Consider the following 181961-nt stretch of genomic DNA (forward strand, 5'->3'; position numbering starts at 1 on the left):
CCAGAAAACCAACGAAAATTAAAACCCACAAAGTTTCAGACTCTGATTCTCTGATGCCGAATCAGCCTTCACTCTCATCCCTTAGGCTGACCAGAAAGGACCGGGCCCGAGACACACGGGACTTTATCGTCCCCGCGGACACCCCACAGATGACAGCCGCCTCCTCATAGGAGAGTTCCTGAGCCCCCACGAGCATCAGGGCCTCCCGTTGATCGTCCGGAAGCTCCCACAACAGTTTGTTGAGGTCGTTCACGTCATCCTGCTTCCCTCCCGATGCGACAGAAGGGAAAGGCTGCTCTTTATATTCGCTGAGAATTTCTTGCTCGCGCTTGCAACGGCGCGCCTGCTCATAGAAAAGATTCCGCAGGATGGTGAACGACCACGCTTTCAGATTTGTTTCGGCCGAAAACTGGTCACGCGACGCGAATGCGCGGACGACGGCCTCCTGCACCAGATCATCAGCGCGTGTACGGTCTTTGGTCAGAAAGCGGGCAAATGCACGCAATTCTGGCAAAAGAGCGACAACCCCACGTCTAAATGCAGGTTGCCCCCCCTTATCTGTCACAGAGGCTCTTTTCTGATCGTGGTTTGCCATGCCAACCTAACCCCGCCTGTCACTTCGGTTCACGCGAAGGAATGTTCACGATGCCCGATTCGCAACGAAGCGAACTGATCCGCGCGCTTCCGTATGCACGCCGTTATGCGCGCGCGCTTACAGGAAGTCAGTCCCGCGGTGATCTGCTCGTCGCGGAAAGCCTGCGCGACCTGGTAACCCAGCCAGCGGGAAAGCTCTCAGCACGCCTTGAACTCTACCGGGTTATTTCCCGCAAGGCCGCCAATCTTGAGGAAGAATACAAACAACCTCACACGCTGTCGTTTCCGCAACGACTGCTCCTGCTGCTAACTGCTCTGGAAGGCCTGTCATCCTCTCAGGCGGCGAATGTCCTCGCACTTGATGAAGGCGTGGCCGCACAGCAAATAGCTGAAGCCCACAAAATCATCCGCTCGGTATCCCAGACGTCGATTCTCATTATTGAAGATGAGCCCATCATCGCCATGGATATCGAGGACCTGATCATCCATTGTGGCCATACGGTCGCAGGCATTGCCCACACCCAGAGCGACGCCATTGCGCTGGCCAAGGAAACCAAGCCCGGCCTGATTCTGGCGGACATCAATCTTGGTGAAGGCGGCAATGGCATGGAAGCCGTGGCTGAAATCATGAAGAGCATGACGGTGCCGGTCATCTTCGTGACCGCCTATCCGGAATGCCTGCTGACCGGAAATACGGTCGAGCCAGCTTTTGTCATTACAAAACCATTCGAACCACTGACACTGGCTATTGCCACCTATCAGGCCATTACGGGCGGCGTGCCGGTTCCCTGAGCCGCAATTAACGCCTATTTCGGAAAAACTGCCTCTTCAAGCATCTTGCATGACGGGGCAGTTCCCCGCACTTTCCGCACATGGCACCTCCTCCTCTTCTTCTCCTGCAGGACATCACTCTGACGCTTGGCGGGAAACCGCTTCTCGATGGCGTAGGATTCTCTGTCTCTCCCGGCGAGCGGGTCTGTCTTGTCGGTCGTAACGGCTGCGGCAAATCCACCCTTCTCCGCATAGCGGCAGGCGAAATCCTCCCCGATTCCGGAACACGGTTCCTCCAGCCCGGATGCACCCTGCGCTATCTGCCGCAGGAACCCGATCTCTCCGGCTATGAAACAGCACTCGATTACGTCATCGGTGGACTGACCGATCCGTCACAAGAGTGGCGAGCCAGCGTCATGCTGGATGCGCTCGGCATGAGTCCGACCGACAACCCCGCGACACTGTCCGGCGGAGAAGCCCGACGCTGCGCGCTTGCCCGCGTGCTGGCCGCCGAACCGGACGTGCTTCTGCTGGATGAGCCGACCAACCATCTCGACATGCCGACCATCGAATGGCTGGAAAAGGAACTGCTCTCCCTTCGCACCGCCATGGTCATCATCAGCCATGACAGACGCCTGCTGGAGACTCTGTCTCGCAGTGTGGTCTGGCTCGATCGAGGCACGACCCGTCGTCTCGATCAGGGATTCGAACGATTCGAGACCTGGCGGGAAGAGGTTCTGGAGCAGGAAGAACGGGACGCCCACAAGCTGGACCGTCAGATTGCGCGCGAAGAAGACTGGATGCGTTACGGCGTCACCGCCCGTCGCAAGCGCAATGTGCGGCGTGTGGCGGAACTTGCCGCCCTGCGCACCGCCCGAAAGGACGCCGTCCGTCCACAGGGCACGGTGAACCTTACCGCGCAGACTGCCTCGAACTCCGGAAAACTTGTCACGGTCGCCGAGCAGGCCTGCAAAAGCTGGGGCGACCGCCCCATCGTGCGCAACCTCGACCTGCGCCTTTTGCGCGGTGACCGGATGGGCGTGGTCGGTGCCAATGGAGCGGGCAAGACAACCCTGTTGCGTCTGCTAACCGGGGTCGATCAGCCAGATAGCGGCACTGTGACGCTTGGTCCCTCCGTCGCAATGGTCACGCTCGACCAGCAACGCAAGGCACTGAACCCACAGCAGACTCTGGCCGACACACTGACTGGCGGTGGCGGAGAGATGGTGCAGGTCGGTGACGAAAAGCGTCACGTCATCGGCTATATGAAGGACTTCCTGTTTCGCCCCGAACAGGCCCGCACCCCAGTCGGGCAGCTTTCCGGCGGAGAGCGTGGCCGGCTGATGCTGGCCTGTGCCCTTGCACGCCCTTCAAATCTGCTCGTGCTCGATGAGCCCACCAACGATCTCGATCTGGAAACGCTCGATCTTTTGCAGGAAATGCTGGCGTCCTACGACGGCACCGTTCTTCTCGTCAGCCATGACCGTGATTTTCTTGATCGCGTGGCGACATCGACCCTCGCTGCGACAGGTGGTGGCGACTGGACCGAATATGCGGGTGGCTACAGCGACATGCTGGCGCAGCGTCACGGCCTGGCGCTGGATCAGCGTGAAGTAGCAGCGGGATCGCCGGAACCGGCTGTTTCATCCCCTGCCCCCGCCGCCAGCACAACCAAATCCGGCAGTCGTAAACTGACCTACAAGGATCAGCTTGCACTGGACAAACTGCCGGGACGGATTGCTGAAATCGAGGCCAAGATCGTCAAGCTTCGGACGGCTCTGGAAGATCCTGATCTTTACAGCAAAGACCCTAAAGGTTTTGCCCGACAGAGCGAGGCGCTGGATTCCGCTGAACGGGATCTGACGACAGCGGAAGAACTGTGGCTGGAGCTGGAAACAAGACGCGAAGCTTTGCAGAGCGACTGACAGCAGCAAAAAACTGGGCTGCTCCGCCTGACTGTGACGCAGTCAGGCGGCCCATGTCCCCACGCAGGACTCGACATCCAGCGCGATTCCACCCTTGGCGACAATCTGGCCGCAGGCATAAGGGCCAAGCGCTCCAGCAGCGACCAGAAAGACGGCACCCGGATACGGCACCCAGACCTCATCAACCTGGGTCAACATCTCATCCAGACCATTCCGCTGCAGAAACACCTCATTCGCCGTTCCAAGACGGCAGGTTTCCGCAACCCGCGAAGCAAGCCCTTCATACGTGGTAACGATTCCTGCGAATGGCAGATCACCCAGCAAGGAACACAGGCCCGGATCAGCAGCAGCGAGAGCAGGCATCACATCGAGTCCAGCGCAGGCCTTGTAACGACCGACACGGACCTCCCTGTCCTGCTCAGCAAAGAAACCAAAATGCTCTCTATCGTTCTGCAGGATGTCGGACGACGGCAGACACAGAATCGCAGCTTCTCGTGCCCCCTGCCGGTATCCCCGGCCCAGTCTTGCCTGCGTGCTGGACGCACAATCGGAAAAAGCCGTATCGGACACCCTCTGCCACACAGCTTCCGCCATCTCGGTCATTTCAACCGGACGCAACAAGAGTGAAGCGTGAAGGCTGGTCGCACAGACGATTTTCGCCTCGTCATACCCCATGCTGACCAGTGAGAAAGGCTCACCAGCCTGCACGGCGTCCCGAATCATTGTCCCAACCCGATCAGCCGACAGCCAGAACTCTGATTTTCCGGCGTTCTCCAGATCCTGCAAAAGAATTTTACGCTGAAAGGTTTTTGCCAGCCGGGCATTGGCCAACTGGCTGTAAAGCGAGATACGCCCACCCTGAGCTGCCGCCAGCTCATCCAGAAAATCTGCGCTGTCGATCAGCTCGTCATACCGACCTGTCGCTTCGAGACTGCGGATGTAGTTCCAGGCAGAAAAACGCTCGCCCTTCAGGCCATGCACCACATCGCGAAGCAGAGGAAGCGCCTCTTCAAACCGGCCTTCATTGAACAGGGCTGCCGCGATGTCCGCATCCTGTGCCGCATCACGCATTTCAGTCCGCAGAAGCAGATCGCAGATCGTTTTCCGTTCCTGCGCGTTGGCCGCCTCACACGCTTTCAGCAGGGTCTGACGCAGAAAACGAATGTCCGGCCACTTATCGAACGCGCGCGCGCACTCAGCAATGACCGCTCCAATATCACCTTTATCCAGATCATCCTCCGCCTGCGTCAGCGCAGAAACAAAGCCCCTTTCGGAAGCTGCGGTCAGCTGTTCTGTTCCGTCACCACTCAAGCCTAGGTTCCTCACTGATTGGTATCGTCAGACAGAACGCACCACACTCCCACACGTTTCTGACGGAACATGTGCAGACATTACACAATCGGCAATCAGGCTTAATTTAGGATGACGAGACAGATCCCCAACAAAAAAGGCGGATGGAACATGATCCCATCCGCCATTTCATAGCCCGATAAAGGGCGTTCGCCTTATTCGCCCTTCGCTGCGACGGTCAGAAGACCGGTCAGACGCTGTGCGAAAGTCGTCGGGTCCTTCGGATTCTCGCCGTCCTGAATACGGGCGACATCCAGAAGCACGCGGGCCAGATCACCCAGAGCCGGGCTTTTCTCAGCCGCCTTACGCGCCAGTTCGAGCACCAGCGGGTTGCGCGGATTGAGCTCCAGAACCGGAGCCGATTCCGGAAGCTTCTGACCGCTACGACGCATCAGCTTCTGCAACTGAAGGTCCGGTCCGTTCTCGGACGCCGCCAGCACGACGGCGCTGGACACCAGACGATCCGTGCCACGTACGTCGGACACTTCGCCGCCCAACGCCTCTTTCAGAGCCGGAAGCAGAATGTCCATGTCAGCGGCTTCACCCGTTGCGGCTTCACCTTCGACAGCGAACTTCTCCAGATCGGCCGCACCCTGCGTCACGCTCTTGAGCGTCTTGCCCTCGAAGCTGGTCAGACGATCCGGCCAGAAGGAATCGACCGGCTCGGACAGCAGCAGCACTTCCAGACCACGCGCCCGGAAGCCTTCAAGCTGCGGCGAGTTGGCGACCGCATCCTCATTGTCGCCCGTCAGGTAATAGATCGCATCCTGCTCAGGCTTCATACGGCTGATATAATCGGCCAGCGTCGTCCAACCGGACTCCGGCTTGTCCTCTTCCGCTTTCACGGCGCTGGAACGGAAACGCGCCAGACCAGCCAGCTCCGTGCGGTGCTCGGCGTCTTCCCAGATGCCTTCCTTCACGACGGAACCGAAGTTTTCCCAGAATTTCAGGAACTCGGCATTGTCGGCAGAACGCTTCTTGATCTCGTTCAGCACACGACCGGTCACGGCCTTGCGGATACGGGCCAGAACCGGCGTCGCCTGCAACATCTCACGCGAGACGTTCAGCGGCAGGTCTTCCGTATCCACCACGCCGACGACAAAGCGCATCCATGCCGGAACCAACGCCGCATCGTCCGTGATGAACATCCGCTTCACATGCAGGCGAATCTTGCTCTCGCGGGCCGGATCGCCAAACTCGAACGGACGTGAACCGGGAATGAACAGCAATGCGCTGAACTCGATGGTGCCTTCCGCACGCCAGTGCAGCGTGTCCCACGGCGTGTCGAAGTTATGGGAAACGTGACGGTAGAACTCGTTATACTGTTCTTCCGTTACTTCGCTCTTCGGCTTGCGCCACAGAGCCGTGCCTTCGTTGGCAGGGCTTTCCTCGCCGTCCTTCACGATGGTCACAGGCCACGCGATATGGTCGGCCCACTTGCGGATGATTTCCTGCAAACGCCACGAATCAAGGAATTCGTCAGCATCTTCCTTAATGTGCAGGGTGATGTCCGTGCCCGGCTTATCGCGGGTCGCAGGGGCAAGCTCGTAGGAGCCCTTCCCGTCCGAGGTCCATTTCCACGCCTCGTCTGATCCAGCACGACGGGAAACGACTTCCACGCGATCCGCCACCATGAAAGCGGCATAGAAACCAACGCCGAACTGACCAATCAGGTTCGGCTTATCCTCAGGCTTTGCGCTCTCAAGCTCCTTGCCGAAGGCGCGGGTGCCGGAACGGGCAATAGTGCCGAGATTGTTGACCAGTTCTTCCTTGGTCATGCCGGTGCCATCGTCGGTGATGGTCAGCAGGCGGGCGTCCTTGTCCGGATTGATGCGGATCTTTGCGTCTTCTGGGAGCGCGCGGGCACCGTCGGTCAGCGCCTCGAAACGGCGACGGTCGGTCGCGTCGGCGGCATTGGCCACCAGTTCGCGAAGAAAAATCTCACGTTCGGAATAAAGGGAGTGAACGACAAGGTCGAGAAGACGCCCGACTTCGGCGCTGAATTCATGCTTTTCAGCCGAGGAAGACGGAGTTTTGGTCTCCTGTTCGGTCATATAATAAATATCCTTCTGTTTTCAGTTCATTCAAATGCAGTCGTCGAGCGACTGTAACCTTCCGTAATGTGTGGTGGTCACAGCCGTTTTTCAAGCGGGCACAGACCCGTAAACCCGCAAGGAGTCAGGGCCTGTCTGATCGTATTCGGTTAAAATGAAGTGCAGAAAAAAGGGAAGCAGAGACTGGCCCTGCTCCCCTTCATAGCGCGATCAGGCCGCGCCTTTTTCCTTCAGTGCCGCCAGAACGTCCTCCGGACGAACCGGCATGTGACGCAGGCGGATGCCTACCGCGTTGAAGATGGCATTACCGATGGCAGCACCAATGGTGGTCACGCCCGGCTCGCCGAGACCCATCGGCTTTTCGGTGCTTTCGACAAACTCGATGTCCATCTCCGGCACGTCCGGCATGCGCAGCGGCGTGTAGGTGTCGAGATTGCGGTCACGGCAGACGCCGTCAACGATCTCGCTGCCTTCACACAGCGCCATGCTGAGACCCCAGAGCGCCCCGCCTTCCGTCTGCGCCAGCGCGCCGTCCGGATCGACGATGGTTCCGGCATCCAGCACCAGCCAGATCTTCTGACAGGTGACGACACCGGTTGTCCGATCCACATGCACCTTCACCGCACCAGCGGTCCAGGTCGGCATGCCACGTTCCTGACCGAAGGTCGTCGCCATGCCAAGGGCCGTGTCTTTCGGGAGCGGTTTGCCCCAGCCGGCTTTTTCGGCCAGCCGTTTCACAACAGCCGCCTGACGCAGCGCGCCACCGTTGGAATCCGGAGCCTTGCCCTTGTTGCGTCCTTCCGGACCGTTGCCGTTCAGCAGTTCCAGACGGAAGGCAACCGGGTCCTTGCCAAGTTCATGCGCCAGTTCATCAAGGAAACATTCCTGCGCCCAAGGGGTCCAGCCTGCACTCACCGAACGCAGCCAGCCCGGTCGGAACGTCTCCTTGGCAAGATCGTTGCTGATCGCCCGGACACGGAACGTGCCGAAATCGTACCAGCTATCCGCACCCGCAATGGCGAACTGATCGTATGGCTTGCCGTCCACACCCTTTTCCATGAAGGGACCGGCCATCACTTCCGTCGGCCAGCCAGCCGTGGCGTGATGCTCGAACCCGACGATGGTGTTCTTCTCATCCAGCGCAACACGCACCTTCTGCACGGATGGCGAACGGATGGAGTCGAACTGCATGTCGTCGGAACGGGTCAGGATCAGCTTGACCGGCTTGCCGCCGATGGCCTTGGAAGCCAGCGCCGCCGGAATCGCATAGTCACCGTTCAGACGACGACCGAAACCGCCTCCGAGCAGGTAGCTGACCATCTTCACCTTGGATTCTGGCACGCCAAGCGCCTTGGCGATCACCGGCAGGAACAGGGTCTGCCACTGGTTACCGCAGTGAACTTCCCATGTGCCGTCCTTCAGCTGAGCAATCGCGTTCATCGGCTCAAGCTGGTAGTGCATCACCGAAGCGCAGGTGTATTCCTGCTCCAGCACGCGCTTCGCACCCTTGAACGCTTCATCGACACCCTTGTCGTTGAAGATCATAGTGCCGACATCGGACTTCGCAATCAGTTCGCGTCCACGATCCTGAATCTGCTTTTCCGTGACATTGGCAGTCTTGCCCGGCGTCCACTCGACTTTCAGCAGATCTGTCGCACGGATGGCGGCCGGATAGCTTTTGGCCAGCACGACAACCCAGCCCGGCACCGTATCGCTGGGATCTTCCAGCGTGATGTAACGGATATAGCCCGGAACCTTCTTCGCCTCACTGTCATCGACAGAGACGACCTTGGAGCCGTAGCGGGTCGGCGGCATCTTCGGACGGCCATAGACCATACCGTCGATTTTTGCATCGATGCCGTAGATCGCCGTGCCGTTGGTCTTGGACGGAATATCCAGAGACTTCACCGGCTTGCCGATCAGACGACGCTCCGAAGCCGGCTTGAGCGGCAGGGACTTCATCTGGTCAGGCGTAAAGCTGCGTGTCGGCTTTGCCTTGGCGACGATGTCACCGAAGCTGATGGAGTAGGAGCCACCGATCACACGGCCATTGCGAGCATGGCAGGAAGAAGCCGGAATACCCAGCAGCTTCGCGCCTTCCTCGACCAGAATGGTCCGGGCGGCCGCACCAGCCTGACGGAACACATCCCACGTCATCCAGACGGACCATGAGCCACCTGTGACCATCAGACCCCATTTCGGATCCGTGTCCACATAGGTGATCTTCACCTTGTCCCAGTCGGCTTCCATTTCGTCAGCGATGATCCGGGCGAGAGCTGTGCCGATATGCTGGCCCATCTCCGCACGGATGATGTTGACGTTGATCGTGCCGTCCGGCGCAACCGAGCACCAGATATTGGGCTCGAACTCCGGCGGCGGTAGAGGCGCGCCGAGCGGATAGGTCTGCGCGGCCTTCGACTCACGGGCGAAACCGAACAGGAAGGAACTGCCGACGGCAGCCGAGAGGAAGCCACGCCGGGACAGGCCGCGCCCTGCGGCCCGGTCCTGCTGGGCGGCAATGCGTTCGAGCTTACCCATTGGAGTGATCTCCCTCCGTCTTGGCCGACTTCATGGCGGCAGCAGCTTCCTTGATGGCCTTGCGGATGCGGATATAGGTCATGCAGCGGCAGAGACTGCCACCCATGACACCGTCGATATCCTCGTCGGTCGGATCGGGGTAATCGCGCAGCAGACTGGCTGCCTGCATGATCTGTCCCGACTGGCAGTAACCGCACTGCGGCACCTGAATTTCCTGCCACGCTTCCTGAAGCGGATGGCGACCTTCCGGGTCCAGCCCTTCGATCGTGGTGACATCCGCGCCTTCGATGGCGGAAATTGGCGTCACGCAGGAACGGGTCGCGCGTCCGCCGACATGCACGGTGCAGGCACCACACTGGCCGACGCCGCAGCCGAACTTCGTGCCTGTCAGCCCGAGATCGTCCCGCAGAGCCCACAGCAGAGGGGTGTCTTCCGGCACGTCGAGCGAGACGTCACGGCCATTGAGTTTGAATTTGATCATGATACGGCTCCGTGATCCCAGCTCATCCGAGGCTCAGTGCGAGGAATTGACTGGTGGTTCCACCAGCTTGCGGGCGTCAGCAGCTTTCTTCTCCAGATCCGTCCATGGTGGCAGGGTTGTGCGTGTGCGGCGCAGATAGGCAGCGATACGCGCCATATCCTTGTCGTTGAGCGCATTATAGAAACTCGGCATTGCGACGCCGCTCTGACCTTCTTTGGCGGTCAAGCCACGCAGCATGACGAGGTAAAGGTTGGTCGGCTCTTTCAGCCACAGCGCATTGTTGAGCGCGAGTTCAGGCCGCCCAAGAACCGGTGCAGGTGCCGCGTTGTAATGGCAGGCACCACAAGCGCCCTGATAGAGACGCGCATCCGGGTCCGTGCTAAACCCGACAAGGTCTTTCTTGGAGTCCGCCATGGCGTGCTCAAGAGCGGCCTTGTCACCGGACACACGCTCGGCTGCGTGGGCCTTGTCGGCAAAGTAATAGGCGATTGCGTGAACGTCTGATTCCGGCACGGTCGCAAGGAAGTCATGCGCGACAGGCGACATCGGGCCACCAGCCGGTCCGTGCAGCGGAGCGACGCCGTTGCGCAGATACTGATACAGTTCGTCCTCAGTCCAGACGACCGGTGTCGGGTTGTTCTGGTTCAGAGGCGGAGCGATCCAGCCGTCAACCACGCCACCGTCATATTCCTGACCGGGCAGCTTTTCCGCACCAGCAAGGTTACGGGGGGTATGACACGCGCCACAGTGGGCTGCGCCTTCGGCGAGATACGCGCCGCGATTCCATTCCGCATTGTGGTTCGGATCAGGCTTGTAGCGACCCGGCGTGAAGAACATCAGCTTCCAGCTGGCGAGCGTGATGCGCGGGGAGATGCTGAGCGGGAAACCATTCGGACGACGCGTCATGTGAACCGCCGGACGGGTCATGATCCACGCATAAAGGTCCGAGATGTCCTCGTCGCTCATCTTGGTGAAATGGTCATAGACGAACGCAGGCAGCAGGTGGGAACCGTCACGGGACACACCATACTGGAGCGCACGGCGCAGGGCTGCTTCCGACCAGTTGCCGATGCCCGTCTCAGGGTCTGGCGTGATGTTGGAAGAGAAGATGTCGCCGAATGGCGTCTCCATCTTGTAATCGCCGGCAAGCATCGGCCCACCGCCATTATCCTGACGGGTATGGCATTCAACGCAGTAGCTTTCAGCCGCAACGATACGGCCGCGCTCAATCTTTTCCGCTGAAAACTGTCCCGGCTGCACAGGGGCGATCTTGGGAATGGCTGGCCACCAAGCGTACCAAAGAAATCCCATTCCGGCGACAATGCCGACGCCTGCAACGCCTGTAAGTATGCGTTTGATCACTCTCAACCCTCACTGCCGGGAAACCGACGGTCCTTCACAACATGGAAAGCGACACGCGCCCGTCCCGAGGCTCTGTCAGGACATTTGTGTCACTCTGCGCCACTTTTCAATAGATGCATAAATCGGAACGTGGAACCTCAAAAGAGGAATATGATCTATGTCATGGCGTAATTTTTACTGTCACTATGGCACAATGACCACATAAAACCGCAGGATAGTGAATAAAGTGTCTATATTCATAGGAATATAGACACTTTATTTCTGCATGTTTTCACAATGAATATTGCAATCAGGCTCCTGGGGATGTTCAGGAACTGTGACCGCACTCGCAAAGGCCGCAGCAGAACAGGCATCCCGGAGCGTACACAAAACGTCCTGCGATAGTGGATGCTAAAAAAAGCTGCGTTCTTTCCAGCCGCGCGGAACAGGAAGCAATCCTTACCCGCCGCGAATAGACGCGGACTGATCGGACACCGGTCAGATGGTCAACTGTCCCAGCCTGAAAGCAGGCGGCATTGCCCATCATCCGTCATATGGAGTGAGAAAAACCTGTACCGCTGATCACAGACGACACAATCAATATAACGGAACGCGCCAGAACCGTTCTTCAAAAAGGGGAAGCATCAGCTTCCCCCAGTAAAATCGTCCGAACCTCAGAACGGAATTTCGTCGTCCAGATCGCTGCCACCCGGAGCATCCCAGCCGCCGGGGGAAGCCGGAGCACTGCCACGCGGAGCTGCACCGCCGCCGCTCGCAATCCGACGGGAACCACCGCCTGAGCCGCCGCCATAACCGCCACCACCGAAGCCGCCAGCCTCGGAGCCGCCGCCGTAGCCACCGCCCTCTTCGCCTTCACCGGAACCACGACCATCCAGAAGCACCAGTTCACCACGGAACCGGTCGAGCACGACTTCGGTCGTATATTTTTCCTGTCCGGACTGGTCGGTCCATTTACGGGTCTGCAGAACGCCTTCGAGATAGACCTTCCGTCCCTTTCTCAGAAACCGCTCCGCAACGTCCGCCAGTCGGTCATTGAACACGACCACACGATGCCATTCCGTACGCTCACGACGCTCGCCGGAGGCACGATCGTTCCATGTGTCGCTCGTGGCCACCGAAAGCGACGCGATCTTCTGCCCGCTCTGGCTGGTACGGATTTCGGGGTCACGCCCGAGATTTCCAACCAGAATGACCTTGTTCACGCTGCCTGCCATTGTGGCTCCTCATTTATTCTATAGTGCAGAGTCCCTGTGCGCCGCCGGGTAGGGACAGGAAACTTCGCTATGGATGTCTGGTAAACCCCAGCCGGTCTTCCTGCAACGCGATTAATCTGCGATCGGACACATCGGCTCTTGAACTAACATGCCATCTCCGCCCTTATTGTTCCATCATTCTCAGACATGGTCAGCACTTGAACCGTTCACCCCCGCCAAATGTTCCGGCAAAAAGGCCCGCACCTTCCGGAACATCCGCTCCCCGCCCCAAGGCGACCCGCATGATTGATCGGGAGCAGCTCGAGGCTGCATCTGAAGCCTATTACGCCTATTGCGGAGCAGACTGGAACGATCTCGATCCCAAGGCCCAGACGCATTACCGCACACGGATGCAACTGGGACTCGACGCGTTTGTCGCAAGCATCTGGCGTCCCATCAGTTCGGTGCCGCGTGATGGAAGCGCCGTTCTGCTGTTTCTGTATATGGAAGGACGGGGTGATTATGTCTGGCTGGACCGCTGGGACGCGCAGGACCGGGGCTGGCGTCTGGCCCCTCATGCCCGTCCGACGCACTGGGCTCCCCTGCCCCCACCGCCCCCGCATCCATAAGCGGGAAAGCCGAAAGGATTTTTGTGGACGTGATACGCTTAATGCGCTGTTCAGTCAGCCGGAGCCATTGAGCGGATCAGGTCCAGCACACGCTTTCTCACTCCCGCATCGGGAATACGATAGTAAGCACGGACAAGTTCAAGTGTTTCCCGGCGGGATAGCACAGCTGCATCGACGGTCGCCGGTGAAGACGCTCCCGGCATGGGCGGACCACCGAACCCCTGCTGCGCCTCCGCAAAACCCATCACGGGTGCTGACTGCGTAGCCTCCGGCGGAGGAGCCGTCGGCGCCAGAGGCATGTCGTCGTAAAAGAATCCGATGGGCACATCGAGCACCTTGGCGATCTCGAACAGACGCGAAGCGCTGACCCGATTGGTGCCACGTTCATATTTCTGAATCTGCTGGAACGTCAGACTGATCGCCTCACCCAGCTTTTCCTGAGACATCCCCAGCATGGTGCGACGCAGACGGATGCGGGCTCCCACGTGGGCATCAAGGTCACTGACCCGTGTCCCGCCATCTTCTGCTGCCGCCATAACTTCGTCCCCCGGAACACCCCCACCTGAGGGTTAGAAGAAGATAAACATACAACCAGAGGATGAATTTGTTAACCTAGATTAACGGTCAGACCGCCACCGCACCCGCGAACGTGACGGAAACAGCGCAACAAGAGCAGCCATCAGACACAGGGCGACAGGAATTTTCTGCCCAAACTGCGCGAACAGGGTGGGAGACAAGGCAGGCGGCATGGCCCGAACCAGCACGCCTTCGATCCCCCACTCCAGCCTGCCAAGATCATGCCCACGTGCGTCATAGACGATCGACACACCGGTATTGGCGGCGCGGGCCACGGGTAGCCCTTCCTCGACGGCACGCAGTCTGACGGCCGCCAGATGCTGACGGGGACCGGCACTGTTGCCGTACCAGGCGTCGTTGGTGACATTGACCAGCCAGCCGGGTCGATCATGATGATCCACCACATGACCGGAGAAAATCACCTCGTAACAGACCAGTGGGCCTGCGGCCTCAAGGCCGGGCAGATGCCAGCTTCGTGGACCGGGACCGGGCGTCATGCCGCCGCCGGGCACTACCTGCAACGGCAGAAAACGGGGCTGATATTCGCCGAACGGTACAAGGGTCGCCTTGTCATAGACCGCCGCGACTCCTCCCGTTTCATCAAGCGCTACAACGGAATTGCGCCAGTGCTGATCCGGTCCCATCCGCAATGTGCCGACGATTCCCGCGCTGGCCCCTTCCGCCGCCCGAACGATCATCGACCGGGCTTCTGGGTCTTCCTCCAGCACGCCGGGAAAGGCCGTTTCCGGCCAGACATAGACAACAGGATGCGCAGCCCCCTGTGTTCGGCCACTTTCTTCCAGAGCCTGAGCGACGCCTCGCTGAGTGAGTGTCAGGTAACGCTCAAAGACTCGCTGCATGTCAGAGCGACTGATCTTTTCCTGTTCCGGCACATTGCCCTGCACCAGCGCCACAACGGGAGCAGTTGGGCCAGCGGCGGCGACATCTGCCTGATGCGCCAGACCATAGAAACGCAGTGCGCCGCTTCCCGCCCACAGCATGATGGTGAGAGCACCAACCGCAGCCCACCGGCGTCCCAATGGCATGGTCAGCGCGAGAATCACGGTCAGAAGCGTCATCCCGTCCACGCCGATCCATGCGGCGGGCTGGATCAGGATGTCACCTGCAAGCCCATGAATGGCCCAGTCACTGCCGAGCGGATTCCATGTAAAGCCGCTGAACAGGAACTGACGTCCCATGTCGCAAAGCGTCCAGATCGCCGCGAAGAGCACGCATCGCCGCCACCCTGCCGGAACGCAGCGACAAACCGCCGCCGGAACCGCTGCGAAAGGCGCGAGAATGAGCGCGCAGCCCAGAGAAGGGAACGGGACAAACCACCAGAACTCGCTGGCGCGAATCAGAATGGCGTTGATGAGCCAGTAAAGACCGACCGCATGCAGACCGAAGCCAAAGGCGAAACCGGCCAGCGCCGCCTGCCTTGTGGTCGGGGCGCGATCAATCGCGCGCATGAGCACCAGAAACGCGAACGGCAGAAGGGGAAGAAGATGCAGCGGAGGGAAGGTGAAAGCAGCGACACCGCCTGCGAGAAGCGGCATCCCCATCCCGCGCAGTGCAACACCGGTCCGTCTGAGCAGTCCGACTTTCTGCGGCTCAGGCGAACTCATCGGACCAAAGACCGGACTGCGTAGCCCTCAGTCGAGAGCGTCACGCAGCCTGCGCTCATAGTGACGATAGTATTTGTCGGTCATCAGCTCGCTTTTCACGAGAACCGCCACATCGGTCGTCTTGAACTGTGGGTCCACCACCGCACCGTCACCGACATATCCGCCAAGCCGTAGATAGCCCTTGATCAACGGCGGCAGGCGGGTGAGCGCCCGCCGACGGTCGAGGGTCAGAGGATCCTGCCGCAGCATTTCCACACGACGATCCGGCAGAGCCTTCACCCGCAACGCCGGAGGCGCGAGGTGATTGTGATAAAGGTAGGTCAGTTCCTCGCTCAATTCTTCGGGGTTTGTCCCCGGCAGACTGGCGCAACCGAACAGAACGTCGATCTTGTGCAGGAAGATGTAGGACGCAATACCGCGCCATAGAAGCTGCATCGCGGCGCGTCCGCGATAGCGGACATCGATGCAGGAGCGACCGACTTCCAGCAGACGGCCGGGAAACTTCTTCAGCGGCCCAATATCGAATTCGCTTTCGCTGTAGAAGCGTCCAAGCTTTGCCGCCCGATCGCCCTGCATGAGACGATAGGTTCCAACCACGCCCGCGGCTCCGGAAGAGACGGCGTGATCGATCACCAGCAGATGGTCGGCATACTCATCGAATTCATCCATGTCGCGCTTGAGGCGGAAGGTGCGCTCATCAGGCTGCGCTCCCATTTCCTCGAAAAACACGCGATAGCGGAGTTCTTGTGCGGCCTCGATCTCTTCCGGTGTGGAGGCGATCCGCACACCAAGGTTGCCGCCGCGAAGTTCGTGAAAACCGTCGCGCTCGAGATCAAGAGCGGAGAGACCACCGCCTTGCGGAGTTTCAGCACTCATTTGCCGGTCCCCCGCGTTTTTTTCGTGGCTTTCGGACGCTCGGTCTTCGCGGTCTCCGGGGTCGGCAGACGCCGTCCGAACAGTTCGAGGCGCATGGAAATCAGTTCGAATCCAAGACGATTGGCAATCTGACGCATCAGCGCTTCATGCTCTTCATCCTCGAACTCAAGAACCTTGCCGGTTTCCACGTCGATAAGATGATAGTGACGGCCATGCTCCGTCGCCTCGTAGCGGGCACGTCCACCACCGAAATCACGGCGTTCGAGGATACCTTTTTCCTCAAGCAGGCGCACGGTCCGATAAACCGTGGCGACCGAAATCTTGGGGTCCAGCTCTGACGCCCGACGATACAGCTCTTCCACGTCCGGATGATCTTCCGCATCCGAAAGGACACGGGCGATCACACGGCGCTGGCCGGTCATCTTGAGGCCACGTTCCACGCACAGACGCGCAATGCGGGAATCGGACAGATCTTCTGCCTTGGCCTTGGAGCCCTGACGGAACGGAGATGGGGTAGAAGCCGGACTCACGGCATACGTCCTGCTGCCTGTGTATGCGCAACCATATGCTTCGCCTAGCTGATTTCCACGCGGTTTGTCCACTCACGGCCCGCGCTTTGTTTCGTATTTACCACATAATTCCGTAGAACTTGAAGCCACCCGTTCCGACGGCCACATAGGACATCATGAACGAGTCAGATGCACCTCCCCTTCTTCTGGATATCACCAGCGAGACCTGCCCCATGACATTCGTGCGGACCCGGCTTGCTCTGGACGGACTGCCGGCCGGCGGACTTCTGCGTGTCACGCTTTGTGGCGAAGAGCCGCTGAAGAACGTTACACGCTCAGCCCAATCACTTGGGCATACCGTCCTCGCCACAGAAGAAAAGACAGGAAACGGACGTTACATCCTGACGATTCGCAAGAAGGGAGAGGACTGATTGCGTCAGGCCTTTCCGCAGACATCCCGGGACAATTCAACATAGCGTTGCGCATAGGCGACTGAACTCAGCTCTGTCTTCATGCGCTCCTGCGCCTTCTCGACCCGCTGTTTCGCCGCCTTCGGGTTCTGTCTTACTGACCGAATCGCATTGGCAAGCGCCGCAGGGTCGCCCGGCGGCACATACAGCACTGCATCGTGGTCGAGATAATCGGTCAGACCACCGCAATCGGTGGCGATAAGCGGCACACCGAAATAGATCGCTTCCAGAATCACTGTAATGCCCGAAGCGTGACGGTTCTCGCTCAGCGGCACCACCACGACATCCGCCTGCTCATAGGCCGCGAACAGCGTCGCGTTGTCGCGGATCTTCATGACCTCAACATTGCGATGCCCCTTCGCCGCCCGGGCCGCAGCCTTGCTGCTGCTGGCGATCCGCAGTGTCGCATCCGGTAACGAGGACATGGCGGTGCAGAGCGTCGGCCAGTCGCGATGTTCGTCATTGCCCAGCGAAAGAACTTTCATCGGGCCATTGTCATGGGGGCCGCGGGCCGGACGCATGCCCTCCGCCTTGATCCCGAAAAGAACGCTCTCCACGCGCACCCAAGGGAACAGGCCGCGTGCATCCTGACAGTTCAACGACGACAATGTGGTGAGCACATCCAGCCGATGCAGCAGAAAGCGGTAGAGCAGACGACGCGGCCACGGCTGTTTCGCCCACCGGTCCACCAGCCAGACTGTCTGACCGAGCAGTTTGGGAACACGTCCCCGCATCAGGCGGAAGAGCAGCAGCACACCCAGCGTCTGGGACTCCGTGTGGGTCCACACGACATCCGCTTCCAGCATTTTCTCCCGATTCCGCCAGGCATGGACGACATCAAACCCTAGGATGGCGCGACCGGCGTAGCGAATCAGTTTCTGAAGGCGTGTCTCGGGACCATCAGACGCATAAACGACCTGCACGTCAGGCGACGCCGCATGATTATACCCGTAAGCATGCTCCTCATTCAGGCCAAGCAGCTTGCCCGACCGCCAGAGCTTCCCCCACGTTTCATCACCAAAACCCCGGGCCAGATGCACGAAAACCTTCATTCGGCCACTCCTCAGCTTGCGATCATGCAGTCAGCCACCGCACGTCCGCCTTATTTCTTCGACGGTGACAATCAAGCCGAGAATAATGGTTTATTAAGGGTTTTCCATCAGGATCCGGGCTTTTGTTGTATTTTATTTACCTCAAAAGCAGTCGTCAGACAGGCAGGGCAAAGGCAACCGCTGTTCAGGTTTTCAGGAACCGGCAACTCCGGCGGCAGCTTCATGCACCAGCATTCCGCAGACGCCAGACATTCCAGCGGTGCGTCACAGCGGGCGCAGCGGATTTCCATCAGGCGTCACCACGAAAGTCCGACCAGGGCCGCACATCTTCCGCCGCCATCCCGGCTGCGTGAGCCGCTTCCAGTCCTTCAGCACTGTCTTCAAACACCAGACAGCCCGATGGCTTCACACCCAGCTTCTTCGCTGCCAGCAGATAGATATCGGGAGCGGGTTTCGGACGCTCCACATCCTCGATCGTCACGATCGCATCAAAGACTTCAAGCAGCCCGATGGCGGCGAGAGACGCCTCCACCACTTCCCGCGAACCGCTGGACGCCACGGCGAGCGGCAATCGTCCTGCCCATTCCCGCACCAGCGCCACGACCGGCATGTTCTGCTTCACGCCGGGAAGACGGTTTCGCACGCCTTCCCGTGTAGCAGCCATGATCGCCGCCCGGTTGAGCGTGACGCCGTACGTTTTTTCCAGTTCCGACAGGACCATCCCTTCGGAATAGCCCCGACGACTGAAGAACCAGTCCGGCGACACATCGAGACCGCCCTTGCTCTTCAGCGCCTCCAGCCACGACGCCAGATAGAGCGGCAGACTGTCGACCAGCGTGCCGTCGCAATCAAAGATCAGCGCTTCCGTTCCAGCGACGATCTGCATCAGGGAAAGGCCGACCGGGGGAAGACCTGTCCGTCGGCAAGTTTACGCAGCGGCGCGAAGTCCGCATCCGAGAAACTTTCCGTCCGCACTTTCGAGCCATCAGGCGATTCCAGAAAGACGGTGTTGTTCCAGTCCGCCGCGCTGATTCCCGTCCAGAGCGTCAGCACGATCGGGTCGGCATGGCCGTCGGTGGTGCCTTCAAGCTCCACGCGCGCGTCGCCACTGGAAGGAGGCGTCTGGCTCAGCGGACCCCAGCCACCCGGATGATGCTTGAACCAGTCGTTCAGCATGGCGACTTCATCCTGCGTGAGCGGACGGGATTGCCGCATCGGTCCGGCCACGAGCTTGCCAGCTGTCACTTCCGGGAATTTGACGGCCACGAAATTGGGCAGCGCCGCCATCCAGATCACCAACGCCGTTCCGATCGTAAACACCAGAAAGGTGATGATGAACGCGGTTTCCTTCCTCATAGTCCTGTCAGTCCTTTAGCCACGCACGGCGGCGATCACGCGGGCGACCTCCGCATCTGTCAGTTCGGGGTGGATCGGCAGCGCCAGAATCCTCTGCGCAAGGGATTCGGACACCGGCAGCGCAACGCCGTCATGATGATCCCGATAGGCAGGCTGATGATGTAGCGGCAGCGGATAATAGATCGCCGAGGGCACACCTGCCGCTTTCAGTCGCTCCTGTGTCGCGCTCCGCTCGCCGGAATCCGTCAGCAGCACGGAATAGATCGCCCACGCGCTGGCGCTGTCAGGCACACGGGCGGGAACGGTCACCACATCCTTCAGTCCGGCGTCATAGGCGTTCGCAATCGCATCGCGCCGGGCCAGTTCTTCCTTGAACACGTCCAGCTTGGCCAGCAGAACCGCCGCCTGCAACGTGTCGAGACGACCGTTCATGCCGGTGCGCAGCACTTCGTAGCGGGTCTTACCTTCGCCATGCGTGCGCAGCGAACGATAAAGATCCGCCCGTTCCGCATCATCGGTCAGGATCGCGCCGCCATCGCCGTAACCGCCGAGCGGCTTGGACGGGAAAAAGGACAACGTCGTCGCAACGGCTTCCGCGCCAAGATTGCGGCCATGATACGCGCCGCCAAAGGACTGGGCGCAGTCATCCATCAGGAACAGGCCGTAGTCCGAAGCAATCTCGCGCAAAGCCTCCCACGGCGCGGGCTGGCCGAACAGGTCTACACCGACAATCGCACGCGGCTTGAGCTTGCCGTCCTTGCGGACCTTTTCGATCCGCTGACGCAGATTGTCCGGGTCGATCTGGAAGGTGGCAGGATCGACATCCACGAAAACCGGCGTCGCCCCCAGAACCAGAGGCACTTCCGCCGTCGCCGTGTAGGTGAAGGCCGGCAGGAACACGGCGTCGCCGGGCCCGACATTCTCCGCCATCATAACGATCTGGAGCGCATCCGTACCGGACGAGACACCGACGCAATGGCCGACTCCCGACCATGCGGCGAGCCGTTCTTCCAGTTCCGTCACCTCTGGACCCAGCACAAAGCGGCAATGTTCCAGAACCGCATCGATCCGCTGCTTCAGCGGTGCGCCGAGGCGACGCTGCTGGGCTGGAAGATCAAGGAAAGCAATCGGCTTCTGCCCGTCCGGCGTGGTCATGAGGTCAAGCTCTCCCTGTCCTGATCGGTGTCCGGCGCGGCGTCATTCGCCTCGCCGGTCGCGTTGTGATCGAATTCCGGCACAAGATAGCGCAACACGGCCATCGCCGCCTCCGTATCTCCTGCATGCGCCAGAACAGCAATCCGGTCTACCGCGTGCGCCACATCCTGATAGTCCACAACACGCGGGGCTGCCATCAGCAAACCCGGCGCATCCGTGGGAACCGGGGCCTCCCGGCCATGAAACAGCTCCTCGAACAGTTTTTCACCGGGACGCAGGCCCGTAAAGGTGATCTTCACGTCTTCATCGGGTCTCAGGCCCGCAAGCCGGATCATCTGGCGCGCCAGATCGACGATCCTTACCGGCTGCCCCATGTCGAGCACAAAGATACCGCCTTCCCGCAATAGGGCGTCGGTTCCGGCCACGCGCTCCGTCTGCGACGGCTTCTCGGCCATGTCCTGCTCAAAGCGAAGACCGTCAGTTCCCCGCACGCTGGCTTGCAGGACAAGACCGACCGCCTCCGGCACAGTCATGAAATAACGCCGCATGTCAGGATGCGTGACGGTCAGCGGACCACCGCGCTCAAGCTGTCTGCGGAACAGCGGCACGACCGAACCGGTTGAGCCCAGAACATTGCCAAACCGGACGGTTACGCAACGCAACGGTTCGCCAGCATGACGCGTGGTGATGTCGAGCGCCTGACAGTACATCTCGGCCGCCCGCTTGCTCGCGCCCATCAGGCTGGAGGGATTCACCGCCTTGTCGGTCGAGATCATCACCAGCGCCCGCACACCATGACGCCGGGCCGCATCCGCCACGATCCGGGTGCCGACCACGTTGGTCAGCAAGCCTTCGCAGGCATTCGCCTCGACAATCGGCACATGCTTGAGCGCGGCTGCGTGAAAGACCAGCGCCGGACCGAACTGCGCGAACACCTCGTCGATGCGGTCGCTGTCGCGCACATCGGCCACAATCACGCTGCGCGAAACATGCGGAGCCAGCTCACCCAGTTCCACGTCGATCTGCCACAGAGCAAACTCGCCATGATCCAGAAGCACCAGATGTTTCGGGCCAAATCCCGCGATCTGCCGTGCAAGCTCGGAGCCGATGGTACCACCTGCACCTGTGACCACCACGACTTCACCGCGGATCATGCGCTCCATGCCTGCCTTGTCGAGCGGCACCTGTGGTCGATTCAGAAGATCCTCGAGGGCGACAGGACGCAGTGCGATCCGGTCCGCCGGCGTCAGATCCGTCAGAACGGGAGCCCGCATGACGGCGATTGCGTGCGTCTCGGCAGCTTCCAGAACACGCGCAAGCCCGCTGCCCCGAAAATTCGGATCGGTCACCACCAGCGTATCCGGCAGCGTGCCCTGCGCATCCATCGCGTTCAGCAGCGCCGCGACATCGGTGACATGGCCAAGGATGGGCACATTATGGATGCGACGACCGGCCTGATGCGTCCCCTGCCCGATCAGACCCGTCACACGGACACCTGCCTCCGGATTACGATCGAGCGCCCGGAGATACAGGTCAGCGACCTGATCCGCGCCGATCAGCACCACCCGGCGTTGCGCGATGCTGCGACGCGTGATCCCGTTGCACAGGCGATAGGCCATGCGCAGGCCGCCCAGCATGGCCGTTAGGGTCAGCGCGTAGATGAGCGGAAAGGTCGGGCTCGGCAGCGGAAAGCCCGTGGCATAGAGCCCCAGTGTGAACAGCGCCGAACTGGCGATGGACGCGCCCGCAATACCGAGAAGATCGGACAGGCCGGAAAAGCGCCAGTATTGCTGCGGCATCCTGAACGGCAGGCCACTGACCACCAGCGTGATCGCGCCACCCGCCAGAAACCATAGCGGATGCAGCAGCCCGTCACGCGGCGCGGCCAGCCATCGGGCGAACGGCGCGGCAACAGCGGCCACACTGCCGTCAAGCAGAACGTTGACCAGAATCCGATTGAGTGGTCGCAGCCGGGTATTTCGCGGCGCGACATCCGGGCGTTGCGGGACCATCACGCTCGCCGTATAGCCCAGCTATGCGTCGGCTAGAAGCAACGAAGCCGAGGTTTTTCATATCAGCTCGTGGCTTTCGATGTTTCACATGTATCCGGCTCTCGGCCTTCTGCTCCTTGCCTACGTCATTTCGGCGCTTCTCTGCCGCCGGATGATCGCGGTCGCCGTGCTCGACACGCCGGGACATCGCAGCGCGCACACGGCTCCAACGCCAAAGGGCGGAGGCGTCGGTGTGATCGGGGCGTTTCTGCTCCTGTTTTTCCCGATGCGTTATCTCTGTGGCGTGCCCGCTCTCACGCCTGACAGCGTGACATTCTGGTGTGCGATCGCCTTTCTGGCCATCATTTCATGGCTCGACGACGTGTATCAGTGGTCGCCCCTGATCAAACTTGCCGCCCAGATCCTGTCCGCCATCATGGTCACCGCCGCCATCCTGCCCATGGGTGGATTTGCAAGTCCCGCATGGTTTCTCGTGGCCGCCATGGGCGCGACCCTGTGGACAGTGTTCGTGACGAATGCAGTCAACTTCATGGACGGCCTCAACGGGCTAGTTTCCGGAACGCTCTGTCTGGCGTTCCTCTGTCTTGCCCTGCCCTTCTGGCCTTCGGATACGCCGGAACTGCGTCTTATCGCGGCTCTGCTGACTTTCGGGCTGCTGGCGTTCCTGCCACTAAACTTTCCTCATGCCCGCATCTTTCTCGGCGATGTAGGCAGTCAGGCCTGCGGGCTGCTCATCGCCGCTGCGATGCTGGTTCTGGCGACACCTTCCATCGCTCCCGCGATTCCTGATCTTCACGCAGCCCTTCTCGTTCCCTGCCTGATTGCAGGATTGCTCTATGATGTGGCCTTCACCCTTGTCCGCCGCGCTTTCGCTGGAGAAAAGCTGTTACAGGCGCATCGGGGGCATCTTTACCAAATAGCCTTCCGCTCTGGTGTGCCGATGCCGGTTGTGACCCTGCTGCACTGGGGTTTTGTGCTGTGGGGCGCGGGGATGTATGCGCTGCTTTCCCTGCCGCCTGTCGAATCAGTCTGGCTGACCATTGCATCTGTTGTTCTGCCGCAGCTTGTCTGGACGGCGTTTGTGGTGCTGCGAGTGAAAAAACACCCCGTGGGGCGGTGGTAGAACGGAAGCATCCGCCCTGTAAGGCTGGTCCCAGACAGGCGAAATTTCTGTGCATCAAACTCATCAACACCAGCCCCGAACGTCACCGGAAGGATTGACACAACCGGGACATTACAGTTCTGGTGCGGCCTGCATGGTTCTTCGTTCTGTTTCGGCAGAATGAAGCTAAGAGGGAAGTCCGGTGCAAGACCGACGCTGCCCCCGCAACTGTAAGTGGCGAGTTGCCAATCGCCCGTATGTCACTGGAGACAGTTCGTTTCCGGGAAGACTGATTGGCCACGATGACCCATGAGCCAGGAGACCTGCCGTGCATGTTTTCAACCACCGGCGGGGTGCCCGGGGCGGCTGTGCTTCGCGTCACGGTTTTCTCACTGTAAACCTGATGCGCATATGTCTGCCCTGTTCCTGTCATACTGAACGGGGTTCAGATGACTTTACGTTTTCCGGACAGGCAGACCGAACGCTGCGGTACTGTTCGTTATTCGCGATTGACTCTGCACCAGTGCTATCCGGTTTTTCCTCTCTGTTTTTCGTTTCTGTTCAGCGGTCTGCTTTTCTTGTCAGATGACGCCATCGCTGCGTCGGAGAGTCCCCCTCCGCCGAGAAGCGGCCAGAAAACAACCACAACGAAAAACGTGCGTACCAAAACTCTCAAGCCCGCAGTCGAACAGATCAATGTCACGGCTTCCCGCCGTAACCTTCTGGGACGGGCTGCAACAGCAAGCGAAGGCTCCATTACGGCCCGGGAAATCCAGCTCCGTCCGGCTTATCGTGTCGGTCAGATTCTGGAGGCCGTCCCTGGTCTGGTCGTCACGTCTCACTCAGGCGAGGGAAAAGCCAACCAGTTCCTTCTGCGTGGCTTCAATCTGGATCACGGCACCGACCTCGCCACTTTCGTGGATGACATGCCCATAAACGGCGTCAGCAACGCGCATGGTCAGGGCTATACGGACCTCAACTTTCTCATTCCCGAGTTGCTGTCAGGCGTGGACTACACCAAAGGCCCGTTTCACGCCGATATCGGGGATTTCGGCGTTGCGGGTTCGGATCACATGAAACTCGCGGATGATGTGCCTCGACAGATCTCCCTGAGCGCCGGGACGCTGGGAGATTATCACGCCTATCTGGGTGGGACAGCGCATCTCGGGAATGGCGATCGCTGGGTCAACGCTTTCAGTCTTTCCCATACGGATGGTCCGTGGAAATATCCTGACAATGCCAGAAGTATCAAGGCGATTACCCGTTATACGCATGGTGATGTAACGAACGGCTTTGATCTCACCGGGATGTTCTATCGCGGGCAGTGGCGCGCCACGAACGATCAGCCTCTGGCCGCCTATAGCGAAGGACTGATCGGTCGATACGGTTCGCTCGACCCGACGGATGGAGGATTTTCAGAGAGGTACAGCCTGTCTGGACACTATCATCTTGCCGACGACAACTGGAAATGGGTGACGAGCGCTTTTGCCTCGCATGACCGGCTGACACTGTGGAATAATTTCACACATTATCTGGACGATCCGATCAATGGCGATCAGCAGCAGCAGGACGAAACCCGCACGACTGTTGGGGGCAGCAGCACTTATTCACGGCAGGATCATGTCGGACGGGTGGAGACAGACACGCAGGTTGGTGTGCAGGGACGGTATGATTTCCTGTATGTCGATCGGCGACACACACGGCAACGCGTGACACTGGCAGCCTGCCCGTCCAGTCTGGAAGCAACGGTTCCCTATCTCTGCAATGCGGACAACATCAATCTTGGCTCCGCCGGAATGTTCGTTCAGAACACAACGCACTGGCTACCGTGGTTTCGAATGATTGTTGGTCTGCGCGAGGACTATCAGGGGGGCACGGACAGCAATCTGGTAGATGACAGTCTGACGCGCAAACATCAGTGGCTCTTTCAACCCAAGGGAAGTCTGGTCTTTGGTCCCTGGAAGAAAACCGAATTTTACCTGAGTGGCGGACGAGGTTTCCATTCCAATGACTTCCGGTCAGTATCCGGTTCTTATGCTTCGGATGAATTTGCCAAGGGATCGGTCAAAGTGCCTCTCATGACATCCGCTGTCAGCGGAGAAGCCGGAGTAAGAGCTACTCCACTTCGACATCTGAATGTGCAGGCGGCCGCCTTCATCATCGATTTTGATTCCGAACTCAGTTACGACGGAGACGCCGGCGTCACGTCGCCCGGTCCAGCCAGCCGCAGACAGGGCGTTGAACTCTCCGCGCAGTACAATCCTTTTACCTGGCTTGAATTCAATACCGACCTGTCTTTTGCGAAGGCGCGCTATCAGGCGAAAAACCTGGCCAGCTACGGTATTGATGGACACTATGTGACAAACGCGCCCAGCTTTGTCTGGTCTTTCGGTATCATTGCTGATCGTGGGCCATGGTATGGCGGCCTGCAGGTCCGCTGGCTTGGCGGCTATCCGCTGGTTGAAGACAACAGTTTACGATCAAAGGGCTATCAGGAGGTCAATCTGAACATCGGTTACCGCTTCACGAAGACTCTCAAACTGGAAGCCAGCGTCTTCAATGCCTTCAATGCCCATGCCTACGCCGCGCAATACGCCTATGATTATCGCCTGACACCGACCTCGGCAGTGCAGTCCGGAGCGACCGGCCATCCCATTGAGCCGATCTCGGCGCGATTTGCGGTGCAGTATGGCTTCTGATCTCGCTCAAGCGCCTCAACCTGCTCTACGCCTGCGTATTATCGTGCTGGGAAGCTGTCTGGTTCTTGCCAATCTGGGAATCTGGATGTGGGCACTCGTGCTTTTCAGGCACTCCCCTGTTTTGCTGGGTAATGCCTTAATTGCTTACGGGTTTGGCCTCCGGCATGCCGTGGACGCGGACCATATCGCCGCCATTGATAACGTGACCCGTCAACTCATCCAGATGGGCAAACGCCCGCTGACGCTGGGCCTGTGGTTTGCGATCGGACATTCAACGCTAGTCGTGATCGCCACATTCGGCACGATCGTGCTTTCCCACACTTTGCAGGATCATCTGGAAATATGGCGCAATATTGGAGGCGTGATCAGCACAGTCATCTCGGCAGGATTTCTGTTCATTCTCGCCCTGATCAATCTTCTGGTTCTGCATTCGACCTGGCAGACCTACCGAAATGTCAAAAAGCATGGGGAAGAAAAGCCTGAAACAATCGAGAAGATTCTGGCTCAGAAAGGCGTGCTCGCCCGCTTTCTCAGACCGTTATTCCAGCTGGTTTCCAAAAGCTGGCACATGTTTTTTCTCGGCTTTCTGTTCGGGCTGGGGTTCGATACGGCAACGGAAGTCTCCCTGCTCGGTCTGTCGGCATCCGAGGCCAGCCGTGGCATCGCCATTGCATCCATCATGATTTTTCCAGCACTTTTTGCCGCAGGCATGTCCCTCATTGATACGGCGGATGGTGTGCTGATGACAGGTGCCTACCAATGGGCCTTTGTCGATCCTCTTCGTAAACTCCGTTATAATATCGCCATCACTCTGGTTTCCGTGCTTGTCGCACTCGTCATAGGCAGCATCGAAGCGCTCAACCTTGTTGCCGATCAGTTCAATGCACAGGGAAAACTCTGGAATCTTGTTGCGTCATTGGGAGACAACTTCAACACGCTTGGTTTTATTGTAATCGGACTGTTTGCTTTGGCGTGGGCCGGTTCAGCCGTCATCTATCGGTATGGCAAGGATAAGCCGTCGATCTGATAAACAGAGCCGCATTGAATCTGGCTTTGAAAAGACTTGAACAGCAGGTTCCACGAAATGCTTCGGCTTTTCATCGCCTCAGACACTAAAAAGCCGGAGACCTTTCGATCTCCGGCTCGCGTTCCCATCACAGGTGACAGCGTTTATTTCAGAGGCTCGAACGTCAGGCCGCCAGCACCAGCGGAAAGACGCGCACCCTTGGCGTCGCTCTCAAGCTTGAGGCGAACGCCGTGCTTGTTCTCAAGAACAGCCCCACCCAGTCCGCTGCCCAATGTGGCTTCGCCGCTTGTGGCTGCAAAAGTGCCTTCCATATCGGCAGCATTGTGCAGGTTATAGACAGTGCCCTTGCTGACCACCTCAGAGAAACCAACGGCCGCGATCTGACCGCCTGTGACCTTGTAGCGATACGTCTTTTTGTTGAACGTCAGACGGGCGTCGCCCCACGTGTAACCGACACCAAGATCAGCCGATTTGGTCTTGATGGTCAGGCTGCCTGAGGGCGTGCCAAGCGTATCAGCCGCCATGGCCGGGGCTGCGAAATACGTTGCGGCAGACAGGGCGGCAGCAACGGCAAAAGGTGTGAAACGCATTGTGGGCTCCTTAAGTTTTCCCAACAGAACCTGAGGGGTATCGGCGTCTATTGTGCAGCGATAACGCCTGAACCCGTCATCCGGTTCACCGAGCCATTCAGCCACAGTCCCGGCCACTCGGCAAATCAGATCACCTCCTTGAAAAAGGCATTTTATATTTTATCAGCAGGTGACCTCTGAGCGGATCGCTGCTCTCTCATCCCCTTGTCGAGAGCAAAGAGCAAAACCCTAAAAACATGCGTGCCGCATACACAGGCCATAAAAAAAGGCCACTCCAAGGAGCGGCCTTTTTGGATAGTCTCGACAGGCGCGTCTGTTACGCCGCGCGACGTCCGGCGCGCGGAGCACGCTCTTCAGACGCTTCCTTGCGAGCGGCAGGAGCTGCTTCACCCATGATGGAGCGGATCTCACGAAGATAGGCAGCGCCTTTCAACGTGCGCTGAACCAGCACCGAACGACGATCGAGCGGATCAACCTTGCGACGGGCCAGATCCAGTTCGCCGAGACGGTCCAGAGCGCGGGTGATGGCAGGCTTGGACACATTCAGCTCGGAAGCGAGACCGCGAACGGTGTGACCTTCTTCCTGAAGATAGCAGGTCAGGAAAACGGCCAGCTGGCGAGCGGAAAGATCCGGACCATCACGACGGACGAGCGAAACCATCGTGTCACGCAGCGTGTTGACCAGTTGGTCAGCTGTCGCATTCGTCTGGGTCTTCGCCGCGGCCTTCGCTGCGGATGCGGTCCGGAGTGTCGTTGTCCTGGCCTGTGCCATCATATTATTCCCTGTTTCCAGACAGGTAAGGTTAGCGCCCTGTCCCCGACACGCGGTCGGCTTCATTATCTTGTTGCAAGCACATATAGATTGTTCTGAGACGATTTAAAGCCGTAACAAATGAATAGTTTTTTAGGGTAATCGTTATTTTCACGAATTTAATAAATCCGTCATCCCCAGCACATGCGGAAGAGCCGCATAAATCGCCCGCAACCCAAGGATTTCGCCACCTTCCGGCTTTCCGGGGCGTGTTGAATCATTCCATGCATAGCTGTCGATATGCGTCCAATGCACATCAGATTCAATAAAACGCTCAAGAAACAAAGCCGCCGTAATGGCCCCGGCAAACGGTTTAGACGAAATGTTATTGAGGTCTGCTACAGAACTTTTCAGCCAGTGCCGGTATCCATCCCACAGAGGCAGTCGCCAGAAAGGATCGGAGACAGTTTTTCCTGCTTCAAGCAGTCCTTCGACCATCGCATCATTATTACCGAGCACAACGGGCAGGTCCGGCCCAAGCGCCACACGGGCCGCGCCAGTGAGCGTCGCCACATCAATCAGCGCTGTCGGATGAGTCTCACTGGCTTCGGTCAGCAGATCGGCCAGCACCAGCCGTCCTTCCGCGTCGGTATTGCCGATTTCAACCGTCAGGCCGTTTCTGGCCGTCACCACGTCCAGTGGCCGCATCGCCGTGCCGGAAACCGAATTCTCCACGCAACCAAGACGCATTTCCAGTCGTAGCGGCAGATCCTGCGCCATGATGAGACGCGCCAACGCCAGAACGGTCGCAGCACCTCCCATATCCTTCTTCATCCGCAACATGCCGGACGCGGGCTTGATGTCGTAGCCACCGCTGTCAAAACATACACCCTTGCCGACCAGCGACAGGAGCGGCGCGTCTTTCTTCGCTTTCGATCCAGCCCAGTGCGCCACCACCACACGCGGACGTCGCTCGGAACCATTCCCGACATGCGCGACCAGCGGGTAGGCCACCTCAAGCGCTTTTCCCTTGATGATCTTCACTTTGGCGTCAAAGGGCTCCAGCGCCGCCTGAGCTGCCTTGGCCAGATCCTCCGGTCCCAGCAGATTGGCGGGCGCATTGATCAGATCACGTCCCAGCCAGATCGACTCCGCCATCTCCAGAGCCAGCGAATCCGGCTTCTTTTCATAGAGATGCACCTGCAACGGTTTCGTTTCACCCAGCACATAACGATACGCGCCCAGAGCAAAACCAAGCACGGCGACACTGCGATCCACATCATCCGGCAGCGAGAGTGTCCAGTTGCCTTTTGGCAGATCTCTGGCCAGCCCACCGAACACGAAAGGATCAATCCTGTCGGGAGCAGGCAGGCCAAGTAGCGCCGTCACCTCGCCCGAAGCGTCCGGCACCAGCACCAACTGTCCCGAGGCAGCCGTAAAACCGGTGTCCACCGCAAAACGCGCGCCAGTCGCCCCTACAATCGCTGTCAGTTCCTTGGCGCTGGCCGTCCGGACGCCGTGCACCACGCCGACTGATCCCTTTACGCGTCCCGTAACAATGCATTCCAGCCCGTTTGCACGCATCGCGTCTCTCCATACTTGATGAACAGTCAATGGACGCAGGCTGCTCCCGAACATCCCCGGACGCAACATTGCCCGCGATCACAACCGGCCCTTGCATTTCCCGTCGAGCCATCGGACCATGCCTGCATGACAGGGTTCTCCACCCACCCGTTTCCGCTTTGCCCCCTCCCCGCCTGTGCTCCGGCGGGCGCCGACGGTTCTTTCGCCAGATCGTCTGGCCATAGTTTTCATGGCGCAGCGGGTCGCGAGACAGATCATCATCTTCACGCCATCCTTGGACCGACCAACACCGGCAAGACGCATTTCGCCATCGAGCGGATGCTGGCGCATCCCTCTGGCATCATCGGTTTTCCGCTCAGGCTTCTGGCGCGTGAGAATTACGAGCGGCTGGTCGCCCGAAAGGGAGCCTCCCGCGTCGCGTTGATCACCGGCGAGGAGAAGATCATTCCACCCGATGCGCGGTGGTTTTCCTGCACTGTTGAAGCCATGCCTGTCGACAGACAAGTGTCCTTTCTTGCCATCGACGAAATCCAGCTCTGCGCTGATCCGGAACGAGGTCATATCTTCACGTCCCGCCTGCTTCATGCACGCGGAACCGGAGAGACACTTTTCCTCGGGGCAGAAACCATCGCGCCCCTGATGCGTCGGCTGGTGCCCGAGATCACCATCGACACCCGCCCGCGCCTATCGGCGCTGACCTTCACAGGTCCGACTCGGCTGGAAAAACTGCCTGCCCGATCGGCCATTGTAGCGTTCTCCGCCGCCGAACTGTACGCCATTGCGGAGCTGATCCGGAGCCGTCGGGGTGGATGTGCCGTGGTCATGGGGCAGATGTCGCCCCGCACACGCAATGCACAGGTGGAGCTCTACCAGAATCGGGAAGTCGATTATCTCGTCGCCACAGACGCCATCGGCATGGGTCTCAACATGGACATTGCCCATGTCGCCTTTGCCGGTCTTGCAAAGTTCGATGGTTCGCGGCGGCGACCTCTCACCGCATCAGAAATTGCACAGATCGCCGGACGGGCCGGGCGCGGTGCAAAAGACGGCACGTTCGGCACGACGGGACGGTGCCCCCTGATGCCTGATCCGATCATCGAGGCTGTCGAAAACCATCAGTTCGATCCACTCGAACGGCTGATCTGGCGGAATGACAAGCTGGATTTTTCCAGTCCACGCGCTCTGATGGCCAGCCTGTCAGTGCCGCCACCGATGCGCGGCCTACAAGCCAGTGAGCCAACCAGTGACGCGCTGATCCTCGCTACGCTCGCGCACGAACCCCAGATCATGGCCACTGCCACGGGGCGAGCCCACACAAAAATGCTGTGGGACGTGTGTCAGATTCCGGATTTTCGCAAGATTGGCGAGCGGAGCCATGCGCAACTCTGTAGCCGTGTATTCAGCCTGCTGGTCGAGCAGCGTCGTCTGCCCGCCGCGTGGATGGAAGAGCAGCTTGGACGCCTCGATCGTGTAGACGGCGACGTCGATACGCTCATGCAGCGCCTCGCCGGCATCCGCATCTGGTCCTACATCGCCAACCGGGAGCACTGGGTCAGGAATGCCCCGGTCTGGCAGGAACGCACACGGGTCGTGGAAGACAAGGTTTCGGACGCCCTGCATGAGCGTCTGACCGCCCGTTTCGTTGACAGACGCTCAGCGCATCTGATCCGGCTGCTCGAAAATGAAAATAATGCGCCGCTTCTTTCCGCGGTCAAAAGCGATGGCGAAGTCGTTGTCGAAGGTCATCCGGTCGGCAGAATGCAGGGCTTCCAGCTTCATCTTGATTCGGATCTGCCGCAATCGGATCGCGCCACCCTCGCCCGCGCCGCCCGCCGTGCTCTAAGAACCGAGATTCCCCTACGTGTGCAAGCCTGTCAGCACGCCGACGACACCGCTTTCATGCTTGATCACCGGACTGGTGACATCACTTGGGAAGGCGTCGAAATTGCCCGTTTGCGCGCCGGACGCGATGTGCTGCATCCGACAATCATGTTGCGCGGTGACGATCTTCTGGACACGCGCCAGCGAGAGAGTGTCCGGACGCGCCTTTCAGAATTTGTCTCGCGGCACATTGAACAGGAGTTGGCTCCTCTCTTCAGAACCCATGCCCGTGCTGCTGCCAGCGCCGAGACACGCGGTGCGCTTCACGAAATGATGGAAGGTGCCGGACAGGCTCGCGCCCGTTTTCCGCTGACAAAGCATCATCCTCTCCACCGTCTGGGCGTGCATTGCGCCTTGGGCTGGCTTTATCTGCCGAGCCTGCTCAAGCCACGCCCCATGCGTTTCCGTGCTCTTCTGATGGCCGTGCATTCTGGTGCTGGCGCGTTGGAAATGCCGCCTCCTTCTGCCGTATCGGTTCCGGTGACGGCATTTCCCTCCGCGCATTTTGATGAGCTTGGATGGCCCGCCTGCGGTCCTGTGCGACTCCGTCTCGATATGGCGGAAAAGCTGGTGCGAACATTATCTTTCCGGACGCGACAGAACAGTGTAGCGTTGCCTGAGCATTTCGCTCCCTGGCTGGGCACGAAGGCAGCGGATGTGCCTGCCATACTGCGTGCGCTCGGTCTGCGACTGGAAGCCCCCCGCCCACTCCCGTCCAACATGGCGGGTCCAAACCCGTTCTGGGTGGTTTCCAGACCCCAGAACGGCCCGAAAAAGCATCACTTACGGTCAGTAAAATCACGACGTCCCGCAAAGGAAACGCCCTTTGCCGTCCTCTCATCCCTGCTGATTCGCACACCCGCCTGAATATCTTTCATGCAACAGTGCATATGGGCCATTCGGCAACACCGGTGCGTTTTCCGCACCAATGGCTTGCTTCTGTAGGAAATCCGCCGCATAGGTGCGCCTCGATATGCGGGCTGAGTTCCGACCGTCCGTTCACACCCGGCTTTGACGCCAGTGTCAGGCCCCTGATAATCGGAGATGACGATGACCTACGTGGTCACTGAAAACTGCATTCGGTGCAAGTTCATGGATTGCGTGGAAGTCTGCCCGGTAGACTGCTTCTACGCTGGCGAGAATTTTCTCGTCATTAATCCTGATGAATGCATCGATTGTGGTGTTTGCGAACCGGAATGCCCGGCCGAAGCCATTTTCCCTGACAGCGATGATCGCGCCACGCCGTGGGCCGAAATCAACACGAAATATGCTGCGGTGTGGCCGAACATTACTCGCAAAGGCACAGCTCCTGCCGATGCGGAAGAGTGGAAAGACAAGCCTAACAAAAAAGAGCTTCTTTCTCCGGAGCCTCAGAAAGACTGATCGGACGCTGTCTGTGTCTGGACAAAGCCTGCCCCTCAAAAGGGGCAGGCTTTTTTTATGGATTGTATGGAACCGCGTCTCTCACTTTCTGGATAGAAGCGTGGTGTGCACAGTTGAATGCAAGGCGCTGGCTTTTCAGGGCTTTGCCACGCTCCACACAAAGAAACGCGGTCCCTTTAATTCCGGTTTACTGGCGAAAACTGTATGAGTGGCAGAGAAATGCCTGTTTACTGTTGGCATACAGGAACAGTTCAATAAATATTTGATTGCGACGTATTTGCAGACCAGAAGGCCACTGTTTTGATGCGTCCTTCAAATAGTGAAGTCTGAAATGGGCGTCTTTCCTCATTCTGGAGATCGTTGGTCATCAGTCTGATGGTCCCCAATGCCATCGCCAGTCTCCGGCCGTCTTGGCTTGGCAGGTCAGCAAAAACGAAACGATTGCTATCCCATCGACAAGCATTACCAGACCTTCGGCCAGCAATGGCCGCGTCAGATCCAGCCAAGGAAAACGACCAGAGTCGGAATCAGCGTTACTCCTAAAAAGAGTATCCACAGACTCCATCCCTGCCAGGTGATCGGCGTCCGGCACCATACCCATAACGTCTGACAGCAAACCACGCCTGAGAAGAGCGTCTGTCCATCGGCACATTTCCACTTATGTCGATCAGCCATCGCGATAAGTCTGGTTTAGCATGTCATAAAAAAAGCCCCACCCGAATTAACGGGTGGGGCTTTTCCAGACCACTCATCCAGTCGCCGAAGTGACCGGACAGATAATCTTTTAGCGCGACATCATGTGTGCGGCTGTGTTGTCCATGATGAACATCGTGCCGACAAAGAAGATCGCAACAAAGCCAAGGGTGAACAGGAAGACTTTGTTATTCCAGGCCTGCTCAGCTGTTGTGCTCATGTGCAGGAAGAAAATCAGGTGAACGACCACCTGAATCGCCGCAAGCACAGTGATGGCCATCAGCGTTGCTGAAGGTGAGAGGCTATGCCCCATCACCACCATAAACGCTGCGGCAGTCAGGATAACGGCAAGAACAAACCCGATGATATACGAGGTTGCGTTACCGTGGCTCGAGCCCCCATGGGCTGCTGAATGGTCGTTACTCATCAGATCATGCTCGCCAGATAGACATAGGTGAACACGCAGATCCACACGATGTCGAGGAAGTGCCAGAACAGGCTCAGCATGGTGAGCTTGTTCATCATACGCTCATTGATCGCGCTCACGCCGGACAGCTGGACGATCATGACGACCAGCCAGACCAGACCACAGCTCACGTGAAGACCGTGAGTTGAAACCAGGGTGAAGAACGCGGACAGGAACGCACTGCGATCCGGACCAGCGCCGTCTGCGATCATGTGAGCGAATTCCCTGAGCTCAAGGAACACAAACCCAAGACCAAGGAGGAAGGTAACGGCCAGCCACATCTGGACTGATTTGATCTGACCCTTGTGGGCCGCGATCATGCCGAAACCATAGGTGATGCTCGAGATCAGGAGGAGCGCTGTTTCCAGCGCAAGCCCCGAAATTTCGAACAACTCCTTACCTGTCGGTCCACCGGCAAACTGGTTCCGGAGGACCGCAAAGACGGCGAACAGCGATCCGAAGATGATGCAGTCCGTCATCAGATACACCCAGAACCCGAACACCGTCGGAAGTTCGTGGTGTTCGTGCTCTGCGTGCGCGTCAGAGAGAGTTGTATCGTGCGCCATTACTCAGCCGCCTGTGCCATAAGTTTGCGGGAGTGCTCGTTCTCGATCCGGGCAACTTCCTCGGCGGGGATGTAGTAATCAACATCCTGGTTCGCACTGCGTGCGATAACCGTCGCGAAAACACCCACAAGAGCGATCGCTGCCAGCCACCAGATGTACCAGATCGCAGCGAAGCCAAGCACGAAGCTGAACGCACCGACCAGGAAACCGGCCGCCGTGTTCTTCGGCATGTGAATCGGCTGGTAAGGTCCACCTGCCTGACGCGTGTCGATACCGTTTTCCTTGTCGTGCATGAATGCATCGAATTCATGAACGTGCGGAACGATAGCGAAGTTGTAAGGCGGCGGCGGTGAAGACGTTGACCACTCGAGCGAACGGCCATTCCACGGATCACCGGTCACGTCACGGTTCTCAGCAAGGTTCATGTCACGGATGGAGACATAAAGCTGGGTAACCTGACAGACGATACCGAACAGGATCATCACGGCGCCGATTTCAGCAATCAGAAGCCAAGGATGCCATGCCGGGTTGCTGTAGTGGTTCAGACGACGCGTCATGCCTTCGAAGCCGAGGACATAAAGCGGAACGAACGCAAAGTAGAAGCCGACAAACCAGCACCAGAACGCCCGCTTGCCCCAGGTTTCGTTCAGCTTGAAGCCGAAGACCTTCGGGAACCAGAAGTTCATGCCACAGATGTAGCCGAAATACACACCGCCGATGATGACGTTATGGAAGTGGGCGATGAGGAAGAGACTGTTATGAAGAACAAAGTCAGCAGCCGGGATCGCCATCATCACGCCGGTCATGCCGCCGATGGTGAAGGTGACCATGAAGCCGACAGCCCAGTACATCGTGGCGTGAAATTCAACGCGCCCCTTGTACATCGTGAACAGCCAGTTGAAGAGCTTAACGCCCGTCGGGATGGAGATGATCATCGTCGCGATACCGAAGAACGCGTTGACGTCAGCACCTGCACCCATGGTGAAGAAGTGATGAACCCAGACGACGAACGACAGCACCATGATGGCGCAGGTCGCATAGACCATCGTCGCATAACCGAAGATCGGCTTCTGTGAGAACGCCGGAACGACTTCCGAGAACACACCAAACGCCGGGATAACGAGAATGTAAACTTCCGGATGACCCCAGGTCCAGATCAGGCTCAGATAGAGCATCTGGTTGCCGCCGCCGTCATTCGTGAAGAAGTGCATCCCGAAATAACGATCAAGGCCAAGAAGAGCGATAGCCACGGTCAGAACCGGGAAGGCGATCATGATCAGCACGGAAGCGCAGAAAGCGGTCCATGTGAACACGGGGATCTTCATCCAGGTCATGCCAGGAGCACGCATCTTGACGATGGTGACGAAGAAGTTGACGCCTGTCAGCAGCGTGCCGACACCCGAAATCTGAACTGCCCAGATATAGTAGTCGACACCGACACCGGGGCTGAACTGGTTTTCGGACAGCGGCGGATATGCCAGCCAGCCGCACTGAGAGAACTCACCGATGAACAGTGAGACGTTGATCAGCGCGAAGGCGACTGCCGTCATCCAGAAGCTCAGGTTGTTCAGGAACGGGAAAGCAACGTCGCGTGCACCGATCTGAAGCGGCACCACGAAGTTGAACAGAGCCGTCATGAACGCCATCGCCATGAAGAAGATCATGATCGTGCCGTGGGCCGAAAAGATCTGGTCATAGTGATGAGGCGGCAGATAGCCGGGGTTACCCGCGTAAGCCAGCGCAAGCTGGGTACGCATCATGATGGCATCGGCAAAGCCACGCACAAGGGCAAGCAGAGCGACGACGACATACATCACCGCCAGACGCTTATGGTCAACGGAAGTCAGCCACTCTTTCCAGAGATAGCCCCACTTTCCGAAATACGTAATCAGGCCGAGAACGGCGATACCAGCTATCGCGACGCCGATGAACGTACCGACAAGGATCGGCACATCCAACGGGATATCCGCGAACGATAATCTCCCTAGCATTTTGATCCTACTCCTTCATGTTCATGTCGGACATCGCGGACTGAACGTGGATCATTTTGCCCGTGCTCTTGTCCATGACCATGCCGTTATTGTACTTCGCCACGATCTGGTCGAAGAGGTTCGGCTCGACATGAGAATAGTATTTGACCGGCTCGGCCTCGCTTGGAGCAGCAAGACGCGGGTAGGTCTGGTCATCCAGCTGATCGGATGAAGAACGCACCTTCTCGACCCATGCTGCATACTGATCCTGCGGCATTGCGAGTGTACGGAACTCCATGTCGGAGAAGCCGCGACCACTGTAGTTGGCTGACTCACCAAGGTAGTCGCCAGCTTCCGTCGCCATCAGGTGAAGCTGCGTCTGCATGCCCGCCATGGCGTAGATCATGGAGCCAAGACGCGGAATGAAGAACGAGTTCATCACGGCATCGGACGTGATGACGAAGTGAACCGGCTTGTTCACCGGGATCGCCAGCTGGTTGACTGTGGCAATACCCTCATCCGGGTAGATGAAGAGCCATTTCCAGTCCAGAGCCACAACTTCAACCTCGAGAGGCTTCGTCGTCGCTTCTGCGTCCAGCGGACGATAGGGATCGAGTGAGTGGCAGGTCTGATAGGTGATGACCGCCAGATAGATGATGATCAGGGTTGGGATACCCCAGATCGCCGCCTCGATCTTATTCGAGTGGCACCACTTGGGAAGATATTCGGCTTCCGTGTTCGTCTGCCGATATTTCCACGCAAAATAGCATGCCATGATGATTGTCGGGACAACCACAATGAGCATTGCGACCGTCGACTCAACGATCAAGGTTTTCAATTGGTCTCCCACTGGCCCCTTGGGGTCCAGGATGTCCCATTCACATCCCGCCAGTGGAAGCACCGAAGCGAGACCAGCCAGTCGGGCTGCTCCCTTCAGGTACTTGTTTTTCATCGTACGTCCCTCGATTCTGACATACTTGTAGGTCTCTCTCCAACAAGGTCGTTCCGGATCACACCTGCCCACAGGCACAGATCACTTCCGTCCACGTTGCATTACAACGATTCAATAATCCCACAATTTAGTTATCACAATGCATCATACGCCTTTCCGTTCCGCTGTTTCCTGCCAAAAGCAGCCCTGATCACCCCAAAGATATCATCACGTAATATTTCAATATATTTCGACACTACGGTGTCAGATCAATTTATCGCAACAAACCCGACCTTTCTCACTTTTCCCCTGCTTCACAGAATTGCCATTCTTCTCAAAATTTTTCGCATAAGTGTTATTTTTTTAGATATGCCATGCGTCACACGGGAAGGACACGCTCACTGAACGCGGACATTCCACGAGTCAAAAAAAAGCCCCGACCTCAGGAAGGCCGGGGCAGAGTCGCATCACTCAAAATGAAACTCGACGAGCCTCACTCACTGTTGCTGTTACGGGTTCCCATGAACTGCAGCATGAACTGGAAGAGGTTGATGAAGTTCAGATAGAGGTTCAGCGCATCGTAAACCGAACGCTTTGCCGCTCCCTCAGGACCTTCATAGTAAGCGAACTGCGGATAGGTGACCTTGATCCGCTGCGTATCGAATGCAGTCAATCCAATGAAGAGGAAAACGCCCACCACGCTGTAGATGAAGTAGATCGCCGGGCTACCGAGGAACATGTTCACCAGTCCTGCGATCAGAAGTCCGATCAGACCCATCATGAGGAAAGACTGGAAGCGGATCAGATTGGCTCCGGTGGTGTAGGCCCACAGAGATGTGGCTCCGAAGGTCGCTGCCGTCACCAGGAAGACACGCGCCACCGATACACCGGTATACATCAGAAGGATGCTGGAAAGGCTGGCGCCCATTACCGCACAGAACAGCCAGAACAGTCCCTGCACCGCGGAGCGGGAAAGCCGGTTGACGCCAAACGACATCACCATAACGAAGCCAAGCGGCGCAATCATCGCGAGCCAGCCAAGTCCCGTTGGAGCAACCTGATAGCCCTGCACATGGAAGAACAGGGAACGCACGGAGGGGATTTCCGCGATCAGGTAGGCAACAAGCGCAGTAAGCAACAAGCCTGAGGCCATCCAGTTATAAACACGGAGCATATAAGCCCGCAGCCCTGCGTCCACAGTCGCGGACTGAGCTCCGGTGGCAAAAGGCGACGAACGAAAGTCGCGACTGAAGGACATAACCACTCCTTAAACTGTCAGATGACCTGACGGTGTACCTTATAATTGTGTACATCTATATATGTCTGCCAGAACGCTCTTCAAGCACCCCGTCAAACTGCTTTCTTGCCTCATTATAGAGCATCGCCGGGGCAAAAGGCGACTCTTACAATCACGACGACTGACGATGTACCTTCGAGAAACATTACAGCGTCACCATCGAAACGATTCTGCCGCATCCTGCCTTATGACCATCACCTTTCCGTGAGGCTGGATCAGACTTCTTTCCCTTCAGAATGGCCCAGATTTTCCTGATTGCAGGCTTTTCCAACATAAACAAAAAACAGGGTTCCTTCCGACATAGACCCGTCACAGCACAGGAAAGCGCAATTTTCTGTCCATTTTTTCATGTTATCAAATCGTATCTTCCGTTGAAGCCGTGAGGTTCCCCTTCATTTCACGCATAGGCCGTAATCAGATGACACGATTGACATCATTGGTTCATGTCGGCTGACTACGACACAACGGTAATTCCGCATTGATTTGCCGACTGAATCTGCAATCAGTGAGCATGAGGACTATAACTATGAGCCGTCCCTCAGCCGCCAGGAAGACTTCCTTTCTTGGCCTTCTCGCGGCAGGAACCATCCTGGCCGCGGCCCTGGGTCAGCCTACAGGCGCTGCACGCGCTGCTGACGATCAGGGAGCCACCGGAGAAGCGATCATCCACGCTGATGATCATCCGGAAAACTGGCTCTCCTACGGGCGAACCTACTCAGAGCAGCGCTACAGCCCGCTCGACCAGATCAATCGCCAGAATGTCGGCGATCTGAAGCTGGCCTGGTTCTACGAATTTGACTCCAATCGTGGTCAGGAGGGCACGCCCCTGATCATTGATGGTGTTATGTACGCCTCCACCAACTGGTCCAAGGTCAAGGCCCTGAAGGCTGACACCGGTGAACTGCTATGGGCCTTCGACCCTAAAGTTCCGGGCAATGTCGCCGTCCGCGGCTGCTGTGACACCGTCAACCGCGGTATCGCCTACTGGAACGGCAAGATCTATGTCGGCACCTTCGATGGTCGTTTGATCGCGCTTGACGCGAAGAGCGGCAAGGTCGTCTGGAGCGTCAACACCATTCCCAAAGACGCAGCACTCGGTAAGCAGCGCTCCTATACGGTCGATGGCGCTCCGCGTATCGCCAAGGGCCGCGTGATCATCGGTAACGGTGGTTCCGAATTCGGCGCCCGTGGTTTTGTCTCCGCATTCGACGCCGAGACCGGCAAGCTCGACTGGCGCTTCTTCACCGTTCCGAACGCGAAGAACGAGCCAGATCATGCTGCATCCGACAGCGTGCTGATGAGCAAGGCCTACAAGACCTGGAGCCCGACCGGCGCATGGACACGTCAGGGCGGCGGCGGCACCGTCTGGGATTCCATCGTCTATGATCCCGTCACCGACCTTGTCTATCTCGGCGTCGGCAATGGTTCTCCCTGGAACTACAAGTACCGTTCCAATGGTATCGGCGACAACCTGTTCCTCGGCAGCATCGTGGCGATCAAGCCTGAGACCGGTGAGTATGTCTGGCACTTCCAGGCAACACCGATGGATGAGTGGGATTACACCTCCGTCCAGCAGATCATGACGCTTGATCTGCCGATCAACGGTGAGACCCGCCATGTGGTCGTTCACGCTCCGAAGAACGGCTTCTTCTATGTCCTCGACGCGAAGACCGGCCAGTTCATTCAGGGCAAGAACTACGTCTACGAGAACTGGGCCTATGGCCTCGACCCGAAGACCGGTCGTCCGATCTTCAATCCTGAAGGTCTGTACACGCTGACCGGCAAGGACTGGTATGGCATTCCGGGTCCTCTGGGTGCGCATAACTTCATGCAGATGGCGTACAGCCCGCGCACACATCTGATCTATCTCCCGGCTCACCAGATTCCGTTCGGATATAAAAACCAGGCTGGCGGCTTCAAGCCTCACCCTGATTCCTGGAACGTCGGTCTCGACATGACCAAGACCGGTCTGCCTGACACTCCGGAAGCTCGTGCTGCTTACATGCAGGATCTGAAGGGCTGGCTGATGGCCTGGGATCCGGTCAAGCTGCAGGCTCAGTGGTCGATTGAGCGTCCGGGCGGCTGGGATGGCGGCGTGCTGGCAACTGGCGGCGATCTGGTCTTCCAGGGTCTCGCAACCGGTGAGTTCCATGCCTATGACGCCATAGACGGCAAGGATCTGTTCAAATACGATCTGCAGAGCGGCATCATTGCAAATCCGGTGACCTACAGCGTCAACGGCAAGCAGTATGTTGCGATCGAAGTGGGCTGGGGCGGTATCTATCCGATCTCCATGGGCGGCATGAGCCGTACTGCTGGCTGGACGGTCAATCACTCCTACCTCGCGGTGTTCTCACTCGACGGCAAGGCCAAGCTGCCGACATGGAACAGCATCGGCTTCCTGCCGGTGAAACCACCCGCGCAGTTTGACGAGAAGCTGGTCGACAAGGGCTACTTCCAGTATCAGACCTACTGCCAGACCTGCCATGGCGATAACGCCGAAGCTGGCGGCATGCTTCCGGATCTGCGCTGGTCCGGCGCCATCCGTCACAAGGACGCTTTCTACAACGTTGTGGGACGTGGTGCTCTGACGGCTTACGGCATGGATCGTTTCGATACGTCCATGACGCCTGACGAAATCGAAAGCATCCGGAACTACCTGATCAAACGTGCGACCGACACGTATGAGCGCGAGGTTGAGGCTCGGAAGAATCCGAACCAGATCCCGTCTGCTCCTGCGCTCGGTATCACCCCGTGAAATGGGAGACCGTGAAAAATGGCATCCTTCCAACACAAGCACCGCGGTGGTGAAACAATGATCAAAGGACTCAAAGCTGCGCTTGGCGCAGCCGTGGTCGGGCTTCTTGCAGGGACGGCGCTCAGCGCCTCCCCTGCTCTGGCGCAGAGCGCTGACAGCGATCTGGTCGCCAAGGGCGCTTATGTAGCGCGCCTTGGTGACTGCGTAGCCTGTCATACAGCCCTGCACGGCACGGCTTTTGCCGGCGGCCTCCAGATCAAGACCCCGATCGGTTCGATTTATTCGACCAACATCACGCCTGATCCCAAGACCGGTATCGGCAACTACACGCTGGAAGACTTCGACAAGGCCGTCCGCCACGGTATCCGCAAGGATGGCGCGGCCCTGTATCCGGCAATGCCTTATCCGTCCTTCGCCCGTATGTCGGAAGACGATATCAAGGCACTGTACGCCTACTTCATGCATGGCGTAGCTCCAGTGGATCAGCCCGACAAACCGGCTGACATCTCATGGCCGCTGTCCATGCGCTGGCCTCTCGCCTTCTGGGGCAAGATGTTCGCTCCGGCTCCAAAAGGTTTCACACCGGCTCCCGGTACGGATCCTGTGGTCGCCCGCGGTGAATATCTCGTCACGGGTCCGGGACATTGCGGCGCATGCCATACGCCTCGTGGTTTCTCCATGCAGGAAAAGGCTTACGATGCAGCCGGTGGTGCAGACTTCCTTGGCGGTGGCGCACCGATCGACAACTGGATTGCCCCCAGCCTGCGTAGCGATCCTGTTCTGGGTCTAGGCCGCTGGTCGGAAGATGATCTGGTTCAGTTCCTGCGTTCGGGTCGTATCGATCACTCCGCAGCATTCGGCGGAATGGCCGATGTGGTGGCATGGAGCACCCAGTACTGGTCCGAGGACGATCTTCGCGCCACGGCAAAGTATCTGAAGAGCCTGCCGGAAGTGCCGAAAGCCAAGGGCGATTATACTTACGATCCGTCCACGGCTCAGGCGCTTGATGCTGGCAAGACAGCAGGCATGACCGGTGCCGATGTCTATGTGCAGCAGTGTGCCATTTGCCATCGTAACGACGGTGCAGCTGTAGACCGCATGTTCCCGCCGCTGGCTGGAAACCCTGTTGTCGTCTCCGAAAACCCGACCTCTGTCGCTCACATCGTGGCAGCCGGTGGTGTTCTCCCGCCGACCAACTGGGCTCCTTCAGCCGTCGCCATGCCGGGTTACCAGAAGATTCTGAACGATCAGCAGGTTGCTGACGTCGTGAACTTCATCCGGACCTCATGGGGCAACAAGGCTCCTGCCAACGTAACGGCATCTGATGTCTCCAAGCTGCGTCAGGCCAGCCAGTCTGTTCTGGATCGTCGTTCCTGGACGGATGAGCCAACCAGCACCTCCAGCTGGGGCCTCTTTGGTCCGCAGCCTTATGGTGAGGGATGGACATTCTCTCCGGATACGCATGCTGGTGTAGATAACCCGCAGTAAATCTGGACAAAGTCCTCGACTTGTTCGGGAAGCCACGGAGAGAAATCTCCGTGGCTTTTTTAATTTCATTTTCTGATCGATCGTTTGCAATCAAGGTCAGTCAGCAAGCCATGCAATCTTGCCAGCGTTCAATAACGTTCAATTTTAAAATCTGACTGATAGTTCTGAAGTGAGTATTTGATTGGAAGAGGTGTCGTTCTACTCAGTTAAGACCAGAAGCGGCGCTTGGATCCTGTTCAACAACTTTAATGTTTCTCTTCGAAAACAAGGCTATTCACAAACTACCAACAAAAAAAGGGCGTCCAAAAGACGCCCCTTCTCATTTCAGCCCATTAAAAGTGAGAAAGATCAGTCAGCCCGGATCAATGTTCCTGAGCCAGCACGAGTAAACAGTTCCAGCAAACAGGCATGCGGCACACGGCCGTTCACGATGACCGCCGCTTTTGCCCCAGCCTGCACGGCTTTCAAGCAGGTTTCCACCTTCGGGATCATGCCACCCGAGATCATGCCGGACGCAATGCCCTTGCGCGCTTCTTCCGCTGTGAGTTCAGAAATCAGCTTTCCATTCTCGTCCAGCACACCCGGCACATCCGTCAGCATCAGCAGACGCGAGGCATGAATGGCGCCCGCAATCGCACCCGCCACGGAATCCGCATTGACGTTGAAGGTCTCACCATTATGGCCGCCTGCGACCGGCGCAATCACCGGAATGAGTCCTGAACCCGAAAGAGCATAGAGCACCTGCGGGTTGATCTCGTCCGGGTCGCCGACAAAACCAAGATCCAATGTCTGCTCAATGCCTGTGACAGGATCTTTGACCTTGCGCAGCAGCTTGCTGGCTTTCACCAGACCGCCATCCTTGCCTGAGACACCTACCGCCAGCGCCCCTGCTTCATTGATGAGCGTTGCGACCCGTTTGTTGACGGAGCCGCACAGCACCATCTCAACGACATCAATCGCGGCCGCATCCGTGACACGGAACCCATCAACGAAAGAGGACTTTACCTGAAGGCGTTCAAGCATCTGGTTGATCTGCGGGCCGCCACCGTGAACAACCACCGGGTTGATGCCGACCAACTTCAGCAGGGCAATATCCTTGCCGAATGTCTGGGCCAGTTCCGGATCACCCATGGCATGACCACCATACTTCACGACGATGGTGTCACCAGCATAACGGCGCAGGAAAGGCAGCGCTCCGGCAAGTGTTGCCGCCTGCTGCAAGGCGTCCGCCGTAGGAAGTCCCTGATCCGTCATTTCAACTCCACATGTCCTGAAAACATGGCCCAGTCCAGCGGGGCCGGAGAAGTCGGGATTGCGGAATCCCGACACTCATTCAGTTCTGCACCGGTTCCGCAAAGGCCGCAATTTCTGCCCGCAGTTCCGGGATACCGAGCCCCGTCTGGCTACTTGTCCGCAAAACCAGTGGATGAGCGGCAGGATGACGGCTCACCTCTTCCACCACTTCCCTGTAGCGGGCTTCCTCGGCTTTTGGCTTCACATCATCGCACTTCGTCAGCACGACTTGGAAATTGATGGCCGCCTTGTCGAACATGTCCATCACGTCACGATCGGACGCTTTTGTCTCGATCCGGGCATCCAGCAACAGGATCACACGCCGCAGATTGGGACGACCACGGAGATAATCAAACATCATCCCCTGCCAGTCTTCCTTCACAGCCTTGGCCGCTTTGGCGAAGCCATAGCCCGGCATGTCCACCAGAACGAGCTGACCATCGAGATCGAAGAAGTTGAGCTGCTTTGTCCGGCCTGGCTCGGAGGAAGCTCGCGCCAGACTTTTACGACCCGTCAGCGCATTGATCAGACTCGATTTTCCAACATTGGAGCGTCCGGCAAACGCCACTTCCGGCGCAGCCGGGTCCGGTAACTGACCGATCTGCTGCGCACCGTAAAAGAACTCGCAAGGTCCGGCGAACAGAAGCCGTCCGGCCTCAAGCTGCTCGGGTGACAGCTTGAGAGAGGCAGAGAAATCCTGTTCACCGCTCATTGCTTCAGCCTTTCTTTCCGCGTGGCTTGGCAGGCGGAATGATCTCCGGCTCGTTCTTCTTCCGGGCGTGCAGCTTCATGATCGTGTACTGCTGCGCCATCGTCAGCAGGTTGTTCCAGCAATAGTAGATCACTAGACCGACCGGCTGTCGCGCCATGAAGAAGGTGAAGATGAACGGCATCATGATGAAGACGGGCTTCTGAGCCGGATCAACGGTCGCAGGATTGATCCGCTGCATCAGCCAGATGGTGATGCCATACAGGATCGGCCACGCGCCAAGAAGCAGCCACGATGAAACAAGCGTCGGATCGAAAGGCAGCAGACCAAACAGGTTGAAGATATTGGTTGGGTCCGGTGCCGAAAGGTCATGGATCCAGCCGACGAACGGTGCGTGCCGCATCTCGATCGTGACGTAGAGCACCTTATACAGACACCAGAAGACCGGAGCCTGAATCAGGAGAGGCAGACAGCCGCTGGCCGGATTCACGCCTTCCTTCTTGTAGAGCTGCATGACCTGCTGGTTCATCTGAACCGGATCATCCTTGTAACGCTCCCGCAGTTCCTTCATGCGCGGCGCAATATCGCGCATCGCTGCTGCCGAGCGGAAACCCTTGGACGCCAGCGGGAAGAACACTGCCTTGACGATCAGCGTGAAGGTCAGGAGCGCAAGACCGAAGTTACCGAAGAACTGATAGAGCCAGTCAAGAACGAAGAACACCGGACGTGTCAAAAAGGCGAACCAGCCGAAATCGACAGCTTTCCAGAAGTCCGGAATGTTCATCTCATGCTGGTAACGCTCCAGAAGACGAACTTCCTTTGCGCCGGCAAACACATGCGAGGTCGTCTGGATTTCTGCATTAGGTGCGGCGACCAGCGGCTTCTGCCCAGTGAACCCGACCTGATACGCGCCAGCGGGCGTATCGAAGCCATAGGTGCCACCGACCTCTTCCTTCTGGTCCGGAACCACGGCTGCCAGCCAGTATTTATCGGTGATACCGGCCCAGCCACCTGTGCCAGCCTTCGACCATGACACGAAATTTGGTGCCGTGGAGCCATCACGAAGCGACTTGTAGGACTCTTCACCCAGCTTTCCGTCGATCACGGAAATCGGGCCTTCATGCACCAGCATACCGCCTGTCTCGACCGGCGTGTATCCCCGAACCACACGGGAGAACGGCACCAGTGATACCGCCGCACCAGTCGTATTGCGGACCTTCTGCGTGACCGTGAACATGTAGTCACGGTCCACGGCAAGGTCGATTTCAAACGTCAGGCCACCACCGTTATCCCATGTCAGGACAACTGGCGCATCGGAGCCAAGCTTGGGAGCCGAGGTCGTCCACAGCGTATGGGAATCAGGAAGCTTGATGGTCTGGCCGGGAGAGCCATACCAGCCAAACTCGACGTAGGTCGGCTCTTTCTCGTTACGCGCTTCCAGCACGCGAACAAGCGGGCTGTCAGGTTTGACAGTCTCGTGGTAGCCGCGAAGAACCAGATCATCGAGGCGTGCACCCCGAAGATTGACGGAACCCACCACATCCACGGCATCAATCGGCAGACGGGACGGCGTTTCCTCGCGATCCGTCACTTTCGGCTGATCGTTCTCTGTGGGGGGTGCCGTTATGGCTGTGGTTTTGCCCTGTATCGCCGATGAGGTTTTGTGTTCCTCCGGCATGAAATAGTCAAAACCGATCAGTACCAGCGCCGACAGAACGGTCGCCAATATTACACGTCTGATATCCATACCGACCGGCTGGCCTCTCTCACTTCGTGAAAACATCTCCGGGCAACCAGCATGGCTCCCGGCACAATTAGCGGTATCTCATAGCGGAATTGCGCTCGATTGCCAGATGCTCAGGCAAACTATGTTCGGATTTTGACAGAATTCCGGGCCTGCGCAGGGGGAGGAACCGGGTCATATCCACCCGCCGTCCAGGGGTTGCAGCGCATAATCCGCCTGAAAGTAAGCCATACCCCCCAGAAGGGACCATGAGTCTGCACGGCTTCGACACCATAACAGCTACAGGAAGGATGAAACCGGCAGTTCGGTCCCATCACCGGACGCATGGCGATCTGCCAGAAACGCATGCAGGCGACAATCATGCCTGAAAGCAGTCTGGTGCTGCCCTGCTTCATCCCAGAACGTCTGTTTTACGGAGAGCTTTGCGGAGATCTTCGACAAGATCAGAAAAGGCGCGACGCCCGGTTCCATCACGACCGATCAGGACGAGATCAACACCGACAAGGGGGGTTTCCCGTTCCACGACGAGAAGCGCTTCCTTCAGGCGTCTGCGGGTACGATTCCGGACGACTGAATTACCGACTTTTTTGGTGACGGTGAAACCGACACGGGCAACATCATCGTCCTCACGACGAAGTGCCTGAAGAACCAGCCCCGGCATCGGCGCTTTGCGGGCTTTTGCCGCAACAGCCAAAAACTGGGGCCGTTTTTTCAGACGAATCGAGCGCTGGTGCATGAGCATGTCCTCCGCGCTGATCCGTCACATAACCTGAGGCAGAGGCCTCAGGCTGACAGGCGCTTGCGGCCCTTGGAACGACGGTTCGCAAGAATACGACGGCCACCGACCGTTTCGGTGCGTGCACGGAAACCGTGGCGGCGCTTACGGACCAGCTTGGAAGGTTGATACGTGCGCTTCACGGCTGCACTCCCTTAAAATTCTCAGACTCGATTTCGCAAAAGACAAAACCGGAGTCATTCCGTGTCTTGTCTGGATCGCGGGCTTATAGTCATGTGAGGCTGTAACGTCAACATTATACAGCGGGTGCTTGCGGTCCGACTCTGACCGTTTTCCCGCCAGGAGACAGAATTGTCCCGCTCCCTCCCCGCTCTTTCCGTTTTTCTTCTTGTGCTCGCCTGCGGCCTGATTTCCCTGTTTGTGCCTTTACCGCTGGCCGCACGGATTCTTCTGTGCCTCGCGGGGGCGCTCATCGCAACGGGCGCTTTCCTCTGCCTGCCCTCATCGCCTGTTGCCAGCGTGTCAGTCAGTGAAAAAGCCACAGAATCAGCACCGGAAATTTCTCACCAGTTACGTCATGATCTTCGCGGAATGATTTCTCCCGCCATGCTGGCGGCTGACCAGCTTTCTCTCAGTTCGGATGAAGCCACCCGAACCAGAGCCGAACAGATTCTCTCGGCTCTTGATCGTATGGCGGAACGCCTGAAAACAACGAAAACCTGACTATCAGGCCAACTCAGGCTTCTGGATAAGTTCAATCTTGTAACCGTCAGGGTCTTCAACAAACGCAATGACTGATGTGCCGAATTTCACCGGTCCTGCTTCACGTGTAACTTTGCCTCCTCCGGCTCTCACCGTTTCAACCGCGGCAGCCACGTCGGGAACACCGATGGCGAGGTGACCGAAGCCGGTGCCGACATCGTATCCCGCGTCTTCGCCCCAGTTATAGGTCAGTTCAATTTCGGCCTGACCCTCCGCATTGCTCGCGAAACCTATGAAGGCCAGAGTGTATTTTCCTTCAGGCACATCCCGCCTGCGAAGTTCATGCATCCCTAGCAACTTGTAGAATGCCAGACTTGCTTCAAGATTTTTTGTGCGGATCATGGTGTGCAGATACGTGCCCATGGTCGGTTCTCCTGCTTGATTTGGAAGCTTTGTTGCCAAGTCATTCCATCATGGGGGACCACTTCATCGCAGGGCAAAGAAGCGGGCAATCCGGATTTTTCCAGTCCAAGATATAAGACATAAGAGCCTGCCACACCGACCAACGTGCCGCAAATCAATGCAGGGACAGCCGTGTACACATGCATCTGGTGCAGTATCCGGGGCACTAAAGCCAGCACGAGAATATGCAGCAGATAGATGGCGAGCGAGGCCTGCCCCAGCCGCGCCAGTCCTGACGCAATAAAGGACAATGAGGATATCTGCAGAAGCGCGCGGCTGAGAAACGCCAACCCTAGAAGACCAAGAAAAGCGACCGGCAACATAATGAACTGGACGGGCCGTCCCACATGCGCCTCAAACATTGCGTAGGCGAGCCCCCCGTAGATCACCAGAATGCCTGCGCTCCACAAGCCTGCCCGCCTGACATTCGGCAGCGCAGGCAAACCTCTCTCAGCCAGCAGAAGACCAACATAGAAAAATGGTGCCTGAACAATAATATCAACGACAATTTTGGGCAGCATGGCTGAAGGCACAAAGGCCACAGCAAGGTCCACAACGAGACTGATCGCCAGAATGGCGACAGGATGACGCCACAGCAGAACAGCACCGATCTGCATGAAAAACAGAGCGTAAAGAAACCACAGAACACTGATGGGCTGCCAACCAATCAACAGAATCTGATGCCAGGCCACCATATGATGCACGTGTGTCAGAGAGGACATCACATGCCCCACAAAACAATAAATAATCGACCATAAGCAGTAAGGCCAGACTATATTTGAAATTCTACTTCTAAGGAATATTGATTTATTTCTTTTTCTCAAGGAAACAAAAGTAAAATATCCTGAAACAAGGAAAAATACAGGCATATGCACTGCATAAACAATAAAATCGAGGAACTGCAAACTCGCCGGAGCAATGGCCATCGTTTCCATCTGGCCTCTGTTCGAATGACCAAGAACAACCAGAATGATGGCTATTCCTCGAATGATATCGACCGATATATCGCGACCAGCATGAACCGAAGTCATTTTGACTGAATCCTGGGGCAAGGCCGTATAATCCTTAATAAAAATTAAATTATATATTACATAATGTATCGTGTTTCCATGCAAAAATCACTCAACAAAATACGGTAAACTCTTGTGAAAACGATAATTCATAATCAAAATTGTCAGTATACTTAATTGGTGCGAGGTAAATCCCTCAAACACCAAACAAAAACAATCCTGCCTTGTCCGCCGCCACAATACAGGCCTTCGGATCGGTCAATAGAGTAGCACCAGCCTCGAACGCTATCCCGACAAGACCTGCCTGAGCCGCTTCCTCAATTGTTCTGGGACCAATCGTCGGCATATCGGCACGGCGTTCCTGGCCAGGCTTACACAGCTTTATCAGCACCCCACCCTCACCGGGCTGGCGACACTGACCAGCCCGCTTCAGCATGGCGTCAGTCCCTTCCATGGCTTCAACAGCCAGCACAACACCGTTCTGAACGACGCATCCCTGCCCGATATCCAGCTTCCCCAGTTCCCGAACCACTTCAACACCGCGTTCGATATCAGAGCGAGCCATAGCATCAGGCTGATGACGACCAAGAGAGCCCTTATGCCCCAAGGACTGGGACAGGAATTCATGGGCTCCCCGGACGGTGAACCCTTCCTCTCCAAGAATTCTGACAAGCGCACCCAGAAGTCCGTCATCACCAGCGAAAAGCGCTCGACCAAGACGCGCAAGGATACGGGCGCCTTCAGCGTCCGGACGAAGATCACGAAAGGAAGGCCGGCGGACTGGGCCAATCAGAACAATGTCGCCACAATCATGCTTGCGCAACTCGGAAAGGATAGTGCCCGCAGCCGCAAGACGCACATAGGCGTGCGGCCAAGGATCGACGACAGCGGGCTCAGCAAAATCCTGAAAGGCAACGATGAAAACATCCCGCCCCTGTGCGGCAGCAGCGGCGGCCACCTGTCCGGGTAATGGACCGCCACCCGCGAGAATACCAACGCAACGTCGTGATGCGTCAGAAACACTCACCGCCTGTTGCCTTAACCGGCTTCAGTTTCACTTGTGGAAAAATCGCTCGTTGCGATACGCACGAGTCCTCGACGCGACGGAGCGTCTATAAAGGCAAGGATTTCAGCAATCCGCGGATCATCCGAGAACTGTGCTTTTACCTGCTCAAGACGGGCGGCAAAGACATCACCCTGCCCATCCCGCGGATACAGCAGCCGGAAGGCCTGCCGCATGCGATGGCGCTCTTCCAGCTTCACCCCATGACGACGCAACCAGATCCAGTGCAGCCCGACCAGACGTGCCCGGTTTCCCAGCACACTGCCGTAAGGAATGACATCCGCCTCAACACCAGCAACACCGCCAACCAGCGCCGCGCGACCAATCCGGACAAACTGGTGGATCGCAGCAGAGCCCATCACGCGGGCATCATCCGCAATGGAAACGTGACCACCCATCACCACATTGTTGACGATGATCACACGGTCACCCAGCGTGCAGTCATGGGCGACATGAGCGTTGGCCATGATCAGGCAGTCGGACCCAACACGGGTCAAACCACTTCCAGTCGCCGTGCCCCGATGGATCGTGACATGCTCGCGCACAACCGTACGGGCACCGATCTCGCAGCGCGTCGGCTCCCCGTTATATTTGAGATCCTGAGGCGCAAGCCCCACGGTCGTGAACGGATAATAACGTGAGTTTTCACCAAGACGCGTGTGGCCATCCACGATGACATTCGCCACCATTTCCACGCCATCTCCGACCTCAACATCGGGGCCGATCGAACACCACGGACCGATCCGCACGCCTTTACCCAGCTTTGCTTCCGGAGCAATGATCGCCGTGGGATGGATGCCTTCGGGAAACGACTCAAGACCCCGGGAGAGGCCTGCTTCCTTAATTTTCATCGCTTCAGCCAGAGCTGCCTCCATTGCCGCCATTTCCCGTATCCACGTCAATTACGGCAATTCGTGGACCGGCTAGAATCACTATCAGGAATGTCTGCCTCCAGATGGACATCAAACACCCTGTGCCAGACCGCTCCTATTCCATGATCATGGCGCTGAATATGGCTTCTGCTACTGAAACGCCTTCCACACGCGCCACGCCCTTGAATTTCCAGACGTTCGCCCGCTGGCGTTCTTTTTCGACATGAATACGCAACTGGTCGCCCGGACCAACCGGCCGACGGAATTTTGCATTCTCGATGGTCATGAAATAAACCAACTTACCTTCGAAAGCCTTACCAAGCGTCAGCACCACAAGAGTTGCTGCCGTCTGCGCCATGGCTTCGACGATCAGCACACCCGGCATGACCGGACGAGCTGGGAAATGCCCCTGGAAAAAAGGCTCGTTGACGGAAACATTCTTTACACCGACGGCCGATGCACCCAGTTCGACATCAACCATGCGGTCAATCAGCAGGAATGGATAGCGATGAGGTATCGCTTCCATGATCCGCATGACATCCACGGCTTCAATATGGGTCGGCCCCTGTTCGGGAGCCTGCTGCGTTTCAGGTTTCTGATCCACGTCTCTCAAACCATTCCCAATGCGCTGTCTGCGCCAGTTCCTGTCACTCTTCCCCGCTACCGGGTTTCTTTGACAGCTTTCTCAGTGTCGCCACGTTCCGGAAAAACTCCCGGAAGGGCATCGCCGGACTGCCAATAACGTCGGCACCGGCCTCAACATCCGACATGACACCGCACTGCGCGCCAATCCGGGCTTTCGCTCCGATCCTGATATGACCGATCAGACCGGCCTGGGCCGCGACTGTCACGAAATCACCCAGTTCGGTCGAACCGGAAATACCTGCCTGCGACACCACGATGCAGCATTTGCCTAGGCGGGTGTTGTGACCAATCTGGACCAGATTGTCGAGGCGCGAACCGGCACCAATCACCGTGTCCTGCACCGAACCACGGTCAATTGTCGAATTCGCCCCAATCTCCACGTCATGCTCAAGCACGACGCGTCCAAGCTGTGGCACACTTTCAAAGCCTGCGGGACCGACGGCAAAACCAAATCCGTCCTGCCCGATCCGCGCACCGGGAAACAGGACCACCCTGTCACCAAGTGTCGCATGTGACACGACAACCTGTGGACCAATCCGACAGTCCCGGCCGATGGTCACCCCATCCCCGATAACAGCATGGGAACCGATGATGGTTCCCTCACCGATTTCGACACCGTCTCCAATCACCACGAAAGGGCCGATTTCACAGGAGGACGGCACAACAGCGCCTTCTCCGATGACGGCACTTGCATGGCGGCCCGGTTTTGCGGGAGGAACCGGATGGAACATCCGCGCCACGCGCGACCACGCGAGGTAGGGAGTGGAAGAAACAATCGCCGCACTGGTTGCAGGCACCCGCTTCGCAAAAGCAGGCCCCACGATAATCAGGCCAGCAGCTGTAGCATCAAGCAGCGGCGCATAACGTCGGTTATCAAGAAAACTGACCTCGGTCGCTCCTGCTGACTGAAGAGGACCGATTCCAACATAACGGCGTCCTATTTCTGCGCCTTCACGGGGAGGGATGAATTCCCCTCCCGCCGCTTCAGCCAGTTCTTCGCCGGAAAACGGACCGCTGCGGGTAAAAAAGCGGGCATTGGCCACACCCGCTCCCTTTTGATCCCCCAACGCAGTTTCAGGATTACGCACCATTATGTCAGATCACCTTCTGTCCGGTCACTTCTGTGCCGGAGCAGCAGATGGCGCAGGCGTAGCTGCCTGACTGGTCGTCGGGGCCGGACCCGGCGGCGGAGAGGCTGTTGTCGGCATCTTGCCGGACTTGGCCAGCACTTCCGGATCCTCGTTTGCTGCCGGGATGTAGACTTTCGGCAGAACCACGTTCAGCTGCTTGGCGACCTCGTTGGTGACGTCCTGACCATCCACATGCAGAGCCACCTGCTCGCTATGCAGCACCAGATTCATACCGTGGCTCCCTGCGACCTGCTGGATCACCTGCACAAGCTCACGCTCGATCTGTCCCAGAGCCACCTGAGCGGCTTCCTGAATGACCCGGTTACGGTCACGGAACTGACGCTGCGCCCGCATGACTTTCGACTGGAGAGCACGCTCCTGCGACTGGATCTGGTCAGCCGTCATGCTCTTGGCGTTGCTCTGCAGCTTCTGCTGCTCCTCACGCCAGCCAGCCTGCGCATGCTGTGCGTCACGCGCCAACTCGTCACGGCGACCACCGAGTTCACGCTCGACCTGCTGTCCGGCCAGAGACTGACGCATGACGTCCGCAACGCTAATCATGCCGATAACGGCGGCTGGCGGCGGAGCAGCCTTCGGCAGTGCAGGCGCAGGAGGAATGGCTGGTTGCGGCAGAACCGGAGGCGGACGGGATGAGTTGTCACCGTCATCACCACCACCGCTGCCGTCATCATCCGCTGGCTGCGGCATCGGGCGGCTGGCATGCGAAGGCGCATGAGCCGGAGGAGGTGGAACCGGATGCGCCGCCTTCGGCACGAACCAGCCGCCACCGCCAGCCGACTGGGCGAACGCATCGCCGGAAATCATTCCACCGGCGGCAAGCAACATCGAAGAGGCCAGAACAGCGGCCCGTGAGAAACGAATCATCATCACCTCAGAATTGCTGGCCGAAGCCAAAGCGCAGAAGCTGCGTGCGGTCATTGTAACTGCGACGGATCGGCACGCCGCAATCGATGTTCAGCAGACCGAAAGGACTTTTCCAAGAGATACCGGCACCGGCGCTGACACGTGGCGTCAGGGTGTCACCACTCACGCCCTGATACAGGCCATACTGACCATCTTTTACCGGGTTGGTCAGACGACGACGAACGCGCAGACCCGCCAGACTACCGGTATCAACAAAGGCGCGGCCACGAAGTCCCATGGACGACGCATAGGGGATCGGGAAGTGAACCGTAATCGATCCCGTGTAGATAAAGCGGCCACCCAGCATATCTTCACCGGCACGGTTATGACCAACCGGCGTGTCCTGACCAATGGCGCGAGGCCCGACACCACCATCCCAGAAGCCACGCAGATTGTTACCACCGAGATAGAAGTTATCGATGATCCAGTCCTTGCTATGACCCCAGTCGGTCATGAAGCCGGTGCCCGCCTTGAATTCGACGGTCCAGTCATGATTGTTCATGAGATCGTCAAGCGGCAGATAGTACGCAGCGTCAAACTTTCCACGCAGATAGCGGGCATCACCACCCAGACCGGCGATATCGCCACCCAAACGCAGGATGAAGCCTTTATGCGGCAGCAGACGGCGGTCACGCGTATCATACTGCAGCACAGTTCCAAGCTGCGAGAGCAGGGAGTGGCCCTGGTTATCCAGAATATACTGGGAAGAATGATCCCAGACACCGGAAACGCCACGTTCCATCAACGAGTAGTTGAAGGACTGCGACAGATGGTTGGTATAGGCGTAACCCATACGCAGGGTGATACCGTAACGGCTTTCAGAGTAGTTCTGATACGTCTGGTAGTGGTTGTTGATGTAGAACAGATCCGCACCTACCACGAGGTTACGGTTCATGAAGTACGGATCGGTAATCGAGGCATCAACCTGACGCTCGTAATAGGCCATGGTGCCTGAAATACCGGCGTCAATGCCGGTGCCGAGCAGGTTATGCTGCTTCAGGCCGATATTACCGATCACGCCAACGTCGGTGGAGTAACCGCCACCGAGGGAGAATTCACCCGTCGGCTTTTCCACGACACCGGTGGAAACATTGACCTTGTCCGGCGCAGATCCCTGTCCCTGATTGATCGTAACCGTCTTGAAGTAGCCCAGATCCTCAAGGGACTGCTTGGCGTATTTCTTGAGAACCGGCGTGTACGGGTCGCCCTCGGACATCGGCATCTGACGACGGATAACATTGTCACGCGTGACAGTGTTCCCGTTGATGTCGAGCCGCTCGACATACATCCGCGGGCCTTCGCTCACATCAAACAGCAGATTGACGATCTGCTTTTCAGGGTTACGGGCAATCTCGGGACGAACCATCGCGAAGGGATTTCCTTCACTCTGAAGCGTCTCTTCCATGTTGGTCACGTTCTGCTGGACCGCGTTTCCGTCGTACCACTGGTTCGGGTAGACCTCGACATACTTACGCAGCTTCACAGCCGGCATATGTCTCAGGCTGGAACGGATATCGATCTTGCCCAGACGGTAGCGTGGCCCTTCCTTGATCGTGAACGTCACAAAGAAGGACTTGCGATCAGGTGACATTTCACCGGTCGCATTGACCATCTGGAAATCAACAAAGCCATTGGCGAGGTAATAACGACGCAGCAGCTCTGCATCGTACCGCAGCCGCTCCGGGTTATACTGGTCAGCCGAAGAGAAGAAACGATACCAGGCCGTCTCCTTGGAAGAGACCACGCTGGCAAGCTGCGCTTCGCTGAAATGTCTGTTTCCGACAAACGTAATGCGCTTGATGAGGGTCTGCGGCCCCTCGTTGACCTGAAACACCACATCGACACGATTATGCGCCAGCTTGATCAACTGGGGCGTTACTTCGGCGCCGTAACGGGCCTTCTGGGCATAAACCTCAAGGATCTTCTGTCGATCGGATGTTGCCGACTCAGCTGTGAACACCGCGCGCGGACGCAAGCCAATCACCTTGCGAAGGTCTTCATCCTTCGCCGCATGATTACCCTCAAAGACGATTCTGTTGACGATGGGGTTTTCGACGACCTGCACCTGCAGCATGTTGCCTGACCGGTGCAGCGTCACATCCTTGAAAAGACCCGTTGCGTAGAGCGTTTTCAACGAGCGATCGAGATCATCCTGATTGAAGGTGTCGCCCGGACGCGCCACCATATAGGACAGAACCGTGCTGGTCTCGATACGGTCATTGCCGCGGACCTCGATTTCCTCGATACGCTGATTGCGGGAGATCACATCATCGCCGACCGTCTGCCGTGACGCTGCCGGGTGCTGATGCACCGGCATGAACTGAGCAGAGGCCTTCTGGGAAAACAGGGCGGGCAGCAGGCACACCGATGCAAGCAGAGCCGAACGTTTACTCTTCAACACCAGCACCCTTTCCGTCCTGAATTGTCACCATCAAGGCAGCCTTTCCGAACCGTCACTTTCAGGGAAACAGGCACCGGCACCATATGCACGGTTTCCTCCCCTGGGACACAGCTTTGCGTCCATCATGGGACTATCCGAACTTCCGGTCATCCTGCAAGCCAGTGATGCCGGTTTTCCGCATTATGCAAAAGGTTTTTTTAATAAACCCTGCCAGCAGGACACAGGGAGCGCCTCCCTGGACGCTCCCAAGGTGCTGCCTCATCCCGCCAGCGAGGACAGCCACTTGAAAAGACCGAAGCTGGAAAGATCATTGAAAGTGGAAAACAGGAACAGTCCGGCCAGCAGGGCAAATCCTGCCTGAAAACCCACTTCCTGTATCTTTTTCGGCACAGGACGGCCTCGAATCGCTTCCACCAGATAGAACACCAGCCGGCCACCATCCAGAATCGGCACCGGGAACAGATTGATCAGCCCCAGATTGACCGAAAGCAGCGCCATGAAGGACAGCAGGCTGGCAAAGCCATACTGCGCGACCTGACCGGACATCTGCGCAATACGGAGCGGCCCACCAAGATCACGCGCCGTGTGCTGGCCGGTGATGATCTGAATCAGCCCATCCAGCGTCTGCACGGTCGTCATCCAGGTCGCCTTCGCTCCGCTAACAACAGCCTTCGGAAAGGACTGCGGCGCTCCCGGTGTCGAGGCGAACTCGATGCCGAGCTGGCCGATCGGCTTGGCCTGCGCTGAAGATGGCTTCACCGTGCCCAGTGTCACCGGCAGGGAGAGATCTTCCGCACCACGCTTGATGTGAATCGTTGTCTGCTGCCCCGGTTCGGAAGCAACCTGCTTCTGGATCGCGGCAACATCGGAACTGCTCAGATCACCCAGACCGAGGATGGTGTCCCCGGTTTTCAGCCCGGCGGTCGCAGCGGCGCTCCCCGCCTTTACACCAGCAACTTCATTGCGAGGGATGGGCTGACCGCAAGTTGCGAACAGCAGCACGAACAGCACGAACGCCAGCACGAAATTGAAAACCGGCCCGGCGAGGATAATGATCGCCCGCGACAGAACGGGCTTGTCATGGAACGTCCGTCCCGGCTCCCAAGCCGCCTTCTGCTCGTCGGTCGCCTCATCGGGGCCTTCGAACCCATGCGGCTTGACGAAACCACCCAGCGGAATCGGCCCTACACGCCACTCGGTCCCGGCCTTGTCCGTCCAGCGGACCAGCGGTGGACCGAAGCCTATGGAGAAGGTCTCGACCTTCACCCCGCGCCAGCGTGCGGCGAGGTAATGACCAAGTTCATGGATGAAGACCAGAACGCCGAGAACGACGCAGAACGCAAGAATCGTCCGGATCAGGTCATGCATGGGTCATACTCCTTTGCACACGCATCGCGGCGTGAGTTTCACGGCGGCTCAGGCAGCCCGCTTCAGGACACGCTCTTCCGCCGCACGGCGCGCTTCCGAGTCCCAGTGCAGGACCGCGTCCAGATCATTGATGGCCGGAGCCCCGAGAGCCGTCATGACTGCCTCGACAATACGGGGAATATCGAGAAAGCCGATACGGTTGTTCAGGAAGGCCTCGACCGCAACCTCATTCGCGGCGGAAAGGATGGTGGACGCCGCTCCTCCGTCACGCAACGCCTGTCGCGCAAGCCGCAGCGCCGGAAAGCGCACTGGGTCCGGAGCTTCGAACACCAGCGTCCCGAAAGTCGCCAGATCCAGACGGGGAGAGGTCGTCGCCATACGTTTCGGCCAGGCAAGGCAGTGCGCGATGGGAATACGCATATCGGCGGAGCCCATCTGGGCGATCAGGCTACCGTCTGTGTACTGCACCATACCGTGCACAACCGACTGAGGATGCACCAGCACGTCAATCCGGTCTTCGGTCAGCCCGAAAATCCGTGCCGCTTCGATGACTTCCAGCCCCTTGTTGAACATGGAGGCGGAATCGATGCTGATTTTCGCACCCATACTCCATGTCGGATGCTTCAGGGCCTGCGCGGGTGAGGCTGCTTCCATCTGTTCCAGCGTGGAAGTGCGGAACGGGCCACCGGACGCGGTCAGGATGATCTTTTCGACCTGATCTTCCTGACGGTCCGCCATGGCCTGAAACACAGCGTTATGTTCGGAATCGACGGGAAGCAACGTCGCATTGGCGTCCTTGACGGCGCGCAGCATGACATCACCAGCGCAGACCAGCGCTTCCTTGTTGGCCAGCGCCACTGTGCGACCATTCTTCACGGCGGCAAGGGTCGGCTCCAGACCGGCGGCACCTGTAATCGCCGCCATGGTCCAGTCAGCGGGAACACCCGCCGCTTCGATAACGGCGGCACGACCACCACTGGCCTTTACATCGGTTCCGGCAAGCAGGGATTTCAGTTCCGGCAGCAGAGCCTCGTCCGCAATCACGGCCTGTTCCGCACGCAGCGCCTTCGCCTGCTCGGCCAGCAGCGCAACATTCCGGCCACCGACCAGAACCCGCACCGCCACATCGTCGCCCGACTGATGCAGGAGATCGACCGTCGAGCAGCCGATGCTTCCCGTGCATCCCAGAACCGTTACTGTCTTCATCACCGCCTCATCTTACCCGCTTTATCCAGAAAAAACGACAGGGCTCCATGAAGAAGCCCTGTCATACTTCCGTCAGCGTCCCATCATCCGCATCAGAGCAGCGAGAATGTCGCCCACTCCAACAGTCCAGAAACCTGCTCCCTGCTGTGCTGCGAGAGACAGCAGGGCTGCCAGTGGAGCCACCGCCAGCAACGCATCAAAACGATCGAGCAGTCCGCCATGCCCAGGCAGCAGCGTGCCAGAGTCTTTTACGCCACGCCTGCGTTTCACAGCACTTTCGATCAGGTCACCTGTCTGGGCCACTATTCCCAAAAGCACAGCCCATCCCGCGCTCCTGAGCAGCACGGAAGACAGTGGCAAATTCCCATTTTTGTTGGACATCCACGCCAGCACCATACCCGCCAGCATAGCGCCTGCCAGACCGCCCACAGCACCAGAGCGTGTTTTTCCCGGAGAAATGGAAGGAGCCAGCTTGGGGCCACCAACAAGACGTCCCACCAGATAGGCCGTGGAATCGCTGGCCACGACCAAAGCAATGACGAACACAACCGACCATATACCGGTATCGACACCAAGACGCAGCCACAGCAGTGAAGCGCCAGCCGCGACAATGATCGCGTTACCGCACCACAGGGCCGGCCCGAATATGAAAGCACTCATGGGAAAGGCGACAAGCTGCGTCCAGCGGCCTGTATAGGCCACGATACCGGCGCACAGGGCCCATGCCAGATACAGCACGCCACGCCATGACCGCGTTGATAGGCCAAACAGTCCGGCCAGTTCAGAGGCCAGCCCGCACATGGTCAGAATGATGAGGCCGCCATAGATCACGCCGCCCGCGCCGATTGCTGTGGCGGCCACGATGATGAGCACTAATGCGGAAATGAGGCGTGGTCTGAGATCCTGCCAGTTCGAACCTTTAGCCGATCCGCTCGACGGAGAAACAGGACTGCTCACGCCGGACGCGCACCAAAGCGACGTTCCCGGCGGGCATAAATCTCCAGCACCTGCATGAAGCTGGCTTCATTGAAGTCAGGCCAGAGCTGCTCAAGGAAAACCAGTTCGGCGTAAGCGCTCTGCCAGAGCAGGAAATTGGAAAGCCGATGCTCTCCGCTCGTACGGACAATGACATCCGGATCGGGGATACCCGCTGTAAGCAGATGGCGTGACACGACGTCTTCATCAATCGAATCGGGATCGATTTCGCCGCGCTGCGCTGCTCTCGCCAGTGCCTTGGCGGCCTGCACGATTTCGCTGCGTCCACCGTAGGACAGGGCGAGCAGCAGGGTCAGACCCGTATTGTGCGCTGTCAGTCGCTCGGCGCGCTCAAGCTCATCACAGAGATCGGGTCCGAAACGGTGCACTTCACCGACAAACAGGATGCGCACCTGCTGGCTGTGCAGTTCCGCCACCTTGTGACGGAGATAGAAACGGAGCAGCCCCTTCAGATCCGAGACCTCATCTGGGCCACGCCGCCAGTTTTCCGACGAAAACGCATAAAGGGTCAGATATTCAAGCCCCTGCTTCCGTGCAGCCTTCAGGCAACGGGTGACTGCCTCGGCTCCGGCGCGATGACCGGCGATACGCGGCAGCCCACGAGAGGCGGCCCATCGTCCGTTACCATCCATGATGATCGCAACATGCCGGGGGATCGCACCGTCCGAAGACGCTCCGATCGTCGCCGGGCCTGTTGTCGCCGTTGCCAGAGGAAGAGGCATCCCTGAGATCAGACCTGCTTGATCTCGCGCTCTTTTTCAGAAAGCGCCTCGTCGATTTTCTTCACATACTGGTCGGTGAGCTTCTGGATCGCATCCGACCAGGTCTTCACGTCGTCCTCGCTGATCTCGCCTTTCTTCTCGAAGCCCTTGGTCTTGTCCATGCCGTCACGACGGACACCGCGCACGGCAATCTTGGCGCCTTCGGAATACCGACCAGCGGCTTTGGCCAGCTCGTTACGGCGTTCTTCAGTCAACTGGGGGATCGGCACGCGTATGGTCTGGCCTTCGCCTGCCGGGTTGAGACCGAGACCGGAATCGCGGATGGCTTTTTCAACCAGACCCGCCAGCGAACGGTCCCAGACCTGAACCGTCAGCATCCGCGCTTCCGGAGCCGCGATCGTCGCCACCTGCGTCAGCGGCACTTCACCACCATAAGCCTCGACACGCACCGGCTCCAGCAGGGCCGCATTGGCGCGTCCTGAACGCAGACCGGCGAAATCACGACGCAGGCTGTCGAGCGCACCCTCCATACGGCGTGTCAGATCTTCAGTAAGCGTGTCCAGTTCAGCCACGGCGGCTCTCCCCTCAACAGACCGGCGGCAATGATCCGCACGCCGGTTCAAACATGAATGATTGATGAACGTCTTTGCGCTGTATCAACCGGCTTCTTCAATCCGTGTAAATGGCCCCTCACCCCTCAGCACACGCTGGAACGCACCCGCTTCGTGAATATTGAAGACGATGATCGGCAGTCTGTTCTCACGGGCGAGGCTGATGGCCGCGGCATCCATGACATTGAGATCGCGTGACAGAACTTCAAGATAGGTCAGGCTCTCATAGCGCTTGGCATCCGGATTCTTGCGGGGATCGGAGTCATAGACGCCGTCCACCTGCGTCCCCTTCAGCAGAATGTCGCAGTCCATCTCGGCGGCGCGCAGGGCAGCGGCCGTATCCGTTGTGAAGAACGGGTTACCCGTGCCGGCGGCGAAGATCACCACACGACCTTTTTCCATGTGGCGGACAGCGCGGCGGCGGATATAGGGCTCGGCGATCGAAGACATGTGAATGGCGGACATGACCCGGGTCGGGATGCCTTCCCGCTCCAGAGCGTTCTGCACCATCAGTGCGTTGATGACGGTGGCCAGCATCCCGGCGTAATCACCCTGGGCGCGATCCATGCCGCGTGCTGCGGCTGTCAGTCCACGGAAGATATTGCCACCTCCGACGACGAGGCAGACCTGAATGCCACTCTGTGCGACAGCAGCGACATCAGCGGCGATCCGGTCGACCGTCTGGGCGTCAACGCCATACTGGCCGGTGCCCATCAACGCCTCACCGGAGATTTTCAGGAGCGCACGACGCGGCGTGGCGGGGCCTTCAGCGGTGATGTTCATGGTACCTCAATGCGCGGATAATTCGGATGGTCTCTCCACGTCCCTCAACATCCTGCCGGACGAGCTGACATGGAACCCGAGGCCACGTCATATCGTCCGATGGCGTGTATCACAAGAACAGACGTAAATATCCCTATAAAATTCAGGTTTAAACACCAGTGGCAGTTCTGGAAGAAAGCCTGCCTCTGCCTTCTTGCAATCCGGATTTATATCTTTTCAGAGCTTTGTCCCGAACCTCACCAAGGAACGCCATCCCCTTGATCCCGACGTATCCAGTCAAGGGTTCGGGACCTTTTCGGAACGAAAACCCTGCAACACTCTGAGCAAGACTCAGGCGTTATCGTCCAGCCCGATGGCCCGCAGACGCGCCCGCTCCTCATCCCAGCCAGCACGCTCCTTCACATTGAGGAACAGATGACAGGGCCGATCCAGCAGGTCAGCCAGCTGAAGCCGCGCCTTGAGGCCGATTTCACGAATACGACGGCCACGCTCGCCGATCAGGATCGCCTTGTGGCTCGCCCTCCCAACATAGACGGTGACATCGATCCGCACGGATCCATCCGGACGCTCGACGAAACTCTCCGTCTCGACCGTTGCGCCATACGGTACTTCCTCATGCGTCTGCAGAAAGATCTGCTCACGCACCAGTTCCGCCGCCAGCAACCGATCTGGCAGATCGGTCATGTCGTCTTCCGGATAAAGGAACGGGCCGAGCGGCAGGGACTCCGCCAGACGATCGAGCAGATCATCCACACCATTGCCTGTGCGGGCGCTGATCATGAAGACGTGCTCGACCGGAATCATCTCGGCAACCGCCGCCGTCAGAGGCAGCAGGGATTGCGGCGTCACCAGATCGGTCTTGTTCAGCACCAGCCAGACACGTCGTCCGGCCTTGGCCAACTGTTCGATCACAGCCGTCGTCGCGTCATCCAGTCCAGATTTCGCATCGATCAGCAGCAGCGTGACGTCGGCATCCTCGGAACCTGACCATGCTGCCGCCACCATGGCGCGGTCGAGTTTACGTTTCGGACGGAAGATACCCGGCGTGTCAACGATCAGGATCTGGGTGGCATGCCGGATCAGGATGCCCAGCACCCGGAAGCGCGTTGTCTGCGCCTTGGGGCTGACGATCGACAGCTTCGCGCCCGCCATACGGTTAAGCAGGGTCGACTTCCCTGCATTCGGCGCCCCGACCAGCGCGGCGAACCCGCACCGTGTCTCTTCTGTCATTTCCGTCCTGCTCCCGGTGCAGTGTTAAATCTTTCCAGCAGATTGGCTGCGGCGGCGCTTTCGGCCGCCCGCTTGCTACCTGCCTCTCCTTCGCCGATCATACCGGCGGCGTGAACTTCCACGACAAAGCAGGGGGCATGTGACGGCCCGTCTGCGCTGACCACCTCATAGGCGGGCAGAGCCAGCCCACGTGCCAGCACCCATTCCTGCAAGGCCGTCTTGGGGTCTTTCGGCGGTCTGGCCTGCGCAATGATAGCCTTGTCCCACCACTGCCGAACCAGCTTGCGCGGCGGCTCCAGTCCGCCGTCCAGATACAACGCCCCCAGAATGGCTTCCAGCGCATCAGCCAGCACGTTCGCCGTGCCGCGAATCCCGGCCTTGTCCTCGTGCTCGGCGACATCCAGCGCTTCGGGCAAGCCCAGTTCCTGCGCGACCTGCGCCAGCGCGGTGCGCGACACCAGATGGGCGTGACGCGAACCCAGCGCGCCTTCCTGCTCGTCCGGATAGCGCTCCAGCAACCACTCCGCCATCAGCAGTCCGAGCACCCGGTCGCCGATAAACTCAAGCCGTTCGTTCGAGCCCGCGCCTTTGGTCTGGCTTTTACCACCGCTTTTGCCTGGGCGCTTCCCGGTACGCCGCTGATGCGCGGCGGAACGATGGGTGAGCGCCTCGCCCAGCAGTTTCGCACTGGTGAAACGATAACCAATCCGCTGCTGCAGGCTGTTGAGTACGGTCTGTTCCACAAGATCCCCGTTCGTCACTGTCGATCAGTGCACGACATGGAAAAGCCGGGCCCACCGGATTTCCGTCGGCCATGCCCAGAATTGCCAGATCGGGTGCGTCATATCCACCGAGAAGAAGATCATACCTGCCCGGCCAACAAGGTTCTCCATGGGCACAAACCCGAGATCCTGATCGGCATCGCCCATGAAGCGACTGTCCGCGCTGTGATCACGGTTGTCGCCCATGGCAAAGAAATAGCCGGGAGGAACAATGTAGTCAGGGGTATCGTTGCGCTGTCCATCTTCTGGAAAAAGCAGAACTCCATGCACGATTGGCGACCGTCCGGCACTCCCCGGCAGGGTCTCCCGACACAGATGACCTGATCGGCCCATGTGATACTCGTCCTGCTCGACATACTCGCCTTCAGGCGCACAGGGTACAGCCGTGCCATTCAGATACAGCTGTCCTGCCCGCATCTGGATGTGATCACCGGGCAGACCCACGATCCGCTTCACGTAATCAATGGAAGGGTTCTTGGTGAAGCGGAACACCGCCACATCGCCACGATGCGGCTCGGTACCCCAGACGCGTCCCTGAAACAGGTTGGGCGACAGCGGAAAAGAGTATTTCGAATAGCCGTAGCTATATTTGGAAACCCACAGATAATCGCCAACCTGAAGCGTAGGGATCATTGAGCCTGAGGGAATGTTGAACGGCTCGTAGAGGAATGTGCGCACCACCAGAACCAGCAGAATGACGCTTGCAAGCCAGCGCACGAAGTCAAACAGGCTCTCCCCTTTGCGGGCAGTTCCGTGTCCCTGCGTCGTGACGCTCTCGTCCTTAGGCTTCATTCCGTCCCCTGTTTCCGCCTGATCCCCACCACACGGCAAGGCTATCGCACCCTGACCGGGCGAACGGCGGATGAAGCCGAGGCGACCCACCCCTGTCAAGCAAAAGCGCTCAGAGGCGCGGAAAGGCTTCGATCATGACCTGCGCCAGTGCGTAAGGCGTATCATCCGTCATCGACAGGTGAAGACGCCCCTCCATGTCCGCCGGAACCATGCTGGCCAGCCTGACGGCGGCCCCTCCGGTCAGCGTCAGCACCGGCTGTCCGGACGGCAGATTGCCCACGCCGATACAGCTATGAAACACGCCTTCAGCAAACCCTGTTCCGAGGGCCTTGGCGCAGGCTTCCTTCGCGGCCCAGCGTTTGGCGTAGGCACCAATCCGCGCCTGTCCGCTGCGACGTTCAGCCCGCGCCCGCTCGGTTTCCGTAAAGACACGATCCAGAAAACGTGCGCCGAAGCGCTCGATGGCCTTCTCGATCCTGCGCATGTCACACAGATCCATGCCGGTGCCGATGATCATGCTTCAAAGCCCCTCATGACCGCGCCCGCTCGACCTGAGAGATCCCTTCCACGGAACGGAGCCCCCCGATCACGCTCGACAGATGCCGCAGATCCCGGACTTCCACATCCACCAGCACTTCCATGAAATCGAGCTGGCGATGCACGATCTTGAGGTTCACGATCGAACCATCCTGTCGAGATACACCGTTGGTGATCGTTGCCAGCGTGGTCGGCTCATTAGCCGCAATCACCGTGACACGACCGACAAACGGCTCGCTACCCGCTTTCCCGACACGACCCAGCGCTTCGTAATCCCAGTCCACATCCAGAAAACGCTCCGGGGTGGCGGCAAAGGATTCCAGTGTCTGACAGGTCGCTGTGTGGATGGTCACACCCTTGCCGCTGGCGACCACACCCACGATCCGGTCTCCCGGCAGCGGATGGCAGCAACCTGCGAAATGAACAGCGATCCCGGCTCCAAGACCGACCAGCGGCGCCATTCCGGCACCGCCCGTTTTCGGTTTGGGCATCGGCGCACGCGCCACGAGACCCGGCACCATACGAGGACCGCGCGTAGTACGGCGGAGTTCCGGATACGCAGCATGGACAACGTCACGTGGACCAATGTTGCCGGTTCCGACCGCGACATACAGGTCTTCAACGGACGCCTGCTTCAGTTCCTTGAGCAGCGTCTCCAGCACCTTTTCGGAACCATCCACACCTTCCTGACGGAACGCCTTGGCAAGCGTCGCCTTACCTGAGTCCAGCGAGACCTGACGCTGCTGCTGCGCGACATAGCGGCGGATACGCGCACGCGCCTTGCCGGTGACAACAAACCGCTCCCACGACGGCGACGGTGCGCCGCCGCGAGCGGTCATGATCTCGACCTGATCGCCGTTCTGAAGCTCGTAGCGAAGCGGCACCAGCCGCCCGTTTACCTTCGCGCCGACGCACGAATCGCCGACCTGACTATGCACGGCATAGGCGAAATCCACCGGCGTCGCGCCAGCGGGGAGCGGGATCAGCTGACCCTTCGGCGTGAAGCAGAAGACCTGATCCTGATAAAGCTCCAGCTTGGTGTTTTCGAGAAACTCGTCGGGAGCCGAGGAATCTTCCAGAATTTCGAGCAGATCCTGCACCCAGCGCGGGCGCTTCATCTTGCCGACAACCTCATCCGGCGCGGCACCAGTGGGAAGCTGTTTGTAGGCCCAGTGCGCTGCCACACCGTTCTCGGCGATGTCGTTCATCTCCTCAGTGCGGATCTGAACTTCAATTTTCTGGTTACGCGGATGACGCAGCGTCACACCCGTATGAAGACTCTGGTAACCGTTGGCCTTCGGGGTGGAGATGTAATCCTTGAACCGCCCGGCGATCATCGGGAAAGCGCCATGAATGGCACCGAGCGCGGCATAACAGTCTTCCCGCGACTCCACGATGAGACGGAACGCCATGATGTCGGAGAGCTGCTCGAACGCCACGTTACGGCGCTGCATCTTCTCCCAGATGGAATAAGGCGATTTTTCACGCCCCTTCACATCAACATTCTCGATTCCGGATTCGCGGCACAGACGCGCCAGCTCGCGCTTGACGTCCTCAATGATGTCAGCGCCCTGCCCGCGCAGATAATTCAGGCGGGCGCGAATGGTGGCGTCGGCTTCCGGCTCCAGCTGCGCAAAGGCAAGGTTCTGCAACTCCGTCTTGACGCGATCCATACCGATGCGCCCGGCGAGCGGCGCATAGATATCCATCGTCTCACGGGCGATGCGGCGTCTGCGGTCCTCACGCTGCACGAAATGCAGGGTGCGCATATTGTGCAGACGATCGGCCAACTTGACGATGAGGACGCGAATGTCCTTCGACATCGCCAGTACGAGCTTGCGGAAATTCTCGGCCTGCTTGGTGCGGTCAGACTGGAGTTCGAGACGGGTCAGCTTGGTGACGCCATCGACAAGTTCGGCGATCGTGGGGCCAAACTGCTCGCGGAGCGTCTCGATGCTGACGCCGGTATCCTCGATTGTATCGTGCAGAAGAGCCGTGACGATGGACGGCACATCCATCCGAAACCGGGCAAGGATCATCGCGACGGAGAGTGGATGGGTGATGTAGGGATCACCCGCGTCGCGCAACTGGCCTTCGTGCGCGTCACGCGCAACCTCGAACGCCTTCTGAACGAGAGCGATATCCGCGTCAGGATTGTATCGAAGAATACGCTGGATCAGGCGATCCGCTGAGACCTCGGCAATTTCGTCATTCTCTGCGAGAGACACGCCCCTGCCTCGGGGCAGCATGAGATGCGGTTCCTGTTCCACGCCTCACCCCTTTCCAGCAGAGAGATCGGAGCCGAAGAGCGGGGAGACAGGAGCAGACGCGGGGATGACGAAAATCTCCATAATTGAGCGGAGGAGGTTCAGTCCCCGTCAGACGCCCCGTACGGAGCGTCCGGCGGTATAGTATGCCAGAACGGGATCAGCGCTTGCCGCGGCCTGACATTTCGGCCTCGAAAGCAGCCTTCATTTCTTCCGGAGAGAGATCGGTCACCTCTTCCTCAGCCGAGCTTTCCTGCAGACCGAAGATGTTCTGCTCGGTCGGGATAAGGTCCATGACCTCTTCATCGGCCGGCTCAGGCTCGGGAGCACGCGCCAGCGAACGCACAAGGTCGTTGCGCAGCGGCTCAAGCTGAACGGTCTCCTCGGCGATCTCACGGAGCGCGACAACAGGGTTCTTGTCGTTATCGCGATCGACTGTCAGTTCCTCACCGCGGGACAGGTTGCGTGCACGCTGAGCAGCAAGCAGAACCAGTTCAAAGCGGTTCGGCACCTTCTCGACGCAATCCTCGACTGTGACGCGCGCCATGGGGCGGACCTCCGGAAAATTTTGTTAAAGACGTTTTCTACCACCATCCCCGCAACAAGGGAAGCCTTGGTCAGTGCGCTTGCGGCTCCAGCCGTCGGATCGCCTGAGGAGGCAACGCATCCAGAAGCGCCTGCACCGTCTTTCCCGAGCCCGGCTCCCGCCAGTCAGGCAGGACGTCTCTCAACGGCAGAAGCACAAAAGCTCTTTCATGCGCCCGTGGATGCGGCAGCAGTGGAGCGCTGTTCGTTCTGACGATCCCACCCATGTCGATCAGATCCAGATCCAGGGGACGGGCAGCGTTCACCACGCTCCGCACACGCCCGAATGCGGCCTCAATCTCGTGCAATGCGTCAAGCAGCGCTTCCGGCGCAAGAGAAGACTTGCCCACTATGACGCCATTTATGTAGGGAGGCTGACCAGAGGGCGGAACGGGCTCGCTCTCATACCATGAGGACACAGCATCCACACGCAGCCCGTCAAGCTCTCGCAGAGCCTCTACAGCTGCCTCGCAGGTTGCGGCGGGGGCTAACAGTTTTCCATCAATGGGAGCATAACTGGCAAGGTTCGCGCCAATGGCTATCACAACCCGCACCACTTTAACCCTCCAGCCTTTAAAACACGTGTTCCGGTCGTCCGATGAAAAGATCGACAGAACTCCGGCGACACATAACCAAGTCTTAACCAGTTCGCTATACAGTCAGCGGTATTAAAGGAACACAAACTTAATGATCATTCATAACACTGAACGAACCAGCCTCTTCATTGATGGATCAAGCCTTTACTCAGCCTCTCGCGGTCTTGGTTTCGATGTCGATTACCGTAAAATGCTCGATTTCTTCGCACGGAGATGTCACCTCCTGAGAGCGCATTATTATGCGGCAATTCTTGATACTGAAGAATATTCCCCCATCAAGCCGCTGACCGACTGGCTGTCCTACAACGGCTATTTTCTGGTGACCAAAACAGCGCGCGAATATACCGACCAGAGCGGTCGCCGCCGTATCAAGGGCAACATGGACATCGAAATCGCCGTGGACATGATGGAGGCGGCTCCCCGCATTGATCACGCCATTCTGTTTACCGGCGATTCGGATTTCCGCCGCGTGGTTGAAGCCGTGCAGCGACAGGGCGTCCGGGTCACCGTCGTTTCCTCCATGCGTTCTTCACCGCCTCTCATTGGTGACGATCTGCGCAGACAGGCAGACCAGTTTGTCGATCTCGCTGACATCGCTGAAGAGATCACCCGCCGGCCAGCCGAACCCCGGCCGCGCCAGACCCCGATTCGTCACCCGGCGGATCAATTGAGCGAGCCTGAATAAGGCCGCACACCACATCCCCGACACCCCACCCCTTACTCCCCGGTGGGGTGCGGTTGTGTCCAGGAGCATGTTACCGCATGGGAGTCGTTACCTCATCTGTCGTCGATCTTTCAGACACGACGGATTCTATCGACAACAGTGCGGTCTGTCCGCGTTTTGCCGTATCCGGCTCTGGCATTGGATTGTCCGCAGAACGTCTTCCGTTCGGTCCTGCTGACGCCAGCCTGTTGATCGTAGCGCCTGCTTTTATCCATCCGCAGGAAGGTAACGACACGTCCCTCTTCGATATAGAAACCGAAACCGTCTTCTATGAGGCGCTGATCGAATCCGGCTTCCTTTCGCGCGGTGTGGATAAGGATGGCGACATCATGCTGTCCCCTGTGGGAACCCGGTTTGTCAGCGTTATCCAGTCTCCACCGCTTTCCGATTTGCCGCTGCCGTTGGATGTCGTTGACTGCAATCATTTTCTGCGCACCGAATTGCAGACGCTTCCCAATCTTCGTGTTGTTCTGACTCTGGGTGTGCTTGCGCATAACGCCACACTGGCCGCCTGCGGTGTGCCGTTTTCCCGAGTCAGTTTCCAAAATGGCCAGATTTCCAGCATGCCGGATGGCCTCATGATCGCGAACAGCCTTCTACTTTCGCGGCATAATCTGCAAACAGGCCACGTCTGCCAGCATTCTTTCAGAAAACTGCTTCAGCAGATCCGGCAGGAAATCGACTCACTAGAATAGAAATCGATACGGGTAACTACCAGAGAACGATCTTAAAGATCACTCGACGCACACCACTTCTGTCATGCGGCTGGACACATTCATCAAGAATAGTGATTGGTCCGCCGATAGTGATTTCAAAAAAACTGTCTTATCGTTCAGGCATTGTATCAGAAGATATTGCAGCCCGGATCAGGACAGGACTTAGCAACATGCAGATTCTCTCACCAGAAAACGCACCCCGCATCGGCTTTATCGGTTTTGGCGCCATGGCCAGCCGGATGGGCGACCATCTCAAGACGGCTGGTTATACAATCAGCGCCTATACTCCCTCCGGTCGTTCCCCCTCCCCTTCCGTTCCCATGCTTCCGACACCGCAGGCCCTTGCCAAACAGGCGGACACGGTTGTGGTGTGTGTGCCAGACGATGAAGCTCTCGCCGCGTCGATGTACGGTGAAAATGGCGCACTGGCCGGGATGACCAAAGGCTCTCTTCTGATCAACACCTCTTCGGTGTCACCGGAAGCAACAGCCACGCTGTATGAAGCCGGTCAGAAACATGGCGTGGTTGTGCTGGACGCCCCCGTCTCCGGCAGCACGCCAGAAGCAGATTCCGCCAGCCTCGTCATTCTCGTCGGCGGAGACAAGGAAGACGTCGCGAGAGCCGCGCCGATTTTTGATGCAATCGGCAAGCTCACCATCCATGCGGGTCCAACCGGCAGCGGCGCACGCCTGAAACTCGTGATCAATGGAATCATGGGGGCAGGACTGACGACACTCGCCGAATCGGTCGCTTATGGCCTGTCAGCAGGACTGGATCGTTCCATGCTGTTCGATGCGCTCGATCAGGTGGCAGTGATCTCCCCGCATCACAAACGCAAGCTGAAAGCGGCGAAGGACGGCAATTTTGCCCCGCAGTTCCCGGCCCGTCTCATGCAGAAGGATATGCGCCTGCTGCTCGATGCCGCGGCGCGTGAGGCTGTGCCCGTCCCGACTCTGGCGGCAGCCACGCAACAGCTTTCCCTCACCCGTCGCCTGTCACCAAACGAGGATTATTCCTCGCTTATCCGGGTCATGGAAAAAATCGTCGCCAACGATCGCTAAAGGCGTAGCAGGAGGGCTCACCGCCCTCTAACACCCACCGTCATCACGGCAAGCCGGTCACCAATACCTCTGACCGCTCCAGCAGTGACCGGCGGACGACCGAGATCCCTGCGAGCCAGAATCGCAGGGAGCATGGCCAGCCTTGCTCGACGGATATCCTGACGGTCCGGCAGAAATGCCAGTCCTTCCCGCTTCAGAATCCCCAAGATCGTCGTCAGACGCACGCTTTCCAGAAGTTCTTCACTGTCAGCATGAACGGACAATCCGACGTCCGTAAACGCCTCTTCCGGTAGCGGCATACGACCACTGAGCAGAACCTGCGGCAGATACCGCACCAACAACCCCGTTCCGAACGCTGCACCAGCGCGGGTCACTGCGGCCAGAATCGCCTCATCCTCGATTCCCAGCAGTTCGCCTACCACCCTCTGCATTATGCCCGCGCCATCCAGCATGGCCGAACGCCACGCCGTCCAGTCCGGAAAACGGCACAACTCCGCCTCCCGGGCGTCAATCAGTGTCAGCAGCGGGGCTTTACGGACAACGCCGCGTTCCAGCAATTCAGCCAGCGGCACGGCGATTTCATGACGGGACTGACGACCCTGCTCAGGGTCCTCGATCACATCTCGCCACCACTGAAGCCGAATCAGCCCCGCCATCGGGCCTGTCACCGTGCCTGACACGGGCAGAATCAGCGCCTTCGAAAGTTCGCAGTTCAGCGCGATGAGCGTAAAAGCCGCCGCCCGGATGGTCTGCGGCAGGAACATCGCGCAGAAAAACCGATCCGGATCACATAAACGTGCGGTCGTTTCACAGTCAGGCTTTTCCATTTTTAATGGATCCGTTTCTGCCATAACTGCGTTGACCCTTTCAGGAAGCTGTCAGTCCACTATCACGCAAGCGTCCCTTGACGCTTTTCCGGGTGGACCATAGCTGTTGAGGGCGGCGTTGTTTCGCCCTGTATTCGTGATTGCAATCCAAGGAGACCATCATCATGGCATTTGAACTGCCTGCCCTCCCTTACTCCTATAACGCCCTTGCCGCCAAAGGCATGTGCCAGGAGACACTGGAACTTCATCACGACAAGCATCATCAGGCCTATGTGACGGCTCTGAACAATTTCGTCGAAGCCAAGCCGGAACTTCAGGGCAAGTCCCTCGACGAGATCATTCTCTCCGTCAAAGGTGACCCGGCTCAGGCTCCCGTTTTCAACAATGCGGGTCAGCACTGGAACCACATTCTTTTCTGGCAGAACCTGTCCTCCAACGGTGGCGCAATCCCGCCGGCTCTCGAAGCCAAGATCAAGGAAGATCTGGGCAGCGTCGAAGCCTTCAAGGAAGAGTTCAAGAAAGCCGCCACCACGCAGTTCGGCTCCGGCTGGGCATGGCTGGTCCTGAATCCGAACGGCAAGCTGGCTGTCACCAAGACCGCCAACGGCAGCAACCCGCTCGCCGAAGGTCAGGGCACGGCGCTTCTCGGCCTCGACGTCTGGGAGCACGCCTACTACCTCGACTTCCGTAACCGTCGTCCTGACTACATCACCAACTATCTCGACAAGCTCGCCAACTACGAGTTCGCCGAAGCTCAGCTGAAATCTGCCTGAGTCACAAAAAAAACAGGCCGGAGGGTAATTCCTCCGGCCTATTTCTTTTCAGAATCATGCTTTTTGTAAACCGGACAGAAAGCTCACTCGCCCTCGTCCGATGTTTGTTTCAATTCCCCACAGATCCCGAAATGAACCCCGCAGGTTTTCACCCGGGATGGGCGATCTGATTGAAATTTGTCCGAAATCATCGGACCGAAATGACCGTATCCGTCACGCTTATAAATAATTCCGCGCCTATATTCTGACGGACACACGGACACTGCGGCTTAAAAACAGATAAAATGATCTTTGTAGAAACTATTTGCTGAAATGAATCAGTTCAGCTTGCCCCACACTGCCAGCTGATCGACAACTGCCTGTGGCGTCATCTTGCTTGCATTGGACAAGGCCGCAATTGTGCCCGCGTTGAGAAGTTTCCCGGCTGGAGACACGACCAGGACGGAGGGTACATCTGTAATCGTCACACCGTAATTTTCACCGATGCCCATATTCGTGTTGCGGCGTGAAATATTGATCACGACCACCTCAAAATTCTGGGCAATCCATGCCGATACCGCCGGGATCGCCAGAACACCCGAAAGAGCCCAGCAATCAGGCGACCAGTTTCCGCCAAAATCCAGCAGAAGCGGTTTGCCACTCACCTTGGAACGAGCAATCGCCGCCTGCAGCTGCGTCTGCGCCATTTCTGGCACCGGATATGGCACCACAACCGGCTGAACCGGATTATCACCCACCACTGGAGCTGTCGTCATTGTCCGGGCCATGGCAGCCTCAGACATCATACCGGCCAACGCGACACAGCACGTCAGATACAACCCTAATTTTCGAAAACGCATCACATCTCCTTCCCCTCAAGTGGATCCGTGATGTCGTCTTTTCCCTGTCACAAAAGACATTCGCAACAAGAGAATGCAGATTTCAGAAGATTCCGTTTTCGGACCAGAAAAATGTTACCTCGTGCTTGTTGTGAAACAGATGCGCGAGACGGGCACCGGGGATGGCCGCAAACTGATCCAGAATGGCGAAATCAGTTTCCCCCTGAAACTTCACGCTCATGACAATCCGGGCGGTCCGTCCGGCTTCAATCCATCGTTTTGCGAGCGTCAGGAGACGTTCCGGATAAGCAATTACATCCGAAAACAGCCAGTCCACACGTGCTTCATTGCGCGGTTCCAGACCGAAAGCGCTCTCCTGTCGGAAACTCACACCCGGCATCGCTGCGACGGATGGTGAGAGCGGCGCACGGTCAACTGCCGTGACACTCGCACCAAGTTTCGCGATGGCCCACGTCCATCCTCCCGGCGTCGCGCCCAGATCCAGACAGGTTTCTCCCGGCACGGGCCAACAGCCCAGTCGGGTGCAGGCTTCCCACAATTTCAGATAGGCACGGGAAGGCGGTCCTTCGCGATCCTCGACGAACTTCACCTCACCCATCGGAAAAGGGCTTGTCTTGGCTTGCGAAAACAGAATCCGGTCGGGAGCAAGAAGCGTCCAGCCACCCAGCGGACTGGTCGGTGGCAGTTGCGGGAACACCAGTGGCGCCGCTTTGACGGGAGGTAGTTTGTCGACAATCAGTGCGGCACGACGGAAGAATTCAACCGGCACCAGCGACCAGTTTCGCTGTCGGCTTTTCAGAAGGCGCGCGGCCTCACCAATTGAAACGATCGTGTGAATTTCAGGCGATGTCCAGATATCGAGCGCCCAGACACTGGCCACGGGAGGCGCTTCACAGACCGCCAGACGGCCATGCCAGAAGGCTGGTGTCACTCCAAGCCGTTCCAACTCCTTTTGCAGGACGCTTTCAAACCCGGGAGCGGCGACATACACACTGCCAACAGAAATATTCTCAGTCATGACGAGCAAGAAACCCCACACCAAGCACAATCCATGACAGGATCAGGAGAGAACCACCCGTCGGTGCAACACTTCCCAGATGATGACCGGAAAAGGCCGTTACATAGAGTGCGCCGCAGAAGAGCATGATACCGGGTAGCATCATGCAGCCAGCCAGCGCCTGCAAACGCGAAGGCGTCCGCAGCCCCAGACCCAGAGCCAGCAGGGCCAGCGCGTGCCACATCTGCATCTGCACCGCCTCCCGAACGATGTCCCGCCCCTCCGGCAATCCAAACCGTTCGATCGGAAGGTGGGCGGCCACAGCTCCCATGGCGACGGCAATCGCGGCCAGAAAGGCGGCGGCCGTGCGCCATATACGCGGCAAACTCATGTCATTCCCTCTCCGGTTACGCTGACGAACCGAATGGAACGCCGCGCGTTTGTCTTACGCCCTGTTACACTTTCCGTGATTATCCAGATCATCAGCGCCGTGGTAACCGCGAGAAGAAAAACCGGCAAGAAACAAACCTCCGAAGACCCTGCCGCCATCGGGGAAACCCGCAACAAAAAGAGTAGAATCATGAATGTCATCAAAAAGATAACTGCTGTCGCAGTCCTTGGCGGTCTGACCGCGTGTGCGATGTCCCCTCCGCCGGCTCCTCCCACACCTTCCGCGCCCCCTTCTCTCTCGGCGGCTGACACGACTTTTATTCAGACGGTAGCGGAAGCCAACCTGACTGAAGTGGCGCTAGGCAAGATCGCGCTGACCAACGCACGCACCTCCGGTGTGAAGAGCTTCGCACAGCATGCGATTTCCGAGCATACGAGTGCTGAAGATCGTCTGACGACCATCGCGTCAGCGCACGGCATTACCTTGCCCACAGCACCCAATGAAGATGACCAGAAAACCATTACAACCCTTGGCGGCATCAAAGGTGCAAAATTCGACAAAGGCTATATCGCCAACGCCATCGAGTCCCATACGAACGCTGTGAAGCTTGCAGGCGACGAAGCAGACACCACGTCTGACGCCGATCTGAAAAGCTTTGCTACTGACTTCCAGAAAACGGCTCAGGCGCATCTGGAAGTTGCCGAAGCTCTGAAAGGCCATAAGGGCCACCCGGGCGTCTATCGTGGCAAGCGCCATGCTCATACGCACTGACATCTGACATTTACGATCTCTTCCCGAAAACATCGTGTTACCGGGAAGAGTTTTTCATAGATAAGTTTCCGCTACATATTCGTTCATTCACACAGCTTCTTTCACAAAAGTTGTGTGAGTGACGATTACTTTCTGATGCATCCGATGCCGCGATGACAGTATCCTGTCATTACATCAATTTTTACGAAAGACTTTCTGGAAACGTCACCTTTTTGAAAAAGGCAACGCCCTAAAACTTTATCTCACGGCACATCCGTTATTAAAAAATCGCTTCAGAAAAAGAATATTTTCAAAAAGTATTACCTTTATTTCTCAACGTTTGATTTCTCTGAACGCGACAATCTCTGCAATCAGCGCGGGAAATAGAAGCACAGCCTCAGGCAACCCGACCATAAAAGCCGCGAGGGCATGCATCAGAAAACACAGCCAGAGAAACGATATATCCCGACGCCCAACAGCCAGAACAAACAGCAGCAAGCCCGCGATCACCAGAACCGCCGGCCCATAACTATGATAAAGAACTTCGGAAAAACCACGTGGTGGGATCGCATGTCCCACACTGGTCACTGCATCACTGATCTGTTGTCCCGTTGTCAGCCACACAGCGAGATTGAAAAGCAGACGGAAAGGCAGAAACAGCGCTTCCATGATGCTCTCAAGAAGGATCAGGAAACCTGAAATCAGGTTCGGCACCAGCAAGGCTGCAAGCTGGCAGGCAGAAGAGAGCACTACGATTGCACGCAGCACTCCCAATCGCTCTTTTCTGTGAGCAGAAGAATTGACCGGAGGAGTGGCGGTCAGTCTTTCCACCATTTCACAGGCTTCTGACCTTCTTCATCAGCTTCAACTTCACGCTGGACAGAAGCAGTTTTCGAAGGAGCAGACTTCGCCTGCTGACGAAGCGCCTTGATTTCGGCGTGAGCCTGCTGGAGGGCGAGCTGCTCCCCGGCCAGTTCCATTTTCACCGCAGCCAGTTCTGCGTCACGCGTCGCCAGACTTTCCTTGAGCTCGGCAACCAGAACCTGTGCGTGACCAAGACGGGTCTCAAGCGAACGCTGATGCGTTTCAAGTTCCTGCACCTGACGCTCGGCATCGTTGCGCGCACGCCTTTCGGCTTCAAGAGCACGATTGTTGAGCTTCGTCTCGCTGTCCCCGGAATGGGCCGGCGCAGTGCGGGCGGAAGGCCGTGAAAACGGATTGTGCTCGACCTGCACATCGCCATCACGCACAAAGCGCCGTTTGCGAAACTGTCCTGCCGCATCCTGACCGGAACGCGGCGTCAGACGAAGCTGCTGATCATTCTGACGCGGCGCACTGTTACCTGATGCGGGGGCATTCGCCTTATGTGACCCCATGCGGTTCAGGGCACGCAGGGCAGCTTCTTCAGCATCATGATCCGTAAGATTATCCTCCAGGAGATCGGCCTGAGAGGATCTTTTCAATAATCCACTATCCACTACTATACTTTCAAATTTAAGTCAGTCCGGCCGTCAGCAAAACCAGTCCCGCAAAGCAGAAACCGCTGACGTGACGGAGCACCAGATGTAACTCTGATTGTTGCCATGATCTGTGGGATTTCGCCGGACAGAACCGAGCCGACAATCATCTTTTACGAGATTGCCGTGACTGGTAGCACGAAGCTTCCACTACTACAAGAAACCCATAGATATTCTTTTTGTCATGAAAGCTTTCATGGTCATTCAGTCAGAATTTCAGTGATGACCAGACACAAACTGTCCACAAACCTGAAATCAGGGTGCCTCTGCAAACAAAGCGGCACCGGGCTGCCAGAGCACATCCTGCCTGCCATCATCATTAAGATGACGACCGAGCACAAAAAAGTAATCTGAAAGCCTGTTCAATAACGGCACAAGAACAGGATTGATCGTTGCTTGTTCAGATAGCGCGACAACTGCACGCTCTGCTTTCCTGACTGCCGTACGGGCAACATGAGCCCAGGCAGCAGGCACCGATCCACCCGGCAGGATGAAACTGGTCAGAGGCACCTGAAGCGCCCGCATTCTTTCGATCTCGGCTTCAAGCGGCACGATGACGCTGTCAGTCAGACGCTTCGCGTGCTTGCTGCCCTCCGGCATACAGAGATCGCCACCCATATCGAACAGCAGGTTCTGAACGGCCATCAGCTTTCTGGACAGAACTTCGTCCGCAACGTGACTTCGCAGTACGCCCACGGCGGCATTGGCTTCATCCAGCACCCCGATCGCCTCGACATGCAGATCAGCCTTGCTCAGCCGTGTCCCGTCGCCAAGGGAGGTCTGCCCCTTGTCGCCGCCCCGTGTAACGACCCGGTCTATTCTGACTGACATGCGCTCTTCACTTTCCCTGCTGGAATTTCTTCTGAAACGGACAGCCTATTTGTTTTTCTTCGCTTCCTGAGGTTTCGGTATCGGCTTGGCGTCACGGCTCGAATAGCGCGTGATCATTTCTTCAACGGCCCCTGCCGCTTCTTCCGCCGCCGCCATGGCGATATCGCCCCACATGCCGTCCATCGAATGCGCCGGAATATCGTGAAGCTGGGTCGCAATCCCCACTTCCTTGTCATCCTTGTCCGTCACGCGCCAGTCGATGCGGATATTCTGCTGCGGATGACCTCGCGTTCCCTCAGGACCATCCGTCAATTTGACCGTCGTCGCCACGGTAAAGTCCGCATCAGTCCGGGACGTCTGGATCGTATCCTTCATTTCCTTGAACGACACGACAAAAGCACGCGCCAGCGAAATATTGCCGTCGCCCGGCGCACCCGTCACACCCTGAAAGAAAATCCGCGCACCGCGGTGCTTCAGGCTCTTTGGATCTTCCTCCATGCTTTCAGCCATGACACCAGTCAGAATACTGACAATCTGACCCGCACCCTGCTGGGCCGCCTCGTGCAACACTTCCGGACCACCCGCTGACCAGGCAATCGCCGGAACACCCGGTCCTTCCTGCGTCGCACGGACAGTGCCCTGTGGCGTCATCAGGGAATATAGCGGGACAATCACGTCACCCCGCTGCTCGGTATGCAGCTTCACCCACCAGTCGCCGGGCCGGACAGGCTGCGCCATCGCCGGGATCGACTGATCGAGCAGCGCCTGCGTCACCTGCGCCGCCCAGAGTTTCTCACCGTCCGGACTCAGGCTTTTATCTTTGGGAAGCGGAATATCGAGACGGGAGGTCGGAGCGGTCGCCATGCCGCCCTTCTGACCTTTATTGTCATGTTCGAAAGGATGCGGCACCGAGAGACAGCCGGTCAGCAGGCAGGTCGCCGAAAGCGGAAGAAGCTTTGAAAAAATCCGTTTCATCAACCCTGTTCCGCTCCACTTCCTGCTGCAATCACCGAAATCTGGTGCCCGATCGGGCCGCCACCCGCCAGAGTGCGCCGTCGATGACTGAAAAAACGCCGCTCGTCCGGGAGCGTGTCCAGTCCCACTGACGCCACGGCTGTCACTCCGGCACGCCGCAGGCGATCCATGCAGTATCCGGCCAGATCAAACTGGAAATGGCCTTCTCGCTGCCCCGTCACAAAGAATGACGCAGCCTGCGCATCGGTCGCCAGTGCAGCGTCACGCATGTCGGACCCGACTTCATAACTCGCCTGAGCAATGCAAGGACCGACAACAGCCACCATTTCCGAAGCCGACGCGCCGAGCGCTTCCATCGCACGGACCGTCGCCTCCAGCACGCCGCCGACCGCACCGCGCCACCCGGCATGGGCCGCGCCGACAATTTTTCCATCTTTCGAAGCGAACAGAACTGGTCCGCAATCCGCCGTGATGACCCCAAGCGCCACGTCGGGACGCGCTGTCACCATCGCATCCGCCTTGCCGCCTTCGCCGGGTTTCCACGGCTCGGTGACGGTGATCACCCCATCACCATGCACCTGCGTCACACCAAGTAGCGATTCATTCGGAAGACCGAAAAAACCGGCGACACGACTACGGTTTTCCGTCACGGCGGCGGGGTCATCTTCCGACCGGGTCGAACAGTTCAGGCTGGCGTAAGGCCCTTCCGAAACGCCCCCGATGCGTGTGAAAAATCCATGACGCACAAAGGACAGATAAGGACTCTGCACAACCGAGTCTGGTACAAGCCCAGCGCTCATTGCTGTTCTCCCGCTGTTTTTTCTGAAAATCCCGGCACAATCGTTACATCTGGCGACGCTATAGCCAAGGCCTTGAACAAACGTCCCATCCGATCCGGCCCAATCAGCCTGTCCAGTCCGGAGCGGATCGCCCCCGCCTGTTCCGGCGCACTCCGACACAAGGCCTCCGCCCGCTGGACAGCACCAAGAGCCCGCAGCAGATCGCCCTGCCCGACCGGTCCATAACAGACCGCGCCCGCCGCCTGTGCAGCCCGCGCCATGGATGCAAAGTCAACATGCGCCGTCACATCCGCAGTGCCCGGCTCAACCAGCGCCGACACTGGTCGTCCCTGACGCAGAGCCTGTAGGGACTCACCCACACAGGACGTGGCCGTGCCGTAATCAATGAACAACGCCACACCCGCATCCTTGCTCAGTCTCTCCGCCACATCGCGCACAAAACCAGCCGAAGCGGGCGAAATTTCGACAACGTCCCCAACAGTCGCACCGCGTTCCGTGACTTCCGGCGGCACGTCGAAGCAATCCTGCAAACTCCATTGACCGTTCAGGACGAAACGCTCCTGCCAGCCTGTTTCCGTGCGGACGAACTGACGGATAGGCAAAGCGTCGAGGAATTCATTGGCCACCAGAACCATCGGGCCGGTCGGCACATCGGAGAAGGTATCGTGCCAGCAGACGGACACGCCCGACTGAGACAATGCCTCCTCCTGCGCCTTGCGCAGACGGGGCGAAGTCTCGATCAGATGCACCGACAGGCCAGACAAACAATCCGGTGCGAGACGGACAAGCACCCGCAGCATGTCCGCCATCAGGGTGCCACGTCCCGGCCCCGCCTCCACCAGATGCAAGGGAGCACCGGATGATACAGGCAGACCACGCATGACGACGGCGCACCACGCGCCCAGCACCTCGCCAAAAATCTGGGAAATTTCTGGTGCTGTCACGAAGTCCGCGAAAGGGTCACGCTGGGCGTAGTAGGCCGCATTGGCGCGCCCCATGAACGCGTCCAGCCGCTCCCCGCCTTGTGGACCCGAGACGCTCACGCGCTTTTCTGTTCCTCAGGCGGCAGCCCCGCATAAACCGGCGCACGAAAGGCATAAATCATGAGCAGCGCCCCGGCCAAAATCATCGGGATACTCAGGATCTGCCCCATGGTGACACCAAACGGGAAATAACCGAGGAACGCGTCAGGCTCACGGAAGCACTCACAGAAAATACGGGCGCACCCATACCCGACGAGAAATAGACCGGCCAGAAAACCGGGACGCTCGCGTAACTTCTGCTGACGCGCCGCAAACAGCAGGATCAGAAAGAGAAGCAGCCCTTCGGTCAGCGCCTCATAGAGCTGTGACGGATGACGCGGATGACCATCCGTATCGGGAAAGATCATCGCCCAAGGCAGGCTCGGATCAGCATAACGCCCCCAAAGCTCGCCATTAATGAAGTTTGCTATTCTTCCGAAACCAAGTCCGATCGGCACGATGGTCGTCACACGGTCCGCGAAGGCCAGAAACTTCAACCCATAGCGACGGCAGAACAGCAGCATAGCCAGAATAACGCCGATGGTTCCGCCGTGGAAGGACATGCCGCCCTGCCAGACGGCGAAGATCTGGGCCGGATGCGCCATAAAGGCCATCGGCTGATAAAACAGCACATAACCAAGACGACCACCGAGCACGATGCCAAGCGTGACCCAGACGAGAAAGTCATCGGCCAGCTCCGGGGTCGCTGCCCGGGGTGTCCATGTCACCAGTCTTTTCAGAAGCTGGATACCGATAACGATGCCCGCGATATAGGCCAGCGCATACCAGCGGACCGCAAGCGGGCCGAGATGCACGAGCACCGGGTCGAACTGCGGGAACATGAGCACGGGCAGCATGCGGGAACTTTCCTGAAATACAGCCCTGCACGGGCCCTCAACGTGACGGAGAAAAAGTCAGAGGTAGGGATCGACCTTCGAGAGGTAATCCCGGACATATTGATGGATGCCGTCCTCAAGACTGGTGAAGGACGCCGTATAACCAGCGGCGCGCAATCGGGACATATCCGCCTGCGTAAACGACTGATATTGCCCGCGCAGGCTGTCCGGCATGTCGATATACTCGATGGCCCGCTTCACGCCTGCAGCGTCACAGACAGCATTGGCCAGATCAAGGTAGGTGCGGGCCTCGCCCGTCCCGCAATTGAAGAGGCCATTGACGGTCGGATTGTCATACAGCCAGAGCATGACCTTCACGACGTCACCGACCCAGATGAAATCGCGCTTCTGCTGTCCATCGGCAATGTCGGCACGATCCGAACGGAACAGCCGGGCCGGACGCCCCTGCCGCACCTCGTCGTACTTCACCTTCACAACCGAGATCATATTGCCCTTGTGATACTCGTTCGGGCCGTAGACGTTGAAGAATTTCAGACCGGCCCATTGTGGCGGGTGGGCGATGCCCTGATCCAGAGACCGCATCACATTCAGATCGAACGCCTGCTTCGACCAGCCATACAGATTGAGTGGTGCGAGCGTGGAGAGCAGAGCCGGATCATCTGAGAACAGCGAGAGTTGATCGGCCGCGCCATAGGTCGCTGCGGATGATGCGTAGAAGAACCGCACACCCTGCAAAGCGCACCATGCCCAGAGCCGCTGGGAGAGGGAGACGTTGGTGCGCCAGACGAGGTCCCCGTCGCGCGCTGTTGTCGTGCTGATCGCTCCCATATGAAAGACGGCTTCGACCTTGACGGTATCGTCATTCAGGAGCGTCTCAATATCTTCAGGTGCGACGATGCGGACAGGAATATGGCTGCGCAGGTTGCGCCACTTCTCTCCATCCCGGAGACGATCGACAACCACGACATCCAGCCCGCGTGCGCAGAGCGCCGCGACCAGACACGATCCGATGAATCCGGCACCGCCGGTGACGATAATCATGAATTCAGCCTTATAACGATGAGCGCGCACAGAGGACAGAGGGCGTGGGTTGGATTAATCGTCTTTCAACGCTTATAAGTAAAACTTCACAACAGGGCTGGCTCGAACAGCCCTGCCACACCGAGGAGCACCGGAATGGCTGACAGACCGCGTATTTTTGATGACCTTGCTGGCGTTGCCGGCGGCGCGATCTCTGCCTTTGCCGGCGTGAAGGAAGAGATCAACGCGCTGGTCCGTTCGCGCGTTGATGAAGTCCTCGGCCAGTTACAGGTCGTACGCCGCGAGGAATTTGAAGTCGTCAAGGAACTCGCCGCCAACGCCCGTATGGCCGGAGAAGAGGCCGAACAGCGCATTGCCGCCCTGGAAAAACGTGTCGCTGATCTTGAGGAAGCCCGCACAGCCCCATCCGGCACCGGTTATGATGACCAGAGTTCCGGCTGGAGCGGAGACAGCGCTGCTTTTCCGAACTGAAAATAACAGGTCGGAGTGTCACAAAAACAGTCACGGCTCATCTTGCCGGAAACGGCACGGGTCCATAGGCTGAACAGTGTGGCGAGTCGGGTGACCGCTCGCCATTGATTCGCAGACGAAACCACCCCGTAACGGGGAAGCGTTTCTTGGCTTGGGAGGCCAGCATGCCCGCTCTGACGATGACCACCTCCACTCCCAACTCCAACCCGATCGATCTGATGGAACAGATCGTCTGTGGGTACGAATGGGCGTTCGACCGGCGCAATTCATCCGAGATGGCGGCCGAAGCACCCGGCAAATGGTGCGATTACGGCCTGTATTTTTCATGGTCGGCCGAACTCAGCGCCATGCATTTCACCTGCACCTTCGATCTGAAAGTGCCAGAGCCGCAGCGCAAGGCTCTCTTCGAACTGATCGCCTTGGCCAATGAGCGGCTCTGGATCGGTCACTTCGCGCTGGATGTCGAAAGTGGAACGCCCATGTTCCGCCACGCCGTTCTGCTGCGTGGCGCTCCGGGCGCGTCCATGGAGAGTCTGGAAGACATGGTGGATATCGCCATCACCGAATGTGAGCGTTTCTATCCAGCCTTCCAGTTCGTGCTCTGGGGTGGCAAGGCTCCAGCCGAAGCGCTGGAAGCCGCCATGCTCGACTGTATGGGCGAAGCCTGATGACAGAGCCTCTCCCACCCCTCCTTCTAGTCGGATGCGGCCAGATGGGAGGGGCTCTTCTCGAAGCCTGGATCGGCAAGGGACTCGCCCCTTCCGTCATCATGGACCGGCACCGTGATGCTGTGACCGGACCGCACACCGTGGTACGGGAACTGTCGAAAATCCCTGAAAATTTCATGCCCGAGGCAGTCATTCTCGCGGTCAAGCCGCAGAAAGCCGTCCCGGTCATGGAAGAACTCGCAACACTACGCCCCGACATCGCGGCGCGAGCTGTCTTTGTGTCCGTGATGGCCGGTCTGACCGCGGGATCAATCGCGGAATGCCTTCGCAGCAAGGCGCCGGAAGCAACTCCTGCCATTGTGCGGGCCATGCCCAACACGCCCTGCTCCATCGGACACGGCATGACCGGGCTTTACAGGGCTCCGGGCGTTACGGACCGTCAGGAAAAACTCTGTGACCGACTGCTTTCAGCTGTCGGCGCAACGGTCTGGGTTTCCGAAGAAGACCAGATCAACGCGGTCACAGCCATTTCCGGTAGTGGGCCCGCCTATGTCTTCCTGCTGGCCGAATTGCTGGAGGAAGCCGCTGTCGAACTGGGCCTGCCAGCAGATGTCGCTCGCATACTGGCTCGCAAGACTGTCTCCGGCGCTGGTGCCCTGCTCGATCACAGCCCGGAAGCCGCCGCCGAACTCCGCCGTCGCGTGACCAGCCCCGGCGGCACCACTGCTGCGGCGCTCGCCGTGCTCAACGCGCCAGCAAACTGGCCATCCGCCATCCCTGAAGCCGTCGCAGCCGCCGCCCGGCGTGCGCGCGAGCTCGCTTCCTGAACCTCTCCGAAATCAAGAGCCTTTCCCATGCCTATGGAAGAAGAAGACGACCAGTTCGACTCCACCCTGCTTGAAGCGGCGATGTCTCTCGCCGCGAGCAAGGGTTGGAGCAACATATCAATGCCCGAGATCGCCCGGCATGCAGGTCTGGATGTGGGCGAGGTCCGTTGCCGTTATCCGTTCAAGACGTCTGTGCTACTGCTGCTGGGCAAGCTGGCGGATCGTTCTGCCCTGATCGACGATGGTTCGCTCGGAACCTCGCGGGAAACGCTCTTCGACCTGATGATGCGGCGTTTCGATGTTTTCCAGCAATATCGTGCTGGCGTGCTCTCTGTCCTTAAGACCCTGCCCTTCGATCCTCTGGTCACGGTCATTCTGGGTGGGGCCACGGTGGACAGCATGCGCTGGATTGCTGGCGCAGCAGGCATACAGACCAGCGGCATTGAAGGCGCTCTGCGGGTTCAGGGCGTTGTTGCCTTGTGGACCTATGCGCTTCGCTCATGGGAAAAAGATGAAAGCGAAGATCTCGGCCTGACGATGATCGCGCTTGAGTCGGGTCTTGATCGTGCCGAGAGGATGGGGCTTTTCCGCAATGCAGTCAGCCTGAAGTCCGAGACTGAAGGTGACGAAACGTCAAACCTCCTGACGTCTGAAGCCAGCGATGCCAGTTTCAATGATTTTCAGGACGGGAAATAAGACAAAATCACTCTTTACGCAGGCGTGGAGCCAGATTAGAACATCTCCACGAACTGCTTCTGGGGTGTAGCCAAGCGGTAAGGCAGCGGATTTTGATTCCGCCATGCGGAGGTTCGATCCCTCCCACCCCAGCCAGAAAGCGGTATGACGGCTCTATAAGTCCGCCATACCAACCCTTCTTCAGACAGCTTTCTTCAGGTTCGGACTTGCCTTGAACCGCACTGTCTTTCCGGCCTTCACCTTGACCGGCTCACCGGTGCGGGGGTTCAGGGCCTTGCGGGCCTTGGTCTTCTTGACCGTAAAAGTACCGAAGGACGGAAGTGTGAAACCACCGTCCCGCTTCAGTTCCTTCACAATTGCATCCATAAGATCAGCCGCAGCCTTATTTGCGGCCACCCCTGTGCAATTGATCGAATCCTGGATGACCGCAGCAATAAAAGCTTTACTCATGGACCACTCACGCTCCTAGGATGCTTACCAAGACCAGCGGCATGGATCACTGCTGTCCATAAAGCACCACTGGCCAATAACGCGGTTATTAGCGTGGACATTTTAAAGAAACCAGAAAAAAATACCGAAAAACGCCAACTCACCATAAAAAATCGAAAGAAAAGCTCATCGCGTAGCTTGAACGTCACGATTTACAACGGATATCAGACACACCGGACGGCCATTTTCGTATGAGGATCAAATTCGTGCCTGACGCCATCTGCCTCTTTGCCGCCCACGCGCCGACAGGGCATATCCCCCCTCATACCGCTTATTACTTATCCGAATTGACCCGTTGTGGACTCACGGTTCACCTCGCTCTATCCGGCTGCGAGGAGATTCCGGCTGATACATTGGATTTCTGCGAGAACACCACAATAACACCTTGGACGCGACCAAACCTGGGTCATGATTTCGGTGCATGGAAAGACCTGATTCTGTGGGGGTGTGCAGAACAGGCCTCCCGGATTCTACTGGCGAACGACAGTGTCTTTGGCCCATTTTCATCACTATCAAAGCTTTTTGCCCGCATGGAACAAAAAGAGGCCGAAGTCTGGGGCATTGTGGAATCCCTTGATGTTCTGCCTCATCTTCAGTCCTGGTTTATATGTTTTGAGCATCACAGCTTTCACGCACCAGCCATACAGCGTGTCTTTCTTCAGGATTTCACGCCGATGACACGCGAAGAACTGATCTGGCACGGTGAACTGGGGCTGGCCGTCGCCTGTCAGACAGAGAACCTGCAGACAAAAGCTGTCTGGAGCGATAGACAAAGCATCCTGTCCAGATCAATAAAAAAGACCAATGCGATGCATTTGCGCTGGCGTCAGCTCTTACGGACAGAAGCGGTTCCGTTCATAAAAACCGAATTACTGCGGGATAATATCTCTCGACTTGCCTCAGTCAGGCACTGGAAAGACGCCTTGCCAGAACAAAGCACTTTTCAGACATGCTGGATCGAGGATTACCTGAAACAGAATCCGCCTCGACCTAATCGACCACACATCAATCTAAAAGGTCGCCTATTCTATAACCTTGTCGAACAGATGACAGGAAGAACCACTTAACCGGTCAGGAAACGCTGCACACAGGATCTTTTTGCAGAGATTTTCTCGCAGACGCATGCCTGTCGATCATGCGCTCAAAAGCCTGTCTGATCCGCGCAATACATGCGCTTTTATATGGAAAGACATCGTCTGGATCGCGATCATGCACAATCATGGCGGTCTCTACTTCAAACACAACCAGCGTTTCATCTTGTAAAATACCAAAATCCAGACCGAAGTAATCCAGCCCTATACGCGGGGGAATCCTATAAAGCGCCTCCATAACCCGAGATGGAAAAACTGCCGCCATATCCTGCATGAACCGCGCTTCTTCCGCCCTCCTCTCGGGAAAGTTCTCCATCTTCGCATTATAATACCAGATGGCCCAGTCATCGTGGATAGCCAGATGAACGGGATATGGCACACCATCTACAAAAACGACTCTGTATTTTCTGTAGAGTCCATCTTTGCTTACATAATCATAGAACTGTGTCGCGTAATAATAGCCAGACGCACCTGTTTCATGGACATAGCGATCAAACGCAGCACGATTATCAATACGCGCGAGACTATTTCCTGCATGGGAAGAAACCGGCCTTACCAGCAGGGGGAAATCCGGAAGATTGTTAAAGGGAGCACACACCACGGTACAAGATGGCACTAGGAGTCCGGGGATATCAGCCAGAATATCCGGAACCGTTGAGCGCGCCATATCCATGATGCGCCCTCCTCCATTCAGAACAGGAACGCCTGAAGCCTTACCAATCGCTTCCGCTTCAAGAATTGCTGTCGTCCGACGGGCGTCCTCCCCCATCGCAAGAACAACCACATCTGGCTGAAGATTTCTTATTCTTTCGGCAAGCTCTTCCCTTCTGTCCGGCTCGCCTGAAACCCACATCGTGTAGAGAGCAGTGCTGTCATCGAGCAGCATGGCGAGCGGCGCGTTGGCCTGAAATGTCCCCGGCACATTCATGACAATAATCCGTCGCTCAGTGCCTACATCAGGTCTGTCCGGCTGTTGGATCGGGTCGAGATGCATTGCAGTATTGAGGTGATCCAGGGCGGCAGCCTCATCACCACAAACCAGGCACATTTCCCATAAACGATAGTGGAGTTGCGCCCGCTCCCCTGCCGTTCCCACAACTTTCAGTCGGGCAAGCAGGGTTTCGCGGGCAAGCAAGGGATCATTGGAGAATTCTGCGAGATCAAGCATGACCCGAGAGTAATGGGGCACCCCTCAACGGAGAGTAAATCCACCTCTCATCATCGATGGTTTCAGGGCAGACTAAATCAGAAGACCCGCTCCTATTGGACTACAGACTGAAGATATTGCTTCAGCTCTTCTGCCTGCCCCCTAAAATTCGGAAGAGAGTCTTTCATGGGATTCACATAGGAGTCCAACATTTCGGGCCGCGCCAGAATTCCCTCTACCGCTGTTTTCAAGGGCTCCGGTCGGCCATCCAGAGGAATGAGGTTGCCATTGACCCCATCAACAATATCCTCCGCCTGACCTCCGGGGGCAGTGGAAATGACCCAGACGTCACGCGCAAGGGCTTCACGCACAGTCAGGCCATAACTTTCCATCCACTGTGAGGGGAACAGCAGCACATCAATGGAATTAAAGAAGGCGTCACGTGTTGCATCGCCGTAGGCTGGCTGAATGGTGATCTTGCCTTTCACCTTCCAGCCAGAAACATCCATCGACGCAAAACCGAGATTAAGCGTGTTGTCGATCAGAACCAGTTCCCAGTCGGCGCTCTCCAGTTCTTCGAACACCTCTCGAACCAATGGAAAACCTTTCACCGCTTCCTGCCCACCCACAAAACCGAACCTGATCGGCGTTTTGGATTGATGAGGCTTATGCGGCACCTTTGGCCAACTGAAACCGTTTCTATTCACCTTCACCTGTTCGGGATCAAAACCGTTGGCCAGGTAAAGGGCGCGATGGGACTCGCTCGGCGCCAGAAGCAGTGAGGCTTCCTTCAGTATCGAGAGCATCATGTCCTGACGCACCTTGAGATGCATGGCACCCGGCAGACAGGATCGACACACATTGAGGTCGATGTGACGCTGGAAACAATAACGTCCATTCGGCTTGACCATGAACTGTCGTTCACACAACCACCAAGCGTCATGAAGCGTCACCACAAACGGCACGCCTTCTTCCAGACAGGCCTGCAACATCCCCAGTCCCAGCCCCTGTATCGAATGAAAATGCACGACATCAGGCCGGAATGCTTTTACCCATGAAATAAACTGGGCAGTACAGCGAGGATTATCGAGCCCAGAAATCGGGTCGATATGCGTAGAAAGCGGGGATCCGACGACAGGCACTCCTTCTATTTCATAGCGAAGAGAAGAAGAAAACAGCGCGGGAATCGGTTCGTAGGAGGTAAATATGGCAACATCAGTTTCAAGTGCTGACAAATGTGTCGCCATTTCCTCAGCAACAAGAGTAGCGCCACCAAAAGATCGTGGTGTAAAGAATATATTGACTGCCATGACACGCAGTCGATCCGTTTTATCCCGCTCAGGTGCCGGAAACTGCGTGGCAACCTGCTTCCGCGCTATGGCTTCAGGCCGGTAATGCTCCAGCACATCCAATCGCGCCTGCTGCCCGATACGTTCGCGGAGAGCTTCATCGTGCGCCAGCGCTAGAAGCGTGTCGTGCCAGCCCGTTTTATCCTTTGCAAGAAAACCGTTCTGATTGTCCTCGACCACACCAAGGAAAGTGTCGCAGGGCGAACAGACCGCCGGGACTTGCAAAATAGCCGCTTCCAAAAATTTTATATTGCTTTTGGCATCGTTGAAAATTGACGGCTCGAGAGGTGCAATGGCTATATCTGCTCCAGCAAGAACAGCCATATATCCCGCATAATCACGCCCTTCCAGATATTCCATGCGGGCACCAAATCTCTGAAAATCATCCGGCAAGGTGAGTTCACCAATAATCCGCAGAACCAACCGAGGCTCTGCATCCATGGCGGCAGCCAACCCTTCTGCACATTCGAGAAAATCCTGATCGTGCGTACGCGTTCCCGATCCGTAAACAATGACGATATCATCGTTTTTCCGTGGAGCTTTCTCATTGCTCAAAAGCTGGTCCGCAATTCGCAGGGTTTCACCATCCAGCGCATTCTCAATGACACAGACATCCTTGACGCCAGCGCGCAGCATGATTTCGCCAAGAACACGAGTGGAAGCAATGCCTCGCCCACAAAGTTGCAGGCACTCGCGATACAGTTGCGCCCCTTCAAGCAGACCTTCCTGTTCTGCTTTACTGAGAGAGAGCAGATTACTGTTCTGACCATAAAGCTCGAGATCAAAGATCAGATCATCGACTTCCCACCAGGGCTCAATACCAAAGCGTTTTGCTTCCTCAATCAGTGTTTTAATAACAGAAACAGCTGGAGTGCGATAAAAAATGACTTCCCAGCTTGTCTGCATGGCGGATAAGGCGCTTTGCGGATCATGCCAGTTTACGACCTCGACTTCCCACCCAAGTAATTCCAGCTCTTCTTTTCTTTGCCACACTCGATACTTTGCGCACTGTGGGATGCTGAGCTCAGCCACGATAAGTATTTTAGGGGTAAGCCCAAGAGCACGCGCGGAAGGCACTGCCTGTCTATAAGGATTCGATACCTTTTCCACTTTTTCTGGTGACGTCTTCCTGTTTTTACCAGGCTTTTTCTTCACCACTAAACGCTGCCGCAATCGCGAATCCAGACGTTTTCCTACACGCAGGCAAAGACTCTTTACGCCATCCTTTTCCACAATTTCTTGCGCTCTTTGTACTGTCCCTTTCAGGGAACGCCCGTTAACGGTCTGTCCGTGCACAAGCAACCATCCGCCACGAAGAGCGCGTCCAACACGGGAAATAGGGCTTTTATTCCACGAAAAGAGAAGATGACGCACACGTGCGGCATCCTCTGCACTTACATCAGCTCTTACACTATGGAGAAAAGCTGCCCCTTTATAGCATTCAAGCAACGCCTCGACATGGCGAAGACGTTTTTCGAGAATTTCCTGAGGCTGCTTTTCAGTCACGATAATTCGGTCGCTTTCTCGTAAGAAGATCAAACAATCACTGGTAACTTTAACACTTTATACCGCTTCTCATATGCGGTGCATTATGTCTGTTCTCACACATCATACCGTTTCAGGAGAAGCAAATTCTCTCATCAGAAACACCCAATGCATTGAACAAAAAAAAAAACCGGACCCTTTCGGGCCCGGCTTCACTTCCAAAAATCCGGAAATTACCAGATCTGGAAATCGCCCGAATTCAGGCTGGTAACATTCTGGAACAGGATGGTGGTGCCATCGTCCAGCTTAAGGGTCGTAGAACCATTCTGATTTGTCTGGTCTGCCAGAGCATTCTGCAACTCAGAATTAGAGTACTGATACAGAGCAACGGTATTACCGACAGCAGAGTTGAAGTCAGTGATAACGTAATTACCGCCAGCGATACCATCGCGGAAAGCAAAGATGTTCGCTGCGCCGGAACCACCGGTCATGGTCGCATCGCCAACACCAGCAACAAGGGTATCGGCGCCTGTGCCACCGATAAACACCTGCGTGCCCGTTGTGTCTACATTATTACCAAAGGCATGAACGCCATTGGTCGAACCAGCAGCATTTAGGGTTTCGTTACCCGTACCACCCGAGAAGAGTGTTTCGCCCGAACCCGTACCATTCACGATGACATTCATCGAGTCGGCACCAAAGATCGTGCTCTGCCCTGCTGTAATCGTGCTCGTGCCATAACCGCCGACAAAAGTCAGGGAACCGGCAACACTGACATTCGCGTCAACGGCATACTGAACCCACGCGTCACCACTAGCGGAGATCGTATCACCCACACCCGTCATGACAGTGGAAACACCACCATTCAGCGAGATCGTGTCATCGGTGCCGCCGACCACGGTGGAACCGCCGCCAACCGTGATAGCGTTGTTGCTGCCTGCACCGGCGACATTCTCGACGTAGGAGTCCTTGCCAACCGTCACGAAGGAGCTGCCGCCGTAAAGCGAGACAGTCTGGTTGCTGGCGCAATTGCCACCAAAAATGGTGTCGTGACCATAGGAATAGACGGTGTTGGTGCCGTTGCTGACGTTGACGAAGTTGTCACCAGCTCCAGCATTGATCGTGTTCTGGCCTGCACCGGCGATGACGGTGTCGTTACCGGAACCTGCAAACACCATCCAGTTACCAGCGTTGGCGAGCTGGTCACCTGTGAAGGCATTGTTACCCGTGCCAGCCACGAAAAGACCTGCCGAGCTGCCAGCCTGAAACTGAACGCCACCAGTCGTGCCGCCTTCGACACTGACAAAGCTGGATGTCACACCAGACGCATCAATCTGCGTATGAATGCTGGGAACACCCGATCCGACAGCGCCACCGAAGACGATTGCGCCGACGCCACCGGTCACGGAGTAGGAACCCGCTACCGTAGCGACGCCGTAGCCCACGCCATTTCCGTTAAAAGCCGTTGAACCCGGAACAAGATTGATACCATCAACCCCGCCGATTTCTCCGGTAAGTGTGTTGCTGAAATCTGTGACTAAGCTAGCAAGCTGCTCGGTGAGAGCCCCATCAACAGTGACGACTACATGCGCCCCAGCTGATGCACCCTGAACGGTCATCAATGGCATACGTCAGTTCCTTTGTTGCACCCACATGACCCGTCGCAGCAACTCACGTAGGCAATATTCTGTCTGTGTCCCTTGTATTAAAAGAAAGACAGGCAGGCAACAAAAAAGAAGCGGGGTCAATCAAAAAAAAAGCGTGACAAACAAGACCTACCAACCATTCACCAAATTCAGAAAGGTATATTTTTGAATATAAATAAATATATATACAGTAAATAAAAATAAATAACAAAACAAAAAGAATAAAAATAGTTAAGATCGACTGTATTATTCATTTACAGGGAAAAACATATATACCAAAATACGATTAAAATTCACCTTAAATACAATCAATACATATCAAAAAATCTCCGAGCTATATCCCTTTTCCAAACACTGCTTTTTACGACCAAAAGCCCCGGCACTTCGTTTGCCGGATAAGGCTGCTTTCCCCTCTCCGTCATTCCTCCTCTCTCCACACCAAATGACGTCAGATGTTTTTTTGCTTTGAGAATATTTCAGAAGCGCCTACCCGCCTCGAACCACCGATCGCCTCATGTTTTAGAAGGAACAGCGCTCACAGGCCGCGGTAGACTGCCGTTTTCATCTCCGCAGCGAGTCGCCTGCAACCTCCGCCTAACAGCCGTTACGATTCGTAACGCGTCTGCACGCAGGAGCGGCATGCCCCGAAATTTTATTGTAAAAACAAAGAAAGCAGGTCACCCCTGAATACGGAATGACCTGCCTGTAACAATCGACGCAAGCATCAGTTCCCGGAGGGAAGATGCTTTGCAATATAAGGTGGCAGATTGAAGGAACCCACGTGAATTTCAGGGGTCCAATACTGTGTATTGCCCAGAACGCCAGACTGCTCGGCTCGCGCCTTTACTGCTGTCACATCCTGCTGCGTCGGATCCGAGCCCTTTGAGGCGATCCCCAGCGTCATGAACCCACCGACATAGGTCGGCACAGCCGCAACGTAAGCAGACACCTGCGGGAAGAATTTCGCCCGACGAAGACTCGTCTCATGCAGTTCATCCGCCTGCATGAACGGCACACCACACTGATTCACAATCAGACCGTCCGGTCCAAGAATACGGGCGCAGTGTTCGTAGAAGGAATCCGTGAAGAGGACTTCGCCCACCCCAATCGGGTCTGTGCTGTCGACGATGATGACATCAAACGAAGCATCCGGCGCCTCGGCCACATAGGCGATGCCGTCACCGACAATCACGTCCGCACGGGCGTCATTCCATGCGTCACCAGCGATCTTCGGCAGATGCTGCTTGGACAGCTCGATAACCGCGCCGTCAATTTCCACCATGACGGCCTTTTCCACAGCCTTGTGCTCCAGCACACGCCGCAGAACACCGCCATCGCCCGCACCGATGATCAGCACCCGACGCGGATCGGGATGCGTGAACAAGGGAACATGCGTCAGCATTTCCTGATAGACGAACTCATCCGCTTCCGTGATCTGCACCACGCCGTCGAGCATGAGCACGCGACCATGGGAATCGCTCTCGAACACGACAATGTCCTGAAAAGGACTTTTGACACGAGCGAGTTCCTTGCGAACCCGGAATCTCTGTCCCCAGCTGTCGTACAGCCCTTCGTTCAGCCACTGCTCAGACATGCAGCCTCCATAGAGTCATGATAGCCACAGCCATAACCGCTCAGGACCAACGCCCTGAGCGGAGCATCATAAAAGCTGGGACTATGATTTATTACGGGAAAGCGATCAGACCGAGACGCGACCGCGACGCTGCTCGTCAACCAGCACGCGTCCAGCCTGAAACAGCCGCTGCATCACGGGAATGGACAGATGCGGATCGCAATCGCCACACATAAAGATGTCCACAGCCGCAAAATTGCGTTCCGGCCATGTGTGGATGGAGATATGGCTTTCTGCCAGTACCACCACACCCGATACACCACCATTCGGAGAAAAATGGTGGAAATGACTGTGCAGGATTGTCGCCCCGGCTGCCACAGCAGCTTCACACAGCGTAGCATCGATCTTTGCCGGATCGTCGAGGTTTACAGCCTCCCACAGATCCACAAGCAGATGCGTGCCTGCAAATTTTTCGCCGTCGCGTTCGACGAAGTAATCCTTGCGCTCGTCCTCACAGGACTCAGCGATAGCGACAGTCTGGTTATTGCTCGGGAGTTCCGAGACCATCCCCAGTTGAGCAAGTGCGTTCATGACGTACCCCAAAACCAGTAGACGGCCTGTTGGGCAAAATTGCCCCCTTGGGCCAAGAAGCGCGGTGGATAAGGCGTTTATTCTTTCCACGCAAGGAAATTCTGCTTTTATTTTCGTGACACTTTGAAGGCGTCACATAACCGGCCAGAATGATTTACAAAACAGGATAATATATTTTCGTAGACACTACATTTTCAAACACGCGTTACCGCCCGATGCCCCATTCTGGATGATCCTGCCAGCCTGACCTCCCCAAGCTGCCGCAGCCTTCAAACGGATCACCCGAAAACCGTATCCAGCCTGTGATTTCTTCCGCACCTCCATGACTGTTGTCCAAGCGTCAGGATTTGTTTGACAGCGACAGACCGGAATGCGAGATGATCAACTATCACAGAGGGAGAGACCGGTCCTGAACCGGCGCCGAAGGAGCAACCGCCCTGGAAACTCTCAGGCAGAAGGACCCTGTGACTGGACATTCTGGAGAGTGGCGTTTCGAGCGCCCGCCGACGGGATAGCGATCTCAGGCAAACGGACAGAAGGGGCGCTGGACTGAACCGGTCGATCCGGAAGTGGGAGCGTTCTTATGTCATATGCAGCAGTTTTCTTCCGTGTCTCCAAGGTGCTCCCATGAGCGAACTGCTTCTGCAGACACCTCTTTTTTCCTTGCATGAAGAATATGGCGCCAGAATGGTGCCATTCGCCGGTTACGCCATGCCGTTGCAGTATGCCGATGGCATCATGGCCGAGCACCAGCACACCCGCGCACACGCCGGACTGTTCGATGTTTCGCACATGGGACAGGTCGCGCTCCATCCCATCGACGGCGACATGAACCGCGTGTCGCTTGCGCTGGAGCGGATCGTGCCCGTCGATGTTCTGGGTCTGAAAGCCGGACGTCAGCGCTATGGTTTTCTGACTAACGATGCAGGCGGAATCCTTGACGATCTGATGATCGTCAACATGGGCACATGGTTCCTCGTTGTCGTCAACGCGGCCTGCAAGGCCCAAGACATTGCCCTGATGAAGCGCGAACTGTCCTCCGACTGCACGGTGGAACCGCTGGAAGACCGTGCCCTTCTGGCGTTACAGGGACCGGAAGCTGAAACCGCTCTGGCAAGAATTGCGCCAGCCGTGACGACCATGAAATTCATGGATGCGAAGACGGTTACTCTGGATGGCGTTGAGGCGATCGTCACACGTTCTGGCTACACGGGCGAAGATGGGTTTGAGATCAGCGTTCCGGCTGACAAGGCCGAACAGATTGCAAGAAGTCTGCTGGCCCAGCCGGAAGTGAAACCGATCGGTCTTGGCGCGCGCGACAGCCTGCGACTTGAAGGCGGTCTCTGCCTCTACGGCTCCGACCTCGACGAGACGACATCGCCCGTGGAAGGCGCGCTCGAATGGGCGATCCAGAAAGCCCGCCGAAATGGTGGCGCACGCGCTGGTAGTTTCCCCGGTGCCGACCTGATTCTGGCGCAGCTTGAACAGGGTGCCAGTCGTCGACGGGTCGGACTGCTGGCCGAAGGCCGCGCGCCTGTGCGGCATGGTGCCGAACTGTTCGCGGAAAGCGAAGGCGGTTCCCCGATTGGCGTGGTCACGTCCGGCGCCTTCGGCCCGACGCTACAGGCTCCTGTCGCCATGGGCTATGTCGAAACAGCTTTTGCACCGGTGGGAACAAAGGTTTTTGCCGAACTGCGTGGACGTCGCATTCCGGTGACGGTTGCCGCGATGCCGTTTGTTCCGGCCGGTTTCAAACGCTGAGACTGATCGCGCAACACAGGATTTCATCCTGACGTGCAAACAGGTTTTCCTCTCTGAAGCAATGAACGCTCAGAGAACGTGGAGAGGGTGGGATGACGCTTTACTTTACAAAAGAACACGAGTGGCTGCGCGTTGAAGGCGATGTCGCGGTTGTCGGCATTACAAAACATGCCGCCAGTGAACTGGGTGAAATCGTATTCTTCGAGCTGAATGTCTCGGCCAACGATCTGCAGCAGGGTGACTCCGTTGCCGTTGTGGAATCCGTCAAGGCGGCGTCCGATGTTTACGCACCAGTCGATGGCGTGATCATCGAGGGTAACCCGGATCTCGCGAACAATCCTGAGCTGATCAGCAGCGATCCTGAAGGCAATGGCTGGATGCTGAAGATGACGCTGACAAACAAGGCTCAGCTTGCCGACCTGATGGACGCCGACGCCTATGCCAAGCTGATCGGCTGATACTGGCTTTTTTCGGCCTTTCAAGTTCTGAAACCTTCTTTCTGATACGGGGACGATCCGTGCCATCCTGGTCCAGCCTTCTGCCGCCTTCCGACGCTTTTGCCTCCCGTCATATCGGCCCACGCGAAGCCGAAATCACGGCCATGCTGGAGGCCGTCGGCGTCTCCAGCGAAGAAGCGCTGCGTGAGGAAACGGTACCAGCCTCCATCCGTTCGAAAGAACCAATGGGGATCGGTCGAGGCTGGTCGGAAGTCGAAGTGCTGGCGCGTCTGCGCGAGATCGCCGGTCGCAACAGGGTCATGACCTCCCTGATCGGTCAGGGTTATTACGGCACGGTGCTTCCCGGTGTCATCCAGCGCAACATTCTGGAAAACCCTGCGTGGTACACGGCCTATACGCCGTATCAGCCGGAAATCAGTCAGGGTCGTCTGGAAGCGCTGCTGAATTTCCAGACGCTGGTGACGGAACTGACCGGACTCGACATCGCCAACGCCTCTTTGCTGGATGAAGCGACGGCGGCGGCGGAAGCCATGGCGCTGGCCAAGCGCGTGGCGAAGAGCAGGGCCAACGTCTTCTTTGTCGATGCCGACACGCATCCGCAGATATTGTCCGTTCTGCGGACCCGTGCAGAGCCGTTCGGTTTCGAAATTCTTGTTGGCAATCCCGAGCGTGATCTGGATGCATCCGCTGTTTTCGGTGCTCTGTTTTCCTATCCCGGCACGTCCGGTGCGGTGCGCGATCCGAGTGAGGCCATCGCAGCCCTGCACGATGCAGGCGGAATTGCCGTCATCGCCGCCGACCCGCTGGCGCTCACCCTTCTGAAATCTCCCGGTGAACTCGGAGCGGATATCGCCATTGGTTCCATGCAGCGCTTCGGTGTGCCGATGGGCTTTGGCGGCCCGCATGCGGCCTACATGGCGGTGCGTGACGCCTACAAACGCAGCATGCCCGGCCGTCTGGTCGGCGTATCGGTGGATGCCGCAGGACAGCCTGCCTATCGTCTGGCGCTCCAGACCCGCGAGCAGCATATCCGTCGCGAAAAGGCGACGTCCAATATCTGCACGGCGCAGGTTCTGCTTGCCAATATCGCCGCCATGTATGCTGTCTATCATGGTCCGGAAGGCCTGAAAGCTATCGCGGAACGGGTGGCCGGACTGACAACGGCTCTGGCCTCCGGCCTGCGTGCGCTCGGTGTGGATGTGGCGACGACAGCCGTGTTCGACACACTCACTGTTCGCGTTGCTGCTGAAAAGACCGAAGAAATTCACCAGCGTGCCGTTGCTGCGGGCATGAACTTCCGGCGCGTGGGAGAGGGTGTGATCGGTCTCTCCCTTGACGAGACCACCACGCCAGAAGTGATTGAGGCTGTCTGGCGCTGCTTTGATCCGGATTGCCCGACAGAAGCCCTTGCTGCGGCGGCTGACCCGGCACCGGGATTGTCCTCTGACATTCCCGACGACCTGTGCCGTGAAAAGCCGTTTCTACAGCAGGCAGTCTTCTCGTCCTACCGTTCCGAGACGGACATGCTGCGTTATCTGCGTCGCCTCGCCGACAAGGATCTGGCGCTGGACCGCACGATGATACCGCTTGGCTCCTGCACGATGAAGCTGAACGCCACGGTCGAGATGACGCCGATTACATGGCCCGGTTTCTGCGATCTGCATCCCTTCGCGCCTGCCGACCAGACGGAAGGTTACACCGAACTGTTCCGTGATCTTGAGTCATGGCTCTGCGCGGTCAGCGGTTATGATGCCGTTTCGCTTCAGCCGAATTCCGGCGCACAGGGCGAATATGCCGGACTGCTGGCCATTCGCGGCTATCATCGTGCGCGTGGTCAGGAACAGCGCGACGTCTGCCTGATCCCGGCCTCCGCCCACGGCACCAATCCAGCTTCCGCGCAGATGGCGGGCATGAAGGTCGTCGTCGTGAAATGCGATGATGATGGCAACGTCGATATGGACGATCTGAAAGCGAAGATCGCGCAGCACGCCGACACGCTGGCGGCGATCATGATCACCTACCCTTCCACACACGGCGTGTTTGAAGAGTCCGTGCGCGATATCTGCGCGCTGGTGCATGAGGCGGGCGGTCAGGTCTATCTCGACGGCGCGAACATGAACGCGCAAGTCGGCCTTTCGCAGCCGGGCAAATACGGCGCGGATGTCAGTCACTTCAATCTGCACAAGACCTTCTGCATTCCGCATGGCGGCGGTGGTCCGGGCATGGGGCCAATCGGCGTGCGCTCCCATCTCGCACCGTTCCTGCCGGGACACCCGGAACTGGGCGAAGGTCTGGCCGTATCGGCTGCGCCATTCGGTTCGGCTTCGATCCTGCCGATCTCGTGGGCCTATATCCGTCTGATGGGCGACGAGGGACTGGCGCGCGCAACGACTCTCGCCATCCTAAACTCGAACTACATTGTGGCGCGTCTTTCTGACGCCTACCCGATCCTGTATCGCGGTGTGAACGGACGTGTGGCCCATGAGTGCATCGTCGATCTGCGTCCGATCAAGGATACTACGGGCGTGACGGTGGACGATATCGCCAAGCGTCTGGTGGATTTCGGCTTCCATGCGCCAACCGTGAGTTTTCCGGTTCCCGGCACATTCATGATTGAGCCGACGGAATCGGAAGGCAAACACGAACTGGACCGTTTCTGCGATGCGATGCTGACGATCCGCGAGGAAATCCGGCAGATCGAGAAAGGCACGATTGCCGTTGAAGCCTCTGCTTTGCGTCATGCACCGCATACAGCGCGTGATCTGGCCGTAACGGAATGGGATCGGTCTTACGATCGGGCGGAAGGATGCTTCCCGGCGGGCGTTGCGCCTGCAACGAAATACTGGCCGCCGGTGGGTCGCATTGACAACGCATACGGCGATCGCAATCTGATCTGCTCCTGTCCGGAACTCTCTGCATATATGTGAGTTTATCTGGGCAGGCGCGTAATTCTGGCGCTTTTTCGGGATAATTGGAGCAATGACAAAGTCGCCTTCAGCCCTCGGCGCGCGGTTGGGCAGCCAGGAGACTTTAGGCCAGCGGATCAGGGCGTTACGGCACTACGCCGGAATGACCCAGGTGGAAGTCGCTGCCGCCCTGCGGCTTTCACGCAGCGCCATCGCGCACTGGGAAACGGACCGGGACGGACGCGTGAGGGAGTATCTTCCGCGTCTCGCCGAGCTGTTTCAGGTGCCGGTCGAGGTCTTCCTGACCGGCATGGCCACTCAGGAAGCAGTCGTACAACTGACGATTGATGAGATTGATCTTTTGCGTCTTTATCGCAGTCTTGATGTGGGGGAGCGTCTTTCCGTACAACGCTCCATCACCCGCATGCTGGACCGCAAGAAGAAATGACGATTCCGGACGCAGGTATGGTCGGCAATCAGAACTGGCTTGCCCATCAAAATCGGGACCGTTTTACGGGGCTTTGCCCCGTGGGTCCCTCTCATCAGAGCCTATTTTAACAACAAAAAGTCCTTCCTCACGCTGTGAAGAAGTGACTCAGCCCGATATCCCTTAGCGCCCGGCGATAGGCAATCGAACTTCGATCCGCCATGACGTGCGCTTCCAGTGTCGGGTCGAGAGGCAGATTTTCGGGTTTCTGCGCCTCTACCAGCGCACGATCCTCCTCAAATACCCGGCGATTGAACTCATACACGCCCTCGACATCACCGTTCGTATCGAAATTTCGGCAGATCGGCGCAAACATCCGCGTCATGCGCGCCGACACCGGAGAGGCCGCGTTCATGATGACCAGTCGCTCATCATTCGGAAAATGGATTTCCAGAGTGGCCGTAAACGGTACATGCACACGGAAATGACGTAGCCATTCAAATCCCTCCGGTGCGGAATTCTCTATTTCATGCGGATAGTTGGCGACGGAACTCCGATATTCCGCCTCAAAACCGTATGATGTTCTTTTGGGCATGTAGCTGGGAACAACCGGATTCTCAGGGTCCGCGAATGTCGCCGTGTGCACGAAAGCAAAGTGCGCGACATCGATGAAACCTTCCACCTGCCGTCCGGCGAACCCGGCAATATCGATCCACGGGCAGGTAATCTGCTGATAGGTCGGATCGTCCCAGTGGGGCATGTCGGCAATCTTGGGTCCGCTCCCATCCGGACGCAGACAGGTCCAGATCAGCCCATAGCGCTCCACCGCCGGATAGGTGCGCAGATTCAGCTTTTTGGGAATACCGCTGTCAGGGTGGGCTGGCACATGCACACACCGCCCCTCGGCTCCGAACTCAAAGCCATGATAGGCGCAGGCGAGCAGATCGCCCTTGCATGTTCCCATGCTGAGCGGCACGCCGCGATGGGGACAGAGATCGTCGGCGACGACAATGCTGTCTCCGCTCCGATAAAGAACCAGCGGCGCATCCAGCAGCGTCACGCCGAGCGGCGCGCTGTGGGTCAGTTCGCGTGCAAGCGCCACGGGATGCCAGCAGGCGGCCAGGATCGTCCAGTCGGGGGCATCAAAGGTGCAGTGTCGCGGCAGACCTGCAGACTGGGTGGCGGAGACTGTGTCCATGTGCGTCGCTCCCGCAAAAGATAACGGAAGCAGAATGACACGTGTGGGAGCGACACGGAATAGGTGTCTCGCCCCCTGTCCGGGCAATGGCGCGTCGTGTGTTCCAAAACCTCGAACCGGACGATCCGGCACCCGATCTGTCTTCCTTCAAACAGGCATTTTCCAGCGACTTGGAAGAACCAGGACTCGTCTTTCACCCGAAAGACGACCGATATGACATCGTGTCAAAAATTTTTCTTTCGTTCGAAAATTATCCTTACAACATATTGATATATAATATTATTTTTTATCACCATAATGACACTCAGTGCCACACATCACAGTTATGTTACCACTCCACACGTTGCCGCACACTCTTCGTCCATATATCTCGGTATACAGTTATCAAGACCAATCCAGTCCTGATTGCATTTCTGCCGCCTTTCTCTCGGGCAGCACACCAGACATACGGAGTTACCCATGTCGGTTAACCAGGAACCCCCTTTCAAATCCCGCTACGGCAATTATATCGGCGGTGAGTGGAAAGCGCCCGTAAAGGGCGAATACATGAAGAACATCTCGCCGGTGGACGGACGCACGCTGTGCGAAGTGCCGCAGTCCACGGCTGAAGATGTCGAGCTGGCTCTGGATGCCGCCCACAAGGCGTTCAAGGGTTGGGCCCGCACATCCATCACCGACCGCTCCAACATCCTTCTCAAGGCCGCCGATCGCATGGAGGCCAATCTGGAGCTTCTGGCGCGCGCCGAGACTTGGGATAACGGCAAGCCGATCCGTGAAACGATGAACGCCGACATCCCGCTGGCGATCGATCATTTCCGTTATTTCGCAGGCTGCATCCGCGCTCAGGAAGGCGGCATCACCGATATCAATGAAGATACGGTCGCCTATCACTTCCACGAGCCTCTTGGTGTGGTCGGTCAGATCATTCCCTGGAACTTCCCGCTGCTGATGGGTTCATGGAAGCTGGCACCGGCTCTGGCCGCAGGCAACTGCGTCGTCATGAAGCCTGCCGAGACGACACCGGCCAGCATGCTGGTGCTGATGGAGATCATTGGTGACCTGTTCCCGCCGGGAACGCTGAACATCGTCAACGGTCTGGGCCGTGATGTCGGCGCTGCGCTGTCCAACAGCACCCGTATCGCCAAGATCGCTTTCACCGGCTCCACGCCGACCGGCAAGATGATCGCGCACGCTGCGGCTGAAAACCTGATCCCGGCCACGCTGGAACTGGGTGGCAAGTCACCGAACATCTTCTTCGCCGACGTCATGGATCATGACGATGACTATCTCGACAAGGCGCTGGAAGGCTTCACGCTGTTCGCGCTCAATCAGGGTCAGATCTGCTCCTGCCCGAGCCGCGCGCTGGTTCAGGAATCCATCTACGAGAAGTTCATCGAGCGCGTCATCCCCCGCGTGAAGGCCATCAAGCAGGGCAATCCTCTTGATCCCAACACGATGATGGGCGCCCAGAACTCCCTGATGCAGCAGAACAAGATTCTGGAATACATCGACATCGGACGCAACGAGGACAAGGCCCAGCTTCTGGCCGGCGGCGCCAAGCCTGATCTGGGCAACGCCTTCAAGGACGGCTTCTATGTCGAGCCGACCGTGTTCCGTGGCGACAGAAACATGCGCATTTTCCGCGAGGAAATCTTTGGCCCGGTTCTGGCTGTCACGACCTTCAAGGACGAAGCCGAGGCTCTCGCCATCGCCAACGACACCGAATTCGGTCTGGGTTCAGGCGTCTGGTCGCGTAACGGCAACATCTGCCACCGCACCGCAAAAGGCCTTGAGGCCGGTCGCGTCTGGGTGAACTGCTATCATGTGTATCCGGCGGGCGCTGCGTTCGGCGGTTATAAAAAGTCCGGCATCGGACGTGAAACACACAAGATGGTTCTTGAACATTATCAGCAGACGAAGAACATTCTCACCAGCTACTCCGAGAAGAAGCTTGGTTTCTTCTGATACAACAGTGGGGAAGCGCGCCTGTGCGCTTCCCCACACCTATCCCCTTTATCCGACGTTCCACAGCGAGTACAGGAAAGAGTCATGAGTAAGAAATCCGAAATCCTGATCGTTGGCGGTGGCGTCGCTGGTCTGGCGCTGGCAACCCGTCTGGGCAATTCGATTGGCAAACAGGGGCAGGCGCGGATCACCCTGATCGACAAAAGTTTCTCTCACGTCTGGAAGCCGATGCTGCATTGCTTCGCGGCAGGCACGGCCCAGAACGAGAATGACCGCATCAGCTTCATGGCGCAGGCCAGCGAGCATCACTTCGAATTCTGGCCCGGCGAGGTAATCGGTGTTGATCGGGACAAGCGCGAGGCTGTCCTTGGTCCACTGCACAGTTCAGACGGCGCCATTGTTCTGGAAGGCCGCACCGTCGAATATGACGCCCTGATCCTGTCCATCGGCAGTTGCGCCAATGATTTCGGCACCCCCGGTGTTGCCGAGCACTGTCTGTTCATCGACAATCTGGTCGAAGCCAACGGATTCAACGAGAAGTTTCGCATGGAGCTGCTCCGTGCCTATGCGGGCGACGGCGCACTCGATATCGCCATTGTGGGCGGTGGCGCCACGGGAACCCAGCTTGCCGCAGAACTGCACAAGGCGCTGGAACTGGTCGGCCTGCACAGTTTCTCCCAGACACCTCCTTCCCTGAACATCACGCTGCTGGAAGCTGGTCCCCGTATTCTGCCGGCCTTCCCGGAAGCCGTTTCCGAGGCGGCCCAGAAAGAGCTGGAGCGCATCGGCGTAAAAGTCCGTACTTCAGCGATGGTGTCCGGTGCCGATGAAAGCGGTTTCAGCCTGAAAGACGGCAGCCATGTGCCCGCCACCCTCCGCGTCTGGGCAGCTGGCGTAAAAGCTCCGGAAGTGACCACCGGCTTTGGTGGTCTCTCGCTCAGCCGTTCCGGCCAGATCCAGATCAACCCCAATCTGCAGACCATTGATGATCCGGCGATCTTCGCGATGGGCGATTGCAGCTACATCGTGAACGATCCCCTGCCCCCGACCGCGCAGGTTGCCCGGCAGCAGGCGCATCATCTGGCGCGTCATCTCCCGGCATGGCTGCGCGACGGACGTGAGATCCCGTCCTGTGTGTTCAACAACAAGGGCGCGATTGTCGCTCTCGGCAATTATAACGGCTGGGGCACGCTGCCGGGTGGCACGGTGTTTGGCGGCGGCATTTTCCACGGTCTGTCCGCCCGTCTGGGGCATCTGGCGCTCTATCGTCAGCATCAGATCGAACTGTACGGTCTGACGCGTGGCCTGATGTCCTGCTTCTCGGACTGGGTCGACTCCCTTGTCCGTCCTTCCGTCAGACTCGACTGATACGGGACCGAGCGTCTTAGGGGTTTCGGGGCTTTACCCCGGACCCCACAAAAGGGAACGCAGTCGCTTTGACCTCTATTTGTCCGCCGTGCGTCAGCCGTCCCTGAAACAGGCCATCTGCAGGGCGAGCACGCGTCGGATAAGAGTGACAAGCCCGACGCGCCCTTTCACACGGATCCACTCATCAACGGCGGTCCGGAAAGCAGCAATGCCGGAACGGGCGGCCACTCTCGCTGCCAGCGCCCGGCCTTCAACGTCTGGCAGGCGTTGTTCAAGCACTGTCGTCAGGCTGTCTTCCCAGCAGGCATATTTATGCAGGCTGACAGACTGAAGGCCGGGGTCCTGCTCAATCAGGCGGACAAAGGCCAGCGCTTCTTCCCGGGTCTTGGCCATATGTGGGACAACAGCTTCCAGAGCGACCCGTATCACCTCCTGCGGCGACATTTCGGGAGGACAGGCCTGCACCCGTTCACTGAGAACATCCGTCATCTGCTGGGTCCAGGCCGTCACCAGATCTGCCTTGGTCGGAAAGTGACGGAACAGGGTACGGCGGGAAATACCGGCCGCGGCGGCGATCTCGTCAGTTGTCGTTCCTTCGAATCCCTTCTCGGCAAGCAGCCGCATCGCAGCTTCGATCAGGGCGTCCTGCGTCTGTCGTCTGCGTTCTTCACGACGGGAGAGGACCGGAGCTTCGCCGCGAGTTCCGGAAGGCAGGACAGAATCAGGCAAAACATGACTTTCAGACAGAAACCAGGGTGCTGACTGCACTTCTTACTGCGCAATCGCACGGAAGCAACGACAGAATAGCGGAGAAAATCCAGGTCGTCAGTGGCGTAAATGTCCGGCGGTCATTCAATCACATAAACCCCTCAGTGTATCGCACTGAGGACGTTTCGCTATTTTCTTCTATTCCTGTGATCTGCTCAGAAATTATTCACGACAGTATGTGGAAAGAAAAATCTTTATACCGGGCTTCTTCCGCACATCCTGAGCATCACTGAAGCTGGGCACGTTTACGCAATTCATCTTCTGGGGATGTCACAAGCAGCGTGAAGATACGCTGACGCTCTGCACTCATCCGTCGGCCACCCACCCATTCACGCAGCCGATCCAGAGTGCCCCAGTCATTGGCGCGGGCCGCATCCGTGGCAAGACGGATGGCGAGTTGCTGCTGCTCAGGAGTGAGCGCGCCGACCTCAGGCAGGTTTTTCGTTGCAAGACGTCCCACCACAAGCACAGCTTCCGGCCAGTTCCGCTGTTCTTCCAGAATGCGGCCTTTCAGATCAAGAGACGCATCGCTCTCATCCTGCGCCAGAAGCTGGAGCGCCTGATCGCGACTCCCCTCACGCGCCAGCAGGCCAGCAGTGATCACGCGCCGACGCGAGGCCAGCGTGGCGTCCGCTCCCGGATCCTGTGTCTCATCCAGAGCACGACGCGCCTGCCCCAGACGCTGGGCATCAATATCAGCCTGCGCCAGTTCAGCCCCCAGCGCCGCACGTTGTGCATCATCAGAGGCGAGCGGCAACGCACGTTCAAAGGCAATAGCAGCCTTACCGGGCAATCCAAGCGCCTGCAACTTGCGCCCAAGACCAGCCAAAATCTTACCCTTCGCAGGGCCATCCGGTATCTGATCGATGTGGCTCTCGATCATGGCCACCGCATCAATCAGTTCAGCAGGCTTCGCCCCCCCCGCCGGCACATCTGTTTCAGCAAGATGCTGTAAAATCTGCTCGATCTGAGGCACAAGGGCAATGCGATCTTCCGGGAACAGACGCAGATCGTCGTCAACCGAGATGAGCGCTCTTGGCCATTCTCCCGCCTGCGTCAGCGCCGCAATCAGATTGTGTCTGACCTCTTTCTCAACACCCGCCTGACGGGCCGCAAAAAGCAGCTTTTCATATCCAGAGGCGGCTTCGGCCGGACGGATACGACCGTTGGCAAGCTTTGTGCCCAGAACCTGCTCGGTTGCCACAACCGCGACTTCCGGTTTCCTGTCAGAAGCGAGATGAGAAAACATGGACAGCGCCTTGTCCTGATCGCCAGCTTTCAGCGTCATAAAAGCACGAGCAAGATCAAAGCGTCCGTCAGCGGGTAACGGTTCAAGCACCGAACGATCCTCATCCGAACCGTAACGTGCAATGAAAGTCGCTATTTCCGGCTGGATCTGCTTTTTCAAAGATTCCGGATAGCTCTGGAGATTTAAGAATCCCTGCGCCATGAGAGTCGCTGCCTTGGCAGGATTACCACCGCTGCGGGCCATATAAAGCCCACGCCAGAGCACGCCGTCCGAACCCGCTTCCGGATTTGCAAGAGCAGACGCTCCTTCCGCATTCCCGGTCAACAGATTGGACGCGGCCTGCAGGAAGGTCACATTGGGCTGAAGCGCCAGTTCCGGATTGTCCTCAATCGCCGTCCCGAGAATCGCTCGTGCTTCCCGCGCATCACCCATTGCAAATGCAGCTCTGGCAGCAGCCAGTCTGGCTTCTCCCCGGTCTTCAGGAGGCTGCATCGCCGCCTGCGTCCAGCGACGGCGGTAATCTTCCTTCAACATCGCCGGATTCAGCGAACGCAATCCAAGCCAGGACCAGTCTACCCGATCATCCGCCACAGCGCCTTCAGCACTGGAGGCCACAGGAATACTGTCCTTGCCAAGAACATCGAGAAATGCGCCTCCATTTCCTTTGCGCACCTCGATCTGGTCTGCCTCAAGAGCAAAAACCAGCCCTTGTATGGAAGGCCAGATTTCGTAGCCGAGTTTGTGACGACGCAGCAACGGCCCAAGACATTCTTCCACGGATGTCGCTACAAGCAGACGGGCTCCCGACGCAGGGTCGGAAAGTTCAATCACGCGCCCTGATTGCGGCATGGGATAAAGAAGGCCGCCATCTTTCGCCTGTGGCGTAATCACGGCGTGTCGCCTTGCTTCGTTTTCAGCTCTGACCGCCAGAATCCAGCCGCCCGGCTGTTTGTGCATTTCCAGCGGGATCAACTGGTTGAAATGAAAGGCGACAATCGTCGTGTTGCCTACAGTCTGAACTGTAGCAGCAGAAAACACTCCTGTTCCCTGCAGGGCGGATGTGTCCATCTGCGTAGCGCGGTCGGAGACGATGATAAAATCGTTGCCACTCCAGAACGCGCCGATACCGGCACCGTCGCCCAACGGCAGGAAAATCTTGTTAACAGCGGCAGACCTGTTTTTTTCAGACTGAGACGGTGCGGGAGCCTGAGCCGGAACGACAGAAGGCGCATCCGTTTTCGCTGGCGTTTTATCTGCTGCTTTCCGCGGATCAACATCGGACTGCGTGCTGAAACGTTCTGCCTGCCAGCCTTCAGGCAGACTTCCTGGCGATGCCTGTGGCTGTGTATTCTCTGCGGCAGAAGGCGCCGGAACAGAGGGAGCCGAAGGCTTTTCTTTTCTGCTCCTGCGTCTCCGGACAGAATGGTGAACAACAGGTTGTTCTGAAACAGCAACAGCCCCATCGACTGGCTGAGTCACCGCCTCTTTATCCTGTGGCACCAAAAGACGCGCCGCAGTGTTCGACTCTTCTGCATAGGAAGAAACGGGAAAAGTCAGGCACGTTGCAAGCCATAACGTCAAAGAAAATCTAATCCGCACGCCTTATTCCCGCTCCACCATACGACTTTCTACAAAACTTAAGCCGCGGCACATAATTCAGTTTTCAAACGATCTAGCCGTTTGTTCCAATACGAACCACAGGAGACCTGCGCGGCACGCCGGCAAGCAACTGTGTAGCCATCATCGCCCGTTCAGGCACCATCCCTGCAAGAATCGCAGAAGCCTTTCTCGGGTTCATTTTTGTCATCACCGGTACCACTACTTGAAAATCAAGTACATTGAAAATGGATGCGGCGTCACGTGGCGCCATTGCCTCATAAATTTTCACCAGACGATCAACATCGGCATCGCTTAATTGTTGCTTCTGTTTTGCCTGATTTTTCACGACGGCCTGTTGTTCTGAATATTTCTGCATCCTCTGCTCCAGAACAGCCTGGGATGCATCAATGCTTCTTTTTAATTCCTCAAGGTTCTGGCTCTCCTGATCAAGCTGCTTCGTACGACCGGCCAGATCCTGCAACAGGCCCGTCCGAGCTTCATCAGCACTATGATCTACGTCGAGCTCAGGCTTGTCCTGCTGACCTATACAGGTCATTCCTTCCGAACAGGGTGACTTCACAGCCGGAGCCTTACCGGTTCCTGCTTTTGCAGAAACCTGACCTTCTGATGCAGAAGACACAGGAACCGTATCTCCACCAGTTGAAGGCGTAGCGCCTGCTGGTCCAGCAATCTGGCTTTTTCCCTGCGCAGTGATCGCCGCTGCCCCGTCAGGCGTATTGGCGAACAGGAGTGAACTGGTCAGCAGATACAGCTTCAGCGACAGCAATCCGCCCATCAGGCAGGATGAAAGCTGAAAAATACGGGAAAAAGGCAGTTTGGGCATTCGACTAACTCATCCGTAACGCTCGGATCAAATCCTGTTCGGCAGCCGTCCGCTGACGCAGTCTTTGTTCATAAGGACGAACGCCCGGGTTGGGACTGGTCGGTAGAGAAGGCAATCCTCCCCGATCAGCACCCGTCACCAGTTCGGGCGATGCGACAGTTACCTGAGCAGGAGACTGCGCCAATGCGGGATCCATTGCTTCCTCAACAGTTTGTTGCTTTTCAGGAAGCTTGTTTTCACGAACCAGCGTTTCAAGACGTCCAGCAATCGCGTCTGCTCTTGTCGAAAGAGCTTCAAGTTCACCCTGCAACATTCTGGACTGGTCAATCATGCGTCCGAGCGAACGGCCGCTGACTTCTCCGGCTGTTTGCAGTTTCTCCACACCATCTTCAGCGCGTCGGCCGCTCTCATCCAGACGCGCCACCAGATCGGCTAGCTCCCGACGATCCCTGCGCAATATGGCAAGAGCCCGTCCGAGATGAATGCTGTAGAAAATTCCAAAACCAAGAAGAATACAAAGTGCTATTTCAATAGTATATTCAGATGCAGTCATATTATACTCTCCATATCAGGAGTACACCCCGTCCGGGGACTGAAACATTGTGCGAGCAACCAGAAGATCGTCTTCAATCTTGACGGCCATCTGTTCTTTTTTCCGTCCCGATTTTCCCATAAAAAGCGAAACAGAACCGCAACGAAGATCAATGGGTGCTCCAACTTCCTGCTCCAGGATCAGAACAGATCCCGGCTTCAGATCAGAGACTTCAGAAAATTTCATGGTCTGCTCAGAGAGAACCGCATTGAGAACGATATCCGTGTCCTGCAGGTGATCAATAAGGTTGGCCTCCCACACCGGATCCCTGCCGAACTTTTCTCCCATGAACTGCTGCACCAGCAGTTCGCGCACTGGTTCCAGCGTGGCATACGGCAGAATGACATCGATATTTCCGCCACGATCATCCATTTCCACCCGCATACGCGCCATGAAAACAGCGTTTGACGTACGGCAGATCGTTGCGAAACGCGCACTCACCTCAAGTCGTTCAAACTTGAAATTGACAGCGCAGATCGGATCAAATCCTGCGCTCAGATCCGACAGGACGATCCGAACCATCTTCTCGACGAGAGCCCGTTCAATCGTGGTGTGGGCACGCCCTTCGACATTCAGAGGGCGGGGATTTCTCGCACCTCCCAGAAGCACATCCACCATGGAGTAGGTCAATGATGAATCAATCACCATCAACCCGTAATTCTCCCACTCTTCTGCCTTGAAGACCGCAAAAATGGAGGAGGTTCTTGCCGAATTCAGATAATCTCCAAACCGTAGCGAACTGATCCCATCAAGAGAGACTTCCACGTTATCGTTCGTGAAACTTCTCAGCGATGTGGACACAATCCGCATGAGACGGTCAAAGACCACCTCCAGCATTGGCAGGCGTTCATAGGCCACCAACCCCGCACCAATGATCCGCTCAAGACCACTGACCGGCTCAGCGCTCTCATCGGACATGAGGACACTGCCAAGAAGATCATCAATTTCAGACTGGTCCAGAGGACGCTCAAAAGCGTCTTCTTCTCCGCCATCCTGCCCGGTTTCATTCTCTGCCGAGGCCGCGACGTCCTCTCCCCGATCAAGCTCATTCAGGGCTGCCGTCGGCTCGGGACGCGGGATGGACGCGTTGACTGTGTCCTCTGCTCCACTCATTGAATCAGAAACTCCGTGAAGAGAACGTCTCTCACCTCAATCGGAGCAATCTGTACGGCAATGCGGGCCAGCAGCGCCTCACGCAGACGATAGATTCCATTGCCGTTCAGATCCGCCTGAGAGCTTTCATGCAGATAGGACTGGAAGATATTCTGCACCTCCGGCATCTGCGCCATGACCTGCTGCTGGGTTGCGCCCCTTACCTGCAATTTCGCCGTGAGCTTCACGAAAACCGGCCGCCCTGATGAACTTTCGAGATTGGAGATCACTGTCGGAATATCGACGAGAAACGGCTCCTCCTGCACGACCGGCACGTCTTTTTTCACCGCCTGCGCAGCGTGTTGTTTATAATACCATCCGCCCCCGCCAAGCAGCACAACACCCAGCAATGCTCCAGCAAGCATTACCAGCTTCTTTTTACTCTTTTTGGGAGGCGGCGCCTCAGCACCAGCCGTCTCAGCTTCTTCCGCCATCCGTTCCCCGAAACCGCGTGACCTCACCTCCGACAGGACACGGCTGCACTCAGGCAGTCGCATATCCCTGTTTCACCAACAGAAGGCTCTGTTGATACAGTCGGCTATGGGACCAAGAGGTAAGGTCAGAGGCTTAAGAATCATCTAATTTCACGGAATATACGCCGCAAATGAGGATTCCGGCAGGAATCGGCACAGATGCGTGACTGTTACGCATTTCCTCCGTCTGGAATGACATCGACCAGAAGGCCATGCACTCTCCGAGCGGGTGACTTTGGAGACTCTCTGAAGCTAATGCTCCACCGCCTGTCCCAGCGCGTCACCCCACCTGCTGCCATTCCACCACACCGGGATGCCCCGCGTTTTCGACGGATTGGAATGGGAATAGCAGTCAGAGCAAAACTCCTGCGTTCCGACAACGGCTGAAGACGTCAGTTTTGCGAAAGTGGCGACCGCATTGTTTATCTGTCTTGCGGCAGAAAGAGTTCCCTTCGCTGCAACATTATCTGCATTCAGGGAAGCCGACTGGCCTGCATTGGTCATCAGCTTGAGCGTTATCTGATTTTCACCAACCAGCATGGGGGTCTGCTGACCATCTGTATATCCGGCAGGCCTGAAGGCGATCCCCTGCGCATCCCCGACAGTAGCGCCAGCATTCAATGTTACTGTTCCCGCCGCAATCCATGACCCATTCAACACGGCAGAGCTGTTGGTGCTGTAAATATAATTATTTTTCGTGCCATTCGGGGCGACAATGATGAAGGCCTTACCCTTGCCGGTCAAGGTGTCCGTATTGAGATGAACACCGTCGTTGGTGACAACAACGCCACATGCTTTTGCGTCAACGGTATCAGCCGTTACCGTGCCTTCCTGAGAAGCGCAGAGATAGACGTCTCCGTTAAAAAACCGGACCTTGCCGAGCATCATCCCGTCAAGACCGCCGTGACCATAATAATCAGGCAATCCGCCGCCAAACTCTTCCTGGATGTTCAGTGACACGTCATTGGCATTGATGTGGCTGCCATCTGTGTCATCGGTCATACGCTGCTGATATGTGACCAGAGAGTGTGGATGTCCCCCTACCACCTGATTTGACTGGTTGGGTGATGTGTATTGCGTATTCTCGGCCATCAATTTGGCATAGCCTTGAGTCATCACGGATTCTGGCGATGTGTCATTGTCACCATACCCGACCGTACCAGCATAAAAACTGCTGCCGACAATGTTGGACGCTTCTGCGCCAGCTGCAATCTCAAGCATGTGCGGGAAGCCGGTGCCGCCGAGATGCATGACATAGCTGTCGTCCGACAGCCTGTGTCCGTTCGTATTGGGCGCGATGGTGAAACCGGAGATGAACCTGCTGTAATCGGCGAAGTTCTCTGGTGTGCCAATATCCACCTCATATCCTGCCTGCGCCCGCGTGAGCGTGTCGGTCGGCGCAGTCATTTGCGACATGGGATTGGCAATAAACTTCTTGTTCGCAAGGCCAATGAAGACGGAGGGTTTTCTATACGGCCAGATCAGACCCGGCGCAGAGGACGCTGTGTCTGTCGTCGTATCAATACTGTCACCGGAGGAGTGTCCCGGATAGTCAGTAGAACTGCTGACTTCATTGCGCCAGCCAATCTCCTGCCTGTCTGGATCCCTGTACACAGTGATGACTGTTGCAGTGCCGATATTTTTAACATCTGCAACATAGGCGTAATATACATTGGGTTTAACAAATATATGGTGCCGCGCCATGACAATGCCGCTAATGCCGCCACTGTCAGTGGCATTGCCGCTCTTCCAGTTTGTGTAAAGACGCATCTTTTTCCTGATACGGGCGACCTCCACCTCAGGCAAAGCGGGCGTTATTGTCAGACCGGTGCCAGAAAACGTGACCGTGTGCCGCATATTATCGACAGGATCTGTGATCTCCGGTCCTGCTTCCACACGGGGCGCTGTATCTTTCGACTGCAGGAACATTGTAATGGCGTCATCAAGACCGGCTCCATTGCGGATGTTGAATGTCGGCTGGTCGGAATCCGTGACAGACAGAACCGCGCCACCGAGGTCACCTCGGCTGTATGTCTGCGCAGTAATTTTCATGAAGGCGTCATCATATTTCTGATGACCCCCAAACAGGATCGTGTCGGGATTTGTACTGGGGTCCTGCAAACTATCGAAAAAAGTCGCCTTGTAATTCCGCGAGGAAAATTCCGATTTCGGCTGGAGATCGCGAATATATGTGTGCTGTGAAACGAGATCAGACGATGAAATCGGTGCTGTGACATGTCCCGAACTGTCCAGTGCCGCCACACCATTGGCGGCACCAATGCGTGAAGTCGGAATCAGTTTCTCTGACAGGTTGAAAGGCGCATCCCCCAGTACAGTCGTGACCGACGCAACTTCTGCATCCGCGGCCGTCGAAGCTCCACCAGTCGCAGTAGGCGCTGAGGTGTATCCCCACCCCTGATTGACCAGACTGATGGCCGACACACCCCATGACAGATTGAACGTTGGCGGTCTGCAGGAGGGACGGTCGCTTGTCGGCGTCACAGGATTAACCGGGATCACATTGGCTGGTCCACTCCCGCCAGACGAGACTTTCACCTCTGACCCGAACCGGCCATTACCATCGGAGACGGTGATTTTTGTGTCGGTATTGGCAACCGTGAACACTGAGCCTGCAGCACAGTTTTTGCCTCGAGACACCACGCGGGCGGACACGGCGGTATAGGCCGTCACAGACGCGGCAGCTGCCTCGCCAAGACTGTTTGGAGGAAATGTCAGCGTGACAGGCAGATCCTCCGGCGCATAAACCCCGGGATTACCAATCGTCGCGTTACCGACCATCCCGGCATAAAGCGACGTGGGTGACATCGGGCCGGTCGGACCCCGGACACTGTCAGGAAGAAAAACGTCTGATAGCCCTCCGCCGCCGGACGACATTCCAGAGTTTCCCCCTCTCGCATAGGCCTGCGCAGGAAGAAGGCTCACGGCAACAAGGAGAATATGACGCAGCTTCATCAGTTGTACCCGCTTTCGGTCGTCACTCCCCTGTCATCCCGGAAGACACCTGCCCCATTTCCGGATCGGCTGCAGGGAGGAATGACAGCCAGTTTGCGCAGGATTTCGTCACGGCGGCCGCTCTCACGTCCGCATGCTTCTTTACCCGTCATGCCTCCAGCGACGGCAGGGCATCAGGTGGGCATTCAAACCCATCTTCACCCGAAGCATCTTCCGCCAGAAATTTCATCCGCTTGATAGAGAGGCAATCTCTGACAGCGAGAAAGAACTTTCATCGGGATATATTAGGGCATTGAAAGAGGATGATCACACAATTCGTGTGACAATCAGACCAACAATTTCCGAAAAGGGAAAGCAGGAGATTGCCGAAGGAATAATCTTCGCAATCTGCATGAAAATAGCTGATAGCCGCCATCTTCTTTATATAATGGTGAGCCGGGTGGGACTCGAACCCACGACCATTCGATTAAAAGTCGAATGCTCTACCGGCTGAGCTACCGGCTCGCCACGGGCAATCGGGTAGCGACGGCTGCCGCTCATGTCAACAGCCATCGCCATAAAAACCTGAAATCAGGCCCCTAAATCAGGCTTCAGCAGAAGCCGGACGCATCTTCAAAATCTTGTCCGGATCCTTGACGGTGCCGCCTGCGCCAGAGCCGCGCTTGATCTTATCGACCAGATCCATGCCCTCGATCACTTCACCGACGATGGTGTACTGGCCATCCAGATGCGGGGAAGGCTCGAACATGATGAAGAACTGGCTGTTGGCGCTGTCCGGGTTCATCGTGCGCGCCATGCCGATCGTGCCACGCTCGAACTTCGCCGCACGGGTGAACTCGGCCTTCAGGTCCGGCAGCTTGCTGCCGCTGGTGCCGGTGCCGGTCGGATCGCCGCCCTGCGCCATGAAGCCTTCGATCACGCGATGGAACGGCGTGTTGTCATAGAAACCCTCGGCGGCCAGCGTACGCATACGCTCGGCAGCCAGAGGCGCGAGATCCGGGCGCAGGCGGATAACGACGCGCCCGCTTGCCAGATCCATGTTCAGAATATCATTTTTGTCAGTCATGTGCCCATCCAGTCACGTACAGGAACCCGGTGCTCCGCACAGACAGAAGCACCGGCTCCGAACGGCTTACGGCACAAACCTCGAAACGCAAAGTTACGGAATTAACGCCCCAGACGTGCAGTCACCCTTGCAGCGGCTCCGGGTGGGGTGAATTCCCTGATATCCCCGCCATAATGGGCGATTTCCCGCACCATGCGCGAGGAAATGAACTGGGTCCGTTCAGACGCCATCAGGAAAATCGTCTCAATTTCAGGGGCAAGGCGACGGTTGGCGCCCAGCATCTGCGCCTCATAGTCAAAATCCACCAGAAGCCGCAGCCCACGCACGATGATGCTCGCCCCCGTGCGCCTGACCGCGTCGACCAGAAGCTCATTGAAAGGCATGACCACAATCTCGCAGTCGGATCGCTCCGCCAGCGGTGGCACCGCTTCCTCAATGGACGCCACACGCTCTTCAATGGACAGGAGCGGGTTTTTACCCGCATTCACCGCGACGCCGATCACCAGTCGATCAACCAGCCGGGCCGCTCTCTCAATGACATCCAGATGCCCGAATGTCACAGGATCAAACGTGCCCGGATAGAATCCGACCCGTGCGGGTCTGTCAGCCTTCATTACTCGCGCTTTCTCCATCCGCGCCAGCATCGTCATCACCGTCGGAAGAGTCATCTTCCAGAACGGGGAACACGCTGGTCACCGCTTCCGTGCCGTCCAGACGCAGCAGCGTGACGCCACTGGCCTGACGCGACATGACTCGCACCTGATCGACCGGAACGCGAATCAAACGACCGGCATCAGTCACAAGCATCACATCGATGCCCGGAAGCACGGGGAGTGTGGCCACCACTTCGGAGCCGCGCTTGTTGGAGGAGAACGTCATGTTGGCGATGCCCTGACCGCCACGTCCACTGACACGATAATCATAGGCGGATGAACGACGCCCGAAGCCACCGTCACTGACGGTCAGGAGGATTTCCTCAGCCGCTTCCAGTTCGGTGAATCGCTCGGACGACAGCGCCGAGTCTTCTGCGAGCACGGCTTCTTCAGCCTCGACGCCTGTTTCCTCGGCATCAGCCTCGTCTGTCGCGTTTTCCGCACGGCGCTTGGCGTTGGCGGCGCGCAAATAAAGCTGCCGCTCTTCAACCGTCGCCTCAACATGGTTGAGCACGCAGAGACTGATGACCTCGTCACCTTCCGCCAGACGGATGCCGCGCACACCGGTCGAACCACGGCCAGCGAACACACGCAGCGTCTCGTCGGTGATCTGGAAGCGGATGCAGCGCGCCTTGCGGGTGGCGAGGAACACGTCCTGACCTTCACGGCAGGTCGCCACGCCGATCAGGCGATCGCCCTCATCCAGCTTCATGGCGATCAGGCCGGACGAACGGATGTTCTGGAAGTCGCTGAGACGGTTACGCCGGACACCGCCGCTCGCCGTGGCGAACACAAGGTGCAGCGCTTCCCACAGTTCCTCGTCCTGCGGCAGCGGCAGAACCGCGGTGATCTCGTCACCGCCGAGGTCCGGCAGCAGATTGACCAGCGCCCTGCCCTTCGCGGTCGGGCTAGCCTCCGGCAGACGCCAGACCTTCTCACGGTAAGCCTTGCCGCCCGAGGAGAAGAACAGCACCCACTGATGGGTATGCGCGTTGAACGAACGGACGACGATATCGTCGCCACGACGCCCGGCGGCGGTCCGGCCACGGCCACCACGGTTCTGGGCGCGGAACACTTCAAGCGGCGTGCGCTTGATGAAGCCGTCACGGGTGATGGTCACGACCATCAGGCCCGGCTCGATCAGGCTTTCATCGTCCTGATCCCCGGCATAGTCAGCAATTTCGGTTGCGCGTGGCGTAGCGATTTCGGCGCGCGCCAGCAGCAACTCCTCACGCATGACTTCCATGCGGCGGATATGGCTGCCGATGATCTCCAGAAGCTCGTTGATCTTCACCGCCACTTCGGACAGCTCGTTCTGGATCTTCTCGCGCTCAAGGCCGGTCAGGCGCTGGAGACGCAGTTCCAGAATACCGCGTGCCTGCGCTTCGGTTAGACGGACCTTGCCATCGACGACGACATTGCCCTCGTCATGGATCAGCGCCAGCAGCGGCTCGACGTCGGCGGCATTCCACTCGGCGGCCATCAGCTGTTCACGGGCGGTGACAGCGTCCGGAGCCGCACGGATGATGCGGATGACCTCGTCGATGTTGGCGACGGCGATCACCAGACCGACGAGGATATGACCACGATCACGCGCCTTGTTCAGGTCGAACCGGGCGCGGCGCATAATCACTTCCTCACGGAAAGCGATAAAGGCCGACAGCACCTCACGCAGGCCCATGAGCTGCGGCTGGCCACCATTCAGGGCCAGCATATTGACGCCGAAGGAGCTCTGAAGCTGCGTGAAGCGGTAAAGCTGGTTCAGCACGACTTCCGGTGTGGCGTCACGCTTGAGCTCGATGACCACACGCATACCGGAACGATCCGATTCGTCACGGATGTCCGAGATACCTTCGATATGGCGGTCGCTGGTCTTGTCGCGCACCAGTTCGGCGATCTTCTCCTGAAGCGTCGCCTTGTTCACCTGATACGGGATCTCGGTGATGATGATCGCCTTGCGATCCTTGCGGATCTCCTCGAAGTCCGCTTTCGCTCGTACGACAACCGAACCACGACCCGTGGCGAATGCCGAACGGATGCCCGCGCGTCCAAGAATAATGCCGCCGGTCGGGAAATCCGGGCCCGGGATGATCTCCATCAGCTCTTCGAGCGTGATCTCCGGATTGGCGATCATCGCCAGTGTGGCGTCGATCACCTCGCCCGGATTGTGCGTCGGGATATTGGTCGCCATGCCGACGGCGATGCCGGTTGCGCCATTGACCAGCAGGTTCGGGAAGGAAGCCGGAAGAACGGTCGGCTCGTTCTCGCTCTCATCGTAGTTCGGCTGGAAGTCGACCGTGTCGCGGTCGATGTCATCGAGCAGGAAGGAAGCAGATTTTGCCAGACGGGCTTCGGTGTAACGCATGGCGGCCGGGCTATCGCCATCGACCGAGCCGAAGTTACCCTGTCCGTCGATCAGCTTCACGCGCATCGACCAGTGCTGCGCCATGCGGACCATGGCGTCATAGATCGAGGAGTCGCCGTGCGGGTGATATTTACCCATCACGTCACCGACCGCACGGGCCGATTTACGGTAGGGCTTGTCCGCCGTGAACCCGCTCTCGCGCATTGCGTAGAGGATACGGCGGTGAACAGGTTTCAGCCCGTCCCGCACATCCGGCAGGGCGCGGCTGACGATGACGGACATCGCATAGGCAAGGTAGGAGGAGCGCATCTCCTCCTCGATTGCAACCGGAACGAGGTCGGAGGGCGAAGCGGGCAGGTCTGAGTTCTCGGTCAAGGCTCTTCCGTCATGTCACGGCCTGCACGGCCTGCTGTGGATAAGGACTGCTGCTGATAGCACAGGGTGCGCCCCGCTGTAAGGGCGCGCCGACGCCTCTCCCGGCGGCAAGGGCGGGCATGTCGAATGCGCGAAGGCTTTAATGGATCCAACCCGGCAAGCAGACGCCCGGGTTGCAATAATCTCGGGCCCTATTCGCAACGGCCTTATACCGCACCGCCTTTGCCCGTCCGGAATCAGTCTGGATGCGGAGAGATGCCCTCCGGCTTCTTCCATCATTACTGAAAATGACGCTGGCCTAACTGCTCACACCCAGTGATCGCGGCACCTGCTGGCCGCCATTTCTCTCTCGCCCGAAAGACCTGCCTAACAGATTACGATCACCGTTCGCTGCCAACAAAACCACTATCCGTTAACTTTTTCACGGTACCTGAACAGACAGCGTCAGCAAATTTTTTCTCTTTTCCGGCGAGTTTGACCGCCTTCTTCTCGGTGCAGCAAACCCCAAACACGCAAGAGTCAGGTTACGATTCATGACGGCTATCACCAGTGGCAATTCAGCGACCAACATCGCCGTCACTGCCGCTGATCCCCTGATTGTCGAACATGGAGCGACCGCCACAACTCCGACCATCAGCATTGGTGGTATCGCCGAGGTTTCGGGAGTCGTCGTTTCCGGAACCGTCCTGTCCGGCGGGTCCTTGCAGATCATGTCCGGGGGCGTGGCGAGCAACACGACCATTTCCAGCCAAGGATTGGAAGTCGTTAGCAGTGGCGGCCTGGAATCCGGGGCGATCGTCCAGTCTTTCGGAATAATCGATATTGCCAGCGGGGGCGTGGCATCCGCCATCCAGCTCAATGCAGGCGCGGACCCGACTTATTACAACAGCAATGGCTATACGCCCGACGGCGCGAACGTCGTCAATCTGAGCTCCGCCGAGTCTGCCAGCGGGCCGCTCGCCGCAAAAGTCGAAAGTGGCGGACTATTAAACAGCGCCACGGTCGGCGATGCCTCAGTCATCGTTTCTTCTGGCGGAAGTGCTGCCAATATCATCATGCAGTCCGCCAACCTCAGTGGTCCGGCGTGGAACAACGGCGTCTATGCCCTTATCACGGTCAGTAGTGGGGGCTCCATCTCCAACATCTCCGTCGGCGATAATGACGAGATTATCGAATATGGATCGGAGGCCAATATTACCATTGGGGGCAATGGCGCCACCAACCTTCCTGCTGGCTATTCAGGCGGCCGTGTAACCAACACCTATGATGCACTGGAATCTCCCACGGCGCTCGCCCGGAATGATACCGTTTCCAGTGGCGCCGCTCTCATGGTCTCCCAAGGCTCCGCTCTCGACACGACGGTTACCGATGGCGGCATATTCGTCATTACGTCAGGCATGGCTTCCGGTGTCACCATTACCACCAGCGATAGCGATGCTGCCCTTGCCTCCCTGCAGGATGCTGAAGCGAATTTCGACGGAGGCACAACAAGTGACGTCACAGCCCATTACGCCTATCTACATGCCCACGGAGCCTCGACGACCGTCACTGGCGTCACGATAGATTCCAGCGGCTGGCTGAATGTTGACAGTCAAGGCACGGTCTTATCCACAACACTGACAGACGGCGCGTCTGCGACAGTCAGTGGCAGCGCACGCTTGGAGAGTGGCAGTGCTGCAGGAAACGGCACATCGCTCACTGTCTCAGGCGCGACCATCAGCGATTTCCAAATCAGCGACAGCGGCACGGCCACGGTCTCATCAGGCGGCTTACTGAAACAGACCATTCTCGATACGAACGCCTCAGCATCGGTCCTGTCTGGTGGGCAAACCGTTTCAACCACACTTTCAAGCAGCACTTCAGAAGAAGTTGCAAGCGGTGGCATGGCAACCGCCACGGACCTTCTGAGTGGCGCCATGCTTTCCATCGATGTCGGTGCAGGTTTTGCGGCGGATGGCACTGTGGTCAACAGTGGCGCTGCTTTCACTGTCAACTCTGGCGTTACAGCCCAAAACACCACCATTTCCCGTGGCGGAAACGTATTCGTCCTGTCAGGAGGGACGGTCAGCGCAACGATTCTGGCTTCAGCTGACACCAGCTCCGGTCAGGCGTACATGGATGTCGAAAGCGGCGCAACGGCTTTCGACACACAGATCAATCCCGGCGCGATTGTTTACATAGAAAGCGGTGCTGTCGACAGCGACACCATTATAGGCGGCAGTCCCAGTGCGGTACGGGCCCTTCAGGTCATGTTGGGGGGAACTTCCTACAATTTGCAGGTCCTGGAGGATGGTTTTCTCATTGCAGGTCAACAGGGAACGGCAGTCGAGCTTTATAATCCCACGGCCTCCGGCAATCAGGCGACCCTTTACGTAGATGTCCACGCAACGGAATATGGTGGCGTTGTAAAAGATGGTGGCAAGCAAATTCTCTACGGCGTTGTCAGTGGCCTGACGGTCTCAAACGGCGGCGTGCAGAACATCCTGTCCGTGGCCCTGGTGCCCACGCAGGCTTCGGCTGTTGGCGATATTATCGATTCGGGCGGTCAGGTCCTTCAGGATGGTGGCTATGTCGAAAACGCCGTCATTTCTTCCGGCGGCATTCTCTCGCAAACTTCTGGAATCGCCTCCCAATATGGCGGCGTTGCCATAGCGACACAGATCATGGATGGCGGATCAGCCATCATCGGCACCATTGGCTCGGCAACCGTTGTTTCATCGGGCGGCACGGAAGTCATCCAGTCCGGTGGCCTCGAAAGCGGTGGCACAGTCAGCGGCGGTCTTCTGACCATCAGTTCCGGCGGCTCGGCCGTTCACACCACCATCTATGACGGCGGATTGGCCGTAGTCTCCAATGGTGGTGTGATCAGCAACACGAATCTGTCCGGACCTACCGACACACAGGCGCAAAACACCACCTTATGGATCAGTTCCGGTGGATCGGCCTATGGTACGACTGTGTTCCACGACCAAATGATCGTTGATTCAGGAGCCTACGCTTCCGGCATCACACTCGATCAGGCGGGCATGACCATCAGCGGTGCGGTTGATGATCTGACAGTCAATGCTCAGAACAGCAATTATTATGGCGTATTTGTTGAAGGTGGCACCGTTTCCAGCGCAACGATACTGAGCGGCGCCGGTATCGCTGTCTCGGACAACGGCTCGATCCATAATGATACAATCGGAAGCAACAGCATGGAGTTGCTGCTTTCTTCCAACGGCGGAGGAGCGACATCCTATGATGCTGACATCCTGTCCGGCGGCCTGCTTTCCGCATATAACGAGGATGTCACTGTCATTTCCGCGACTGTCGAAGGCGGTGGAAAGCTTCGGGTCACCCAGAACGCCGTAGCAAACGCCGCGTCTGTCAGCGGCACGATGGCAGTCGATAGCAACGGCTCCGCCATTGACACACAGATTTTGGCTGGTGGCATGTTTACGGTGGGCGATCCCTCTCTTAGCGAGAACGCGATCATCTCCTCCGGCGGAACGATGATCCTCTCCTCCGGTGGCATCGGTAGTAACACGCTGGTGCAAGCCGGTGGACAGGAAACCGTATCGTCAGGAAGCGTTGAGAGCGGCGGTACGGTCAGCGGCGGGCTGCTGACCGTCAGTTCCGGTGGATCCACCGCCAGCGTCACCTTGTCGGCCACCACAGTCGTCCCTGTGCTGCTTGTGGAAAATGGAGGATCCGTCTCCGGCACTCTCGTTACACAATCTGCCGTTGCGGTCATTAGCGGTCTCGCCGCAAACACTACCGTCTATGAAGGCGGTAACCTCAGAGTGGGTTCTCAGGGCGTCACCAGCGACACATTCATCAGCGGCCCTTCAGACACAGAGTCAACACATCCCGGCTTGTGGGTTAGCGCAGGGGGATCAGCCTGCGACACCACCGTCTTCCACGACACAATGGTTCTCGATGCGGACGCTCAGGCTTCCGGCATTACGCTCAATGATGCGGGAATGACCGTCAAGGGAACGGTTGATGACATAACAATCAACTATCAGAATTCTGCTGTTCCTGCATATGGTCTGTTTATCGATGGCGGAACCGTATCCGGTGTCACTGGATCCCAGGCCCATATTGAAGTTTACGATAATGGTTCGATTTATAACGATAAAATCGAAAGCGGCAGCGTAGAATACGTCTACAGCGCCAGTGGCGCTGGAACATCGTATGACGCCGATATCCAGTCCGGCGGGCGTCTTTCCACGTTCAATGCGGGCGCGCAGGTCATTTCCGCAACAGTTGAAGTCGGAGGAACGTTTCAGGTCAAGGATCAGGCGCTGGCAGACAACGCTTTTGTTAGCGGTACGATGACCATAAACAGCAACGGCTCCGCCACCGACACACAGATTCTGGCAGGGGGCCAGTTCATGGTTGGAAGTGGGTCGCTAAGCGAGAACGCTGTTGTCTCTGCCAGTGGGGTGATGACCGTTTCCTCCGGCGGTGTCGGCAGCGCCACGCTGGTGCGGTCGGGTGGCACGGAAACCGTGCTGGCCAATGGCCTCGAAAGTGGTGGCGCGGTTAGTGGGGGCACCCTCATTGTGGCGAGCGGGGCGAGCGCCAGCTCAACGCTGGTCGCCGACAATGGTATCGCACTGGTCTCCGGTTCCACGACTTCCGATACCATCAGTGGCGGGCAGGAAATTGTCTCATCGGGTGGCAGCGCGTCTGACGCCACCATCGAGGGCGGCGGCACGCTCACCGTGCTCGATCAGGCGCAGGCCAGCACCGTCGCCGTGGCGAGCGGCACGCTTGCCCTCAGCGGCGCTGGTGCTTCCGCCACGTCCGTAACTCTCGATCCCGACGGCCAGATCACCCTCGCCGACGGGGCTGTTCTCAGCGGCGACGCCTACAGCGCCGGCACCATCACCGCGCAGGATGGAGGCACCTTCGAGAGCGCCACCCTCTCTGACGGCGCTCAGGCAGGGGCGACCTCCGGTGGCACGCTCTCCGCCGTCACCGTGCAGTCGGGGGCCCAGCTTACCATCTCCTCCGGCGGTGTCGGCAGCGCCACGCAGGTGCAGTCCGGCGGCACGGAAACCGTGCTCGCCAGTGGTCTCGAGAGCGGCGGCAGCATCAGTGGGGGCACCCTTGTCGTGTCTTCCGGTGGATCGGCTTTCGATGTTTCAGTGACCGCCGCTTCATCATCCGTGATGCTGGTTGTGGAAAGCGGCGGCCTGCTGTCTAGCGTGACCGTCGCAGCCTCCGCTGTAGCGAATATTACGGGAAGCGCCGTTTCCACCACAGTTCATGATGATGGCGTCGTCGCGGTGACCTCCGGAGGAGTGGCCAGCAATACAGTCGTCAGCGGTTCCACCAATCCGGAAGGGAACAACGACAGTTTCTGGGTCAGCGCCGGAGGAACCGCCTACAGGACGAGCGTGTCTCATGACATCATGGTCGTTGATACGGGTGGACTCGCTTCCGGCGTCACCCTGACGGACGCGGGCCTCATCCTTCAGGGTTCGGCTGATAATCTGACGTTCAGTGAAGCGAACGTCAGTGACTACGCCGTCTATGTCGATGGCGGAACGGTCACAAATCTCACGACATCGAACAAAGCCACACTCGTTCTTGACGAGAACGGCGCGATTTCCGGCAATACGATTGCGACTGGCGGTACGGAAAGTATCTACGGTCTGTCCGGTTCTGGCGGCACCGTGTCTGGCATCGACATCCAGATCGACGGCATGCTGTCCGCCAGTGGCGACAACGTCGACATTGTGTCAGTGACGGTTGCGATGGAGGGACAGCTCCATATCACCAGCGGCGCTCTGGTGAGCAGTGCGTCTGTCAGCGGCGGCACAATGTACGTCGCCGACAACGGCACAACCCGCGATACGCAGATTCTGCCCAACGGATATCTCACGCTGGGCGATGGGGGTCTCAGCGAGGAGACGACTCTCTCTTCAACCGGAATGATGACCGTCTCATCCGGCGCCATTGGCAGCGATACGCTTGTAGAAGCCGGCGCGAATGAAATCGTTCAGGCCGGTGGACTTGAAAGTGGCGGCACGGTCAGTGGTGATCTGCTACTTCATGGCAGCGGGGCAAAGGGTGCGCAGATCAGCCTGCTCGACAGCGGCATGCTGGATGTCGCAGGCAGCGCCGTCATTTCCGGACTGAACGCCACCAACGGCACAATCCGCGTGGAAACCAAAGCGGAAATCGATGACATTGCGATCCAGAGTGGCACACTCACGGTCACCAGTTCCAGCATTGTTTCCAGCGGCTCGCTGTCCGGAAGCGCCTCTTTTACTCTTGCGTCCAGTGCTTTCGCCCAGGATCTGACCCTGACAAGCGGTACGGTCACCAGCGTGACAGGCGGGGCGCTTCTCAGTGCGACACGACTGGCGTCTGATACCATCACCACCATCATCTCAGCCGGCTCGGGCTACGACCTGACGGTGTCCGGTGGACAGCTCATCGTCTCGGGAGGTGGGCTTGTCAGCGCAGCGACGGTCACTGACCTAGGCGACACCCATGTCTATGGCGGCCAGGTTTCCAGCGTCACGCTTGCAGGCGGCACGATGGAGATTGATGACGACGGCTCCGCCATCGCCACACAGGTTCAGTCCGGGGGGCAGTTCGCGGTCGGTGATCCCTCCATCAGCGAGAACGCAGTTGTCTCTTCCGGTGGTGTGATGACCGTCTCCTCGGGGGGTATCGGCAGCAACACGCTTGTGGAATCCGGTGGACAGGAAATTATCTTTTCCGGAAGCCTAGAGAGTGGTGGCACCGTCAGTGGCGGGCAGGAAATCGTCTCATCGGGCGGCAGCACGGCTGACGCCACCATCGAAGGCGGCGGCACGCTCACCGTGCTCGATCAGGCGCAGGCCAATACCGTCGCCGTGGCGAGCGGCACGCTCGCGCTGAGCGGCACTGGTGCCTCTGCCACCTCCGTCACGCTCGACACCGACGGCCAGATCACCCTCGCCGACGGGGCTGTCCTCAACGGCAGCACCTACAGCGCTGGCACCATCACCGCACAGGATGGTGGCACCTTCGAGAACGCCACCCTCTCTGGGACTGCTCAGGCCGGGGCGACCTCTGGCGGCACGCTTTCCGCCGTCACCGTGCAGTCCGGCGCGCAACTGACCGTCTCCTCCGGCGGTGTCGGACAGGGAGTAATCGTTAATTCCGGTGCGGCTTTACAGGCTGAAGCGGATGCCACTGTCGACAATACGACAATCGGTAGCGGTGCCCTGCTCCGGATTGATAGCGCCACAATCAACAGTGATACGAATCTGACGTCCGGTGGGTCCATCGAACTACTGAATACGTCATGGTCCGAAACGGACACCATCAGTTTTACCGACGACATTCTGACGATTGATGATAATGGCACAGAGATCATCATCAATCTGTCTGCGGCTGACGATGTCTACCTCACCAAGGACTTTGTCCTGTCACAGGCAGATACGGACCCGCTTTACGCCAACAGCAATGATATTCTCGTCACGCTCGCACCCGTAGCCTGTTTCTGCCGGGGCACCCTGATCGACACAGAATTCGGTCCGATGCTGATTGAAAACATTCTGGAAGGAACAGGTATTCTAACGCTTGGTGGTGTAGAAGCGCTAAGATGGAAAGGCGTCAGACGCTATAGCCACAGGCAGATGGCTCTTGGCGTGGAACTGCGGCCTCTGGTCATAAAGGCTGATGCGCTGGGTGAGGGTCGTCCCCGTCGGGACCTTCGTGTTTCACAACTGCACATGCTTTACATTGATGGTCTGTTCATCCCGGCTGCAGCCCTGATCAATGATCGCACCATCTTCATTGAGCAGAATTATTCAGAGATGGACTATTATCATCTCGATATCGGCACCCAGAACATCATTTTTTCTGAAGGTGTGGCGACAGAATCCCTGACGGACGACGATGCATCACGCCGTGGTTTCGATAATTATGACCAGCATGTCGCCGCCCTGCCCTCTTCTGCTGATATGGTCATGGCTGCCCCGTTGATAAGGGAAGGCGAAGTCATCGCAACACTTCAGGCACGCTATGCATGGCGTGCCGCCATCCTTGACATTCCTTTGCAGCGGGTGCCTGAAAACGATCTTCTCTTTCTTTAAAAGATCATTTCGCAATCAGGGTCAGCGCAACAAAGTTTCCTGAAAAGAACTCAAACAAGAACATTCATGAGAAATAATCCCTGTATAGCAGGGATATTTCAGACAGAGCCTATCTCACCGTTTTGAAGATGAGGTCGGCACATGTTCGCTCTTGTAAGACTGCGGTTCAACAGCCTTTGCAATATGCGGCAAAGTCGGTGCATCCGGGGCATTACGCGGCGTCAGTACGGATCGATAGGGACCACCAATCCGCTCCGGGCGGGAAGACCGTGTATTGCCGCTCTTTTCCGACGTGTCAGAAGGCGTCGTCTGGATTGCCCCTGTCGGTCGCATGGATCTTGAAGAGCCGCTCTGACGATAGCCCTCGGTCCGGCTGGCCGTCGAGGACGCACGCCCATTATAGCGGCTCTGCGCATCCGCAACATTGGACTGGAACACCATGCCAGAGATCAGAACCAGACCTGAAAGCAACCCGGCAAAAGAGCTGTTTTTCAAAATACGTTCGCACGCCATGATGTTCCGCTTCCCTGTTTCAGCCCTTGATACGACGCAGCAGCGCAATCGACTCAACACAGGCGGCAGCAGCTTCACGCCCCTTGTTGTGCTCATCCGCACGCGAACGGGACACAGCCTGAACCTCGGTATAGGTCGTGAGGATACCGAACGCGATCGGTGTTTCCGTCGCCAGCGAAGCCTGCTGGATACCGACCGTCGCACCAAGGCTGATAAACTCGAAATGCGCCGTGTCACCCTTGATGACGCAACCGAGACAGATCACGCCTTCATATTTACCGGTCTTCGCCAGTGTCTGAGCCAGCAGTGGCAGCTCGAACGCACCCGGCGCGAGGAACACATCCTCATCCGCAACTGAAATGCCATGCTCGCCCAGCCACTCGATGGAACCGTTACGCAGACCGCCTGTCACGTCCTCATTGAAACGGCTTACAACCAGCGCCAGACGCGGAGCCGGTGTCAGGTGAAGGGAAGGCATGGATTCAGGAGAACGTGTGCTCATGTCAGAGAAAAACCTTTTCGAAGAAAATCAGCGAACGACTGCCGGTGCAGGAACGGATTCCGCCTGCAGGGCATGGCCCATGCGTTTTCGCTTGGCGTCGAGATAGGCGCGGTTGAACGGATTGGGCGTCACTTCCAGCCCGATGCGCTTACGCACGGTGAAACCACGTTCTTCCAGCGCCTTGACCTTGGAAGGGTTGTTGGTCAGCAGATCCAGCGTCGTTACACCCAGATCGCGCAGAATGGCTGATGCCGCCGCCCAATCACGCTGATCGGTCTCGAAACCGAGTTCGTGGTTGGCGTCGATCGTATCCAAGCCGCGATCCTGCAAGGCATAGGCTCGAATCTTGTTGCCCAGACCGATGCCGCGTCCCTCGTGCCCGCGGACGTAAAGCAGCACGCCGCTCTCCGCCTGCCCGATTTCACGGAGCGCCTTCTGAAGCTGATTACCGCAGTCACACCGCATCGAACCGAGCGCATCACCTGTCACACATTCGGAGTGCATCCGCACGAGCGGCACAGCACCCTTCGCCGCCGGATCGCCTTTGACCAGCGCCACATGCTCCACACCCTCGGCGTCACGGAAAGCGTGAATCATCAGATCCTCACCACCATACACCGTCGGCAGACGCGCCTCGGCCAGTTCCGCTACGACAGAAGCGGACACCGGATCGACATCCACGTTCTCACTCAGGACGGGCGACGTTCCATGCTGGCGCACCCAAGCCGTCAGTTCGGCAATGGAGACGATCGGCAGATCATGCTTGCGACCGAACACTTCCAGTTCCGGCCGACGCGCCATTGTGCCGTCTTCACTCAGGATTTCACAAATCACGGCCGCAGGAGCGCAACCCGCCAGACGGGCAATGTCGATGGAGCCTTCCGTGTGACCGTCACGCTCCAGAACGCCGCCGGGTGCTGCACGCAGCGGGAAGATATGTCCCGGCGAGACAAGGTCTGTCGGTTTCGCATCCGGCGCAACGGCGGCCAGCACCGTGCGGGCGCGATCATGAGCGGAGATACCGGTCGTCACGCCTTCATTGGCCTCGATGGACACCGTGAAAGCGGTGCTGCGCGGGGCATTGTTGACCTTCACCATCATCGGCAGGGCAAGCTGCTCGACGCGCTCCGGCGTGAGCGGCAGGCAGACGAGACCACGCCCGTGCGTCACCATGAAGTTCATTGCCTTTGGCGTCATGAACTCGGCAGCCATGACGAGATCGCCTTCGTTCTCACGGTCCTCGTCATCGACCATGATGACCATGCGACCCTCACGGATTGCCTCGACCGCCCGCAACAGCGAGAGAGGCATCCTGTCTTTTATCGATACTGACATACGCTCTCCACATATTTTGCAATCACGTCGACCTCGACATTCACCGGATCACCCGATGAAAGCGCGCCCAGCGTGGTGTGGTCCCATGTGTGGGGAATGATCATCACCTCGATGGTGAATTCCCCATCCTTTGGCTCGCTCACGGCGTTCAGCGTCAGGCTGATGCCGTCCAGCGTGATCGATCCCTTCTCGACCATGTAACGACGCAATGCTTCCGGCACTGCGAAAACCAGCTTTCGGGCATCGCCCACCAGATCCGCCGTGCAGAAGGTCGCTATGCCGTCCACATGACCCTGAACGATATGACCTGAAAGGCGCGTGGCGGGTGTGACGGCGCGTTCCAGATTGACGCGCGCGCCTTCCTTCAGCCGCCCGAGCGCCGTGCGATCGAGACTTTCCGAACTGACAAAGAAGCGGACGCGGCCTTCCTCATTAAACTCTGTCGCCGTCAGGCAGACCCCGTTCACGGCGATGCTCTCGCCGAGGATCACATCGGTCATTCCCGTGTCAATATCGAGGATACAGGACGCATTTCCCGACTGAACCGCTGCGACCGTCCCCAGATGTTCGATGATTCCTGAAAACATACGTCCTCTCACACACATTCACTGCGACCAGCGAGCACAGCCCCGGCCAACTCATCAAAGAGGGCCAGAGGTGTCGCATCATGACGCCGTTCAACTGAAAAATCCTCGTTACCGTCAGGACGTACCGCAATCCGCAGCCAGTCATCCCACAGGTTCCGCCCCCGCAATTCACCGAGCAGCGTTGGGCCGGCTTCCACCAACGCCCACAGCACACCCGCTTCCGCCAAGCGCTGCGGAACTTCTTCGACAGAATCAGAAAAGATCACGTCGAAGCGACGTTCCGCCATGCTCAGCCAGTTCTGCGGCACTTCCCGCGAGCGGGAACAGACAACCAGCATACGAGGTTTCCGACCCGTGTGATCGTCAATGCGCCGCACATCCAACCCCGGCAGATCAGCACGAACGGTTCCACCAGCCGTGACGACCGCATCTGTCGCACGACGCAGACGATGCGCGAGATCCAGAGCCGCATTGGATGTAAAGGTTGTCCGGCCTGTGGGCGGCACCATCAGCCCGTCGATATTGACGGCCTGCTTCACCGTCAGCCACGCGCGCTGTTCCACGCTCCAGCGAATGAACGGCGCGATCAGCCCCTGACACTGCATAAGCAGAGTGGGACCGTCGGGAATATGGTGCTGTTCACGTTCCAGCCAGCGTACTTCACGACCGTCCGCTGCCAATCTGGCAGCGCCACCACCAGCCACTTTCGGGTTGGGATCAGCGCAGGCAATCCAGATCGTTTTTACCGGTGTCGCCAGCAACCCTTCTGAGCAGGGCGGCGTCCGGCCCGTGTGGTTGCAGGGCTCCAGAGTGACAATGGCTGTAGCGATACGATCAGTCAGACCGCGTTCGGCGCAGGATCGCAGGGCATTAGCTTCAGCGTGCGGCGTTCCGGCCCGATGATGCGCCCCCACAGCGAGGATTGCTCCCTCCGCATCAAGCAGGGTGCAGCCGACAGGCGGGTTGGGTGCGGTGGCGCCAACAAAACGGCGTGCTTCCGCAATCGCCGCATGAAACGCTTTTCCTGCCTGAAGATATACAGAACGATCGGTCATTCACCTCGTCCGCCACCACGACACACAACACACACGTCGAATCAGGGCGGACGCACGGCAGCACTCACAGGACACACTACGGGTGTCTGTTCTGCTCCGCTGTTCTCTCTCATCCGGACTATACCGTCGACTCCGGAATCACACCGGATCTGCTGACCCTCCCTCATAAGAAGGAGGCGCTCGCGGGCTTCCGCTTCCTTTCGGGAGCGATTACCGCCGGTGGGGAATTGCACCCCGCCCTGAGAACGTCTCCAACTATGTGACCCTGAATCGGGAAAATGCAAGAGACTTTTCATGAAGCGTCACTTCACAATGATTTAACTATCGCGGTTTCGCCCTGAATTGTCTGTTTGCCGACATGCGTGCCAGACCGTTGCCAGAAAGAAACATCTGTGATGCGGTGTCTGCCTCGTTATGCAGCCAGACAGGAAACGTCATGCTCCTTCACACCGTGCGCACCTCCATGCGCAACCTGCTTGCCGTAGGAACCGTGTTGATCGCCCTTGCCTCGAGCGCCAGCGCCCAGACCGACACGGCTTCGGGCGTACCGTTGTGGAAAATCCTTCCCCCGACGCCCGTGGCCCTGTCCGCTGACGCCAACGGTCTGCCGGTCCAGAGCGGTCATGTCCGCATGGATGACGGTGCGAAAATCTATTACGCGCAGGCAGGAGAAGGCGAACCCGTTCTGCTGCTGCATGGCGGCCTTGCCAACTCGGACTATATGAGCGGTCTGGCCCGCGCCCTGCTGGCGGCGCACTATCAGGTGATCGTCGTGGACTCCCGAGGTCACGGACGCAGCTCACTCGGCAAGACACCGATTGGCTACGACCGTATGGCCGATGACGCCGTAGCGGTACTCTCTCACCTGAAGATTGAGCGTGCGGCGATCGTTGGCTGGAGCGATGGCGGCATTCAGGGCATCGACCTCGCGCTGCGTCACCCCGACCGTATCACCCGCGTCTTCTCCTTCGCGCCGAACATCACCACGGACGGCGTGGACACCTCGGCGGAAAATACCCCAACAGTGAAAGCGTTCATCGCCCGCACGAAGCAGGAATATCGCCATCTCTCTCCGTCACCGGGACGCTTTGGGAAATTCGAGGCCAGTATTGAGCATATGTGGTCGGACCAGCCGAACTGGAGCGATGCACAGGTGGCGGCCATCACCACACCGATGTGGATCGTGGACGGCGATCATGACGAGATGATCCATCTCCCGCACATCCAGCACATCGCGCAGGTCATTCCTCAGGCCGGACTGCTGATCCTGCCGAACACCAGCCACTTTGCGTTCCTTCAGAACCCGGAACTGTTTTCGGAAACAGTGATCAATTTTCTGAAACTTCCGACACCGTAAGGCCCTGGTCGGTCCTCTCCACCCGGACAGGGCCGATCAGATGAACACAGCGCATCGCTGGACGCATCCTCTCCACAGTGCCATCACGGACCCGTCTCCGTGATGGTCACAAACAAGGATGCGAACAGCCATGCGCCTGCCGGATTTCGAAGCCTGGGCCATTTTCGTCAAGGTTGCCGAGCACGGTTCATTCGCGAGAGCCGCTGAGGCCATTCAGCTTTCCACACCTACCGTTTCCAAGGCTGTCAGCAGGCTGGAAGCCCATCTCGGTATTGCACTGTTCAACCGCACCTCCCGCCAGCTTTCACTGACCGAGACCGGTCGGGACACGCTGCTCCATGCACGACGCATGCTGGCGGACGCTGAAGCTGCGGAAAGCGAGGCCCGTGACAGCACGCGCATTCCTTCCGGCGTCGTCAGGATCGCAGCCCCGATGACATTCGGGACAGAGCATCTCTCTCCCATGCTCCCTGCCCTGCTGACCCGCCATCCGGACCTTGAACTCGACATTCACTTCAGCGATGCGCTGACGGATCTGGTTGCGGATGGATTCGACATGGCTATCCGTATCGCATCCCTCGCGGACTCAACTCTGAAAGTCAGAAAACTCTGCTCGGTGCGACTGATGCTCGTCGCAACACTGGCCTGGTGTGATCAGGTCGGCTCCATCACGCATCCGGAAGACCTCTCAAAACTGAAAGGCTTTGTCTACACCAACACAAATACACCCGGCAGCCTGAAACTGATCCACCAGAATGGCGATGTTTTCATGTTATCCCAGCAGGCCCTGATACGTGCTAACAACGCAGAAGCCTTTCTGCCGTCTCTGGAAGCAGGTCTGGGTTATGGGCTTTTTCCAGAATTCATGATCTGGGAAGGAGTGCGGGACGGTCGCTTCATTCCACTTCTACCCGAATGGAACGTCCCGGCGATCGGGATCTATCTGGTCACGCCTCCCAGCACACGCCGCCCACTGCGGGTCACTGCGGTCATGGATTATCTGACGCAGGCCTTCACCACCATGCCTTGGGCGCAGGAGAGCGTCTCCTCCGACTGAACGCGGGACATGGCATCAACCATGCCCCACTCGATAGTCAGCCGACCAGTTTGGCCGCGATCCCGGCGACATGACCACCCAGATATTTCGCGCCGTCCAGTTCGATGGCACTTGGCTGACGTGAGCCATCGCCTGAAGCGATGGTCGTCGCGCCGTAAGGCGAACCGCCAGCGACCTCGTCCACCGTCAGCTGTCCCTGAAAACTGTAAGGTAGTCCTGTGATTACCATGCCGTGGTGAATAAGATTGCTCAGGATGGAATAGAGAGTGGTTTCCTGACCACCATGCTGGCTGGCCGTTGACGTAAACGCCGCGCCAACTTTCCCCAGCAGAGCGCCTTTTGCCCAAAGACCGCCGGTCTGGTCCCAGAAATTCGCCATCTGGGAAGGAAGGCGTCCGAAGCGGGTCGGTGCGCCGACGATGATGGCGTCATACTCGACCAGTTCCGCCGTCGTCGCGAGCGGAGCAGCCTGTTCCAGCTTGAAATGGCTGTTTTTCGCCACTTCTTCCGGCACCAGTTCCGGCACACGCTTTACAGTGACGTCTGCTCCAGCAGTCCGCACCCCTTCCGCCACGGCGTGAGCCATCGTTTCGATATGGCCGTAGGAGGAATAATAAAGAACGAGAACCTTGGTCATGGCGATCACCTGTCAGCAAGTCGGTCTCAGACGACCCGACCGGCCCCTGATCCTTCCGACGTTTTCAGCCTCGCACCATATCCTGCCACCCGTTCACGACCAGCGAAAAACCGGAAACGCTGCGCTTCCGGTTTTTCGCTTTTGTCTCACGATGAAGGTTTTTTGGAGCCGCCTTCACCCCAGAGTCATCAGGCTGGCGTTTCCACCTGCCGCCGTCGTGTTGGTGCTGCGGGACTGCTCCTCCAGCACGCTTTCAGAATGTGGCAGTGATGTTCCGGTCAGATAGGCCGAGACAATCGGCCCATTGCCCTCCGCCAGTTCCTTGCGAGCCTGACGGAAAGCGGCGTTGTCTTCCTCACCCAGCAACACCGCACAGGGTTCCGCAGTCGCACTCGTCACAAGGCGGATAAACGGTTTCAGTCTGAAAGGCAGCGTCTCGATCCATCCCGTCAGCTCAGCGGGCGCAAGAATCAGCACCTCGTTGCCTCCCGACAGGGCAAGTGAAATCTGGTCAAACAACCCTTCCTGCGTGACGGGGATACACAGCACCGCACCACGCGCCGTCAGACGATACAGGTTCTGCTCACCAACCGGCCCGGGCAGGACGCGCTCCTCACCAAACAGCGAACGACTTGAACAGTCACGGGAAACCTTCTGGGCTCGCACGTCACCTCGACCGCACAGCCAGTCTGTCCACATCGTCTTTTCCGGTGTCACCTGACTGACGCCTTCTTTTTCGATAGCAGGAACTTCAGCCAGCAGGCGACGCAGGATCAACGGACCACCGGCTTTCGGCCCTGTGCCAGACAGTCCACGCCCGCCAAACGGCTGCACACCGACGACAGCGCCAATGGTGTTGCGATTGACGTAGAGATTGCCAGCATCAATCCGCGACAGCACGTGCTTCACCATGGAATCCAGACGGGTATGCAGACCAAATGTCAAACCATAGCCAGTATCATTGATGTCTTTCAGCAGGTCATCCAGCCGGTCACGCTGATAGCGCACCACATGCAGAACGGGACCAAACACCTCCGGACCGATTTCGCGGATGCTGTGCACCTCGATCAGAGTTGGCGGGACAAAGCTGCCATTCGCGCACTCTTCAGACAACTTCAAGGAAGTGACCGGCGCCTTACGCTTGCGGAACACATCAATATGTTTCGTGATTCCTGCCGCAGCTTCCGCCGTGATGACCGGCCCGACATCGCAGGACAGTTCCGCCGGATTGCCGATGCGCAGTTCATCCATCGCACCGCGCAGCATGGTCAGGACGTGATCGGCACAGTCTTCCTGCACACAGAGAACACGCAGTGCCGAACAACGCTGACCTGCACTATCAAAAGCGGACGCCAGCACATCGACAACTACCTGTTCCGCAAGTGCAGAAGAGTCGACAATCATCGCATTCTGACCGCCCGTTTCAGCCACAAACGGAACAGGCTGACCTGTGGCTGTGCGACGACCTTCAAGCTGGCGATTGATCAGTTGCGCCACCATCGTCGAACCGGTGAACATTACGCCCATCACACGCTCATCGGCTACGGCGGCGGCTCCAACATCTCCTTCGCCCGGCAGGAGGTGCAGCACATCCACAGGAACGCCAGCTTCGTGCATGATCTTCACGGCCTCGGCTGCAATCAGCGGTGTTTCTTCAGCCGGTTTCGCGATCACCGCATTGCCTGCCGCCAGAGCGGCCGAGACCTGTCCAAGGAAAATCGCCAGCGGGAAATTCCACGGGCTGATGCAGGTCACCACACCCAGCGGCTTGTGCGTATCGTTGTTGAAATCACGCTGGATGGTTGCGCCATAATAGCGCAGGAAATCGACAGCCTCGCGCACTTCAGCCACGGAGTTCGGCAGGGATTTTCCCGCCTCGCGCCCGAGAAGAGCCATGAGCGCCGGATGACGCTCTTCCAGAATATCAGCGGATTTTGCAAGAACAGCAGCCCTCTCGGCAGGGCTCTTTGCAGCCCATGCCGTCTGCCCTTTCACGGCGGCATCGACAGCCTGCGTCACCACCTCCGGCGTCGCCCAGACGATCGATCCCACAACATCGCGTCGGTCAGACGGATTGGTCACATCCTGTTTCGGACCCGCGGTGATCGTTTTGCCTGAGACAATCGGACCGGCCTCCAGTGTGCGGGGCGCATTACAGATGCCGGCATCCAGTTCGGACAGAACGCGCTCGTCAGCCAGATCCACACCCGCCGAGTTTGTCCGCTCCGGCGTAAACATATCTGCCGGCTTGCGAATTTCCGAATGCGGCGCACCATACGGTGTGTAGCGCCGAGCGACCTCAATCGGGTCTTCAATCAATTTGGCGACAGGAATGGCAGTATCGCCAATCTGATTCACAAAGGACGAATTCGCACCATTTTCCAGCAGACGACGCACGAGATAAGCGAGCAACGTCTTGTGCGTGCCGACCGGCGCGTAAATGCGGGCCGGACGGTTCAGCTTGTCCGCACCGACCACCTGCCGGTAAAGCGGTTCGCCCATGCCATGCAGACACTGAAACTCGTAGGAACCGACATGGAAGTCCGGGCCTGCCAGCGTGTAGATGGTCGCCAGCGTGCGGGCATTGTGCGAGGCGAACTGAGGGAAGATCGCATCCCGCGCATCAAGCAGCTTACGGGCGCAGGCAATGTAGCTGATGTCCGTGTGACACTTGCGGGTATAGACCGGAAAATCGCTCAGTCCCTCGACCTGCGTTTTCTTTATTTCGCTGTCCCAGTAAGCGCCTTTGACCAGACGCACCATGATGCGATGCTTCGTCCGACGCGCAAGGTCAATGATGAAATCCAGCGCAAAAGGCGCACGCTTTCCATAAGCCTGCACGACAAAGCCGATGCCGTTCCAGCCTTCCAGTCCCGGCGTGGCGCACAGCGCTTCCAGAATATCGAGCGACAGATCGAGACGCTCCGTTTCCTCGGCATCGATGTTGATCCCGATATCGTAGCGCCGCGCCCGCAGCACGAGATCCTGCACGATCGGCAGCAGCTCATTCATCACCCGGTCGCGCTGGGCACGGGAATAGCGGGGATGCAGGGCCGACAGCTTGATGGAGATACCGGGACGTTCATAAACATTCGCACCCTTGGCGCTCCGCCCGATCACATCAATCGCCTTAATGTAATCCTGCCGGTAGCGCTCGGCATCGGCGGCAGTGTAAGCCGCCTCTCCCAGCATGTCGTAGGAATAGCTGAAGCCCAGCTCTTCCAGTTTCTGACTGTTCCTGCGGGCCTGTTCGATGGTCTGCCCCAGCACGAACTGCTCGCCCATCAGGCGCATGGCGGCATCGACGGCCTTGCGCACGACCGGCATGGAACTGCGCTCGACAAACCCCATGAGCGCGCCGGACAGACGCCTCTCATCATGGTCCCCCATGAGCCGACCGGTCAGCGCCAATCCCCATGCCGCCGCATTGGCGAACATCGGCTTGCCGCGCGCGACATGCGAGAGCCAGTCGCTTTCCCCGATCTTGTCCTGAATCAGCGCGTCGCGTGTCGCCGTATCGGGAATACGCAGCAACGCCTCGGCGAGGCACATCAGCGCCACACCTTCCACTGTGGACAGGGAAAACTCCTGCACCAGCGTTTCGACAAGTCCCGGATTCCGACGGGCGCGCAGCGTCTCCGTCAAACGGGAAGCGACGCCGGTCGCGGCAGCATTCTGTTCATCCGTCAGGGTCGCGGCGGGGGTCAGAGCCTCGACACAGGCGGCTTCAGGCTGGCGAAAGGCGTTGATGATGGCCTTTCTCAGCGGCGGCAGGGATGCAAAGTCTGAAACGGAGGCTGAGTCGGAAAGCTGTGTTGCTGTCATGGGAGCGACATTCCAAAAGGCCGGCCAGCGTGTCAGCCCGGATACGATGCTGACCCATCTGGTTGCGGTATCACAATGATAATTTCTCCCATGTCATAGAAATATAATCACTGCAATATATTATATTATAGGAGGTGCCTCGCTATGGCAGAGGCCCTTTCCTCTCGCGGAATTGCGGCCTGACCAAACATTACGATTATGGTATGATGCATTCCGCCTCCAGATTTTCCTCTGACCGGAATGCCGCCTGAATGCTGCCGACCCGACTTTTTGCCAGTGTAGAAACCATCGCGCATGGCACCGCAGCTGAAACGATCTGTATCGCCCTGCGAAACGCCATCCTCGCTGATATTATCCAGACCGGACAGGCGCTCCCGCAATCCGAGCTCGCCAATGGATTCGGGGTCAGCATCATTCCTGTCCGGGAAGCACTCAAGCGGCTGGAGGCGGAAGGGTTCGTCACCTGTCTGCCCAATCGCGGAGCCGTAGTCATCGGTCTCGATGAAGAGGATATTCTAGAATATTCCCGTATCCGCGCCCTGCTGGAAGAACAGGCCGCTCTGGAAGGCGTGCGCAACATGACCCGGGTGGACCTCGCCCATGTCGAGGATGCCTATGAAGCCTTTGTGCAGGATGGCGTGGCCCATTCTGGCAGTCTGAACAGGGCGTTCCACAACGCCATTTATGCTGCCGCCAGACGTCCCCGCCTGCTGGAAATGATCGAAGACCTGCACATCAAGCTTGATCGTTATATCCGCGGGCATCTGGTGATCGAGGGACGCAAGGCCATCACGGACCGTGAGCACAAGGCCATACTCGACGCCTGCCGCGCCCGCGACCCGGAACTGTGCGCCCGTCTGACCCGGGATCACATTCTGGAAGCCGCCGCCATTTCGGTGGATGTTTTCCGCACAAAGGTCGCTGAGGAAGCGGCTGTTAAATAAGTCACGGTTTTACGGGGCTTTGCCCGGCCCCCACAAAGGGACACAGCCCCTTTGATCCCGGTTACCTTGAATACCTTCCGTAAAATCACGCTTTTCCGACGATCTTGATCAACTCGCCCACGATCCCCGGATTGGCCAGCGTAGAAAGGTCGCCAAACCCTTCCGTCTCGCCACAGGCAATCTTGCGCATGAGCCTGCGGACATTCTTGCCCGACCGCGTCTTGGGCAGGTCCGGCACGACATAGACCGCCTCCGGCACCGCATAACGCCCCACCTTACAGGCGATGATCTTGATGACCTGATCCTTCAGGCCAGCCATCTGCTCTTCGCTCAGCCCTTCATGCGGCACGATATAGACCACAAGACCCTGCCCCTTGATATCATGGGGAATACCCACCGCGGAGCTTTCGGAAATATCGTGAATTTCCGAAATGGCGTCTTCGATTTCCGCCGAGCCGATACGGTGACCGGACACGTTGATCACGTCGTCCACGCGCCCCGTGATCCAGTAATACCCATCCGCATCACGACGGGCACCGTCACCCGTAAAATAGTGACCGGGATACGGCTTGAGATAGGTTGTCTGGAACAGGGCGTCATCATTCCAGATGGTCAGGGCACGCCCCGGCCATGAACCGTCAATGCACAGAATGCCTTCGACAGCCCCATCCAGCGGCGTGCCTTTTTCATCCAGCAGCACAGGATTGACACCCGGCAGCGGCAGCGTGGCCGAAGCAGGGCGTGGTTCGACAGCATACGGCACCAGCGAAATCATCGCGCCGCCGGTTTCCGTCTGCCACCATGTATCGACCAGCGCACATCGCCCTGCGCCGATCACGTCATGGAACCAGGTCCATGCTTCATGATTGATCGGCTCGCCCACAGATCCCAGCACCCGGAGGCTCGACAGGTCATAGGCAGCGGGAATCTCATTGCCTTCGCTCATCAGCGCCCGGATCGCGGTTGGCGAGGTGTAGAACGTCGTGACTCCGTGCTTCTGGATGACATCCCACCAGCGGCCCGGCGTGGGGTGAGACGGCATACCTTCAAACAGCATCAGGGTCGCACCATTGGCGAGCGGCCCATAAGCCACGTAGGTATGCCCCGTGATCCAGCCGATATCGGCCGTGCACCAGAACACGTCGCCCTGCTGATGATCGAAGATCAGTTCATGGGTGTAGGACGCCCATGTGAGATAGCCGCCAGTGCCGTGCACAATGCCTTTCGGCTTGCCGGTGCTGCCAGAGGTATACAGCAGAAACAGCGGATCAGTCGCGTTCATCGCTTCCGGCTCGCACGTCGTCGGCGCTGCTTCCAGAAGAGGTGTCAGCAGCGCGTCACGACCTTCTGTCAGCGGCACCGTATCATCCGTCACCTCGACCACCAGCACGCGCCGGACCGTCGAAGCGTCGCCACGCAGCGCAATCGCCGCATCCATCGTGGTCTTGAACGGAATCCGTTTCGCGCCACGCCGTCCGACATTGGCGGTAATGACGACAACAGCGCCACTGTCAGCCAGACGGTCGGCGATGGCCTCTGCCGAAAAACCACCGAACAGAACCATATGCATCGCGCCGATCCGGGCGCAGGCCTGCATGGCGATGATGCCTTCCACCACGGCAGGCAGATGGATCGCCACACGGTCGCCGCGCTTTACACCGCTGTCCCGCAGAATATTGGCCAGAGCACAGACACGGGCATGCAGGTCACGATAGGTCAGGCGCAGGACATTGGAATCCTCCTCGCCCTGCCAGATGATCGCCGTCTGATCCCCGCGCGTCGCCAGATGACGATCAAGGCAGTTCACACTTGCATTGAGTCTGCCATCCGCAAACCAGCCATTCCCTGCATCCACAGCAGTCGTCGGCAGGGTAGACCACTCCAGACGCCGGCTTTCCCTGCGCCAGAAAGCTTCCGGATCATTTCGAGCCGTTTCAACCAAACGCTTGTAAGATTCAGGGGTCAAGCGGGGCGTGGACAACATGGAGCAGTCTTCTTCTTTTTGGTGAGAGAGTTTGAGTTCAGCGCCGAAACCAGTCACTGCAATAATACTGACCGGTTTCCCGCCGCGCGAACAAGTAAAATATTATCCAAACCACAGAGTTCGCGGAAAACTGCGGCTTTTGCGATACATCTTTACATCGATGAAAATGTTGTAAATCTACTTACGCATACAAAACAAACTACATTCATGCTCTGAAAACCGTCAGTTTTCAGCGAAAGGAGCCCTACCGCAGGACTCATTCATTTCTTGTGTAGGTCCGATGATAGCGCCTGCCGAGGTCGGTCAAAAATTCGTAACCAATGGTTCCGGCCGCCGTTGCGGCAGCGTCCAGAGTGTTATGCGGCCCAATCAGATCAATCAGATCACCGGACCGGACACTGCCTTCCGGAAGATCCGTGACATCGACAGCAAGCGAATCCATCGAGACCCGTCCGATGACTGGCAGCGGAATATCGGGCTGCGATGGCAGGATGGCGGTACCGCGCCCGGAAATACTTCTCAGAAATCCGTCGCCATACCCGATGCCGAGCAGCGCGATGCGACTTGGACGGGGTGCAATAAAATAACCGCCATACCCGACTGCCTGCCCTTCCGGGATCGATCGCGTCTGGATGACGCGCGCCTGCAGCCGAATGACAGGCTTCACGGGATTGGGTTTGCCGGGGGTGGGATTGACGCCATACAGCGCCGCACCCGGCCGGACGAGATCGAAATGCCAGTCCGGCCCCAGAAAAATCCCTGAGGAAGCGGCCAGACTGCGTGGTACTTTCGGTAACAGCGCGCTCAGACGCTGGAATTCTTCCAACTGCGCCCGATTGCTGCGGACTTCAGGGGTATCGGCACAGGCGAGATGGCTCATTACCAGCACCGTTTCGATACCATCAAGAAGCGTTGGATCAGCGGCGATTTTTGAGACTTCATCGGCATTCATGCCAAACCGGGCCATGCCGGAATCAACCTGCAACACCGCAGGGAGACGCCGTTCCAGCTCATGGCTCAACGCACGCCACTCGGTCAGTTGCTCCATGCTGTTGATGACCGGCACCAGTCCGGCTTCCAGCAGGTCACGCGCCGTGCCGGGAGGCGGTCCATGCAGCACGAAGATCAAGGACTCAGGATTTTTGACAGAAGGCTTAAGCGCCACGCCCTCGGCAAGATGCGCGACGAAAAAATGCCGACATCCGGCGTCCTCAAGAACAGGCGCAACAAGGGAAGCATCCAGCCCGTAAGCATCCGCCTTCACGGCAGCGGCGCAGAGCGGGTGGGACGCGGAAAGCGCATCCGGTTGTCGGATGGTCTGACACAGCGTGCGGTAATTCTCCGCGATGGCCTGAAGATCGATATTCAGAATGCCGCCAGCCCATTGCGCCGCTACGCCCATTGCCTCACATCTCCGCCACTGTCCGTTTCGCTTCCAGACAAAAAGACTAGAGCATCATGGGACCGTATGGAAACAGGCTATCAGAGAAAGATTGCTGACAAACCAGCTTTCTTTCTCCGCAAACCCTCTCACATATGACGGAAAAAGGCCATTTCAGGGGGAGCCGGGCACGCCCTTACTCGTTGAGTATTCGAAATGAAGAGCCTGATTCGGATTGACGATGGCGTAAATGGCATGCGCCGCCATGGCCGCTTCGCTGAAGCCCTGCAAAATCAGCTTCAGCTTGCCGGGATAGGTGGCAATGTCGCCAATGGCGTACACGCCTGGAAGAGAGGTCTGGCAGGATGACGGCGTGACAGGAATCGTCGAGCGTGTCTGGTCGATACCCCACTGCGCGATCGGTCCGAGATCAGTGGCGAGCCCAAAGAAAGCCAGCAGATGCTCGGCTTCCAGCGTCCTCACCTCACCCTGCAAGGTGGCGACTTCCACGCCCGTTAGTTTGCCATCAGAACCCTGAAGTCCTTTGAGTTGATAGGGCGTAATCTTTTCCACAACACCTCTGGCAATCGCGTCCTCAAGCTGGCTCAGGCTTTCCGGAGCGGCGCGGAACTTGTCGCGGCGATGGACCAGATAGATCTTGCGAGCGAGCCGGGAAAGCGACAGCGCCCAGTCGATAGCAGAATCGCCTCCCCCGGCGATCACCAGACTCTTGCCCTCGAAATCGGCCTTGCGACGGACGCTGTAGCGCACAGCACCAGTCGTCTCGTATTCCTCAAGCCCTTCAAGCGGCGGCCTGTTCGGCCCAAATGCGCCCGCACCCGCTGCGATGATCACCGCTTTCGCATGGATCACATCGCCCTTGCTGGTCTCCAGACGAAAATCTCCGGCCGAGCCTGTCAGCCCCTCCACGCGCCGACCGAGAAGTCGTGGAACAGAGAAAGGCTCGATTTGCTCAGAAAGTTTTTCGATCAGCTCGCCACCCTCAATGGCGGGACAGGCGGGAATGTCGTAAATCGGCTTCTCGGGATAGAGCGCCACACACTGGCCGCCGATTTCATCGAGCGCATCGACCAGAATACAGTTCATCTTGAGCATGCTGCACTGGAAAGCGGCGAAGAGTCCGGTTGGACCCGCGCCAATGATGACAACATCCGTGCTGACTGTGGCGCCTGACATGCGACCGCGCTCCTCCTGCTGACTATCGCTGAGGACGTTGTGCGCCAGCCAGCGACGGGAGGCAATATTCACCCCGCCCCGATATGCTCAATCTCGGGGCGTGCGCCGGTGTGTATTCAGGCTACAGCCCCATTTCTGTCAGCCCCGGATGATCGTCCGGACGACGCCCCTGTGGCCAGAAAAACCGGCGATCGCTTTCTGCAATGGGCATGTCGTTGATGCTGGCGACACGCCATTGCATCAGACCCGCCGCATCAAACTCCCACAATTCATTCCCATAGGACCGGAACCAGTTCTGCTGGTCGTCATGCCACTCATAGACAAAACGGACGGCAATCCGATCTGCATGAAACGCCCAAAGCTCCTTGATCAGGCGATATTCCTGCTCATGCCCCCACTTTTCTTTCAGAAATCCGATGATTTTTTCACGACCTTCCAGAAAATTGATCCTGTTTCGCCAGACACTGTCCGGCGTATAGGCGAGCGCAACCTTTTCAGGGTTGCGACTGTTCCAGGCGTCTTCAGCAAGACGGACCTTTTTGGCGGCGTCAGCTGCGGTCAAAAAGGGCGGGCATGGTGGGCGAGAGTGTTCCATAAGTATGGTCCTATATCTGACATGGGCTTGATTTCACACTACCAACAGTCAATTAAGACCGCTTATTAAAATGGAGAAAACAAGACGTGGATGCACAATTAAAAAAAGCTTACATGAATATACTCAACGATTATTCAGAGTGTTTTTTCGATAAAAACAGAGAAGACTGTATCGGCTACACAGGATTATCAGGACTTTTTTTATCAACAACACCAGAAACATGGGAGCCGGACAAAAGAATTCTCGTCGTCGGCCGGGAAACGCGTGGATGGAATGTACTAAAAGAAACCTCCTACACGACATTAGATCATTATGTAGACACCACAATGAAGATCCAGAAAGATTATCTTCATACCCAGATAAGAAAAAGCAACGAAAGAAATAGCACTTTCTTCAACTTTCTACGATCTGTCGGCTCTTGTGTCGGCGTTGGGAACGTCGGTTGGGCCAACCTCTTCTGTTTTGACTGGAACAGAAGCACACCAACAGAAAAAAAGACCCCACTTTACAACGAAATACTGGAAATATCAGAGCGTTTGCTAAAAGCTCAGATTGAAATTCTTTCTCCTGATATTATCATTTTTGCAAATGGCGTCAGTGCTGCAGGCGTAAGGCGCAAAATGTTTCCCACATCGGGAGCTAACAGCGTTTGTTCTGATTGGTCCAATTACATGGACGACAACATAAAGAAAATAGAACTGGAAAAATTCTTTTTATATAACGGCATACAATGTTACAGAATCAATCATCCCGCAAACTACAGAAAAGAAGCGAGGGTCGGGAGAAAATATCTCATAAATCTACTCAGGAATGAGTTTATTCACTCCTGAAACAAACATCACTTTCGCAAGCTGATAATGACGTTTTCCACTATACAAAATTGGAACGCGACTTTATCAGCTGCACATTTCTTTGTTGATTTCTGATAATAGATCAGACATCCGGAACAGAGAAATCAGCGTTTTGATAAAAATGCTATCGCCCCCGCATGACCAGCTTCAGCAGCCTGTTTAATTCGTCTCCAGGCTTCCTGCTGCGTCATATGCGTGGAGCGCCCCTCCAGAACGAGGCGTCCCGACATAAAAAAAGCCCCCACAAATCCCAAAGACACCGCTTTTTCGTACCATTGAATCGCCTGCTGCAAATCGGGCGATTCCGCAATACTCGACCAGTAATCTCCAAGGACGCAGGCAGCCCTTCCATTACTGGCCGCAGCCTTGCGTAGCAAACTTTCTCCCCGCGTCAGACGCCGCAACCGCTCCTTGTGCTCATCGTGCGCCTCGCCGTCACTTTGACGGTGATTCTCCACCATCAGACACTCCCCGAGCAGCGCCATGGCCGGAACGTATCCAGCACTTGCCGCAATCTCCAAATGATGTCGCGCTTTTTTCTCATCCTGCGGCAGCAACTCTCCCTGACCGTACCATGTGGAGACCATGTGATGGGCAATACCGAGATTTTTCTCCAGCGGGATCGACAGCAAATCCATGACACGCTCTGCAGAAGCTCCCGAACGTGCCTCAATATCAGCCAGTCCAACCAATGCCAGAGGCAGACCTTTCTCGGCTGCCGCCCGCAAAGCCTCAAGCCGTTCCGTGTCTGCTTTCATTTTGGTCGCATCCAGCAACCAGACGAGAAAAAGCGAGGCTTCCGGGTCACCCCGCTGATGACCAAGGCGAGCAAACATAAGGGCGTCCTCTACACGAGAAGCCTCTCGTAACGGCTGCCCCAACCCCATCTCATCAGACACGAAACCATCCCACGCCAGACGCGATGCGTGCACGCAAGCCTGCTGATGGCCAGCTCTAGCGGCACGCTCCATCCACCAGACTGCATGTCCGGCATGAGGTGCAACCTCCTTTTCTCCCCGGAGATAGGCTTTTCCTACTGCAAACATGGCTTCAACCGACCCTTTGCGGGCCTGTTTCAGATGCTTTTTGATTCCGGGCGCTTTTTTCAGCTTTCCCAGAAGTTTACGCCACATCCCGGTTATCTCCAGTTTTCCGAAGAGAACGTCCAATACATGTTAATCTAGCCGGCCGCTTTCATCTGAACGGGTTATTTATGGTCATGACTGAAGAAGAAAATATCTTTTTCAAATACTCCCCTGCCTCACATCATTTTAGAGAAACTCTTCATAAAAAAAGCGGACCATATGGCCCGCTTTCCACCCTACAAAAGTAACGCAGTTATCTCCGCCGCAATTTCGAGCCGACAAAGCGACCCAGCGGTCCGGCCACGAGAGTCGCCAGAGAGAGCATATTGAGGGACTGACGGAGTTCGTTCAGGCGACGATCGCGGTTGAGGTGGGCTTCCACTTCAGCCGGATACAGATAGGAACGCCGTCCAAAGAACGCGAAGATCAGAGCCAGGAAAATGTCGACAAAGAAGACCATGGCTGGAGACAGGACAGGGCCAAACCCGAACTCGTATCGGAAGATGGCCCAGAGCAGGGCGTGACCTGTAATCAGTGAGAAAAAGCCAAGGAGTGCTGCGACCAGCAGCAGGGCGACCTGACGCCCGATCCGCATCGCTTTCTGCTGAAGAAGCTGAACTTCCGCCTGGGCCGCGGACTTGCCGACATCAAAAAAGTGCATTGGATCCCCGTCTACCTCACATAAGCCGGCATCGAGGATGAACCGGCGTCCTGTTATGACCCCTGCCTCGTCCAAAGAGCAACCGAGGCAGGAGCAGAACACTTCACAAGAAGGTAAACTCTTTATCTGGCCTCAGGCACCCTGACGACAGGTTCCTGAGGCGGAACATTAACGCGACAGACGTCCAACGACAAATCCGACGACAAAAGAGATCGCAATGGAGAGGAAAGGCTTCGCGCCGACATTGGTCGCAACGCTTGCCTTCTGGTGTTCCGCCATCTCACGCGCATTGGAAACAGCCGTGTTGGCAGCGTCGGAAAGCGGCGGAACAACGTGGGCGCTCAGAAAGTGCTCCAGCTGATTCTTCAGCGCCTCCAGCTCATCACGAGCCGTGGTTGACGCATCATCGACTGCTGCCTGTGCCTGTTTCTTGATCTTTTCTGCAGACATATTCTTTTGCTCCTGTTTGCTGACCCGACGGTCAGCCCTGTTTCCGACATTGCGGACTCAACAACCATCTTAACTCTCTGGTCAGGTTGTGGTTCCCTGCCGGCATGACATCACGCACGCGTTCAGCCACACTGAGTGTGGACACTATCAGCCTTGTTTCCGGCCGTCCCGCCTTTTCCTTTACGCTGCATGCAGGGGAATGTCTGGCGCTCCTGATGCTGAATGATTCGGGGCAGATTCTTGGCGAGCTGTCCGACATCCTGACCGGACACCGAACCGCCGGAAACGGCCACCTCACCCTGCTGGGGCAGGACATCTCGCGTCGTCCCGTCGGTCAGCGCGGTTTGGCTGCCGTCGGAGCGCGCGACCCGCTGTTTGAGCATCTGTCCGTCCGGAAGAATCTGGCTTTCCCTCTCCGCACACGGAAGCTGCCGCAGGATCAGGCAGCACATAAAATTGCCCAGCTTCTTGCTCTTCTCGGACTGGAACAGCAGGCCGATGCGCTTCCATCAACTCTCACAGCCTCTGAGCGTCTGCGAGCGCAACTCGCTCGGGCGCTGGCCACGGACCCGGCCGTCATTATTCTGGAGGATATCTTCGCCGGGCTGGATAGTGAGACGCGCACGGACATTCACCAGCGCCTGATCCGGCTGCAAAGAGCGCGTGAAACCAGCTTTCTGCTGCTGACGCGAGACCGTAGCGACGCCCTGACCGCCGCCAGTTGCATTGGCGTCATTGCAGATGGCGCACTTTTGCAGATCGGCTCGGCCACAGAACTGATGGAACGCCCCGTTTCCGCACGGATCGCCGCCGCCATGACAGACGCCAACATCCTCACCGGTCTGGCCATCACGGTCGAGGACGACATCGTGCAGACCCGTCTCGCCTGTGGCGGCATGATGGAAGCCCTCGCCGAAGGCGATGTGGAGGAAGACGACCTTGTGGAACTCTGCATCCGTCCCGGAAAAATTGCGCTGATGTTTCCACGCGGCCCCATCAATACGGATGGGACAGAAGGCAGCCTGCCTGCGACCCTGAGTGACATCCGCAATCTGGGTGACGTGCTTGTGCTTCGTGTGCGACTCGCAGACAGCACGGAGATGGTCGTGCAGCGACCGGCAGGCTCGCTGCCCCCCGGCGTGGCCGTCGGACAGACAGTTCTGCTGGCCTGGGGCCCCTCGGCAGCGATGGTCTTCCCGTCACAGGACAAAGAAGGCTAGTCTGCGGACAGTCTAGGCAACCCAAGGGCGTATCTTGTTTTCTTCTTCACCGAGCAAGGGTGAGTCTTTCCGGCTCCATAAGATGCCTGGCCGCCTTCTGGCCGGGCTGACGGCTGCCCTGCTCTCCACCGCCTGCCCCGTTCAGAAATCGGATGCCGCACAGGTCCGACACAGTGGTGCGCGGCCTCTTGTGGTTGCTACGCAGGCCGGATCGCTCAACAGCACGCTGAACGACGTCGTCTGGAAGCCCTTTTCCCAACTGACCCATCAGAAAGTCAGAACAACACGCTGGTCTGATCTGACGGATGCAAACTACAGCCTGCTCCGTTCTGGCAAACAGAACTGGTCTCTGGTGCTCATAGAAGATGATGACGCCGAGACAGGATGCACTGAAGGTTTGTTTCTGCCATTTCCGGCGACGGCCTCCGAAAGCAGCAATGCCGATCCGGCCCGCTGTGGCGTGCCTGCGCTTTCGCTAGACTATGCCCTCTCCTGGGACAGTTCACGCTTCGGGGACACACCGACCTGGAGAGATTTCTGGGATGTCGCCCGGCATCCGGGTAAACGCGGCCTCCGCGCCGATCCTCGCATCACGCTGGAGATCGCCCTTCTGGCCGACGGCGTTCCTCCGGACGCTATCTATAATGTGTTGGGCTCCCCCGCCGGTCTCGACCGCGCCTTCAGACGGCTGGCCCAGCTCCGGCCCTATATCGTCTGGTGGACGTCTCCAGCCGAAGCCATGCACATCCTGACCAAGGGTGCTGCACTGATGAGCGTCACGCCGACCAGTGAGATTGCCGCCGCCAACGCGGGTCTTCCAACCCCGCGTTTCAGGAACCTCTGGTTTCCCCTTTTGCGTGTCAATTATGACTGGGTCATTCCCGCCAACGGCACCCGGGATCTGACATCGGCACTGGCGCTGGCGACGTGGGCAGCGGCGTCCCAACAGCAAAGCGCACTCAATGCACAGTTGATCACGCCTGCGCCGGAATGGGCGCAGCCGCGTGTCGGGGTGTTGCCGCCCGCTTTTCCCTTGAATGTTGATTTCTGGCGCAGGAATCTGCCAGCAATCAAAACCCGCTTCGACCAATGGCTCAGTCAGCACTGAGATGATGACGAGATGATTCCTCTTCCTGATTTCCCTCCCGGCGTTATCGCGACCCACGCGATCATCGCCTTCGCTTCCGCAGTGCTGATGTCGGCCCTTTGTCTGGCGACGTCCCGCGCCCGGATCTGGTATTTCCTGACAATCGCCTTCTGGATCCCGGATATCGTCGTCGCCTTCCTGCTTCCCTCTCTGGTTCTGTCGTCAGAATTCTTCCCACGTGAGCCTATTCCCACCCTCATCTCTGTGATTCAGGGGTTTCTCATAAGCCCGTCCCTGACCCTTCCCCTGATGGGCGTTCTGGTCAATGCACAACCAAACGCCACACGGACCGCACGCGCTCTTGGTGCAAGCTGGTCCGACCGGGTTTCCTTACTGTGGCTGCCATTACTGCGTCGTCGGATGATTCTGGGAAGCGTCGCCACGGCGCTACTGGCGATCATCATGACGTTCGCCCTGCTGTGGCGTCCGCTGGCTGGCCCCTAAGAGGCGGCATTCCGCACCTTCCCCCAACGGCGCGTTGCGGGTATCTTTCGTCATGACCATCGACTCCCCTTTCTGGGAAACCAAATCCCTCGAGCAGATGACCACCGAGGAGTGGGAATCTCTCTGCGACGGCTGCGGACGCTGCTGCCTGCACAAGCTGCGTGATGAGGATGACGGCAGCCTCCATTATACGAACGTCGCCTGCCGCCTGCTCGACACCCACACATGCCGCTGCACCGACTATGCCGGTCGTCACCGCAAGGTGCAGGACTGCATCACCCTGACGGCTCCCATGCTGGAAACCATCGACTGGCTTCCACCGACCTGCGCCTACAAGCGACTGTCGGACGGTCTGCCGCTTCCCGAATGGCACCCGCTGATCACTGGCAATCCGGACAGTGTCCGCGAAGCCGGCGTGTCCGCCGGGGATCGCTGCGTCAGCGAGCGCAAGGCTGGCAATCTCGAGGACTATGTCGTCGCATGGCCGGCACTTGACCCAACGGATGAGCCTGCCGAATGAAGCCTCGGGTCCCCAGACCCACTCCTTCCGAGGATGCTCTTCCGGATAGCATCCTCCTTCCCTCAGGCCCTTTTCCGATTACCTGGCGTCGTTCGACCCGCGCACGTCGTCTGTCTCTGCGTCTGTCCCGCGCCGGTGATAGTGTCGTCGTGACGCTACCGCCCCGTGTCTCGCCACAGACAGGCCTCGCGCTTCTTAACGCACACCGCGACTGGATCGTCCGGCAATTACAGCGGCAACCGGTAGCGATCAGCTTTGCTGCGGGGAACATCATTCCCATCAATGGTGTTGCCCACACCATCCATCACACCCCGGAAGGTCGTGGTGGGGCATGGATCGATACGGATCATAAGCTTCACGTCAGCGGGGATGCCGCCTTTCTTGGACGCAGGGTGCGTGATTTCCTTTTGGCCCTGGCGCAAAAACGACTGGGCCAAAGACTACAGGAACTTGCCGGACGAAGCGGTTTTGCACCGAAAACATTCGCCCTGCGTGACGCGACCTCTCGCTGGGGCAGTTGCAGCACGGCGGGCCGGATCATGCTGAACTGGCGTCTCATCATGGCGCCGCATTTTGTGCAGGATTACGTCATTCTGCATGAACTCGCGCATATGAAGCATCACAACCACAGTGCTGCTTTCTGGACGCTGGTCGACCAGATGTGCCCGACCCGCAATGAGGCCGAACTCTGGCTCAAAAATCATGGCCTCTCCCTGATGCGGGCGGGCTGACGCGACCTTACAAAAGGCTCTTACCGATCACTTTGTGACATGCTAGAAACCCGCCACCAACGCGAACTTGGCGGAATGGTAGACGCACGAGACTTAAAATCTCGAGTCCGTAAGGGCGTGCGGGTTCGAGTCCCGCAGTTCGCACCACAGGCACATAAAATGGCACACATGTTTGGCTGAGCCATGATTTTTACAAATATTAATACTAATAGAAAAATACCGAATCTTGAGACCAACTAATGCAGGATTTGCATGTGTTCTATGCAGCCGCATTTGAAGGTCGTGTATTCCCTTCCACTCAATCCAATGCAATAAGTAAAAATATTTTTATTTATAATAGGATATGAGAGTATGTCAGATGATTTCCGTCAAAAATTTAAAACCTTCTCTGAGCGTATGATTGGTATATCAACACGCTGTACTAATGAAGAGGCCACAAAACTCTTTCTTGTTCTGCCTTTAATTAACTTTCTGGGCTACGACACCATGAATCCGGATGAAGTATGCCCAGAACACAACGCGGATTTCTCTGAGAAATATAAAAACAGAGTCGATTTTGCCATTCTCAAAGAGGGTGAGCCTGTTATCGCTATCGAATGCAAATCTCTTGGAGCTGAATTAAAAGATGATAGAGGGCAATTACGCTCTTATTTTAATGCTGCACCTACTGTAAAAATGGGCGTTATTACTGACGGCATGGCGTATGAGTTCTACGCTGATTCAGATGAACCCAATATGATGGACTCGAATGCCTTTCTTTCCTTTGACTTACACGACATTGCCAAAGGAAAGATTGAAGATTCCGTAGTAGATGGTCTAAAAAGTTTACAGAAGTCCAATTTCGATCCAGAGAACATTGGAGCTGAAGCAAAAAGAAAACTCATATTTCAAAATCTTGTCCAACAAATTGAAGAGCTGGCCAAAGAACCAAGCGATGCGTTTGTACGACTTCTGCTGCAAGGAATTGGTCTCAGCAACATTCGCTCTAAGGCGATGGCAGACTACATAATCTTAACCAAAAGCGCATTTGGTGAATTCATTAATCTCAGAATTCTACAACGTCTTGATTTACCAGCAAAAGACAAAGAAGCAGATAAACCATTAGTTGCAGCAGATGTCCCAAAATCTGACGCCGATGACAATAAAGAACCGGAAATCATTCCATCTGAAACTGAGATGGAGGTTTTTGAGTATACGAAAAAGAGACTTGCCTTTCTCTCCGATACAGATGAATTGTTTTCCGCAATCGATTCTATAGAATTTAAAGACTATAAAGGAAAATTTGTAGTTTTCTACGAAAAAGAGCGAGCTGGACGCTTGTTTGATCTATATGAAAGCAAAGATGCAAAGTATAAATTTGACTTTGGCGAAGCATTTGGTGGTGAAATAACAACCAATTCTCTCTCTGACATAGACACGACCCTCATCACTATTTTTAAAGAGCGTGTTGCCGATATCCTTCCCAAAGGCAAAAAACAGAAATAAAAGTAAGGTTCTGTATAAAAATCAAAAACGGCATCATGGAATAGAAAAAAGCTTTTGTGGTGCCATCTTATTTCCTTACGAGACCCATTAATATTGCTCCCTTAGTACGATTGGTCCTTTCGAAATAACCAATCCGAATAGACGTTCCCTCCTTCTGACCTTTGCGATATCGCTCATTGATGAAACGATACCGTAACAAGAACGGAAACCATGTCGGAATGCATCACTCTCGCAGCACTGCTCGCGCTGCTCTGCACCGCATTCCTGCTGGTATGCGTCTTTGCGGCGGGGCAACCCGGCATAGCAGGCCTATGGGATCTTGCGATGATTGGCGGTTATTCCGCCGTGTTCGCGCTTTTCCAGATGTTTTTTCTGACGGGTCGACCACTTGACCGGCCTCTGTATGAAGGGAGGTTCTTCCTCCGGCTGCATGAATATACGGCCTATCTGATCCTTTTACTGGTCATAGCCCATGTGATCGGAAGCCTCTGGGCGGAGCCTCTGCTCTGGCGCGACATTTGGCCGCCCGTCTTGCCCGTCATGCAAACGGGTGTGCTCGCCAGCCTGCTTCTTGCCACTCTTGCTGTTGTGTCACAACCTCGCTGGAAGCTGGCTGTTTTCCGTAATGCCCGTATCTTTCGTTACTGCCATTATGGTCTGGCGGCAGCCCTGCTGTGTGCGACCGGACTTCACGCATGGCAGGCAGATTTTCGGATGGCTGCGCCCGCTCTAACCTTTAGTTTGATCGGAATGAGTGCTCTGGCGCTCGCTGTGCCGTTGCTGGTGCGAGCCTTGCCGGTTCAGGCTCGTCGGGGAGAGAAGCGCCTGAGAAATACGTCGGGGCTGGCCATGCCTGTGGTCGTCACGCTTGGATGTATCGGGCTGCTTGTGCCGATATTGTGTGCCATGTGGCTCGACAGATAATGCGACGAAATGGACGATTGAGCATTGCGGCGGTTTGTGTCGCAGCAGGCCTTGTCGGTGGTGGAATCTGGTGGAGCGTCAGCGGAGCACCGCACACAGCGCAGTCGCTTCCCCTGATGCCACTGACCTTTACGCATCAGGACCACGGCGCATTCAACTGTCTGGTCTGCCACCATAATTATACCGAGCCAAAGCTGGCGTCATGGCCGTTTCAGCATTGCATCGAATGTCATAAGAAGACGCCGGAACTGGCACCGATCATCGAGCGACAGTTTCATCAGCAATGTGAAGGCTGTCATCTGAAGCTAAAGCGGGAAAAGCGGGCTTCAGGACCGGTTCGGGCATGTCATGTGTGTCATGCTGAAGAGCGGCCTCCGCGCTTCTGAAATCGGCACGACGGTTTATGGGAGCTCTGAAACAGACCAGAGGGATATACCCCAACAAATAAACGCTGGCCGGTTTATAAATCACCGGCCAGCGTCATGGCTTTTCAGGCCCGGACCGCCGCAGCCAGTTCACGCAACTGGGTCAGCACGGATGGCAGCGTGGACGGTGTCGCCTGCTCGCTTGGGTCCAGCGTTTTCGCCAGCGTAGCCAGCAGAGCCGAGGCCACGACTGCACCGTCCGCAATACGCGAGGCAGATGCAGCCTGCTCCGGCGTGCGGATACCGAAGCCGATAGCAATCGGCAGATCAGTCGCAGCACGGATACGAGGCAACGCCGCTCGCAGATCCTCGTCGCTGGCCGAGCGCGTGCCGGTAATACCAGTGATGCTCACATAATAGACGAAGCCCGAAGCATGATTCAGCACCAGCTTGAGGCGGTTATCGTCCGTCGTGGGCGCAATCAGTCGGATGATGTCCAGACCGGCTGCTTTGGCCGGTCCCTGCATCGGTCCGGCTTCTTCCGGTGGCATGTCCACGATAATGAGACCATCCACGCCAGCGGCGGAGGCGTCCACGCAGAACCGGTCGATGCCGTAAGCCTCGATCGGGTTCAGGTAGCCCATCAGGATGATCGGCGTGTCGTTATCCTGCTCACGGAAGGACTTCACCATCTCGAACAGGCGCGGCAGCGTAGCGCCAGCCTTCAGACCGCGACGGGCGGCGAGCTGGATAACCGGGCCGTCGGCGGAGGGATCGGAGAACGGCATGCCGATCTCGATCAGGTCCGCACCGGCTTCCGGCATCGCTTTCAGCAGGTCGAGCGACGTCTGGAAGTCCGGGTCACAGGCTTCGAGATAGGGGATGAGCGCGCCGCGCCCTTCCTGTTTCAGTGCCGCAAAACGGCGGGCAATGCGGCTCACAGTTTCACTCCCAGATGTTCGGCGACGGTGAAGATATCCTTGTCTCCACGGCCCGAGATGTTGATGACGAGCAGGGTTTCCGGGCTCAGCGTCGGCGCGATTTTCACCGCGTAAGCGATGGCGTGCGCAGATTCCAGCGCGGGGATAATGCCCTCGGTACGGGTGCAGGTCTGGAACGCTTCCAGCGCCTCGTTATCAGTGATGCCGACATATTCGGCGCGACCGATTTCATGCAGCCATGAATGTTCCGGGCCGACGCCGGGATAGTCCAGACCAGCGCTGATCGAATGCGCCTCGGTGATCTGACCGTTCTCGTCCTGCAACAAATAGGTGCGGTTGCCATGCAGCACGCCGCGTGAGCCGCGTTCGATGGAAGCGGCGGTCTTGCCGCTGTCCAGACCGTGGCCGGCCGCTTCGACACCGATCAGTTTGACGGAAGGATCATCAAGGAAGGGATGAAAGATGCCCATCGCGTTCGAACCACCACCGATGGCCGCGACGATCACGTCCGGCAGGCGGCCCTCGGCTTCCTGCATCTGCACCTTTACTTCATCCCCGATCACGCTCTGGAAGTCGCGGACCATGGCGGGATAAGGGTGCGGACCAGCGACCGTGCCGACAAGGAAATAGGTGTCGCTAATGTTGGCGACCCAGTCACGCATCGCCTCGTTCATGGCGTCCTTCAGCGTGCCCGCGCCCGCCGTGACCGGCACAACTTCCGCGCCGAGCAGCTTCATGCGGAACACGTTGGGCATCTGCCGTTCCACATCGGTCGCGCCCATGTAGATGACGCACTTCATGCCGAACAGCGCGCAGACCGTGGCCGTGGCGACACCGTGCTGCCCCGCGCCGGTCTCGGCGACGATGCGCGTGCGGCCCATGCGGCGGGCGAGCAGGATCTGGCCCATGACGTTGTTGAGCTTGTGGGAGCCGGTGTGGTTCAGCTCCTCGCGCTTCATGTAGATCTTCGCGCCACCGAGTTCTTCCGTCAGGCGCTTTGCGAACCACAGCGGAGAAGGACGACCCACATAGTCCTTGAGATAGAACGCCAGTTCCTTGTGGAAGGCCGGATCGGCCTTGGCCTGCTTGTAGGCTTCGTCCAGCTCAAGGAGCAGGGGCATCAGCGTTTCCGCGACAAAACGCCCGCCCAGCCCGTCGCCGAAATGGCCGGAGGCGCTGGGGCCGTTTCGCAGGCTGTTTGCTCGTACGCCGTCTGTCATGACTGTTGGTGTCTCCGCTGCCCGGTTTCTACGGTATGTGGCTCCGCTTTCGTGCGGAAAGATCAGGTCTGGCGGTATAACAAGGCCCGGGATGGGCGTCCATGCGGAGCCGCCCGATGGTTCCGGCCTCGGTTGTTCCAATGAGGTGGCGGCTGTAACCTTCCGCTCTGGTGTCATCACGACCGGGATCAGCTGAGTTTATGTCGCAACTATCAGACAGGAAATTTTCTTTCGCCCTGCATCGCTCGGGCGGTCGACCGGTGGTGGATGCGCGCACCGTAAAGTGGAGCTGGTATGCGGCGGGTCTGACCGCCTCGCTCCAGGCATTGTTCATCGTGCGGGCGCTTCTGCGACCTCACCGTCAGCCTGCTTCCCGTGTGGCCTGGGTCGCCATCATTGGCGCTCTGCCGATCGGCGGCATACTGGCCTATCTTTTCCTTGGTGAAACCAAGCTGACACCCCAGCGCGTGCTGCGTATCCGCGACGCAATGAAACGTCTGCCCGTGCCGGGAAAGACAGCCGAAGCCCTGATCGATGCTGAAAAGGAATTCGGTCTGCCGCCGCGTCTCGCGCCCCTGTTCAAGGTGGGGCAGTCGATCAGCGGCTACCCTCCGATGGGCGGCAATACGGCGCATCTGATGAAGGATTCCAATACCGCCATCGACGCCATGGTCGCCGACATCGATGCCGCCAAAGAGCATGTGCATGTGTGCTTCTACATCTGGTTGGCGGATGGCAACGGCATGAAGGTGGCCGATGCTGTAATGCGGGCGGCCAGACGTGGCGTGGTCTGTCGCGTGATGGCGGATGACCTCGGCTCGCGGCGGCTGATTCACAGCGGCCACTGGGCGGACATGGAGCAGGCGGGTGTCTTCCTTGTGCGGGCTCTGCCGCTGGGAAGCGTGCTGCTGCGTCCCTTCCGGGGACGGTTCGACATGCGCAACCATCGTAAAATTGTAGTGATTGACAATCGCGTGACCTATTGCGGCAGTCAGAACTGCGCCGACCCGGAATTTCGGGTCAAGGCCCGGTTTGCGCCTTGGGTAGACCTGCTGGCGCGCTTTGAAGGCCCAGTGGTGTTGCAGAACCAGCATCTGTTCGCCACGGACTGGATGGCGCACACCAATGAGGATCTGACCCCGCTTCTGGCCTCTGCCAAAGTGCAGGAAGGCGACGGGTTTGTGGCTCAGGTCATCGGCACAAGTGCCGCCGTGCGATATGCGGCGATGCCGGAAACCTTTGTGTCGATCATGAATTCGGCTGCCGAGGAACTGACGGTCACAACCCCGTATTATGTGCCGGACGAGCCGATTCAGGCGGCGCTCTGTGCGGCGGCGCGACGCGGTGTGAAGACCACCCTTACCATGCCGAAAAAGAACGATTCATGGATCGTCGCCGGGGCGAGCCGCAGCTACTACCGCGACCTTCTGGAGGCCGGTGTGAAGATCTATGAATATCCGCATGGTCTGCTGCACACCAAGGCGATGACTGTGGACGGGCGCATGACGCTGATTGGCTCAGCCAATCTGGACCGTCGCAGCTTCGATCTGAACTTCGAGAACAACATCCAGCTTGTTGATGATGCCTTCACGCAGGCCGTTCGTGAGCGCCAACAGGCCTATATTGACGCCTCGAACGAGGTGTCACTTGAAGAAGTAGTGAAGTGGCCCAAGACACGCGTGCTGTGGAACAATACACTGGCAATGATCGGTCCCATTCTTTGATGGACGCAAGTTAAGAAAAGCAACTCTTGAAAAACTGGGATTGCGGGCCAATATTTCAGAGAGAGCTGTGACTGCAAGAGTCACGGTCATGAATTTTCAGGAGTGCTGCTGTTATGAGCGCAACCGATGTCCTGCGGAAACTCGCACCCGAAGACCTTGAAGAAATTGTGAAGGGTCTCGACAAGTCTCTGCACAAGCACAAGGACGAGCTGCACAAGCAGATTTCAGAACATCTCGCCGACATCAAAAGCGAGACAAAACTGCACGAGAAGACCATCCCGACGGGCTGCAAGGTCTTCGGTTTTCTGATTCTCGTGGCGGCCTCTGCGATCAGCTATGTGCTGGGTCGCAAGGCGGCTGAATGATTCGGAAGGCATTATCATGAGTACGCTTGTTGTTGTTGGTTTCGACAGTCTGGACGGAGCGCAGAATGCGCTGACAGAATGCCGTGAACTTGAAAAAGAATATCTTCTGGATCTTGAAGACGCGGTTGTTGTGCGGCGCACAGCAGACGGCAAGACGCATCTGGACCAGAGCTACAATCTCGAAAAGATTGGCGCTTCCTGGGGCTTTCTGTCGGGCGGTTTCTGGGGAGCGCTTGTCGGTCTCCTGTTCCTGAACCCGCTGGCCGGTCTGCTCGTTGGCAGTGTTGCCGGTGCGGGCATCGGCGCGCTGGACGGAAAGAACAGCGACTTTGGAATCAATGATGATTTCATGAAAAACCTCGGCGCCACCCTGACACCGGGCACGTCGGCCCTGTTCATCCTGATCCGCAAGGCTGAGCCGGAAAAAGTGATTGCGCATCTTTCAGAACTGAAAGGCCATGCCAAGATCATCCAGACGTCCCTGTCTCCGGAAGTCGAAGGCAAGCTGCGTCAGGCACTCGGACAGACTGCCTCCGCCTGAGTTTTGCGGTGCTGTCCGTTACTGGACAGTCCAGCGCAAGTCAGGTCACAATAAAAAGCCCTGCCACACTGTGTGCGGGGCTTTTTATTATCCGGAGTGATCCATGCGCCTGTTGATTGCCTTCTTTCTGCCTTGGCTGACATTTTTCACGATCGGGCGTCCGATTTCCGGGATGTTGTGTCTGTTTTTACAGATTACCGTGCTTGGCTGGATCCCTGCCGCAATATGGGCGGTCTACGCCTTGAGCCAGTACAGCACAGATCAGAAACTGAAACGGGCAGGACTGAGCTAAGTGGTATTATGCACTTTTCGGTATAAGTGATGCACAACAGGTGGATGATTACTGTGCAGAAACAGTCTCCGCCTGATGTCAGCGACGAAAAATAATCTCTGGCCCACCCATGCACCGTTCTACCGAAGATGACACGGCGCAGTCCAAGCGTAACTTTCGTATATGATCCATTGCCGCATTGCGTAATGGATCAGAAAAGCGCCCTACGCTCGCAATTAAGCGTCCCTGAAACGCTGTTAGTAGAGCTCCGAAAATCAAGCCGCCGATGCTTGGTCAGTGCCGAAAGATCGCAACAATCTGCGCCGTGATTTCCTTTCGGCTGAGCCTGCCTTCCCGATACCAGCTTTCCGCCGTGTTCAGGATCTTGAGCAGGAAAATGCGGTAAACGCTGCGGTCAATCTCGTCCGGCAGAGGCAGATCATCGACAATGCGCCGAAAGATCATTTCATAGTCGTCGCGTTTACGCACAAGCGCATCACGCACGTCATCCGGCACGGCATGCAGATTGTTCATGATAGGAAGCGTCACATGTTCCGGACTCAGCTGAAGATCCAGCATCTCACCACAGGCTGCTTCCAGTCGTTTCCACGGATCGGAAAACGGTTCCATGGCCTTCAGGACACGGTGGGCAGCCGCATCAATCGCCTTGTCGTGAATTTCAACGAACAGGGCTTCCTTGGAGGTGATGTGGTAATAGAGAGAACCCGGCAGCATGCCGACACGATCCGCAATGTCGCGAATGGAGGTCCCCCGGTAGCCGCGCTCGGCAAAAAGCTGCGCCGCCACTTCGAGAATCTCGCCACGCCGGTCAGGCGACTGGACTTCGGGCTTCCTGTTCACTGTATTCAATCCGTTTTCCGCCACATCGCAGACCTAACCGGAATTGATAGTAGGTCAGACTTCTGAATACAGGCAACAAGCGTACATATTGCCCCCTGCTGTCCACCGTGAGACAAATCCTGCATGACCATGACCGCTCCAGACGACAGGATCAGCGCTCTCCACGGCCTCATCTCCCAATCGGGTCTGTTTGACGCGGTCTGGTATGCGAGCCGCCTGCCTGCCTGTGAGCAGGATACGGATGATCTCATCCGGCATTTCCTGACCGAAGGCACGCGAAGCCAGCTTGATCCCGGCCCCCTGTTCAACACAGCCCGTTACCTGAAACAGTGCTGGCATCTCAGGCCCGGCATGGACAACGCGCTGGTGCATTATCTGACGCATGGCATTGAGGAAGGTCGGCTCGTTGAAGGCGTGCATGACCGACGGGTTCACAATGACCAACAAACGACGGTTCCTACGCGCCTGACTGCCTTCCCGGCTCCCCTCCCCAAGATTGCTGTTGTCGTCCACGTCTTTTACCCGGACGTTCTGGAACACAATATTCTGCCCCGCCTGAAGCATTTTGGTTGTGCGTATTCCCTGCTGATCACCACCGACAACGAGGAAAAAGCCACCCACATCGAACAGCTGATCGCGGATAACCTGCCTGATGCGCAGAGTTTTATCCGCGTCACCCCAAACCGAGGACGCAACTTCGGCCCGGTCCTGTCCTGCTGGCGGAATGCGCTTCTCGAACACGACCTGTTCCTGCATCTCCACACCAAGAAATCGCTCTACACCGGCTCAGACCAGCAGGAATGGCGGGATACACTGCTGGACACGCTTCTTCCGACGCAGCAGGGCGTCGCCGGGATCGTGCGACGCTTTATGGAGGACGCAGCGCTCGGCGTGCTTCAGTCCGCCCCCGGTCCGACTGTGCCTTGGTGGGCCTGGACCTGGCTGACCAACAAGGCCGCCGCACGTCCCCTCCTGAAACGACTGAACGTCACACCACCCGACGGCTATTTCGATTATCCGGCTGGCGGCATGTTCTGGGCACGTTCCAGCGCTCTGGCACCCCTGCTGGAACTTCCCTGGTCACCGGACGACTTCCCGGAAGAAAGCGGCCAGACGGACGGCACAACGGCCCATGTCATCGAACGCTGCATCGGTCTCGTCGCCCGCTCCACAGGTCACCGCCTCGATGAATATGACCGGAGCGCCGGTCTTATCCGTGTCGGCTACGGGCGTCGCAACCTTGATCTATATGAACGTCAGACCCCGAAAGACCTCGTCGCCGCCATCCACACGGCGACGACAGTGTCCTTCGATCTGTTCGACACCCTGCTCACCCGGATCGCCCTCACCCCGGACACGATCCATCACGCTGTCGCGGATCGCCTCGTCCGCACATTTCCGCAACTCACCCCTTCCGGCGCGAATTTCCTGTCTCTGCGGAAGCAGGCCGAACACGCTGCCCGCGAAGCCCTGTTCGGCACAGATGACGTGACGCTGAACGACATCTACACGGTGCTTGCCACCCTGACAGGCTGGCCGGACGAAGCACTGGCTCTGGCGCGCTCCGAGGAAGTGAGGATCGACCAGAACGTGCTGCGTCCTCGTCCGGCCGTGATGGACGCACTCAGACTGGCGCGTGCGGAAGGCAAGCGGACGCTGCTTGTCAGTGACACCTACCTGACCCGGACCGAGCTTGATCCCGTTCTGGAACGAACCGGCATCCTGCCTCTGATCGACGAGATTTATCTGTCGTCCGAACGCCTCGCCCGTAAGGATCGCGGGGATATGTGGGATCTGCTGCGCGCAACGGAGCAGACCGACACGCTCCTGCATATTGGCGATAACGAACAAGCCGATATCCAGCGCACGGCGGACCTGCGGATACGCCACCACCATGTGCTGTCCGGCCTCAACATGTTGCGCCTGTCACCGCTGGCTCCGCACGTATTCGACTGTCTTTCCAGTCCGCCGGGCACATCACCTCGCCATGCGGAACAACGACGTCTCGCAGGCGATATCCTGCTTGGTCCACTGGTCTCCAACCTCTTTGCGTCGCCATTTCTCGATCCGGGAACACCAGGCAGTCATGTGGCCAGCCTGACCACGCCCATCACCCTGACTGGACCCGAAACCGTGGGACGCGTTCTGCTTGGCCCCCTGCTGACGACGTTTCTCGCCCGTCTGGCGTTACACCCGGCCCTCGCTGGGCTGGAGCATCTGCATTTCCTGTCGCGCGAGGGGCACTTTCTGTGCCGCCTTTATACGCACCTGCGTGCGCACTGGCTGCCGCATCTGCCGGAAGCATCCGTGTTCCCGGTCTCGCGCCGTGTCGCCATCTCTGCGGCTCAGGCCGTGCGCTTCGATCCTGAAATCCTGTTCCATTCGGGCGACGGTTACCGCGGCAGCATGGCGGACCTGCTCGCCGCACGGCTGGGCGTGATCGTCCCGGATGATGATTCCCTGCACGACTTGATTGTGTCGCTCCCAGAAGACCGGGCGACCACCCGCAACCTGACGCGGCTGCTACAGGACACCATCCTTCAACAGGCGCACACCAGTCGGAATGAACTGCTGGCATGGGCGGCGTCACAGGGGATTGAGGCGGGGGCCGAGATCCGGCGAGGTGTGGTCGATGTCGGATATGGCGGCACGATCCAGCGCCATCTTCAGACTGCGCTGAATGTGCCGTTCACAGGCTTTTACATGGCCGCCGAACCCGGCATGCGGCGCGTGGAGAAAACTGGCGGCCTCGTTTTCGGTCTGCTCGCCAATGGCGAACGGGCTGGGGCCTTCCGACAAGATGCCTCGATCTTTCTTGAGTCGATTCTCACTGCACCGCACGGACAGGTGACTGGTTACGACACCTCTGTTTCGCCTCCTCAACCGCGCTTTGCGGCAGCGGGCCTCAGTCAGCAGAATTTCATGGTGCTCACCCGTATCATCAATGGAGCGGAAGAGTATCTGAGCGATCTGCTGGAGAGTTATGGCCCCAGCGTGCTGCACGCCCTTCAGCATGGAACGGTTGCTGCCCTCGCTCCCCTCTCGGCGCTCCGGAGCGGTGCAATCCGGCTGTCACCCGCCATTTCCGATGTTCTTTTCACCGAGGATGCCTTCTGTGGGAGAGGAGAAATCAGGGCGATGGATGAGTGTTTGCCGGACCGCGCTGAAAAAATTTCAGAAAAATGAAATGAAGGGGATTGCGCGGTGGCTTTTTCCTTTCTATAAGGCCGCCACGACGCACCCGTAGCTCAATTGGATAGAGCACCAGACTACGAATCTGGGGGTTAGAGGTTCGAGTCCTTTCGGGTGCGCCATTCTTCCTGAAATTTATGAAATTCAGCAGAACACGCAAGCAAGCGTGAATAGCTCTCTGTCTTTTTCAGGATTTCCGCTCTCTGCTGTCGGGCTCTCATTCTCCGATTACTGTTTCACAACCCGTGAAATGAGCATGATGGTCGCGTTACCGCGATAGTGTGGTTTCGATGTGGCCGTGATGCAGTCAGACCGGACATTGCGGTCCGGCCTAACGCGCCTGTAGCGTGCTATGAACCTAGGTTAGTGTTATTGGCCGTGGCTGTGCGGTGTCTTACCAGAAGAGCTTGTCCGCTGAGGTAAACCGTAATGTTCTGCTCGGGGCATCTCTGAATTACATTCCCTAAAATAAAGGCCTCTCAAAAACCCTTTTGGCTTCGCAGGATGTTTCACGAACAGACTTCAACTTGTCCTGATTGTGTCCCTGACAGCAAAAACCGAAAAAAGCCCTGCACCCACCAACGCTACGGCGCACATATACCAGGCAATATCGAACTGTCCCGTCAGTGAGACAATATATCCCGTCACAATTGGTGCCAGAAGGCCCAAAGAGTTACTGCACGTGAGGGTGACGCCGGTAACGGTGCCAATTCTGTGGCCATCCTCTACCAGATCGGTCAGCAGCGCCGTGTTGGCCCCATTTGCCGCAATAAGACATGCCATCGCGACAGACATCACCAGAAGAATGGGCTGCATCGTATGGAACCACGGCAACATTCCGATGGAAGAGGCTCCCATCAGGCAAATGAAGACAATGAAACGTCGTCTTTCCGGAGCGGCATCTTTACGGAAAACAATCGCCTCGAGAACTTTGCCTATCACCACGGCACCGGCTGCCGCTGCAAGATAACAGAGCGCCGTTCTTGTGCCTGTGCGCGTAATATCAATGTGCAGTTCATGAATGAGATAAAGCGGCATCCACGACATCATCAGAAAGTTGAGATAATTCTGTGTGCACTGAACGGACAGGATTCCCAGAAAAGATTTGGATTTGAAAAGGTTTTTTATTTCCTGAAAAGAAATGACCGCACGCGGCGCCATTGCCTCTTTTTCCACTGGATTGCGGTAGATCATCCACCATACCAGCGCCCAGACAAAGCCGATGCCGCCGAGAACAATGAACTCACAGCGCCAGCTGAAAAACGTTATGAGCCATGCTCCGGCGATTGTTCCTCCCGCAAGACCAAGCTGCATGCCGGTCAGGAGAACAGTCATGACAGAACCACGTTCTTTTGGGAGCGCCCAGTTTCTGACGACCGTAGCGCCCACCCCGAATGTGGGAGCCTCCCCCACTCCCAGCAGGACACGAGTCAGCAGAAACTGTGAAATCGTTTGTACAAAGCCGCCAAGCAGCATCGCAAAAGACCAGACAGAGACAGCAAGGCTACCGATCAAACGTGCCCCGGCCTTGTCGAGGAGAATCGTTGAAGGCAGATTCAACAGGAAATACGACCAGAGAAAACTGGAGGAGACCCATCCCATCTGCACTGGTGTCAGACTGAATTCTTTCCCAAGGTCCGGCATCGCAATTGAAAGCGCCGCCCTGTCTCCATAGCTGATGACGTACATCAGAAAGACCAGGCCAAAAAAGACATAGCGTGATGCTATTTTTTTCTGAATCGTCACAACGTTTTCGGAACACGACACTGTCTGATTAAATGGCATGACGGTTCACCGAAGAGCAGAATGGAAGAAGAAGAAACAGAAGTCTGTCCATAAGCATGGTCACGACCGGGCTTCATCGACGGTTGTCAGAACATCTTCTGTTGCAACAGGCGCTTTTGAAGGCCGTTCACCGCGAAGCATCCACACACCGGACCCGATAATCAGCAGTCCACCAGCCAGCATGGCCAAGCCGGGAATCTCCTGAAAACCGAACCATCCGATGAGTGCGGCCCAGAGCAGACCGGAATAGGCGAACGGACCAATCGCTGAGACCTGCGCGGAGGCAAAGGCTTCCGTCTGGAGAACCTGAGCGATTCCGGCAAAAGCCCCGACAGCAACAAGACAAAGCGCATCCGCCATATGCGGTGTGGTCCAGATGAACGGGAGCGGCGCTGCCGTCATGACCGTCATCAGGATGGCCTGCCACAGGGAGATGGTTGTGCTGGCTTCCGTGGCGGAAAGCTGTCGGATCTGCATGGTCGTCAGCGCGCCGACCGCCCCCTGCGCAAGTGCGACGAGGTAAGCCCATGTCGGCACAGCGGCCGCACTGCCGTGCAACAGCCCTTTCCCAAGAGCCACGACAACAACACCGGAAAAACCGATACAGACGGCGATCCAACGCTGAAGCGAGGGTCTTTCATGCAGAAGCGGAATGGAAAGAATGACCAGAAAAAGCGGCTGCGTGTAGGACAACACCTGCTGTTCCGCCAGCGGCAGACGGGTGACACTGACCACCACCATAATCATGCTGATCAGGCCGATAACCGACCGCAACACGTGGCCTTTGAAATTTCTGGTCCGAAGAACGATGGTTGAGCGTGATGCGATGATAAGAACAAACGGCAGTGAAAAAAGATTTCGGAAAAAGATGATCTCGAGAGCCGGCAGGGTAGAGCCCGTCAGTTTCTGAAGCGCATTGAGCAGAGCCGTAAAGAAAGTCGCTGACACCAGAAGCATCGCGCCACGCTGAAGATCATGCTTCATGCTCACCTCATTTCAGAATACGGCACTGGCATCTCGCAACAGCCGGGGAAGAAAAATGTTCAGGCGCTATACTATTACGATTATGCAACTAAATGACGACAAGGAAACGATTTTTCTTCTGTCAGGCACTCTTTTTCCTCGATAGAGGCGTCAGTCGTGCAGTCTGTGCGCTGGCGTCAGCACCGCTCCGCAGGCATCCATCTCGCCACGAATGGCTTTTGCGATATCGAGCGAACCCGGCGTGTCGCTATGAACCAGAATCGAACGTGCCTTGATCGGCATCCGCACGCCGTCAATCGTTGTCACTGAACCGTCTTCAAGAAACTGCCTGACACGGGCACGCACGCCTGCAAGATCATGAATTACCGCACCCGGTTGACCACGTGGCACCAGCGTTCCAGCAGAAGTGTAGGCCCGATCAGCAAGAAACAGGGTGTGTGTCTTCAATCCGACTTTTTCGGCGGCACGCTCAGTTGGCTGGCCGGGCATGCAAAAGACCGTCAGATCCTTATCAAGAGCCGCAATTACACGAACCAGTCGAAGGGCACGATCATCATTCTCATTGGCCATGGTGCCGAAAGCGGCATGATAGCTCACATGCGTGACACGATGACCGTGACGGGCGGCGACTCCCTGAAGAGCACCGATCTGACAGGCCAGCATGGCTTCCATATCCGTATCGGAAACAACCATGGTGCGTCTGCCAAAACCGATAAGATCAGGCAGACCCGGATGCGCGCCGATCCCAACACCCTTTTCTTTCGCGAGCCTGACAGTATGATCCATGATTGCATAATCACCGGCATGATAACCACAGGCGATATTGGCGGACGAGATCAGACCCATCAGCGCGTCATCATCGGCCATTGTCCAGCGGCCGAAGCCTTCGCCCATGTCGGAATTGAGATCGATCTTCATTTCTTGCCTCCGGCCTTTCCGGACTCTCGACGCATACAGGAATTACGATAACGGCTGACCATCAGCTTCATGTTTTCAAGCCAGGCTTCGACAGGCCGCATGGCGTCAACCCCTTCCTCGTAACTGCATTCCTGAAAACGGATGCGGGAACCGATCCGCGCCTGAGCGAGCCGCCAGAGATCCGCCTCGATGACCGTAGCGATACGGGGATAACCACCTGCCGTGTTGGCGTCCGCCATCTGCACGATCGGTTCTCCAGCGGGGGGCACCTGCACAATACCCGGAACAATCCCGTATGAACGTAATTCCACAGGGTTTGTAAGCTGAAGTTTGTCCCCGCTCAGCCGATATCCGACACGGTTGCTCTGCGGTGTGATCTTCCACTCGCAATTCCGGAAAATTGCACGGGATTGCTCGGTAAACAGCAGATAATCTGTCGCCGGAATAAAACGGAGCGTCACAACGCCTGGCGTCTCGGTGTCATTTCCGTTTTTCAAAGCCACTGATGGCGGAAGCACGGCGTAACCGGAGCAGGAAGCGCCCCCGGGACGAATACCCAGTGTGTCGCCTGCCTCCAGAAAACGTCCGGACAGGCCCCCAAAGCCACCACGAAGCTGCGTGCTGCGTGAACCAAGTATGACCGGAACATCAATGCCGCCCGCCACGCAGACATACCCTCGTGCGCCATTACGCGGCGGTCCGATACGGAGTGTCTGTCCGGCAGAAGCCGTGACTGCCGACCAGGGCAGGAGCTTTCGTCCGTCCAGCTCCATGTCGGCGTCGATCCCGGTGACGGCGAAGCTGGCGGGCGCATCAAAACGCAGCAGGAACGGAAAGGTCTGCAATTCGATACAGGCATCGTCAGGCTGGTTTTCAAGCAGAATATTCCCGGCACGTAGCGCCAGCATATCCATGACACCCGAGCTGCCAACACCAAGATTACGATAGCCGGGTCTGCCACAATCCTGAACGGTATTCAGCGGTGATGTTTCGAGAACAGTGATCACAGCACGATACTCTCAGGATAGAAACGAATGCGGTCCCCGATCGCAAACAGGGCTGGCGGCTCCTTCATCGGATCGAAGAGCGTGATTTCCGTAAAACCGATCGAGTTCCAGCCATTCGGTCCGGTCAGGGCCGAAATGCCTGCCTGCATCCCGCCAATCGTAACGGTTCCGGCCAGCATATGCAGGGACGGAACCGATTTGCGTGGAGTAGCGATACGCGGATCGAGACCGTGCAGATAACCGAAACCGGGAGCACTCCCGATGGCGCAGACCGTGTATTCATTGCCGTGGTGAATGGAGATCACTTCCTCCGGCGTCAAACCGGCATGATCTGCGACACGCTGAAGATCCTCACCAAGTTCGCCGCCATACTGGACACCAATCTCGAACAGACGCCCCTTGATGTGTCGCTCCGGCAGCGTGTCCCAGGCGTGACGCAGCCATGCAGCAATCTGCTCCGGATCTTTCGGGAGTATCTTGAAAACGAGCATCAGATTCGTGACACCCGGAATAAGTTCCTGCACGTCGCTGCGGCTTTCAGCGGCCTCGATCAACGCCCAGATGCGACGTTGATGCGCCATCGTGAAAGCACCCGGCGCTTCAAACAGCATCGCCTTGGTGCCAATCATGCTGATGACCGGCGCTTGATCACCGGCCAGACCGGATTTCTGATCTGACAGGGTGATGCTGCGTTCCGAAGTATCTGTCATGTCATCATTCAAAATACACGGTCCAGTCCTGTCTTCCCAGTGTCGCCTTCACAAAAGGAACGCCGGAACCGCTCAGGAAAAGCTGATTTCCAATCCGGGACACCGCTTAGTGCCCATTATGGAAAATAGAATTGTTTTCGAAATGATTTCCAGCCCTCTTCCGGATGTGAGGTCATCGGATAATCTTATAGGTCGTGAAGAGCGGGCCTGCGGTATAGTATTATCTTATGACGTGAGAACGAACTGCTCTTGGCGCTGGAATCGTTACGATACTAGCATCATCGCAGAACTCTCAATTCCGCTTGTTTTCCTTGCGGATAGAGCGCTTTTTTTGTTTCAGAACCGGGATAATCAACATGAGCAGTCAGCCGTATCGTAACGCTCTCGTTACAGGCGCTTCCTCCGGAATCGGTGCGGCGATTGTCAGGCGGCTCAGGGAAGCCGGTCTGGAAGTCCATGCCGTGGCCCGTGACGAGAAGCGTCTGGCGCAACTGGCGGAAGAGACCGGCTGCATCCCTCACGCTGTCAGTGTGGCGGACCAGAAAGGCATTGAAGCACTCATCAAGGACATTGAAGTCGATGTGCTGATCAACAATGCCGGGCAGTCCCGCACAGGCAACATCACAAAGACGACACCGGAGGACATTGACGCGCTAGTTGATGTGAACCTTCGCGCAGTCCTGCAACTGACAGCACTTGTCGTGCCGGGCATGATGCAGCGGGATCGCGGACATATCGTCAACATCAGCTCCATTGCGGGTCATTACGCTTTCGCTGGCGGCAACACGGTCTATCACGCGACGAAGGCTGGCGTTCACTCTCTTTCCCAGCAGCTTCGCTGTGACCTGTTCGGGCATCATATCCGCGTCACCGAAATCTCCCCGGCCCGCGTGGAGACGGAAGTCTTCGGTCGCCTGATTGGCGATATGGCCGAAGCGAAAAAGCGGTTTTTCGATGAGTATGAATCGCTTCTACCGGAAGATATCGCGAATTCGGTTGCTTTTGCCGTGCTCGCACCGTCACGCATGAATGTCAGCTTCATGGAAGTTCTGCCAACCATGCAGGTCGTGGGTGGACTGAACTTCGCAAAGAAAACCGCCGACAAGGTCTGAAAACAATGGACATCCCGCGGATTCAGCATTTGATAGATCTGCTCGCTCGTTCTCCGATCGACGAACTTGAGATCGAAGAAAGCGGATGGAAAATCAGGCTGACCCGGGGGATCGGCAGTGCTGCGGTGACGCCTCCCGTCCCGCAGCGCACGCCGAGTGAGACCACACCGCGAAAGGAAACGGATACCACTGCCGTTCCTCAGCCCGTAGAGCAGGTCATTCCTTCACCGACCTACGGCGTTTTCCATATCTCGCCCTCACCCGGAACACCGGCTTACGTGAAGATCGGCGATGTGGTGGAAGCAGGGCAGCAGGTCGGTCTGGTTGAAGCCATGAAAGTCTTCAATGCGGTCAAGGCGCCCCAGTCCGGGCGCATTACAGAAATTCTGGTGGAAGATGGCGCTGAAGTGGAGGCGGGGACTTCCCTGTTTCGTCTGGCATGACTGATAATCGTCGTTTTAACAGAGTCCTGATCGCCAATCGTGGTGAAATCGCATTACGTATCCAACGAGCCTGTCGACAGCTTGGCTTGGAAACTGTGGCCGTTTATTCAGACGCAGATCGGGAAAGCCGGCATGTGCAGGAGGCTGATATCGCCCTGTGCATTGGTCCGGCCGCCGCCTCCCGCAGCTATCTGGATCAGGACGGACTTTTGCTGGCGACACGGGCGACGGGCGCTACGGCCATTCATCCGGGCTATGGCTTTCTCTCTGAAAATGCAGACTTCGCTGATGCTGTTGAGGAAGCCGGTCTGACGTTCATCGGTCCGACCGGGACTTCAATCCGGATGATGGGCGACAAAATCACGGCCAAACGCACGATGTTGGCCGCAGGTGTGCCCTGTGTGCCCGGATCAGACGGCCCGCTGCCGGAATCTCCTGATGAGATCCTCGCGCTGGCTGAAAAGGTTGGATTTCCCGTTATTGTCAAAGCGTCGGGCGGTGGCGGTGGGCGTGGAATGCGTGTCGTACATCGAGCCGAAGATCTGATCGAAGCGGTCGGCCTGACCTCACGCGAAGCCCAGCAGGCATTCGGAAACCCGACTCTGTATCTCGAAAAATTCATGCAGAAACCGCGTCATATCGAGATTCAGGTTCTCTGTGACACGCATGGAACCGCTCTCTGGCTTGGCGCCCGTGACTGCTCGCTACAGAGACGTCATCAGAAGGTTCTGGAAGAAGCGCCGCCACCGGGCATTGATCCCGCAGTTATCGCGGAAATTGGTGAACGCTGTGCCGAAGCATGCCGTCACATTGGCTATCGTGGCGCGGGAACATTCGAATTTCTGTATGAAGACGGTGTGTTCGCTTTTATCGAGATGAACACACGTGTGCAGGTTGAGCATCCCGTCACGGAACAGATCACGGATGTCGATATTGTCGCGGAGCAACTCCGCATTGCTCAGGGCGACAGACTGACAATCCGACAGGAGGACATTGTCTTTCGTGGCCATGCCATCGAATGTCGCCTTAACGCAGAAGACGGTCTGACATTCCTTCCCTCGCCCGGCACTGTGACTCGCTGGGATCTACCCGGCGGTCCAGGTATCCGGGTGGATAGTCATGTCGTGTCTGGCTATACGATCCCGCCTTATTATGACTCCCTTATTGGGAAAATCATCGGTTATGGCGCGACGCGGGAAGAAGCGATTGCACGGCTGCAGGTTGCTCTGGCGGAAATGAAGGTGGAAGGCATATCGACGAATATCGATCTGCATCAGGATCTTCTCGCAAATCCGACTGTCCGGAAAGGCAGTATGGATATTCACTTTCTTGAAAAATGGCTTGAAGAAAGAGCTGCACCATGACCGGATCAGCCTCACAAATTCCTTCTTTTGATACGGATGAGATTGCCTCTATTGCGGGGATGCTCGCTCAGGCGGGGCTTGAGTCATTCGAAATATCAGGTCCGGATGGCACAAGACTTTTTATAAAGACTTCCCAACCAGAGCCGCAGTCTGAAACTCGGCATACACAGCCACCCCTGTCAAAGAAAACTAATGCTGCTAACACCTGCCGCGCGGTAAAGACGCCGTATTTTGGTGTCCTGACTTTCACCCATCCCCTGCGTGACACCCCGTTTGCACCAGTCGGCTCACATGTGAAAGCCGATGATGTTGTCGCCTTGTTAACGCTGGAAACACTGCAAATACCTGTTGTGGCATCGGTTGACGGTGAAGTTATCGAGATCACCGCTCAGGAAGGTGAACTGACCGGCTTTGGCACGGAAATTATGAAGATGCGTCCGACTTCAGCCGCTTAAATTTGAAACGTTTTTTGACTAATCAAGCGTATATCGAAAAATCCTGCATGTCGGTCATAGAAAAAAGCATTTGAGCCACAGGCCTGTATGCATTTAGACCGACTACTCAACATTCTATCATAGCAGAGCAATATTCACTCCACATCTTCATAAATCCTGAGTGCATACATCCGCATGCAGATAGGCACTAAGCTTGTACTCTTGTTTTTGCCAGAATCACTTTTCCACATTCATCTATAAAAAAAACGCGACTAGAAGGAAAGTAGATTCCTTTTGATCGCGTTTCATTATAACAGGGCTACAGCTATAGCCCTTTTAATGCGGCCCTATTTCAGCGACTGAACGAATTCAGCAATACGCTGGCATCCTTCACGCAATGTCTCCATACTGGTGGCATAAGAAATGCGGAAGAAAGGGCTCATGCCATAAGCACCGCCCTGAACGGTCGCCACCTGTTTCTCTTCCAGCAGCGCCATGACAAAATCAGCATCCGTTTTGATCTGTCGGCCTTCCGGCGTTACTTTGCCGATGCAGGCACTGATATCCGGATAAACATAAAAAGCACCCTGCGGGGTATGGCACTGCACGCCCGGAATAGCGTTCAGCAGACTGACAACAAGATCCCTGCGCATCTGATATTCGGCGGCCCGCTCACGGAGAAAGTCCTGCGGTCCTTCCAGAGCAGCAATCGCAGCGGCCTGTGCAAGCGTGTTGATACCGCTGGTCGACTGTCCCTGCATATTGTTCATGACGGCGATCAGTTCACGCGGACCACCACAGAAACCGACACGCCAGCCGGTCATGGCGTACGCTTTGGAAACACCATTAACGGTCAGCACACGCTCTTTCAGACGAGGCTCGACTTCCGCCAGCGTGCAGAAATCAAAATCATCATAGACGAGATGCTCATAGATATCGTCAGTCATGATCCACACATGCTCATGCTTCAGCATGACAGCCGCAATTTCTTCCATATCCTTTCTGGGGCAGCAGGCACCGGTCGGATTATTGGGGAAATTCAGCACGAGCCATTTGGTGCGAGGTGTAATCGCCGCATCGAGATCTGCCGCTGAAAGCCGGAAGTTACTGGCTGCCGGGCACGGAACCTGCACAATCTCAGCACCACCAAGACGGGCAATATCGGCGTAGCTGATCCAGTAAGGCGTTGGCAGAACAACCTCGTCACCGGGATTGATGGTGGCCATCATGGCGTCATAGATGATCTGCTTGGCGCCGTTCGCCACCAGAATTTCATCCAGCGCGTAATCGAGATTGTTCTCACGCAGAAATTTAGCCTGGATCGCTTTTCTCAGCGCGGGCTTGCCTGCCTGTGGCGGGTATTTCGTATCACCGCTGCGGGCTGCCTCGACAGCCGCCTCGACAGCATGAGCTGGGGTGGGAAAATCAGGCTCGCCGGAAGAAAGGCTGATGATTTTCAGGCCTTCAGCTTTTAACGCAGTTGCCTTGTCCGTCATGGCAGCCGAAGCAGAGATTCCGATCCCGTTCAGTCGATCAGCAAAGCCAGGCATCAGCTATTTCTCCAGCGCTTGTCCGGTTGGACACATGATATCATCAGGAACATCATAAATCATTTAAAGGCATTACAGATAGCGAGAAAAACACTCTGGCGTCATAGAACAATCCTATGAGCACAGACGTTTTTTATTCACTTAGCCTGCTCAGGCTACAAGTTTTCAACTGTAGTGTGATTGATTCTGCTCTATCGAACCAACCGAGAATCAAACACCCAGTTCTTTGACGCAATCCGGGCATTCTGAAAAATAAAATCACCTTCCTCGCGTGCGTTTCAGGCACGTGAGGAAGGCGGTCATCTCAAAATATTTTTAGAAATTCAGAGATGTTTTCACATAATACATTCCACCGTTGAAGCCATAAGGCGAGTAGGATGCATATTTCGCCAATCCCTGCTGGGAGTTTGCAATCGCACGCGGAACATGTGTTGGATACTTGTTTCCGAGGTTGTTCGCCCCCACTCCGACTGTCCACTGCGGCAGAATCTTGTAATCAACTTCCAGATTTGTAATGAACCCGGGATTCTGCATGAATGGAACACTGCCAGCCCCGGTCGGCGCAGCCATATAGATAACTGATCCGTAGCGCATTTCCTGAACGAAGACAGACCACTTTCCCATCTCCCAGTTTACGCTGATCTGTTCGCGGTTTTTAGGAGCTGCACGCAGCACCATCATTTTTGTGTATTCATTGACCAGATTGTCTTTTGCGGATCTGATTTCGTTATCCGAGAAGTTGATACCCATCGAAAACCGGAATTTACCATAGCGTCTGGTTTTCAGTGTGTAGTTCGCATTCAGGTCGCCACCAAATGTCTGCGTGTTATACAGATTGGCGTAATAGGAAAGTGTTGTGGCACTTTCGAGATTGGACTGGCGAAGAAGATCCATCAGTGCCGAATCATTTGTATTAACACTGTAGGATTTTGTGCTTCCCAGACGACCATTGATGGCGATGTAATACAGATTTCCCGTTATCTGAAAATTATCAACCGGAGTTGCATCAAAGCCAATTGTATAACTTCTGGAATACTCGCCTTTCATGTTGCCTGCGCCGAGATATTTGGCAACAGCACTGTTGGCCGGAACCTGATCAACCGTATATCCCGGATAAGGAGCCGAGTAGAAATATGACATTTCGCCAAGGGTCGGCGGGCGATAGCCGGTATTGATATTCGCACGAATGGCCCAACGCTTGTTAAAGTCGTAACGCGTTCCGATGGAACCCGTCTCGACCGTAGCAAGATTATTGTAGCTGGCGACACGACCGCCGAGCGTCCATTCCCATTTCTTCGTTATATAGAAATCAAGATTGACGTTGCCTTCATAGACATCACGGTTCTGATGGGTCACAGCCATCGGCACGTTACCGGGGTGATCAGTTGCACCGAGCCCTTCCCATGAAGCCGCCTCACCCTCGGTCATCTGGAAGGTATCGTGACGATATTCGCCACCAAATCTGAGATTGATGTCCTTGGGCAGGAAACTCGTATGGAAGGATCGTGAACCTCTCAAACCGGCAGTCATTTCGGACGCAATGGAAGCACCATCATAGAAAGACGTCTGGGTGCTGTCGGGGAGTGACATGTTTTCGGAATCTTTGGTTCCGTAATCCTGCTTGTCACGCCCGTAAGTGATGTAGGCATCCCATGCAAAACCAAGCTGATGCGTTCTGATTCCGTTATCCGTTTCGAAATCATACTGATCCATGGTGATGTAAGGCTGATTACCGAGAGGATACAGGTTTGTATTGATCCAGGTATCGCTGTCCGCGGCGCTTCGGTAGGTCTCGGCAACATTGGCGCGACGATGGGAAAATGTAGACGTGCTGTAAAACTGGAAACCTTTAGCTACCGGCACGGCCATATTTTCGCTGATCGTTTCCAGTGTCGATTTTGGGATACCAAGACCACGCTGCACATCGCGATTGGCAGTCTCATTCCGGGAATCGCTGAACAGGGTGCCGTAAAAATCGCCGCCTCTGGTTGTCGGCAACTGATGCGTCACCTGCGCGGCGAGATCAAGGTAGCCGCCGTTCTGTCCCAGCGCCATGCCATAGTTTGCCGAGCCATCAAGTCCCTGCCCGTCACCAGCATAGAAACCGCTGTTCTTGAAGTTGACGGTGCCGCCATGCGTATCGTGCTTGAGAACAATGTTGACCGCACCGGCGATGGCATCCTGTCCGTACAGGGCCGAAGCGCCTTCGGTAATCACTTCGATATGGTCGATGGCGGAAACCGGGATCAGCGAAATATCGGCAGGCTCACTGCCCCAGTTGGTGCCAGCATTGGAGTTGAAGTTCGCACCGATATGACGACGATGTCCGTTGACCAGAATTAGCGTATCGTCAGGTGACTGACCGCGCAGCTGCATGGTTTTCACGAAGGAACTGGCGCCGCCGCCGGGAAGCGCTGCCGTGGTGATCGCCGGGTTAGCCTGCGCCAACGCGGAGAGAACATCCGTCTGACCAGTTTTCATGAGCTCAGCGCCCGTTACGACGGTCACCTGTGTCGTGCTGTGCTGCGGCGTGGACGTCATGAAAACGGAGTTTCTTTTACGGGCGGCGACATGCACCACCTCAGCTTCCTTGGCATTGACCGACTTGGGCGCTACGTGAACCGGACGTGTCGATGAAGAAACGTTTTTCTGTGTCTTGTACTGCCTTACCGGCTTATGGACAGACACCGTCTCGGCATAACCCGGCACTGCCATGAAGGAACTGGCCATCATGCCGGAAGCAAGATACAATTTCTTTTTCGACAGACCCGCCATCATACTCTCCCGACACCCGCTTAAATGAGCACTTCTGTGCTGGTATGCATACGATACGGTTCCGTTATGATTTGGCGTCATACATATTAACGATACGTCATGATCTCCCCTTTCCAAGCGGAATAAGAAATATCGTTATTTGTTGAATTTTTCTTTGTTTTTCCAAAACATACATATTGTTCTTTATATGAAACAATAAATATCCCATGCGATTGCGCCATCCACTCAACGCCGCCATTGCGCTACAGGGCAAACATCCATAATCATTGAAGGCAGGAAATATCGCAGAGTCGAACGCCTGATATTTCTCACTGACGCATCATGCACCTGGGGATTCAAATGGACATCAGGCGCCTTCAGGCTTTCGTAAAGATCATTGACCTCGGGTCCATCTCGCGCGCGGCCGATCTGCTCAACATTGCACAGCCTGCACTCAGCCAGCAGCTGGCGACGCTGGAAAGCACATTCAAGAAGAAACTGGTCATCCGCAGCAAAAGCGGCGTTACGCCTACAGCAGCAGGCTCCGACCTCTATCGTCACGCGCAGACCCTGATCAAACAACTTGATCGCGCCATGACTGAAATCAACCAGGGAAGCGGGCCGCTGGTGGGCAAGGTCTCTGTCGGCCTGTCTCCCTACAGCGCCGGTTCCACCCTGTCAGTCGAGCTTCTGCGCCTTGTCCGAGAGCAGTTACCCGGCATCACGCTGCATCTGACCGAAAGTTTTGACGATATCTACAGCGAACTGGTCATGACCGGCAGGCTGGATATGGCCGTCATCCACGGTGCAGGTCCGATGAAAGGCGTCGTGTTTACGCCCCTGATGAAAGAGGAGTTCTTTCTGCTCGCACCGGAGCCTCTTGAATTACCATGCTCGGACACGGGCTCCGTGCAGCTTCAGGATATTGTGGATATTCCGCTTCTGGTGCCCCCCAGCCATAACTTCGTGCGCAAAAGCATTGATATGGCTTTCGTGCGTAAACAGCTGAAACCCCGGATCGCGGCTGAAATTGAAGCGCTGCTGACTTTAAAAGACGCGATTGTCGATGGTCTCGGCAGCACAATTCTCCCCTGGTCCGTGGCGAGCCGTATTGTCGTGCCCGGAAAGTCAAAGATCTGGCCGCTGCATAATCCAACCATCCATGAAGTCGTCTCACTTTGTGTGCCAGAGATGATTCCTGAGACGGAAGCCTCTTTGGCCGTCAGGGATCTGCTCATTGGGCTGGCAAAAGCCATGGCGTCTTCCCGCAACTGGCCGGGGACGCAGCCTTCTTTGTAATGTTGGGAAGTGGTGATTATGCCAAAAGCTCAATTGGTTTTGCATCAGCATCTCGAGTAGGCTTTTGGTGTAGTTGGATACTCACATGACCGAGGCCTGATAGTATTGGGTAACGTCTATAGGATACGCGAAATCAGCTGACAGTAACGGTTATTTCTATAAACTAATTAAGGATGATAGTTTCATATATAAGCAAAGGCAACGTTTACTTTTGGGGAAGAAAGAGGAAAGTCCGGTTCGCGACAGCCTCTTGGAAGACCGACGATTCAAAGGTCACTAATGGTTCAATTCTATGTTTTCAAAAACCATCATAGCCAACAATCTATTCAATCCCAATAATAATCATGGCGACGTTGAAAAATATGAAAATTCGATATTCACCGGAAAACTCATGCAGTAGCATAGAAATATAATCGATTTTTTAAAATTTGTGTTCATAGACATCCATCGTCAACGGACGTCTAAAGTATCCCATCACTAGACAGGAAAACCGATGGGCAGTAAATAGATTCTAGACTCTAAGGTTTGATATCCATTTACTAAATAAATTACGCAAAAGGACTAAAATGGTCAAAATTCAAAAAGATCATTTTCTTCGAGCCGCCCTTGAGATTGGTTATAGCGGCGACAATGACACATTACCTTACGATCTGGACGCTAGCTTCATCAAGGACAAGGCAGCCGATCTTGCCTCGCTTTGCTTTGCCTTTTTTCAAAGCGTGGATACCGGTCTTGTCGGGAAACCAACAACCTTCATGAATGGACTCGTGATCGTATCGGAACGACTTCTTGTTCCGTCTGGACCGCATGGCTTCCGCTTCACCACCAAGATCCATCCGTTCTGGAATCTCTATTTGAATGGCTTGGGTCTAGCTATTGCTGAGACAAATGAAGCGCAGCGGAGCGCCAGGGCCCACTCCTATCGGCTTGCTTCACAGGGACCAAGCTTTTTCGATCGAACCAGATCATGGCGTGCCTATAAACTTGCAACTTTAAATGAGCCCGACCTAGAAGCGGAAGGCGCAGTCGTCATCCAGACCGATATCGCAAGCTTCTACGAGCATATCTATCATCATAGGCTCGAAAATATCGTCAAAGACCTTGCGTCAGAATCAACTTTGGCGATGCAAATCGACCGTATTCTAAACAAGCTTGCCGCTGGCCGATCCTTCGGTCTTCCAGTCGGTGGTCAATGCGCGCGCATCCTAGCCGAAGTAATGATGACGCCTATCGACCGGTCGCTTACTGATGCTGGTCTCATCTGGCACCGCTATGTCGACGATTATACTTTGATTTGCCGTTCACAACAGGAGGCTTACAAAGCGCTCTCAGAATTGTCGCACGCGTTGGCTGACTACGGCTTATCTCTCAATCGTAGCAAAACGACCTTTCTGAGCGCCAAACATTATAGAGACTTCATTTCAGTGCAACTGGGAGAGGCTGACGATTCAAGTCTCGCATTGAGAGAGCTTGATCTCCATTTTGATCCATATTCGGACAATGCGAGCGCCGAATACGAAAAGTTAAAACAATCATTTGAGAAGATTGACGTTTCCTTTTTGCTCAATCTTGAGCGCGAGAAATCACAACCTGACAGCTTTGTGCTCGCACAAATCGGTCGCGCGCTTAAGTTTCAGGAACCGGCTGTGGCGGTCCAACTGTGCGCAACGCTTCTCAACCCGAATAATCTCGACTCGTTCCGTGCATCTTGGTCAAAAATCATGCGCGGTGTGTATGCGGTTCGATCAAACAATCAATTTGCATCCATCTTCGCTGCGCTCGACGATTTACTTGATCAGATCCCTGCCGCCAGTGGGCATTTGCTCATTCCTGAAGCCAATATGTTGCATTTCTTACGAGCAATCCGGTTCGTCAGAACAGATCGCCGTGGGGCGTTCGTTCGTAGGACCTATGACTCGACGACTTCATTCTCCGTCCGACGCGCCTGTATTGATTGCTGGAGGCATTGGGCAGACCGCTCAAATTTCACGCGTTTGCGCAACCAGTGGCAAAATCTGGGTGCCGAAGAACAAAGAATGCTTTGGCTAGCAGCTGGAGCATTCGGCGACGAAGGGCAGAAGACAAGAAGTCAACTACGTGGTTCGCTTGCGCAGGCTTGGCGACTAGGCATTGAAACAGACACTGTTACTGACACATCAGACACCTTTGCTGCTTGCTACGAAGACTGGGTTAAGCATGCCATTTAACCGATTGCCGAGCCGCGATCCAAGAACCGTTGCGTGCGACATTCCGGGCGTTCTCGATATTCTGTTTCCGCGGTTAACTGGTGGACTCATCAACTCCTTGAACGCAACAATGTTCTCGTTTTCCGGCATTAGTCCGGTCCCCGACGAGATTATCAATAAAAGTCAGCTCCAAAAGGCGATGATGTTTGACCTGTCGATGGTGCGTGCAGAGAGCGAGTTGCGGAGCGGAATGCCCGCGTCATGGGAAGAGTGTCTAGCAGTCGCATCGAAGCGGCAGCGTCGTCATTTTGACGCACGTATTCCCGAAAAGCTTGAACCTAATGATATCTTGATTGCCGATCAGGCTGCTTGCAATCTAGTGGCTATGTTGAGCAGCATTCAGACTCAATATCCGTCTGACATTTTAGAACATGCCCCTTTTATTCCAGGTCTTGGCTGGGTGGCATCTGGAAACGGGGATTTCGCGATTGGCTCGACGCTCATCGAGGTCAAGCACATTGAGCGGAACTTTGGTGCAGCCGATTTCCGCCAAGTTTTAATGTACTGGCTCCTTCGATACGCGCAAACCATTGAGAATGATACTGTCATCTGGTCAAATGTTTTATTTCTAAACCCTCGGCGCAACGCAGCACTCTTAGTGAATTATAATGATCTGCTCCGGTCGGCATCCGGGTTGATGACCCGCATTGAACTGGTGGAGTTACTACGGTCTGTAGTCGGGCAGGATTTAGACCGGCGCTAAACTTTTTAACACACAAAAATTTGCACATTCCGTCATAAAGAACATTGCCTTACAAACTAAGAATATCGGTTTCAGCATTGTAATTTTCAAAATTTTTTATATTTCAAGGGGTTAACCTAAATATTTCAACGTATAATCTCTGTTCTAATCGTCGTTTGGACCGTCTGTCATCGGCAGCCATGATAGTGCTAGATGCTATCGTCGTCACCGCTCTGAGGCGATGCGCCACTAAGGGACATCTATTCCAACGATAGAACTCCAAGCAATGATGTGCACTTTGCGAAACATAGCTTAGAAGCTCGTATTTCCGGGACGAAAGTGAAAACTGATATTCCACACAACAAACCATAAACCGGGATCAAAGGGACCGCG

General features: G+C 57.1%; 157 protein-coding genes, 4 tRNA genes and 3 riboswitches. Of the genes, 56 read left to right on the forward strand and 105 right to left on the reverse strand.

Annotated features, from left to right (window positions below):
• Positions 1-61 precede the first annotated feature (61 nt).
• A complete protein-coding gene (locus B3759_RS10945; protein WP_408736485.1) occupies positions 62-505 on the reverse strand; it encodes a sigma-70 family RNA polymerase sigma factor in 444 nt (147 codons plus the stop codon).
• A 140-nt stretch (positions 506-645) separates the two neighbouring features.
• On the opposite strand from B3759_RS10945, the gene B3759_RS10950 reads away from it, so the two are divergent.
• Together B3759_RS10950 and B3759_RS10955 are read left to right on the forward strand one after the other, a co-directional pair.
• Entirely contained in the window at positions 646-1386 is a 741-nt protein-coding gene (locus tag B3759_RS10950) for a PhyR family response regulator anti-anti-sigma factor (protein ID WP_291365958.1), read from the forward strand.
• A gap of 80 nt (positions 1387-1466) precedes the next feature.
• Positions 1467-3290 carry an ABC-F family ATP-binding cassette domain-containing protein gene (locus tag B3759_RS10955; protein ID WP_291365959.1) on the forward strand — a complete coding sequence of 608 codons (1824 nt, stop codon included), beginning with the start codon at positions 1467-1469 and terminating at the stop codon, positions 3288-3290.
• Between the two features lie 42 nt (positions 3291-3332).
• Here B3759_RS10955 and B3759_RS10960 read toward each other — a convergent pair whose 3' ends face one another.
• The 6 genes from B3759_RS10960 to ssb all read right to left on the reverse strand — a co-directional run bounded on the left by B3759_RS10960 (position 3333) and on the right by ssb (position 12289).
• Positions 3333-4601, reverse strand: coding sequence for a hypothetical protein (locus B3759_RS10960; protein ID WP_291365960.1), 1269 nt, complete (start codon positions 4599-4601; stop codon positions 3333-3335).
• A 194-nt stretch (positions 4602-4795) separates the two neighbouring features.
• Positions 4796-6694 (reverse strand): molecular chaperone HtpG, encoded by a 1899-nt coding sequence (gene htpG, locus B3759_RS10965; RefSeq protein WP_291365961.1) that lies wholly within the window; start codon positions 6692-6694, stop codon positions 4796-4798.
• 210 nt (positions 6695-6904) lie between these two features.
• On the reverse strand, positions 6905-9232 hold the full coding sequence (locus B3759_RS10970; RefSeq protein ID WP_291365962.1) for a xanthine dehydrogenase family protein molybdopterin-binding subunit: 2328 nt from the start codon (positions 9230-9232) through the stop codon (positions 6905-6907).
• The gene (locus B3759_RS10975) at positions 9225-9713 is read right to left on the reverse strand and encodes a (2Fe-2S)-binding protein (protein WP_018307870.1); all 489 of its coding nucleotides are present in this window, start codon (positions 9711-9713) and stop codon (positions 9225-9227) included. The genes B3759_RS10970 and B3759_RS10975 overlap by 8 nt, the downstream gene beginning before the upstream one ends.
• Positions 9714-9746: 33 nt before the next feature.
• A complete protein-coding gene (locus tag B3759_RS10980) occupies positions 9747-11075 on the reverse strand; it encodes a c-type cytochrome (RefSeq protein WP_291365963.1) in 1329 nt (442 codons plus the stop codon).
• Positions 11076-11728: 653 nt separating this feature from the next.
• Positions 11729-12289 carry a single-stranded DNA-binding protein gene (gene ssb, locus B3759_RS10985; protein ID WP_291365964.1) on the reverse strand — a complete coding sequence of 187 codons (561 nt, stop codon included), beginning with the start codon at positions 12287-12289 and terminating at the stop codon, positions 11729-11731.
• Positions 12290-12486: 197 nt separating this feature from the next.
• On the opposite strand from ssb, the gene B3759_RS10990 reads away from it, so the two are divergent.
• Positions 12487-12897 carry a hypothetical protein gene (locus B3759_RS10990; RefSeq protein ID WP_291365965.1) on the forward strand — a complete coding sequence of 137 codons (411 nt, stop codon included), beginning with the start codon at positions 12487-12489 and terminating at the stop codon, positions 12895-12897.
• A gap of 50 nt (positions 12898-12947) precedes the next feature.
• Here the strand turns inward: B3759_RS10990 and B3759_RS10995 are convergent, their stop codons facing one another.
• From B3759_RS10995 to B3759_RS11010, 4 genes are all read right to left on the reverse strand, one after another.
• On the reverse strand, positions 12948-13433 hold the full coding sequence (locus B3759_RS10995; RefSeq protein ID WP_291365966.1) for a helix-turn-helix domain-containing protein: 486 nt from the start codon (positions 13431-13433) through the stop codon (positions 12948-12950).
• Positions 13434-13514: 81 nt separating this feature from the next.
• Positions 13515-15098: an apolipoprotein N-acyltransferase gene (lnt, locus tag B3759_RS11000; RefSeq protein WP_291365967.1), complete on the reverse strand. Its 1584-nt coding sequence runs from the start codon at positions 15096-15098 to the stop codon at positions 13515-13517.
• Positions 15099-15125: 27 nt separating this feature from the next.
• The gene (locus tag B3759_RS11005) at positions 15126-15974 is read right to left on the reverse strand and encodes a GNAT family N-acetyltransferase (RefSeq protein WP_018307872.1); all 849 of its coding nucleotides are present in this window, start codon (positions 15972-15974) and stop codon (positions 15126-15128) included.
• A complete protein-coding gene (locus B3759_RS11010; RefSeq protein ID WP_291366075.1) occupies positions 15971-16444 on the reverse strand; it encodes a Fur family transcriptional regulator in 474 nt (157 codons plus the stop codon). The genes B3759_RS11005 and B3759_RS11010 overlap by 4 nt, the downstream gene beginning before the upstream one ends.
• 215 nt (positions 16445-16659) lie before the next feature.
• Here B3759_RS11010 and B3759_RS11015 point away from each other — a divergent pair, with 215 nt between their 5' ends.
• Entirely contained in the window at positions 16660-16914 is a 255-nt protein-coding gene (locus B3759_RS11015) for a sulfurtransferase TusA family protein (RefSeq protein ID WP_291365968.1), read from the forward strand.
• Positions 16915-16919: 5 nt separating this feature from the next.
• Here B3759_RS11015 and B3759_RS11020 read toward each other — a convergent pair whose 3' ends face one another.
• The 5 genes from B3759_RS11020 to B3759_RS11040 all read right to left on the reverse strand — a co-directional run bounded on the left by B3759_RS11020 (position 16920) and on the right by B3759_RS11040 (position 22528).
• Positions 16920-18005 (reverse strand): glycosyltransferase family 4 protein, encoded by a 1086-nt coding sequence (locus B3759_RS11020; protein ID WP_291365969.1) that lies wholly within the window; start codon positions 18003-18005, stop codon positions 16920-16922.
• Positions 18006-18294: 289 nt separating this feature from the next.
• Positions 18295-18891, reverse strand: a complete 597-nt coding sequence (locus B3759_RS11025) for an HAD family hydrolase (RefSeq protein WP_291365970.1) — start codon at positions 18889-18891, stop codon at positions 18295-18297.
• Positions 18891-19361: a hypothetical protein gene (locus B3759_RS11030; RefSeq protein WP_291365971.1), complete on the reverse strand. Its 471-nt coding sequence runs from the start codon at positions 19359-19361 to the stop codon at positions 18891-18893. The genes B3759_RS11025 and B3759_RS11030 overlap by 1 nt, the downstream gene beginning before the upstream one ends.
• Before the next feature lie 15 nt (positions 19362-19376).
• Positions 19377-20516: a DegT/DnrJ/EryC1/StrS family aminotransferase gene (locus B3759_RS11035; protein ID WP_291365972.1), complete on the reverse strand. Its 1140-nt coding sequence runs from the start codon at positions 20514-20516 to the stop codon at positions 19377-19379.
• The gene (locus tag B3759_RS11040) at positions 20513-22528 is read right to left on the reverse strand and encodes a polysaccharide biosynthesis protein (RefSeq protein WP_291365973.1); all 2016 of its coding nucleotides are present in this window, start codon (positions 22526-22528) and stop codon (positions 20513-20515) included. Before B3759_RS11040 ends, B3759_RS11035 begins: the two co-directional genes overlap by 4 nt.
• Positions 22529-22616: 88 nt before the next feature.
• Between B3759_RS11040 and B3759_RS11045 the strand changes: the two genes are divergently transcribed.
• The 3 genes from B3759_RS11045 to B3759_RS11055 all read left to right on the forward strand — a co-directional run bounded on the left by B3759_RS11045 (position 22617) and on the right by B3759_RS11055 (position 27356).
• Positions 22617-23651: a UDP-phosphate alpha-N-acetylglucosaminephosphotransferase gene (locus tag B3759_RS11045; RefSeq protein WP_291365974.1), complete on the forward strand. Its 1035-nt coding sequence runs from the start codon at positions 22617-22619 to the stop codon at positions 23649-23651.
• Between the two features lie 117 nt (positions 23652-23768).
• A riboswitch (cobalamin riboswitch) is annotated at positions 23769-23975 on the forward strand.
• Between the two features lie 311 nt (positions 23976-24286).
• The gene (locus B3759_RS11050; RefSeq protein ID WP_291365975.1) at positions 24287-26329 is read left to right on the forward strand and encodes a TonB-dependent receptor; all 2043 of its coding nucleotides are present in this window, start codon (positions 24287-24289) and stop codon (positions 26327-26329) included.
• Positions 26319-27356, forward strand: a complete 1038-nt coding sequence (locus B3759_RS11055) for a HoxN/HupN/NixA family nickel/cobalt transporter (RefSeq protein WP_291365976.1) — start codon at positions 26319-26321, stop codon at positions 27354-27356. The genes B3759_RS11050 and B3759_RS11055 overlap by 11 nt, the downstream gene beginning before the upstream one ends.
• A gap of 143 nt (positions 27357-27499) precedes the next feature.
• Here the strand turns inward: B3759_RS11055 and B3759_RS11060 are convergent, their stop codons facing one another.
• The 3 genes from B3759_RS11060 to B3759_RS11070 form a co-directional block, all read right to left on the reverse strand.
• Positions 27500-27946, reverse strand: a complete 447-nt coding sequence (locus tag B3759_RS11060) for a hypothetical protein (RefSeq protein WP_291365977.1) — start codon at positions 27944-27946, stop codon at positions 27500-27502.
• A 316-nt stretch (positions 27947-28262) separates the two neighbouring features.
• Positions 28263-28607 carry a MarR family transcriptional regulator gene (locus B3759_RS11065; RefSeq protein WP_291366076.1) on the reverse strand — a complete coding sequence of 115 codons (345 nt, stop codon included), beginning with the start codon at positions 28605-28607 and terminating at the stop codon, positions 28263-28265.
• A gap of 261 nt (positions 28608-28868) precedes the next feature.
• Positions 28869-30281, reverse strand: coding sequence for a leucyl aminopeptidase family protein (locus B3759_RS11070; protein ID WP_291365978.1), 1413 nt, complete (start codon positions 30279-30281; stop codon positions 28869-28871).
• Between the two features lie 126 nt (positions 30282-30407).
• Between B3759_RS11070 and B3759_RS11075 the strand changes: the two genes are divergently transcribed.
• Together B3759_RS11075 and fdxA are read left to right on the forward strand one after the other, a co-directional pair.
• On the forward strand, positions 30408-33029 hold the full coding sequence (locus B3759_RS11075; protein WP_291365979.1) for a helicase-related protein: 2622 nt from the start codon (positions 30408-30410) through the stop codon (positions 33027-33029).
• Between the two features lie 183 nt (positions 33030-33212).
• Entirely contained in the window at positions 33213-33545 is a 333-nt protein-coding gene (gene fdxA, locus B3759_RS11080; protein ID WP_291365980.1) for a ferredoxin FdxA, read from the forward strand.
• A gap of 784 nt (positions 33546-34329) precedes the next feature.
• Here fdxA and cyoD read toward each other — a convergent pair.
• The 5 genes from cyoD to B3759_RS11105 form a co-directional block, all read right to left on the reverse strand.
• Positions 34330-34665 carry a cytochrome o ubiquinol oxidase subunit IV gene (gene cyoD / locus B3759_RS11085; protein ID WP_291365981.1) on the reverse strand — a complete coding sequence of 112 codons (336 nt, stop codon included), beginning with the start codon at positions 34663-34665 and terminating at the stop codon, positions 34330-34332.
• Positions 34665-35270, reverse strand: a complete 606-nt coding sequence (cyoC, locus tag B3759_RS11090) for a cytochrome o ubiquinol oxidase subunit III (RefSeq protein ID WP_291365982.1) — start codon at positions 35268-35270, stop codon at positions 34665-34667. The genes cyoD and cyoC overlap by 1 nt, the downstream gene beginning before the upstream one ends.
• A complete protein-coding gene (cyoB, locus tag B3759_RS11095) occupies positions 35270-37261 on the reverse strand; it encodes a cytochrome o ubiquinol oxidase subunit I (RefSeq protein WP_291365983.1) in 1992 nt (663 codons plus the stop codon). Before cyoB ends, cyoC begins: the two co-directional genes overlap by 1 nt.
• 7 nt (positions 37262-37268) lie before the next feature.
• Entirely contained in the window at positions 37269-38192 is a 924-nt protein-coding gene (gene cyoA / locus B3759_RS11100) for a ubiquinol oxidase subunit II (RefSeq protein WP_291365984.1), read from the reverse strand.
• A 472-nt stretch (positions 38193-38664) separates the two neighbouring features.
• Positions 38665-39429 (reverse strand): Bax inhibitor-1/YccA family protein, encoded by a 765-nt coding sequence (locus tag B3759_RS11105; protein ID WP_291365985.1) that lies wholly within the window; start codon positions 39427-39429, stop codon positions 38665-38667.
• Positions 39430-39994: 565 nt separating this feature from the next.
• Between B3759_RS11105 and B3759_RS11110 the strand changes: the two genes are divergently transcribed.
• Positions 39995-42226, forward strand: a complete 2232-nt coding sequence (locus B3759_RS11110; protein ID WP_291365986.1) for a PQQ-dependent dehydrogenase, methanol/ethanol family — start codon at positions 39995-39997, stop codon at positions 42224-42226.
• A gap of 57 nt (positions 42227-42283) precedes the next feature.
• Positions 42284-43714 carry a cytochrome c gene (locus B3759_RS11115; protein ID WP_291366077.1) on the forward strand — a complete coding sequence of 477 codons (1431 nt, stop codon included), beginning with the start codon at positions 42284-42286 and terminating at the stop codon, positions 43712-43714.
• A gap of 348 nt (positions 43715-44062) precedes the next feature.
• Here B3759_RS11115 and argB read toward each other — a convergent pair whose 3' ends face one another.
• The 6 genes from argB to rpmH form a co-directional block, all read right to left on the reverse strand.
• Positions 44063-44968, reverse strand: coding sequence for an acetylglutamate kinase (gene argB, locus B3759_RS11120; protein WP_291365987.1), 906 nt, complete (start codon positions 44966-44968; stop codon positions 44063-44065).
• Between the two features lie 79 nt (positions 44969-45047).
• Positions 45048-45719, reverse strand: a complete 672-nt coding sequence (yihA, locus tag B3759_RS11125; RefSeq protein WP_010667004.1) for a ribosome biogenesis GTP-binding protein YihA/YsxC — start codon at positions 45717-45719, stop codon at positions 45048-45050.
• Between the two features lie 4 nt (positions 45720-45723).
• Entirely contained in the window at positions 45724-47463 is a 1740-nt protein-coding gene (yidC, locus tag B3759_RS11130) for a membrane protein insertase YidC (RefSeq protein WP_291365988.1), read from the reverse strand.
• A gap of 119 nt (positions 47464-47582) precedes the next feature.
• On the reverse strand, positions 47583-47855 hold the full coding sequence (yidD, locus tag B3759_RS11135; protein ID WP_291365989.1) for a membrane protein insertion efficiency factor YidD: 273 nt from the start codon (positions 47853-47855) through the stop codon (positions 47583-47585).
• On the reverse strand, positions 47852-48196 hold the full coding sequence (gene rnpA / locus B3759_RS11140) for a ribonuclease P protein component (RefSeq protein WP_291365990.1): 345 nt from the start codon (positions 48194-48196) through the stop codon (positions 47852-47854). Before rnpA ends, yidD begins: the two co-directional genes overlap by 4 nt.
• A 47-nt stretch (positions 48197-48243) precedes the next feature.
• Positions 48244-48378: a 50S ribosomal protein L34 gene (gene rpmH, locus B3759_RS11145; RefSeq protein WP_010667008.1), complete on the reverse strand. Its 135-nt coding sequence runs from the start codon at positions 48376-48378 to the stop codon at positions 48244-48246.
• A 169-nt stretch (positions 48379-48547) separates the two neighbouring features.
• Between rpmH and B3759_RS11150 the strand changes: the two genes are divergently transcribed.
• Positions 48548-48919: a hypothetical protein gene (locus tag B3759_RS11150; protein ID WP_291365991.1), complete on the forward strand. Its 372-nt coding sequence runs from the start codon at positions 48548-48550 to the stop codon at positions 48917-48919.
• Positions 48920-48922: 3 nt separating this feature from the next.
• On the opposite strand, the gene gloA is transcribed toward B3759_RS11150, so the two are convergent.
• The 21 genes from gloA to folK form a co-directional block, all read right to left on the reverse strand.
• Positions 48923-49321 carry a lactoylglutathione lyase gene (gene gloA / locus B3759_RS11155; protein ID WP_291365992.1) on the reverse strand — a complete coding sequence of 133 codons (399 nt, stop codon included), beginning with the start codon at positions 49319-49321 and terminating at the stop codon, positions 48923-48925.
• Complete coding sequence (locus B3759_RS11160; protein WP_291365993.1) at positions 49297-50391, reverse strand: acyltransferase family protein; 1095 nt, start codon at positions 50389-50391, stop codon at positions 49297-49299. Before B3759_RS11160 ends, gloA begins: the two co-directional genes overlap by 25 nt.
• 175 nt (positions 50392-50566) lie before the next feature.
• Positions 50567-51397: an LpxI family protein gene (locus B3759_RS11165; protein ID WP_291365994.1), complete on the reverse strand. Its 831-nt coding sequence runs from the start codon at positions 51395-51397 to the stop codon at positions 50567-50569.
• Positions 51398-51408: 11 nt separating this feature from the next.
• On the reverse strand, positions 51409-52284 hold the full coding sequence (gene lpxA / locus B3759_RS11170) for an acyl-ACP--UDP-N-acetylglucosamine O-acyltransferase (RefSeq protein WP_291366078.1): 876 nt from the start codon (positions 52282-52284) through the stop codon (positions 51409-51411).
• Between the two features lie 136 nt (positions 52285-52420).
• Positions 52421-52840, reverse strand: a complete 420-nt coding sequence (fabZ, locus tag B3759_RS11175) for a 3-hydroxyacyl-ACP dehydratase FabZ (protein WP_408736487.1) — start codon at positions 52838-52840, stop codon at positions 52421-52423.
• Between the two features lie 112 nt (positions 52841-52952).
• Entirely contained in the window at positions 52953-54041 is a 1089-nt protein-coding gene (gene lpxD, locus B3759_RS11180; protein ID WP_291365996.1) for a UDP-3-O-(3-hydroxymyristoyl)glucosamine N-acyltransferase, read from the reverse strand.
• 24 nt (positions 54042-54065) lie between these two features.
• Positions 54066-54965, reverse strand: coding sequence for an OmpH family outer membrane protein (locus B3759_RS11185; protein WP_291366079.1), 900 nt, complete (start codon positions 54963-54965; stop codon positions 54066-54068).
• A 7-nt stretch (positions 54966-54972) separates the two neighbouring features.
• Positions 54973-57411, reverse strand: a complete 2439-nt coding sequence (gene bamA / locus B3759_RS11190; RefSeq protein WP_291365997.1) for an outer membrane protein assembly factor BamA — start codon at positions 57409-57411, stop codon at positions 54973-54975.
• Positions 57412-57663: 252 nt separating this feature from the next.
• Positions 57664-58773, reverse strand: a complete 1110-nt coding sequence (gene rseP, locus B3759_RS11195; RefSeq protein WP_291365998.1) for an RIP metalloprotease RseP — start codon at positions 58771-58773, stop codon at positions 57664-57666.
• 48 nt (positions 58774-58821) lie between these two features.
• A complete protein-coding gene (dxr, locus tag B3759_RS11200) occupies positions 58822-59979 on the reverse strand; it encodes a 1-deoxy-D-xylulose-5-phosphate reductoisomerase (protein WP_291365999.1) in 1158 nt (385 codons plus the stop codon).
• 72 nt (positions 59980-60051) lie between these two features.
• Complete coding sequence (locus B3759_RS11205) at positions 60052-60936, reverse strand: phosphatidate cytidylyltransferase (protein WP_408736481.1); 885 nt, start codon at positions 60934-60936, stop codon at positions 60052-60054.
• Positions 60933-61697, reverse strand: a complete 765-nt coding sequence (uppS, locus tag B3759_RS11210; RefSeq protein WP_099348290.1) for a polyprenyl diphosphate synthase — start codon at positions 61695-61697, stop codon at positions 60933-60935. Before uppS ends, B3759_RS11205 begins: the two co-directional genes overlap by 4 nt.
• A gap of 8 nt (positions 61698-61705) precedes the next feature.
• The gene (frr, locus tag B3759_RS11215) at positions 61706-62227 is read right to left on the reverse strand and encodes a ribosome recycling factor (RefSeq protein WP_048874179.1); all 522 of its coding nucleotides are present in this window, start codon (positions 62225-62227) and stop codon (positions 61706-61708) included.
• Positions 62228-62353: 126 nt separating this feature from the next.
• Positions 62354-63091 carry a UMP kinase gene (gene pyrH, locus B3759_RS11220; protein WP_010668150.1) on the reverse strand — a complete coding sequence of 246 codons (738 nt, stop codon included), beginning with the start codon at positions 63089-63091 and terminating at the stop codon, positions 62354-62356.
• A 330-nt stretch (positions 63092-63421) separates the two neighbouring features.
• The gene (gene era, locus B3759_RS11225; protein ID WP_010668149.1) at positions 63422-64321 is read right to left on the reverse strand and encodes a GTPase Era; all 900 of its coding nucleotides are present in this window, start codon (positions 64319-64321) and stop codon (positions 63422-63424) included.
• Complete coding sequence (gene rnc / locus B3759_RS11230; RefSeq protein WP_291366000.1) at positions 64318-65064, reverse strand: ribonuclease III; 747 nt, start codon at positions 65062-65064, stop codon at positions 64318-64320. The genes era and rnc overlap by 4 nt, the downstream gene beginning before the upstream one ends.
• A 24-nt stretch (positions 65065-65088) precedes the next feature.
• Entirely contained in the window at positions 65089-65895 is an 807-nt protein-coding gene (lepB, locus tag B3759_RS11235; RefSeq protein WP_291366001.1) for a signal peptidase I, read from the reverse strand.
• Positions 65896-66004: 109 nt separating this feature from the next.
• On the reverse strand, positions 66005-66412 hold the full coding sequence (gene acpS / locus B3759_RS11240; RefSeq protein ID WP_291366002.1) for a holo-ACP synthase: 408 nt from the start codon (positions 66410-66412) through the stop codon (positions 66005-66007).
• A 13-nt stretch (positions 66413-66425) separates the two neighbouring features.
• On the reverse strand, positions 66426-68681 hold the full coding sequence (locus tag B3759_RS11245) for a RelA/SpoT family protein (RefSeq protein ID WP_291366081.1): 2256 nt from the start codon (positions 68679-68681) through the stop codon (positions 66426-66428).
• 178 nt (positions 68682-68859) lie between these two features.
• A complete protein-coding gene (rpoZ, locus tag B3759_RS11250; RefSeq protein ID WP_010668144.1) occupies positions 68860-69246 on the reverse strand; it encodes a DNA-directed RNA polymerase subunit omega in 387 nt (128 codons plus the stop codon).
• A gap of 70 nt (positions 69247-69316) precedes the next feature.
• Positions 69317-69838: a 2-amino-4-hydroxy-6-hydroxymethyldihydropteridine diphosphokinase gene (gene folK, locus B3759_RS11255; RefSeq protein WP_291366003.1), complete on the reverse strand. Its 522-nt coding sequence runs from the start codon at positions 69836-69838 to the stop codon at positions 69317-69319.
• Positions 69839-69971: 133 nt separating this feature from the next.
• On the opposite strand from folK, the gene B3759_RS11260 reads away from it, so the two are divergent.
• From B3759_RS11260 to B3759_RS11270, 3 genes are all read left to right on the forward strand, one after another.
• A complete protein-coding gene (locus B3759_RS11260; protein ID WP_077813482.1) occupies positions 69972-70565 on the forward strand; it encodes an NYN domain-containing protein in 594 nt (197 codons plus the stop codon).
• A gap of 77 nt (positions 70566-70642) precedes the next feature.
• Entirely contained in the window at positions 70643-71299 is a 657-nt protein-coding gene (locus tag B3759_RS11265; protein WP_291366004.1) for a uracil-DNA glycosylase, read from the forward strand.
• A gap of 191 nt (positions 71300-71490) precedes the next feature.
• Positions 71491-72381, forward strand: coding sequence for an NAD(P)-dependent oxidoreductase (locus B3759_RS11270; protein WP_291366005.1), 891 nt, complete (start codon positions 71491-71493; stop codon positions 72379-72381).
• A gap of 17 nt (positions 72382-72398) precedes the next feature.
• Here B3759_RS11270 and B3759_RS11275 read toward each other — a convergent pair whose 3' ends face one another.
• Complete coding sequence (locus tag B3759_RS11275; protein WP_291366006.1) at positions 72399-73208, reverse strand: squalene/phytoene synthase family protein; 810 nt, start codon at positions 73206-73208, stop codon at positions 72399-72401.
• 164 nt (positions 73209-73372) lie between these two features.
• On the opposite strand from B3759_RS11275, the gene B3759_RS11280 reads away from it, so the two are divergent.
• On the forward strand, positions 73373-73981 hold the full coding sequence (locus tag B3759_RS11280) for a superoxide dismutase (RefSeq protein WP_099348322.1): 609 nt from the start codon (positions 73373-73375) through the stop codon (positions 73979-73981).
• Between the two features lie 317 nt (positions 73982-74298).
• Here B3759_RS11280 and B3759_RS11285 read toward each other — a convergent pair whose 3' ends face one another.
• The 3 genes from B3759_RS11285 to B3759_RS11295 form a co-directional block, all read right to left on the reverse strand.
• Entirely contained in the window at positions 74299-74748 is a 450-nt protein-coding gene (locus B3759_RS11285; RefSeq protein ID WP_291366007.1) for a thioredoxin family protein, read from the reverse strand.
• A gap of 154 nt (positions 74749-74902) precedes the next feature.
• On the reverse strand, positions 74903-75838 hold the full coding sequence (locus B3759_RS11290) for an SAM-dependent methyltransferase (protein ID WP_291366008.1): 936 nt from the start codon (positions 75836-75838) through the stop codon (positions 74903-74905).
• Positions 75831-76208, reverse strand: a complete 378-nt coding sequence (locus B3759_RS11295) for a DUF423 domain-containing protein (protein ID WP_291366009.1) — start codon at positions 76206-76208, stop codon at positions 75831-75833. Before B3759_RS11295 ends, B3759_RS11290 begins: the two co-directional genes overlap by 8 nt.
• Positions 76209-76397: 189 nt before the next feature.
• Here B3759_RS11295 and B3759_RS11300 point away from each other — a divergent pair, with 189 nt between their 5' ends.
• Entirely contained in the window at positions 76398-76979 is a 582-nt protein-coding gene (locus B3759_RS11300; protein ID WP_291366010.1) for a DUF4142 domain-containing protein, read from the forward strand.
• Between the two features lie 312 nt (positions 76980-77291).
• Here B3759_RS11300 and B3759_RS11305 read toward each other — a convergent pair whose 3' ends face one another.
• From B3759_RS11305 to rfaD, 8 genes are all read right to left on the reverse strand, one after another.
• On the reverse strand, positions 77292-77792 hold the full coding sequence (locus B3759_RS11305) for a hypothetical protein (protein WP_291366011.1): 501 nt from the start codon (positions 77790-77792) through the stop codon (positions 77292-77294).
• The gene (locus B3759_RS11310; RefSeq protein ID WP_291366012.1) at positions 77777-78421 is read right to left on the reverse strand and encodes a hypothetical protein; all 645 of its coding nucleotides are present in this window, start codon (positions 78419-78421) and stop codon (positions 77777-77779) included. The genes B3759_RS11305 and B3759_RS11310 overlap by 16 nt, the downstream gene beginning before the upstream one ends.
• A 309-nt stretch (positions 78422-78730) precedes the next feature.
• Complete coding sequence (locus tag B3759_RS11315) at positions 78731-79306, reverse strand: cob(I)yrinic acid a,c-diamide adenosyltransferase (RefSeq protein WP_291366013.1); 576 nt, start codon at positions 79304-79306, stop codon at positions 78731-78733.
• Positions 79307-79351: 45 nt separating this feature from the next.
• Positions 79352-80281, reverse strand: coding sequence for a hypothetical protein (locus B3759_RS11320; protein WP_291366014.1), 930 nt, complete (start codon positions 80279-80281; stop codon positions 79352-79354).
• On the reverse strand, positions 80281-81081 hold the full coding sequence (pgeF, locus tag B3759_RS11325) for a peptidoglycan editing factor PgeF (RefSeq protein WP_291366015.1): 801 nt from the start codon (positions 81079-81081) through the stop codon (positions 80281-80283). The genes B3759_RS11320 and pgeF overlap by 1 nt, the downstream gene beginning before the upstream one ends.
• Positions 81078-82124: a class I SAM-dependent methyltransferase gene (locus B3759_RS11330; protein WP_291366016.1), complete on the reverse strand. Its 1047-nt coding sequence runs from the start codon at positions 82122-82124 to the stop codon at positions 81078-81080. Before B3759_RS11330 ends, pgeF begins: the two co-directional genes overlap by 4 nt.
• Positions 82121-82960 carry a prolipoprotein diacylglyceryl transferase gene (gene lgt, locus B3759_RS11335; RefSeq protein ID WP_291366017.1) on the reverse strand — a complete coding sequence of 280 codons (840 nt, stop codon included), beginning with the start codon at positions 82958-82960 and terminating at the stop codon, positions 82121-82123. The genes B3759_RS11330 and lgt overlap by 4 nt, the downstream gene beginning before the upstream one ends.
• A gap of 57 nt (positions 82961-83017) precedes the next feature.
• Complete coding sequence (gene rfaD, locus B3759_RS11340) at positions 83018-84001, reverse strand: ADP-glyceromanno-heptose 6-epimerase (protein ID WP_291366018.1); 984 nt, start codon at positions 83999-84001, stop codon at positions 83018-83020.
• Between the two features lie 135 nt (positions 84002-84136).
• On the opposite strand from rfaD, the gene B3759_RS11345 reads away from it, so the two are divergent.
• The 5 genes from B3759_RS11345 to B3759_RS11365 all read left to right on the forward strand — a co-directional run bounded on the left by B3759_RS11345 (position 84137) and on the right by B3759_RS11365 (position 86798).
• On the forward strand, positions 84137-84472 hold the full coding sequence (locus B3759_RS11345; RefSeq protein WP_291366019.1) for an accessory factor UbiK family protein: 336 nt from the start codon (positions 84137-84139) through the stop codon (positions 84470-84472).
• Between the two features lie 164 nt (positions 84473-84636).
• Entirely contained in the window at positions 84637-85140 is a 504-nt protein-coding gene (locus tag B3759_RS11350) for a YbjN domain-containing protein (protein WP_010666019.1), read from the forward strand.
• Positions 85140-85967, forward strand: coding sequence for a pyrroline-5-carboxylate reductase (gene proC / locus B3759_RS11355; RefSeq protein WP_291366020.1), 828 nt, complete (start codon positions 85140-85142; stop codon positions 85965-85967). The genes B3759_RS11350 and proC overlap by 1 nt, the downstream gene beginning before the upstream one ends.
• Positions 85968-86000: 33 nt before the next feature.
• Complete coding sequence (locus B3759_RS11360; protein WP_408736488.1) at positions 86001-86663, forward strand: TetR family transcriptional regulator; 663 nt, start codon at positions 86001-86003, stop codon at positions 86661-86663.
• Between the two features lie 60 nt (positions 86664-86723).
• A tRNA-Gln gene (locus tag B3759_RS11365) sits at positions 86724-86798 on the forward strand.
• A gap of 45 nt (positions 86799-86843) precedes the next feature.
• Here B3759_RS11365 and B3759_RS11370 read toward each other — a convergent pair.
• Positions 86844-87113 (reverse strand): HU family DNA-binding protein, encoded by a 270-nt coding sequence (locus tag B3759_RS11370; RefSeq protein ID WP_010666022.1) that lies wholly within the window; start codon positions 87111-87113, stop codon positions 86844-86846.
• A gap of 245 nt (positions 87114-87358) precedes the next feature.
• Here B3759_RS11370 and B3759_RS11375 point away from each other — a divergent pair, with 245 nt between their 5' ends.
• On the forward strand, positions 87359-88219 hold the full coding sequence (locus B3759_RS11375) for a rhamnan synthesis F family protein (RefSeq protein WP_291366022.1): 861 nt from the start codon (positions 87359-87361) through the stop codon (positions 88217-88219).
• 4 nt (positions 88220-88223) lie between these two features.
• Here B3759_RS11375 and B3759_RS11380 read toward each other — a convergent pair whose 3' ends face one another.
• The 5 genes from B3759_RS11380 to speD all read right to left on the reverse strand — a co-directional run bounded on the left by B3759_RS11380 (position 88224) and on the right by speD (position 96034).
• Positions 88224-89432: an ATP-grasp domain-containing protein gene (locus B3759_RS11380; RefSeq protein ID WP_291366023.1), complete on the reverse strand. Its 1209-nt coding sequence runs from the start codon at positions 89430-89432 to the stop codon at positions 88224-88226.
• A 71-nt stretch (positions 89433-89503) separates the two neighbouring features.
• The gene (locus tag B3759_RS11385; protein WP_291366024.1) at positions 89504-92245 is read right to left on the reverse strand and encodes a glycosyltransferase; all 2742 of its coding nucleotides are present in this window, start codon (positions 92243-92245) and stop codon (positions 89504-89506) included.
• A gap of 212 nt (positions 92246-92457) precedes the next feature.
• Positions 92458-93852 carry a calcium-binding protein gene (locus B3759_RS11390; RefSeq protein ID WP_291366025.1) on the reverse strand — a complete coding sequence of 465 codons (1395 nt, stop codon included), beginning with the start codon at positions 93850-93852 and terminating at the stop codon, positions 92458-92460.
• A gap of 742 nt (positions 93853-94594) precedes the next feature.
• Positions 94595-95464, reverse strand: coding sequence for a polyamine aminopropyltransferase (gene speE, locus B3759_RS11395; protein WP_291366026.1), 870 nt, complete (start codon positions 95462-95464; stop codon positions 94595-94597).
• Between the two features lie 105 nt (positions 95465-95569).
• Positions 95570-96034 carry an adenosylmethionine decarboxylase gene (speD, locus tag B3759_RS11400; protein WP_010667203.1) on the reverse strand — a complete coding sequence of 155 codons (465 nt, stop codon included), beginning with the start codon at positions 96032-96034 and terminating at the stop codon, positions 95570-95572.
• A 384-nt stretch (positions 96035-96418) separates the two neighbouring features.
• A riboswitch (glycine riboswitch) is annotated at positions 96419-96506 on the forward strand.
• 155 nt (positions 96507-96661) lie between these two features.
• Here speD and gcvT point away from each other — a divergent pair.
• The 4 genes from gcvT (at position 96662) to B3759_RS11420 (ending at position 101607) form a co-directional block, all read left to right on the forward strand.
• Positions 96662-97795: a glycine cleavage system aminomethyltransferase GcvT gene (gene gcvT, locus B3759_RS11405; protein ID WP_291366027.1), complete on the forward strand. Its 1134-nt coding sequence runs from the start codon at positions 96662-96664 to the stop codon at positions 97793-97795.
• Positions 97796-97887: 92 nt separating this feature from the next.
• On the forward strand, positions 97888-98253 hold the full coding sequence (gcvH, locus tag B3759_RS11410; protein ID WP_291366028.1) for a glycine cleavage system protein GcvH: 366 nt from the start codon (positions 97888-97890) through the stop codon (positions 98251-98253).
• 59 nt (positions 98254-98312) lie between these two features.
• Positions 98313-101180 (forward strand): aminomethyl-transferring glycine dehydrogenase, encoded by a 2868-nt coding sequence (gene gcvP, locus B3759_RS11415; protein ID WP_349679299.1) that lies wholly within the window; start codon positions 98313-98315, stop codon positions 101178-101180.
• A 52-nt stretch (positions 101181-101232) separates the two neighbouring features.
• Positions 101233-101607, forward strand: coding sequence for a helix-turn-helix transcriptional regulator (locus B3759_RS11420; protein WP_081470965.1), 375 nt, complete (start codon positions 101233-101235; stop codon positions 101605-101607).
• Between the two features lie 127 nt (positions 101608-101734).
• Here B3759_RS11420 and B3759_RS11425 read toward each other — a convergent pair whose 3' ends face one another.
• Positions 101735-102784, reverse strand: coding sequence for an aromatic ring-hydroxylating oxygenase subunit alpha (locus B3759_RS11425; RefSeq protein WP_291366029.1), 1050 nt, complete (start codon positions 102782-102784; stop codon positions 101735-101737).
• Between the two features lie 459 nt (positions 102785-103243).
• On the opposite strand from B3759_RS11425, the gene B3759_RS11430 reads away from it, so the two are divergent.
• Together B3759_RS11430 and B3759_RS11435 are read left to right on the forward strand one after the other, a co-directional pair.
• Positions 103244-104749 (forward strand): aldehyde dehydrogenase family protein, encoded by a 1506-nt coding sequence (locus tag B3759_RS11430; RefSeq protein ID WP_291366030.1) that lies wholly within the window; start codon positions 103244-103246, stop codon positions 104747-104749.
• A gap of 84 nt (positions 104750-104833) precedes the next feature.
• Positions 104834-106117, forward strand: coding sequence for an NAD(P)/FAD-dependent oxidoreductase (locus B3759_RS11435; protein WP_291366031.1), 1284 nt, complete (start codon positions 104834-104836; stop codon positions 106115-106117).
• Between the two features lie 93 nt (positions 106118-106210).
• Here B3759_RS11435 and B3759_RS11440 read toward each other — a convergent pair whose 3' ends face one another.
• The 11 genes from B3759_RS11440 to gyrA form a co-directional block, all read right to left on the reverse strand.
• A complete protein-coding gene (locus B3759_RS11440; protein WP_291366032.1) occupies positions 106211-106846 on the reverse strand; it encodes a TetR/AcrR family transcriptional regulator in 636 nt (211 codons plus the stop codon).
• Positions 106847-107111: 265 nt separating this feature from the next.
• Positions 107112-109613: a hypothetical protein gene (locus B3759_RS11445; RefSeq protein WP_291366033.1), complete on the reverse strand. Its 2502-nt coding sequence runs from the start codon at positions 109611-109613 to the stop codon at positions 107112-107114.
• Positions 109614-109806: 193 nt separating this feature from the next.
• Complete coding sequence (locus tag B3759_RS11450; RefSeq protein ID WP_291366034.1) at positions 109807-110577, reverse strand: MotE family protein; 771 nt, start codon at positions 110575-110577, stop codon at positions 109807-109809.
• 4 nt (positions 110578-110581) lie between these two features.
• Positions 110582-111130 (reverse strand): DUF6468 domain-containing protein, encoded by a 549-nt coding sequence (locus tag B3759_RS11455; RefSeq protein ID WP_291366035.1) that lies wholly within the window; start codon positions 111128-111130, stop codon positions 110582-110584.
• A gap of 15 nt (positions 111131-111145) precedes the next feature.
• A complete protein-coding gene (gene fliM / locus B3759_RS11460) occupies positions 111146-112282 on the reverse strand; it encodes a flagellar motor switch protein FliM (protein ID WP_291366036.1) in 1137 nt (378 codons plus the stop codon).
• Positions 112279-112755 carry a flagellar basal body-associated FliL family protein gene (locus B3759_RS11465; protein WP_291366037.1) on the reverse strand — a complete coding sequence of 159 codons (477 nt, stop codon included), beginning with the start codon at positions 112753-112755 and terminating at the stop codon, positions 112279-112281. Before B3759_RS11465 ends, fliM begins: the two co-directional genes overlap by 4 nt.
• A gap of 291 nt (positions 112756-113046) precedes the next feature.
• Positions 113047-115767: a hypothetical protein gene (locus B3759_RS11470; RefSeq protein WP_291366038.1), complete on the reverse strand. Its 2721-nt coding sequence runs from the start codon at positions 115765-115767 to the stop codon at positions 113047-113049.
• A gap of 428 nt (positions 115768-116195) precedes the next feature.
• Positions 116196-116271, reverse strand: a tRNA-Lys gene (locus B3759_RS11475).
• A 79-nt stretch (positions 116272-116350) separates the two neighbouring features.
• Complete coding sequence (locus B3759_RS11480; RefSeq protein WP_232876828.1) at positions 116351-116833, reverse strand: peptidylprolyl isomerase; 483 nt, start codon at positions 116831-116833, stop codon at positions 116351-116353.
• A gap of 101 nt (positions 116834-116934) precedes the next feature.
• Entirely contained in the window at positions 116935-117447 is a 513-nt protein-coding gene (gene coaD, locus B3759_RS11485; RefSeq protein ID WP_010667196.1) for a pantetheine-phosphate adenylyltransferase, read from the reverse strand.
• Positions 117437-120226, reverse strand: a complete 2790-nt coding sequence (gene gyrA / locus B3759_RS11490; RefSeq protein ID WP_291366039.1) for a DNA gyrase subunit A — start codon at positions 120224-120226, stop codon at positions 117437-117439. The genes coaD and gyrA overlap by 11 nt, the downstream gene beginning before the upstream one ends.
• Positions 120227-120759: 533 nt before the next feature.
• On the opposite strand from gyrA, the gene B3759_RS11495 reads away from it, so the two are divergent.
• On the forward strand, positions 120760-128313 hold the full coding sequence (locus B3759_RS11495; protein WP_291366040.1) for a Hint domain-containing protein: 7554 nt from the start codon (positions 120760-120762) through the stop codon (positions 128311-128313).
• A 114-nt stretch (positions 128314-128427) separates the two neighbouring features.
• Here the strand turns inward: B3759_RS11495 and B3759_RS11500 are convergent, their stop codons facing one another.
• From B3759_RS11500 to ribD, 5 genes are read right to left on the reverse strand one after another with little or no spacing between them, the layout of a single operon-like run.
• On the reverse strand, positions 128428-128826 hold the full coding sequence (locus B3759_RS11500) for a hypothetical protein (protein ID WP_291366041.1): 399 nt from the start codon (positions 128824-128826) through the stop codon (positions 128428-128430).
• Positions 128827-128845: 19 nt separating this feature from the next.
• The gene (gene ribH / locus B3759_RS11505; protein ID WP_232876834.1) at positions 128846-129328 is read right to left on the reverse strand and encodes a 6,7-dimethyl-8-ribityllumazine synthase; all 483 of its coding nucleotides are present in this window, start codon (positions 129326-129328) and stop codon (positions 128846-128848) included.
• A 27-nt stretch (positions 129329-129355) separates the two neighbouring features.
• Positions 129356-130639, reverse strand: a complete 1284-nt coding sequence (gene ribB / locus B3759_RS11510) for a 3,4-dihydroxy-2-butanone-4-phosphate synthase (protein WP_291366083.1) — start codon at positions 130637-130639, stop codon at positions 129356-129358.
• A gap of 8 nt (positions 130640-130647) precedes the next feature.
• Positions 130648-131250 (reverse strand): riboflavin synthase, encoded by a 603-nt coding sequence (locus tag B3759_RS11515; protein ID WP_291366042.1) that lies wholly within the window; start codon positions 131248-131250, stop codon positions 130648-130650.
• Between the two features lie 8 nt (positions 131251-131258).
• Positions 131259-132305, reverse strand: a complete 1047-nt coding sequence (ribD, locus tag B3759_RS11520) for a bifunctional diaminohydroxyphosphoribosylaminopyrimidine deaminase/5-amino-6-(5-phosphoribosylamino)uracil reductase RibD (RefSeq protein ID WP_291366043.1) — start codon at positions 132303-132305, stop codon at positions 131259-131261.
• Positions 132306-132402: 97 nt separating this feature from the next.
• A riboswitch (FMN riboswitch) is annotated at positions 132403-132556 on the reverse strand.
• A 185-nt stretch (positions 132557-132741) separates the two neighbouring features.
• Here ribD and B3759_RS11525 point away from each other — a divergent pair.
• Positions 132742-133662 carry an alpha/beta fold hydrolase gene (locus tag B3759_RS11525; RefSeq protein ID WP_291366044.1) on the forward strand — a complete coding sequence of 307 codons (921 nt, stop codon included), beginning with the start codon at positions 132742-132744 and terminating at the stop codon, positions 133660-133662.
• 130 nt (positions 133663-133792) lie between these two features.
• Entirely contained in the window at positions 133793-134719 is a 927-nt protein-coding gene (locus B3759_RS11530; RefSeq protein WP_291366045.1) for a LysR family transcriptional regulator, read from the forward strand.
• Positions 134720-134756: 37 nt separating this feature from the next.
• Here B3759_RS11530 and wrbA read toward each other — a convergent pair whose 3' ends face one another.
• The gene (gene wrbA, locus B3759_RS11535; RefSeq protein ID WP_291366046.1) at positions 134757-135356 is read right to left on the reverse strand and encodes an NAD(P)H:quinone oxidoreductase; all 600 of its coding nucleotides are present in this window, start codon (positions 135354-135356) and stop codon (positions 134757-134759) included.
• Between the two features lie 174 nt (positions 135357-135530).
• Positions 135531-139181: a bifunctional proline dehydrogenase/L-glutamate gamma-semialdehyde dehydrogenase PutA gene (gene putA, locus B3759_RS11540; RefSeq protein WP_291366047.1), complete on the reverse strand. Its 3651-nt coding sequence runs from the start codon at positions 139179-139181 to the stop codon at positions 135531-135533.
• Positions 139182-139432: 251 nt separating this feature from the next.
• Here putA and B3759_RS11545 point away from each other — a divergent pair, with 251 nt between their 5' ends.
• Positions 139433-140125 (forward strand): GntR family transcriptional regulator, encoded by a 693-nt coding sequence (locus tag B3759_RS11545; RefSeq protein WP_291366048.1) that lies wholly within the window; start codon positions 139433-139435, stop codon positions 140123-140125.
• Between the two features lie 85 nt (positions 140126-140210).
• Here B3759_RS11545 and acs read toward each other — a convergent pair whose 3' ends face one another.
• The 4 genes from acs to B3759_RS11565 all read right to left on the reverse strand — a co-directional run bounded on the left by acs (position 140211) and on the right by B3759_RS11565 (position 145282).
• On the reverse strand, positions 140211-142109 hold the full coding sequence (acs, locus tag B3759_RS11550) for an acetate--CoA ligase (RefSeq protein WP_291366049.1): 1899 nt from the start codon (positions 142107-142109) through the stop codon (positions 140211-140213).
• Positions 142110-142365: 256 nt separating this feature from the next.
• Positions 142366-143511 carry an alanine racemase gene (gene alr / locus B3759_RS11555; protein ID WP_291366050.1) on the reverse strand — a complete coding sequence of 382 codons (1146 nt, stop codon included), beginning with the start codon at positions 143509-143511 and terminating at the stop codon, positions 142366-142368.
• A 153-nt stretch (positions 143512-143664) separates the two neighbouring features.
• Positions 143665-144687 (reverse strand): NAD(P)/FAD-dependent oxidoreductase, encoded by a 1023-nt coding sequence (locus B3759_RS11560; protein ID WP_291366084.1) that lies wholly within the window; start codon positions 144685-144687, stop codon positions 143665-143667.
• 121 nt (positions 144688-144808) lie between these two features.
• Positions 144809-145282, reverse strand: a complete 474-nt coding sequence (locus B3759_RS11565; protein ID WP_291366051.1) for a nuclear transport factor 2 family protein — start codon at positions 145280-145282, stop codon at positions 144809-144811.
• A gap of 86 nt (positions 145283-145368) precedes the next feature.
• Here B3759_RS11565 and B3759_RS11570 point away from each other — a divergent pair, with 86 nt between their 5' ends.
• Positions 145369-146112 (forward strand): hypothetical protein, encoded by a 744-nt coding sequence (locus B3759_RS11570; RefSeq protein ID WP_291366052.1) that lies wholly within the window; start codon positions 145369-145371, stop codon positions 146110-146112.
• Between the two features lie 125 nt (positions 146113-146237).
• Here the strand turns inward: B3759_RS11570 and B3759_RS11575 are convergent, their stop codons facing one another.
• The 3 genes from B3759_RS11575 to B3759_RS11585 form a co-directional block, all read right to left on the reverse strand.
• The gene (locus tag B3759_RS11575) at positions 146238-147266 is read right to left on the reverse strand and encodes a tetratricopeptide repeat protein (RefSeq protein WP_291366053.1); all 1029 of its coding nucleotides are present in this window, start codon (positions 147264-147266) and stop codon (positions 146238-146240) included.
• A gap of 205 nt (positions 147267-147471) precedes the next feature.
• Positions 147472-147879, reverse strand: a complete 408-nt coding sequence (locus B3759_RS11580; RefSeq protein WP_291366054.1) for a hypothetical protein — start codon at positions 147877-147879, stop codon at positions 147472-147474.
• Positions 147880-148047: 168 nt separating this feature from the next.
• Entirely contained in the window at positions 148048-148329 is a 282-nt protein-coding gene (locus B3759_RS11585) for a hypothetical protein (protein ID WP_291366055.1), read from the reverse strand.
• Between the two features lie 104 nt (positions 148330-148433).
• Between B3759_RS11585 and B3759_RS11590 the strand changes: the two genes are divergently transcribed.
• From B3759_RS11590 to B3759_RS11630, 9 genes are all read left to right on the forward strand, one after another.
• On the forward strand, positions 148434-149549 hold the full coding sequence (locus tag B3759_RS11590) for an ABC transporter ATP-binding protein (RefSeq protein WP_291366056.1): 1116 nt from the start codon (positions 148434-148436) through the stop codon (positions 149547-149549).
• Between the two features lie 82 nt (positions 149550-149631).
• Entirely contained in the window at positions 149632-150657 is a 1026-nt protein-coding gene (locus tag B3759_RS11595; protein ID WP_291366057.1) for an extracellular solute-binding protein, read from the forward strand.
• A 12-nt stretch (positions 150658-150669) separates the two neighbouring features.
• Positions 150670-151140: a hypothetical protein gene (locus tag B3759_RS11600; protein ID WP_010668537.1), complete on the forward strand. Its 471-nt coding sequence runs from the start codon at positions 150670-150672 to the stop codon at positions 151138-151140.
• A gap of 52 nt (positions 151141-151192) precedes the next feature.
• Positions 151193-151660 (forward strand): YcgN family cysteine cluster protein, encoded by a 468-nt coding sequence (locus B3759_RS11605; RefSeq protein WP_010668536.1) that lies wholly within the window; start codon positions 151193-151195, stop codon positions 151658-151660.
• The gene (locus B3759_RS11610; RefSeq protein ID WP_291366058.1) at positions 151657-152391 is read left to right on the forward strand and encodes a M48 family metallopeptidase; all 735 of its coding nucleotides are present in this window, start codon (positions 151657-151659) and stop codon (positions 152389-152391) included. The genes B3759_RS11605 and B3759_RS11610 overlap by 4 nt, the downstream gene beginning before the upstream one ends.
• Positions 152392-152452: 61 nt before the next feature.
• Positions 152453-152538: transfer RNA gene (locus B3759_RS11615), tRNA-Leu, on the forward strand.
• Between the two features lie 204 nt (positions 152539-152742).
• The gene (locus B3759_RS11620) at positions 152743-153876 is read left to right on the forward strand and encodes a type I restriction endonuclease (protein ID WP_291366059.1); all 1134 of its coding nucleotides are present in this window, start codon (positions 152743-152745) and stop codon (positions 153874-153876) included.
• A gap of 210 nt (positions 153877-154086) precedes the next feature.
• Entirely contained in the window at positions 154087-154800 is a 714-nt protein-coding gene (locus tag B3759_RS11625) for a ferric reductase-like transmembrane domain-containing protein (protein WP_291366060.1), read from the forward strand.
• 17 nt (positions 154801-154817) lie between these two features.
• Positions 154818-155186, forward strand: a complete 369-nt coding sequence (locus tag B3759_RS11630) for a cytochrome c3 family protein (protein WP_291366061.1) — start codon at positions 154818-154820, stop codon at positions 155184-155186.
• A gap of 104 nt (positions 155187-155290) precedes the next feature.
• Here the strand turns inward: B3759_RS11630 and trpA are convergent, their stop codons facing one another.
• Together trpA and trpB are read right to left on the reverse strand one after the other, a co-directional pair.
• Positions 155291-156106 (reverse strand): tryptophan synthase subunit alpha, encoded by an 816-nt coding sequence (trpA, locus tag B3759_RS11635; RefSeq protein WP_099348846.1) that lies wholly within the window; start codon positions 156104-156106, stop codon positions 155291-155293.
• A complete protein-coding gene (gene trpB, locus B3759_RS11640) occupies positions 156103-157326 on the reverse strand; it encodes a tryptophan synthase subunit beta (RefSeq protein ID WP_010669037.1) in 1224 nt (407 codons plus the stop codon). The genes trpA and trpB overlap by 4 nt, the downstream gene beginning before the upstream one ends.
• 200 nt (positions 157327-157526) lie before the next feature.
• On the opposite strand from trpB, the gene cls reads away from it, so the two are divergent.
• From cls to B3759_RS11660, 4 genes are all read left to right on the forward strand, one after another.
• On the forward strand, positions 157527-159050 hold the full coding sequence (cls, locus tag B3759_RS11645) for a cardiolipin synthase (protein ID WP_291366062.1): 1524 nt from the start codon (positions 157527-157529) through the stop codon (positions 159048-159050).
• Positions 159051-159163: 113 nt separating this feature from the next.
• Positions 159164-159415: a hypothetical protein gene (locus tag B3759_RS11650; protein WP_010669257.1), complete on the forward strand. Its 252-nt coding sequence runs from the start codon at positions 159164-159166 to the stop codon at positions 159413-159415.
• Between the two features lie 16 nt (positions 159416-159431).
• Positions 159432-159956, forward strand: a complete 525-nt coding sequence (locus tag B3759_RS11655; RefSeq protein ID WP_232877428.1) for a DUF1269 domain-containing protein — start codon at positions 159432-159434, stop codon at positions 159954-159956.
• A gap of 103 nt (positions 159957-160059) precedes the next feature.
• Positions 160060-160248: a YqaE/Pmp3 family membrane protein gene (locus B3759_RS11660; protein ID WP_232877430.1), complete on the forward strand. Its 189-nt coding sequence runs from the start codon at positions 160060-160062 to the stop codon at positions 160246-160248.
• Positions 160249-160521: 273 nt separating this feature from the next.
• On the opposite strand, the gene B3759_RS11665 is transcribed toward B3759_RS11660, so the two are convergent.
• Complete coding sequence (locus tag B3759_RS11665; protein WP_291366063.1) at positions 160522-161088, reverse strand: TetR/AcrR family transcriptional regulator; 567 nt, start codon at positions 161086-161088, stop codon at positions 160522-160524.
• Positions 161089-161211: 123 nt separating this feature from the next.
• Between B3759_RS11665 and B3759_RS11670 the strand changes: the two genes are divergently transcribed.
• Both B3759_RS11670 and B3759_RS11675 read left to right on the forward strand, forming a co-directional pair.
• Positions 161212-164274 carry a rhamnan synthesis F family protein gene (locus B3759_RS11670; RefSeq protein ID WP_291366064.1) on the forward strand — a complete coding sequence of 1021 codons (3063 nt, stop codon included), beginning with the start codon at positions 161212-161214 and terminating at the stop codon, positions 164272-164274.
• 51 nt (positions 164275-164325) lie between these two features.
• Positions 164326-164402: transfer RNA gene (locus B3759_RS11675), tRNA-Arg, on the forward strand.
• A 400-nt stretch (positions 164403-164802) separates the two neighbouring features.
• Here the strand turns inward: B3759_RS11675 and B3759_RS11680 are convergent.
• From B3759_RS11680 to pxpB, 5 genes are all read right to left on the reverse strand, one after another.
• The gene (locus tag B3759_RS11680; RefSeq protein WP_408736482.1) at positions 164803-166065 is read right to left on the reverse strand and encodes an MFS transporter; all 1263 of its coding nucleotides are present in this window, start codon (positions 166063-166065) and stop codon (positions 164803-164805) included.
• Between the two features lie 60 nt (positions 166066-166125).
• Complete coding sequence (locus tag B3759_RS11685) at positions 166126-167049, reverse strand: DMT family transporter (RefSeq protein WP_099348850.1); 924 nt, start codon at positions 167047-167049, stop codon at positions 166126-166128.
• Positions 167050-167199: 150 nt separating this feature from the next.
• Entirely contained in the window at positions 167200-167967 is a 768-nt protein-coding gene (locus B3759_RS11690; RefSeq protein WP_291366066.1) for a LamB/YcsF family protein, read from the reverse strand.
• Entirely contained in the window at positions 167964-168974 is a 1011-nt protein-coding gene (locus B3759_RS11695; RefSeq protein ID WP_291366067.1) for a biotin-dependent carboxyltransferase family protein, read from the reverse strand. Before B3759_RS11695 ends, B3759_RS11690 begins: the two co-directional genes overlap by 4 nt.
• Positions 168971-169684 carry a 5-oxoprolinase subunit PxpB gene (pxpB, locus tag B3759_RS11700; RefSeq protein ID WP_408736483.1) on the reverse strand — a complete coding sequence of 238 codons (714 nt, stop codon included), beginning with the start codon at positions 169682-169684 and terminating at the stop codon, positions 168971-168973. Before pxpB ends, B3759_RS11695 begins: the two co-directional genes overlap by 4 nt.
• Before the next feature lie 356 nt (positions 169685-170040).
• Between pxpB and B3759_RS11705 the strand changes: the two genes are divergently transcribed.
• The 4 genes from B3759_RS11705 to B3759_RS11720 are packed head-to-tail and all read left to right on the forward strand — an operon-like array spanning position 170041 to position 173058.
• Positions 170041-170796 carry an SDR family oxidoreductase gene (locus B3759_RS11705; protein WP_010666352.1) on the forward strand — a complete coding sequence of 252 codons (756 nt, stop codon included), beginning with the start codon at positions 170041-170043 and terminating at the stop codon, positions 170794-170796.
• Positions 170797-170825: 29 nt separating this feature from the next.
• The gene (locus B3759_RS11710; protein WP_291366068.1) at positions 170826-171239 is read left to right on the forward strand and encodes an acetyl-CoA carboxylase biotin carboxyl carrier protein; all 414 of its coding nucleotides are present in this window, start codon (positions 170826-170828) and stop codon (positions 171237-171239) included.
• Positions 171236-172603, forward strand: a complete 1368-nt coding sequence (accC, locus tag B3759_RS11715) for an acetyl-CoA carboxylase biotin carboxylase subunit (RefSeq protein ID WP_291366069.1) — start codon at positions 171236-171238, stop codon at positions 172601-172603. The genes B3759_RS11710 and accC overlap by 4 nt, the downstream gene beginning before the upstream one ends.
• Positions 172600-173058: a biotin/lipoyl-containing protein gene (locus B3759_RS11720; RefSeq protein ID WP_291366070.1), complete on the forward strand. Its 459-nt coding sequence runs from the start codon at positions 172600-172602 to the stop codon at positions 173056-173058. The genes accC and B3759_RS11720 overlap by 4 nt, the downstream gene beginning before the upstream one ends.
• A 326-nt stretch (positions 173059-173384) precedes the next feature.
• On the opposite strand, the gene B3759_RS11725 is transcribed toward B3759_RS11720, so the two are convergent.
• Together B3759_RS11725 and B3759_RS11730 are read right to left on the reverse strand one after the other, a co-directional pair.
• Positions 173385-174587, reverse strand: a complete 1203-nt coding sequence (locus tag B3759_RS11725) for a pyridoxal phosphate-dependent aminotransferase (RefSeq protein WP_291366071.1) — start codon at positions 174585-174587, stop codon at positions 173385-173387.
• A gap of 315 nt (positions 174588-174902) precedes the next feature.
• The gene (locus B3759_RS11730) at positions 174903-177365 is read right to left on the reverse strand and encodes a TonB-dependent receptor plug domain-containing protein (protein WP_408736484.1); all 2463 of its coding nucleotides are present in this window, start codon (positions 177363-177365) and stop codon (positions 174903-174905) included.
• A gap of 336 nt (positions 177366-177701) precedes the next feature.
• Between B3759_RS11730 and B3759_RS11735 the strand changes: the two genes are divergently transcribed.
• The 3 genes from B3759_RS11735 (at position 177702) to B3759_RS11745 (ending at position 181589) form a co-directional block, all read left to right on the forward strand.
• Entirely contained in the window at positions 177702-178640 is a 939-nt protein-coding gene (locus B3759_RS11735) for a LysR substrate-binding domain-containing protein (protein ID WP_291366072.1), read from the forward strand.
• Positions 178641-179206: 566 nt separating this feature from the next.
• A complete protein-coding gene (locus B3759_RS11740; protein ID WP_291366073.1) occupies positions 179207-180847 on the forward strand; it encodes an RNA-directed DNA polymerase in 1641 nt (546 codons plus the stop codon).
• Positions 180837-181589, forward strand: a complete 753-nt coding sequence (locus B3759_RS11745; protein ID WP_291366074.1) for a hypothetical protein — start codon at positions 180837-180839, stop codon at positions 181587-181589. Before B3759_RS11740 ends, B3759_RS11745 begins: the two co-directional genes overlap by 11 nt.
• Positions 181590-181961: the final 372 nt, after the last annotated feature.

The organism is Acetobacter sp. UBA5411 (genome assembly GCF_002409645.1).
Classification (GTDB): domain Bacteria; phylum Pseudomonadota; class Alphaproteobacteria; order Acetobacterales; family Acetobacteraceae; genus Acetobacter.

Excerpts from the sequence above, each read along its gene's own strand:
- cyoC (WP_291365982.1), bottom strand. The coding sequence starts at position 35,270 with ATGGCGCACGATACAACTCTCTCTGACGCGCACGCAGAGCACGAACAC.
- fabZ (WP_408736487.1), bottom strand. The coding sequence starts at position 52,840 with ATGCGGATCATGGAAGCGATACCTCATCGCTATCCATTCCTGCTGATT.
- rseP (WP_291365998.1), bottom strand. The coding sequence starts at position 58,773 with ATGCATGACCTGATCCGGACGATTCTTGCGTTCTGCGTCGTTCTCGGC.
- B3759_RS11525 (WP_291366044.1), top strand. The coding sequence starts at position 132,742 with ATGCTCCTTCACACCGTGCGCACCTCCATGCGCAACCTGCTTGCCGTA.
- putA (WP_291366047.1), bottom strand. The coding sequence starts at position 139,181 with ATGACAGCAACACAGCTTTCCGACTCAGCCTCCGTTTCAGACTTTGCA.
- B3759_RS11035 (WP_291365972.1), bottom strand. The coding sequence starts at position 20,516 with ATGACCACGCCGGACGGGCAGAAGCCGATTGCTTTCCTTGATCTTCCA.
- B3759_RS11025 (WP_291365970.1), bottom strand. The coding sequence starts at position 18,891 with ATGCAGATCGTCGCTGGAACGGAAGCGCTGATCTTTGATTGCGACGGC.
- alr (WP_291366050.1), bottom strand. The coding sequence starts at position 143,511 with ATGGGCGTAGCGGCGCAATGGGCTGGCGGCATTCTGAATATCGATCTT.
- B3759_RS11185 (WP_291366079.1), bottom strand. The coding sequence starts at position 54,965 with ATGATTCGTTTCTCACGGGCCGCTGTTCTGGCCTCTTCGATGTTGCTT.
- B3759_RS11370 (WP_010666022.1), bottom strand. The coding sequence starts at position 87,113 with ATGAGTAAAGCTTTTATTGCTGCGGTCATCCAGGATTCGATCAATTGC.
- ribB (WP_291366083.1), bottom strand. The coding sequence starts at position 130,639 with ATGCCTCTCTCGCTGTTGCGGGCGGTCGAGGCAATCCGTGAGGGTCGC.
- B3759_RS11320 (WP_291366014.1), bottom strand. The coding sequence starts at position 80,281 with ATGAAACGGATTTTTTCAAAGCTTCTTCCGCTTTCGGCGACCTGCCTG.
- B3759_RS11430 (WP_291366030.1), top strand. The coding sequence starts at position 103,244 with ATGTCGGTTAACCAGGAACCCCCTTTCAAATCCCGCTACGGCAATTAT.
- B3759_RS11290 (WP_291366008.1), bottom strand. The coding sequence starts at position 75,838 with ATGACTGAGAATATTTCTGTTGGCAGTGTGTATGTCGCCGCTCCCGGG.
- B3759_RS11565 (WP_291366051.1), bottom strand. The coding sequence starts at position 145,282 with ATGGAACACTCTCGCCCACCATGCCCGCCCTTTTTGACCGCAGCTGAC.
- B3759_RS11450 (WP_291366034.1), bottom strand. The coding sequence starts at position 110,577 with ATGCCCAAACTGCCTTTTTCCCGTATTTTTCAGCTTTCATCCTGCCTG.
- B3759_RS11705 (WP_010666352.1), top strand. The coding sequence starts at position 170,041 with ATGAGCAGTCAGCCGTATCGTAACGCTCTCGTTACAGGCGCTTCCTCC.
- cyoB (WP_291365983.1), bottom strand. The coding sequence starts at position 37,261 with ATGCTAGGGAGATTATCGTTCGCGGATATCCCGTTGGATGTGCCGATC.
- B3759_RS11020 (WP_291365969.1), bottom strand. The coding sequence starts at position 18,005 with ATGAAGGTTTTCGTGCATCTGGCCCGGGGTTTTGGTGATGAAACGTGG.
- B3759_RS11600 (WP_010668537.1), top strand. The coding sequence starts at position 150,670 with ATGATTCCTCTTCCTGATTTCCCTCCCGGCGTTATCGCGACCCACGCG.
- B3759_RS11260 (WP_077813482.1), top strand. The coding sequence starts at position 69,972 with ATGATCATTCATAACACTGAACGAACCAGCCTCTTCATTGATGGATCA.
- B3759_RS11660 (WP_232877430.1), top strand. The coding sequence starts at position 160,060 with ATGCGCCTGTTGATTGCCTTCTTTCTGCCTTGGCTGACATTTTTCACG.
- B3759_RS11060 (WP_291365977.1), bottom strand. The coding sequence starts at position 27,946 with ATGCGTTTCACACCTTTTGCCGTTGCTGCCGCCCTGTCTGCCGCAACG.
- cls (WP_291366062.1), top strand. The coding sequence starts at position 157,527 with ATGTCGCAACTATCAGACAGGAAATTTTCTTTCGCCCTGCATCGCTCG.
- B3759_RS11560 (WP_291366084.1), bottom strand. The coding sequence starts at position 144,687 with ATGTCAGGCGCCACAGTCAGCACGGATGTTGTCATCATTGGCGCGGGT.
- gcvT (WP_291366027.1), top strand. The coding sequence starts at position 96,662 with ATGAGCGAACTGCTTCTGCAGACACCTCTTTTTTCCTTGCATGAAGAA.
- fdxA (WP_291365980.1), top strand. The coding sequence starts at position 33,213 with ATGACCTACGTGGTCACTGAAAACTGCATTCGGTGCAAGTTCATGGAT.
- lepB (WP_291366001.1), bottom strand. The coding sequence starts at position 65,895 with ATGAAGCCTAAGGACGAGAGCGTCACGACGCAGGGACACGGAACTGCC.
- B3759_RS11530 (WP_291366045.1), top strand. The coding sequence starts at position 133,793 with ATGCGCCTGCCGGATTTCGAAGCCTGGGCCATTTTCGTCAAGGTTGCC.
- B3759_RS11515 (WP_291366042.1), bottom strand. The coding sequence starts at position 131,250 with ATGTTTTCAGGAATCATCGAACATCTGGGGACGGTCGCAGCGGTTCAG.
- B3759_RS11735 (WP_291366072.1), top strand. The coding sequence starts at position 177,702 with ATGGACATCAGGCGCCTTCAGGCTTTCGTAAAGATCATTGACCTCGGG.
- B3759_RS11625 (WP_291366060.1), top strand. The coding sequence starts at position 154,087 with ATGTCGGAATGCATCACTCTCGCAGCACTGCTCGCGCTGCTCTGCACC.
- B3759_RS11360 (WP_408736488.1), top strand. The coding sequence starts at position 86,001 with ATGGAAGAAGAAGACGACCAGTTCGACTCCACCCTGCTTGAAGCGGCG.
- argB (WP_291365987.1), bottom strand. The coding sequence starts at position 44,968 with ATGACGGATCAGGGACTTCCTACGGCGGACGCCTTGCAGCAGGCGGCA.
- proC (WP_291366020.1), top strand. The coding sequence starts at position 85,140 with ATGACAGAGCCTCTCCCACCCCTCCTTCTAGTCGGATGCGGCCAGATG.
- B3759_RS11275 (WP_291366006.1), bottom strand. The coding sequence starts at position 73,208 with ATGGAAAAGCCTGACTGTGAAACGACCGCACGTTTATGTGATCCGGAT.
- B3759_RS11620 (WP_291366059.1), top strand. The coding sequence starts at position 152,743 with ATGTCAGATGATTTCCGTCAAAAATTTAAAACCTTCTCTGAGCGTATG.
- B3759_RS11685 (WP_099348850.1), bottom strand. The coding sequence starts at position 167,049 with ATGAAGCATGATCTTCAGCGTGGCGCGATGCTTCTGGTGTCAGCGACT.
- B3759_RS11315 (WP_291366013.1), bottom strand. The coding sequence starts at position 79,306 with ATGTCAGTCAGAATAGACCGGGTCGTTACACGGGGCGGCGACAAGGGG.
- B3759_RS11470 (WP_291366038.1), bottom strand. The coding sequence starts at position 115,767 with ATGAAGCTGCGTCATATTCTCCTTGTTGCCGTGAGCCTTCTTCCTGCG.
- B3759_RS11670 (WP_291366064.1), top strand. The coding sequence starts at position 161,212 with ATGACCATGACCGCTCCAGACGACAGGATCAGCGCTCTCCACGGCCTC.
- B3759_RS11575 (WP_291366053.1), bottom strand. The coding sequence starts at position 147,266 with ATGTGGCGTAAACTTCTGGGAAAGCTGAAAAAAGCGCCCGGAATCAAA.
- B3759_RS11070 (WP_291365978.1), bottom strand. The coding sequence starts at position 30,281 with ATGCGTGCAAACGGGCTGGAATGCATTGTTACGGGACGCGTAAAGGGA.
- B3759_RS10995 (WP_291365966.1), bottom strand. The coding sequence starts at position 13,433 with ATGGCGGCAGCAGAAGATGGCGGGACACGGGTCAGTGACCTTGATGCC.
- B3759_RS11110 (WP_291365986.1), top strand. The coding sequence starts at position 39,995 with ATGAGCCGTCCCTCAGCCGCCAGGAAGACTTCCTTTCTTGGCCTTCTC.
- B3759_RS11265 (WP_291366004.1), top strand. The coding sequence starts at position 70,643 with ATGGGAGTCGTTACCTCATCTGTCGTCGATCTTTCAGACACGACGGAT.
- B3759_RS11285 (WP_291366007.1), bottom strand. The coding sequence starts at position 74,748 with ATGGCCCGGACAATGACGACAGCTCCAGTGGTGGGTGATAATCCGGTT.
- yidC (WP_291365988.1), bottom strand. The coding sequence starts at position 47,463 with ATGGATATCAGACGTGTAATATTGGCGACCGTTCTGTCGGCGCTGGTA.
- B3759_RS11115 (WP_291366077.1), top strand. The coding sequence starts at position 42,284 with ATGATCAAAGGACTCAAAGCTGCGCTTGGCGCAGCCGTGGTCGGGCTT.
- B3759_RS11745 (WP_291366074.1), top strand. The coding sequence starts at position 180,837 with ATGCCATTTAACCGATTGCCGAGCCGCGATCCAAGAACCGTTGCGTGC.
- B3759_RS11420 (WP_081470965.1), top strand. The coding sequence starts at position 101,233 with ATGACAAAGTCGCCTTCAGCCCTCGGCGCGCGGTTGGGCAGCCAGGAG.
- gloA (WP_291365992.1), bottom strand. The coding sequence starts at position 49,321 with ATGGGCACGTATCTGCACACCATGATCCGCACAAAAAATCTTGAAGCA.
- uppS (WP_099348290.1), bottom strand. The coding sequence starts at position 61,697 with ATGCCTCTTCCTCTGGCAACGGCGACAACAGGCCCGGCGACGATCGGA.
- ssb (WP_291365964.1), bottom strand. The coding sequence starts at position 12,289 with ATGGCAGGCAGCGTGAACAAGGTCATTCTGGTTGGAAATCTCGGGCGT.
- B3759_RS11270 (WP_291366005.1), top strand. The coding sequence starts at position 71,491 with ATGCAGATTCTCTCACCAGAAAACGCACCCCGCATCGGCTTTATCGGT.
- B3759_RS11650 (WP_010669257.1), top strand. The coding sequence starts at position 159,164 with ATGAGCGCAACCGATGTCCTGCGGAAACTCGCACCCGAAGACCTTGAA.
- era (WP_010668149.1), bottom strand. The coding sequence starts at position 64,321 with ATGACAGAAGAGACACGGTGCGGGTTCGCCGCGCTGGTCGGGGCGCCG.
- B3759_RS11465 (WP_291366037.1), bottom strand. The coding sequence starts at position 112,755 with ATGGCGGAAGAAGCTGAGACGGCTGGTGCTGAGGCGCCGCCTCCCAAA.
- fliM (WP_291366036.1), bottom strand. The coding sequence starts at position 112,282 with ATGAGTGGAGCAGAGGACACAGTCAACGCGTCCATCCCGCGTCCCGAG.
- B3759_RS11730 (WP_408736484.1), bottom strand. The coding sequence starts at position 177,365 with ATGATGGCGGGTCTGTCGAAAAAGAAATTGTATCTTGCTTCCGGCATG.
- B3759_RS11720 (WP_291366070.1), top strand. The coding sequence starts at position 172,600 with ATGACCGGATCAGCCTCACAAATTCCTTCTTTTGATACGGATGAGATT.
- B3759_RS11030 (WP_291365971.1), bottom strand. The coding sequence starts at position 19,361 with ATGAGGAAGGAAACCGCGTTCATCATCACCTTTCTGGTGTTTACGATC.
- B3759_RS11160 (WP_291365993.1), bottom strand. The coding sequence starts at position 50,391 with ATGACTTCGGTTCATGCTGGTCGCGATATATCGGTCGATATCATTCGA.
- B3759_RS11610 (WP_291366058.1), top strand. The coding sequence starts at position 151,657 with ATGAAGCCTCGGGTCCCCAGACCCACTCCTTCCGAGGATGCTCTTCCG.
- pyrH (WP_010668150.1), bottom strand. The coding sequence starts at position 63,091 with ATGAACATCACCGCTGAAGGCCCCGCCACGCCGCGTCGTGCGCTCCTG.
- B3759_RS11105 (WP_291365985.1), bottom strand. The coding sequence starts at position 39,429 with ATGTCCTTCAGTCGCGACTTTCGTTCGTCGCCTTTTGCCACCGGAGCT.
- B3759_RS11245 (WP_291366081.1), bottom strand. The coding sequence starts at position 68,681 with ATGCTGCCCCGAGGCAGGGGCGTGTCTCTCGCAGAGAATGACGAAATT.
- B3759_RS11065 (WP_291366076.1), bottom strand. The coding sequence starts at position 28,607 with ATGGTTTCGCTCGTCCGTCGTGATGGTCCGGATCTTTCCGCTCGCCAG.
- B3759_RS11345 (WP_291366019.1), top strand. The coding sequence starts at position 84,137 with ATGGCTGACAGACCGCGTATTTTTGATGACCTTGCTGGCGTTGCCGGC.
- coaD (WP_010667196.1), bottom strand. The coding sequence starts at position 117,447 with ATGAAGGCTGACAGACCCGCACGGGTCGGATTCTATCCGGGCACGTTT.
- B3759_RS11495 (WP_291366040.1), top strand. The coding sequence starts at position 120,760 with ATGACGGCTATCACCAGTGGCAATTCAGCGACCAACATCGCCGTCACT.
- B3759_RS11305 (WP_291366011.1), bottom strand. The coding sequence starts at position 77,792 with ATGGTGGAAAGACTGACCGCCACTCCTCCGGTCAATTCTTCTGCTCAC.
- B3759_RS11585 (WP_291366055.1), bottom strand. The coding sequence starts at position 148,329 with ATGTCTGCAGAAAAGATCAAGAAACAGGCACAGGCAGCAGTCGATGAT.
- B3759_RS10955 (WP_291365959.1), top strand. The coding sequence starts at position 1,467 with ATGGCACCTCCTCCTCTTCTTCTCCTGCAGGACATCACTCTGACGCTT.
- B3759_RS11425 (WP_291366029.1), bottom strand. The coding sequence starts at position 102,784 with ATGGACACAGTCTCCGCCACCCAGTCTGCAGGTCTGCCGCGACACTGC.
- lnt (WP_291365967.1), bottom strand. The coding sequence starts at position 15,098 with ATGAGTTCGCCTGAGCCGCAGAAAGTCGGACTGCTCAGACGGACCGGT.
- lpxA (WP_291366078.1), bottom strand. The coding sequence starts at position 52,284 with ATGAAAATTAAGGAAGCAGGCCTCTCCCGGGGTCTTGAGTCGTTTCCC.
- ribH (WP_232876834.1), bottom strand. The coding sequence starts at position 129,328 with ATGAGCACACGTTCTCCTGAATCCATGCCTTCCCTTCACCTGACACCG.
- trpB (WP_010669037.1), bottom strand. The coding sequence starts at position 157,326 with ATGACAGACGGCGTACGAGCAAACAGCCTGCGAAACGGCCCCAGCGCC.
- B3759_RS11280 (WP_099348322.1), top strand. The coding sequence starts at position 73,373 with ATGGCATTTGAACTGCCTGCCCTCCCTTACTCCTATAACGCCCTTGCC.
- B3759_RS11655 (WP_232877428.1), top strand. The coding sequence starts at position 159,432 with ATGAGTACGCTTGTTGTTGTTGGTTTCGACAGTCTGGACGGAGCGCAG.
- gcvH (WP_291366028.1), top strand. The coding sequence starts at position 97,888 with ATGACGCTTTACTTTACAAAAGAACACGAGTGGCTGCGCGTTGAAGGC.
- B3759_RS11015 (WP_291365968.1), top strand. The coding sequence starts at position 16,660 with ATGAACGAGTCAGATGCACCTCCCCTTCTTCTGGATATCACCAGCGAG.
- yihA (WP_010667004.1), bottom strand. The coding sequence starts at position 45,719 with ATGAGCGGTGAACAGGATTTCTCTGCCTCTCTCAAGCTGTCACCCGAG.
- rfaD (WP_291366018.1), bottom strand. The coding sequence starts at position 84,001 with ATGATTATCGTCACCGGCGGTGCCGGATTCATCGGATCGTGTCTGGTC.
- B3759_RS11500 (WP_291366041.1), bottom strand. The coding sequence starts at position 128,826 with ATGGCGTGCGAACGTATTTTGAAAAACAGCTCTTTTGCCGGGTTGCTT.
- yidD (WP_291365989.1), bottom strand. The coding sequence starts at position 47,855 with ATGAAGCAGGGCAGCACCAGACTGCTTTCAGGCATGATTGTCGCCTGC.
- accC (WP_291366069.1), top strand. The coding sequence starts at position 171,236 with ATGACTGATAATCGTCGTTTTAACAGAGTCCTGATCGCCAATCGTGGT.
- B3759_RS11390 (WP_291366025.1), bottom strand. The coding sequence starts at position 93,852 with ATGCCATTGATGACCGTTCAGGGTGCATCAGCTGGGGCGCATGTAGTC.
- dxr (WP_291365999.1), bottom strand. The coding sequence starts at position 59,979 with ATGAAGACAGTAACGGTTCTGGGATGCACGGGAAGCATCGGCTGCTCG.
- B3759_RS11455 (WP_291366035.1), bottom strand. The coding sequence starts at position 111,130 with ATGACTGCATCTGAATATACTATTGAAATAGCACTTTGTATTCTTCTT.
- B3759_RS11480 (WP_232876828.1), bottom strand. The coding sequence starts at position 116,833 with ATGACTGACAAAAATGATATTCTGAACATGGATCTGGCAAGCGGGCGC.
- pgeF (WP_291366015.1), bottom strand. The coding sequence starts at position 81,081 with ATGAGCGCTGGGCTTGTACCAGACTCGGTTGTGCAGAGTCCTTATCTG.
- rpoZ (WP_010668144.1), bottom strand. The coding sequence starts at position 69,246 with ATGGCGCGCGTCACAGTCGAGGATTGCGTCGAGAAGGTGCCGAACCGC.
- frr (WP_048874179.1), bottom strand. The coding sequence starts at position 62,227 with ATGGAGGGTGCGCTCGACAGCCTGCGTCGTGATTTCGCCGGTCTGCGT.
- cyoD (WP_291365981.1), bottom strand. The coding sequence starts at position 34,665 with ATGAGTAACGACCATTCAGCAGCCCATGGGGGCTCGAGCCACGGTAAC.
- htpG (WP_291365961.1), bottom strand. The coding sequence starts at position 6,694 with ATGACCGAACAGGAGACCAAAACTCCGTCTTCCTCGGCTGAAAAGCAT.
- acpS (WP_291366002.1), bottom strand. The coding sequence starts at position 66,412 with ATGATCATCGGCACCGGCATGGATCTGTGTGACATGCGCAGGATCGAG.
- B3759_RS11350 (WP_010666019.1), top strand. The coding sequence starts at position 84,637 with ATGCCCGCTCTGACGATGACCACCTCCACTCCCAACTCCAACCCGATC.
- B3759_RS11295 (WP_291366009.1), bottom strand. The coding sequence starts at position 76,208 with ATGAGTTTGCCGCGTATATGGCGCACGGCCGCCGCCTTTCTGGCCGCG.
- speD (WP_010667203.1), bottom strand. The coding sequence starts at position 96,034 with ATGAACGCACTTGCTCAACTGGGGATGGTCTCGGAACTCCCGAGCAAT.
- acs (WP_291366049.1), bottom strand. The coding sequence starts at position 142,109 with ATGTTGTCCACGCCCCGCTTGACCCCTGAATCTTACAAGCGTTTGGTT.
- B3759_RS11680 (WP_408736482.1), bottom strand. The coding sequence starts at position 166,065 with ATGCCATTTAATCAGACAGTGTCGTGTTCCGAAAACGTTGTGACGATT.
- B3759_RS11435 (WP_291366031.1), top strand. The coding sequence starts at position 104,834 with ATGAGTAAGAAATCCGAAATCCTGATCGTTGGCGGTGGCGTCGCTGGT.
- B3759_RS11075 (WP_291365979.1), top strand. The coding sequence starts at position 30,408 with ATGACAGGGTTCTCCACCCACCCGTTTCCGCTTTGCCCCCTCCCCGCC.
- B3759_RS11055 (WP_291365976.1), top strand. The coding sequence starts at position 26,319 with ATGGCTTCTGATCTCGCTCAAGCGCCTCAACCTGCTCTACGCCTGCGT.
- B3759_RS10970 (WP_291365962.1), bottom strand. The coding sequence starts at position 9,232 with ATGGGTAAGCTCGAACGCATTGCCGCCCAGCAGGACCGGGCCGCAGGG.
- pxpB (WP_408736483.1), bottom strand. The coding sequence starts at position 169,684 with ATGACAGATACTTCGGAACGCAGCATCACCCTGTCAGATCAGAAATCC.
- lpxD (WP_291365996.1), bottom strand. The coding sequence starts at position 54,041 with ATGGTGCGTAATCCTGAAACTGCGTTGGGGGATCAAAAGGGAGCGGGT.
- B3759_RS11590 (WP_291366056.1), top strand. The coding sequence starts at position 148,434 with ATGACATCACGCACGCGTTCAGCCACACTGAGTGTGGACACTATCAGC.
- B3759_RS11040 (WP_291365973.1), bottom strand. The coding sequence starts at position 22,528 with ATGGTCCCGCAACGCCCGGATGTCGCGCCGCGAAATACCCGGCTGCGA.
- speE (WP_291366026.1), bottom strand. The coding sequence starts at position 95,464 with ATGTCTGAGCAGTGGCTGAACGAAGGGCTGTACGACAGCTGGGGACAG.
- B3759_RS11580 (WP_291366054.1), bottom strand. The coding sequence starts at position 147,879 with ATGCACTTTTTTGATGTCGGCAAGTCCGCGGCCCAGGCGGAAGTTCAG.
- B3759_RS10950 (WP_291365958.1), top strand. The coding sequence starts at position 646 with ATGCCCGATTCGCAACGAAGCGAACTGATCCGCGCGCTTCCGTATGCA.
- ribD (WP_291366043.1), bottom strand. The coding sequence starts at position 132,305 with ATGACCGATCGTTCTGTATATCTTCAGGCAGGAAAAGCGTTTCATGCG.
- lgt (WP_291366017.1), bottom strand. The coding sequence starts at position 82,960 with ATGCTGCCCGTGCTCATGTTCCCGCAGTTCGACCCGGTGCTCGTGCAT.
- B3759_RS11690 (WP_291366066.1), bottom strand. The coding sequence starts at position 167,967 with ATGAAGATCGATCTCAATTCCGACATGGGCGAAGGCTTCGGCCGCTGG.
- B3759_RS11595 (WP_291366057.1), top strand. The coding sequence starts at position 149,632 with ATGCCTGGCCGCCTTCTGGCCGGGCTGACGGCTGCCCTGCTCTCCACC.
- B3759_RS11725 (WP_291366071.1), bottom strand. The coding sequence starts at position 174,587 with ATGCCTGGCTTTGCTGATCGACTGAACGGGATCGGAATCTCTGCTTCG.
- B3759_RS10975 (WP_018307870.1), bottom strand. The coding sequence starts at position 9,713 with ATGATCAAATTCAAACTCAATGGCCGTGACGTCTCGCTCGACGTGCCG.
- rnpA (WP_291365990.1), bottom strand. The coding sequence starts at position 48,196 with ATGCACCAGCGCTCGATTCGTCTGAAAAAACGGCCCCAGTTTTTGGCT.
- B3759_RS11300 (WP_291366010.1), top strand. The coding sequence starts at position 76,398 with ATGAATGTCATCAAAAAGATAACTGCTGTCGCAGTCCTTGGCGGTCTG.
- B3759_RS11545 (WP_291366048.1), top strand. The coding sequence starts at position 139,433 with ATGCTGCCGACCCGACTTTTTGCCAGTGTAGAAACCATCGCGCATGGC.
- B3759_RS11045 (WP_291365974.1), top strand. The coding sequence starts at position 22,617 with ATGTATCCGGCTCTCGGCCTTCTGCTCCTTGCCTACGTCATTTCGGCG.
- B3759_RS11005 (WP_018307872.1), bottom strand. The coding sequence starts at position 15,974 with ATGAGTGCTGAAACTCCGCAAGGCGGTGGTCTCTCCGCTCTTGATCTC.
- B3759_RS11605 (WP_010668536.1), top strand. The coding sequence starts at position 151,193 with ATGACCATCGACTCCCCTTTCTGGGAAACCAAATCCCTCGAGCAGATG.
- B3759_RS11740 (WP_291366073.1), top strand. The coding sequence starts at position 179,207 with ATGGTCAAAATTCAAAAAGATCATTTTCTTCGAGCCGCCCTTGAGATT.
- cyoA (WP_291365984.1), bottom strand. The coding sequence starts at position 38,192 with ATGAAAAACAAGTACCTGAAGGGAGCAGCCCGACTGGCTGGTCTCGCT.
- wrbA (WP_291366046.1), bottom strand. The coding sequence starts at position 135,356 with ATGACCAAGGTTCTCGTTCTTTATTATTCCTCCTACGGCCATATCGAA.